Origin of the sequence: Aquimarina latercula DSM 2041 (assembly GCF_000430645.1) — a bacterium.
In the GTDB taxonomy this organism is placed as follows: Bacteria; Bacteroidota; Bacteroidia; order Flavobacteriales; family Flavobacteriaceae; genus Aquimarina; species Aquimarina latercula.
In genome coordinates this window covers 918,167-1,148,852 of record NZ_KE387185.1, presented here as the reverse complement: position 1 = coordinate 1,148,852, position 230,686 = coordinate 918,167, and the positions used below count along the sequence as shown (strand labels likewise).

Below are 230,686 nucleotides of genomic sequence, written 5' to 3'. Positions count from 1 at the left end.
GCACGAATGTGATGAGATGTGCTCTTATTTCACGGTTGTTAGGAGTTATCGCGAAACAATGGAATTAAGAACGGACAACATACCAAAAATCGTGATTGCAGGAAGCGGAATGCTCACAGGAGGACGTATGCTAAACTATCTTGAAACTCAAGCGCAAAACCCAAATAACACTTTGCTTTTTATAGGCTATCAAGCTGAAGGCACTCGTGGAAGAAAATTGTTGAAAGGCGAAAAAGAATTAAAGGTGTATGGAAAATGGGTGCCATTCAAAATGGAAGTTGCAGAAATTGAAGGTCTCTCGGCACACGCTGACCACACAGAACTAATGGATTGGATGAGTAAGATAAAAAATAAACCTGAAAGAATCTTTATCGTTCACGGCGAGAAAGAAGGCGCAGAAGCATTACAAAAGGATATAAAAGATACTTATGGATGGGATTCAGAAATTCCACAATTGTATAGTATCGAAGAAATAGAATAAATCATCATAATTAATAAAAATATGGACCAACACTCAAATATATTAAAATACAAACATCTCGGAATCTACACCCAAAATGAAAACGTGGTGTATATGAGAGAAGATTGCCACGTCTGTATTTCAGAAGGGTTTGAGGCACTGACCCGAATTAGAATATCCAATGCAACAACCTCAATCGTAGCAAGTCTAAATGTTTTAAATTCAGATATTCTGTTGTCAAATGAAATTGGATTATCAGATGCTGCCGCGAAAAAACTTAATGTTACGCAAAATGACACGCTGTACGTTTCCCACTTGGAACCTATTGAATCGTTAAGCTATGTTAGGGCTAAAATCTATAATCAAAAACTAGATTATAAAGCTTACAGCGAAATTATAACCGATATCGTGGAAGGCGATTATTCAAATATTCATCTTTCAGCATTCATAACTGCATGCGCTGGTGACCGAATGGATATTGATGAAATATCCGACCTCACTAAAGCGATGATAGCTTCCGGAAAGCAACTGAATTGGAAAAAAGATATTGTAGTCGATAAGCATTGCATCGGCGGATTGCCTGGCAATAGAACAACGCCATTGGTAGTTGCCATCGTTGCTGCTTATGGGCTTACAATGCCCAAAACATCTTCGCGTGCTATCACTTCCCCAGCAGGTACAGCAGATACAATGGAAGTACTGACCAATGTGACGCTCTCTTCCGAAGAAATAAAGACCGTAGTAGAAAAGGAAGGTGGATGTTTTGTTTGGGGTGGTACCGCGCAATTAAGTCCTGCGGATGATGTGCTCATCAAAATTGAAAAAGCCTTGGATATCGATAGTGAAGGCCAGCTCATCGCTTCAGTACTTTCAAAGAAAGCTGCGGCAGGTTCCACTCACGTGGTAATTGATATTCCCGTGGGCGAAACCGCGAAGGTTCGTAGTACCGAAATGGCAGAAAAACTAAAAAATCATATGGAAACCGTTGGAACTGCCGTTGGGTTGAATGTAAAAGTTGTAGTTACGGATGGCACGCAGCCTGTTGGAAGGGGTATTGGTCCAACTTTAGAAGCCATTGATATATTAAAAGTTTTGAAAAATGAGGAAGATGCACCCAAAGACTTAACAGAAAGAGCATTGTTTTTAGCTGCTGAACTAATAGAACTTTCTGGAAAAGTAGAAAAAGGAAAAGGATTGGAAACCGCACATAGAATTCTCAAATCTGGAAAAGCATATGAAAAATTCATAGCCATTTGTAAAGCACAAGGTCAGTTTTCAAAACCAGTTTTAGCACCTTATAAAATTGAAATTACGGCCGAAAAGTCAGGGGTTTTAAACAGAATTGATAACCGAAAAATTGCAAAACTTGCCAAGCTTTCGGGAGCACCTCAATCTAAATCAGCAGGGATTCTTTTAAATACCCATTTAGGAGAACAAATCAAAGAAAACCAACTGCTATATACTATATATGCTGAATCCAAAGGTGAACTTAACTATGCCTTGGAATATAAAAACAATCATAACGACATCATAACTATAATTTAAAAAACTATGAAAACAATATTATTCAGTCTTCCCGGAAATGAAGAACTCACAGAACTAATGGCTACAAAAATGGATGCTGAAGTGGGCAAAGCCACTTTGCGTAATTTTCCCGATGGGGAATCGTACACGCGCATATTATCTGATGTTAAAGATAAATGTGTGGTGCTGGTATGCACCTTGCACGAACCAGACGAGAAACTGTTGCCACTATATTTTTTAAGCCACACAGCCAAATCATTAGGAGCTATGTGTACCTGTTTGGTAGCACCCTATTTGGCATATATGCGACAGGACAAAGTTTTTAACGAAGGCGAAGGAGTAACTTCTGGTTTTTTCGGAAAATTGATTTCAGGTTTTGCCGATAGCATTACCACGGTTGACCCACACCTACATAGAATTAGTGCTTTAGGAGAAGTATATCAAATTCCAAATAAAGTGATTCACGCTGCCGATGCCATTTCAGAATGGATAAAAGAAAACATTGAAAACCCGGTACTTATTGGACCCGATTCGGAAAGTGAACAATGGGTTTCCGAAGTCGCCAAAAATGCCGGAGCACCTTTTACGGTATTACAAAAGGTACGTCACGGTGACCGTGATGTAGAAGTCTCTGTTCCCGATGTGGATAAATATAAAGATGCTACACCCATTTTGGTAGATGATATTATTTCCACAGCGCGGACAATGATTGAAACCGTACAACATTTGAATAAAGCAGGAATGAAACCACCTATCTGCGTAGGTATTCACGCCGTTTTTTCAGGAAACGCTTATCAAGATTTGTTGGATTCTGGGGCAGAAAAAATAGTGACTTGTAATACCATCCCGCACTCTTCAAACGGAATAGATTTAAGTGATATTATGGCAAAAGAGGTGAAAAAATTGATGCATCACATATGAGAAAACAAAGTTTCATAGTACTATTTATCTTATTCAGCATTATAATGAATGGACAAACTGAAATGCTCATTGGGCAGATTTCAGGTAGAGTTGTCATTCGAGAAAATTTTGACGAAAAAGGCTCTTTTCTAAACAAACAAACTTTTGAAGCCGGTGAAACAATAAAGAAGAATGAATATTATGAAATTAAGGTGGTTACAGAATTGTTTGATGAGGACAAAAAGTCTACGGATAAATATACAACAACATATCGCTGTAGGCCTAATGAAGCAAGTGTAATGGTAATGGCTTTTCCGTTTTCTAATCCAAAATCAAAAGAGACCGAAATTAATACCACCTCTGAAAAATTTAAAGAGCTCTATGATTTGAATAACCTTGAAGATATAGAATTGGAAATGACTTTTGACTCGGGCTTATTGAATTTTTTTGGTTCAAAAAGCGTCATAAAGATTTACGACCGAACATTAGATGGCAACAAAAATAATATTAATTCAAAAATCAATATTAAGGCCTATGCCTGGGGAATTCGCATTAAGCAACTCAACTATACTGTCAATGAAAAAATAAATGGTAAAGGCTTATTGACCTTTCAGAAATTTACAGAGGAAGATAATAGTTATTTTACAATGACTTATAAATAGAAAGAAAATGAACAACTACGACACACTTTCAGAAGCAATTAACGATTTGCAGGCAAATGGTTATACATACGATTTTAACCTAAAACCTGAATGTTTGGAGTGTGCCTCACTAAAAATTGAATTACACCCAGAAGACTTTGAAGTGGATAAAACCTATCGCTTTGAAGGCATGAGCAGTACCGACGATAACAGTGTGCTTTATGCTATTTCATCAAAAAATGGGATTAAAGGACTTTTGGTGGATGCCTATGGCGTCTATGCCGAAAACATTTCGGAAGCTATGAGAAAAAAATTACGATAACACTTAAACAAGACAATAATGGAAAATCACGAACATCACAATCACGAAGAAATGGACCATTCAAAAATGGACCATTCTAAGAAAAAACAAAAAAAAGAAGACCATTCTAAAATGAATCACGGAGGTGGAGACCATTCAGGTCATAATCCGGGACACGGTCAAATGGGTCACGACCATCATAAAATGATGATAGCAGACTTTAGAAAACGGTTTTGGGTAACACTTGTGCTTACCATTCCCATATTGTTTTTCTCGCCAATGATTCAGGAATTTTTTGGTTATGAATTTTTACTTCCAGGAAATCCATATATCCTTTTTGCACTTTCCACTGTTGTATATTTTTATGGTGGTTGGCCATTTTTAAAAGGGTTTTGGTCTGAAGTCAAAAAAGGTGCACCAGGAATGATGACCTTGATTTCTATGGCAATTTCTGTAGCTTATTTTTATAGTACTGCTACCGTTTTTGGCTTAAGAGGTGAAGACTTTTTCTGGGAACTATCAACACTTATAGCCATAATGTTGCTTGGCCATTGGATAGAAATGAAAAGTGTGCTAGGTGCTTCAAAAGCCTTACAGTTACTGGTAAGTATGATGCCTGCGGAAGCGCACAGGGTAAAAGGTGACACCATAGAGGACATCCCTCTCGAAGATTTACTGAAGGATGATGTGATATTGGTAAAACCTGGGGAGAAAGTTCCAGCAGATGGAATAATAGTAGACGGTTCCAGTTACCTGAATGAATCTATGCTTACAGGCGAATCCAAACCTGTAAAAAAGGATGAAAACGATAAGGTTATTGGTGGTTCGGTAAATGGCAATAGTACCTTAAAAGTAAAGGTTGAACATACTGGAAAAGATAGCTACCTCAACAAAGTCATCAAGATGGTAGAGGAAGCGCAAAAAACCAAATCCAAGATGCAAAATCTTTCAGATAGGGCTGCAAAATGGCTAACCTACATCGCTTTGGCAATTGGTTTTGGTACGTTGGCAGTTTGGTTGATTTTAGGCTTTCCATTTGTTTACGCTTTAGAAAGAATGGTTACCGTTATGGTAATTGCTTGTCCACACGCATTGGGTCTTGCCATTCCACTTGTGGTTGCTATTTCTACCGCTGTATCTGCCCAAAATGGATTGCTTATCCGAAATAGGACTGCGTTTGAAGAGTCGAGGAAAATTTCAGCTTTGCTTTTTGATAAAACAGGAACATTAACCAAAGGTGATTTTGGTGTTACTCGAATCGAGTCTGTTAACAAGGCTTATTCATCAAAAGAAATTTTAAGACTTTCAAGTGCATTGGAACAAAGTTCTGAACACCCAATAGCTGTTGGGATTATCAAAAAAGTAAAAGAAGATAATATTACTATCCCTAGCCCAGAAAACTTCAATGCAATTACTGGTAAAGGTGTAGAGGCCATTGTAGAAGGTAAGCAAGTTAAGGTAGTAAGTCCTGGTTTTTTAAGAGATGAGAAAATTACCATTCCTGAAGATGCATACAGCGATGCAGCGGAAACTGTAGTATTTGTTTTAATTGATGGTGAATTGGCAGGTTATATTGCGCTTGCTGACGAAATAAGACCAGAATCTGCTGAAGCCATCAAAATATTCAAAAAAAATAATATTAAAGTCTTAATGGCAACAGGTGACAATGAAAAAACAGCTAAAGCCGTAAGTGAGAAACTTGGTTTAGATGGTTACTACGCTGAAGTATTACCACACCAAAAAGTAGAAATAGTTGAAGAACTACAAATAAAAGGAGAGTTTGTAGCTATGACGGGTGATGGTGTAAATGATGCACCAGCCCTTGCAAAAGCTAATGTAGGAATTGCCGTAGGCTCTGGTACTGATGTAGCTGCTGAAACTGCCGATATTATTCTGGTAAACAGCAATCCACAGGACATTGCCAACTTAATTTTATTTGGAAAGGCTACCTACAATAAAATGATTCAGAATTTAATATGGGCTACAGGTTATAATGTCGTAGCCATTCCTTTAGCAGCTGGTGTACTATATTCCTCGGGCTTTGTTTTAGGACCTGCGGTAGGTGCGGTATTTATGAGTTTAAGTACGATTATAGTAGCCATTAATGCACAATTATTAAAACGAAAACTCGGTAAAAAATAATGAATAGGAAAGAAAAACTCAACAGGATATCTTTAATCCTGTTGAGTTTATTTGTAGTAATGTTGGGCTATGGTATTTTATTACCAACCCTTCCCTACTACACCGAAAGATTAGCACTAAAAGACAATCTCGACACCGACCTTATTAACTTTCACATTGGTCTGCTCACGAGCATTTATCCCTTTTTCCAACTGCTATTCGTAGTGATATGGGGAAAGTTATCTGACAAATATGGTCGTAAACCCATAATCATTATTGGTTTGATTGGATTTGTAATCATGCAATTACTAACAGGTCTTGCTACATCCTTGACCATGCTATATACTGCACGTATTTTTGGAGGAATATTTACTTCTTCTGTTATCCCAGTTAGCAATGCATATTTAAGTGATATTACATCCGAGAAACGAAGAACTAAAGTTATGGCATGGTCCGGAGTTGCGATAAGCACTGGTGTTATCTTTGGTCCCGTCATAGGAGGTTTACTATCTCAAACAGATATACATTTAGAATATTCCCTTGGACTACTGCATCTAGACCGATTTTCAGTACCATTCCTTTTTGCTTCGCTGTTAGGATTCATAGTTTTACTAATTACATCAAAATGGTTAAAAAATACAGCAAAAGTAATTAAGTTTAATACAGAGAAACGAAGCTTACGGTTTTCATTTAGTAAATACTTCATCATTATTTTAATGATTTCTTTTGTCATGCAGTTTGTCGTCACACTATTTGAAACTGTGTTTTCCATTTATGGTAAAGACGAATTGGCATTTAATAGTAACCAAGTTGGTATCGGCTTCATGATTTGTGGTTCAGTAATGGCAATTTTACAGCCTGTCTTTGCCAGTTATGGGGAAAAGGTCTTAGCTGCTAAAAAGCAAATCGTTTTAGGATTACTCATTTCAGGAATTTCATTAATTGCCTTTCCTTTTTTCAAAAACGAGTTTTTAGTGTACGGATTAATTGTTGTCTTCGCAGCAGGTGGTGCGATGGTAACACCAAACCTACTTTCAGCGGTCTCATTAATATCCCAAGAGAATACTGGTAGAAATATTTCCATACAAAGTTCTACCAATAGTATTGGCCAGATTTTGGGTCCAATTATAGGAACCTGGTTAGTTGCTGCTGGTTTTTATTATCCTTTTATTATTGCTGGGTCGGTTATTTTAATCTCAATAGGATTTGTTTTACCCTCAATGAAATTGAAAGATGAAATGTGATACATACCTTAACGTGAAATATAAATTTCAAAAAAATAAATCATAATAAACATTTGATGATTCATAAATCAACAACTGAAGAACAAAAAAAACAATTACACGATAGTAAAAGTGATAATGCGTATATTCAATTGCTGCATTCTGGCGAAGCGTATTTTATCCGACTAAAAAATATAATCCGAGATGCACAAAAAGAAATACATCTGCAAACCTATATTTATGAGAACGACGAAACGGGAAATGATATAGCCACCTGCCTCAAAGAAGCTGCTCAACGAGATGTAAAAGTTTATGTTTTACTGGATGCATATGGAAGTGTGGCTCTTCCTGATAGTTTTATACAGAATTTGATTCAGCACGGTGTTTTAATTCGTTTCTTTTCCCCTTTGTTTTCCGTGAATAATTTTTATCTAGGTAGGCGTATGCACCATAAAGTACTAGTTGCTGATGGAAAAATGGCACTGATAGGTGGTATCAATATTGCTAATAAGTACCATGGAACTTTGAAATCTGAACCTTGGCTTGATTATGCCGTACAACTAGATTGCCCTGCAGCCGAGGATTTGCAGAAACTGTGCAGAGATTATTTTTTTAGAAAAGGAAGCTCAAAAAAAATAAAGCCAGTCTTACATTCGGCCGGTAAAGCACTTGTTGGAATTACACAAAACGACTGGTTAAAAAGTAAAACAGAAGTATGTGACGCATATACAAATGCAATATTTAGGGCAAAAAAAGAAATAGTCATATTGGGTTCATATTTTTTACCTGGAAGAAAGATGTCTAAGGCATTGAAAAAAGCTAGTGAAAGAGGTGTGAAAATAACGGTAATTTTGGCGGGTATAAGTGATGTTCCATTGGTGCGTAGGGCGACCGAACATTTATATGCAAACTTTCTACATAATCAAATTCAAATATATGAATGGGAAAAGTCTGTACTACACGGCAAAGCTGCTCTTGTAGATAATCAGTGGTCAACAATAGGTTCTTTTAATCTAAACAGCCTTAGCTGCTATGGTAGTATAGAAATGAACGTGGAAATATATTCGTCTGCTTTTGCCGAAACATTACGTTCGGATTTTAACCGGGTTATAAGTGAGTGTAGGGAAGTCACCAAGACTAACTTTAAACAAAAAACGACTATCCTTAATAAGCTTGCAGATTGGTTATCTTATCACATGATAACATTTACGATGCATCTTTTGACCTTTTTGCCACACTTAAGGGCTTTGAAAAAATTTAGATTATGATAGATTATCAATAAGATTTAAATAGCATAATAAATATAAAATTGTCTATTTTATATTTAAAAATTCAATTACGGAGTGTCATTCGATGTGTAACCATGAAGTTAAATTTATAAACTAATAATCAAAAACTTCTGCTAACTTTATGGAGGGAAAATTCTAACTTTTGGAAATGCTTAAAAACCTTTTTAATGATTAAAATATTAACTACAGGTGGAACTATTGAAGGGTTAGATTATGTAGGTGATAAGGGAATCAAAAAAACGAATATATCTATAGGGGATTTTCTCGATAGGGCAAATGTAGATTTTGAATACGATATTGAGAGTATATTTAAAAAATATAGTCGGGCTATAGATGAAAATGACCTTAAACTACTAGTAAGTAAAGTTAGGGAAGCCAATGCGAAGAAAATATTAATAACACACGGGACTTTCACAATGTAAAACACCGCAAAATATATAGGAAAACTCAACCTTGGTAAAACCATTATTTTAGTTGGGTCATTTATTTTAGGGTCTTCTGAAAATACAGACGCCCCATTTAATTTAGGGTATGCAATCAGCTCATTGCAATTTCTAAAACCGGATGTTTATATTGCTATGAACGGACAAGTATTTCACTGGAACAATGTTTCCAAAAATTTTGAAACTAACAAATTTGAGCGTAATGAATAGTTATATATTAAATGTTTGGAACATCAATACATTGGACAACGTTTTTCTATCTATTAATAGATACATTCATTGTATTGTTTACGCTTTACTTTTCAAGAAAGAGAACACGCAGTAGTCTTAAACATTTTCTATTTCTTGGATTGTTATTTGTTACTTACAATGCCTCTGGTGGATTCCTTCCAACTGATAATTTCCCTGGGCCTTTAATACTTCAATACATTATAACTTACGGCGTAGCTATAACATTATGCGTTTTTACTGTCTATTACCTTTATAAAGAATATGATATCGTTGTTTTGAAATTTAATTCGTCCATACGTAATCTAGCTATATTTACAATAGCCAGCTACATCATTTTATTTTTAGTTCCTTAATTTATTAAAAAATCTTTGGAATCAGCTAGATTATTATTCACTGTACCAATATCGATGGCTGCCATTGTTTTTCTCTTCATATTTTATCGACGAATTTCCAATCCAACCAATCCAAACGCTTTTATATTAAGACTAAGTAAATTGTCAACCATAAGTGTAACAAGCATAGCATTACTACCTATTTGTACCGTAATTGGTGATTATCAATGGATTACTTTTACTGTAATGAATATGGCATTTTTTGCCATAACTGTAATAGAAACAGATAGATATTTATTTTTTCAGAAAACAATACTAGAATTTTTGAGGTATTCGCTCTGAAGAAAAAGCAAAGAGGCGAATCTATAGAACATAAAATTATTTATGAGGATTTATCCCGACGAGAGATTGAGATTTCCTTGTCAATTCTCAGTAATTTGAGTTATAAGAATATTGCCAAAGACTTGTTTATTGCTGAAAACACCGTGTCTAAACACGCTTCTAATATCTTTAAAAAAACAGGGGTAAAAAATAGGCTAGAATTTTTACAGCGATTTAGAAAAAAAGCCGATAGAAAAGGACATAGTCTCTAAAGCGTCATCTATACTAGATTACAGTATTTTCCGCATAAATATACGGGGTATTACGTAATTAAATACGGTGTGTTTTCTTTGTATTATTACTTTGTAAAATTATCTTCCCAAAAGTTCCCTAAAATGCAGTAATGAGCCACAAATTTTATGAAGTGAGGCAATGATTATCAACATTTTGCAGAACTATAAAAACATTAATTCAACCTTATCAGCTAAATCCCATTCTTATGATTTCCAACATTAAAGTACCTGCTTATGAATTAACAATTATTATCAAAGGATCTGCTGAAGGAATTGGATAAAATAAAAAATCATACTATTCAAGATGAAATAAAATTCTTTAAAGAGACCAGTTATAACAAATAATCCATACAGTTTATAAAGTAATGGCAATTACAGAAAATCATGGATTTTAGCACTTTCCATTATTTTTTTGCTTGTCATGATCAAAATTTCAAAAGATTAGTCAGCGATCAAAGCATTTAATATGGTGTTTCAAAATCATCATCGCAGTTAATTTTTATATCATATTCTTCTTTGCTAATGTGTCCTTTCACTTCCCATAATTGTTCAATAGTAAGATTTCCGTTCAAATCAAATTGTCGTTTATCAAGCTGCACAAGTCCTATAGAACCTCTGTACCATCGAATTTGTCCAATAAGAATATCCTTTCCATTGATAGGGTCATTAATAATGACTACATATAAGTTTTCTTTTCTAACTAAATCATAATGTTCTATCAAAGTATCAGTATATACAAAATCACCTTGATTCATACCTAAATGATCTAAATCTTCTCCAGATACTTCGAAACAAAAACCACTTTGAATCTCATCAATAGTAATTCTATGTAAAAATTGATCTAAATACAATTCATCAAAGTAATTGTCTATGTAACTTTCAAAATCTATCTTTGAAACCACAGTTGTGTTGCCACTTTTATCCTTTTGATGTTCATTACGTTGTTCTACCAGATAATCTCTAATGACTGCTCTAGCCTTTGTTTTTTCAAGCTCTTCCTTTAATTTTAAATTTTCCACTTTTATATTGGCATAGTCTCCCAACAACAGCCGGAACCTTTCCTCTGCAGAGATAGGTCTTGGGAAAAAGTCCTTTGGCAATTCTAAATAAGCTATTATTTTTTTTTGATGAGACAGTTTTATCACTTCTTGGCTATATAAAATGTAAACTCCTTGTCTTGTCAAATTTAATTCCTCAGCTAATTTATTTATACCTCCTTTTTTATTGATGCTATTCTTTTTTACGTATGCTTTTAGCAGCTTTCCGTGATGATTTGAGTATATCTGATATAATAATTCTTCCATAATATAAATCTACTATTGGACAAATTTGTCTCAACAAAGTTACAAAATGTAAATAAAAATACTTTACATTTGTTGAAGAAATTTTCTTGCAAGAAGAAAAATATGTTCTTAAAAAGACAAATTTTTGTTTGGAATACAGGTTTTATAATCAAATTGGGGATGGTTTTATAACAGAATTTCTGAATCCCTGTATTTTCTATAAATTATTTGTCAATATAATTGGTTTACATAAATATAAAAATTAAAACTTATGAAAGACTATAAGTATTGTATTAAGGAAAAATTGGCAGAGCTACCTGTAGCAAAATACAGGGCTACTAAAGAAAAGATCATCATGGGGTTAAAAAAAACAGCAAGGACTTTTAATCGCTATTGTAATTTACTGGCAGATGACCACGCAGATATCCCTGCTCAGGATCTAGATATGATTGCATCTCATTTGGAATGTACTGCGGATGAACTGAAAAACTATAAAGTAAACAAATCTACAGTTATGTATAAAATTAAGCGGAGATCGAGAAAAGTGGTATAATCTTTATACACTTCTATTTTTTGACATACAGCGTATGTATGCCTACCTATTGCGCTGTTATTGATCTACTATGCATACTACCATTTCTATTAAAGAAATTCTAGTAGTATTTCACATCACCATCACTATTAACTTACTAAAGCACTCTAATAGAGCGTATTCCTATTTCTTGTTAAACAAGTGCCGGGTATGTATTGTCTTTTTTGAATGTATTTTAAAAAGAGCTAAGATCACTTAAAAGGTTACTTATGATTACCAAACAACATATTTTAAAGAAAACCCATTACGGGCTAAAGATATTTGCCTATATCTTACAACAATATTATCCAAAAGAAACAGTACTTCGAGTAAGTGGAAACAAATGCAAACCAACCTACAATCCTTTTGCTGTTCATCATAGAAAAAGCTTACAAATAACAGTAATAAATAATACTGCTGTTTATCAGGGTTTGGAAAACAAAGATTTCAACGGCGATGTATTTGATTTTGCACAGCTATATTTTAAAGAAGACACTGAAACAGAACTGTTAATTAAGATCAATGACATTATGCACTTGAATTTAGAAACAAAACGATCCACCTATGAACTTAGACAAGAAGATATTCAGAATTTTCTGGATGGTATACCAGATACCGAATGGGAACCACGGTTTAGTTATTTTTCTAAAAACCTGTATAATCTTGCTCCCACAAAAACTATTGGTTTATTAGAGGTCTACCAGATGCTTACGAACACCTCCCGTAAGCATCATACTGCACATTTACGCAAACTCTCTTCAGAAAAAGAACAAAAAGACTACAAGAAAAAACATTTTGACTATGTAACTTTTTCTGGAGTGTTTACAAAACGAAACAACAATTGCCTTCGTACACATTCTAAACTGTTAACGATCGATATTGATGGAATCCCAAACAAACAGGAATTAACAGATATTAGAAAGACGCTACTAAAAGACCCTTGTCTTCCTTCTCAACTGTTATTTATATCCCCCAGGGGAAATGGTCTGAAATGGATTATTAAAATCTCATTGGATGAATTTTCACATACTGAATACTTTCGGTCAGTAATAAACTATCTAAAGGAAACCTATAACATCCAGGTGGATGCATCCGGAAGTGACATAAGCAGGGGATGTCTTTTACCATATGACCCTGATCCTTATATCCATCCAAAATACAAAGCTGATGCCAAAATTTGATCCACAAAAATATTTAAAAAAAACACCTGATCGTCAGGATGAAAAAACGAATACATCAAAAACACAAACAAACCCACTATCGCATGATGACTATAACAAAGTAAAAGAAGTAGTCTCTCAATTAGAAACTTTGGGAATTGATATTACTGCAAGTTATGACAACTGGATTAAAATTGGATTTGCCTTTGCAGATGCTTTTGGAAGTATGGGAGAAGCACTTTTTCATAGTGTGAGTAGTAATTATCCAGAGTATGATGCAGAAAGTTGCAGAAAACAATACCAAAAATGTTTAGATAGTACAAATTCAGGAGCTACCTTAGGTACATTTTTTCATTTGGCAAAAGAAGCTGGGGTAACTCCTTCATCACACAAACAAAAGGTGTATACATTAGCCACATCTCAAAGGGCTTCGGTAGCGCAGGAAGAACCGGAAGAAGAGCAAATAACACAAGAACAAGAACCTTCTTTACCCGTCATACCTTCGTCCGTTTACAAGCTATTGCCCAAATTTTTAGAAGAAGTAACCAAATGTGCAGCAAGGGATCAGGAACGGGATTTATTGTTGTTGGGAAGCCTAACAGTAATGAGCAGCTGCTTACCAAACGTATACGGGATGTATGATCAAAATATTGTATATCCTAATCTATTCCTATTTGTTACTGCCCCAGCTTCTTCTGGAAAAGGAAGAATCAATCTTTGCAGAAAATTAGTGTATCCCATTCATAAACAAAAAAGGGACGCTACAAATTCTCAAAAAGTGCAATACGAAGTAGAACTGTCCGAATACTACGATCTCAAGAAAACCCAAAAAGGAAGTACACCTCAAAAACCGGAAGAGCCCAGAGATCAAATGTTGTTTCTTCCGGCTAATAACAGTGCAACAGGAGCTTTTGAACTATTGGCAAATAACGATGGTAAAGGACTGATCTTTGAAACTGAAGGAGACACCCTTGCGCAAGCCTTTAAAAGCGAACACGGCAATTATAGTGATGGATTTAGAAAAGCCTTCCACCACGAAGAAATTAGTTACTATAGGCGTACAGCAAGTGAATATGTAGATATTAAAAGTCCTCAGTTATCCGCTGTACTTTCTGGCACACCAGATCAAGTATTGTCTTTAATGCCGGATTCAGAAAATGGACTATTCAGTAGGTTTATATTTTACAAAATGCAACGGCAAAAACAATGGAAAAATGTATTTGCCAATACCAGCAAGGAATCACTGGATAGCATCTTTGATGAGCTGGGCGATCAATATTTGAAATATTACCAAATACTGGAAGGTTTTGGCAGTGGAATAAAGATTAATTTACGAGAGCACCAAATTGAACAGTTCAATGCTTTCTTTAGCAAAGAATATGACAAATTCCTGTTTTTACAAAAAACAGGTTTAGAAGCTTCCTTGTTTCGATTAGGGCTTATCTGCTATCGTATGGCAATGATCTTTACTATTATTCGATCATTGGAAAACAACTCACTTACTAATATTTTACATTGCCAGGATATCGATATGGAAAACGCTATTACCATTGTGGAAAGTTTGCTTAACCACACTCAAATAGTATATCGATACTTACCAGAAAAGAAACAAACATTACCAAAAATCAAAAACCTGAAAGAAAGTTTTTTAGATGAATTAACTACCTCTTTTTCTACTCAGAAGTACAAGAGTATAGCTAATAAGCTTAAAATACCGGAAAAGACTTCAGAACGCTACATAAAGCAGTTTGTTGAAAAAGGATATCTACAGCGTATTGGTCACGGGCAGTATCTTCACGGACTGAAAAAAGAAGGTTAAACTTGTATAAAGAAATTTTAGAAAACCTTAAAAACCTCAAAATAGACTAGTGAGGTTTTTAAGGTTTTTGAGGTTTTGAGTGTAACGAAGCTTATTTCTTTCAAGTATTTAGCTGTAAGATCCTACAAAAGGAGTAAAACCTCAATAACCTCAAATCCCACAGTTCCTTTTTTTGAGGTTTTGATCTTTACGGACACACCAATCAAATTATCAAAACTTAAGTCAATTCAAATTAATATACGTGTAGCTACATTATCATACTTGTAATATGCGTTGTATGGGTATGTATTAATTTATGTTAGGTATAAAATCAAGTCGGATAAGGATCATTAAACAAACAGAAGTTTAAGGGTAAGAAGCTTTTATTTATCTCCTTACGCGTACCTATATTGAATTAAAAATAAACACCCCAATCGGGATGTGTATTTCTACAAAATATGCATCCCGATTACAATTTATTTTTCAGCGATGTTTTTTAACTCAGGATACACATCCCGATTGAGAATTTAGTCTAAAATTGGAAAAGTTAATAAAAATTGGATGTTTAACGGTTTTTGGGATCAGTATTTCTATAAAATACACATCCCGATCAAGCACAGAATACACATCCCGATCGAGGTTTGTATTTTGGATAAATACAGACCCCGATTTACGCTTAATTATTTTAAAGTTTTATGAGAATTATTTCGCTACACTTCGTACCCCTTTTTAATATTTCCAAATTGATTATAATTTATCTTTTTTCAAATGGTAATGACCAAGTATTTCCTATAAGGATGACACGCAACTTTTTACTATAGCAATGACCAAGTATTTCCTATAGGGATGACACGTAACTTTTTACTATAACAATGACCAAGTATTTCCTATAGGGATGACACGCAACTTTTTACTATAACAATGACTAAGTATTTCCTATAGGAATGACACGCAACTTTTTACTATAACAATGACTAAGTATTTCCTATAGGGATGGCACATAACTTTTTACTATAGCAATGACTAAGTATTTCCTACAGCAGTGAGTTACAACTTTTCCCTATAGGAGTGAGCTACAACTTTTCCCTATAGGGAAAAGTTTCATTACGGTAATATCATAAACTAGAAAATTACTTGCAATATCCCACAAACTAAAAGCGAGCAAAAGCGACTTTTTATGTATAAAAACAACACCTAAGAAATCTAACTTTTTGCAAAATTCAATAGATCTGATTTACAATAAATCTCAAACAAGAATTTAAAGCAATTAGACGCTTTAAATAAGCTCGATTACACAAACCTTCGCTTTAGCGACTAAACCCCTTAAAAACTCTTAAAAACAGGTTTAGGCGTAAACTAGGTTACATTTACCAACCATTGTTTTATGTTAACTTACTTTCTATAAATCAAGTGAATAATTACCTAGAATTTATCTGAAAATTATTTTACGTCCCTTTTTTACTACAGTTTTAGTGCAGTTAATTTATAGGGGGTATAAATTGGTAAGTTCTTCTAATAAAGGGAAGCGAAGGAATTTGTGTTTTTTAAAGAATACGTTTACACAACGATACGTTCCGTTTACAAACGTTTAGATATTCTTTTGATTTAGAGGAAAAATGTTTTAAAGGATTTTTGCAGCAGGTTATGTTGCTCCATTAAATGAAAGCATAATTGGATTACAATCTAAATAGATGAAAGTTCAATTTACTATCTTCATTTTTTTACTATTTTGTAATATAGAAACCGAAAAAGAATCCAGAATTTCGGTAATATACTCCTTATGATTGACAGTATCTGCATATTTTGATCTTAACATATATAATTTGCTTGGAGATTCATCATCTCTATCTTTGATATCCAAAAAACCTCCTGAAATATTATTTTCAAAAACACAATTATCAAAAATTAAGGTATCATTAGCTACCTTAAGAGTTGTTCCTTTTTTAAGTTATTATCCCTAAAGAAACAATTTTCAAAAACAATGTTACCACTTCGTTCAGAGCTAATGATATTTCCATTATACTCGGTGTTATTTTCAACCACTTTACAATCATAGAAATAACAATTGTTTGAATTTTTAAGAAAAATACCTTCTCTAGAGCAATTAGTCATTATAGTGTTTTCCACTATTATATTTTTTGAATTTTACAGTTCAATACCTGTCTGTCCACTTCCATTTAGAAGGCAAGAATTTACTTTAGAACCCTTACTTTCAGCAAAAGAAATTACAGGTGCACTGCAAGTATATTCTTCTGCATTATGATAAGATTCTATATTTTCTAATAGAATATTATAACAATTTTTAAATTCAATAACGCTAGAATGATCTTGATCTGTAGTAACTTTCACTTTGCCCAAGCCCATGATTGATAAGCTATTGACATCATATATAAAAAGTTGACTATTACTGTTCCTATTTTCATCGTTGGGCTCTTCAATAGATCTGATTTGATTATCCACAATTCCTTCTTCAGCTGTGCGTCTTCTGTAATCATTTACTGTAGATAAATTTTATTCTCCGGGTCTTAAATAAATTGTGGTATGATCATCAATACTATCTAGTAACTCCTGAACAGAAGAAATCACTATTACATTACGATCTTCGTTTTCAAGATCAAATCGTATTCCTAATTCTTCTGGGAGATTTTCCTTTGGATTAAAGTTTTCTAATTCTATTTCTTCTTTTGGAAGAAAGGTGAAATCTTTGTTTTCGTTATTGGTAAATATATCTTTATCCAGATACCATTTCTTATCTCTACGTTTGAATAATGCAGAACGTTTCCATTGATGCACAAGATTATGAGTGGTTTTAATTGAAAACCCTTCTTTAATAAATTCAACATCAATGGAATCACTTTGGATAGCAATATACGTGTTTCCCGTCTCTTTGATAAAGCCTGCGTCTTTGTATTTTATAAAAACATAACACTTTACATTAGAATCATCATTACCAACCAATATAACGGCATCTTCAGCTATTCCATTATTATCTAAATCTCCGTATTTAAGGAGTAAGATATTATTATAATTAAAATATGATTGTTGTTTGTACCAATCATTAAGTTCTGATTTACCAGAAGCAAGGGTTAAAATAGTTTGTAAATTTCCTGTGAGAGAATCATATAACTTGGCTTCAATTACTTGACTTTTATTTAAGACCTCGAGAGTTCTTAATTTACCGTTTTTGTAAAAGGATTTTTTTTCTAACCTTTTTGTGTCTTTTTCAACTGGTTCTGGATTAGTTGATGTTTTATCAGTTTTACAGCTTATAAAAAACAATAGACAACTTAGAAAAATAGTAAAAAGAATCCTTTCATTTAGAGATTTTTAAAAATCTTCATTGATTACTGTAATATTCGATAAATCATTAATTTCTTCAAACTTGCCTGTCTTACGATTGACTCGCCATACCTTATAAACTTTGGTCATTATTCCTGCCTCTTCATACTCAGCTAAAGCTAGTAACTCTGGTGCTCTCTCATTATTCACTAAAACATCTGAAAAAATATCAATATCTTTATTAGGAAACTTCTTAAATATATCAGTTTCTTTATCTACTTCTAATACATCAACAATTTTACAAGGAGAACTTTTATCTTCATATGACTGTTTTAATATTAGGTATGTACTGTAGTTTTTTTCTTCTCCTTTTTTCCCACTAATTCTAGTAATACCAAACGTTTTTCCATCTACAATATGTTCATTATTAAAAGTACTTCCAATTAAAAAACCACCAGGTATATAATAACCCTCAGACCTAGCTAAATTATGTGCATCATCACACCTTTGACCAACAAGCTTTTCTCTTAGAGTTTTAGCTTTTTGTTGCCCTAGTGTCTGCGGGATAATCGAATCTATTGCTTCAGAATCAGCTAAATTATTTATTGTTTGCTTATTGTCCGTTTTACAACTACTTGTAAGAAAAATAAATACTATATATGTTAAATAATATTTCATAATATCAAGAATTATTACCATTTACTACTAGGTGTTACACCATCTTGTTTTTTACTAGTTTCAGTACCACTTATATCGAGATTAATATAATCTTTAAATTTTTCATAGGGTTGCACTCCTTTCCATTTGATATACGTATTATAATGCAAATGATTCCTCTTTTTACCTTGATAGGAGTTTCCTGTAGAACCTGTATACCCAATGATTTGACCTTTCTTTACCTTTACGTAATTATCAGCTTCAAATTGATTAGTTATAGAAGATATTAAACCCACATCAATTTCGTTATTATCAATCTTTAAGATACCATTGCTATAATGTATCTTAAACACCTCTTGTTTACCTGTTATTGGGTCTATTATAATTGTATCTGGGTCTTTCCATTCTTTTGAGGATAGAAAATCTTTATAATTTAACCAACCGTGATTAGGTAGAATAGTCTTTTTCTTTTTGTTATAAAAACGAAAACGAGTTTTTTCAAACTGCATTAGGTGTATATAATTAAAGCGGATGTGTTCTTCCTTATACTGTCCTTCTAATTTTATTTTAAACCCAGAAGAAGATTTTGTGATTTGATGCATAGTAATTTTACCTTCTACAGATGCATATACTGGTGTGCCCACAGGTGCATAAATGTCTAATCCATTATGTTCACCGCTACCACGCTGTGGTTTTCCGTATTTTTTAGCTTCATCACTTAATAAGTGGTCTACATCTTTATGTAATTTCATAGATGCATAAGGATTCCACCCCAATATTTTAGAGTCTTTATTGGTTTCAGATTGGCTATTATACCATCCACGTACTTGTGGATTAAGAATAGGTTCGTGCCAATCTCCATGATCTCCTGTATTTACAGATACTTCTAAAGCACCAGTCTTTTTTAAGAAAGGTTGATCAAAATCTAATTGATCACCTTCGCAGGTTACTTGTAGCCATAGATACGTACTTTTAGCTGGGATTTTTTCTATAACTTGTTCGTATCGCTCTGGATTAGTAATTAATCTATAATCAAAAGATGTCATATGTACACTTTGATCTAGTTCGCAATCATGATAAGCGTTTTCAACTTCTTTTTCCTGTGGACTTAGTTTTTCTTTCCAATCATCTTTGGCTTTATCTTCTTTTCTATGTAAAACTACTTCTACTTGAGCTTTTCCATCATTTACCGTAGCTTCTATCTCTGTTTTTTCTGATTCTTTAACTAGTAGCGAAATAGGGGTATCTTTTTCAGAGATCAATAAAGGTTTTTTCTCAAAAACTTTAAAAGTCACAGTTTTACCTTCTAAATTTTGAGCTTCTGCTGTTAGATAAACTTTACTGCCTAAATACGCAGCATCAATTTTTTGGTAATAGATGATGGTTTTTGTGTCTTTTTCTTTTCCCTTTGGTTTCTCCTCTTCTTTTTTTACTGGTATAGTAAGTATTGTTTTTTTAGGAATAAGCTTTGTCCATACAGTATCCGGATTGGCTTTCATAATTTGAGTATAGGGTACTCTCGTTTTTTTAGCAATTTTAGCTAAATCATCTCCTTTTACTACGGTATATTCCGTTGGTTCTTTAGGTGTTTCTTTTTTAGGTTTTGGTTTAGGCTTTTCCTCTCCCTTTTGCACTTCCTTCTTCCGTTCTTCAGCAAAGTATGCAGTAATGATCTTTTCATCTGGATTAAGATCAAGATAGGTAGCGTATTTGTCTTTACAGTTTTCTATGGGTTCACCACTATTAACCACCACATATAAATCCAATCCGGGTTTATTTTCATCTTTTTGTTGTAGTCCATACTCCGTTTTCTTTTTTACAGGAAACTGTTTTAACGTCTTACGACCAGTAATTTTGATACTATTAGCTCCCCAATCCAGTTTATCATCTTCGCCTCCTTTATCATAGTCTAAAACATCAAGATTAAGGTCTTTACCATCTAACCCTAACGTCTCAACTTGTAAAAAGACATCTTGATCGTAGCCCGTGTACTTTATCTTTTGTTCTTTGGCATTTACCCAATTGATGGATAATACTTCTGGTTTGGCAATGACAGCAGTATCTACCTGACAAGGTTTATGAAATGAATTCATTCCAATATGTGCTTCAACTTTGACTTTTTTACCGTCTAACCATTTAGAAAATTTAATTTCAAGCTTATCCTCTGTGGGAGTAATCTTAGAGTATAAAATAAATTCTTTATTTTTCTTGTTGCCGTTATAGATATCAATAGTTCTTTCTTCTTTATCAGTTTTATCTATACCAAGTATCCGGATGCGGTTTTCTTTTTTACCATCAATATAAACACTCCATCGAATTTTCTTTTTATAGGCTTCATCGGGAGTCCCTCCATCATATGTTGCTATGGAATAGGTGGCAATTTCTCCTGCTTTAATTTCTTTTGGTCCTGTAACGCTAGCAACTACTATTTTTTCTTTTGATTTTAATCCAGGCTTATCAACAGCATTGGTAACAAACGTATTAAAGTTAGGAGCTACGCCACGATCATTTTTTCTGTCTTGCATACGTTGATATCGCTCCGCAAATTTAGATTTCATCACAGCCTTATTTTTCTGGACGGCTTCACTTTCGTAATTGCTTATTTTTTCCGCTTCTTGACTCATTCCTTTGTTACATTTTTTAACATTCTATTTGCTATCTATCTAACGTCAACCATCCTAAAACACGATCATTATCAATATAGTATTTTTTTTCTTCATATTTTAATCCTAATCGCTCTCTGCTTTCTCCAAAAGGTCCCGGATTTTGTTGGATTATGGTAACGCTATCTTTAGTTACTTCTGCAATGATCGTTACATGTCCATATGAATTCCAGAAACTTCTACTAAAAACAACAATGTCATTAACCTTTGGTTCTACAGAAGCTCCATTATGATATTGCAATAAATCCCTTTGCTTGTTTAAAGCACCGTTTTTTAATGCAGTATTAAAAAAGTCTTTTGCATTACCATAGGTATCTGGCATTTTATGATCTAAGTGTTCATAATAATATCTTTTCACAAACTCAACACATTGGTAGTTAATCCCTAAGTTATATCCATCTGGAGCAAGGTTTCTTCCTTCAGTATGTGATACTCCTCCATTATAATACACCTTTACATGATTGAGACTATCGATCACTTGTCCCACTTGATACTTGGTGTTAAAGTTCACTTTTTTGACCATCTTAATACCTAGAAATATCAAAACTAAAACCCCAAATACTATTAGTATTTTATACTTCATTCTAAGGGTATTATTTGATATGGCTTACTTTCGGCTATAGAAAACCAATCGATTTTTATAGTTACCTTATCTTGCTTTAGAAAGGGGTATCCTTTTTTACCTGTATCAGCATAAAACCAATATGCTGCATCTTCATCACTAAACCTAAACTCTAGATTCTTATACAAACTAGCTTGATCCTTATCGGTATAACATAGGTTTTTAAGAATAATCTTGTTTTTATACTTGCCAGAAAACAAAAGCTTTCCCTCTGGGTTGCTTATCGTATCTTTTTTGTCAATGATTTCTAATTTACCACTAAAGTTAACAAGAGGGTATGTATAGGAGAACTTAATAGTAAGATCCTTACTTTGCTGCTGTGTAGCATTGCAATCAGAAGCTTGTACATTTTGATATGCTAAGTGTTCATCTTTATGAATCTCAAATTCCGGATTAAAAGTCATCTCTGTAAAAAGTGAAGACAAAAGCCAAAGTACAACAGCGAAAATTCCGGTTATTAGCCCTATTATTTTTATCTTTTTTTTCATTGTGCTACAGGTTCTGCATCTTTAGTAAACAAATATAAATTTCTTGGTAAACCATCAGGAGTGTATCCTGCCTTTACCGGGCCATAAGCTCCTTGGGGATTCCATATCACTTCATCCCAGCCTCCTGATGATCTATAAGCCCTAACCCAATCTTTTGGATTTAGTGGATTATGAGCATCTTCGTCTTCATAATATTCATATTGAGCTTTATAAATTTCATCGCCATTATCTTTCCAGGTATCTGCATAATTTGATCGTACAAGGTAGGTATATACTTTAATATCCAAATGATTCGCAATGTCTTGTGCAAGACTTTCTTGAGGTTTTGCTTGTTCAAAAGGTGTAGGTACTTCTTCAATTCTTATGGCTTTGGCAATGAGACCAGAGTTCTTATCATCGTAGAAACGTTGCGCTTCAGCTCTTGTTTCAAAAAACTTGGTTGTAGTAATTAAGGATCTTGGATTTATAGGATAGTACTCCACATTATAGCCAGGACCAACAAACGATCTTGCTGTACTATTATTTCCAGATCGACAAGCAAAAGAATATAACTCCGCATCAGCAGCAAAAGCTTCTTTTTGTAATAGAGGAACATGGGTTTTGTTAAACTCTTGGTCTACATTATTTATTTCCACGGGTACTATTGGCCAACCTAATCCAAAAGTAAAGCGACTTGGCATACCATGAGAGAAAATTTTAAGTGTCCCTATCTGTACAATATCATTATCGTCATTAGGAAGTTCCCTATCATTTATACTCGCATCAATAGTTTTGGTATTGATATAATCAATCATTTTCTGACGGGTGTCAATTTCTATAATATCAGTCTTATCATTAAAATTTAAAATTGCTTCTTTAAATGCACCAATTTGTTCACTAGAGTAATCGTCAGGATAATACAAAACGGTAAGGTATTTTTGATCTGGATAATTTACCTTTACTTCTCTAACGGTTTGCGCCATAAACATTAGTTTGTTACCAAATGTTTCGGATTCTTTTTCTGTTCCTGTAATGAGAAGAATTTCTTTTGCTAAAACCGGTGTAAGTACTTGAATTATGACACTAACTGATGGATCAGGCTCTTCTAAAAAAGGCATGACATACACCTTTTCTCCAGCTAGGTTCTTGTCAAATGATATTTTTTTTGAAACATTACCCTGATCATCTATATATCCTTGCTTTTCGAAGTACTGTATTTCTCCTCCTTCTTTTTTCCAAGCCCATTCTACTTTTTCTTTATCTGCATTACTTAAGTCTTTATTAAACTCAGCAACACTAAAAACGTACTCTTTACCAATTATCACTTCTTTACTCATTCTCCTTCTTTATTTTCTTCAACAATAAAAGGACCATGTACTCCAACGACTAATTTTGCTTCTTCTAGAGGAGCGAGTGGTGGAATATTTGTTGGTGTATCTTTTTGCGCAGGATCTTCTATGGTAATAGGTATCCCACCTGTAGCGCACATTATTGTAGAACTTTCCAGTAATGCTTTTTTTCCATCAATGGTAATTCCTATAGCAGTATTTTGCCATTGAACCGGTGCGATTACTCCTGCACAAGGAGGAGGATTGTTACTGAATTTTGTGCAGTTACCTTGGAACATTAGGTTTGGTTTTCCCTTATCCGCTTCAGTAGCCCATAGCTTATCCTGTAACTTAATTTGATTAGAGGTAACCACTAGTTTTCCCTCTGGTTTGGTACACAATGAGCATTTAATCTTAGCTCCGTCAATTACATATTTTTCTGCCATAATTATACCTTTTGCTGTAAATGAAATTCATTCCGAATTTCTACTCCATCATAACTGTCTTTAGTTTCTACTGATGCTTTTTCTATCCATTGATTAGTACTATTTATCTGATAGCTTCCTGAGTATGCTATATGTTCAGAAGATTGCGTATCAATTTCTATGGAAAGAACAACATTGGTATCGTTTAATGCTGACACCTTGATACTTTCCCGAATCGGATACACCTTTTTCATTCCCATATGCCGAAATTCTTTAACGACAGGAGACAAACTATCATATTTTCCATAAATAGAATGAAATAATAATCCAAAGTTTTCAAAACTAGAAATGTCAGAAATTATTTTTTGTTCAGTTTCTAATCTACTATCGATAGATCGCGTAAACATTCTAATATGACTACCTTTATAATCTTGTTCAATATGCTGCTTTATTTTTTTCCAGTCGCTTTGGATTTGCAAATAATTAGTTACCCCTATAACAGTACCATCATATTTTACCTGTAAAGTACAAGTATTGTATAGAGAGGATAATTGATTTAATAATTCATTGACAGCCGAAGATCCTGAATTCAATTTAATCTCAGAAGAAATTGTTTTTATCTTAACTGTGCGGGAGAATCCATTATCATCATTAGGCTCGCAAAAAACGGTGAATTCTCGTTTCATATTTTTACCTGAACCTGAACTACCTTCTCTATCAATAGCAGCTGAAAAGATAAAACGAGAATTACCTTCTTCTGGAAATGAACCTTCCCATTCTTTTATGTTGAAATCAAACAACCTGCGAGACATATGGGTTTATCCTTTGCTTATTTTAACATCGCTTCCTCCATTAAACGAAGCCGTTCCTCCACCAGATATTTTAAGATCGCCATCGCTTTGTATTTCAGTTTCCGCTGATAATTGAGTTAAGGATCCACCAATCTGAATATGTTTTTCACTTTCTATAATTTCATTGGCGTTTTTAGATGAAACATCAAGATTCTCACCCGTGTGTATCTCCGTGTTTTTGCCAATATTAAAGATTGCATTCTCCTTAACATTCAATTCAAAATTAGTAGCATTGAAAGTCATTTTTTCTAAGGCGGTTACTGTTATATTATTGTTTACTGTATCTATATGAACGATGTTATCGTTTTTATCCGTAATCTTAATGCTTTCTGATCCTTCAGTATCATTTAATTCGATTAAATGACCTGTTCTGGTTTTAATGGCTTTAATATCATTGTTGTCTGATTGCCAACTATCGGGTTTGGCTGTACCGTGATATAAAGCACCCAATACAAAAGGTCGTTCTGCATTTCCTCCTTCAAAATTCACAATTACTTCTTCATCAATTTCTGGTATAAAATGAAATCCTTTATCTGATCCTGCGTGGGGTGTCATCATACGCAACCAAGGCGTTGTTGCTCCCAATGGTTTTTGCCAAGGGAACTGTACTTTAATTCTACTTAATCCCTCTGGATCATTGTTTTCCATAACCGTGGCAATCTGTACGTCACTTTTTGGATATCTGTTGATATCCATTTTAGGATACGCAATAAAATTGGCATCTACAGCTTCAAAAGTGTTTTTATAAGAGCCTCCTTCAATATTGGTGTGGGTAATTTTTATAATTCTAAAGGTACCGTGTCCTTTGATTTTGATTACTTCCCCAAGATTAACCCCTGGATTATCAGAAGAACCTTTGGCAATGACCTGCTGCATAGCGCGTGCCTTTGTGTATTGCTCCACTTGGGTATCTAATCTTGGTTTTATAGATGCATCATTATAGAGATTATGATATACTTGTGTTTGTTTGCTAAATAATTCTTTTGATATTTTATCTGTAAAACCGTGATATCCTTCTGATGGAATCGCTACTTGTGTACTACTTTTTTGATGAACTTCATCCATAAGGTAATCGTTTGTGAAATAATCAAAGGAATTGGCAATAGAACTCAACTCCAAAGAGAATTTTTGTAAATCTACACCATACGAAAGCTCTGTTTCCTCATCGCTTGGACTACCAAAAATAAGTTTTTTCCCATCATAATAAAACCACTCATTATGATAGGCTGCCAATCTACTTGCATAACTAAAGGCACTTTGATTATGTTGTACTGAATAGTGGATAGTATCAGAAGATACTGGAGAAAAATTTGTTTCTAATTTTCCTTTATCATATTCCTGAAAGGTTTGCTCTAAAATTTCCGAAAGACTTATATCATTAAATGATGCATAATGTCCTCCATCATCAGACAAGATAGAAGTACTTTTAGCCTCTAAGGTTACCAGATCACCACTAGATTGATGAAAGCCTTTTGTTCCAACAACTTTGGTTACCACCCCTTTAAATTCTAGTTCTTTGTAGATCCCGAAATCAGAAGTAGAGCTTATCTTCATGGTAATAACTCCTCCCAGATACTCTTTACTGTCCCCAATTAATTCTTCGGATAGTTTTTCAACCACATCGGTTCTACATACTAATTCTAAATCATGATGTGCATCAATTTCTTGTACTAGTTTTAGGCTTACATAGGACTGAATAGGTGTTCCGGATATGAATATTTGAGTAGTAGTTTGTAGGGCCATATGCTGTATTTATTTTGGGTTCTATTTATTAGTGTATTGATTTGGTTATTTGTTACCTATAACTGGGGATATTTATAATGCAAACTTACTGTTATTATTGTGTTTAACTATAGCAAAAAGGGGTATTCCCCCTGCTAAAACTTAACCTTTTCGATGAGTAACTTGTATATTCGTTCAATAACATATTCATTTCAGATCAATTTATTTTAAAAGTTATCTTTTTGGATCTACTTGGTCTAATAACTCCAGTAATAAGAGTCGGTTTGTCTTTGAGTTTTTCTTTTGCACCTGATTATCTTTTAGAAAGTGATGGATTACATATCTAAGATGAGTGTTTTCAAAGGTTTCTATGATGTTTTTATTTGTTAACCGCTTCATTTTATAATCGTGATACAGTGTATAATACAAGTTATTTCTTGTTGTAAAGGGAAAAAATGCAGATCTAAATTCATAAACCTTGATGAAGTGGCAGTAATCCATTAAGTAACAATAGCCACTTTTTCCAATAGTAATCATCTCATTTTTAAAGAATTGTTTATCCAATTCTTTTATAACACAACGGTATTCAATAGGGGATTTTTGCCCTTGCAACAGTATTTCGACTTTTTGTAAGAGATCATAAGCATCAATTTTTGCCAATCCATCAAATTGTTTAAGCACTTTTTGTAATATTTCATCCTGGTAGGTTAGCATATATTCGCTAGGTTTTATTGTGATTGTATTTTTAAAAGATATTCGGGCACTTTTAGTGAATGGGGGTTTGTTTTTAACTATAAAAAATAATCATACAAAAGCACCCGATATCTCCGGTTGGGGTTATCAACACAAACTATCATCCTTGTTTTACTATTATTTCTTTGATCTATTTTGCCAATACTCTGTAAGGTTCCATTTTCTGATAGCATTCATTATTCTATTAGCTGTCACCTTGATAAACAATACTTGGTTCTTCGCTTTATCAACAGATACGTTAGGATTTATCTTCTCAAGTACTTGCTCTATTGCTTCGATTCTAGCATTATGATTAAACATTTCCATTATTTTCTTTTGAACAATATGTTTTGTCTCAGAATCCAATTTATTATAATTAGGGTGTTCATTTAACATGGTAAGAATTTTATCTAAAGCTACATCAGTAGTTGGCTCATAATGGTTATCTGTTTTGTTGATTAACACAAACCTTCTAGCTCTATGGATTACACTAATAGCATAATCAGTCGTTGTTCCTTTTTCGAATAAGCGAGTAGCCCATTTATAGATTAATGACTCATAACAATCTTTATTAGCAACACCTGCCATAAAATCATCCATTTCTATTTGAATAGATTTGATAATAGCAAGAAGAAATTTATTACGTCTATTGTCTAGTTCTAAGTTGCTCATCATAGGCTTTTGGGTTTTTCTTTCATTTCACTAAATGATCGTAAGCAGATACGCTCGATAAAACTGAAAAGTTTTATGATACGTTTGTTATTAAGCTTGCGGTCATACTTCAGAAATTTCTGCAATGTACCGCTTGGAAAACCTAGACGTTTATCAAGTCCAGCTGCGTTAATTACAGCTTGATTATCTATTAGCCACTTTTCTACCATGTCTCGTTTTGTTGTATTCATATTCATATCATTTCCCAGACTATAAATTGATATAGGCTGATTGTGATAGAGAAACATAAGTGGGGTATATTCTCTCTAACGTTAAACCAATTATGACGATGTGTTTACGTTAAATATGTTTATTAATTTGAATTGGGTTTAAGTATGTTCAGTATGGTTTTCAGATCATTCAGAATGTTCTTGGCAACATCAGTATTAGCTTCTCTCTTACCTTGGGCTATTAAGGATACATACTTACCGGACTTACTATATTTTCTACCAAGAACAGTATGTATTCCTCTTAATATTTTCAATTCCTCATTAGTAAAATTTTGCATACATTTGTCTTTGTTCTGAAATCGGAACAAAAAATCATACTTTTAATACTTTTTTCAAACTAATTTCGAACAAAGTACGAAAAAAGTTTTTTAATATGCAAATAATTTAATGGAGATTAAGACTCTTTTCGAACATATTTCAAAAAACAAAGGTATTTCCATTGATGAAGTAGCTAAAGAATTAGAAGTTGCTAAGTCCACCATTTACTATAGCATTAATAAGGATAGTCTATCTCTGAAACTTAAAAAAGCACTTAAAAAGATTTATCCTGAGTATTTAGATATGATCGAAAATGATGCGCTTGGGATAGAAGAATACGACCCTGTAAAAGTAGCAGATTATATAGTAGCGAATGAAGATGAAATGTTAGAAGTTGATAAATTTCGGTTATGGCTTCAGACAAAAGTTCAGGATGGGGTTATTGAAGTCTTATCTATTAAAAAACCTAATAATGATTAAGTATATATCATAGAAACCTTCTCTTTAATATAAGTTTCAGAGAAATTTATAGTGAGCCCTAAATCCAGACGTTTTTTGATCATCTCTTGAATACGTTTTTCGTTCGTTTTCGATTTTTTCTCAAGATATTGTTCAATATCATTGTTAATCTCATCAAGAAGATCTTCAGGAATCAATCCTTTACGAAATTTACTTTTTACGATCTTTTTCCTATCCTTTGCCATTATCGTAGTTTTTCAATTTGATCAGTATAATCCCGTACAAACTGCTCTTTATCTTCTGCAGAAATATATTTCTGCTTGATATCTCTAACCACAAAATACAACCAAGAATGAAGGTTTTTTTGGCGCTTGATATTGTACCTGTTAATCAGAACGGAAATAATGGTTCCTATTAAGGCAACCAATCCAATAGCCCAATAGTAAAGGTGCTTAGGAAAATCCTGTCTATGCCAAAGGGTCCACGTAATAAAATAAATGGATATAAATAAAAACAATGATGCTGAGATGCCGACAATCCATCGGATATACTTATCTACAATAATGAAAGGATAGATGTATACTAGTAAAATAGCAAAATATAGCATAGCTATGGGTTTGCCAGCCGCATACCAAAACTTCCTGATATTGCTGAAACCAATGAATTTCTCGCTGGTTTTGAGCGTTTCTACTTTGAGGATATATGATTCTTCACTGAGCTTATTTTGTTCAAGCTGCTTCTCGTATACCACAAAATCAGGGTGTTTCTTTGGATAAAATATATGTATAAAAGGTGCAGTACAGGCAAATACTGCACCTATAATCAATATAGAAATTCTAACTGTCCCTATCATCTGGTTCTTCTACTTCTTCTTTGTCGATCATCTTAAGATCAACATCATCATCTGATTTTACATTTTCAACACTATTATCTTCAATATTGTCTGCTTCACATCCGACAAATGTAAATGCCAAAATAAAAAAAAGAATGTTCAATAAAAATGATTTTGCTTTCATAATAAAAATTTTAAAGGATTAATGATTTCAAATGTGTATTACTTTTTTTTCAAGTAATTGGTTTACAATTATTAACGAGTATTAAGGTGTTGCTAATAATTGGATATTGATTAACAATTTCACTACATAATCCCCGCTTTTTTTACCAAAAATGGGGTTTTTCTCCCACTTTTTGCTTTAAAAATAGAGTTAAAAAAGCAGATTGTAGGAAAAAGGGACAAGGAAGTAATATAAGGTATTGACAAGCAATAAATTAATAGCGTAAAATAAACGTGGTTTAACCGTAAATTCTACTTTGTATTTAATCGGTTTAATTAAATAATGTGGTAGTTTCTTTGTTTTCCTACAAATTTTATCCAAATTAGACAAGGTCAAAAATTTTCTTGGTTTTGACTTTAATTTCATAATTAAGACACATTTGGCTTAAAAACTGAGATTTTAACAATGATGTTTTTGTCTTTACGGAGACTGTATCTTCTTGATTGAAGACAATATTTTCAAGCATTGTATTCTCAGGAATTTACGATTCTATATTCGTTTTGGAAACGAATATAGAAGTGGATGGAAAAGCAAGAACAATACAATGAATTAGAAGTTTTGACGGTTGATGAACTACGTTCTTATGAAGGGTTAGAAGATTTAACTGAAGAAGCAGCAGTAGAAATTAGTAAATCACTATACAAATTAGCTGTAATAGGTATAGACATAATGAAAAGTAAAAAATGAGTTTAGATTATTTTGAAAAATTTATTGTAAAAGCGGAAAAAGAAACATCTGTAAATAACAATGTTTGGGTATATACCAGAGTTTCCAGTAAAGATCAAGAAGTAAATAAAAGCCTGAAATATCAAAAGAAGTTTGCAGAAGAATATGCCCATGAAAATGGTTTAATGATAACAAAATATTTTGGGGCTACTTACGAAAGTGCAAAAGGAGATTTTACAAGAAAAGAGTTTAAAAAGCTAATTACAGAAGTTTCCAAAACAAAAGACAAGCCATTTGCCATACTCATATACAAAATGAATAGGTTTTCACGAAGTGGGGCAAATGCGATAGCACTTACTAATGAGTTGGTACACCAAAACAATGTACATCTCATAGAGGTTAATTCTGGAATTTCTACCGAAACACAAGACGGCGAATACCAGATACTAAAAAAACTGTTAAGGGCAAGAAAAGAGAACTTGGAGCGCATGGAACATACTTTGCCCGGTATGAAAACATTTTTGGAAGATGGAAATTATTTAGGCAGAGCCCCTCTAGGATATACACTAAAAGGTACAAGGGTTACAGAGTTTAGTAGAAGAAGTGAACGCCAGCAAATCGAAATCAGCGAAGATGGTAAACTATTAAAAAAAGCATGGCTTATGAAAGCTGATGGCGAACAGGATCACATCATTCAGCAGGAAATGGCGAAATATGGTCTTAATATATCCAAACAGAAATTAAGTGCGATGTGGCGTAAAGCTACCTATTGCGGTATCTCTACAAATAAGTTGCTGGATAAGCCCGTAAAAGGAAACTGGAAGCCCATTGTATCAATAGTAAACTTTAAAAGAGTACAAGCAATTCTAGACACTCCTAGAAATAAAGGTTATCAAATAAGCAAACAAAATTTTGACAGACCCCTAACAGGGTTTTTAAAATGTATGTCTTGTAATAACAAATTAACTAGCTACGAGGTAAAGAAAAAAAAGTTACACTATTACACTTGTCAAAAATGCAAGGGGGTCACTTTAAACGCAAATTCTAGCAAAAGATCATTAAAAAAAGGTGTACACGATACGTTTATAGAGTTGTTGGAATCGTTTAAACTAGATAAGCATCTTATAGAGCCATTTAAGGCGCAAATAAAGCTGTTATTGAAAAATCATAATAATGATAAATACGAACTAAAAGAAACGATAGAAAAGCGTATAAAGGCTTTAAATACTAAGTCCCAAAAATTGGTTGACAAGCTTATGAATGACATAATTGATGATTATACATACAAGTCATATAAAGAGCAAATAGATAAAGAGTTATTGCAATTAAATGTAAATCTCAAAAGTCAAAGCAAAAAAATATCTAACCTTGACGATTTTGTAAACTCAATTATTGTTTTTTCGCAAAATATCAGTAAATACTGGGCTTTAGGAAGTTTTGAAATAAAAACCAAACTGCAAGAATTGATTTTTCCTAATGGTCTAATGATTAATCCAAAAAACAGGCAATATCTAACCAATGAAATCAATTTCTTATTTGCTCTAAACGCAACAATAACAAGGGATTTGAGGGTTTCTAAAAATGAAAAAGCCAGTATAAATACTGGCTTGTCCTGTTTAGTAGCGGGAACAGGACTCGAACCTGTGACCTTCGGGTTATGAGGGCGAATTACACACCTATAAAGTAACTGATTATCAATATTTTACGAATTTAAAAAAACAAAAATATCCAAAAATAGCTTCAAAACCGCGCTCGAAAACCGCGCACCTCATTTATAAAAAACTTTAAAATACCAATGTACATAAATTATGAGCTAAAATTTAACCGGAAAAACAACGTAAAAATTAATAATGAATAAAAAATAATAAATAATAGCTACCTCAAAAACGACCCCAAGCACAATAAGTTCCTTCAAAACTTAGCAAAATAAATTACTCTACAATGTTTCAGGAATTCATATTTAGAAGATTTACATAGAGGAGTATCTCCATACTCTAAAAGTAGGGATTATTCAGATGTAAAAATAATCACTCCTAAAGGAGAAATATCTTGGAATGAATTAAGCAGGATCAATAATGAAGAAATGCAGAGATTAATAGTAGAAGTAGTTGATCGGGTATATACAGCTATGGAAAACTTAACATATCCATCCTTTGCTAAAGAATTAAGAGGTTTAATAAATAAGAGTAAAATAGCTCCAAAATTAATTACTAATGATATTTTCATAGATGAAGATCAATATTTGATCAATAGAATTTCGTTAGCTAAAGAACATCAAGAAAAATTTCATAAGAAAACACAAGACTCCTTAAAATGAATAACTAAAAATTTATATGACATTTAGTCATAATTTCAATTTCATTTATAAATCGTAGCAAATAAGGCTGTTTAAAAATAACAAAATATTTATAAATCTTTAACAAATTAAAACAAGCTCTCGCTAGGGGAAAACTCCGTTTTTCTGACGTTTTTCATTCTATCAAATTGACAAAGAAAACACTCGAATTTCATCAATTTGTGCTAAACAGCACAAATTTACATTTCTTTGTAATCGCACAACCATAGTGCATTTAAGAGCTAACAAAGATTTTACGGAAACCCGTAAGCTATTGTTTTATCAATAAGCAATTGCTTAAAAAAATGCGGTAAAACCGTAATTTTTTTTCGATTATATGTGTTAATTTTACCCTTCAAATAAAGTTTAATAAGCTATAATTGAATTTGAATTAAATTGTTTTCAAAACACAATAGTAAACTAAGACTAAATTTTATCTTTAAGCGGAATAACCTTAAAAATTTTAGTCATGAAAAATGTTTATTATGTATTAGTAGTTTTAATTTCATTATTTGCTTTCTCAAGTTGTGAATCAGATTCCATAGAGAATGAAATTGGACCTAAACAAGAAAATATTGATGATTCATCTTTAAATATATCTGCAATTGATAAAGAAGATGCTGAAACTGTCGGAACAAGAGACTGAAAGTAAAAATTTCAAATTGATTGAAATAGCTAAAATTATTGCGATTTCTGTAATAATTATTGGAGTGTTTGTCGTAGCTTTTCTAGGAGTTTTTTTCCCAAAGAAAAGTGAATCCGCAAAAAAAGCCGAAAGGGCTTATATCAAGGTCGATGATGCAAGGATAGAATCCGACAAAAATTTAAAACAACTATTCGCTCGATACAACGAAAACAAGATCACCGAAGAAGAATTACTTTCTGAAGTAAAAACTCAAATACCTCTGATTCTTAGTTTAACTAAAGAATCAGAGGCTATGAAGAAAGAATACAAATCTGTTTCAAATGCTGACAAGGTTTTTGGTTTCAGAAGTATTAAGATTTTTTTCGGTCATTTAGGAATGCCAATAGTAGCTACAGCTTTAGGAGTGTATCTTTTACTTTTGTTTTTTAAAGAGGAAGATCTGTTTTTTAGAAAAGTGACTTTCTCCTTTAGTATTGTTGGTTTGATAACTGGATTGTTTTATGTGATTTGGGTTTTTTACCCTTCTCCAGATATTCCAGATTGGGCATATATTTTACTACTGTTATTATTCTCTATGCTTGGGACTGTTGTTGCCTTTTTTATTGGAAGATACATGTACGGTTTATCCCAAATAGACCTAGTAATAAAAACTCAAAATCTACTAAGCTTTATTACCTTTGACATAAAAAGGAAATACATTAGCAAGCAAGATCGTCAAGAATATATTAGTGATTATTTAGGAGAAATAGAAAAGTTATCCAAAAAATGATGAAGTTCGAGGAAGGAAAAAAAATTCTAAAAAAGGATGCTAATGGTTTATCCTTTGTTAACAGAAAAGTCCGGAAAGAGATAGATAAGGATATTGAAGAATGTCTGAAAAGACAACAAAAAGAGATTGATCAAATAGTTGATGAACTGAGCCAAGTTGTGAAGATTAAGTTTAGCTCTATTTCAGAATTCAAAATCTTTATTGTGAACAATGTTTATCTGAACGTAGCTTCCTAATCACGACCTCCCATGCCTTTTACCATTTTCAAAACTTGATATGCAGCGTGTTTATCAATGATGTTTGAAAATGTTTTATACCTCATAAGCTCGTCCTCATTATTAGAACAAAAAAGAGCTAATTCCTCTAAGCTTTCAAAATGAAGTTCTTTGTCAATTTTCTTTCTATTTAGCTCTGCCATCTTCTCTCCGTCTAAAAGCATTTCACCAACATCTCTAAGAAGCCAAAGTGGATTAATTTCATCAAAAGCTTCAAGTATTCCTTGCGTAACTTTATCGCCCGCATTCCTTTTGTCTTTTAAGATATCACTTATCGTTTGAGGGACAACTTTGATCTTTTCAGCAAATTCTTTCTGATTCAAACCATAGTAATCCATTATTTCTTTAATTTTTTTCTTCATTTATAGGGTTTTAGCTTAAAAAAATAAAGTTTTTGCTTATTAATAAGCTATAATTTTATTATATTTGAGTGTGTTAAACAAAGATATAAAGTATATCCGTACTTATAGAAAAACTAATAAAATAATCTGTGGAAATATCCACACAAAATTAAAAATGAATAAAAATTTTGAGACCAAAAGGAAGGAAAAAAATAGAGAATTGGCTTATCACATATGCTGACATATTAAACGTCACAGCATTGGAACGGAAAGTTGATATTCAAAGAGGGACAATACAAAAATTTGTAAAGTATAATCGAAAATTAGACAATTCTATTATTAAAGCGCTTGAAGAATTTTTAAAAGATCTCTGCTAAAGATTAGCTAAAGGCTCATCAACTTAGGCTTAAAAAAAATCAGTAATAATCCCCAAAAAAAGAAAAGATTATGAAAAATTCTGAACTTGATAAAAACAAATTCATTTCATTAATCATTGATTCAATCAAAATGAATGTCGATGATTTTATGCAAAATTTGATTAATGGTGAAAAGTATGAAAGTATAATTTACGAATGGTCTACAAATCTATTCTACGAAGGGAAATCAATAGAAGAAGCTATAAAAACAATTCACAAAAGACGAATACTATTTGTGGTCAATTCAACTTATAATTCTTCACCCCATGAAGAGTATGCATCTATAAGGAATCATCAAAGGATAATGAAGGAGTTAAAATCCCTATCTATCTATTCTAATCTCAATCAGAAGCAGAAGGCATCAATTCAAAATAGTATTGATGCTTTAGTGGAATCCAAATTACGCACTCATTCAGGAATAATAGAGTTAGTGACCGAAATAATAAAACACAATTTCGAAACAAATTTATGGAAAGACAAAACAACAAATAAATCAAGAAAAAAGTTCGATTCTGATGATAATGAATCATCGTTTTTATTAAAATTTAAAAATTACTTACACCCTAAAATGCGACTAAATGAAACATTATTACCGTCATAGTTAAGTTGAGTTTGTGGGTTAGTTACCCCAACCAAGAAGATATTTAGGGTGCTTTTTGCTAAATGCGTACTATTGAAACTTTATTGTGACACTCCCAATTTCTGTCATTTAATGAAGTCCCTACCCATCTGTATTAACAGTTTTCAAAGTACACCCCCTAACGAGTGAATTAGCACCCTTATATCTTCTAACTTAAACGAATAGTTGAATTTAATTATCAACTCTAAAAAACCTTAAAATGAAATACACACTATCATCTTTCGTTTCCTTGAATTCAAATACTAAAAAAGTTTGACTAAAGTATCATCAAACAATTTTAGTAGACGAACAACCAATATCAATTGTGAACATTTGAATACAGCCTAATTATTTATGAACCAATTATAAAGATTGTCTAAACCAATTATCTAAATAATTATGAGCGCATTCATTAAAAAAGTTGAAATGATAAATCGAATAGATCAACTTATTCGTTTACAAGCTACTGGAACACCAAATGAACTGGCTTCGAAGTTAGGAATCTCAAAAACTAAACTATATCGCATTCTAAGCATTATGAGAGATTTCAACGCTCCTGTTGAATATGACATCAGCAGTCAGAACTTCGTATACGAAGAAAGTGTAATCTACTTTAGGTTTGGGTTCTATTCAGAAAAACTATATAAAAATAATCAAGCTATCAATATGTAAAAGCTCTGTGGTTGGCCTTCCGCTTGTTATGAAATCTAATATCGCAATTTAACTTAAGTCTATATGTCAAATGCAAATGAAGTTTATGAAAAGTTGAGTAAAATAGAAAAATCACCTATTCTAAAAACAATTGACACTATAGTTGATATGAAAACCCCATTAGAAATCTCTAAAAGGTTAGCGGATCAACTACATAAAGAGTTACTATCATTAGGAATTTTCAAAGCATCAAATGTACTTTTTATCGAAGCTGAAAAAAGTGCTTTCCAGAAAATAATCTCATTGAGCTTTTATAGAAATATAAGATCAATGAGAAGCTTCAATAAATTAAAAGTTAAGAGTGGGTTTTGAGTTTGTGTAGAACAAAGATATCGAGTGTTTGCTATAAAATTAAAGACAGTAAAAATTCCAAACATTTTGAATTTTATGCCAAGTGTTTTCTATGCAGCCCCATAGTTTTAGGCAAACATCTTGATGTCTTTGTAAACTCAACACAGAACAATTAAAAACTAATTAAATCATAAATCGAAATGAATACTAAAACGACACTAACAATTTTATCATTTTTACTTTTCACAACCATCTCTATTCAATCACAGACAGCTCAAAAACAATCTTCAAATGAGTTTACTGAATTTTTTCGATTTAATGCAACTACCTATTCTGGTGATCGAATTTTTGGTATTCACCCAAATAAAGAAAAAGCCGTACAGATCGCTACAAGTTTAATGTTTCAAGAAAACAATTCTGAAGATATTATAAAAGAATTAAAAATTAGCACAGAGATTATTGAGAAGAAAAAAGGGACACTAGTTTATAAACGATTTAAGAAACTATGTCCAAATGGATATAGAATAATCTCAAAAGATGAGTTTTCCAAGCTCACCGCAATAGAAAAAGAAGGATTACTAGGGAATAGTTCTTTACTAAGAGAAAAGAATTAAAACGGATTTTTCAAGGTCATCAAAGAATCCAGAAGAATATCTATAAACAAAAACACAACCTAGCTAAATATTATGAAAAGTCAAAGAGACAATCAAATAATAGAAGGAATCATTGCAGGAGATCCATTCATCATCAATTCTTTTTATCAAGAGAACCTTTCTTTTGCAAGTAGATATATTAGAGCTCACTATGGTAATGAAGAAGATGTAAGGGATATCTTCCAAGATGCAATGATTATTATATATCAAAAATCAATTCTGAATCTGTTACATTTTAATGATTCTTTGGAAGCCTATTTCTTTGGAATTTGTAAAAATCTATGGAAAAATCACTTAAGAAAAAGAAACAAAATAATATATGATAACATTCTTTTGGAATACAAAATTGATGAAGCTTATTTTTCTGATCAACCGAACATAGAAAAAGATTTGTTATCAGATATATACAAAAAGTACGTATTAAAATTGGGCGATGCAAAAAAAGAATTAATACTTCTCTCTATGGAAGGTAAGAGTACAAAGGAAATTTCAAAAATAACTGGATATACAGAAGGTTACGCCAGAAAAAAGAAATGTAACTCAAAAAATGACCTTAAGAGAATGATTCGTAAAGATCCAATTTATAAGGAATTAGTTTCGGTATAAAATACATTCTTCTCCTTAATAGTGAATAGGAAAAGAATCATAAAATCAGATAATAACATTTACAAACTGATGAATAACGTAAAAGAAAGAAAGGTAATACAGAAAGTGGCAAAACAACTCATAGGCTTGCCTAAAATTGAGATTTTTGACATACTCTACAAAACCGAAAGATTATTTAATATAGTTGAAGATCCAGAACCCAAAATAATTGATGCTATATTATATTCGTGGGATAATCCTCACGACATCCCTTTTGATGGTTCTTTTTACCTTTTAACTGATTACACTTTTAACCTTAGAATATTTATTACATCCCATCCAGTAAACTTCTTATCTGCTTTCCAAAATAATTATTATTACAAAACTGCTTATTGCAGTAACCCAAAAAAGTTTACAAAGAAAAATGTAATTAAATCTTTCAAGAATACAAGTATGGAAATTCCTGTATTCGAATTTCTAAAAAGAAATAAATTAAGGAAACGAAATCCCAAAACAAAACGCTTTCAAATTCTTGAATACTTACATAAAATAGAATGTTAAATGATTTATAAAAGATATATCCAATTCGTAATTAACAAATGGCCAAAATGAAACGTATGAGTTCTTTATCGACAATATCAATCTACTTATCGAAAAGTCAGCAATATAAGGGAAAACACCCCTCTAAACTTTTAGGTTACTAATGATTATAAAGCTATGTTTGTGAAACTTAAAACCAATATTAAATTGAATAAAATAGTCTCCATGTTATTACTTGGAGTATTCCCCTTATTGAATGCTCAAGTACTTCCTGATTTGATGCCAAAAACACCAAATGCAAGCCAGTTTACTAATTATTCTAAGAATAACTTTGGTAGCCCTTCTATCTCTCCATTGAATACTACAAATCAAAATGTGAGAAATCAACTTTTAATTGCAGAAGTTGAAAGAAATCAACAAGAGCAACAAATGAGAGAAAAGCAAGCGCAGGGATTAATTGACGATGCTTTACATTCTTTTCCTGAAAGTTATAGTCTACCTTCTTATGGAGATAAAGCGGGAGCTAATTATTATCGTAAAGCGTTTGGGAAGCTTCGCAATATGTCTAGCGATGTCTTCTCTGTAAAGAAAGCAATATTTGCAATTGAAAACGCATTCTATGAGGAAACAGAGAACTATGATGAGTTTGAAAATACTATCAAACAAACAGGAGATTTTTTGAGAGAAAAAATGGACGAATTAGGGTATGATTCAAAAAGCAACTTAGCAAAGAATTTCTTGCTTTTTCAATTTTTCTCGGATACTCTCCAGATAAAATCTAAAAATCTTAAACACCTCCCCTTAACTTATGACTTTGAAGACTATATGGGTAAGGATGATTGGAGCAAGATGTTTGTAAAAAAGTTACTAAAAACAGGTAAAGGGCAATGTAATTCATTACCGCAGTTATATTTAATATTGGCAGAAGAAATTGGAGCAGAAGCTAACTTAGCCCTTTCACCTAATCACTCTTATATAAAATTTCAAGACGATGAAAAGTGGAAATGGTACAATGTTGAACTTACCAATGGAATGTTAACTACAGATGCCTTTATACTTCAATCAGGATATGTAAAAGCCGAAGCTCTCCAAAATAAAGTATATATGCATCCCCTCTATGATCAACAACTACAATCCCATCTTTATATGAATTTGGCTTTGGGGTATATTCGTAAATATGGGTATGATGAGTTTGTTAATGAAATGATCACACAGGCTTTGGAACTCAACCCTTACAATGTTCAAGCATATCTGATAAAATCTAATTATGCCACTATCAAAGTCAAATATGCTTTAGACAGGTTAGGTATTGGTAAAGAAAACTTTGATGAAATAAAACAACACCCAAGGGCAATTCAATTGTATAAAAATATGATAGCCCAATATCAAATGGTTGATAATTTAGGGCATCAAGAAATGCCACCAGATGAGTATCAAAAGTGGTTAGCTTCTGTAAAAGAAGAAAGCAACAAACTACAAAATATTGAACTTAAAACGAAACTAAACACCATAATACCTGTTAAGCAATAATGATGCAAAAGAGAATATTTCTACTTACACTACTTCTAAGTATTTCCCTTTGGTCACAAGATCAGGAGAAGTTATATAACGACACTTTAAAGCAATTAAATTGTATGCTTAAAGATTCTTGTCAATTAAGTTTTAAAAAGGCTGTAATGAGCGTTGAAAATGCCTATTATAATAACACTCTTGATACATTGGGCTTCAACTTTGAAATAAAAAGGCTCGCATCCTTTACAAAAACAATGGCAAATCATGTCAAGTTGAAATACCAGGGGAGAGATAGTTTGAAAGTTAAAAAATATGCTGCTTTATTTTCTGTTGTAACTGATACCATACCTATTGTTGATAAGGATGGAGAAATGTACGAATACATTCCCTTTGTATATGATTTCGAAGATATTTGGGGATTAAAAAGTTGGGAAAGCATGTTCGTAACAAAGCTATTAGAATCTGGTAAAGGAAACTGCCATTCCTTGCCATACCTTTATAAAATTCTTGCTGAAGAAATAGGGGCGGATGCACATTTGTCCATAGCTCCAAATCACATCTATATTAAACATAGAAATGAAATAGATGGTTGGTATAATACTGAACTAACATCTGGTATATTTCCAAACGATGCTTGGTTGATGGCTTCTGGTTATATCCATTTGGATGCCATTACTAACAAGATGTACATGGAAGCCTTAAATGACAAACAAAGTATAGCAATGTGCATAATAGATTTGGCACAAGGTTATAATAAAATTTTTCCTGACAATGACGGTGAATTTGTGGCGAATGCTTGCAAAATTGCTCTGGAACATTACCCCCACTATATAAATGGAAGAATTCTGCAAGCCGAAACCAAAAAGAAAATCTTTGAAAGAGAAGTCAAGAAGGACTATGAAGTATTTGATAAAGAGGTATATGAGGATGATTATTTGAGATTACAATTCATAGATATTCAAGACGAATATGTGTCGATTCACGAATCAGGTTATCGAAGAATGCCAGAAGAAATGTATCTAAACTGGCTTACATCTTTAAAAGAAGAACGAAAAAAGTATGAGAATAAAAAAATAACTAATCCTGAAAAATCTAATTAGTAAAATGAAAAAAAGTCATATCATATTGCTGCTAATTATGTGTACAACTATTGTTACAGCACAAAACCCTTTTGAAAAATTCGGATACACACCAAAGATAGGGACATTATCAAAAGGGAAATATATCGAGCATTTCGATAATGATAGTATAGTTCAAATAGGAACAGTATTACTTAATACAAGGTCTAAGTCTATTGTTGGATTCGCAATACAATCAATATCTATATCTGAAGCTACATTAGAACCTTCAATATCTAGCCGTTGGATGAACCCCGATCCCTTAGCAGATGAAATGACCTCTTGGAGCCCTTATAATTTTGCCTTTAACAATCCTATTTACTACATTGATCCAGACGGGTTAGCGCCTTTTGATTGGTATATAGATAGGTATACTGGTAAAATCTTAGGTCAGGACGGAGCTGCAACTAACGAATTAAGGGTAATAGACAAAAGGGAATTTGATTACGCCCAAGAAGAGTATGGTGGCACTATATCACCAGAAGCAACACAAGAACTTCAAAGTAATAGTACTTTAGTTACCTTTAATGAACAATCGATGCAAGATGAAGCTCAATCCGTTGGTGATGATTCAGCAAGTGAAGGTGTGGAAAATCAAGCATATATAACCTTAAATGTAAATACAGGAGAAGTAGCTGCTCAAAGAGGGAAGGATGGAACGAATACAAAATCATATATCGATTCATCGACAGACAAAGCAGGAAATATGGCTCCAAGAACAGGTGACGGATTAATGCTTATTGCACAAATGCACGGACACCCAAAAAACAAAAAGAAGAACATGCAAAATATCTCAACAACTTCTACAGATGACAAGAACACTGCTAATAGTCTTGGGATTACCGTTTTTGCTATTGATGCTTTTGATTCTAAACAAGGTGCTGGATCATCACGAGCTATTCATAGAGTAACAAAAGGTGGAAAAAAACTTAATTATGCAGGGAAAACAAAAGGGACAAAGCAAACTGGAACAATGAATTTCACCAAACATATAAGAAGCATATTAAAAAAAGGTAGATAATGAGAAGTATAATTTTATCAGCAATATTGATGCTATTTCTAAATGTATTTGGAACAATAAATGCTCAAAAACAAATCACACCAAAAGAAATGTTATCTGTTTTCAAAGAAACACTTGCTAAATCCCGAAATTTTGTACCAGAAGCAACTAATATATGGTCATTTAATAATTCAAATAATGATTACTTCAAAAAGGATACAATTGTTTTAAATAGTGCTAGATGTAGTAGCAGAGGTTATTGCAAAAGTATACAGTGGAGTTTTTACGAAAATGAAAAAATCATCTTGGAAAAGATTGTTAATTGTGATGACCCGCCAGCTAAAGTAGCTTCAAAAGAGGAAGATTATATGGATTTGAAAATCAAAGAGCAAGATGGTATGACTTACTTATGCCTTTATAACAGTAGTGGGCTTTTTGAAACTTTTGAAGTTATAAGCTTAAAAGCAAATAACACAACTGATGAAGAATGCACCTTTGACTATACTTTAAAGCTTCTTAGAATTAGAGAGGATGAGTAAAACAGCTAAATTAACCAACAAGTAAAAACGCTAAATCAATTAGAATGAAAAAAGTATATCTATACTTATTACTCCTTATGAGCTTTGCCATTATGAAAGCTCAAAATCCTTTTGAGAAGTTTGGTTATGAACCAAAAATAGGGACACTTAGTAAAGGAAAATATATTGAGCATTTTGACAATGACAGTATCGTTCAAATCGGAACTATTTTGTTAAATACAAGATCTAAACAGATTGTTGGTTTCGTTGAAGAAACTATAACTTATTCTGAAGCAACTTTAGAACCTTCCATATCCAGCCGTTGGATGAATCCTGACCCTCTTTCAGATGAGTTCCCTGATAAATCTCCTTATAACTTTGTAAATAATAATCCTATTCGTTATGTCGACCCTCTTGGACTTGCACCTGAAGATGTTGTAATATGGTATATGGACAATAATGATGAACAACAATCTTTTACATATACAGGAGACAATGGAGATCAGGCACCAGATAATGATTTTGTAAATGCAGTTTTAGAAGCTTCCTGTAATAACTGCTCCAATGGAGGAGGAGAAAATTTACAAGCCATAGCAGAAAATAGTGAAATAGTCGTTAATGTTGTAGAAACGGATGGCTCATCTGTTTCTACCTACAATAATATCTATTGGAATCCAGAAGGAGGTGCTCAATATGATACGGGGGTAGTTGTATCTCCTGCAACAGTATTAGAACATGAAGCAGATCACACTTTACATCGAATAACAAAACCCGATGAACATCGACAACTGCGGGACACGCCTGATGCCACCTATAAAAACAAGGAAGAAAAAAGAGTAATTACAGGATCAGAACAGAGAACTGCAAGAGCGAATGGCGAAATTAGTGGCAATCAAGTAACAAGAAGAAATCACGATGGTCATACAGTCATAACAACAGGTACTACTTCCAATAAAGTAAATAGGCTAAAGACCTATCAACATTATGTTAGAAGGAACAGGACTGAAGCAGGAGATTTTAGCAAACAATTGAAACGTTACAAAACAAAACAATAATGAAAATTTTTAAACCTTTTTTATTGATATTTTATCTGTTTAGCTTTCTATCATGTAATACAAATGAATTTAATATTCAGTTAGACGATAAAGAGACCATACTTTTAAATTCAGATTATAACCAGTGGCTTAAAACTGAATATGGTTATGATACCTGGAAACCAAAGAAAAAAGATTTTCGTATTGTAAATATTGTCATGAATAAAGCTATAAAAAACAATAAATTCTATTTTATAAAACAACCAATAAATAAAAACATCGAAACATATTATCGGCAGTATATCCCTTATATCAATAAAAACAATGAACGTCTGATAAAAATTAACGCTTTTTGTGAATTACTTAAAATTCCTCCTACTCCATCACAGAAGGATATTGGCTTCACAAACATTGATTGGAAAAATGAATATGTCGAAGTTGATGGTGGTGAAAGTTGTTATTGGGAATTGATTATCAATATTGACACAAAAGCATATGAATAAATTTATCATTGATTAATATTTAAAGAAAAAAACACTAAAACAAATTATGTCTCGTATAGTTTTACCAATAATAACATTCTTTTTACTGATGCTAGTTTGGCGATGTAAGCCAACTTCCAAAAAGGAATCGTTTACTATTGATTTTAGTGTAAATGATATTGTCAGAAAAGACAAAAACTGTCAAGAAATCTTTAAAAAAACATACTGGATTGATTCAGTTCAATTAAATACGGAGCCTTATGTTGAAAGCTTGCTTAACCGCTTTATTGGATACAATAGACGTGATTCATATGAACGCTTATTCATGATCATTTTGGATCAAGAAGGAGAAATTTGGACGAGACATAAATTTGATGTTCAAATCAAAAATAGCAGTGCATCAATTGTGAAATATGAATATAAAGATGATAAGTTTACCCCAATTACGAAGAAAATGGAGTCATTTAACGAACAAAAGTTTGAAGATTTTTTAAACACTAATTCTTTAATAGAACGTCAAAGAAATTATAACATACTAACTTTTGACTTTAAAAGTAATAATTCTTGTGAGTGTCGATTTTTAGGTAGGACAGAGTTTGATATAAATGACTTGAAAAATTTAAACTTGTTCGATCAATTCGCAGACTGAACTACTAAACTGGATTAACCCTAAAACTAAATTTAATGAGCTTTAAAGTAAAATTATATGTTGATAGTATGGAATTCAACATTCTACAACATCACTTTGGTTTCTTACAGAATAGCGATTATACAGGCAGACCAATTTCCAAACCTCAATCAAGAACCTTTGACTTTATAATAGAAGCAAGTAAAGATAATACATTCTTTGAATGGGCTACGCACCCATCATTGATGAAAAAAGAATGCGAGATTGTTTTCTCCCCAATTCAAGGAAATGGTAAAAGCACTAAAATCAAGTTATTAGATATTTATTGTGTGTATTGTAATTATCACTTTACCAGCACAGGTGTTGATCCTTTCACAGTTACATTCAGTTTATCCCCTGCAACTATTTTATTTGATGGTCAAGTAATAATGTCAAAACATTGGAAAGTAACTGACCCTGAAAGATTAAATGTTGCACCAACCACTATTGAAAGTAACAAGGAAATAACTAGATACTATCTTACTAATACGGATGGTAATGAAATTGAAGAATATCAAACAGGAGATATCATCTATTTGAATATTGAAACTCAAAACAGAATAGGAGATAAAACTACAGTAAATTTTAATGATAAGGAACACGATTTTAAATACAATGGAACTATTCTGAATAACGACACCATCAAAGATTACGTTATTAATAGTAACCAAGAATCTATCAAATTAGAAGTAATAGATCAACAAGAAGCTTAAAACCAAAACTATGACAAGATTTACAGTTAAGTTTGAAGATGGAGAAACTAGAACCATTACAGCAAAGTATATAAAACCCGAGATTGTGAAGGGATGGTGGACTTATGATAAAGAAGGAGAGCAACCCTATGTTTATAAAGAGCTGGATGAAAATAAAAATGAAGAAGAAGAAGTTTCTGTTCCTTTAGGCGACACAATGTATTTTCACGCAGAAGTAAAAGGTATCCGAGCTGGTGAAGAACTGGAATTCCAGCTTTTCGATCATGATCATCTATTATGGATTGACGAGATTGATCCAGATGATTCCGAATTCCCAAATGATCCAGTATTCAAAAAAGAAAAAATAAAACAAGTAGGTGATAAAAGAATTGCTACTATAGAAGTAAAACTGGAAGATAGTTGGGAACCCGTTATACAAGATGATCACGATGGGAATTTGGTTTCCTTAGATCATACTATAGAATTATATTGGAGAATATCTTATAAAAACCTATCTGAAGAATATCCTAAAGATGAAAATGATGATCGTTTAAGAGTTGGTTATAATAATCGTGATCTTTGGATAATACCAGTAAACGAAGGAAGTAGTATTCCAGAATTCTTTGATAGAGAAGGAAATCTTATTGTAACTTCATTTAATCCTATTGATGCCACTTCCAAAAAACCTGACAATGAGGAACGATCAGAACAATACGATAACCACGGAAAGTTAATACGCCACGCTGCTAAAAAGGCAAATGATATGGCAAAGGCAACTGGATTAGAAGGGAAAATTGCCAATGTAATTGTGATGAAAGTAAAAATCATCACAAAAAGCACTACTCTATCAGAGATCAATATGATTAAAAAACAAGTGTATAGAGAAACTATCAACTTAACTACAAACGAAGTTGTACATAGCATTGGATATGAGGTGAAAAGTGCATCAGCCTTTGTGGTCAAGGACACTTTTTCGTACATCAATATCACTGAAGAAGAAAAAAGAATCCGAAAATCATTTTCTGAATATTTTAATAGCGTTGATATTAAAGAAGGAATTGTCGGTTCAATACGAAACGCTAGAGAATTATTGAGGTTTTATGACTATGTACAAGTTGGTCCAACAATTCATAGTCTATTTGCACAGGGTGACAGTAGTACCGGCATACCAAAACCGTCATCAGTCGTAAGTATATTTTCTACATTTTCTGGTACGAAACCATTGAAATGGGCAACCAGAGATCTTGCCGAAGAAGCTGCAAAAAAAACCATTGCTGAAACCGCAAAAAGAACAACTACCACGGCAGCATTAGAATCTGCTACTGCGCATCAGGCAGCAAAAGTAAATCCAATGGTATTAGCATCCGAAGCTCTTACGGGATTAGGCTCTTTATTTATGGTAGCGGATGTTATTGCCACCGAAGTTACTAATGGTATGCTTAATGATATGAGTGCATACGGAAAAGAACTTGTACACATTAATAAACATAATGGACTTGATGCATTAGAATCTTTAATTGAAAGAACTTATGCCGATGAATTATCTGATTTCTTTCTCCAAAGAAATATTTCTCACGAAGCTCATTGTAAAGTAATGAATGGAGAAATTAAAACATTCAAAGAGTTAGATCAATTTGATTCAATAAATAACTCTGAACTAAAATATACTTATTTGATCCTTATTAAGGATAAAGATACAGAAACGGAAAAGTACTATATTGATGCAGTATATAGCCAAACATATTAAGATGATGACAAAGATTATATTAAAGATATTATTCACTTTCATATTAACTCTATCTTCTTGTAATAATAATGCCCAAGAAGAAAAGTTTATTCACAAGGTTTTCCCTACTACTGATCTACCATTAAAAATAAAAACTGGAGATCAAAAAAGAGACAGTATACCAATCTCTTTTTATATCCCAAAAGAATTTAATTATATCAATAATAGTGGTTCTCGATTAAAAATAAAGCACACTTTTTGGAGCAAGAAAAGCCCAAATATTAGATCAGGTAATATATACTTTTTACATAATGGGAAGTTTGTCAAAGGTATAAGAACTGAATATTTAGAAAAAGGACAAGAACAACGTTATAAATCATTTGTTAGCTTTGAATTTCTATTAAGTCAACAAGAGTATAATGAATTGTTTTCCAAAGAATATGAAAAAAACAAATATTATGATTTAGAGTTTTCTCCGACTATAAGATCCTTTTTGAATAAAAGAATTTCAGAAAAAGGGTTTATCATTTCTTTACTTTTTGATATTAATAGGAAAAAAAATATTATTGATAAAATTCCTTTTGATTTTTAATTTTTTACAAATTGACTCTAATTCTATAGTCTTATTAACTTTTAATATAAAAATCATTACCAATGGAAAATGAATTCTTTTTTTATGGACTGTTCAGTACTATTCTAGGGTTCTTATATCTTATTTATCGTATAAGAAAAACTAAAACACCAAGCTTTGGTTTTTCAGGAAACAGGAACCGATCCTTGATTAGAAAATTTATGGAAAATGCTGATAAAGTTACTATTGATCTTAATAAAATAGAATTTAGACATCAAACCAATCAGAAAGAAAATTTTGACTTCAAACCATATGAAAGAGACATTTTATTAGAATCTGATAAATCAAAGAAATATACTGAGTATAAAAATAGAGGTATAATAAAGTTTAGATATAAAAATCAAGAATATAAACATCTTATCTATGCAGATGGTATTCCTGAAAAATCATTACTCACATATTTTTATTTACAGAAAGAAACATATCTATATATTGACAAAGAAAATATCTCAAAAAGATTTTTAGATCTATCTTTTTTGGCAGAAGCGACAAACGGCAAGTTTCAAAACAGAGGTATCGAATTTTTAGACCTAGACACATATGATTTGAAAATAAAACATAGTATTTATGGATGATAAAAGCGTACAAAATCCATTAGCTGCGGTTTTGGTTTTGCAGCTGGATTAAATCTAAATTAACACTTATTATCAAATACCATCGTAAAATTCATTTTATCCTATTAATGTTAATTCTTAATAGCTATAAGTTAACCAATTTTAAAAGCTGTAAGAAATAAATTCTGATTACTCCCTACCGTCCAATAAGGAAGTAGTGCTGCACTATCACTAGGTGAATCCGAAAACCATTGATGTTGCACTTCTACAATCTTATCAAAATTTTCTGGATCGACTTTGGCAATTGTCATTAAAATTCCAGAGGTCAAAAACTTATAATTCAATCGATAAAATTTAGACACTTCAAAAGAAACTGTTTTTCCAATTTGTTGTGTCCATCTCCTATATCTTGATCCCCCACCATACATTTGATTTGTCGTACCATTAATTACAAAGAGATGAGATTCAGCTTCGAATAATGGTTCTGAACCCAAATTGCCAACTTCAATCCCTAAACTACCAATTCCGAAAAGACTAACCCCTTCTATGTCACTCAATGTAAATACAATACTAAAATCAAGATTATCACATCTTTTCCAAGTAAACTTTGTGAATTTTATAGCACTTTCGAAAGTTGCACTTCTATTAATACCCCATAGCCCTTTTTCTAAATTCCTATTTACTATAACACCTGGACTAATTTGTAAACCCAAATCCGTGACTGATATTCTTCTTAAATCTATCCAAACAGGATTAATTACTACAATAGTCTCATTTCCAGTACCGCCAGAATTTAGATTTCCATTTCGTACTATCAAATTAAATTTACCTTCAGTATCTCCTCCAAATACTACGGCTTCTAATAGTGTTGGGTTAATAAATTTTACTTGACTAATAACTACAACAAGACTCCCTGTTCTTCTAAACTCTGAACTATCTATTTCCGCACCAGTATCTATAGTTACATTTGGAGTAAAATGATATCCTTTGATTTGTACCTTTCGTATTCCTTTTATTCGCATTCTAGCACCACATACTTCGGATATGAATGGTGCTAAACCACTTGTACTCCCTTCGGCACTATCATTTGTTTGTGTTCCTCTTACAAAGCGTTGTGTTCTAATTGCTCTCATGGTATTTACTCAAATTGTGCCGTTTTATAAAATTGAATTCTTAAAACAGGTGTTCCATTTTTTTGTACTCCGATTACTCTAAACTTTTTAAGGTTTTCAGATCCTACCAGTTCAAATATATCTTGGTTTCCCAATCCAAACCCTGAAATGACACTAGGATTTGATCCATTTTCCTTAAACCTTAATACGGCTGTCGAATTTGTAATAGGTAGTTCCAACACAGGAATAGGCGGTGTACGTTTCTTTTTATTTGATCTAGCAACAATTGATACAGTTTCATCTGGGTCTGGATCTGTAATAACATTAACAATTCCCTGTTCTACCATCATAGTTGCCGATACAGCTTCTTCAGGTACTTCTAATGGAATGATCCTACCGAAAGGAAGTGGAATATCCTGATAGCCTTTATTATCCTGATCTATAGGCACAAGTCCAACTTCTTTGGCATTGATTAGTACTAATTCTTCCAGATAATTCAGGATTGTTGCAGTATTTCTTCTTTTTGGATATGTCTGTTTCTGTATTCGATCTCTTAACATAACTATTCTTTTTATACAAAAGGATTAATCGGTGGTTTCGTTCCTGAAGGATAACCCCAAGCCACATATTGCTTTTTTGAACTATCATTATCTAAATGCACAAAGGTTTTACCCACTCCAATACGTTTGAACCCAACTAATTTTGCAGCCACTACTATCTTATTTCTAATGGATTTGGTAGGAGCTTTAATATCGGCAGCTTGACATTTTGGTATTTTGTGTGATGAATTAGAAACCCCACCTACCTTAGTATTCCAATATGATGATCTTGCACCGGAGTTAATCATATCGAAAATTGGTAGTTTGGTAACTTTAGCCAATTTTTGAAGCATTTTAATAAATTCCTTATCCATACATTTGCCAGATCCTTGAATATCGGGACTATCAAATTTGGTAAGATCAACTTTTGGTTTTGGTTTTGATTTTAATCTAGCCATAGCAATAGCTCCTATAATGACTATAGAAGCTGCTCCTAAACCAAACCATATATGCCCTCTATCTTTGACCACCACAATTACATTGTTTCTTCTCTTTTACTTTTTGATTTCTATCATAAATAGTCATCCCAATCCGAACCATATTTACGATCAAAAAAGCTCCAAAAATTACATTCATAGTCATATTCCCTTTATCTGCTTTCATTTTTTTTCTTGGTGTTTTTTTAATTTAAGTTCCAGTTTTTCTGTATAAACTTCAAGGTCATTAATACGCTCACGTTGTCTAACGATGATAGCCTTCATCTCTTGATTATTTTTCTCCAGTTCCTGAATTCGTTCTTCCATTTTGTCAGACCATTGAATCCAGTTGCTAATTACTTTCTCGTCAGCTTCAGCATTTAGGTTTCGAATTTCAGCTTTCCTTAATTTCTTTTGACTTCTGTATTGAAGAAAGTACTTCACAGTCTCAGTCAAAACCGAACTACCTAATACAACTCCTGCTAGATTTAGAAATTCCATACTTCTATTATTTCGTTTTACTTTTTAATACGGCTACTATTATTGCAATGACACTTATACCCATAATTGCCATTGGAATGATAATGCTACCTTCTTTTTTATCTAATTTCTTCAGGACAATTACCTGTTCTATCTCTTTCATGATCCTTTTGATCTTACTGGCGTAATTAGGATCTGTAGCGTATCCTGCTTTGGCTACTTCTTCAGCGAATCGATATGGGTTTTTTTTAAACCGCATGGCATAGCTATATCTCCTATTTTTAAATAACAAGCCAGCCCAATCTATAAATGAGAAAAAAGGATTAGGGTATGCCCTGAACACATCTTTTATTCTATACTTCCATTTCCCATTGGATTGCTGAATTGGATAGCCTGGATAAATAAAAGGGAAGCTGCGATTCGGGCTAGAGCTATATTCAGTAGTAGTAATTAACTGGCTATCGCCCTGCGACCAACCTCCGTAATTTCTTCCAGATCCCTTTTTGATTCCAAACATCATATTCCCCTTTGCAGATTTCCCCCAACCAGATTCTAAAGCGCTTTGTGCTAATGCGAACAAAATAGGTACTCCAGATTTCTCAGAAGCCTTCTTTGCATAAGGGTAATAACGAATTACAAATTGTTCTTTTCTTGTTGACATCCTTCATTTCTTTATGGTACAGGTGGAACATTAAATACAGGGTTCACAGGAATTTCTAAAGGTAATTTTGCGATGTATGGTGGGAAAATTATTAGTACTTCATCTAGCTCTGAGGTAAACTCACCTTCTATTGCTAAAACCCCAAAGCTACTCAACTGACAAAAGAAAAGATTTCCAGCTGTAGAATGCGTACTCCAAGCTATCACACTTCCAAATTCTGCAAGTGCTGGCATTTTTAATACCGTACCGCCACTTGATGTACCTCCTGTTTGTCCTACACCTCCAACTCTACGAAGTCTAATATTTAAAGGTGTTACTAGATTCCCGTTAATCACAGAATATCTGTTCCTATTACTGATATAAAAAACACTATCAGAATTGATGTTTTCATCCAGTACCGAAAATATTTCTTCACGATTTTGACTAATGCCGGCACTTACAGGAATTCCCGTAAGAACCTGAAAACAATTACCATCAAATACCAATTTATAGATAAGATTCGTTTTTAAATCGTCAGCTATTAAAGGTATCAATGATACCCCGTTGAACTTCTTTAATGGAATGGCTCCTTGCTGATCTATATTCAAAGTAGCAGCTTCGGTATTTACGTTATGAAATACAACCTCTACGGGCAAGCCTGCTTCATATGGTCTAGTTAATTTAGGATCTAATGATAATTCGTATGCATTATCATCTGTTCCAGTAGTAACCCCATATCCTCCTAAACTATTTTCAAGAGGTAAATTATCTTCTCCTCTTACATCTTCTATTCTAAAATCTGATTGATATCCTCCCATTTCTTACTTATTTACTAATTACTAATGTTCCAAGTGCCACTATACTTATTCCCAATAGGATCTTGTGTAGCTTACCTCTTTTGATCTTTTTTTCTTTTCGTTTGATACTTTCCTCTAATAGCAGAATGGTTCGATCATTGTTATTTACCACCATCGTATAATTCTCCAATTGGTCAGACTGAAAAGAGATGATACTATCTTTCTTTTGGGTCACTAGTTCAAACCTTTTAATATTCAAGGATAAATTATTCACAAGAGAGTCATTATATTTCCCAAGCTCCAGTAGTTTGGCAATTTCACGAGATTGAGCAATGGTAAAACAATAGTGTGGAAGCTTATCAATTTCCATTACTTTTGGTGTCAAATCTTGAGAAATACTGATAAAGCTCATCATCAGTAAAGTCATCAATAGCACTAACTTTTTCATCTTTCCTTTCCTTTAATTTTTCTATTACTTGGCTATCTTCATTAATCAATACTGTTAGGCTATCTGCCATCGATTCCAATAGCTCCAACTTACTATCTAATAGTTCATTAGTCTGTATGAGGGTCATATTTTCTCGCTTCAATTCTTCAATCTCAATCTTTTGTATCTGATCGATTACATCATCCTCTGCAGGAATGATAAAGAAGAGTGCAACAACTACCCCTACAATTGCTATAAGGGGTAGTATCCATTTATACTGTTTCATAATAGATCATCTTTAGGAATTTCTATTTTCTTCTTGGGAAGAAACCTTTCAACAACAACCTGAATCAAAAATTTGTAAAATGCTGTTGCAAAAAGAAAAGAGATAAAAAGGCATAGTACTTTTGACAGATCATATCCTCGCAAAAAGAAGACAATCACGGCATATATAAATCCTATGATTAGCACCTGGTATCTGTTTCTAAGTTTAATCCCTAATCCTCTACCTATAAACTCAGGTATTTTATAATAGTTTATTACATAAGTAATAAGCATAAAAGAGAAGATATACGCCCAATCAAGGGAATTCAAAAAATTTGTAAACTGTTCCAAAACGATTTCCATAACTGTTTTTATTTAAGGGTTTGTTTAATTTTTATTACTTCTTGTTTTATAGCTGCTAATTGCGTGTTCGGGAATAGGTTTTTAACCGTATTAGCCACAACAACGATGGCTACACCTGCTAACAGCATTCCTAAAATGATTTTCAATAAGGTCTGATTGGTAAGTGTAATTGTTACCTCAGTTTTCAATCCATCTTTGTCTACTAATGCATCAAGTAAGTTGTTTAAGTTTCTTTTTTTGCGTACCATATATCTTAAGCTTTTATTAGTTCGTGGATTGGAATACCCATTTGATGCTTATCATAAGTGGCTCTATCAACACCTTCGGTTTTGAAAATTTTTTGTACCAATTCTTCCGTTTGCTGATCAAATACTTTGGTAATAGTACCTTTCCAACCGTGATGTCGTAACAACCAAATCTGTAACCGTTCCACCTCCTTGCCTTTACTTCCTTTAGCCAATTGCCAAGGTTTACTTTCTTCCCGTTTTGGAGTAACATAATTGGTTTCAGATGTTACTTTTGTAATAGATTCGGGTTCTTTGATTTCTTCCACATTTTGCCTTTTTTGTAATACAGGCTCTACATTTTCAGGTTTCTTTTTTTGACCTTTAATGAGGTATACTGCTAAAATGCTTACACCAATACCAACCCCTGCTATAATCAAATCATTTGTACGTATCATCTCTTTATCGTTTTAATTGCCGTTCTCATTCCATCAATGTCCTGTTTGCTAAAAGATGTCTTTTGTAAATGCATCTTAGCTGCTTTATTTGTTTTATTTCCAAACATTCCATCAACACCATCTTTATTTTTGCCAGAACGTCCCAAATCTGATTTATGGATTTTACTTAAATAGGATTGCAATATTTTTACATCTCTATGGCACGTACCATATTTCAAAGGGTATTCGTTACTGCTACACCTAAACCTTGTTGGTCTTCTCGTTATAGTGGATCTTCTTGTTGTATTATTGGCAATAGTACTTGCTATTTCCCGATCAAGATCTTCTGCTCCGCTAGGGAACATCTCTGATTTATTTTTGCGTTTTCTGTAATACCAATAACCTATTCCTCCTAATGCTAGAGTTGAAACTCCGATAATCATCCAGAGCATTTTATCATTGTTTTCAGTCTTCTTTACTATTGGTTTTTTATTCTTAATTTTCATAGTATTGTCCTTTATTGAAAAATTCTGTGATGTGTAATTTTTTAAGCTAATCTGTAGTTAGGTAATCTTCTCACCGGATCTTTGACCAGTTTTTTCATTTCGCTATCACTCAAAAAACTTCTAAGATGCTGCCACATATCTTTTTTGCCCTGACTAAAATAGAATGCTCTAGATAGACTAGCTACCTGTGTTTTATCTTGTAAACTTCTAAATACACGTTCTACTGCCTTTTCATCATCATCAAATAATCCTTTGGCATTCTTCAATTCAAGAGCATACTTTTTAGCAGCAGATTCAGACAATTCCTTAATACGTTTTCCCCCTAACCATTTTTTAACATCTCCCGTATAATTCATATTAAAAGGTGCATTCCAATTCGGTTCTGTAACGGGTGTGGCGCTACCACCTTTTATTACTTTCACAGGTTTTCCTTTGCTTCCCATTCCAGTAAATGAAGTCGTCTCTTTATTAGTTTTGTGTTTCTTTACAAAAAAGTAAATCCCAACACCTAATCCAGCTACTCCTGCACCTCCAATTACCCACCACATTGTTTTCGTCATTTCCATTGTTTTGCTTTTATACTGTTCTGTATTTTGGCAATCTTGAGATAATACCTAATACCGTTTTGATTTCACTTTTATCAAAGCGATCCTTTAACTGATCTCTAAGATTTAATTTGTGTTCTCTTTGATATGCTTTAGCTACTTGAGATACCTGAACTTTATCTTTAAGGTTTCTGAACACGGCATATACATTTTCTTCTAAATCTCCTCCTCTATACCAAGGCTTAAATGCTTGATGGATTTCATTGGCATATCGTGTTGCAGTAGATCCTTTGAGAACAACTACTTTTCCCGAAAGGGAGTTAAAAACTTTCTCGACATATTTAACATCTAAAGCAGCTTCACTCTCTAATCCTTTACCTTCTGGATTCAAACTTTTACTTAATTCACCTAATAAACTACTAGCAAGTTTATTTCGCCTTTTGTTGCGTAAAGTGATATAAGTAGTACCAATCAATATCAGCACTACTGTGCCTGCGGTGATCTGTAATCCAACTACCTTTTTCATTTGTTCAAAAATTTGATTCCAGCTCCAACGGATCTACCCATTGGTGTAAGCGCTGCAAGATCAGTTACATCTGCTTTCTTTGCAGTATTCCAAAGTATCAGACCAATAACAGCTAATAGCAAAGTCAAAGTAACGGGTACAGCGATGGAAACTACTTTTGACAAATTTTTTCCTAACCCCATAAAATTGCTACCTATTTCAGATGCATCTGCTATGGCTCTTGTTGCTGCACTTGATACGTCAATTTTGTTCTTCTTTAACCATTTATTGAAATCTCCATTTGTCGTGCAACTGGATGATCCGTTTGTCTTCCAAGTCACCAACCAAATAGTTCGGGCATTTGCCGTCCCAACGGTTGCTTTTAAAGTACCGAAATAGCGCACCCATAATTCGCAAGGATCGTTAGATTCTGGTACTAGAAATAATTTGTTCTGTATGTTGATTTCAATAGGCATACTATTTTCTTTATCTTCTTAAAATATGATTGGATTGTGATTTGACTTCTCGTTTAGACAACCCTAAATCTTCCAATGTTTCTATAAGCCTTCTCTTGACTTGGGCTTCTTTGAGATCAGCTTCTTTCTTGTCATACTTTTTGTAAATATGTCTACCAATAAGAAAACCCACGCCAAGTGCTAAAATGGTATTCTTCATTGCTATTCCTTTTTGATTTTTTTAAAGATGTTGATTTCTGGTACACCTATTTCCTCTAACCAAATGGATACACTAAAAGCAGGGTTTTCTTTGCCTTTCATAGCAGGAGCTTCGTCAAGTCCTAATACTTGAATTTTTGGAAACTTGAGAATGTAGAACTTAACAATAGCTTCCAAACTATTTATCTGTGCCGTAGTACGACTATCCTTTGGCTTTACTTCCTTTTCTGTCCGTCCACCCACATAGGCGATGTGCTTACAGATTCCTAGTACCCCTTTCTTCCCTTCAGAAATCCCCCATAAGTCAACATTAGTTGGATTATCTTCTGAAACTAGAGTTTCCATTGATCCATCAGGTTGAATTAGGTAATCAATACCAGGGCGATTAAATCCATAGCCACCTAGTTTTTTATCACTAGTATGTAGGTCTATTATATCTTCTTTAGTAACAGGAATTCCTTCCCCTGATTCTGTACTTTGAATAATTAAATAATCTACTTTTTTCATCTATTGTTATTTTAAATGTCCATTTCTATTTTGTGCTACTATGCACCATCGAATAAGGGTCTGAATGTTTTTTTGATGGATCGAAATCCTAATAACCGATACGTGGGATAAGGCTTAATACAAACCTTATTATTCTGGTTTCCACCTAATACGTAGATGTACTTTTTATCCTCACTATAGCCGATAAAGAAACCTACGTGTCCCTTCCAACTACTTCTTTTTTCCCTCCAAAAAATAACTACATCTCCTTGTTGTGGAGTCTTTACTTTTGTACCAACTTTTAACCAAGATCGAGCGTTGAGCTTACCACTAAGGGCATAACCAGCTTTTAAAGCCACCCAATTCGCAAATGCAGAACACCAAGCTGTTTCGTCTGTTGTTACCCATCTGTGACCAATCTCTTTAAAATATGTCAGTATGCGGGGGTTATGGTTCTTACCAACAACCTCTGTGACTCCGTACTCTCCTAATGCTATATCTAATACATTGTTCATAGCTTTCTTTTTTTCTAATTAAGTATTGCATCTTCTAAAATGTTTTCTGTTTCAAATTGTTTATAATACGTTAGTATCGTGATGGTTTGCTTTCCTGCAATTTTAAATACCCATCCATTTTTGCCATCAATGATAGCTCCGTTCATCTCAAAAACTTCTGCTACATTTCCGAAGTTTTGAGGGCTGTTATAACTCGAAAAGGAGATAGGTTTTATATTTGTTTTTCCTGTTACAGTTTCTTCTTCAAGCTTCAATACCTTAAAGCGTTCAGTACCCGATAAAACAAATTTTACATGCTTGACAATGGCAGGGTTAAATGTGAAGTCTTCACGCCTTGCTTTATACCCATCATTGATGAGTACTTTATTACTTTCTCGACTATAACTAATGATATTGATAACCCCATTCGTGCTATCACTACTGTAAATCATATCACTATTAGGATCTATAGCCACACCTGTACCTACTGCACCTAAAAAAAGTGTATCAATTACTACATCGGTGGTATCTATTATGGAATATGAATTATCCCCTCTGTTACCTACATACAGTAATTCATTACTAGAGTTATAGAGAATACGATACGGATCTGCTCCAACTGGTATTGCTGCCCTTGTAGTATCTGTATCCAGATCAATCGGGATTACTGTATTATCTCCAGATGAAACTAAATACAGGCTATTGTTTACTGGATGATATGCTATTGTAGTAAGTTCACTACCCGCAGTATCAATAGTATTTGATACTTGATTGTTAGTATCGATGACTGATATACTGTTGTCATTTGAATTGACGACATAGACAGACCCTGTCATTGGCACAATGGTAATATTTCTTGGTGCTTTTCCTACACCAATAGTTTCTATTACCGATTCTGTAGTAGTGTCAATTACACTAATGGTATCATCAGCAATGTTAGCTACATATACATTTGAATTAAAAGAATTGAACGTTATACTAATAGGTCTTTTTCCCACTTGTATCGTATTTACCACTTCCAATTGTTTATTAATCACCGTTACGGTATCACCTATAATATTCGCCACGTAGACCGTTCCAAAGTTTGGGGAACTAGGTTGGCTATTCACGGTCAGGTCTACGGGCGAAACCCCAAAGGGGCTGCTAGCATTAGCAGTTATGGGAATAAGGGATACTAAAATTCCTTCAGTATTCAGAACACTAATATTATTTGATAATTGATTAGCTATATAGGTAAACCTATTAAAAGGATTAACAATGATTCCTTGAGGGTATATTCCTGTTCCTAAATTAGAACTGACGGTTACCGTCCTGAAAATATGATCTGATACATCTCCTGGTAATGTTGGACTTAAGGGTGGCTTTTTGTTGCCCGCCCACAAACGAACTTCTCTTTCTACATCAGAAGTATTGGTAATAGTCAGTTGTGTTGTTTCATATCTATCTTGAAGCCTTTTATAGAAAGCTTCATTATCCAATTTCGTAGCACTTCTATGTAAGCCTTTAAAGGTTCTTTTTGGTAACCTTCTTGTATAGGAACGACTTACTTTCACAAAAGAATCATATGGATCTGAATCTATAGGATCAGTTATGATTACATCAGTATTTTCTGTAGGTGGTATTTTGTTTTTGGGTGCAATACCATTGCTTTTTGAGACTCTAGTTTGATCCTTATCATCATCCAATAACACCCACCAAAGCGCTGCAAGAGTAATCCCTGTAGTTATCAATGCTATTTCGGTGTTTTTTTTCATTGTGCTAGTCTGTATTGATTGATAAATTGAACAATCTCTTTTGTCCTTCTTACTTGTATTTCACCTACTAATTCGGGATGTTGACTAAAAATTTTTGTAGCTGCATACACCGCTTCTATTTTTGGAAATCCATAATCCAAATAATGCCGGATTCCGCATAAATCGGCTGTCGTTTCGCTTCTTGTATTTAAAAACCAATGGCAACCCTCGTGAGCTAGTATTGCTACTCGAACAGGAATCGTATATGTTTTAAACAATCGTTGTGATATCTGAACTCTTGGCATCTTGCGATGTATTCTCGCAGGAGTAATCAATTCCTTCCCAAAAGCATCAACGATGCTAGGTAAATACTGGAATAGAAACTCATTATTCGGGCTATCATAAAATCCAGAAGGGACATACCCCGCCTTTTGAGCAAACTGGATGGCAAACTCCATAAACCGTTGTTGTTCTGGAGTAGTCCAAATCTTAGGTTCGTCCATCATGATCACTTTAAAATCAAGAATATCGATACCCTCATCATCACCTGTCTTTTTATCATAGACCTCCATCTCCAGTTCTTCAGGTGAAACAGGTAAAGGAATTTTGATACTCCTTTTTTGTCCTCTTTCCAAGTAAGCTTTCCTACGGAAATAGTGCGTGTTTGGAGATAAAGGATCGTATACTTTAAACCCTACGTGCATCGCCCTTTTTACTTTTACCGTAATGGCAATAGTAAACCGCTTTCTAAGAGAAGGAATTGGAATGATCATCGTTTTTAACCTTGATTAATTCTTACATATTTATTCTTTTGAGCTTGATAGGCTAATACCCCAATTCCGCCAACGACAACAACTCCTAAAGCAACATATAGTATTGTCGTTGTGGTCTTATCCTTTTTAGGAGTTTCTTGAGTACTTTCATTTCCAAATCCTACTCTGAAATCTGTAGGAATCTCCCTGTTCTGTTCTCCGTATAACTCTGGTACTTGGATGGGTCTAGGTTTGTTAACAATTGTGTCAACTGCTCCACCAATAGCTGCTCCACCTCCTAAATCTCGATATGCTTGTCCTAGTTGTGAAAAGAAGTTTCTTCTCTTTTGTCTTCTGGCAATTCGTTTAGGGTTAGATCGCCTTTTGGCTCTCCTAGCCTTTCTAGCAGCTCGTCTTTTTGCTCTTTTCTTTTTGTTGCCAAACAAGAATTCATCATAGGCTTCATCGTCAAAGCGATCTGATATTAACATTTCTGTTTCTCCTGCTATCATAGTTAAGTTTCTTAAAGTTTAATATTTATATGATGTACATAATGTGTAGGGTCGAGTCCATTGGATCGAACGATTTTGCATTATGTGGCTTTCCCACAAAGGGATACGATTTTGCATCTCCCGCAGCAAGCGGTATTCCACCCACCATTACTGGAGAGTTTCCTATGTTTTTTACAGATGCAAATAGAAATCCTAATGGGATTTCACCTGCATCACTAAAAACTTGCTCTATAGTATCAGCTAGTACGTCCATTTGCTTCTATTTTAGTTTTCATTTTATACATTACAAATCCAGTTACCACAAGCCCTAAAACAGCAACTCCAATGATATTTTGCATCTTTCTTTTGTTACTAGGCTTCTCTGGTTTTTTCTCTTTTTCATTTCTATCCATTACTTCCATATTTGATGCTATCATATTTTGTTCTACAACTGGCAATTCATCCTCCATTGGCAGTATCCTCTGTTTTGGAACTCTTTTAGGCATTGGCATAGCCCTACCTTTACGACTGCCATATCTTCTTTTGTATGGAATGACCGTATCCCTTGATACTTTCGGTTTTCTCCTTTTGTTAGGAATAGATACAGGTGGTTTAGTTCGTTTTCTAGGATCGCCTGGCATTATAGGTGTTCCCTTAAATCGTGGCTTTCTTATCCCAATCTTCGAGATCCTATTATTCCCTTCTAAATCTCTATGAATAGGATTACCAAACTTTATAGGTGGTCTTCTAAAAGGCTTTCTAATTGTGTCTGACCTTGAAACCAATCTATTTCTAACGGGGCGACCAATAGGTCTGCGGTATCGCTTATCAAGTGTTCTTACTGGACGTCTTACAGGACGAGTTCTACGCCTTCTTCTACCAATTCCTATGGAACGTAATATTCTTGTTTTAGGGTGTTTTCGAAAGAGTCTTTTTAACCTTCTTCGGTTCTTCTTTTTTCGTAGTTTATGACGTATTACATGGTGTAAGAATGGGTCATATTCCGAAGTCTCGGATTCATCTATATCTATAGGGTAATCTATCATGTCTTTTTCTTTTAAATGTTAAGATTATCTACCAGATATCGGTTGAACTGGAGCTGGCATAGGCGGATATAAAGGCTTTGAGTTAGATTTAGCCATTACGACACCAATGATCGCCAAGAGTGCAATTCCACCACCTGCCATTAACATCGTATTGGTTTGCTTTTTCTTAGCATCAGCTTCCTTTTTAGCTGCTTCTTCCCTTCGTCTACGTGCTTCTTCCTCTCTACGCCTGCGTTCTTCTGCTTCTCTACGTCTGCGCTCGGCTGCTTCTCGCATTTCCCGCATTCTACGTTCCATATCTCGTTTAGCCTGCGCAGCTTGTGCAGAAGCTCTACGTCTTGCAGCAGCAGCTTGTGATGCTGCAAGTGCAGCAGCATTTCCACCACCACCTCTACTTCGTCTACGTCTTTTCTTTTTGAAAAGTCCACCAACAATACCAATTGCTCCTTTTGCAAGCGCTCCCCAAAATTCATCTTCGTCTTCCTCTCCATCATCATAGGAACTAAAATTGCTTCGCTCCAAGGCAAGCATTTCTTTACCTTGATATTGAATATGGATCGTTAGTAGTTTGCCTAAATCATCTTCAAATTTTTGATTATTTGATTTTAGCAATTCCACCACTTCATCTATAATTTGATTTCTGTTAGGTGTACCTTTGAAAGTGATTTCATATTTTGCCAATAAACCAATGACAGGTTTAGGTTTGGTCAGGATCAAATGACTGATTAGATTAATAGAATCATTATATTTTTCTTGAAAACTCTGTTTCATCTCTTACTCTTTAAATTAATTATGAATTACCAATGCGAGTAGCACCTACCAGATACCCTGCGATAAATACCACGCTTAAAAGCACTAGTTCATCTTTTCCAAATACCGATGCTTTTTGAGGTTCTGAAACAACAGGTGTTGTATCTTTATCAGTAAGCTTTCTTTGACGCATTTCATTCCAAACCATTTGAACTTCCGATGCCAACTTCTGATCTTCTGGATTGGCATTAGATTTTTTTACAATTCGGTCATAATAGCTTTTAACTTCCTTGTCGCTTGCATCTGAAAATTGATCCAAGAAACTATCTTCGTCACCAGATCCATTGTAGTTCGAATGTCCACATTCTCCACAAAAATTGTCTTCACTATTATAGTTGTCATTACTACAAGAATTGCAGGGCTTTTTCTTCTTCTTTGTATTTAGGGCTAGTATTGCCTTCTTATCTGGATGGTGCTGTAGTACTTCTGAAATTACCGATTTACCATTTTTCTGTATCAGTTCTTTGGTTGCCTTTACAAGTGTGTGTAAGTCCTCTGGAACTTCATATCCACAATCAAAAATGATTTTACGGATCGGATCAGGGTTACTAAGCACGATGTAGTCAATACTATTTTGTGCCAAGCCTTTCGTTCTATGTTTTTTTGATGTTTTCATAAGCATTTATTTTGTGATTAAAAAAAGATCAGCCAAAGCCTTGGAATATTCCTATCGCTTTGACTGTATCACTTTTGTAAGCTTGCTTATAGCAACTATCTCAATCTACGTCTACGTAGACTTGATATTGGATATCGACGTCTTGGTCTATATCTGCGTACTGGTCTTCTACGAACTCGTCTACGTCTTCGTGGACGGATTCCAAAGGCAGTCTGTCTTTTTCTTCTACGGATCAAATCGATTTGTGGTAGACCAGTAGTTCTTGGAACTCTTGATAATTCCGCCACATTATTACCTTTTAACAGGTTACCCATATTCGCTCTCGCCTTTATAGTAAAAGTGAATACTGCCGTAGTATCTGGATTAACAGTTACACGTAAAGAATCCTGTCCTGTAACATTCAATTCGAAGTTATCATCATCAATCAATTGTTGCGTAAAGTTCTGAGGGCTTGTAGCATTACGTGGTTGATACACACGGATAGTATTCGATCCTGCTGCCGTTCTTTTTGTCAACTTTAATACGTTGTCAAATTGTAACGGATTTGATACAGAATACTTCATCCCTGAAATCTTAAAAGGATTTGCCTTAGATTCCTCACGAACTTCCTTATGACTCGATTCCTCAACCGTAACGGTTACACCAGCAGGCTGCGCTGCTTCCTCATTTCCTCCAAACACAACCGCTTCAGCTTGATCACCAGAAGTGTTTTTTACCACTACGGTAAGGGTTCTATCATTGGGATCTATTTTACCAATGGAAGTACGGGTGTAATCATCGTAACCATCTTCATCAAAATCATCTACATACTCATCTTCATATTCCTCATCGTAATCGTCATACCCATCCTCATTTCCTTCAAAACCTGAGTCAAAGTCATCTTCCTCATCCTCATAGTCATCATACCCATCGTGCATATCCATATCTCCATCATAATCATCAAAATGATCTTCTGCATCGTCTTGATATCTCATTAGTTCATCGTACTCGTTCATAATAATTTGTTTGTGCTATCATAGACAGCGTTTGACATTTCTTTCCCTCAAATCGTTTCCAACTTTTTATAACAAATGGCATCGATTACGCCCCTCTCTAAAGGGTTATCCTTTTTTGTTTCCGACTTGTGGTTTTTTAGCTGCTGCTAGTTTTTTAGCTTTTCTCTTATCCAACATTGGGCGTACATAGAATGCTCCAACTGCTGTAAAAGCTATTGCTGATACGACTATTACTGCTCCTATAGCTTTGTAGTCTAAATCTTTTTCATTTGCCATTTCTCTAGTGTATTATTTGTGAATATTTGGCTTGGTTTCTAAACCTTTGACCGCTAAATTCAGGCAGTATTTTTGGAAAAACACGCAACTTTTTTGCTACGGGGCATTGAAAAAAGAAAAGATTCAAGAATAACAGTATGTAAGAAAGTACTAGGTGTAGTAAAACTTTTTTCTAAGTCACGTAAAATCTTCTAATTATCTTACATATTGTCTTTTGGGAATAACAAACTACTATCATTAAAAGCTAAATGATAAAACAAAATGAGTAACAACTTGATTGTAGGATTTTTTTTAACCTTAAATTTGTCTTACAAGTTTTTGAAGAATGATTATGAATTAACCATTTTTGTTATCTTCAAGTCGTTTATACAACTAACAAAAAAATAACACAAACAAAGTCACTCCCAGTTTATAATGATTGAACTAGCCGAACAGATATATGAAATAATAAAAGATTATCAATGTGATTATAAAAACAGAAAATTTGAGATAACTATTGAGCATATCATAAAATGGGCTAATCAATTTGGGAATGATGCGGAATTTGTACTTTCCGAATTACTTCATTTTCTACCAGATGTTTATATTTCTAAAGAGAAAGCAAAAACTTTTTTGCACAAGAGGTTATTAGAAATTCAAGAGTTTTATAACTATAAAACTATGAATGAACTTGTGTTAAATACTCATTTTTTTGATGTTCAAAAAAAATATAAAAGCCAAACGGAAATATTGAATATTACTGATGAAATTCTACAAACAGAATATATGATAAGCTATAAGGATTATATAGATAATCCTAAAACTAACTTTATTTATTTTGATGATCTTTTAGCAACTGGAGGTACGGTTTACCGTGATCTAAGTAATTGGTTAGCTTCTAAAGATCAAAATGGTATAGAAAATTACAAATCCATTCTAAATAAATCAAAAACCCTTGCAGTTAGTTTATTTTGTTATCATCAATTAGGTTTTGGTAATATGGAATTCCGATTAATGAAACAGTTTGATGATAAAATTCGGAACAGATTAATTGTAGGTCACAATTATAAAATTGAAAATCAGATTAAGTGGTCAAAACAAAGACTAAATTGTATGTATCCTATACAAGAGCAATCAGCAAATTCTTTAGAATATTTAGCAAAACTAGAAGTGCCTAATGAAAATAAAAGGGTTTCAGCATTTAGACCATCTAATATGCCAAAAGAAGAAACTTTCTTCAGTAATGCAGATAATCGAATCAAACTTGAAGCTCTTTTCCTAGAAAAAGGAATTGAGTTACTAAATAAAGTTCAAAAAGATAACCCTGATATAAGAAAAAGACCTTTGGGAGATACAGTTCGTTCTCATAAAACATTTGGTACGGGAACATTGTTTTTTACTTGGAGAAATATTTCTAACACCTGCCCGTTAGTATTTTGGTGGGATGTTCCTGGACATAACTGGATACCACTTTTTTGTTTAAAGAATAGAGGTGTATAATAATTTTTATATATATTGTAAAAAATGAAAATTTCGGAAAGAGAATATATAAAAAATCAAGTAATCGTATTTAAAAGCACTAAAACTAAATTTGGTGGGCTTTCTAATATGGCTGGTGGGTACTCTATAAGAGTAAATGATGTTATTATTCCTTCTGCGGAAGCTCTTTATCAAGCCTGCCGTTATCCTTTATTTCCTGCTGCGCAACAAGAGATCATAGAACAAAATAGTCCCATGACTGCTAAAATGATTAGTAGAAAGTATTTAAAATACACCAGACAAGATTGGGAAGAAGTGAAATATTCGATAATGTATTGGGTGTTGAAAGTTAAACTTTCTCAAAATTTCGATAAGTTTTCTCAAATATTAAGAAATACTGAAAACAAAGCTATTGTTGAACTTTCTAGTAAAGATAAAGATTGGGCAGCAGTAGAAGTTGAAAAAAACCAACTTATTGGTAAAAATGCGTTGGGCCGTTTATTAATGCAACTTAGAGAAGAGTATATCTTTAATAGTAATTGTATTGAATGCGTTCAACCTATTGATATCGTAGGTTTTTTACTTTACGGTTCTCAAATTGAAACCGCATGCAATCCTATCACAGAGTTTGAAAAAGATATGCTTTTTGATTTAGACTACGCTTAAATCAAGTTAAACTTAATTGATAAATTCTAAGGTCCAAAATATGATACTACTCATATTTTCTATATCAGTTTTATCGTAAAATTGAATAGACTTACCATTAATATTTACTGTTCTTATTTGATATACATCATCTGGAAGCTTATCAACATATTCTATTTTATATAAGGAGTTCTTACCAGTAACCTTATAATATTCTAATAATGTATCCTCAATTCCTATTTTTGTCATTAATTCTTATCAAGTATTACTCAGAATCACAAAAATAACAACTATTTTGTAAAATATAGTGTAAGGAATATTACAACCTAATACCGATTTCTGAAAATTTAAAATCTGGAATATTTGATCTAATATAACTTCCAGTTTTGGCGGTAAACATCAATCTATTCAACCCCCTTTAATTCGGTCATCTAAAATGTGACTTTTTATTTTTTAATGTGTCCAAAAGAAATAAGGGTTACCTTGTCATGATCAGTTCTAACAATATTAGCTAATTCACAAACAATGCAAGAAATAAAAGATATTCTCAACTACACTTTTCATTTAGGAAAAGAAATACAAATCACGGTACAAGCCATTCTTATACTTACCATCATCTTTGTTCTGACTTCAATCATTCTTCGATTGTTCAAAAAATTGGTTACAAGAAAGTTAACAAGAGACGATAGCAGGAAATTTTCCACTGTATTTTCATTTGTTAAATACTTTATTTTCCTCATTGTAACCTTTATAACGTTAGACAACATAGGGGTAAATATTACCGCTATTTTTGCAGCTTCAGCGGCACTTCTAATAGGTGTTGGTTTGGCATTACAGACATTGTTTCAGGATATTATTTGTGGAATCTTTGTCTTATTAGATAAAACAGTTCACGTTGGAGATATTATTGAAATAGATGATAAAGTAGTTAGGGTAACAGACATTAATTTAAGAACTACAAGAGGTATTAACTTAGAGAATAAAGTGCTAGTAATTCCAAACCATACCTATCTCACAAATACATTATACAACTGGACTCAAAATAATAATATTACTCGTGAAAATGTTACTGTAGGGGTTGCATATGGCTCAGATACTAAACTAGTCAAAAAATTATTACTCGAAGCAGCAAAGAATACAGAAGGAGTATTAGAGGAACCAGAACCTACTGTCTTTTTCACAGAATTTGCTGATAGTTCACTAAATTTTAAATTAGTATTTACTGTTAACGATAGCTTTCAAGCAGTTACGCCCAAGAGTGATCTGCATTTTGAAATTGATAGACTTTTTAGAGAAAATAAGGTGGCTATTCCTTTCCCTCAAAGAGATATACATATCATCAACCATAATAAAGGAGAATAAATGTTGGGAGAGGCTTTTTCATATGGAGAATTTTTAATCAGATTAGTAACTTCTATACTACTTTTTACAGTAGCAATATCCGTTTTAAATTTACTGATCACTTTATTGGATTTCATTCAACCTTTTGGAGATTCCAAAAAGTCAAATGATTTAAAAAAGAATATACTATATGTCCTATCCACTCTTTATTCTTTTTACTTAATTCAGACACACTTAGGACTAAATTCATTTCAATTTTTTGTGATCTTTGTATGTTTGGGATACCTTACAGATTTAGTGGTCCGAAAAGCGCTTAAAAATATTTATTATGGACTAAGTATCAAAATTTTGAGACTCTATAAAAAAGATGATTTATTAATGATAGATGGGTATAGTGGAAGAGTAAAATCATTCAATTTAATGATGACTAAAATAATCGATTACAAAGGTGATATTATTATGATTCCAAATCAAAATACCCTATACCCTAAAGTTGTTAATTACAGTAAACTACATATTGATAAACTAGTGATACTGGTAAAGTTTAATGCTACCGTAAATATTCAAGAAGTCAAAAAACATCTACTGAAAAAAATCCAGAAGAATGGAAATATTTTGAATAAACCTATGCCAGAAGTACAAATCATGTCTTATGAAAATTATCATATACTATCCTTAGAAACTTGGGTTCTTGAGGAATTTAGCAATCAGGTATATAACGAAAACGTAGATGACATTAAGGTGATTTTTCAGGAATTTCAATCAGATAATAAATTTCCAGGAAGGACGTTCGAGATTATTAAAAATTAAGTAAAACTTAAAGTAAAAATTCAAAAATGTTAGAATACTTATCAAAGGAGTATTATATGAATACTATCTCCCAATGGTTAATTGCTTTTGCTTTTATAGCTGGAGGAATTATTATTGCAAAAATTGCCTATTTAATTTTTTGCAACATTGTAAAAGGACTTACAAAAAAAACAAAATCTCGGTTAGATGATATTCTGTTAGTAACCCTAAAAAAACCATCCATTTATGGGATTACTGTTTTGGGATTCTATCTAGGGATGGAGTATCTTCATAAAACAGATGAGATGGTTGTTTTTATTACTAAAATATACCACGTTCTTATTGTGATTGGGGTCACTTGGTTCTTAGTAAGACTTGTCAATGCGGTTATAGAAGAGTATATGGAACCTGTAATAGAGAGATCTGATAGTGATTTTGATGATCAATTACTCCCAATTATTAAAAAATTAGTTGCTATAGCTATATGGGGAATTGGTATTATCATTGCCCTAAACAATGCTGGATATAATGTAGGAGCATTAATAGCAGGGCTAGGAATTGGAGGTTTGGCATTTGCATTGGCAGCCAAAGATTACATCGAAAATATCTTTGGTGGGATTTCTGTTTTTACCGATAAACCTTTTACTGTAAATGATAGAGTACGAGTTGATGGGTTTGATGGAAAAGTAGAAGAAATTGGGATTAGACGTTCCAGAATACGTACTCTAAATGGCACTCTGGTAACCATCCCAAATGCAAAGTTTATTCATAATAGTGTTGAAAACGTAGCATTGGAGTTAAATCGAAAAGTCACCTTGAAACTTGGACTTACTTATGACACCAATGCTGAAGGAATTGAAACAGCAATGAATATTCTTAAAGATATCATTAAAGAAAACCTAGATAACGTTACAGAAGAGCCAGTTGTGTTTTTTGAAAATTTTGGTGACTTTTCATTGATTATTAATTTCATTTACTACATCAAGAAAGAAGCAGATATTCCATCAACTCAAAATAAAATAAATTTAGAAATCTTAAAGAGGTATGAAAAGGCAGCACTCGATTTTGCTTTTCCAACGCAAACTATATATAATATAAAACAATAATCTAAAAACGTATCTAGTATTCTTTTCAATTTAAGACAAACTTTCGAGTTTGTCTTTTTTTATGTGACCTAACAAAAAAAGTAGTGTCATACTACTAAGAATTAAAACTTTTTTAAAATGAAAAAAATAACTGTCAATTTCGAAAATATAAATAATGAGCTTTTAAAAGAGATTGCAAAAGCATATCCAAATGGGTTTATAGAGAGTGATGTTATCAGTTTCTCCGATGTAGATCCTAAAATGGAAGATCGTGTTAAAGTGGTTCTGGAAAATTCAATGTACCTAATCAAAAAATCAACATTAGAAGATTCAGAATCATCAAACTTCGATAACGAATACTTCGAATCTTTTACAAAAGAAAAGGACAAAGGCTGTGATGCTGAATATTGCGAGGAAGATTAAAATAATTGTGACCAGAACAAACTATCTGTGTCTAACTAATAAATGAAATAATTAATAACAAAACAAATAACTATACCAATGAAAAACTTCGCATTAGTCTTAATGACAATTTTAACAACAAGTTTTACCACTATTAATACTGAAACATATGATATCGATTATAATGCTACTGAAGTGAAAGCAGAATTTGTAGGCAAGTCAGAAAAGTCTCTATATTTTAGAAAAGCAGATGACAGTAAAATGATGGAATTTACTATTGTAAGTATGAATATTCTATCGAAATACGATTTTAATGACAAAGCTAATATTGGGAAAATATTCAATATTACCTATGAAGTTCAAAAACTTGAAACCTTAATTAAAGATCCTAAAAATGATGGAGCAAGAGTTTCACAATTTGTCGAACGTAAAATACTTATGAAGGTAGAAAAAATCAAATAGTAAATGTGACTTCTGAAACTTATAGGTGTCATAATAGTATCACATCAAAAAAATTATCAAGATGAAAAATTTAATCACATTAATTGGCTTATTCTTTTTTACAACTATTGCGATCTCGCAAGATCAGATAGAAATTGGAAATAAGGCAATGGTTGGCAACTATATAGGGTCTAATAATGGTATATATTATTTCCAAGACGATAAGGATTGGAAAATAATATCTTTTTCTAAAATAGAAAAAGACCTTTTATCAGATCACAATTTAGATAGTAAATCTTTAATAGGAAATACATTCAAAGTAGTTTATAATGAGTCTCTGATAGCAGTGTACAAAGATAACGTAGTTGGAGGTAAAAATGAAAAGATTAAAACCTATATCAAACAGAGGCATATCATTGATTTAGATAATCTTTTATACTATGAAGATGAAGAACTTTTTGGATTGAACTAATGTAAATTGTTAAAATGCTATGAAGTAAGATTCTTTTTTGATTGATGATGGTACAATTCTCGTGGTTGTGAATTGTCTGAGGCTAGATTCCCCTTCTAGCCTCTTTATTTTAAATCGTTAAAGTATGTATCTAAATAAGCTAATCTTTTTATTAGCCATTCACGGATATACTCCAAATGATCTTTGTAAGATATCTTTGATGGCCAGACCAAGTTTTCTCTTTCATAAATTTTATTTTTCTTTAGCCTTTTATAAGTTTGATTAATTGTAGCCAATAAAGAATCAGTACTAAACTGGTTTTTTCGTAATTCAGTCCATCGATATTTAAGTTTACTCTTGTACTCGGCAGGGTTTTCTGCCAATAATCGATCAAACAATCCATTGCTTAAAATATCATCAGTCGTTGGGATTCTCTTACCATCTTGAATAGTTCCCAGTACACCGTCTAAATCCCAAGGAACATTAAAGTATGGGGTATTTTGATCATATCTTGCTACAAACATATTTTTCCCCAGGTTATCAGTAGCCCTAAGTAAGTTTACCAATAAAAAATAATCTATGGCATTGGGTATATCAAAACGTTTTTCAATACCATTATTAAAATCAGCACTACTAGAGTTAATTACAAAATCGGTAAATGAGTGCAAATCATCCCAATGTCCTTTATAGTCGATGACAGGATATTTCATTTGATATCCCCCCCAATGTGGGAAGAGATTTTTAAACGGTGGCACTTTTTTATAGGCAGGAGCACCCTCATAACTAGTAGCTTTAAATAACTCTCCTTTAATCACATTATTTTCAAATCTCTTTAATTTTAGTAAATCTCTATCTACCTGTTGTGATAAAACGTAAAGTCCTTGGTATTCAGAATTTAAAAATACTTCCACAAACCTCAAATCTGCTCCGCTTTTAGCTTTGGGTTCTTTGTCCGTATAGTGAGACTTATGAATTGATAACCATAATTTCAAACCTACATACGATCTCAATCGTAATGGTTCATTATATAACCCATCAAGAATCCAATCGTCATTAGTCCCTAACTTTGGAAGTTTTATTCTGAAAGGAACTTTTGTCGAAGCATCCTTCCAGAATTCAAGATCATATGATTTTTTCGGGAAAGTCAAAGATAAATTTCCTCTTAGTTCTATTCCCGCTAAAGTATCTATGTTTTTTTTATTACTAGCATATTGAAACTTTGAAGGTTTTTTAGGAATATCTGTAATACTATCTTTAATACGAATGGAAACTATAGGTAATTTTGAAATATAAAGAGTATAGGTTTCATTGTTATGATCTATAGAAAAGCGGTTTTTATAAGATAAACTATCTGTTAGTACAGTTCGTTTACAATCCTTGTCAAAAATAATTTGAGTATATGCTTTATGAACTTGTTTGGTAGAATCATTTACTTTAAAATTCCAAACGATAATCTTATTTTTTTTATCAATTCCGAAGCTTCCCTTCTTAGCAATAATTGTAGTAGTTTCTTGCGCGCATACTAAAGAAAGACAAGAAAACAGAAGAACGCATGTTGTATAGAGTTTAAACATTATCAAAGCTTTTAAAATAAAGGAAATAAATAATTAAATGTTAAAACTAGCGATATCCTTTACTTAAAGCAAAAAAATCGACCTAAAATCGAAAGGAAAAATAAATTGGTTCGTTTTGTAAATGAGAGCTTATTTAATAATATCTTTTGGGTACGAATAAATATATATGATTAAAAATATAATATACATCATTTTCAGTATTCTTCTATCGCTTTTACAGCTCGATATGAATGCACAAAATAGTAATACTGCAACGAATACTCAAACTACAATTGGCGCAAGACCAAAACTTGTGGTAGGTATTGTAATCGATCAAATGCGGTATGATTATATAACCCGCTTTTATGGTCAATTTGATGGAGGAGGGTTTAAAAAAATGATTGCTGATGGTTTCCTTTGCAAAAACCACCACTATAATTATATACCTACAAAAACAGCATCTGGTCACGCATCCATTGCTACTGGAACAACACCATCCAATCACGGTATTTTAGGAAATAATTGGTATGATAAAGAAAAAAAGGAAAAAATCTATTGTGTAGAAGATCTAGGAGTTTCTCCAGTAGGCACAAGTAGTTATGAAGGAAAAAAATCTCCCTCTCAACTACAATTAACAACATTAGCAGATCAAAACAGACTCCATACTCAAAGAAGAGGTAAAACGATTAGTATCTCGCTTAAAGATCGGGCAGCTATACTTTCGGGAGGTCATATGGCTAATGCCGCCTATTGGTTTCGCGGTAAAGATCAGGGTAGCTGGATATCTTCTAGTTATTATATGGATAGATTACCACAATGGGTATTAGATTTTAATGAATCCAATGCTATAGATAACTATTTCAAAAAATGGGAACCACTCCACGATATACAGTCATATGGTGAAAGTGGTAAGGATAATACAAATTTCGAAAGAGGATTTAAAGGTAAGGAAGACCCCAAGTTTCCGTATGATTTAGAAATCTTAAAATCGTCCAATAAAAATTATGACATTATTAAAAGTACTCCTTTCGGAAACGATCTTACTATAGATTTTGCGATAAAAGCAATCGATGGCGAACAATTGGGAAAGGATACAGAAACAGATTTCTTATTAATTAGTTTTTCAAGTACGGACTATATTGGTCATAATTTTGGGGTAAACTCCAAAGAAATAGAAGACACCTATCTTAGATTAGATAAAGGGTTAGAACGTTTGTTATTAAGCCTAGATGCAAGAATAGGAAAAGGTGCATACACCGTTTACCTTACATCAGATCACGGAGCTACGAATGTTCCACAGTTTTTAAAATCTGTCAAAATACCAGCAGGTTATTTTAAGGAAGCTTCTTTTAAAATCGATCTTAAAAACTATGTTTATTTGTTATATAACTTACAAGATTTGATATTAGACATATCAAATAACCAGGTGTTTCTAAATGAGGAATTAATGAAGCAAAAAGGGCTAAACCCTAATAAGATTCAGTATCAAATAGCGCAATACATTCTAAAACATAAAGATATCAAAAATGTCTACACCCGAACTCAATTAGAAAACACTTCATATAGTTCTGGAATCGCATCATTTGTACAACAAGGATTTCATCAAAAGAGAAGCGGAGATATCCTATATACGCTCAACCCATTTACAGTAGCATATGCAAAAACAGGTTCTGCGCATGGAAGCGGTTATACCTATGATACTCACGTTCCATTATTATTTTATGGATTTGGGATCAATAAGGGACATACCTCCGAAAAAACCTTAGCGATTGATATCGCCCCAACCATAGCTTCACTTTTAGGAATAGCTTTTCCTAATGGGGCTACAGGTACGGTAATTAGTTCAGCTATTGATTAAAAAATATCCTTTTTTTAAGGAGTGACCTTTTTCATTTAAAGGTGTCTAAATAAGTACCCCTTAATAAATTGATAATGATGAAAAATCTACAGAAATACAGTCTTACACTGATTGGTTTAGTTGTAGCGATATTTGGATATTTATTTTGTTCATTCAATAATTTAGATATTGTAAAGAGCATCAATACATACATTGTATTAACTGATAAATATGAATTAGACAAATCCGTATTTGTTTGGATATCAATACTCCTGTTTTTTATGATAATTAATAGTATTGTACTATTTAGAAAAAGAATAATTTCAGAAAAATATAAAGTATATAAATCTATGCTGTATGCTAGTAATCATATCTTAAATAATTTTCTAAATCAAACTCAAATCATTCGTATGGAAGCTGAAAACATACCAGATATTGATAAACGAACCATTGATATGTTTGATGAGAGTGTGGAGGAAGCAGAACTTTTAATTAAGAAATTATCGGATATCGAAATAATTGACGAAGCTTACATTTATAAAGCTATAGCACCTATAACTCAAAACGAAAAAAAATTAAATAAACATCAAAATGACAAAATACAAAAGTTTGATAAAGTTGGATAATAAAGATGAAATTGTATCTATTCTGAATCAACAACTTGCAGATACCTTTGACTTGTACAGTCAATTAAAACAAGCACACTGGAATGTAAAGGGGATGCAATTTTACGCATTACATCAATTGTTTGATACATTAGCTGCTGAAGTTTCTGAATATGTAGATATGATTGCAGAAAGGGCGACAACTTTAGGTGGAGTTGCTAAGGGAACTGTTAGAATGGCAGCCAAAACTTCAAGATTACCTGTTAGTCCAGATACTTTTGACAATAGCGAATTTACCGTAAAGAAGTTAGTAGAGCGTTATGCCTTGGTAACCGAATCAACTAGAATCGCTATAGACAGTACTAATTCTTTAGGAGATAAAGCAACCTCTGCTTTGTTTACAGAAGTATCAAGAGGATTAGATAAGGGACTATGGTTTCTTGAATCACATTTGTTTTAATCCATTTAGGCAATCTTAGGATTGCCTAAATACTATTTTGGAAAAGCTGTTATTTCAAAAGCAGCAGAAGCTACTTCTATTTTCCCTTCTGAATTATTTATAGCGGTCAAAATTTTATCAAAAAGAACTGACTTTGTGCCTCTTCTTGATTTAAAGTCTACTACATAACGTAACGTAAAAGTAATCCAATTCTCATCAAAAGACATAGTCACCATAGGTTGTACTCGGGCGTTTTCAATATTGTAATTACCAATCATTTTATCCCAAGATTTTTGAGATGATGCGGCGAAATCTCCAACTTCATCCATCAGAATTTGGTTGAATATTTCTTTTGCATATGTATAATCTCCATCAGTTTTAATAGGTATGGTCATTTCATCCCATAAAAAAGGAAAATCTCCAGAGTAATTATATACAGGTTCTTTAAACACAAAACTATTGGCTACACGCACCATTTTACCATTATATAGATCACCATTGACCCAATCACCAATTTCCATTAATGTAGTTCTTAAAAGACCAATATCAATAACATCTCCTTTGATCCCTCCTAATTTTACTCGATCTCCGACCTTATAAAAGTTACTAGAGAATACCGCGATATAACCAGCTACACTAACTATAACTTCTTGTAACGCAAAAGCAATTCCAGCTCCAGCTACTCCTAATGCTGTACCAATTCCAGAAAGTTTTGCATTGAAGATAAACATCACTCCAAAAATAAAAATTACATACCCTAAGAAATTAATAAGTTTCTTGAATTTATATTTTGAGGTATTATCTTTTACTACCTTAAAAGCTCCTCGTTGTAGAATTTTAACAATAGTATACACGATTACAAACAGCACGAAAACGGATGCTATATTCACAAAAATGGGGTTATCAAAAAGAGTAGTAATTTTATCCATCAAATGGTTATTTTATTTGTAATTCTGTTGTAAAGATACTCTAAATATGTTAAATTGTATTTTTAGAAAAAACACTAATTATGGGGGAAACCGTGCTATCACCTGCTGAAAAACAGACAGGTTTAGCTCCTGGAACTATAGTATATACAGGAGATAAAACTTCGGGCGATTTATTTATTGAAGTTTTTGATTATGATAAAGATTCTTTTGAAGAAAAGGAATTAGATAGGATAGAGGATGCATTTACATATTCTCATTCAGAACCTGTTACCTGGGTAAATGTTAGTGGTTTAAATCATATTGAAGCAATCGCAAAAATTGGACAGCATTATAAGTTACACCCTTTAATATTAGAAGATATCGCTAATACTCAGCAACGACCTAAAATTGATGAATACGATAGTTATCTTTTCGTGGTAGTAAAGATGTTATATTTTGATAAAAATGAAAAATTATCCATTGAACACATCAGTTTTGTATTAGGTAAGAATTATGTTATTTCTTTTCAGGAAGCAGATGGAGACGTATTTGATGGTATAAGAAATAGAATTCGTACCGGTAAAGGTAAGGTAAGAACTACAGGTGCTGATTACTTGCTTTACGCTTTAATGGATGCTATTGTTGATAACTACTTTAATCTTATTGAAGTAATGGGAGATAAGATTGAGAAATTAGAGGATGATCTGTTTGAGGCAAAATCAAATGATAATATTACGTATGAAATTCAGAGTCTGAAAAAAGAGATTTTAAGAATACGAAGAGCGGTATTCCCACTTAGAGAAGTAGTGAATCGTATTGAAAAAAGTGATCATATTCTTATTGAAGAAAAAACACAGTTTTATCTTAGAGATTTATATGATCATATCATTCAGGTATCTGAAAATATTGAAATCTATAGAGATATGATTTGGGGATTGATGGATATGTACATGACAACTATTAGTAATAAAATGAATGAGGTTATGAAAGTACTTACCATAATCGCTTCCATTTTTATTCCTTTAACTTTTCTTGCTGGAATTTACGGGATGAACTTCGAAAATATTCCAGAATTGAAATTCAAATATGGATATTATGTTTTATGGGGAATAATGATTTTTGTATTCTTTGGTTTGCTTTATTATTTTAGAAAAAAGAAATGGTTGTAGTCCTCTGTTCTTAAGAAACCATTAACTATTTACTAAGGCATTAAGCTTTGTTAGTAGGATCAATTCAGATTTATTTCTCCCTTTCCCAAATGACAGAGCTATCCCATCCGTAGTTTCTATAATTTTTTGTGTTATTTCATCGGTAAAATGTTCCTTATTTTCATTAAAAAAAGTTTTAAAAATAATAAAAGCCCCTTCAGCCTTTTCGTTGTTTTTAATCAACTCTCTTAACGTTTTATAGATAATCTCTTTACTTTCTGAGTTCTCCATATTTGAAGACCAATATTTTTCGACAAATTCGATGATTTTCTTTTTCTCTTCTCTAACTATTTTTCTATCTGCCATAGCAATAGCGTAAAACAAGTATGCCAGTTTTTCGTAAAATATTATGTCGTGTATTAAATTCATAAGTCAGCGATTCTTTTTAATAAAAGCCTACGTTAATTCATTTGAAATGACCAGAAGTCTGTCATACTAAACTTCTGGTCAAAATATTTTATAATATGTTATGAAGTTAAGAAATAATTTTAAACTACTCCTTGTGCCAACATCGCATCCGCAACTTTCACGAAACCAGCTATATTAGCTCCCTTAACATAGTCTACGTATCCACTTTTATCAATACCATATTCTATACAAGAAGCATGAATGCTTGCCATAATCTGTTGTAGTTTTTGATCTACTTCTTCACGTGTCCAATTATAACGTAAAGAGTTTTGGGTCATTTCTAAACCAGAAGTAGCTACTCCACCTGCATTCGAGGCTTTTCCAGGAGCAAAGAGAATTTTTTCTTTATGAAATGCTGAAATAGCCTCTGGTGTGCTAGGCATATTGGCTCCTTCACACACACAGATACATCCATTTTTAAGTAAAGTCTTTGCATCATCACCATTTAGTTCATTTTGTGTGGCACAAGGCAATGCAATATCACAAGGAACATCCCAAGGAGTTTTACCTTCTACGAATTTTGCAGTTGGATATTTATCAGTATACTGACTAATGCGTCCTCTATCTATATTTTTTAGCTGCATTATATAACTAAGTTTCTCTTTGGTGATTCCATCTTTGTCGTGAATGTATCCTGAAGAATCAGATAAGGTTACTACTTTCCCTCCCAATTGTATTGCTTTTTCTGCTGCATATTGTGCTACATTTCCAGAGCCTGAAATAGTGACTATTTTTCCTTTAAAAGAATCATTTTTGGTCGCCAACATACTAGCGGCAAAATACACGGTTCCATAACCTGTTGCTTCTGGTCTAATCAATGAGCCACCCCAACTAAGTCCTTTACCAGTAAGTACTCCTGTGAATTCATTTCGTATTTTGCGATACATTCCAAACAGGAAACCAATTTCACGACTACCCACACCGATATCTCCCGCAGGAATATCTGTATTTGGTCCAATATGCCTACAAAGCTCCCCCATAAAACTATGACAAAATCTCATAATCTCTGCATCTGATTTATCTTTAGGATCAAAGTCAGAACCACCTTTTCCTCCTCCCATTGGTAATGTAGTCAAGCTATTTTTAAAGACTTGTTCAAAGGCTAAAAATTTTAGAATACTCATATTTACGGTAGGATGAAAGCGTAATCCCCCTTTGTATGGACCGATTGCAGAATTCATTTGAATACGATACCCTCTGTTTACGTGAATTTCACCATCATCATCAACCCAGGGAACACGAAATGTGATTGCTCTTTCTGGCTCCACCATTCTAATTAGAATGTTTTTACCATCATAAATTTCGGTAGAGGCAATGTATGGTATGACAGTTTCTGCAACTTCCTGTACAGCTTGTAAAAACTCTGGTTCGTGAGCATTTCTGGCGGTAACTTCCTCCATAAATGTTTCTATCTTTTCTTTCATTTTGTGTATTGTTTTTAATCGTTTTTTTGAATTAACTAGATCATTGATTCATTTTTATATTTAGCATTGGAAAACAAATGCCCACACTTCTGTGGGCACTTTCTAATCTAGTTGAGTTTGCATTACGCTTCATTAGAGAATAGTATCTAAATCTTCTTCAGATTCTTCAATTTCATTTTCCGCATCTTTAATATCCTCGTCATTCATAATTTCAGAATCGATATCCTCTTCAATGTCTTCTTCATCATTTTTAGACACCTTTTCTTCGGTTTTAGTATCCTCTTTTGAATCATTCTTGTTTATTTCTCTACAAGAAATAAGTACTATACTTAAAAGTATTGCCAATAAAGTTGATAATTTCATTAGTTTCATTTTTCCGCTAAATTATTTATTAAAACTAGCTTAAAAGCTTTAATACTGTAATGGTTCTAACTCTATTGTACTGCTTATCTCCATCATCATCTATTTCTTCTTCTTCAACTGTCTCATAGATGATTTCAAAAGTCTTCCCTGAGAATTTCTTGCTTTTCAGATCATACAATTTAAGTACTTCAGGTTTGATGTGGTTAAAGAAAATTACATCATCATCGCCATCTTCCGTTTTGTAATTAAAGCTGAACATACCACCTTCATAGGCATCAAATACTGCCTTTACCATTGTTGGTTCTTCAGAAATCTCTTCTACTTCTTCAATGATTTCCTCTTCTTCTTCCTCTTCTTGAGCAATAACCGTGTAGCTACAAAATAATAGCGACATCATCATCAATACTACAATTTTTAAGTCTTTCATTTGTTTTAAGATTAAGGTTGATAAATAATTGTACAGTAATACCTTATTACTGTTATTATATGACACCTCGATACCTTACAAGTCACATAAATATTATATTTTTTTCAAAACTTTTTTTAACTACTTAAAAACGTTGGATTAAGATTAGTACTTAAGGTTTATATAGCTTTAACAATCTTATTATCAGGAATCAATCTTTCTTCGGTATTTCCTTTTTTATCGTATTCTAAATGATGAAGGATGTATCTCATTGCTTCTTTACGAGCAAGATCTCTGTCATTACCATTGATGACAACCCAAGGAGATTTCTTTGATGAAGTATTATTGAACATCTTTTCTTTATATTTAGTAAATGATGACCATTTAGACTGCGCTTGTACGTCGACTCCGCTTAGTTTCCATTGTTTTAGTGGATTATGAACTCGTTCCTCCAAACGTTTTTTTTGCTCTTCTGATTTTATAGAAAACCAAAATTTAAAAAGATGTAATCCATCATCAATCAGCATATTTTCTAATTGTACTACTTGTTTATTGAATAGCTCGTGTTGTTCCTCTGTACAAAATCCCATCACGGGTTCTACAACAGCTCTATTATACCAACTGCGATCAAAGAATACTATTTCGCCTGGTCCAGGGAGATGCTCTATATAACGTTGAAAATACCACTGTCCACTTTCTTTTTCTGTAGGTTTAGATAATGCTACTACCTTAAATAGTCGAGGGTTAAGAAATCGTATAAACCGCATGATTGCCCCCCCCTTACCAGCAGTATCTCTTCCTTCAAAAAGAATAACAATTCTTTGATTTGTTTCTTTTATATATTGCTGAAGCCATACTAGTTCTGTCTGTAAATTAATGTATTCAGGATCTTGTTCTGAGTTTAATAGTTTCATTTCTGTATGTATTATCTGTTCAACGAAGGTTTTATTTTTTAGCTTCTTTCCAATCTATGCTCTCATATTTTGTAACACCTAATTCTTATTTATCTTTAATAGCGTCGACATATTTCTTTTGGATCTCTTTCTTTGAAATTTTTTGTTGTAAATAACTCTCAGATGGATTTACCATATAGCGATCTATCAATGCTTCACGGCCTAATAACATTTTAAACTCCATTGCATCTCGATTAGCAAGAGTGATTTCGATCTCAAAAGTGTCATCTCCTATAGTTACCGGAGTCTTTATGACAAAACGCTGTTCCGAAATACCAGATGAATTCTTAACGTCTCTTTTATCGTGAAGTCTTGTTTCACAAGTGATGACAATACTTTTATTGTTTTGAATAGGATGAACTTCAAAATGTACCCATTCTTCGGTACCTTTAGAAATGATTTTGATCTTATTTGCTTGTATAGAAGAGGTCTTGGCTCCAGAATCCACCCTCGCTTTTATGGCTGGAATACCCAATTCTTTGAATATACACCACTCCTTACTTCCTATTACTTTAATGTCTTTTGTTTCCAATATATCATTTTGTTATTATACTAATTATGTGATAAGCATATCTGCTATTTTACACAGTAAATATTTCACCATGATCTTTAAAACTTTTAAATTCTACCATATACCCGTTAGGATCTTTTACAAAGAAAGAGAGATGTTCTCCTACTTTGTTTTCAAAGAAAGTGACTTCTGTAGTGACTTCAAGATCCATTGAAAAAAGTCGAGAATATAACTTCCCCCAAGTTTCTGAATCTATGATTACTCCAAAGTGAAATGATGGTACTATTTGTATTCCTAGTCTATAATTTTTGAAATCAAAATTAAAATCTCCTGCTTTGGTAAAGGTGATTTGGTTTCCATATAAATTAATATCGACCCAAGAGTCCGTTTTCCTACCTTGTTTTGCACCAAGCTTGTAAGTGTAAAAATCAATAGTGTTTTGTATATCTTCACAAGGAAGAGCAAGATGAAACTCTGCTTTCATTATAATTTGTTTAAGATTCTATGTTATTAAAAATATAGTTTATTTTAAGATCTACTCAGTATCACTTAGTAACAAAAGTTGACCAGTCATTGAAATCGAACTCGCGATTGAACATAGCAACGGATCTATCTACTACTTTTTTAGCATAATGGGCAGGAAAGCCCAATTCAATTGCGTAACTATATACAAGCATAAGTTCTTCATCTTCTATCTCATCATCGGTAAAGATAATTCTGAACATATCATAAAGGCGTTGTAACCTTTTTACCGTAGAAGTAGTTGAGGATATAGGATAACGGGTAGGGTTTTCTATCGTCATTTGATATTCTTTTTCCTCTATTTTTAATTTTTGAGCGAGTCCTTTCAATAACTCAATTTCTTTACTAGTAATATTACCATCTGCATGGGCTAGATATACAACAGCAGCAAAATGAGCGAAATTAGTACTGTGTTCTTTTGATTCGTAAAGGTCTAATATGGGCATCATCTTTCGTTTTAATTAAAAAATATTATACATACTTAAGACACTAAAAAAACAATTGGGTCACTTCGAAAAATAAGATTAGTTATTTCTCCAATCTATTCTCCAAGAAACACCTGTTTCAATAAACCAATTGGTGATTTGATTATTTATTTCAATGCCCGAGGAAATGTCTAATTGTAGGTTTTTTGTTAACACATAAGATGTACCGATACTTGTATAAATTTCAAAAGGATCAAAAGCTCCATAATTTTCATAGAAAAATCCTATTTTATCGGTAATATAAAAGTAACTCTGTACTGTAAAAGGTATACTTGGAGAAGTACTATTACCATCCCATAAAAGTCCAATATTAGCAGAGAATGTAGCCTGTTCCAAAAATTCAATATCAGAAATCAATAGCAATTGAGATCCTAAATTTTCCCGATCTACGATTGAATTCTTTATAGGTAATAAAAATTCAGTTTGTACAGCAATAAAAGGTAGTTGTCCTTGAGCTTTTGTCACAAGGTATTTAAAACCTAATTGAGTATTGGTAATACCTGAACTATTTGATGAACTAGTAGTAGTATTGTTCTCCGTTTTTAAATCTATAGTACCTATAAGTTCAAAATTTTCAAGAATACCGATTCTAATACTTTTGTTTAAAGTATAGCTATTCCTATCAATCTCATCGTCTTTTATTGAGGTTATATTTATACCAGATTGCACTTGAAATACTCTTGAACCTACAACTTCTGGGTTAACAGTTTTTCCTGGACGGCTAGAAACTATTTTTTCTGAATATTGGGAATATCCTAAAGTAGAGATTAAGCAGCATATAAAAAGTAGTATTATTTTCACTTGTTGAAGTTTTGGTTAGTACAAGTTTTAACCTATAAAAGTTATGTATTGAATGTATTTTATTAGACACGTTTTTATAGAATGAGTCACTTTAAAAAGCAAAAGCCACCCCCGTGGGGTGGCTTTTGCTTTTTAAAGGTGCAAAGATTACTTTGATAAATGTATAAGGGCATCTCCCTGATTAACAATCGGAGATTCATTAGAGCAAATTATATATCCAGAATTAGGAGCTTTTATTTGCCTTTCGAAATCTCCAAAAGGATCAGAGATACTACCAATATAACTTCCTTTTTCTATAAAACTACCAACTTTTACATTTGATCGATACATTCCTGAGTATTTTGCTCGTAGCCAAGAAGAGTTTTCAATAATTTTAGGAGATTCTTTTTGTTTATTTTTTTCACAAATCTGATCGCTAAAATCTCTTATACCTAAATGATGCATTACTTTTAAAGCTCCTGAAAGTCCACTTTCTGTTACCGTGTCATCTAAGAATAGTGACTTTCCACCTTCAAATAATAATACTTTTTTCCCAAGTTTAATAGATGATTCTCTAAAGGATTTTTCTCTATTTTTTGATTTGAAAATAAAAGGAGCTCCAAAAATAGTAGCCAATTCTATTATTTCTTTATCATCATTTACTCGAACTTGTGGAACATTAAAACGTTCTCCACCACCTGTGTGATAGTCGATGCAGTAATCGATATGTGGTACAATTTCTGTCATTAAATGATAGGCAAATCTACTCGCCAGAGAACCTCTTTTACTACCTGGAAAAACTCGATTCAAATCTCTTCCGTCGGGAAACTGACGGGTCTGGTTTAAAAAGCCAAAAATATTAACAACAGGGATGCAGATTACTGTACCTCTTTCCGGTTTGTTATACCCTTTAGATATCAGTTGTCGTACAATTTCTATCCCATTAATTTCATTACCATGAATTCCTCCTGTAAATAGGATACATGGACCATCTTTTTTTCCTCTTTCAATAATGATAGGAACCTCGATTTTGGTTCTTGTATGCAATTTTGCAATATCAAGATTTAACTGGATACCTTTTCCTTTGGAAACAGCTTGTCCCAAAACTTCAATTTCCTTACTCTGCATTTCTCTCTATATATCGAATGATTTGATTAGCAATATCTTTTCCAGTAGCAGTTTCGATACCTTCTAACCCAGGAGATGAATTTACTTCAAGAATTAATGGCCCTCGTTCAGATTGCAACATATCGACCCCAGCGATACCAAGTCCCAATGATCTGGCAGCTTTGAGTGCTGCATTTTCTTCTTCTTCGGAAAGTTCGATGATATTTGCACTACCACCTCGGTGAAGGTTAGATCTAAATTCTCCTTCTTTACCTTGTCTTTTCATAGCCCCAACAACAACTCCATCCACTATAAAGGCACGTAGATCGGCTCCCTTAGCTTCTTTAATAAATTCTTGAACAATTACTCGAGCTTGCAACCCATTAAAAGCTTCGAGTATAGACTCCGCAGAGTTCTGATTATCTGCTAAAACTACTCCCAATCCTTGAGTTCCTTCTAATAGTTTAATTACCAGTGGCGCTCCACCAACACGATCCACAATCTGACTTACATCTTTTGAATAATTACTAAACACGGTTTTTGGTAATCCAAGTCCAGCTCTGGATAATATCTGTAAACTTCTAAGTTTATCTCTGGATCTTAACAAGGCTTGAGATTCTGTGGCAGTAAATACTTTCATCATTTCAAATTGTCTTACTACGGCAGTTCCAAAAAAAGTTACGGAAGCTCCAATTCTTGGAATTACCCCGTCTACATTGGTTATTTCCTCTCCTTTGTATATAATTGATGGTTTCTTTTTTTCTATGACCAAATTACATTTAGTATGGTCTATGATTTGCATTTCATGCCCCTTTTTTTTACCTGCTTCTACGAGCCTTTTAGTTGAATATAAATTAGGGTTTTGAGATAGGATTACTATTTTCATGATTTAGATTGTTTTATTGTAAAAAGGACTGCCTTGATTTATGAAACAGCCCTTATTACTTTGAATTAGCCAAAAAAATTAATGTTAATTAAGAGTTTATTTATGTAAAGTACTTCGACCAGTAATAGTATGATCGTTGCATTGATTTATCTAGCTATCCATTAGCGAGTAAATCACCATCATTATCGGTTACTTTTCTAAGTATAGTTCTTCTTTCTGTGTCTTTTTTCAATAGTTGAATTTCAATATTTTTCTCTAGCTCCATAATTTTATTTTGAAGCTTTGATAGTTTTACATTTTGTTTTAAATCCTTAAAGCCATCCCAAAGCATAAATGATCCTAGTAATAATCCTCCAAATACTTGAAGTATAAAAAAGGGCATAACCGAATATGTCCCAAATATCAAGTTCATATCATATACTTTTGTAAAAACATCCCAATTAAAAAAGAAGAGAACTGTGCTTATACCTACGTAAGTAAACATTATAAAATATTTCATTTTAGTGTTTTTTATTTTTGTTGAATATTTAATGATCTGTAAATTATATTATTTCTATAATTTTAGACACCATATTCTTTTGAAGGTCACTTAAAATAAAAAATGATATTCCTAGGTGATATAAAAGGATCTAACTTTAAAAAATCCAGAAGCCTTTTTAATCCAAAAATCTTTACATATAAAATCAATTTTTATTAGAACTATATCCAATAATCTTTTCGGTAATAGCAATCCAGAAAGGGCTAATAACTAAGGTTAAAGAAATAAGGCTAATGGTAAAATTGTATCCGAAATCCTCTATAATACCTAAACTGAAAGCAGTAGAGCTTAATAGAAAGCTTAATTCTCCTATTTGAGCTAATAACGCGCCTCCTAACAACGCTTCTTTCCAAGTACAGGAAAATACCTTTAGAATTAAAGAGTTGAGTAAATGATTCGTAATATAAACAACTAGAATAGTTATCAAGATAGACCACAGATTATTATAGATAAAGGTAAGGTCAATTTGTAGCCCAACGCTTATAAAAAAGAAAGAGACAAATAGTACTCGAAATGAGTGTAAAGTGTCGTGTATCCAATCTGCTTCTTTGGCTGCATTTATGATAATTCCTCCGACAAAAGCTCCCAATGCTGCCGATAGTCCAAAAACTAAAGTAACTAATGCGCCCCCAAAACAAAGAAATATAGCCATAAAGACCTGCAATTCATGATCCCTTTCAATTCTTTTGGAAAATGGTAATGTTATAGTCCCTTTTATATAAATATAAATAAGTGTAACTACTATTAATATAGCACCTACACTCATTAGTATTATATTTTCAAGCGATTCTGATTTTCCACCTAATTGAGATATGATGATGAGTAAAGGTACTAATGCAATGTCTTGTGCCAAAAGAATACTTAATACGTTTTTACCAACTTTGGTTTCGATTAAGTTTTTGTCTTGTAAAAGTTTTATAACTACAGCAGAGCTGCTTAAAGCAATAACAAATCCTATCACTACGGATCTAGCGAGGCTCCAGTTAAAATAATAGCCTATCAATAACACAAGAGCCACGCTTAATCCAATCTGTGATAATGTACCAATAACTGCCAGTTTCCAGCGTTTGAGGAAATCAACAATATTTATTTCCATACCAATAAAAAAAAGTAATAAGATAACCCCTAACTCTCCAAGCAAGTGAATAGACTCTGTATCCTGAACGGCATTTAAACCATGTTCTCCCAGAATAACTCCTGCCAAAATATATCCAATAATATAGGTTTGATTTAATTTTTTGAGTACAATACTAATACCGATCACTAGTATGGCAATAACTGCCACTAGAATTATAATTGGGTCTAAAGAGGAAACTAAAAACATGTTGAGTGGTTATTTATCAGATGTAGTTTTTTAAAATTACTTTTTCTAATTTAAAAAGTAAAACCGAGTGCTAGACCCGGTTTTCCAATTCCGATTATTTTGTGTAGAAATTATACGAAGGCACTATATCCTGTTATAGCTCTTCCTACGATCAAAGAGTTTATTTCCTTTGTACCTTCATATGAATAAATGGCTTCTGCATCTGCAACAAATCTAGCTACATCATATTCTAATAGAATACCATTACCTCCCATAACTTCTCGCGCTCTGCTTACTACATCCCTCGTGCGCATAGAACAAAATACTTTTGCAAGTGAAGCATGTTCATCTGTCAATAATCCTTGGTCTTGTAATTCGGACAATCTGTATACCATTGCTTTCATTGCTGTAAGATTGGAAAGCATTTCTACTAAATGATTTTGTATGAGTTGAAATTTAGCAATTGGCTTCCCAAATTGCTCTCTTTTCTTGGTGTATTTTAATGCGCTTTCATAAGCACCTCTAGCACATCCCACGGCTTGCCACGCAACTCCTGCTCTTGTCATACGTAAAACCTTTGCTGTATCTCTAAAAGAGTTTGCATTTTGTAATCGATCACTTTCAGGGATTCTACAATCTGTAAGTGTTATGATAGCATTTTGGACGGTTCGTAATGCCATTTTATCCTCTATCTTTTCTGCTTTAAAACCAGGATTACCTTTACGAACTAAAAATCCTTTTACCTGATTTGATACTTCATCTCTAGCCCAGATAACAGTTACATCTGAAAAAGTAGCATTACCAATCCATTTTTTTTGACCATTTATAACCCACTCATCCCCATCTCTTCTACAGGTTGTTTCCATACCGCCTGCAACTCCACTGCCTACATTTGGTTCTGTAAGTCCAAAAGCACCAATTGCTTCAAGTTTCTGCATTTTTGGTAACCATTCCAGTTTCTGCTCTTCGTTACCACATAAATAGATTGACCCCATTGCCAAACCACTATGCACTCCAAAGAATGTTGATATCGATACATCTACTCTTGCAATTTCTTCTGCTATAATACCTTCCATCACAAAAGGTAGATTTGGACATCCATACCCTTTATAAGCTACCCCGCAAATATTAAGTTTGGCAAGTTTTGGTATAATTTCAAAAGGAAATTCAGCTTTCTTCCAATATTCATTTGCTATAGGTTCAACTTCATCTTCCATAAAGTTTCTGACCTTCATTTGAATTTGTCGATGTTCCTGAGTTAATTTTAAATCATAATCGTAAAAATCACCATCAATTGGAGGTAGTTTACGTTGGCCTTTCTTTTGTTTTTCAGTTAGCATTTTCATAAGACCAGTAAGTTGAGTATCATTTAACTCTCCTACGGTTTTCATAATTTCAGGAAGATCTATCTTTTGAGATATTTTACCCAATTCCTCAAAATCAACCTCTTTCATTAAATGGATAACTTGTTTTATTTTTTTAAATAATTGCATAGCGAGTTTCGTTTTTTATTAAAAATAAGAATACAGTGTTTTAAAAGGCACTATTAGATCTAGTTTTAGATATTTTTAACTAACCAAGTTATAAGACAAACAACTATAGCCAATAGTAACGCCATCCCAATCTTTTCAGAATACCTTTTTAACTTACCCATTGTATTTAGATAAAAAACTTGTGATCTGTACGATATAGTATCATAGAATATATCTTCCTGCCTTATGATTGTACTAGGTCTAAGCCTTCTTTTTACATCACTAATAGAGACAACATCTGAATAAGGTTTAAAAGTGTTTTTCTTCTTTCGTTCCTTTTGCTTTTTTTTCGCCATTTTCATTGTAATATATTTATCCTCCTCTGTTAGCGATTAAAAAGTATAATACTTGTTGGGCAGTAAAATTTACTTTTTCTTTCTTTTGAGGAGTTTTTTTTATTTCTTTTTTAGGTGCAGCTTCGTTTTCTAATGCAACCGTATTTTTATTAGTTGCACAAGAAACTAGTAAGAAACAGCCTATGATCACTATAATTATATTTGTTTTCATTGTTCCTATATTTATATTAAACAGACTCCATATCCACTTGGATTTCTGTATTGAAATTTTCAGCATATTTAAAATCTTTGAACCAGTAGGTAGAGGAGATAATTTCAAAAACAATCGAAGTAGTATCTATACCGTTTTTCTGGTATTGCCAGATGATGTCTTTTGCTTCCTTGAACTCATTCCCATTAACTTGATCTTTAAAAAGTCTATTTAGTAACGTGTTTTCTGGCATTCCTTGAACTAGTAATCTAGTTAACAAAGCTTCGGTATTATTTGTAAGGATTACTAAGTCATCTATGTTTTCTGGAGTAACCTTTACCTGAAATTTAACTGCTTCAGGATGAGGAAATGTACCATCAAATGCTTCATACAACAATTGTGTTACATTAAAGAATTCTTCATGCATTGATAAATCCGCATATTCTTCCCATAACTTTTCATTCAAGATTTCGTTTGAAAGATTATCGAGTTGACCAGCGTTCAATCTATCTTTAAACACATAACTTAAAACTATTTTAGCTGCTTCTTCAGGTTCATAGTCCAGTAAACACAACAAACACATTTCTTTTACATCATCTGATGCAATTCCTGAAGTATCACCATACTCCATAACTTCTAATAGATCTTTATAGTTTTTTTCTGTCCAGGCATTAACTAATGTCGGAATAGTATCAAATTTTAATGGTTCAACTAAAAAAGAAGTTTTCATATGTAAAAAAGGTTAAATGGTTATATTTAGTAAGACACCAAATATTTTGTAAGGTCACTTTCATAAATGAATAAAAATGACCGAACAATTTTGGTAATAGAATTGGGATACTCTCCTAGAAATTAAGAATGTAATAATGTAAACAATACCTATAAGAAGGATAAATTGAATCTACTTTTAAGTATAAGTAATCAAAAGTACTAGTACTGGAATAGTTGATTAATGTATAATCTGTGTTTTAAAAGGAGCTGACCATTTTGATGCTCTTCCAATAGCAGGTGCAACTGTAGCAAATACCTCAAGTTTTCTCGTGTGGTAGGAACTTCCATTATCTAGTTTCCCCAACGTAAGTGCCATAGGTGTTGTTATAGTAGTTTCTTTCTGTTCTGCGGTAAGTATACAGGTTTCTTCTCCTAGAAATATATCTTTTCGATCTAGCGAAATGGATACAACTTTGCTTTCATCCCAATTAGGTAAGATCATTGGAGCGTCAACTTCTCCAAGAATATCATACACAAAAATATGCAAGCAGTACTCCATCTCTAATTTTATATCTAAAGGGTGGAATTCTATTGTTGTCAAAACAGTAATATCATTTACATTATCACCAACGTTTATAGTTTCCGGTATAGACTTTAATTCTACTGATTTTATTTTAGCCATTTTATATGTGTTTTTGGTTAGTGTTATTATTTTTCTGCTTACTCTTTAGAGAATATTCTTCGTTTCATGGATGCTAAAACCCCTACTAAAACTCCAACACCAAAACTACCTAAGATAATCAGTACTCTGGACATTGATAATTTCCAGAAGAAAAAATTCACATCGGTTACTTCAGCATTCTGTAAAGAGAATACAACGATAATTCCTGCAAATAGGATAGCTAAAATAGTTTTGAGTTTCATTTTGATATAGTTTAAAAGGTTTAATAATTTTATTTATAAATAAATTTCAACTTTGGCTTCATACCATTCATACTTTCTATAAATGAATTTATAAGCTCACGTCGTTTATTTTCCTGAATAGTAGTAAGAATAGAAAACTGGTTTGTATTTACAGATTTCTTTTTCTGACCTCTTAATGGTTTATGCTTTTTCATGACGATAAGTTTTGTTATATCATATAAGACACACTTTTTTTTAATAGGTCACTTTTGTGTTTTTGAAAGGGTATCTTTTATGGACGAAATTTGCTGTAGCGTAGTTTCATATCCTGCCTGAAATAACTCTGGTGACTGCTTTAAATCAAAAAGACCATAAGAAAACGATTTTTCTATTTCCAAAACAACATCACATTGATCAAGACGATGTTCCATAGTATTCCAAACAGCTAGATGAAAGGTTCGAACACCAATATCTTTAATACCTTCTACACGACTGTTAAATTTATGGGGGCAGACACTTACACCAATGATTTTATGACAATGATCTTGTAAGGGTTCGATAGGAAGGTTATTCATTACACCTCCATCCACGTAGATATCATTACCTATTTTAACTGGTTTAAAAATCAAAGGAATAGCAGAAGAAGCTACAACGGATTTTATTAAATCTCCGGATTCCTTAATTTCGAAAGCACCTTTATTAATATTGGTAACACCTACTTTTAATGGTATATGTAGGTCTTCAAAAGTTTTTGCTTTAAGAGTTTTCTCCAAAAACTCCTTAAGATAAGTAAGCTCTGTCAGTCCTTTATTAATAAAACCGATTCTGAATATTTTAAGAAAAGTATGATCTCTACATAACTCTAAAATTTCTAAAGGGGAATAGCCAGAGCAATATAAGGCTCCAATGATTGCTCCAGCACTGGAACCTGAAACCATTGCTGGAACGATCCCATTTTCATTAAGTGCTTGTAAAACCCCAATATGTGCAGCTCCTCTTGCACCACCTCCAGATAAAGAAATTCCTATTTTTTGTTGCTTCATAAAAACTAATTATATGTTAAATATACTTAGTTTTCTAATATATCCTTTTTGGATTGTTCTACAGCGAGGTGTTGCATATCATCAATAACATCTGCTTCATCAACAATTTCAACTTTGATAATTTCTTCTATTACATCTTCGAGTGTAGCGATGCCTGTAAATGTTCCAAAATCATTAAAAATAAAAGCAATATGTACTTTTTGATTGATAAAATGATTCATCAAATTATCAAGTAGCATCGTTTCTTTTATAAATAGCGGTTTACTTTTACTAATAAAATCTGCAACAATCTTACTCGTATCAAATAATCCAATTAAATCTTTAGCATATAAAATGCCTATTAGATTATCTTCACTCTGCTCGTATATTGGGATTCGGGTAAATCCATTTTTACGAATTTCAATTAATTTTTCTTGAGTCAACGCCATACTTTTTTCTAACGTATACAAGACAGGTTTTGGGGTCATTATTTTTTTCACTGTTGCTTCAGAAAACGATAATGCACCAATTAGAATGCGTTCTTCATCTTCATCAATATCAGACCCTTTAGCGTCTTGGTGATGCTTGATGATTTCTTTAATCTCTCGTTTACTCCAGATTGTTTGTAATTCTTCACCCAATAACTTGTCAAGAAGTAATGAAAGAGGGTATGCAATTGGATACATCAAGAATATAAAAATTTTTACTAGCCATATTGTTTTTGCTCCTAATGATAAGGCATGTCTTGAGAAAAAAGCTTGTGGAAGGATCTCTCCAAAAATTACAATTAAGACTGTGGATACAACACCAGCAACTAAACCACTAGCGATTTCACCTAAAAAAATCGCAGCAGCAGAGTTTACAGCAACATTACCTATAAGTAAGGTGCATAACAATAGGTTTCCTTTTTTTCGAATAGGATATACCTTAATAGCTCTTTTATCCCCAAGTTTTATTTTTCTTTTTAGACCTGTAACATTGAGACTAAAGAAGCCTAGTGTTAAACCACTAAATGATCCTGATAAAATAACTAAGATTGCAACTATTAAATATTCCATTTTTAAAATTAAAGATTATAGTCTATTTGACACAGCGTTTATAATGAAGTCACAATCAATTTAAGATTTATAAACTTTTATTCTGATAGGATAACATATTATCTCAACGCTAATGCATCACCATATACCGCTCGAAAAAGAAATGCCATAATAAATGCAACTAGAATTCCAATTAGAAGTACATACAGGGCTTTTCTAAGATATCTTCTTTTCTTTTCTAACAACATTCCTAGTTGATAAATATCTTGTAAAAGTGACCGATGTACAAAATCATTGTGATCAGTCATTTCCATCATAGTATTTTCGTATGTCTCAGCAGACATATTTATAAAATTGCCATAATAAAGTGGGTTACCTACAACATTCTTTATTTTTTCAACAGTTAAATTTGCATTTGTTTTTTCGGGCATCATCGCTAACATGGCATAGATTATGGAAATAAGAACTGCTATTCCCGAAACTGAAAGCAGTATAAATTTTAAATCCAATATATCCTTATTCACAATTATTTTACCAATAATAAGGGATAGGATCAAAGCATTCATAGAAAGTAAGATACGTGCTTTTCTATCTACCATTTGATTCAACGTATAATGATTCCTACTGGTGGTAGTAAGCATTTTAGTGAATTCTTTTGTGTTAACTTCTTGCTTCCTATTTGCCTCTTTATTTGATTTCTTGTCATATATCATTTGACCGTCTATTTCATCAGGTCTAGTAGGGCTATTAGAATTTGCATCTTTATTTTCCATCAATCAATATCGTTAGTGGGGTCAAGATATTTGTTTTTTAGTAACACATGAAGGAAATTCTCGTTTTTTTATGTTTCTAATGCTATCGTACATCCGTGACAATATTTTGCATCCACAGGATGATTAGTAGCTCCGCAATTATGACAGACATATGGTTTTACAGCATGTTCTCTTTCTTTAGATTTTGTCATTTCAGAAGTGACAATTCCCGTGGGAATGGCAATGATACCATATCCTAAAATCATAATAAAACTAGCAAGCGCTTGACCTAGATTCGTAGCAGGAGCAATATCTCCATAACCAACGGTAGTAATCGTTACAATGGTCCAATAAATACTTTTAGGAATGCTGGTAAATCCAGAATCTGCGTCTTCTTCTACGATATACATGACAGATCCCATAATCACACACATAATAAGAACGATGTAAATGAAAATACCTATTTTTAATCGAGAAGCTTTAATAGCTTTAGACAGCGTATTGGCTTCTCCCATATACTTTACCAATTTTAAAATTCTAAAAACTCTTAGTAAACGTAATGCTCGAAGGGCAAGAAACGTTGAGCCTCCAGTAAAGAAATAAGATAAATATAAGGGCAATGTAGAAAGTAAATCTATAATCCCATAAAAACTAAATATATATCTTTTTGGTCGATCAAGACTAATTACTTTAAGGATATACTCTATTGTGAAAAGTATCGTAATAATCCATTCTGTTACCACCATAACAGCGTGGTATTTTTTATCAATATCATCTACACTTTCTAATAACACATAGATAACACTTACCACAATGAGTATGAAAAGGGAAATATTAAACACTTTCCCTTTTCTTGTACTTGTATCATGAACTACAGCATAGATTCTTTTTCTCCAAGATAACTTTTGGATAGTTGACTGCATCATCTTAGCTTTCTATTTGATCTATGTTGGGAGCTTTCCATTTCACAGTTCCTACTTTTCTTTCTTCAGCAGTTTTTACTGCCTTAGAACTTCTCTTTTTATCATAAATCATAGCGCCTGTCATAATAAGACTTGTACCTATGATTACAAAGAGTAGTATTCCTGGTTCAAAAGTAGCTATTTGAGCTTCTTCGGGAATTGCATAAAACAGTAATACCGTAATTAATCCACGAGGTGCTACAAATAACTGCGGGAGGATATCTTTTCCAACAAATATGCGCAGAATAACAAAACGAATCGCATAAATAGAAGCAATAATCAAGGTACTAATAATAGCAACATTAAGATTGAATAATGAAGACACAACGATGGTGATCCCAAATACTACAAAGAAAAATGTACGTACTACAAAAGCCGTTTCTGCTGTAATGGTATGTAGTTCGTGGTAAATATGATGCGCTTTTTCATAGTGTAAAAACTTACTCAACTTTCCTTTAAAAAACAATTTCATATTTGCGATCACTAATCCAAATATTAAGATGATAATCAAAGAAGATAAGTGCATTTTTTTACCAACCGCATATAATAGTAACAATACCGCAATAAGCAAAAACAGTTTCACTTGACTTTTAATTCTCTGAAATATGAGTATAATAGCATAACTAGCTATTAATGAAATTACAATCGTCAGAATGATATTTCCTGTAAAACCAACAACACCATTATCCTCTGCGGGGTCTAATTTGCCTGTTAGAAAGTAAAACATCATAATACCCACAATATCCGAGAACGTACTCTCATAAATATGAAACTCTTTTTTAGAAGCCTTTAATCCGCTTACACTAGGTATAATGATAGCACTTGATAATATGGATAATGGAGTGGCGTACAACCAGGCAGATTGCATAGTCATTTCTGGAATAAAGTTATATAAAATTAAAGCTGCTGCCCACGCAGAACCTATAAGTCCTATGATAGCAACAGTGAAAGATTTTAAGATAGGTAATAATTTTTCTCGTTTTAACTCTAGTTCTAATGCTGCTTCAAGAACAATCATAATCAAACCGACGATACCAAGTACTTCGAGTATCGGAAGAAAGTTTATGGACCCTGCATTAAAATAGCCTATCAGATACTGTAATCCAACCCCAAAAACAATCAACATTAATACTGCGGGGATATTTGTTTTTTTCGATAAACTATTAAATAAAAATGATACAATGATAATCACAGATACTTCAATGATTATGTTATAAGATGATAAAATTTCCATGATTAATTAGTGCTATTAGTTAAACTTGTTTCTATATCTTGCTCTTCAAGGAAAGCAACTAAATCTTCTGTAGCTGCTCCATTTTCCATACTATATTGTAATTTTAATTGCCCTTCTTTTTCAGTATTCTTTAGTATGGGCTTTTCGTTAAAATCCAAAATTGGATTATCAAAAAGAGTATCTATAATTTGCTCTTTAGTAAGAGAAGTGCGCAAGAACAGCGTTTGCCTTAATACATTATCTTCTTCATTTGACTTTACTGCAAACCCTTTTTTCTCAATATTGAAGTAGTTAATATACTGCTCTCCTGATTCCGTATTCATAATCATACCAAAGGGTAATAAGCTTTTAATTTCTCCTTCAGAGTTTTCAAAATTGAATACAGTTCCTTTATGGATTAAGGGGTTGATCTTAAAAAAAACACCGCTGATATAATTTCTGATATGCCCATATCCAAATACGCCAATGGCTACTAATAGAATTGTATGTGTGATGTAATTAATGGATATAAACCCTAATAAAAATATGCTTACAGCTATCGGTTTGTATAATAGTATTGCCTTATCAAGTATCCTAATGATTCTCTTGACCATTAGGTTTCTTTTAGTTATTCGTTTCAATACAAACGTTACTAAATTGATCCCCCAATATAATAGAAAGAGAAAAACAAATAACGAAAGAAGCGCTCTCCAGGTATACGATGTGATTGTTGTTTCCATTTACTTAAGTGTTCCTTTATATTTTAAAATTTCATAGATATCGTGACCTAAGACGGTGTTGATTTTTAGTACTCCCATAGAATTTCTCACCAATACTTTCGTGTTAATCAATCTTTTCAATCCAGACTTATATCCACTCTCGAATCGTTTCCCAAGAAAGTTTTTTAATTGTAACTCATTTATGTTTTTGTACAATAAGACATACTTCAAAATGATTGTTTCTTCAGGGGTGAAAAAATCTTCAAAAGGATATTCTTTTTCTATATATACTACATTATTGTTATCTAGTACCGTGGTTCCATATGTCCACCCTTGTAATACTTCTCCAATATTATAGTCAAATTTTTTACATAAGGATAAAACTCTTTTTTCTATTTCTTTTTTAGTCATAGCTGCCCCTTCTTCCGTAACTAAAGACTTATGCGAAGCGCCATGCCTAGACAGTAATGCTTTATATATCTCTTCAATTTTTGTTTTATTGATGTCAATAACAGTACTAAAAGTATTAGAAAATGCTAGTCTTTTATCTAAGTGTTTCTGCATTTCTCTTGAAGTAGAAACCATTACAAACGCTTCATCAGATTCTGACTCAATAAATTGTAAAACTGCTCTTACATTATCCAATAAGCTATGTTTTTTATCCCGCCACAATTCTATATCGTCTATCACAATAATGGGATCAATACTATAAATGTTTTTCTTAATTTCCTGCAGGGCTTCTTTTAAATTCTTAGTAGTGCTAAACTTTCGTCCTTCTATAACAATTTCGCTTTCAGGTTCTAAAAAAATAACCAATTTCCCATAATGTTTTTTTGTAGCGTATTGTAAAAATGTAGATTTACCACTTAGATTATTCCCCGTGACTAATACGGCCTTATTAAAACCATCTTTCCATTGTGCTAGCGTAGATTGCAATTTTTTTTCTTCAAATTCTCTAGGAGCGATAAAGAGGTTTCCTATAAAGTTTCTGTTCAAAAAAAGTGTATCATAATGTGCATTTGATTCTTTATACATTCTATAGCTGATACATTCAGAAGATAATTCTAGTTTTCTATGCGTACTTTGAACCACACGCTTTTCATATTTCGTATTGAAGTCTGAAAGTAATTTTTTTAGTTTATTCCTTAAACCAACAAAAATCGTATTATTACTAGTAGTTAATTGGGTTAGTGATGATTGTAGCGATACTTCTAAAAAGTTCTTGTTGCCGTATATAGGTGTTGCCAGAAATTCTAATGTTATTTTTTTTGTAAACTCAGCAGCTAATTCTTTTTGCTTTGAAGTATTGGAAGACAGTGTATAATGTACATTCTTAAACATCTGTAATTGTGCGGGAATAATTTCCAAATTACTATTGTTCTTCACTAATACTAGGCTGCTTTTTAAATTCAATAAACTATGTTTGAAATAGGATGCCATATTCGCTCTATTGTCCCAGAGGTCAATTAGTTTTGGCAACAATTCATAGTCCAGCCATTTCTGCGTAGTTTTATTAAAATCAATTTTCTTGGTCAATACGTATCCTTCATCTGTAGCTACCGGGATTATAAGTTCTTGTAATGGCTTTAATTTTATATCAATTTCATCAGGATATTTCTCTTGATCCTGATTCGTGTCACTGGTCTTAGAAATAAAAGAATCTATAAGATGGATACTATCAGAAATGTGTGCTATGGTATCGACTTTTTTCAAACTTTCAATGACTTGTCCTGCGCTTTTCTTTATATATTCTGCATCATTGATGATCGCTTCACAAATAGTACTATTATAAGATCTAATATTTTTAAAAGAGTTGATTGTTTTAGAAAACGGTTTTTCTGATTTTCTGATTTCCTGTAGTTGAGTTATAATTAAAAGAAATTGCTCTTTATAGAGTTCCCAAGGATTCGTTTTATGTTTAAATTTTGAATACGTTTTTGTGACCTTTTTCCCAGTTTCATATACCGTATCCCTTTCTATTGATGCTTTTTCACAAAAGTATTGGGTCGCCTGTAAGAGTAATTCTTTGGATTTTTTAAAATGTTCAAATAGAGCGTTTTCAGAAACCACTTCCTCGGCATACTTATGCTTTGCTATTTGAAGTTGTAAAAACACATCTCTATGCAATAGCATAATGTCCTTAAAAGATTCAGAAAAGGTATAGTGTAACAAAAATACTTCGTTAACATCTAAATCAATATTTTCGGTTACTTTGTCGTATTCCTTACTACCAATAGCAACATAATACGTACACAACTCTGAAAAATCATTTTCAATAAGATCGGAAAGGGCTTCTGTAGTAGAAATATTAATAAGCTCATTTTTGTACTCTTTAAGCTGTTTCTCTAACATTTTTGAAGAAAACAAAGAAGAGGACTCTAGTTGTTTTTCGATAAGAGGTTCCATGAATATGTTTTGTTTAATAGAATTTAAGTGAAAGTTAAGCTCCTATACAAACATAAGACACAACATATTAAAAAAGGTCACCTAAAAATTAAAAAAACTAAAAAGGATATCCAATGGCAAAATTTAGAATCCCATTACCTACGTCAAAAGTATAGTTTTGATTATTGTCTATACGAGGTGTATGTATAGGTGCTGCCCAATCCAAACGTATCACAAAACTTTGTATATCTACACGCAATCCAAATCCGGCTCCCATGGCTAATTCTTCGATGAAGTTTGAAGAGAATTTACCTCCAGGTAATGCTTCATTCTCGTTAAGAAGCCAGACATTACCAGCATCAAAGAAAAACGCTCCTTTCAAGTAAGAATATAACGGAAAGCGATATTCTACGTTTGCTTCTAATCGAATATCTCCAGAACGATCGAAAAATGACCCCGTATCAGTTGATTCTGGATTATATGTGCCTGGTCCAATAGATCGTGTTCTAAAAGCTCGAATACTATATGGACCACCAGCAAAAAATTGTTTTGAAAAAGGAAGTATATCTGAATTTCCATACGCTACCCCAATACCACCATATATTCGGGTAACTAACGATTGCTGTTTCCCTATTTTAAAATTCATTCTAGCATCAGCATCCACTTTTATGTATTGCGCAAACTCTACCCCAAGAATAGTTTTCTTTTCATTTTCGCTGACATTACTGCTTAATAGACTCAAAGTATTTCCTGCCAAATCAATATTGGATGAAAAGAACAATGGATTAATTTTAGAGGAATGCCCTAACTCACTATAGGTGAAATTATACGTAAGCCCTGATATTAACTGCTGTTCAAAACTGTTTTTAAGAAAAGGATTCTCTTCCAAAATGGTCTCAAATTCAGGAGTACTATTGGATAAACGTATAAAACTTGTACTAATCGGATTGATGGTGTGATATACATAATCATTAGCATTCCACCCATAACCAAAACTTGCATTAAATGAGCTTAGACTATAAAGTTTACTACGATTTAAATATTCTATCCCTGCACTTATCTTCGTTTTTGGAATAGCATACTCAAACTGCTTAGCTATTTTGATTGGAAATATGAGTCTGGGAAAAACAAGTTCCGCTGTTAATCCCAGTTGAGTGCTACTTAGTCCAGTATCAAAATCACCTCCAATTTGTGTTTCATACCCCAGTTTTCCTGAAATTCTCAAGATTTCTCCGCCCTTGAATAGGTTTCTATTTGTGTAGTTTAAGGTCAATGATGGCCCTGTAAAACCATTAGATTTTGTATTCCCTTGTAGTTCTGCACTCAGCGCTCTCTTATTTAATGGCGATAGATAGACATTGGTATTCAGAAGTCCTAGACTATCACTTTCAGTATTCTTGGTTGCTTCATCAAACTGAACATTTACATATTTGTAGGTTCCAATGGAAGAAAGCCGTCTACTGGTTCCTCTAAATTTTTTGGGATCATATACTTGTCCTTTTTTGAAAAGTATATATGGGCGTAACCTTTTGGGTTTGAAAAACAGCGTATCCTGAATAAAATTGACTGCCTGAATGATAGTATCTATTTTTTGTTTTTCCTTTTCAATTGTATAATTAGGAAATACATTCACCGTATCCAGCTTATATGGGATCAAAGCTTTTTGAGGAACATTATTTTTTAAGCGCACATATAAATCGAAGCGTTTTGTTTTGTACTGATTCGTATCTAATTCGAATATCAAAAAATCAGCATTAAAATTATAATACCCTCTTGCTTTAAGACGGGCATCTATACGTTCTCGTTCTATTTTCAAGTTGGCAAGATCAAATCGTTGTCCTTTGCGAATAACGGTCTCGCTAAAGGTTTTTTGAATCTCTTTATGAATTGGCAACGTATCGGTTTCTAATTGATAGGTCTCCAGACTATAGGGTTCTTTTAATGTAATACCATAATGGATACTACTTTTTTTATTTCTTTTTTTTACTTCTGAGGAAACACGACTATAGAAAAAACCTGAATTTTCAAGTCTATTTAGCAGTAAGTTTTCTGTACGATTGATATCTACATTAGACCTATACACTGGAGCTTCTCCAATTTTTTTATTAATGAATTTATATACAAATCCAGCAGTTCCTTTTTCTACTTTATAATGCGCTAATAACCCAAGTTTAGAAGTGTTGGGTTGTGGTCTAAGTACCCCTTGCAATTCTTCTTCCAGTTTCTTTAGGTTTTTAATCTTCTTTTCAGATGTAATTGTAAAAGAAGCCCCGTCATATAAGGTTTCATTCTCAGGTATAAAACGTTGTATACTGCAAGAGCATAGTATTAAAAAGAGAAAAAGTATCAGTAAAGCCTTCCTTGTCATTGTTCTGATTTTTCTTTAGTTTTTGACTCTTTTTGTAAATTATTTTTTATTTCTTCTTGTACTGCTTTTGCAAATAGTTCTTTGAATTGATTAAATTCCTGATTAAAAATCAAGGAAATTCCAGTAATGATTACCTGCCCGTCTATGATACTTTCAAAAGTGTTTTTACGATATCCTTTAACCCGCCACTTCCCATTTTCATCGAAGAGGTACTGTATATTTATAGTACCCACCAGAGGGGTGGCTTGCCCAGCATTTTGAGAATTCTCCTGAATATCCACACCACTTCCTACTTCAACAATAAGTTTGTTATTGAATAATCGCTTTCGAGCATTTACATCTAGCTGTGTTTTATTCTGTGGTGCATTACCTTTATAATCTGTATAACTATCAATTCCAAAATCCAACTCAACTCCTGAATTACCTAACAATTTATTGGAAAAATTATTTAATTGATCAGATAGTACATTATTAACATTGTCTCTGGCAATAGATAAGGAACCACCGCTACTACCATCATTAGAACTAGACGGGAAAAATTGATTCAGTACTAACAATGAAAATACTTGTTTGTTCAGTTCCTCTTCTTGTGTATTGAGTTGTTGCACCTGACTATATACTGCTCCTCCTAATTCCCCCTGTTTGTCTTTCGGAATATCCAAATTAAATGAAATTTCTGGTTTTAATAGTTCTCCGTTTAAATTAAGGTATACTAAAAAGGGTAGTTTTTGACGATATTTCCCAGCTACAGTACTGGTTTGATTAGAAATTTGATTTGCCATAAGCCCCGTTGCAGCCGTCTCAATTTTATAGATTGCCCGTATATCCATATCTGCTTCAAGGGGATTACCACGCCAGACAATACTACTTCCTTGGGCTATTTCAAAACGTCGCTTTACCAGATTATAAAGACTCACTTCATAATGTCCGCTATTTACCTCATACTTCCCAGAGAGCGACATATTCCCATTTGGAGCAATCCCGAAGTTAAGATCTCCTCCTCCTGAAATTCGAAGGTTATCCCCTGTACGCTCGTCAACCACAATGTTAAAAACTGCTTTTTTATCTACGCTTAATTGTGCATTGATATCGTATCCTTTTAACACCGCAGACGAAGAAAAATCCTCTTCCTGTTTGGTTAAGATATCATCTGGATTTTTCTTATTTACAAATAAAACAATTCCTTCTTTTTCTACAATGTCAACTTCATCCTCTGGAATACTATAGGTGAAATCTGAATCTTTATTCACCAATAATGTACCCGATATTTTGGGAAGTTTTAAATCTCCACCTATGGCAACATCTGCATCAAGGTTCACTTTTCCATAGAATAATGAATTATCTTTTTTTGTTGAATTTAGTATTTGAATCTTTTTTGCCTTTAAGGAGAGCTTAAATGAAGGATTTGCGATATCTCTGGTTAAAATACTTCCGTCTAAAATAAAAGGATTTTTATTACCGTCTAACAATGTGAATGTATCAAAATAGACTCCTTTATTATCTAATCGAATCGATTCTTCTGGCATTACAAATGCTGCATTAAGCGCATTTATAGTGAGTCGTGAGTCATTAAAATGTACCGCCCCATCAAACTTGGGTTCTTGTATGGTTCCTGTTACTTTTACATTCCCAGCAAGGCTACCTGAAGTTTTAGAAATATAGGTTGATGACCATTCTTCTAGTGGTTTAAGTTGTAAGCTTTGTAGGTCAATGTCAAAGTCTAACGCAGATTCGGTAGTAGAAGCCTTATAATCACCATCAATGGTAAGATTTATGTTTTTACCAGTTACTCCTAAATTCAAGCCATAGGTAGTGGCATTTATAGACTTAGCTTTTAAGGATAGTTTTCCTAAAGGAACTTCCATCGCTTGTAAATCAGAAACGGTAGCATCTGCCGTAATTCCTTTATCCTGAAATGGATTTTCTATGATAATGCCTCCATTAAGAGTACCAGAAGCTAGCAGTTTTTCACTATTAAATAGGCTGGCAATAGTAGCTATTTTAAAATTGGTAAACCCAAAACCTATATGCTCCATTGTTTTTTCTGGAAACGTAGTACTCACTAAAATTTCTTGCCCATTTTGAGAAAGTACGAAATCATTAAAACTCAAGAAATCCTTAGCAAAACGTATGCTATTTTTAACAGGAATAGTCCAGTTTTGTTTATTGATAATTAAATCAGAAGGATGTATATGGAAAACAATAGTATCTTTTTCTTTCTGAATCTCTGAGGCAATATGAAATAGCGTTTCGTCTTTATCAAATGCACTAAAATCCGTTTGTAATATATTATCTTTTAGATTTCCTTTCCATTGTATTTGAGCTACATCAATGACACCTGTAGATAAGCTATTCAACCCAAAATCAAATATTAATTTTTCTTTTTCTGTATCTAAGATAGCGCTAAGATTTTCCATTTTACTACCATTATATTCAATGTATGGCGCAGTTACATTAACATTCAATGTGCTATCACCTCCATTGAAACCAACAGTCATTATTACAGGATCTAACCGATCTAATTGTGGAAGAAATAAATCTTTCAAAATAGGAGCTTGTCTTAAAGTCGCCTTTAGTTTTAGTTTGGTAGCAAAGATAGCTGTACTATCGGCTATAGTTGAAATTTGAGGTTTTTCTAAGTATTGATTGAATTGCTGCTGTAATTCTGAAATTAATTTGGATGGATCTGTATTAGAAAGTAACGTAGCCTCTAAGGGATTACTTTGTATCGATACAGCAGTAGTATCTTTAGAGATATCAGCATTCAAGAAAATATCTCCAAGTATATAAGGTTTCTTATTTTTTACAGCAATAGCCTCTGTCAATGCGCCATCAAATTTAAATTCTGATAGGTTTCCTTGAAAATTAGAAATGAAGTTAAATTTCGTTCTGATGTCTTCTTCAGTTAGCCCAAGTGCTTTAAAATTCACTCCTTTTACATTTAATGTGGAATGAGTTTTTGAAGATACACTATCTAGTTCAACATTAGTAACCATTTCAAAATCCAAATGTTCGTCCTTAAAATTCAAATCAACAGTTCCTTTTCCGTTTTGAATATTACCTGACAATTTTAAACTAGCAAAATCATACGAATTAAACTCTAATTTTCTGAAATTAGTTGTTAGTTTTCCATCCAATGTGTTCAGGTTTTTTCCTTTTGCATTAAGTTCGGTTGTGAAACTATAAGTACCCAACTTATCATTAGTAAGAATCTTACCTAGTTGTAAATTTTGCACATCTATATTGCCATCAAAACCTATATGACTTATATTTTTAAATTTTCCATCAATAGTAATAGATCCTTCGGGAATTTTTAGTGTGGCATTTGCTGCAAAATCATTAGCATTGCCGGTTAATTTTCCTTGGAGTTGAATGGTTTCAGGAATAGAAATATCTAAATCCTCTTCTTTTACAAAAGCTAAAACATCCTCCCTTGCGGATCTGAAGTCAAATTGATCTACTTCCAATTCCAGTGTATCTGTTTTAGGGAGGTTCTTTATTTTTCCATCAATGAAAACAGTAGTCGAAGCCCCCCATTTTAAATTAGTTTTTGGTATTTCTAAATCACCTAAGATCCCTTTAAGTTGTAATGTACCCGTAAGGTCTTTTTGTGTAAGAGCATCTATGTAAACATTTTTTTTCAGGGCTGGTTGAAAATAATAAGCATCTTTAGGGTTGATTACAAAATCAGGAATAGAAACAACTATTTGTGATTGCTCTGGCTTTTTTAGCAGACTATCTATAGTATTATATTTTAGCTGTATAGCACCAATGAGCCTATTACTATTGGTTAATAGTTTTAGCTTTGTAAGCGAAAATGAAGTCTTGTTTATGTCTATATGAGCACTTAAAGTTTCTAAATAAAAACCACTTCGTTCATAAAAAGTAATATTTTCAATAGCTGCATTAACTTGTCCAGAAGTATAAGATACATCCTTTATTGTTAAACCCAGTTTTTGTAGCGCTACTTGGTCAGGATTAAACACCCCTTTTTTGGAGGGTATATTTCCTGTTTTAGCAGTTATATTTGTATTAGAGAGTGCTATGTTTTTGGCTTTAATGTTCCATTGTGGCCATTCAAATATTTTGGAAGTGGTAGAAGAGTTAGTATCCATTTTTGAAGTGATACTCTTTAGATGTATATCGGAATCAGCAAGTATCAAATTCTGTAATTCAATGTTCTGTTCTGCAAGGTTTAGAATTGGTGCTTCTAAACTAAAATCTCCAATGGTCACTTTAAATTCTAAATCCTCAGGTAATGAATTATAAGAAGCTGTTGTATTTTTGATTTTAAAAGTTTCAATTTTTAAAATGGGAAGTGACGTAGCTTCTTTATCAGCCGATTCAGGAGGAGATTTGGTTTGTTTAAAATCAACTTTAGAATTTGACAATTCTATTTCTTCAATATCAAATAACATCCTTTCCAAGTCAATCTCATTAGTTTTTAGACTAAAATCATTCAGTTTTAGAGAACTTTCTATACCTAGCACTGAGTCCTTAAAGCGGATATCAAAATTCGTGAAATTAATCCTTCCAAGGGAAATGTTTGGGGTATCCGATGAAACCGTACTTACCTTAGTATCCTCTTCTGAAAAGGTTTCTATCAAAAAGTTAAAGTTATAATCAGTAATAGTATCATTTCTATATACACGTGCCGTTAACCCATCCCAATCCAAAGATTTTATGTTGATTTCTTCCCCTCTTATAAGTGAGAGCAATCCAACAGAGGCTTCAAGATGGTTTGTATATAAAAGGGTGTCTCCTTTCTGATCTTCAAGGTAAAGTCCCTTTAATAAGATATTTCCAGAAAAGGATGTATACAATTTTTCAATCTCAACTTTTGTTTTGGTTTTACCAGAAATATATGCTGTAGCTTTACTAATAATAAGATCTTGTCCCCAAGGACTTCTTATGAATAGCACAAGAGTAATAAAAAAAAGAAACAACCCGACAGTTATTTTCTTTAAGACACTCAGTATTCGATATTTTTTCTTCTTCTTAGAAATAGTCATATACTTTTTAAATCACTATGGAATTGTAAAAAGGTTTTAGGGGGCAAATATACTATTTCATATACCTTCAATGTCCAATCTTATTTTTCTTTTTGATCCGGTTAAATCTTTAATCGAATTCCAGTTCGTAGATACAACAAGTTATTAGTATCAAGTTCTTGAATTCTTTCTCTGTCCCGATCTCGTAAGCTGGTATTATTTCTCAAAATATAAGCTGTACGAGCATATAACTGAAGGCGTTTAGTGATGTAATATTCATAGTGTAATCCTCCCACGATTAGAGATATATTAACGCTATGAGCAACGTTATTATTTTCTAACAGCAACCCTTCGCTTAGATTTCCTGTAAATCCATCCAATTCTGCATATAATTTAAGCTTATGTCTATCATTAAAATGGTATTGTAAATTAGATTTAGGCACTCCAATATTATATGCCCAATTTGGGTGAAACTTTTTATTGTAACTAATGAAAGGCAAGGGAAATGGAAATCCTCTATTTGCAGAATATGATACCCCAAGAATTAACTTCCAAGGCTTTACTACTTCTTTTTTTTCTTTTAAAAAAACAAGCATCCCAGAAAGGTTTATGGTACTTGATCTCCAATCATTAATCGAAGCATTTGTGCTTATACCTGGAGTCATACGTACACCTATTCGCCAATTATTTTTCAATTTAGTGGTGTACCCTATATTTAAATCTAATAATTGAAAATCCTCTAAGCTACTGTAATCAAAAGTAGTTTCTTCTGTAAATACCGTACCAATTTTACTATAATCTAAACCTACAATAAGATAGGAGCTGTTTTTTGTATTTAATTTTATTGGATAATTAAATAATGCTCTTACACGGCTATATTCTGTTTTATTTCCCCCAGAGGGTAGTAGTGTGTAATCTAATTTGGCTAAGTCACTAAGTTGTCCTGACACTAAAAATGAACACAAGAATAGTGGTATAAAACATTTTAGCTTTAGATATATCATGATATTTATAAAAAGATTTTTTTTCCTTTACAATAGTTAAGACACTACTTCTAAAAAAAAGTCACTTTCTACTTTTTGAAGTTATATTTTACTATTTTTATCTAGTAATAGAAAAATTTCTTCCTATAACTAGTCTTAACTATGAAACGAGTCCTAATACCCATCGATTTTTCAGATAATTCGTATAACGCTTTGCAGTATGCCAAATCTTTATTTGACAATGAACATTGCACGTTTTTTTTATTAAATGTATACATCAGTAATCCTTCTAATCTTGTTAGTGAAGAGAAGAATGATGCCATGCTGAATGAAATGTCTGATGAGTCTGAAGAAAGTTTGAAGGATTTTATAAATATAGCGAATAAAGAAAATGAGAACGTTAACCACCATTTTGAGATGGTATTGAAAAAGAACGCCCTTGTCAAAGCCATCAATGCTACGGTAGTTTCTAAAAATATAGAATTCATTGTTATGGGAACTAAAGGAGCTAAAGGGGCTAAAGAGGTTTTTCTGGGAAGTAATGCGGTAAAAGTAATTAATGGAGTTGATAATTGTCCAATTATAGTAGTACCGCAAAGTTTTGTAGCAAAAAAGCCATCATTGATTGCATTCTCCACTAATTTTAAAAGAACCTTTTTTAAAGATGAATTAAAACCACTAATAGATATAGCAACATCCAATACGGCAAAAATAAATATCGCCAGAGTTATGCAAGAAGAATATCTTACAGAAAAGCAAAAAGAGAATCGAGAATTGCTTAAAAATGTGTTTAAAGATTTAGATTATATCTTCTGTAAAATTGATGTAGAAACTACAGAGACTGAGGCTTTAAAGGATTTTGCAAAACAAACCGAAAGCGACTTAATAGCATTAGTACATCATAAGTATAATTTCTTTCAAAGATTAGTAGAAGAAGACGTTGTGGATAAAATGAGTTTTAATAGCCCCGTTCCTTTATTAATATTACAGGAATTAAACTAAAAAAGTGCCTCCAAAACTGGAAGCACTGTAATCGTAATACGAAGCGTTATAGATGATATCTACTTCTTAATGATCTTAGATTTATCCGTTAGTCCTTTAACATCAATCTTTGGATTACCGTATACATACACATTGCTTTTTCCTTGTGCATAAATCTCCAGATTTTTACTTGCATGAACATATAGGTCGGATGAGTTAGAGGTATATAAATCAACAGATGACACTTTCATTTTCTTAGCTTCTAACTTAGCGGAATCCTTGAGGTTAAATGCTGCATAATCTGAATCACCATCTAAACTTAATTCTGATGATTTTGTTTGAGTTACACGAGTTTTATCTGCTATTACATAAGCTTTAAGATCTGTTCTATCGTTCATAATGATAGTGGTGTTTTTAGATTTTACTTTAATTTTCCCACCAGCATCACGTTGTAGCGTAATAATAACATCATCTGCCTTTACATCCAAATCAAAACGACTAGAATTATAACCACTTAAATACAGTTTATCAGAATTAAATCGACCTGTACCTTCCACCTTTGCATCATTTTTAAGAATAAGATGTTTTATCTCTTTAACATTCAAACTAATCTCTAGTTTTTTACTACTTACAATTCTGTTGGTCGTATATATTTTCAAAATACTATCTCGAACCGAGAATTGAACAATATCTAATAAGTTTTCATCTGTCTTTATAAAATAGCTGTTTTCTCCCGTTTGAGTTAAATTTACTTCTAAAGCATCATCAATTTCTATAGCATTGAAGTTTTCGAAAATCTCTTTACTTAATTCAGTAACCACTTTATTTCCTTTTATTTTTGGTTTCTTTTGTGCAAAAGAAATTGTAGTAATAGATAGTAATACGATGAATAGTGTTATTTTTTTCATTTTATTTTTATGTTTAAATTATGTCAGTTTTTATGACGTTACAATAATTAAGACACCACTTTTTTTAACAGGTCACTTTTTTTATAATTTTATTTAAATATGATCTACTTTTGTGAAAAATAAAAATTCAATGAATCTATTAGCTTATAAAGAAGAATTACTTTATACTTTGATACTTATGGCTTTTATGGTAATCGTTATATTGATTACAAAAAGTGCCATCAGAAAATTTAGTTTTGTGAGATCTATTGAGGTCAATAGAAGAAAAATAATTTTTAATTTAAGTTATCTCTTTATTTATCTGTTTACAGCACTAATACTTTCATTAATCTGGGGAGTTGATTTAAAACAATTCTCAGTATTTGTATCCTCTATACTTGCAGTACTAGGAGTTGGTTTTTTTGCACAATGGTCTATTCTATCAAATCTTACTGCTAGTGTAATTCTATTTTTTAGCCATCCAGTACGAATTGGTGATCGAATTCGAATATTAGATAAAGATTTTGACTGGACAGGAGAGGTTAAAGACATTACAGGTTTTTACTTTTTTATAAAAACAGACAATGGACAAAAAATATCACTTCCAAATTCTCTTGTCATACAGAAAGGGATACAGATTTTAGATGAAGATGAGATCGTTACCAATGATCAGATTACTGACCCTATAAAAAATGAAAATGAAGATTAAATTTTTCTTTTACAAAAGCTTTACAAAAACGCAAAACTAGTTTGTACTAGTTTTTTAAAGAATATAAAACGTATCAGATGTTAAAGGCTCAGGTATATTTTTTTCTTCCAAGATTTCCTTTATGTTTATCTCTATTGTTCTTGCTATACTAGTCACAGAAGTATCTGTAGGTTTATTTTCAAAAGGATCTTGCATATTCAATGCGATTTTTTCTAATAAAAAAAAGGGCAGTGCAATTAAAACCAAAATTGGAATTTCGATAAGACTGTCTAATTCTGTTAGGGAAAATGCTAATATCACTACAAAAAGATAAATAAAAAACTGTAAAGTAAGTCGATAAGGTTTTGGGAAAATAGTGTTTTTGATGCGTTCCGCCATCCCCATAGAAGCTGTTAACCTTACAATAGTACTATCTATTTGAGTTTGTTGGTAGTCATTAATGTACTTGTCTTGGTGTAATTTCCGAATATCAGACGAATGATTATTAAGTAAAACCAGAGGGATATTTTTATGCGTGTGTATCTTTTCCAACTCATCTTTAGAAATATAATGTATCGCATCTTTTAAAGCATCTTTTTTTCTTAAATTTTGACCAAGAGAATAACACCAAAAGATTTGCCGATACGCTATTTTTTCTACAGTTTCACTTTCTATCCTCTTGATATTAAGGTTGAGTATCTGGATGATCAGTGATCGTGAATCGTTAACAATCGCTCCCCAAATTTTTCTGGCTTCCCACCATCTATCATAGGATTGACTGAGCTTAAAAGATAAAATAAGTGCTATGGCAGTACCTAAAAAAGCACCTACACCTATCGGAAGGCTAAAATTGATAATCTCTCGGGATAAAAAATGAATGATAGTTGAGAAAATAATAGTGAATAATAAATCCCATTTTATAAGACCTAATGGGTAGCTCAGTGGAATTCGCTTATTAGTAATCATTTATATATGTTTAGGTTTTAATAGGTTTCAAAAAATAATCTTTGTTTTTTTATTCATAGACAAAGTATCAATTTTTTTTGGATTACCAGACACATACACCTTAGCATTGCCTTTACCTTGTATTGTTAATTTGTTTTTAGCATATAGTTGAATCGCTGAAGAGTTAAATGAATTGATAATTACTTCTTCTGCTTTTAGGTTTCTTGCTCGAAGGATTGAAGTATTATTAATTTCTGCTTCTAATAGTTTTGTTTCTCCTATAAGTTCTACAATTGCATTATCAGATTGTTCTATAGTAACTTGATCAGCTTTTAGAGTCGCATGTAACATTGTCGAGCCATTTAACTCAAAATCTGCTGTATTGCTCTCGATATTTAAATCACCCTCACTTGTTCCGTTAGATCTAAAAGAAAACACCTTAGTCTTACTGATCAAATCATAGAAGTTTTTTTCTAAGACGTTTATTTTTAGTGTATCGCTTATGATTGCTTTTTTGGATTTTATGATGGCTTGATCATAAAGTTTTAACTCCTTAACACTTTTCAAATAAATGATGATTTCGGCAGTATTTGCATAGCTGTTTTTTTGTAAAGTGTATAGCTTTAATCTATTATTTTGAAAGTCTGATTTTACAATATCTTTTAATCGCTTATCACATCTGATTGAAATCCCGTTAAAACTTGAAGGATATAGAAAAACCGATAGATTATCACTTACCTCAATACTCCTAATTGTACCTAGCTCACTATAACTGCTGTAAAACTTACTTTCTTGGGCAGATATATTTAAAACAATCATAAAAATTAAAATGAATAGTATTCCTTTCATACAGCTTAGTTTTTAATAAAAATGAATGATTTTATCTGTTCAATAGGCCACTTGATTTATATTTTTGGGTACTAACTAAAAAGATAGAAAAGCAATTGGGTAGGTAACAAATTACATTTGCTCTATGATTTGTTTTTTTGTTGTTTAAAAAACCCAATCGACAATTCTATCATTTCGTTATTTCAAAGCTTCTGTTATTTTTTTATAACTGTAACTTTATTCTCGACCACATCTTTTATTGGAAGTATAATTTTCTCTTTAGAAGTGTCTAAAGTCACACATATATTATCAATAGATTCAATAGTTCCTTCTATTTCTCCGAGTTTTATGGTATCACCAACTTCATAATTTTTTCGAGTGTAAAAAGAACGTAATAGATCTCCAATAATCTCTCTTGAACCTAATCCAAATGCGATAGATATAGCCAACAAGAAAGCACCTAATATAATCGTTACGTTATTAGTTACAACAGTAGTGTCGATACCAGCCTGATTAAGAGCAGTGATAGTTATAATAATGGCAATAATATAGAATACCAGGCTACTTATAATTTTTGCTCCACCCAAATCAAATGACTTGTAAAAACCATGAATGGCTTTTTTTACAAACTTTGCAATATAAATCCCAACCATAAACAAAGCTATAGCACTAAAAAGTCTTGGTAAATACCTTAATAAGTTCCCTATTTCTTTAGATACAATATCCCACTTCATAATATCCGCTGCAATAATTAAAAACACTAGGAACATAATCCATTTTACAAATACTACAATTGCATTGGTTACTTTAAATTTAATATCTGTTTTACCAAATAAGTTCATATCGTTCACCTTTTCAGTCAATTTATCCAAACGGGCAAACTTGAGTACTTTCTTTAATAAGAAAACGACTAGTTTAGTGATCAACCATCCTATAATTAAAATAATGATAGCCCCTAGTATGTTAGGCAATGTTGACATAATTTTTTCTCCCATTGCAGTTAATGATTGAAATGTGAGATCTTTCCATTCGTTGATTGTTTCCATAGTTTAAGATTTAATTTGTTTATTTAGTTGATTTGTTATTTTTTTTAAATGAGCTTTGTATTGTGTTTCTATAATTACTAGTAAACAGGGCAGACATATCTATTAATAATTTAGCTGATGACACATCTGACATTACTTTTTCTTTAAGATCTTCTGGCACATCTCTTGGCGGATATCCTAACTTTTTAAATGGATTTTCTCTTTCCATATGTAAATATAATTATATGCTATTATATATCTCTATGACACGAGCTTTTGCTCTTTTTAAGCGCATTTTTACAGCACTTTCTTTAATATCCAAAAGTGTCTCTAATTCTTTAATAGAAACATCATCCTGGTATTTTAACAATAAAATTACTTTATCACTTGGGTCAATTAATTCTAATGCTTTCTGTAACTTTTCTGTTCTCATCTGAAATAGACTGTCATCGCTAACGTCTATTAATAAGTGATTCTCGTCATCAAGAGATTCTGAATCTCTACTGATTTTACTTTCTTTATCTCTTTTTACATAGTTTGCACATAAGTTATAAGTAAATGAATATAACCAAGTAGAAAATTTAGAATGTCCTTTATAACTGTATAGTTTAGTGAACAGTTTCAAAAACACATCTTGCGTTAGATCAGAAGCTTCACTATTCGATTTTACAAACCCATAACATTTGTTATAAACTTTACGTTCATATCTGTCATAAAGCCTTTCAAAAAGTAAAGTATTCTTTTCTTTTATTATTCTGTCTACAAGCTCTTCATCTGTAAGATTTAGAAATTGGTTACTAGCTTTCAATTTTTATAAGATTAGTATCAATAGTTAGGACACCACCTTTTAAGAAAGGTCACTTAAATATGTATAGAAAAGAAAAATTGGAAGTATTTGCTTACGAAAACTAGTAATATAGTTACATCTGAAGGTAAGTACTATTTTTTGGTTTTGAAGAAACTTTCTATAAGGGAGGGATATTTCACAAAGAACAAATCACCTAATTCCATTAATAATTTTACGGAAGAAATATCCTCCATAACAGCTTTTTTAATTTCTTCGGGAACCTCTTTGTTGGTTTCTAAATCTTTAAATGGGTTTTTTTTCATTCTTCAAGTTTGTTATGAGCCTCTACCACTTTTACTCTAGCTCGTTTTAATCTCATTTTTACTGCACTCTCTCCAATTTTTAAAATAGTTTGAAGCTCTTTTACAGGGACTTCATCTTGATACTTTAGTAACAAAATAGCTTTGTCTTCTGCGTCAATATTTTCAAGAGCTTGCTCTAATTTTGTAACCTTCATATCGAAGAGTTCTTCTTCATCGATATCTTCAACAGAAGACATATAGTAGTCGTGATCTTCCATGGAATCGGATTGATCACTCATTTTTCTAGCTTTATCCCTGTTTACATAATTAACGCAAAAATTATAAGTAAAGGAATACAGCCAAGTTGAAAATTTAGAATTCCCTTTAAAACTACTAAGTTTTGTAAAAAGCTTAAGAAAAACATCCTGTGCTAAGTCTTTTGCTTCATCTTCATTCTTCGCAAATCCATAGCATTTATTATATACTTTTTTACTGTATCGATCATACAAAGTGCTAAATAATAGTGTATTATTGGAAGTAACTATTTGTTCAATAAGTTCTTTATCAGTAAGCCTCTTAGAATCTTTTAAGGTATCCCCTGACTTTTTGTTTACTATTACTAAAAACAGTCTTTTTAAAAAACTCATTTTGTATCTTATTCGTATTACTTTAACATCAAATTTAGATAAAAATGTGACTTTTATAGAATAATAGTGTCAAAAAAATATAACCATTAAAACTAAAGTGATGTCAATTTCAGAATTATATGAGTCTGGGACTCAAAAAAACAATGTAGCACATTTTGCTGCAATAGCAAATATTGCGGTCATAGATGGGCAAATAAATGAAGATGAAAAAAAACTACTTTTCAAGTTTGCAGATAAATTGAATATTAATGAGAACCAATTTGCAGAAGTCGTACAAAACCCATCTAAATTTCCAATAAATCCACCAAGTGATAAACAGGAACGATTACAATATCTTTATGATCTTTTTAGAATGATCTTTGCAGATCATACCATCGATGAGGAAGAAACTAGATTAATTCACAAGTATGCAATAGGTTTAGGCTGTTCTTCGGAAAGTGCCAATAAACTTATAAAAAAATCTATTAAAATCTTCGGTGGAAATATAGATTTCGAAGATTATGAATATTTAGTGAACAAAAAATAAAACACAAATCTTAGTAAAATTGGAAAAAAAAGAACATCAAGAAAATTTAATTCATTTCGCTAGTCTTGTAAATTTAGCATTTGTAGACAATGAGTTTGATTCAGAAGAATATTTAGTTTTAGAAAGTTTAGCACAAAAACTTAATATTAGTAAAGAAGAAAGAACTAATATACTTGAGAGTCCAGAATCCTTTGCCATAAAACCTATTGATTCTTTTAGCAAAAGACTTGAATTTATTTTTAACTTTTTTAATATAATCTATGCAGATCACAAGATCGCAGAACAGGAATATGAATTAGTTAAAAATTATATTTCTGGCTTAGGGTTTAATGAAGAAAACACTCAAAAAATACTCAAAAAATCCATCAGGATTTTTGAAAGAAAATTTTCCTTGGCAGAATATGAGAAATTAATTTTTGAAGATTAATATTTATATGGGGATTTTTTATCCCGTGTATAATTCCTATATTGAAAATTGTAAACACAACCCCTATATCCGTTCATGAGAATGGGTATAGGGGTTGTTTGTTTGTTTCATTAACTAAACTAATTGTGGATTTCCGTAGTTTCTTATTTAAAACCTAATATAAATTTGCTTTATAAACCTAAAAAATAACAATATGAATTTAAAGAACATTGTCTTGCATCAAGTATTAAAAGAAGAAGGTGGTAAACCCGAATTAAACTGTTCAGATCATTTATTACCCGTAGATGCAGAAGACATTGTTGATTTTGTAGAAAGATTTTTAAAAATATACAACAAAAAAAGACCTACTCAAGGTACGTTCAAAGAGGATGCAGATAATTTTCCTTTTCAAAAGTATGCCTTAGCGTATGTTGAAGGAGATAGTTTTTTAGAATTCACCAAAAAAGCAATGGAAACGCTAAAAAGAGCAATAGATAAACCTACCACAAAAGGGGGATATGTAATCTTTATGCACTATGAACATAATACCATAGAATATATTGTGACAACTATGCTAGACAGTTCACCACAATTTGCAGTAGATGAAAATCAATTAAATATTGAAAAACTTAAGACCTTAAACCTAGACGAGTTAGTAAGAGCAAATAGAGTGAATGTAAACAAATGGCAAAATGAAGAGGAAGGGTATTTGACCTTTATAAAAGGGAAACGAGCAATCTCCAAGTTTTTTCAAGCTTTTATAGGAAATACTGATCTAACTTCTTCAAGAATTAATGCAAACAATTTGAAGGATGGACTCAATGAATTTATGAGAGCTAATAAATATAGTCAAGATAAGAAAATGAAGATATTTAATAATATAAAGACTTATGTTGACAGAATGATAGATCTGGCAAAAGATGTTGAGTTAGTTGCAGTATCTGCAATTGTCAACCCCGAAGCTCCTGAGGCATTCACCAATTATACAATTGAAAATGGGAAACAGGTTAGCGGGAGTTTCAGATCCACACTAAAAGGCGATTTCAGTTTTTTGAAACAATCTACTGTTAAAGGAAACGGTTATAAATTAACTTTTGATAAAGAATTGATTAAAAAAGATAAAATTACGAGATCTGGCAAAAACATTATTATAAAAGATGTTTCTCAAGATATTTTAGACAGAGAATTTGGAACTGAATAAAAATACAACTATTATGCTCGATAAAATAATAACCTTAAGAAAACGTCTTATTAATGTTGAAGTTGACTCTTTTGGATTCTCTGGTGATCTGATAAAAGTTACTTCCAATGAGATTGATATAATTACATCAATTTGGGAAGCAATTCCAGAAGTGTACGAATTAGAGAGCGAAAAAAGTGTCAATTCCACTAATATACAGGCTTTTGAAAACAAGAATTTTAAAATACAGATAAGGACAGGAAACGTTGATTATTATGAAAAATTTAATGATTTTATTGTAGGCAATAGATATAAAAATAAAGCTTCCAATTATTACATACACGATATAGATTACACTAGTTTTTTAGATGGGGATTCAAAAGTTGGAATTCAAAAGTATAAAACAAACCTAAATATTATCAGCTTACTTAGGCTGGTTGCTGATTATGAAACCAAAGATGGAGGAGATTTAGAATTATTTTTTTATGGTACTGAAAATGGAGCTGCCCTAAAAATTCAATATTCCTCTGATGACCTAAAATCGATCTCTCAAGAAAATATTAAAGAACTGGAATTTCAATTTATAGAAAAGACAGATGCACAAGAGAGAATTCAAATTTTTAAAACAGAACTTATATCATCTCTACAAAAAAAAAGTAATTACAGCTATCTTATTAAAAATTGGGAGACCTTGGTAAATAATTATTCTAAAAGTTTTAATTTATATTTAGCTGGATTTTCTTTTGAGAAACTAAAAACAGCATCCTCTAAATACTTTCACGAATTATCAGATAGAATACAACAAACAATCGGAAAAGTATCAAATTATATTTTTGCAGTTCCTGTAGCATTTATATTTCTTTTAAGATACTTTGATTTTGAAGGAAAAAACTATCTAGGGGATCTATTTATTTTAATTATTGGGTTGCTATTTTTGATACTAGTCTGGCTCGTTCCTTTTAAGAACATTGAAGAATCAATTTCCGTTATATCAGAAGACATCCAGGATTTTAAATCTAAAATCAAAGGAAATTCATCCTTAATAGAAATAGGTGAAAAACTTACGAGAATAGAAACAAAACAATTAAAGAGTCAAACCAAAAAATTAAATATTGTAAAAGTAATTAGTGTCCTGATTTTTGCGATTTTATTAATTGCCTTTGTTTATATCCATCATACTGGAGAAGTTAAGAAAACACAACAATGTTTCTTTTCCTTATTTACTAACATTAACACTACAAGTTAATTTTTAAATCTATATGTAATTAAAATAAGGTTTTATTTACAATTAAAAACCTCTATTTTTAAGGGAAATTACACATTGAACCTAATTATTAATAACCTACCAACTTAAATAATTCTTTTTGTGGATATACTTAACCCAAACCTAAGTCATCTAAATGAACGTCAACGGCAAGCTGTTGTTAGTGAATCAAATCGCCTTTTAGTCCTTGCAGGTGCAGGTTCAGGAAAAACCAAAACATTGCTTCAAAAATTACTATATTTAATTGAAGAAAAAAAAGTAAGCCCTTCAAATATTCTAACGATTTCCTTTGGTAAAGATACAGTTAATGAGATGGTAGATCGATTACTTATAGCTGCTGACCAGACCAATTCCTATTCCAGCATATTAACTGATCCGGATTTAAAAGATAAAGACAGAGACTTAGAACGACATCTGTTAGTTAAAAAATTCAAATGGATTGATAATTTAACACTAAAAACATTTCACGGCTTTTGTTATCATATTTTAAAAGAATATGGAGTAAAAGAGTTTGATAACAAATTCAAAATTATTAACGATAATGGAAAAAAAGATGAGTTCCTGACGACCAGTGCTAATGAAACTGCTTTTGAAGTGCTGCATAAAACTATTATAGAAGAATGTTCAAGCAGTGAGTTTCTTTTAGACTTAAAACGTTATGTATTAGATTATCTTTCTTATGATCTAAGAAAAAAGAAAAATACAATTTTAAATACTCACGAAGAAAGTAAAAAGTTCATATCACTTAACGGGACTAGAGTACGATCCAAATCTGAACAATATATCGCAGATTGGCTTTATCGTCATAATATTACTTTTAAATATGAAATACCTACGAATTTAACAGGGGATTTTGATTTCAAACCTGATTTTTTTATTCCTGAAGCTGATATATATTTAGAACATATTAGTAATAAAAGTTATCCTAGTAAACATAAAGAAGAACAGTACAGAAAAACAAACAGAATCTTAGAGAAAACCTTCGAAAAAAATACTAAAGATACTGCCTTATTCAATCTTGAGTTAGATCGCATTGTAAAGAACCGTCTTCCTTCCAATTATCATTATCAGGTTTCTTTACAATTTGAGGAGGAATTCAAGAATTTTAATCAGGAAATAAAGGATTTCATTAATCTGGTAATGACTGTAATGCATAAGGTAAAAGTTGAAAACCAAAATCTTGATGATGTCTATGAAAAATCACAAACAGATCAACACGAACGAGTTAGGAATTTCTATAAACTTGCAATTCCTTTAATCAAGAAATATCAGGCATACTGTACTAACAAATCGTATTTAGATTTTGATGATCTTATTGTGAAAACAATTTCATTATTTAAAAATCAAAAAGATATTAAGGATACGTTTCAACAAAGATTTAAGTATGTTCTGGTAGATGAATTTCAAGATGTTAACACCTTACAAGTCGAACTTATAAAACAATTGCTGAATGATGAAAATCAGCTTTTTTGTGTAGGGGATGATTGGCAAAGTATTTATGGCTTTCGAGGTTCTAATGTAGATTATATTGTCAATTTCTCTGACCATTTTCAAAATGCCAACACGATTAAACTTAATTTAAATTACAGAAGTACAGAGCATATCGTTAATGCAGGGAACAAAGTAATCGCTAACAATAAATTTAAAATAGAAAAAATTGTTACTTCTTCTAAAAAATCTGATAGTAAGGTTCATATTTATGCGGGGAAAACAGAAGAAGATTCAATAGATTTTGTTATAGCACAAATTCAGTATTTACAACAAGAAAAAGGATATACCAATAATGATATTCTTATTCTCTATAGAAGATCAAAAATGTTTTATCCATATCGAAATCGACTAAAAGAAGAAGGGGTTTATGTATCCCGAAAAACTATACACAAATCTAAAGGCCTTGAAGCCAAAGCAGTTTTCATAATCGGTATGACACAAGGTCGTGGAGGGTTTCCAGATATTTGGATGGAAGATCGAATTTTTCAGGTTGTTAAAGAATCTAATCACAACCTTATCCTAGAAGAAGAAAGACGACTTTTATATGTTGCAATAACTAGGGCAAAGGATGAATTATTTCTGATTACTGAAAAAGGTAACGAATCTCGCTTTCTAAAAGAAATACCCGATCAAGTACAACAAAGAATATATAAACCTTTACAACTTTTCAATCCAGAAAAGAAAGTATGTTCTGCCTGCAAGCATCAAATCAATGAACAATTTTTGTTTTGCCCGCATTGTGGAGACAAACAAAATTAATAAAGGTTAAATGTAGCAATAACTTAACCAATCTTGGTTCTTCAATCACCTCCCTTTTGCAACCTGCTTTCCTTCAGAAATTCATAACTTCTAATTTAAAACTGGACTTAAAATTTTATCATCATGATAACGTAGATAATCAGAAATCAACTTGATAATTGCTGCATTACGATCCTTATAAATAGGTTTGTTATAAAAATCCAGCTCATTAAGCATCATACGTATTGTAGATTTTTCTTCCTGATCAATAAAACGTTTACAAGCTCTAATGTAGGCTGCTCTTGTACATCCACTAACTTTTCGTCTCCGCATATCGATATACACAAAAAAGCTTCTTTGTTTTTTGTATTCCGATTCGGTCTTAAACTTACCTTCATCCATTGCTCTGGAGCATAAATCATATTGCTCATTAACTATGAGTTGTGCTATTCTAACAATTGAATAATTAGGGATTCTCTCTTTATATTTCGTAACGGGATCTACCTGATGATGTAATCGTATCCAAGTACACGCCTGAAATTGAGTGGTGGTAACTTTACCTAAAGATTGATGTGAAAATAGAATGTCAATTCCCTTATGTCTAACTGTAGTCAAAGCTCCAATAAGAGACTGTCCTTTTGCACCCGTCATATAACTATCCGTATCATCCAGCACGATAAGCCCATTCTTAAAGTGATTTACAATTTTTTCCGCTACCTCTCTCTTTTCAATATTACTCATAGCCTTACCACCTTGCTTAAATGGAAGGATTCTTCTAGCAGCAACTTTTGTCAATGCTTTTATATAATTTGGACTTACAGTACGAAATGTAGGATAATCATGTCCATTTGTGTCAAACGCTAAGACCTTTCTACCTTTTTTACCCTTTTCTGGATTATCCTTCATATAATATTTGATCTCCAAATTGGTACGAAAGGTCTTCCCAACTCCCATTTCCCCTATGATAAGCATCACAAATGGATCACGTTCTAAATCTTCATTACTATAGACAATGGATTTTCTTCCTTTAGTAGACTTTTTTTTAGCCTTTGATTGTGTCGCCATACCCCCATCATTTTGTGCTATCTTCTGCCACTTCGACAATTGCGTTTTCCATTCTTGGTTCTTCATCGTATTCTTCTTGAACTATTACAGGGTCTACTACTCCTTTTTCCTTTAAAGTCACTTCTTCTCTCTTAGGTTCTGGTTTTCCATTAATTTCCTCATAAGCGGTATCAAGGACATCTCTATCATCATCCTCTGGTTCTAAATCTTGATCTGAATACCCTTTTTCTTCTCTTACGATATCCAGAATACGCTCAACCAAAAGATCATTTTCTGCCTTGATCTCCATTACCACCCGACCTTTTTTAAATAATATTGATAATACAACAGCCATCAATTGTCTTTCCGGAGTAAGCTTTTTTGCTTTTCTTTTTAGTATCTGAACTAATAATGGTTTTAATAGTGCTTTATCTTCCTTATCTAATTTTATCCGCTTTACATTCTTGTCATTCTGAAGATCAATAAGTTCTATTATTTCATCAAAATCATAGAATTCCTTGTGTTTTCTGATCTTTACAAAATAACCCCCTCCTAAATCGATCAAATTATTAACCGTTCCAAAAATGCTATCAGCAGCCTGTTTAGCAGCATCCGTTGGCAACTCAAATTCTTCTTTCTCAGTATCACTATTTGCTTGTGAATTATCATCACTTATAGTTGAGTCATCCTCAAACCTCTCGTCAATTTCCTGTTCTGGTGCGTCTAAAGGGGTTTCATCCCTTGCATCAAAAGTTTCCTGTTCCATTGCTTTTCCTGAATTCTTTTCTGCTTCACTAATATCATTCCTTTGTCCTGATCTATCTCCTTTCCAAATATTCCAATCGTTAGGTTTTGTTACACCTGCTATTTCCTTTTCAATGACTGCCTGATTCAATGGACTCAAAACTTCATCTTGAATATCCTCAAAGCCAATATCATTGGGATTTTTCAATACGTCTACCACTTCTTTCTCCAACTCTTTCTTCATATCTTCTTAGTTTATCTGCGCTATAAATTGAATAAGGTTTTCCTCCAAGGTTTCATATCGACCTACAAATGGTTTATTAAATTGAGGAACTGATAGGATTTCTTTACAATTTTTAATGTGATAATAAGCTCCGAATTTCCCCTGATCGAAATGCTTTCCCATCTCACTATATGTTAATCTTGTATACTGACTTATCAGATGATAACTTGCCATACGAGCATCTTTATATTCTTTTGTAACCTTACCATCTACTTCTTTATGTTCAACTTCAAAAATTTTATAGGCTTCGGAAATCACAAAAACGGTAATCAACTTAAGCCGTTGTGTTTTATTTTTTCGAACTATTATTGTTCCTGACAATTGCTTTATAATATTTAGAGCTTTTTTCATTCCGAACTTCCCGATCAGTTTATCAATGCCTTGTTGTAAATCTGAATATTCTTTTCCCTCTATTTTTTCCATACTAGACCCCTTTTTTAACAACTTACTTCATTAAAATTATATCGTATACGTGATAAAAAAAAGAAGTTCTTTCAAGCATATATTTGCCGATTATGGTATCTCCGCCAATCTTGGTTTTTAATCCCATATCACGCAATTTTGACCTCTTAATACCTTTTGTTCTTTTCATCTTTACCAACTCATCCAAAATCATTTCATCCGTTTTCTCCTTTGGTGGAACTCTTTTTTGTGGTGTTTTGGGTGATGATTTTTTGACAATAACTTCTGGTTTCTTTATAAGTTCTGTACGCTTGTTATTGGTCAACCGATCTTCATATTCTTCTTCAATATCCTTCAAAATTTCTATATCTAATTTCTTTTCATCTAAAATCATTTCGTCAGTTTTCTTCTTTTTGGGAATTGTCTTGGGAGGTGATTTTTTGACAATCACTTCTGATTTTTTTGGAAGTTTGACACGTTTATTATTCGTCAACTGATCTTCATATTCTTCTTCAATATCCTCCAAGATTTCTATATCCAATTTCTCTAATTGCTCCATTAACTCCTGAAGATTTGGTTCTTCAATAGTATCTACCAACTCATATAATTGATCATAGATCTCTATCATTTCCTGAATAGGCTTTGGAAGTTCTTTTTTCTTTATGTTGTTGCTTTTCAAAAACTGTTTGAATTCAATTACCTTATTTTTCATTTTGTTTCTGTTTAAATGTTAAAAAACTATTGTACAGGGATTAACTTTCCTGCGGATTTTGCTTCTATTGATTTCTCAATTTGATAAGAAATAAGAGCTGTTAAGGCAGAAGTTGCTAATACAACTCCTAAATTTTTTGCCAATTCCTTCCCTTTAGGAACACCAAATTTGAACCCTTTTCTATTCGCATTAGTCCCTAGATTATAATACACTAGGGCTTCTGCAAAACCAATCGCTAATCCTACTCCTGTAATAATGACTACTGTTTTATCTATTTTCATATTACTTACTTTCTAGGAATACTATGATTCCAATTTCTCTTCTATTTTATCTAATTTCTCTTGCAATTCATCATTATCATTTTGTCCTCTTAAGGCATTCATCCCATATATTTTTAATAGACTACGATGCGTTTTTTTAAGTAACTTTTTGGATTCCTTTTGTACTTCAAGATTATTCTCTAGCTTCTCTGGAATTAAATTTGCAAGCCCAATAAAATGTCCTCTTATTTTTATGTATGGCGAGGGTTTTGGTTTTGGTCCTTCTTCTTTTCTTTTTTGCTCGTTATACTTTTTAATCTTAACACGACATTGTTTGATTTCATTAAGAACTTCATCTAAATCCTTTTTGGTAGTTGTCCTTTTAGGACTCTCTTTTTTAGTTTCTTTTTCTTTCTTTTTTGATGTCTTTTCATTCTTCTTTGAGGTAGTAACTCCTTTTTTGCTTGATGCAGATTTTGTTTTAATTTCTTCCTCTATTGGATCTCCACATGGAGTCTCTACAATAGCATCCGGAGATACTTTTGTCACCATTTTGTAGATTTTATCAATGTTATCTCCTGCTGCTTTTTCAAAAGCATCTTTAGCACCGATCTCATTGTAATCATCAATAATTCCTTTTACTGATTTTTGTAAGGCTTCTGGTTTCACCTTAGAAAGGTCTAGTTTTAATAAATCTTGTATTGTTGCCATTTTTGTTGTTTTTAAGGGTTACGCACTTTTTGCATTCAATTCTAACTCTATCTCTACTTCCAATAGCTCTATGGCTCTTGCTCGTTCTCTTTCCTGAATTCGTATTTCTTCTACGGATAATTCTTTTTTCGTAGTCGATTTCTTATTTGAAGTATCTCCTGAAGTACTTTTGGCATCACGATTCAACAATCGATGTAGTAGCTCATCTGCTTCTTGTGCTTTTACATCTGCTTTACTAAAGCCGTTGGATTGATTTTTAATCACTTCAAAGGCTTGAAGCGGATCAAGCTTTTTTTTAGTTCTTACCAAAATTTCTTCCTGATTCTGGATCTCAACTGTTTTCAGTTCTTTTACTTTTGTATCTTTTGTTTTGTACATAATTTAAAGTGTATGATCGATTGAAAATTCTTGTTTATATAATGTTGTCAAACTCAGAAAGAATTCGTTCGCTTCTTGCCTGTCTGAATAATGAATAGAACAGTTTTGAGGAGTGCCATCCATATCAAAACATTCGTATCTATAACATTGTATAGGGCGATCAACATTGCTAATATCAATTGTTGTCCACCGTAAGATTCTGGTTTTTTTATGCATTGGTGACTCCATAATCCTGAAATCCCTGCAATGCTCCCTACACTCCTTATTGATCTGAACAGCTCTAGTCATAATTACATTGATGATATGCTGTGCAATATTTTCCCTATTCCTAGTGGTCTTCTTTTTCATTTTTCATTGATTTGTTTGGTGTAACTCTCGATAATCTGTGTGACTTCATTAACTGCTGCATTTATGGAATAACTCTGTTCAAAAACAGCATAACGGTCTTGCTTATCTCGTATCTCCTTTACAAAATCTTTACCCATATTCTCCTTCAATGATCCCAATCCATTAGGTATGTTTAGACCAAAATGATCACTTAATGCTATAAGTGCTTTAAATCCCCTATAGCGAAAATATCTTGGGTCACTTGTCATCAATAACAGTTGATTTTTATCCAATCTATCCTGATATCGTTTGATCCGAATGACACCCATAGCTACGTTGCCTTTAAATGAAGTCCCTAATAGCGCATTCACTTCTACTGCCACTCCTCGTATCTCCATAAATTCCACCAATTCAGCACACGCCAAACCGACATACAAGAGTTCATCACCTTTTATTCTTGCATTGCCTCCTGCCATTAGATACAAGCTCAATGCTGGATAAGAAGATTTTCTATCTTTGAAATAGGCAAATACACTTTTAACCGCAGTCGTTTTATTTGAGGTATCTAATTCTATTTGAAGTTGGCTAATGGCATTGTCAATTGGATTTTTTGATCCTGTAGGTTGTAATCGATATAATCCCATCGCCGCACGATCAAATGAGAAAACTCCTAAACCTCTATCATTATATACCACTTTTGGTTTTGAAAGGATGTGACTATCCATAAATTTTACATAGGCTTCTAACTTGTCTTTGATCTTTGGTTGAATTCTCCGCAATAGATCCATTCCAAGAAAGTACTTATGCTCGTTCAATTCACTTACATCTTTTGGGATTGGAGATCCATACCAAGTACTTCCTCTCTTAATCGATGAAGCTGTTGTTTCATTCATTCTTTTCAACACCCCACGATTATCTTCATTTAAGGAAGTAGCTTGTACATCTACAAAGTCATTAAATCTCTGCACACTATCGAAAAAAGAATAATAAGTGGTTCTTCTTCCTCTCTTTTTTATATGTATTTTAGCTACACCCATACTTCGTTGTTATCCTAACCTTTTTTTGTATTCAGTCTTGAACTCATTCATCATAACTACGCCTTTGTATGAGTTTAGAAAACCCTCCAGATTCACTTCGAGTTTGATTTTTTTTGCCTTATCATCATTCATCACCATAAAGTAGCTCTCCAAAGCATCTTTGAGGGTTTTACCATTTGGTACTTTGCGATATGGTTTCCCATGTTCGTCTTTCAATCCAGTAGCTCTTTTCATCTCCAGTTCATAAGCGCGTTCCATATTGAGCATTGTTCTTAACGTCATAATATCCTCAGTATCATCATCACCTATTTCTTTTCCTTCATAGGCTAAAATGGCTTTACGTATTTTAATGCATATATCTGCTACTGGAGCATAGACTAATTGACGTTCTAACACTTCATTAAACCCAATCCTATAGATGCATCCGCTAAAGCGATCTAAAAGGGATGCATCCTGTTTATTGTTGCCTACATAATTCCCACTTGATCCTTTCCCAATGACATTTCCCGTTGCAATGCAGCCAAAATCATGGTGTTTTACAATTGGCTCATTTAGACCATTAAAAATGATTGCATCTGGTTTTGAACTCTTAGCCAATGCATCATTTAATAAGCCTGCGGTATTGGCATCTAATTTTGGCATCTCATCAAGGATTATTATTTTCCCATCCCTCCAAGCTTCTATAAGCGCTCCCTCTTTATATCCCGAAATTGTCTGACCTCCCTTAATATCAATTGGTGATGTCCATTGATTACAATTCACTACTACAAAAGGCAATACCTTCTTATCATTTTCAGTTCTTCCAAACAACGCATAGGCTACCTTTTCTCCCAATGTGGTTTTACCTGTTCCAGCACTTCCAACCAGAAATACATTGTTTCCGCTACTCAAATCATCCAATACCTTCATAAAATTTGGAATCTGCCCCATCTCTGGAATATCTAAGGTGTATGTTCTTCTTTTCATATCATTTTATTAACTGTTGTTTGCTATAGCTCTTTAAGCGGTTTGAAGATTATGATATAGCCTTAACTGATCTAATACTATATCTATAGGCTCTATGAGTCCTATCATATCTTCATAGGCTGTTCTACCTAAATTCTCCTCGTTATACCTTCCAAAAACAAATTCAGGATTGCCATCTTCGTGAGGATTATTTGTAATAAAGAATCCCAAAGTATCTTTGGCTTCGTACAGCGCTTGATTTGATGCTTCTTCTACGATAATCTCAAATTCTTTCTCTACTGGAGTGCCACTAATGGCGGACTTCCATCTTCTATACGGAATCACAACATTTTTGAAAATGGGGATAAGAGAATAATTGTATTTTTCTTTATCACTTAAAGGACGAGCATAGGATACGGTACCAAAAGGATACTTTGTATCCCCTGGTTCTTTGTACTCTTTGAATCCTGTAATTGGATTGCTTCCTTGCCCGTATGGTCTGCCCAATTCATAGGAATAGTTACCTTCAGATTGTTTTGTATTTTGATCCCAATCTTTTTGATTTTCAACTTCCCAATCTTCTAACTCTTTCGCTTTGCCTAAAAATTGCAAACCATAAGTATCCAATTGTTTTAGAAATGCACTTAAGTTCTTCAGATGAAGTACTCCCGTCATTTCACCTCCATTTTGAACAAAGTCTGGTAATTCATCCTCAGTCTGACCTTCCGCCCTTCGAATTAATTCACGTAGTTTGGGATCTATTGCCATTTTATAATTCTCCCCTTTATGGATATATACCTGTAAATAGTTCTCGCCAATACGTTTGAAGCGAAGCTGATCCTTTTGATCTGAAAAGAACTCATCTGTAGAAAGACCTACAATAATGTTTAAAGCCTCTGAAATAGGAAGTAAAGCTTTGTTTACACCGTCTTTACCAAATTCCTTATCCATCAGAATACCATTTTTAATGACACCTGTTTTCGTATTATATTTAACTAGTTTGTTTTCTCCTCCAATTGCTTGAGATGCAGCAACAATGTTTTCAGTTAGAATGTGCCTTTGTTCTCGTTTGGATGATGCCTTTTTTATCAGTTCATTCCATTCAATTGGAATTTTTTTACGTTCTTCTTCTGAAATATCACTACTCTGCGAGTAGATCAAACTTATGTATGCGTGTTCTTCAGGCTGCAATGAATACGAGATAAGTCTACGGGAATCTGCAACTGCAAATCGTAATTGTATGTTGCCGTAGGTGTATGGATTTTTGGCAGATGTACCTAATGAAATTCCCAAAAACATGCCCCAAGAGGGTTCTTTCATAGGGTTTAGATATGGAATTTTCAGTACTTGTCCGACATCAAAATAGCCCACGTATTTTACAATTTGTTGTTTTACATACTCTAATCCTTGTATATACTTATTTACCGCATTGAATTTTTCTTCTATGAGCGCTTGCTGCTTTTCTCGATCATTCGCTATTTTTTCATTTTCATCATCATCTTTTCCACTTCCCAACTCAGGTAAATCCTTCAATTCTTCCCGAAGCTTATGAACAACTTCCATTCGCCTCTCTTTGCGTTCTTCTATGAGTAATGGAAATTTTTCATTGATGTCATTCACAAGTTCCGCACGTACTTGCTGCGGTTTTCTTCCATCCAATGCTTTAGTGATGCGATTTTCTACATCTTGCTTGGTTAGGGGGCGTTTTAAATTATTGACAACACTTACCTCCCGAACGGTATCTTTTCCAAATGGAGTATTCCCACCATTCCCTTGTTTGAATAAGTATCTTTTTTTAATCTCGGCATCTAAAGGAAGAAATTCCGTTTCTAAATCATAGGTTCCTTGCTGTTTCTCTAGCTTGATCTGGTGGTCGTAGCGTTCCAGTAAAACATTGTATAGGTTATCCTGATCTTCCACTAAAAGTAATCCTGCACGTCCTGTAAGCTGTCTTATAGCTCCTTCTTTGCCATCATTACGTTCATAGTATTTTGTGCCTGTTTTTCTATCCGTTACTTTATGATAGGTGGGATGCCCTAATTTTGACATCATTTCAGAGTTTTCATTGATCCATTGCCAAGCAACTTTATCCCCGTATTTATTTAAGAAATCTGCACTTTTAAGGGTGTCGTCATTGGTATTTTGAGATCCTGTAGTATTCGCATCCAAAGACTTTAATTTTGCTTTCAGCATCGTCATCAATCTACGCTCTGTTGGGATATCACTTGTGATATAGTAATACTCAGGTAAGTTTACCTGACCTGTTCTATTAATACGTCCTCGTTTTTGTACTTCAATGTTAATATCCAACTCAAATTGATGGATAATCATGGCGCGTTGTCTTTGATCTGCAAAGTCTTTTGATGCGTGTGCCGATGAACCAGTACTACCACTTTGATTAATGAGTAGTACGTCATAATCTCCCGCGTTAAATAAACGAAATGATTTCTCAGTATCACTTCTGAAAGAAGATACCACAACGTCATCACCATTATAGCGTACTTTTTGATTCCTTCCAGTAACTTCGGTTACTTTAAAATATTCATCATCATGTCCTCCTATATAAGAAGGTTTTTTTTCATTCTCTATTAATTGTACAAGTTGGTCAATAGGAGAAATACTAAGCCCTGAGCTTTCTAACATCATTGCTTTTTTAATCCTGGTATATTCCTCTTGCCCTTTTCTTGATAATTCGGCTACATCAATACGCTCCCTACTTTTTTTACCATCGATACTCGTATAACTATAGAAGAAAACACTATCTAATCCTTTGATCAATGTTCTCACAAAATCTAATTCTTCTTTGGGTAAAACATCTCCACTTGATAGATTCAAATCTTTTAGAAACGCTCCCATTGTGGATTTGAAGGCGATAACCACCTTCTTATCCTCTCTTAAAAGTGATACCGTTTTTTTTGCCACCTCTTCGACTTTCAAAGCGAAAAGCATTTGGTCTACTATATTGAATACTCTTGAAAAATAAGGGGCTTGTTTTACGCCTAAACCTTTAGGTTTATTATCCATTTTCTCCCCTTGAGATTTTGCATCTGCGTGAATTAATGCGAGTACAGGTGCTACATATTCTTCTTCAAATCGAACTACTTCATTCATCAATTTGATGATCCGATTTACACTTGCCCGATTTTTACTTCGACTTGGTTCTTCATCTAAGGTGATATACTCAACTTTAATACCTTCACTCGAACGCTGCCGTCTGATAAGCTGACCACTTTCAGCAAGATTTGATGCTACGATTTCCTGAAGGGCTAATCCTCCACTACGCATAGAGGTAACAAATGCCCCATCCTTTAATCCTGTTTCAGAAATAGCAGTTTTCTTTCCGTAGAAAGGCATAACTTCTGGATATTTCGCAAATGTTGCACTTAAAAAACAGCAAGCATGTGTTTTAGGAAGTACCCTACGCATCCAATTCCCGATAATAGAATCAAACCCACCAGCACTATGCGATTCATCTAAAATGAACACTACTTTTTTATATCTTTTACTCCCTTCAATACCACTCTCACATATACTTTCTATCCAAGCACGCTTGTAATAACTGGCTGATTGAACCTGACTGTAGGTCGTAAATACCATATCATAACCACTTGGTAAATAGTCTACATTCTCATAAATGGTTACTGTTGGTGTAGTTTCGGGGTTCGGTAATTTTCTACCTATTCTTTTATGCCATTCTATCGACTCTAAACTTTCAGTAGCTAAAGTCTTAGAAGTGGTAAGTAATTCCTCTTGAGCTTTGCCCGACAATGGTGTAAATACTACATTACCATCTGCATCTTTTACTTTTGCTCCTGAATCAGAACTTGAGTTGACAATAAAAGGTTGAATATCGTCAAAACCTATATTCTTTAAATCCCGATACATATCAGTAAACAAACTAGGACTTTTCGTAAAAAAAATGGGTAAATATCCTTGCATTACCGCGTGCCTTATAACAGCTGCTGCTTGTCTTCCTTTTCCAATTCCCGTCTGGTCTCCAATGATAATTCCTTGTCCACGTTCAAACTGTTTAAGGTATAATGCTACTGCATCGACCTGCTCGGCAGCAAAAGCCTTCCACAAGGTCGCTGTGGATATATACTTTAATTCATTCCGAACATAATTATCAATGTTCCCTTTTTCCTTTACAATACGGTTTAAAGCCTTTTGAACTTCAAAAGCCATATTCCTAGGAATGAGCGTATCCATTTTAAAACTTGCATTTGATTTTGGTACGTATGGAACAAGGGCGGTCTGATCCGCTGCCAGTTTTGCTACTTGGGCTGCATCCTGAGTGAACCCGTCCTTTTCTTCCTGTATTTCGATGTTCTCCATAATTCTTTTTTTAAAGGGCTTTCTTCTACTTTTCGCAGCACCCAGCAAGTGACTCCATTTTCATCATCATCACTTGCTATGGGACTACTTATCTATCATTACACGCTTTCAAATCTTGATAATACTTCTAAGTATCTGCGTAAAGTGGTATCTGCATACATTTGGACAGCATCTTCTTTCTCCATTCCACCATACATTAATGAGTCATCTGGCACGGTATCGTCCAGATTGCTCCAGTTTTCTTTAAGTGTCCACATAGCACTTTGCATTTTATCGTGATACATTAGGAAATTTGCAATTTCATCTACTGTATTACTATCTGAATAGACAGTTTCTAGGTATTCCTCGATCAGAGGAATTGGATCATCTCCTTCAGCCATTGACCACGCTATCAAGTTGTGTAATCGGATAAAAATTCCCGTTTGGTGATCTTCAAAATTTTCAAAAGGTATTGGATTGCTTACCATAAAAAGAGTAGCGCTTTCATTCGACGGCATTAATTGATTATTTAAAAATATCATAGTCCTAATTCTATTTTAAGTTGGGTGATAATCACCTCTAGTGTATATTCTTCTGTTTTTATATGAGAATTGATACGTTCCCATAATTCAGGAAAGCTATTCACCATTTGCTCAATAGCAGGGTTTTCCTTCTTAGTGGGGGCAACACCTTCTGGAGTTGACTTTCTTCCATTAATAAGTATCAACATTGTTTTGGCAACCGCACCTTGCTTATTGTACAGTTTATAGCTGTTCATATTGATAATATCATCCACCTTGTAGTGACGGTATAACCAATTGAAAAAAGGTTTGTATTTCTCTATGTACCCATCCTGACCGAAATACACATGTCCCATAATGATAATAGCTGCCTTTCCTGTACCTTTTAAGGTATGTAAGGCGAGTCCTGCCATAAAATGCTCTAAGCGCATATGCTGTGCTACCCCAATTTGATTATTAAAGTATTTTTGTGTCCATCGTTCTTTATCAAACTTGGAATCGTCCCAACTGGCAAATGGGGGATTGGTAACCATTACATCAAAGAAGCGAGTTAGTTCTTCTGGAAAAGGTTCAGCAGCATTTAGGTGAGTAATAGTTTCGAACCTTTGTAACTCCAGAGAATATCTCCTGCTCTTATCAATTTCATTGACATGAGCTTTTTCTGGATCTGCTCCCAATACCAACAAGCCATTTCCTGCACTAGGTTCAAAAATGCGTGTCGCATTAGACATTTGGGTATATTCCGCTACCATTGCACCTATTGGACAAGGTGTAGAATACTGTTTAAATAATTCTTTACTACTATCTGAATAGGCATAGGTAGGCTGTACTGTATTCCAAAACTCAACCATCTTGGTTAGGCGTTGGTCAAATGGAATAGGAAGGTTATAGATTTGCTTATACCATAGAAGCCAACTAAGCTCAACTGCTTCCCATAAAGCACCTAAATTAGGTGCGCCAGCTTCTTCTTTGACAGCTTCAATTTTCTTTTTGCTTAATCGTTCATTCTTGATATAGTGATCGTGCATAATGGCCACCACTTTATCCAAATAATCAGGATTCCATGATTTCTTTTCTTCTTCATTTTCAGCAGTCGCAAAGAAATCATCAATTAAAATTCTAGCTATTTTTCCTATAGGTTCATCAGGATAATTCTCCGCTATCCGACCTCCAAATAAATTGTTCAGAATAAAGTCACGAAAGTTGGCTATGTCATCCCTATCCATAACATAGCCATAATCTTTCGCCCTCACTACAAACTCAAAAAACAATTCATCACGGAATATTTTATCTTCTTTTTCAACTAATTCGGCAAGTTCCCTAGCTTCTTGTTTTAGATCTAAAATTCGTTCTTCCCTATGCGCTTTACTACTCTTACTTTTTTTGTCTTCCTTATCGTTTAGCTTTTCTATTTCCTTTTCCAGAAATGCTATCCATTTGTTAAATTCTTTCTCTGTCTTTTCATCCAGTTTGAATTTATTAAGCTCATATCGATAGCCCAATTCAAATACAGTTACATTTTCTATAAATGCCTGTTTACCTGTAAAATCCATCGTAAATCCTCGTAACCCAAACTTTTTCCGAATTTGTTCTACTTCACTTGGTTTTATAAAAAAGAATTCTTCTACGAGTGATTTTTCAATTTGCTTTGGTATTTCTGACTCTTTAGCAGTTTCCTTTTTCTTCTGATCTTCTATATATCCTTCGATTAGCTCTTTGGAGTTATCAAGATCTTCAATTTTATATTCGATGTCCCGATATAGTCCCTTGTCTTCTTTTTTGGATTTTGGCTTACCTGTTTTCGGGTTTGTATGTACTAGTTGTTGTTTCTTAAAATCGGCTTTTTCTTCTTGAATAATTTCCAGCGCTCTTTCTAAATCTGCAATGGGTCGATACATAGCAGCAGCATGCCACCAAGATTGTGTTTCCCTATCTTCATCTATAATGTTCTGTAGTGGATAAACACTTCTATATCCTCTATTTAGATTCACATATAGATAATTTGGATCTGTTGGAAAACCTATTTCTTCAAATAGTTCTTTACCACGTCTTTCCCATTCACGTAGCATGGCAGATCTTGTTACCGAAAATCCATAGTCATTTGGGTGCGCCATTTGAACCAATTCAAATAATTCTTTTGCACTCAATTCCGAAAGATTGTCATCCGAAGCTTCTAACAAGTACGGAGCGAATTCCTGAATCTTTTTAGCATCTTTTATATACAATCCAGAGTTAAATAACGCTATGACTCTGTGCGGAGTTAAGACATTGGAAATCGTTGTTCCATATCGCGTAATATCTGTGATAACAGGATTCTCTTTTTCTGCTTCGGTATCTTTTGCATTTTCATTGGAAACAACTTTAATTGGGTTTGAGATAATATATCTAATTGCTTTTTTAAGCTTTGTGCTTGACATAGTGCTGCCCCCATATATCACACCTTCTTTGAAAGGTTTATGACTGCTGATAGCAATTCGATTCTTCTCAAGAACTTGAAAACTAATTTCATCTCGATCAGATTTGATCCCATATCCATTTGGCTCTGACTCCTCTGGATAATATTTATGTTCGATAAGATCAGGGTTGGAGTTGATAAACTCCTCAAAGTTTTTAACGGTTTTAGTATCTAGTTTTGTCCAGGCTTGTTCTAATAAAAAACCAGAGCTGTGGGGAACTGTGAAAGGTGTGTATCCTAATGCTGCTGCATTTGAAAGGATCAAGTCTAAAAAAGTATTCCTGACAGCTTCTGGTTCTATATCATTAATCCAATCTTTTTGATCTATAATAGCATGTTCAACTTTATCTAAAAATGTTACCTCATTTTCAATTTGCAAAGCTTCTTCTAGCTCCAATCGTAAGGTCGCTATGATAGTTTCAGTTTCTCCTTCGGTATCAATCTCTAAATCAGTAAGTTTTTCAATCATCGATTGAACGGTAGCACGCTTTATATCTGAATGTGGCGCTTTCGTTTCTTCTTTTTCTTCTACAGATTTGTCATTCCCTAACTTTATATCCTCTATCGATAGCTCTATTCCTTGTCCAGCAGCAAACTCTTTTAGAGATAACAAAGCAGACTGAACGGCTTTTAGTTTTTCTGTAGCCTTGATAGTAGTGGCTATAATTAATTCTGTATTTAGATTTTTAGCAATCAATTCCAATAGACGCCTAATTGCTTCTTTTTTTGAATTGTATCTAGTACTTCCTCTTTTTGGTCTGAATTGATTATTACTTCCCGATCCAATTCGATTAAAAAATTCCAAACCATTCAAATAGTAACCTTCTTCATCCTGAACTACCGTAATAGATGCTTCCACTCTGACAGACTCAGGGAATGAAATTTCCAAAACTTCTAATCGTTCTCCTGCGGTTTCACGCGTATATACTCCTCCCTCATTAGTTAAGGATATAGGTTGGATAGGTTTAGAGAAATCGTAATCGCTAAATGAAATGTAATCCAAACCAAGTTCTCCTCTGGAATTGGTTTGTCCCTCAATCAAATTAACCAGATCCAATACTTGTTCCCGAAAACCTTCAATTCCAATAAATGATGTCTTTCCTTTACTAACTAATGGATTATTGGCTGTCACTATTTTTAGGTTATTTCCCTCCCATAAATAACCTGACCTACCTCCATTGACCATAGCGCCTTCTACAAAATTGCCCGTATTACCAATTCCTTTAAGTAATTCTAAAAATGCTTTACTTGTTTTAAAATCAGTACTATCAAATCCAAATTGAAAATTTTCAGATCTTGAAAGCGAAGGATAATCTTGCAGAACAGATTCAGGAATGTCCTTGCCATTTCTTAAAGCTGTTAGAATCGCTATTTTATGTTCATGCTTTTCGTCTGCCAAAACATCTGGATCAATAAGCTGATCGCTGGATATTTTATTTCCCGAAATCTCGGATAGATAGACCGCTTTTGTTTTATTCCATACGGGTTCATCCTGTACTACATTCTCTTTTTTAAGCACAGTTTTTTTGCCTTCTGGAACATTAGAGATAATGCGCTCTTCATCAAAGGCATTTCTTGCTCTTTCTTTTAAATTCTTAGCAGTAACCTTAAGCCCTTTAAATTTATCTCCGAACTGAGATTTTAAAAACCGTATTGCAATGTCTTCGGCTGAAACCCTGAAATCTTCAAAAACAACATAATCTTTATCTTTTATATCCTGATCTTCATTTTCAATGGAAGCTGTCACCAAACTAAAAAGTTTGTGATCAATGTTACCTCTTACAACTTCATACGATGGTTCAATTTTTACCACTAAAAGATCTTTACCTTCTTTGTTAGCGTTTTCTAAAGCACTTGTATACTTATCAAAAGAAGGACGAACCCCACGTATATACCAAACACCTTTGTTTCGATTTGCATTTTTAAATCCAATTGAAATAAGATATTTTTTTAAATCAGTATTAGATAATTCAGGATCAAATTCGAGCTGAATTCCTTTAGGAGTTTCGTTATATGATTTTGTTATTCTCATTTACTTCTTTTCTTTTCGTTAAATGAGATCATTGAACTTCGTACTTTACTAAAAACTCACGAGTCATCCCTATAGGAAATACTTGGTCATTACTATAGTAAAAACTCACATGCAATCTCTATAGGAAATACTTGGTCATCGCTATAGTAAAAACTCACGTACAATCCCTATAGGAAATACTTGGCCATCGCTATAGTAAAAACTCACGTACAATCCCTATAGGAAATACTTGGCCATCGCTATAGTAAAAACTCACGTGTCATCCCTATAGGAAATACTTGGTCATCGCTATAGTAAAAACTCACGTGTCATCCCTATAGGAAATACTTGAAGTCTTTGCTATAGTAAAAACTTGCGTGTCATCCTTATAGGAAATACTTGAAGTCTCTGCTATAGTAAAAACTCACGTGTCATCCCTATAGGAAATACTTGGTCATCGCTATAGTAAAAACTCACGTGCCATCCCTATAGGAAATACTTGGTCATTGCTATAGTAAAAACTCACGTGCCATCCCTATAGGAAATACTTAGTCTATAATCTCAAAATGTGTACAGAAATCTCCTTGTAGTGGGAGTAAAAATGTAGATAACGTAGTTGATCTATTCGATCATTAATTAGTTTGGAATTCTCCTTGTAGCGGGAGTCGTTCCTATTTAGTTTTATCATAAAAACAAGCATTAAAATGCTCCAAATTGTCTAAATTCAATAACTTATATACCCAAATATAACGAGTCTTTTTTAATTTATTACTTGCACAACAATGCTATCGTTGTGTAAATAAAAGTTGGAAAAACAGCATAATATAGGTTAGCCCAGTAATAATGGTGTTTCCCAATTTATACCCGCCATAAATTAACTTACGTAAACCGTAGTAAAAAAATATTGGGAATACAAAAAACTAAGCACTAACTGACCTAATCTTATTGATCTCATAACTAAAATCTCCAGCTCTAACGCTTATCGTTATCACTCCTTCTTCATCTTCATATAATTCTAGTATGGATAATATTTCAATAGGAATTACAGTTTCCAAATCAAATAATTCTCCAATACCAGATTCAACAATCGTGTTCTTCGATTCATCCTTTACGGTATAATTATTTAGTGTCATAAGTATAAAATAACTAGTTCTAAATGTTAAAAAAAGATATGTATATTGAATTTTAACACTCTCATTTGAGAAGGTTTTTTAAACACTTTATGTTAAATAATTAAACCTTTATCTCCAACCCAAATATGCAGAAAATTAGTTCCATTGTGGTGATCCCATTTCACCATTTCGACTTCCCATCCTGTTGTATTTTCAATCCAATCAAATACATTTAGTTCCTCATTCTTGTGCATAAATGTTTCATCGGATTCATAGTTCTCTTCTATGAATTTTGGAATGTTGATTGCTTCGCCTTCTCTTGGGATTCCTTCCCCATTAATCCAATTGATAGTAAGATCACGCTTCCCTGCGTTGTAAAGTATTGTCTTACTCCAATTAATACTAAAATGTACCTTCATTGTGATTGCTGTTTATATGTGATTGACTTAGTTCCCCCGTGAAACTAAGAAGTAATAGTTCTTTCAAATTGTTACAATAATTGTATCCTCTGATCATTTTCCAACTCCCAAGCACCATATTTCTCGGGCTCCCATTCCTTACGAGATTTATGAGCTGAAATATGCCCGTTTAATTGTTTTGAATTTTCAAAACATTCTCCACACTCAGGACACACATATGGCTGCGGTTTAAAGCGGACACCCGCTTCAATTGCTCTGTGTATTTTTAAAGCTTTTTCAGAAAGTAAATCATCTGCTTTACTTGTTTTCTTCTCAACTTCTTTCTTTTTGAAAAAAAGATGGCAAAAGCTAAATATCGTAGCAGATTGAACGATACTTAGCAATACACTACTCCATACACCTTCTGGCATAAATTGATACACTAAATTATGCGCTAGTGTTACAAATAGATAAAAAAAAGCTGTGCGTAACCACCCTTTGACTGTAAAGATTAAGATAGCCAAATCGACCCCAATTGCGTAGCACCACGAAAACCAAGGATGGTCGTAGTGGCTATTCGCTTCAAAAACGTACAAGGTATGTGCGATTTGTGGAATCAAAAGAATAGCCATTGCAATAATTCCAAATAAATCTTTTTCTATTATTTTTTTCATGCTGCGCCCCTTTAGCATTAGTCAATACTGATTAAATAATTAGTGACATACGCAAGAAAAATACTCCTGTGTATGCTGTTGAGTTTTGGAATTAGTTAGTTGTGAATTATTGTAAGGTAAGCAGTTGTAAATTTAAGCGCATTATTTACTTAAAACCAAAAAGAATTTCCCGCTTTTCTTGAAAAGCGATGTTGTTTTTCAAGAAAATCGATATATTTTATGGTAAACCCATAGATTTAATATGGTTTTGTATTAATTTTAACATTGATATGAAACAACAACTGTTAAAATCTGTTTTCTATGGTAACATAACACCAATATATAGACACTATATAGTGTATACGTATTTATACATAAACTCAAAATTAATTAAAATCATTACTGCTAAATGGGGCTAGCTACTAATGCTGATAAAAAACGGGTTGTTGAAATCATCTTAGAATCTTTTAAAGATAATCAATCTGTAAACTATATTGTAAAACAAGACCATAAAAGAGTCGAACGAATTTCAAAACTAGTTGAATATTCATTTTTTCAAGGAAATAAATTTGGTGAGATTTTTATTTCTGACGATCACAATGCTGCTTGCATTGTAATCTTTCCAGATCAGAAAAAAAATACTCTCCATTCTATATTATGGGATATCAAATTAATGGCAGCAGTCATTGGTATCAGAAAAGTGAGAGCAGCACTTAAGCGAGAAGCTTTGCTTAAAGAAAACTATCCTAAAACACCGTATGTACATTTATGGTATATCGGAGTTGATCCACCCCATCAAAGGAAAGGCATCGGAAGTGCCTTACTAGAAGAAGTAATCACTTCTTGTGGAGACAAACCTATCTATTTAGAAACCTCCGTTGTTTCCAATTTAGCCTGGTATGAAAAATTTGGTTTTGAATGTCTCAAAAAATTAGACTTAGGATATATACTTTACCTGCTTAAAAAAAACTAACCATATGTTTGGAACAGAAATGCACGCTATTACTTTCGTAATATTGGTTTTGCAAGCATTTGTACTATTTACTCAAGTTATGTTTGTAGTAGCTAGACCTCATGACAAAACCAGATTACGTTTTTTAGTACTGACTATTACTTACATCTTTTATAACCTATCTTCAGGTTTATTTCCTGATGAAAATATTCCTATAAGTATTATGCTGCAAAATATCGTTGCTTATGCAAGTGGTATTGTGGTTGCTGTATACTTTATCTATTATACCTATTGGGAATTTAATATTTATCCCTTCAAATTGTTTGGTGTAAAATCAATGCTATATACTTTGGTTATCTCGTTCATTCTGTTGTTTATACTCCCATATTACTTTTATGGCAGTTTGGATCTCTCAAGAAAGTTATTTTTAGCTGTTCCTTTGGTTATATCTGTTGCTTTTTTCGTACAAGTGACTAAGGTTTTAAATAAAATATATAAAGATGACAAGCACAAATCTGTAATCTTTAAGTATAGAGTTCTTACCGGAAATGTAGGGTTATTCAGCTTGTCTTTAATGCCTGTTGTTGTTGCTTTTGGTGATCACCAAACCACCGAACAATCCATTGTAAACTTTGGTTTTATTCTAATGATGATCATGTATATTGTGGAATTAAATTCTGAAGCAAAAAAAGAAGCTGTTGTTCTTACACAAATTCATAGAAAAGCAAACACTCCAACTACATATGAAATGCAAATAGCGGATAAGCTTATTCAAGATGTACTTGAGAAGCTTCAACAATTTGAGGATGATCGAGACTATTTAAAAGGTAAAATAACACTAAATATCCTCGCTAAAAGGTTTGATACCAATTCAAGATACCTTTCACAAATAGTAAACTCTAACAAAGGAAAATCTTTCACTCAGTATATTAACGATCTACGCATAAATTATGTAAAGATTAGACTAGAAGTCGATGAAAAGTTTAGAAATTACACGTTAAAAGCCATTGCAAATGATATTGGTTATACCTCTACTGAAGCCTTTCAAAAAGCATTTTACAAAAAAGAAAATATCAAGCTATCGGCATATTTAAAAAAACTAAGGGGCAATTAGTAAAATTGCCTCTTATTCTTATGATCAAGTATCTACTTCAACCCCTATAATGATTTTCATACGCTTTTGTTTTGCAGCATTAAAATTAACCTAAAAAAACTAATTTATTGTTGGAAATACGATAGAAGCACACTAAAAATAAAAACGCTACACCCTTTTACAACAAAGAAATATTTCCATATTTATCACCAGTATTCATTCTCCATAGGAACCAAACCTAACGTATAAATACAAAAGCGAAGCTTATTATGACTTCGCTTTTTGATTAAAGCCGTTATATAAAAATTTGGCACGGAATATGGTTACAACTTATTAAATCAAAATGGCTGTTTTTATTTTCTGGTTTCAAACTATAGCAATTAAAAGAATTGTATTTCCTTGAATTAGAATAGACCGTTTTGCTAATTAGAATTACCCCAAAATTTCATTTATCAGTTTGTAAAATTTTTAGATATGAAACGTAATTCTGAAATAATAATTCAAAAAATAAAACCAGACAACAAAAAAAATAATAGTACAGCACTAAGATTTTTACTGTCTCTTTTGTTCATTATTTTAATACCTGTAATTGGTATTGCTCAAGATGAAATTAGTTTGGAAGTACCTGGTGAAATTTATGAATTTCATTTGAATAGAGTTAATAACCCCGAAGTAAATAAGGTTTATGAGGATAGTATTCTAATCCACATTGATAAAAAATTAAAACCATCTCGTTTAGAACTAATCTTTCCTATCAATGACTATACTAAAGTATTGATACCAAAAAATAATGATATGATCCCTGATTGTTATGATGTGGGTCTAATTACTCAACGGTGGAATATTTCTTATGATTGGCAGATAGGGCTAATGAAGGTAGACTTATCCCAAGCTGATCTTTCCAAACCTATAAACATAGAGTTTCATCTTAAGTCGATTATAGGGAAAGCTCAAATAAATGAAGTTATACGAGCAATAGTATATGAAAAAGAAACAATTGATGGAACTAGTGTAATTGTATTTAAAAGAACAAAAAAAATCCAAGCTTTTCTTTATAATCTGATGCTAGGCATGATTATAATTGCTTGCCTATATTTTCTAATTCATTTTTTTATCATGAAGCGAAAATACTTTTTTGCTTACTCGATTTACTTATTCTTTTTAGTTTTTAATTATGGATACAGAACACCAGAATTTTATTATTTCTATTCTCAATTAGATCCTTATGCCTATATCTATATTGATGTCAATAGTCAAACACTTGCCTTCTTATCATATACTTTATTTCTAAGTCATTTTTTAAATATTGATCAACAATTTATAAAAACAAAAATTTGGTTTAATATTCTAAGTATTGCTCTCGGGTGTACTTTAATCTTTGAAAACATTTTGCTTTTCAGTAGCCTTCAAGGTAAATTCTTCGCAATTGATTATGATAAAGTATTTATATTTATTAAGTCAGGATTAGTTATAGTCTCTTTTGGATTGATAGCCCATCTTATTAAGAATAAGAAAACCCCATTTAATTTGATAGCATTGATAGGAAGTATTCTTCTTTTATTAGGATATGTATTATGTATGTTGTTTAAAAATTATATAATCATTATGACTGTGGTTGTTGCAGAAACAATGATTTTTATGGGTATAATTTCTTATTTACACATCAATAGTGTAAAAGCTTCTTTAGAAGAAAACAGAAAAAATCAAAAGTTGAAAGAAAGCGAAGAGATGCTGAAAGGAGCTAACCAATCAAAGGAAGAGATTATTACAGAATTATCACATCGATTTCGTACTCCTTTATCCATAATATTATTTCAAGTACAAGAAAAGTTGAAAAACAAGAATTTATCGATATCTGAACGAAAAACTTATGATATCATTTATAAATACCTTGTTGAATTATCCAAGGGTGTTGACGATGTTATAAATCAATATGATTCAGATGATACATTGACTAGAATCGAATCCGAATATTTTTTACAGAACAAGGAATCTGAAGCATGTCCAATAAAACAAAAAATCAATGATCTATGTTTAGGAAAAAAATCAATTCTTCTCGTAGAGGATAATAATTGTTTACGGCATTACCTTTCGTTTTTTTTGAAAAACGAAGGTTATAAAGTAATTGAAGCAGAGAATGGTATTGATGGTATCAAAAAGGCACTTGATTATCAACCTGATCTTATCATTTCAGATATTATGATGCCAGAGTCAGAAAAAGATGGTATAGCTTTGGTAAAAGAATTAAAAAACCACCAACTCACTAAATTTACACCAATTATTTTATTAACTGCAAAAGCATCCGATAAAGATAAAATTTTAGGTATTAAATCTTTTGCAGATGGTTATTTGACAAAACCTATTGTAAATATGGATTTGTTAACTACAGAAATTAAAAAGCACCTGTATACAAGAGAAGTACTCTGGAGAAGTATTTTTAATATCGAACTTTCAAACTATACTTCATATGTAGCTGATTTTCTTGAACAGCTACAAGAAATTTTTGCCAAAAATTTAAAAGAGCCTTCATTTAATGCATCAAAATTATTTGAACTGACAAGCTTTCCAAACCAAAAAAAATTGCAAAGGATGATAAAAGAGATATTTGGAGTGCCACCGAATGCGCTTATTAATATTGCTCGTTTGGAAATCTCAAAGATCTATCTAAAAAGAGATCAGTTTATGTCTATTCAAGAAATAGCATTTGAATTAGGATATAACGATGCTAATTATTTTTCAAACTGCTTTAAGAAAAGGTTTAATTGTCGTCCATCACAATATAGAGATCAGTTTATTTCATAAATTTTTCACCCTAACCTTTATTGAATTGCTGATTTTATTGAATTTTAGCCATTTTTTATAGGAATATGTCCAAAAATTACAGAACACTTTTTTTTTCACAAACTAGATTTGATCAATGAAAAAATGTTGTTGTTGAATTTCATAAATAACAACAACAGTTAAAGTAAAGATTCTAAGTATATAAATCAATTTTTTTATGAATTCATAAAAGTCGTTTAAAACTGCAAATGATTTTATGAAATTCTAATTTAAGAAAAGTGGTCTAGCAGTTAGGGAGAATCTATTTGTTAAATTAATTAGAAGTTTATGTATTTTAAAAACAAAAAAGAAGAATGTTCTATCCTATTGCCTAATGTAATAGGGTTAATTCAGAAAAGGGTATTTTGCATTTTAATGCTGTGTTTAACTAGTTGTTTTTCTTCGTTTTCTCAAAAAGAAGGATATTATTTCTTTGAATCAGAGGTGGGACATAACAAAGTTTTAGGAATTGCAGGAGGATCGAGGAACGGTACAGGAATTAACATTAGTGATTATGATGGGGGACTTAATCAGGTATTTTATTTACGTAAAGTAGGGGATACGGAGTATTTTACAATTGAATCAGTTTTTGGAAGAGGTATCCATGTGTATCGAGCTAATAAAGAACCAAAAGCTAAGGTCACACTATGGGATGTTATAGATCAGAACAACTTGAAATGGAAATTTATAAAAAGTAAGAGTGGTAATTCCTTTCATATTCAGTCTAAGTTAGGAACATATTTAGATGTTCAATGGGGAAATTCCAAATCTGGTACTCCTGTATGGATGTGGTCATTCAATGGAGGGAAGGCTCAAAAATGGTATTTAAGACCATTTATAAATTTAAAATTTCCTTTTGTTAAAATGACTGATTTTTCACCGAAGAAACATGGGTTTAATTTTTCAAACTCTTTTAAGAGTACTATTGGAGATTCCGGAAGTATAAGTTTCACTTTCAATGGATTATGTGGGGGCATGAGTTATGCTGCAAATGATTACTATAGCAGTAAAAAGAAGGTTCCAAGACAAAATTATCAACCTGCCATTGGAACACCATTACATAATTATATTTATGAAAGACAACAAAATTCATTTGCAAATTTGATAAAATTTGTGGAGATGACCCCTAACCCTTTTGGATGGCGAGATCATGAGTTTTTTTATTGGGGATTAGAAGGACGATTTTTTGAATTAAAAAGACGGGTTGATCAAAACAAAACAATTCCTTTAGGGTTATTCAATGTACATAACGATCCAGTTAAACATCACCAAGTATTGGCAATTGGTTATAATTTGGGAAGATATAAAGGATTTGCAGAAAATGATCCACATAAGAAAGAAGTAAGAATCTTTATTTACGACCCTAACTATCCAAATAAACTCTCAGTATTGGTACCAGTTCCATCTCAAAAGTGTTATTATCAATTCGCAGGAGAGATCAAAAATGGGAAATTAGTTAACGTTTTCAGAGTCAACAAGAGATGGAGAAGTTATTTTATAGATGACACTTATAAATTCAGAAATCCACCTAGTATTACTGAAATTGACAATAATCTTAAGCCACATAAAATTTATAGTTTTTTATTGGAATTGAGGACAGGAGGAGATGATCTCAGGGGAGGACACGATAATGTCCATGTTCATGTAAACCTAAAAAATGGTAAAAAAATAACGCAATATAATGTCAATAAAAAACGTAGATGGCCAGATAACCATACTCAATTTGTCGAAATTAAGTTAAGAGAACCAATTAGGAAAGATCAAATAAAGGACATTAAGTTACAAACTACATTTGGCGGTGGTCCATTTGGCGACAATTGGAATCTGAATTATTTAAAAGTTACCAGTATAAACGGTAGTGGTAAAAAAGATGATTTATATGAAAAAGGGGCTAATAACCTATTGCTTAAAAGGTTTACAGGGGATTCACAATGGTTTAGCGCCATTATTAAACAGTAGTAACGAATAGAATTTAAAATCTAATATTTTCAATGAAGGGTGTTGTATTTATGTACAATACCCTTTTTTTATTTATAAAATAAAGCTTAACCATAGAAAATTATTGAATATTCATGTAAAAAAGTTTTACTACACCCTGTCATTTCTTAACTCTTACCACTAAAGAGTATTCTATTCTTCTTTAGGAGTGTTCCAACAATGTAGTTTTAATTCGTCTCCAACTTTTTATGCTTGTTCTCTAGTTTGGTGTATTCTAATAAAAGTAGCCTATAACTTTCCTTATAACTCAATGCTGGAGGAAAAAAATCAGGTCGAAGGTTAAAGATATCGATAATCAATTTTCGGTACTTTTTCCTTATGATTGGCTGATTATATAAGGTATAAACACCTTGTCTAGTAATCCCCAAAAGTTTAGCTAGCTTTTTAACCCCTCCTTTTTCGTACTCCGTATTAACATTTATATAGTTTTTAAGAATGATCCCATGATTATACACAATACCAGAGATAGATGATAAGCCATTGTTGTCTGATTTTAAATTTGTTTCTTTCATCTTACTTTTTTTAAAATTTATATTAATATCAAATTGTTTTAAATTATAGTTTAAATACTGCATACTTATTCACTGGAGCGAATAGTAACCTAATTTAGCTCTATATATAAAAGCATTTTTAAAATGTATAAGGTTTTTCTGAGTATACGAACGATTTTTCCAAACCCATTTTTTAGCATTTTCACCTAATTTATTGCGAAATTCAGGCTCCTCAATCAATTGTATTAATGCTGACTCCCATTCTGTTAATTTCCAAGCTAGTAACCCGTTTTTTTTATGATCCACTACTTTAGCATAAGAAGAATGCTCCAAAGCAATGACAGGAACTCCGATCGCTGCTGCTTCCAGAAACTTTATTGTACTGGCATAGGCGAAATAATCTAAAGATCGCATTGGAATCAGAATCACATCGAAATGTAAATTCTTCAAAGTCTGATAATAATCGAGAAAACTTACCGATTTATGGTAGGTAATATCCACCTCTTTTAACACCTCAGATCCATTAGCGTTTCTTCCATTCCAACCAAAGATGACCAGCTCTACTTTATCCTTATATTTCTCTTTTATCTTTTTAAACATTGGGAGGAAATACTTATAATCTGCTGCCGATTTAAGTGATCCTATCATACCTATTCTTACCTTATCATCATTAGGTTTTACAACAGAAGAAATACCTTCAAATCCGATACTGGAGATAAGTGAAGGAAGCCAAAAGAATTCGACGTCTATTCGCTCCTTCAAATTAGTATCTAACCACTCCTGGTATAATTTACACAGTCGTTTTATTGGAGTGGTAATCATATCCATATGAATAAGGTTTTGTACTAACTGATCTTGATCTTCTTGCTTAAAAACCTCGTGATCCGGATGCGATTTTGGAATGTTGTGAATTTGCCTTGTAATATCCATTACCAAATACACATTTGGATTCAACACCCTGATTGCCTGAAAGAGATATGTATAGTTCCCCGTAAGCATTGGAAAAATGATATAATCTGCCCATCGTATTTCTTCTTCTTGTAAGGTATCAGTTCCGATAGTAAAGGTTTTAGCAAAATCCCATTTGGTAACAGAGGTTACTCGTGTTTCAAACCCTTTTGACGTTCCCAATTCTAAATATGGAAGAATCATTCGATAATAACCATCTGAATTGAGCAATGGAGATACATATAATAATCGTACTGTTTCTATAGAGGGCTTTTCAATGCTTAAGCCTTCCTTTGCTTCTGATTTTTTTAATAACTCTCGAACTTTTTTCATTCCTTTTCTTTGTTTTTGTTTCCAACCATTTTTTCAACTTAGATTTCAACGGGTTCTCCTTCAAAATACTTCTCAATCAATCTATCCGTAGTACGGTCATAGATGAGTATAAAATTTGCCTTTTCACCGTATTCTATTACTTTCTTATGTAAACCTGCTAGTCCTTTTTGTGGGTCGAGAAATCTGGAGTACCCACTTTTCCAATCGAATGAATAAAACGTACTAGCCTCATCGTCCTCAGAAGGATCTGTAGCTTCTTTATCCTTAAAATAAACGACCATTTTGTATTTAGAGTGTTCTTTGGGATTCCAACGTTTTCTTTTCTTCCTTGTTTTCATTGTGTAAAATGTTTGATTAAAACACCCAATGGAATGTCTTTAATAAGCGCTATACCCTTATATCCTTTAACCCATACTTTGTCATGACTAGTGACAATGCAAATTTGCAATTGATCTACATTGAGGTTATGTGCTTCAGAAAACTCAGCCATAAATATTTCTATTCCTCGTATCACTTTGGCTTCCAGATTAAACAATCCAGAGGGTTCGGAATTTGTAAATAGGGTAATAAGTTCTTTAACAGGAATCTTTTTAACAGGTCTTCCCTGATTATGCACTGCAACATTTATAGCTGTTCTATCTTTGAAAATTCGTACTACTAATCTATCCTGTGGTAAGTCTGTTTCTTTAGAAAGTTTTGAAAAATAGCTAATGATGTTTTTGGTTACTTTTGTTTCATATCCGAACACATCAACATTCAAATTTTGAACAGCTTTTCTTAATTTTTCTGCCAACCTTGGACTTTTCCTTTTTGTCTTTTGTTCCATTTTTTCTCTTTTTTTATTGAATTATTCCTTTAATTTTGGGTTTAAAACAGCAGCATAAAACTTGCTTAACAACTCTGGTATCCCCAACTTACCTATACGCTGTTCGCACTCCCTGAATACCGTCAGGCGAGGTCGTGATTCTGCCGTATCCTTCTTTTCATTATTCCTGAATTTTCTAATTTCTTGCCGTAAAACTTTTTTCAATTTTAAGCCCTCCTTATGCTTTTTATCAGCCTGATACCAAGGCATTGTCCCTGCAAACCCCCCTTCGGATTTAGGATTAAAATATTCATATGGTAGTTTGATAAAACGATGATCAGGATCACGATCAACATAGTCACGAGCGATGTGAATTCGGGATTTGTAGACATTATGAACATATTCCATTTTTTCATCTGAAACAGGTTCATACCACTGATACAAAAGGGACAATGCAATGTTACATTGTCGCTTATTTAACCACGCATCCTTGTATAAAACATCCTTTGCCAATGCCCAAAGCTCATTGACATATTTCAATAGGAAAGCGTGGCGGGCAGTATCACAGGGATGGTCATTGCCTTCCTTGTTATGTTCGTTCTTGATTTTTTCAGCGCCAGTTTGCCTACCCTGCGCAGTTTTTTCATCAAGCTCGGTTTCTTCCCGCCAAGCATCTTTCCTTCGTGCATCTCCTTTCAAAAGGTCTTTCCTTCGTGTTTTTTCAGTTTCTTTTTTAGGTTTTTTTTCAGTTAGATCATTAACCGTGAGCAAAGGCGAACACCTTTCTTCTGTTTTTTCAGCACTTTTATTTGTATTTTTTTGAGTCAAGTCTGAAGCTGAATCGAAATTCACTTGCCAACTGTTTTGAAGCTTTTCAACAGCTATTATTCTATTATTTCTTTTATTAGTTTTTTTACTAGTGTATGAATGAGGACATTTTGGAGTAATACTATTTTTAATATGCTGATTTTCAATGTTTAAATTTTCATCATCCTTTCTGTTTTGTTTTGCCTTATCAACACTTCCAACGCCTTTTATCCACAAGATTTTTGGATTTATGAACAATTCATAACTGGAATGAGAACCATGCCATATCTTTCCGGTTAAAATGCCGCATTCTAACAAACGATCTATGTGCCTTTGGATAGTTCTACCACTAGCTTGGGTAATCGTAGCTAGTTGCATATTATTCGTCCTTAAAGAAGGAAGGTTACACGGATCTATAGGTGTAACTTTGTTTGACTTCACCAGAGAAACCCCATAAATTTTGATGACTTCTTTTGCGGTAGCCAGCATTGACTGCCTAATCTTTGTACCAATGGTTTCTTGATCATTATTGAATTGAAATACAAATTGATCTAAGGCTTGAAATGAGATGGAATAATTAATAATCATAGTAATTGTTTTCTTTTCAAACTGAAAATCAGGACATATAAAATGCTACAATTACCCGAAAGCAACTGATACTGTGGTTCCCGATTTTAATAGAATATATAATGCTCAACTTCCCCTTTTAATGAATGCCTTCCTGCGATGGATAATGGTAGTTTCTGGTCTGCTTATTAGCTCAAATACCTGGTTCTTTTTACTGGAGAGTTTTTTTGTCTGCGATTCTCGAATTGTGACTATTTTCATTGTTTCCCTTTACTTTAAATTATGCAGATTCACTTTTCCCTATATGCTCCCCGTCACCTAGTTCTAATTCTAATTGTTGAATACGTTTCCCTCGTTCCTGAAGCGATCTCCTTTTTTCTTGTGCTTCTTCATTCATTTTAATGACAGCTTCTATAAGCTTGTCTTGATTATAAGAGCGAAGGATTTTCCCTTTTAAGAACCTCATAACGGTTGGTCTGGTAAGTCCTGTGCGTTTAATAAGCTTATGGATCGGCTCGTTGTAGTAGTCATAGAGTGTTTTTAATTGCTGTTCAAATTCTTTTTTTGTGTACATCCCCAATTGTTTTAAAAAATTATTTAAATTTTATATAAATGTTATATAAATTTTATATAAATTTGCCACGAAGAACAAAAAAAACCAGTTGTTAAGATGAGCAAAATATAATTTTTATATAATTATTCTCAAATTTATAGAATAATTATATATTTTCTATACAACCTTGTGTTTTAAATAATTCAAAAAATTACTAACTAACTGATTATCAAAATATAAATTATATATAAAATTTATATATTTAACACTTATTTAACATGAATGACCTCAAAGTAATAGACAAACAGACACTAAAACTCATAGATTACCTTATAAAATACCATAAGGAATCACAAACTAATCTTGACCTTACTACTGACTATGCTTTTGGAGTGAAATACTACCCACACAACAAATATATTGTTACTCATATGCGTGGAAAAGATGTAGAAGGAGGTAAAGGAAAACACGCACCACATCTTCTAATGTTCAATCTTGGAAAAGACATTAATATTGATTTTAATTTCTTTTATGATGATAGCTTTGAAGTTGAAGATGCACTCTTATCAAAAAAGCAAACAATAAGTAATCAGGACAATGGCGATATAAGTGAAGTGTTTGAAGAAATTGAAAAACGATTAGAACTATTCATTTCAGAAAACAAAAAACTGAAAGGAAAGGAAGCTAAGAAGTTTTGTGATGAGACTGAAAATGAATTACTGAATATTAAAACCCATTTCATTAAGTCATTCTCTGCCGAAACACTTACTGAGAAAAGAAAAGAGATTATAGAGGTATTTGATATGATGATTTTTCTCTCCAGAGGAAAAATAGACACTATAATTTTTAATGACAATCTTGAGCAAGACGTTAATAAGCTCACAGCAGAAAAAGAGCGATATGAAAGAGATAAAGTTAGACTTGAAGAAAGCATCCAAAAATTAAATACCGATTTAGCAGATTGCAATAAGATGGCCTTTGAAGCTCAGAAAGGACAGACAGAAGCACTCAAAGAATTATTAGCCCTAAAAAACAATAACTAAAATCATGATATGACACCTAAATAGGTAGTAGCAAATCCCTTTTGTGTGTTTTTTTATATTACATTGATGTAATGTAACATAAAATTTAATATCTTAGCATAGAAACATTTATAATCAAAAACGTATGAAAACAAAGCCAATAGATTTTAAACCTCATAGCAATGCTCTAAATCAAATGATATTTGAAGCAAAGGACTTACACGGGGTTAGCGCAAGAACACTTCATAGCTGGAGACAATCAGGTGTACTCGATGACAAGAGAGATCCTGATGCCTTACGAAGATGGAATTACTTTAGCCCCATTGATATTGTTTGGATAGGGATTTTAAAAGAAATGAAGCAACTAAGACTTACTCATACTGAAATGATAGCATGTAAAGAAATATTATTTGAAAAGATTAAAGCAGAAGATAATCAAGAGTACCCTGCGCTCGAATATTATTCAATCTTAATTCTTCTATACGACCAGCCTGTATTTATCGTAATCTCTTACAATGAGGGAATCGATGAAGTTTGGATGCTTGATGAAAAAGATTATTTCTTAAAACTCAGATCTGGAGAAATTGAAAACCATACTGCATTATCATTACATAAAGCCGTTAAAATTAATCTCCATCCAGTGTATAACTTACCTGAGTTTAGTCAAACAGCAGGGCTTACACAGGAAGAAACAAAAGCGCTAGAAATCATTCGAAGCAGAGCTTTCAGAAATATAAAAATAACAAAAAGAGATGGGGAGATTAGTATTATAGAAAGCACTGAAAGAATAGAGGATGCAGATGACATTGCAAGATTATTAACCGAAGGGAAATACCAGAACATCGAAATAAAACAAATCAATGGTAAAATAGCATCCGCTCATCGAACCACTAGAACACACTTTAAAAAATAAAAAAATTAATTAACGCAAATGACCGCTACAAGTCAAGCACACTTATCACTACTGTATTGACCGACACTACAATTGGATTTACAGCAATTAAGTATCAAAATGAATACTAATGAAAAATTTATAGAGCTATCTGAAATATCTAAAATTTTAAAAGCTAAAAATATTGGAACAGCTCAAAAATGGTGTGAAAAATTAAAACTACCCATTCTTGCAATAGGTAGAAAAAAAATGTCATACAGATTTTTAGTAGAAGCAGAAATGGACAAAAGAATTATTCAAATCTTTAAGAAAAAAGATCCAGATAATTGGGAAGAACTGTATCGTCTATATCGAGAAAATGATCACTACGGATATTCAATTGTAACCCAAGGAAAAACCAGAAAAAAGGTCAAAGCTTCCTTGAACACTAAACCATTATGCAAGGAAGCAATTGAGTTCCTAAATGACGAATGAAAACTAAAAAATAAACTATGAAAAAAAAGAAGTTACCAACCAAAAAGGGAAAAGGAATGTCAGTTTTCTGCCAAATGACAAATTGTAAAAAGAATTTTGGATGGACTCAAAAAACCGAAAACGGGAAAGTCATAGAACCTACTTGTGGTTTATCTAATAAAAAAATATCCCAATGCAAAAACCTTGAAAACCATAGATACAGAATTGCTATTCATGTTCCTGGAACCGCTAAAAAAAGAGTATACAAAACTTTAGTATCTGCAAGATACGAAGAAGCCCTTATTGAAGGAATAGAATACAGGACAGAGTTTATTGAAGAATTAACCGGTCAACAGAGTATTAATCATGAAAAAATATATTTAAACTACCTTTTCTCAGCACAAATTGAATACCTGAATTTCCTAAGAAACGTTAACGTCCCCGAACACGAAAAAAAAGAAAGAACAGATAAATACATAAAAGAACAGAAAAAATGTCTTTTACTATTCAACAAATCATTGACTAAAAATAAGATAAATAAAAAGCTAATTACAATTGAAAAGATCACTCCGACTCACGTAGGGTTTTATCATTCTTACCTTCTAAGCGATATGAGTTATTCCAACAGCACATATAACAAAAAAATGAGTTCCTTATCCACCTTCTTTGACTGGGCTATTGACAAATACTCTATAGACAAAAAGAATCCTTTCCAAAATGTACAGAAAAGAAGTGAGTTTGTCAACAAAGATTCAATAACCAAAAAAGAATTTGACTCTTTATTAAAGACCATAACACCAGAAAAAGGAGTGGTTGTTTCAAAAAGCAAAAAAAGAAACTTCAATAGAAATCTATATAGACCATTTCTAAAAGATGCAATCAAACTTGCACTGCACACCGGAGGGCGTAGAGAAGAAATTGTAGCTCTACGTTGGAATATGATTAAGGAGATTAACAATAAGCCTGCATTTATACACGTAAACAATTTTAAAGTAGAGCGAATGGCTGGCGAAGCAACAAAAGACAAAGTGAAACCAAAAATATTCCCTATAACTGAAGGTTTAATGCAAATATTAATTGATCTCGGTTACAAAAACAACATAAACAGCAATGATTATATCCTTTCCCCTGACAGGACTAATCTCTCAACAGTTTCTATGATGGATTTAATATCCAAGGGTTTTAACCACTATTACAGGCAACTTAATACAGAAAGAAGTCTACTCTTTAAATGCCTTAGAAAAACCTATCTCACTTATTTAGAAATGGCAATGAAAGGGGATGCGAAAAACCTATCTTCACATTCTACAGATGAGATCTTACAGAAGCATTATATAGATGAGAAAATTGTAAGTACAGCCGTTAAAAAATTAAATATTTTCGAATAATAAACAAAAAAACCGCGCACCGATACCGCGCACCAGCGCTTAAAAAACATAAAATAAAGTTGAAATTTCCCTCTAAAAATAAAAATAACCCCTTGAAAATCAAGAGGTTATTTGTTGTAGCGGGAACAGGACTCGAACCTGTGACCTTCGGGTTATGAGCCCGACGAGCTGCCTACTGCTCTATCCCGCGATATAAGATAACAAATTACTTGTCTTTAAAACTTTGAGTTATGAGCTCAACAAGTTTTTATCTTTCCTTGCGGACGGCAAATATACAACCTTTTTTAGCTTTACAAAGGATAATTAACAAAAACTAACATTTTTTTTACACCAAATTTTCTTAAGGCTTGATTTTAAATCATATACTCTAATTAAAAATAATAGTATTCATTAAAATCAATATCTTTTTTGTCAAATTATCTAAAATTCTAGCTAAAATTGAGATATACTTAAAACTACTCCTCTCTTTATAGTTTTATTAGCTGAAATCTATCGTAACTCGTAAATTTACCTCCTTTTTAACATTTTAATAAGAAGATGCTAAATACATCATCTATATAGTAGTAAAGATCATAAAAATGAGTAAGACGTTATTTGACAAAGTGTGGGATTCACACGTAGTAAGAAACATTGAGAATGGACCTGATGTGTTTTTTATTGATCGCCATTTCATTCATGAAGTAACTAGTCCAGTAGCTTTCTTGGGATTAAAAAGTAGAGGGAACACTGTTTTATACCCAGAACGTACTTTTGCAACAGCAGATCATAATACACCAACTATAAATCAACACTTGCCTGTAGAAGATCCTTTATCTGCAAATCAACTAAAAGCCTTAGAAGAAAATGCAGCAGCTTGGGGGATTTCTCACTGGGGATTAGGGCATCAAAAAAATGGTATCGTTCACGTAGTAGGACCAGAAAATGGAATAACATTACCAGGAGCAACTATTGTTTGTGGCGATTCTCATACATCTACGCATGGTGCTTTTGGTGCTATTGCTTTTGGTATTGGAACATCAGAAGTAGAGATGGTATTGTCTACACAGTGTATTATGCAACCTAAGCCAAAGAAAATGAGAATCAATGTTAATGGAGAACTTGGTTTTGGGGTAACGCCAAAAGATGTTGCATTATATATTATTTCTCAATTAACAACCTCTGGTGCCACCGGTTACTTTGTAGAGTATGCTGGCGATGTTTTTAGTAATATGACAATGGAAGGTCGTATGACTGTATGTAATCTGAGTATAGAAATGGGAGCACGAGGAGGAATGATTGCTCCAGATCAAAAAACATTCGACTACATTAAAGGAAGACCATTAACTCCAAAAGGAGAAGCTTGGGATACTGCTATGGAATATTGGCAAACCCTAAAAACAGATGAAGATGCTGTTTTTGACAAAGAACTTACTTTTAATGGAGCCGATATTGAGCCTATGATTACCTATGGTACTAATCCAGGAATGGGTATTGGTATTACCAATACTATACCAGATGCAAAAACTATAGAAGGTGGTGTTGCTACCTATAAAAAATCTTTAGGATATATGGATTTTAACGAAGGTGATGCCATGATCGGTAAACCCGTCGATTATGTATTTTTAGGGAGTTGTACCAATGGTAGAATTGAAGATTTTAGAGCTTTTGCTTCCATTATTAAAGGAAAAAAGAAAGCAGAAAACATTACTGCTTGGTTAGTACCAGGATCACACGAAGTAGAAGGACTTATTAAAAAAGAAGGATTGTTAGACATCATCACCGAAGCAGGATTTACATTGAGAGAGCCTGGATGCTCTGCATGTTTAGCAATGAATGCAGATAAAATTCCAGCAGGAAAGTTAGCAGTTAGTACATCTAATAGAAATTTTGAAGGAAGACAAGGACCTGGTTCGAGGACTTTACTCGCAAGCCCTCTGGTTGCAGCTGCAACAGCAGTTACTGGAGTAGTAACAGATCCAAGAACACTTTTAGCATAATTAAAAAGAATAAACAAAATGGCGTACGATAAATTTAATGTAGTAACCTCTACTGCTGTACCATTACCAATAGAAAATGTAGATACGGATCAGATTATTCCGGCACGTTTTCTAAAAGCTACAGAGCGTAAAGGTTTTGGAGATAACCTATTTAGAGATTGGAGATACAACAATGATAATACTCCAAAAGAAGAGTTCATACTAAATAACCCTACATATAGTGGTAAAATACTTGTTGGAGGTAAAAATTTTGGATCAGGATCTTCCCGTGAACACGCCGCCTGGGCTGTATATGATTATGGATTCAGGTGTGTAGTATCAAGTTTTTTTGCAGATATTTTTAGAGGTAATTGCCTTAACATTGGTGTTTTACCTGTACAGGTAAGTCCAGAATTTTTAGAAAAAATATTTAAAGCTATTGAAACAAATCCTAATACTGAGATTGAAGTAAATCTACCTCAACAAACCATTACAATCAAAGCTACTGGGGAATCAGAATCTTTTGATATTAATAGCTATAAAAAAGAGAATATGCTCAATGGGTACGATGATATTGATTATCTAACCAAAATGAAGTCAGAAATTCAAGAGTTCGCAACAGCCCGACCTTTCTAACTATATAATTTTTTGGGCGTTCAAGCGGGCTATCATTTCAATTCCTCGCACTTCGTTCCTCAAGCTGTGGGATTTTCATTACTATCCCTAACGCAAAAACAAATCGTATGAGTAAACGATCAATAGAAATCATGGACACTACGCTCCGAGATGGTGAACAAACCTCTGGGATCTCATTTTCTGCTTCAGAAAAACTAACAATAGCTCGGCTATTAATCGAAGAATTAGGTGTAGATCGTATTGAAGTAGCATCCGCTAGAGTATCCGAAGGTGAATTCGAAGCAGTTAAGAATATTATTGATTGGGCAAATGAGAATGGGTATATTAACCAGATAGAAATATTAACCTTTGTAGATGGTGGTAAATCTATACAATGGATGAAAGATACTGGGGCTAAAGTTCAGAATCTTCTTACCAAAGGATCACTAAACCACTTAACATACCAATTAAAAAAAACTCCTGAACAACATTTTGGAGATATTACAAAGGCTTTTGAACAAGCAACACAAGAAGAAATTACTACAAATGTATATTTAGAAGATTGGAGTAACGGTATGCGTAACTCTTCTGAATATGTATACCAGTTTCTGGATTTCCTATCTACACAGCCTGTAAAAAGAATTTTACTCCCTGATACATTAGGAGTCCTTATACCCTCCGAGGCGTATGCATATTTATCTTCTTTAAGAAATAGATATCCTCATATACATTTTGACTTTCACGCTCATAATGATTATGATCTTGGAGTTGCGAACGCTATTGAAGGAGTTAAGGCTGGTGTAAATGGTTTACATCTTACTATGAATGGTATGGGAGAGCGAGCAGGAAATGCTCCTTTAGCAAGTGTAGTTGCTGTAATTAATGACTACCTTCCAGAAATTCGTATTAACGTAAAAGAATCCGCTATCTACAAAGTAAGTAAACTGGTAGAAACCTTTTCTGGATTTAAAATCCCTGCTAATAAACCTGTAGTTGGAGATAATGTATTTACACAAACAGCAGGAATCCATGCTGATGGAGATAACAAGCACAATCTATACTTTAATGACCTAATGCCTGAGCGTTTTGGACGAAAACGTAAATATGCATTGGGAAAAACTTCAGGAAAAGCTAACATTGAAAAAAACCTTCAAGAATTAGGGTTAAAGCTTAGTGCCGAAGATATCAAAAAAGTTACTCAGAAGATCATTAAGTTAGGTGATAAAAAGGAAGTGGTAACTCAAGAAGATCTACCATATATCATTTCGGATGTATTAGATAGTAAACTCTATCAAGACAAAGTAAAAATCAAATCTTATGTCTTAAACCATGCAAAAGGGTTAAAACCTTCTGCAACACTTGCTATTAAAATGGATGATGAGGTTCTTGAAGAACATGCTCAAGGTGATGGTCAGTATGATGCATTTATAAATGCCTTAGAAAAAGTATATACTCAAAAAAAGAAGAGTTTACCAAAATTAATTGACTATGCCGTTCGGATCCCACCAGGAAGTAATTCTGATGCACTTTGTGAAACTGTGATCACCTGGAAAACTGAAACAAAAGAATTTGTGACCAGGGGACTAGATTCTGATCAAACTGTTTCTGCCATTAAAGCAACAGAAAAAATGCTAAATATTATTGAATTATAATAAAATAGAACTGAGAATATAAACATATGGAATTAAACATAGCACTACTAGCTGGTGATGGGATTGGTCCCGAAGTTATCGATCAAGCAGTAAAGGTTTGCGATGCAGTTGCGAAAAAATATAACCATCAAATAAATTGGACATCGGCATTAACTGGTGCCGCTGCTATTGACGCGGTTGGAGAACCGTATCCCGATGAAACTCATGAAATTTGCATGAATGCAGATGCTGTGTTGTTTGGAGCTATTGGTCATCCTAGATTTGACAACGATCCTTCTGCAAAAGTACGTCCGGAGCAAGGATTACTGAAAATGCGCCAGAAATTAGGTTTATTTGCTAATGTAAGACCAACTTTTACATTCCCTTCTCTAATTGATAAATCTCCTTTAAAACAAGAAAGAATTGAGGGAACCGATCTAGTTTTTCTCCGCGAATTAACTAGCGGTATTTATTTTGGAAAAAGAGGTAGAGAGGATAATGGAGATACTGCTTATGATACGTGTACATATACAAGAGAAGAAGTTAAGCGTTTAGCTAAAAAAGGATTTGAGATGGCTATGACACGTGAAAAGAAATTATGTTGTGTAGACAAAGCAAATGTATTAGAATCTTCTCGATTATGGAGAGAAACAGTACAAGCTATGGAAAAAGAATATCCAGAAGTAGAGGTTAGTTATGAATTTGTGGATGCTGTAGCCATGCGATTGGTACAGTGGCCGAATTCTTATGATGTATTAATCACGGAAAATTTATTTGGAGATATTCTTACAGATGAGGCTTCTGTTATATCTGGATCTATGGGATTAATGCCTTCTGCATCTCTTGGAGAAAAAACGGCTTTGTTTGAGCCTATTCACGGATCATATCCGCAAGCTGCAGGCAAAGACATTGCCAATCCGCTGGCAACAGTATTATCTGCAGCTATGATGTTTGAAACAGCTTTTGGACTTCAAGAAGAAGCTCAGGTAATTCGTAATGTAGTTGACAAATCGTTAAATGAAGGTGTAGTAACCGAAGATTTAGCTGGAGATCAAAAAGCTTATAAAACTAGCGAAGTTGGAGATTGGCTTACTCAAAACATTTAATTTTAAAATAAAAAAAGGAAAATTTTGCAGTTTTCTCAAACTGTTGGATTTTCCTTTTCTACAATTAATCGTGAAACAAACTTATTTACTATCCTTTTCTTACCTAAATCTGATACTAAATAAAAACTTCTAATAGTTCACAATAATTGATCGATTCTCTTAAAGTAGTACCTATAGCAACACCATTAGAAATAACCGATATATCTTTATTTACATCCGAAATTTCCCAACTCTCTCCAATATTACTTTTAGTAGTTTTCTTACATAAAACGTTTTTTAATTTATTACCACCCTATATTTTTTCTTTAAGTATGGGCTCGAACTTAATGGGATAGTTAATCATAATTTCCAGGTTTAGGTTATAAGATTTGAGTAGATTTAAAGTTATGCCACCATAGCTGGAGCTGAATTATTATAAATCTCAACTACGGGTTCACTAATCATAACATCCTCGTTAGTTGACATTGTAGGTAAAACATTATAATTAAGCCATATCGAGAACAATTTATAAGGGATTTCTAGAGAGTCCTTTAATCCTATTTTAGAATCATCCATATGTACCCATTTTTTTAATGGCTGTTCGAAAATACTTCTTGCTGTCTGTTCTTTTCCAAAATACTTCTTCATTCTTATAAACATCTCTACATCAAAAAGCCATTTACTCATAAAACTCTCTGCAAAAACAATAGGAACTAATTCCGCTTTATATACTTTAGCTCCACATTGTGTATCATCTATTGATAGTCCTACGATCAAAACTATGAGTATATTAATTACCTTAGACAATAAAGATCTTATTTTATCTTTTTCTATTGCTTCTGAGGCATTTTTCGCTCTAGAACCAAAAACAAAGTTTAATTCATTGTTTGTTTTTAAAGTCTTTAATAGGTCACCAAAATCCTCGAAATCCGTAGAAAGATCTGCATCGATAAACCCTATATAGTCTATTTCCACAAAACTATATAAGTATCGAGATCCAGCTCTTACAGCTGCAGCTTTACCTCCATTCTTTTTCATGTCCACTATACTTACTTTAGCAGGATTTACTTCTTTGATTTCTTGTAGAACTTTTAGTGTATTATCTTTACTTCCGTCATTTACAAAACATAAATGATAGTCATTTTCTTTACTAATAAATTTTTTAAAAGCTGTTACGTTTAATCTTTTTTCCTCGTTATAGCACGGTATGATAATTCCGGTTTTCATAAACATTATTTTGGGTTACAGGTCAAAAGTATGATAGGTAGGTAGCCGAAAGTCGGGTAATTCGACCATTATAAAAAAGCTATCGATGAATGGTATTGATCGAAAGACGTACCACTCGTCGAAACCCAAAGCTTTATTGTATATTTAATCCAAAGAAAGTTTCGTGTATATTTAAAGGGAAGTTTCCGCTTAGGGTTATTGAATGGAGAAAAGAATTACAAACAAATATTTAATCAGTGCTTTACTTATTGGAGTTTTATTCCATGGTTCTAGTATCTTCTTTACACTAGAAACTACTTATGACGCATTGATTCATCTATTTTTTGCGGACCATTACGCATCCAGCTGGTTTGAGCCTTGGAACTATAGTTGGTACACTGGTTTTACGGTTATGGGATACCCTCCATTAGTACACCAAAGCATAGGATTATTATCTCTTATAGGAGGTCTTAAGTTTGGGCTTTTTACAGTAGGTATCATTGCTATCATTCTATTTATAACAGGAGTATATCGATTTTCGTTACTGATGACTGGCAAGAGAAATATTGCTGGATATGCCGCATTGGTTGCTGTATTCTCGTCTTCTTTTGTAGAAACCTTACATATCTTTGGTCAATTACCAAGTATTATTGGAATCTCAGTTCTGATGCACGCATTACCGGAAATTTATTTGTGGATCAAAACCGGAAAATACAAATATTTAATTCGAGCTTTTAGTCTGTTAGCTGTTACAGTAACCTCTCATCATGTTACTCCAATTTTCGGAATGATCTTTTTTATATTTCCGCTTATCGGAATGGTAATTATGGATAGTGCTAAAGATCAAGTCGGTTCGTATTCTGCTATTCGATTTAAAACATTTTTAAATACATTCTTTAAGCTTTTTTGGAGAATTGTAGGTTTTGGCATGGGGTCTTTAACGCTTATCATTTTTTGCATTTTACCTTATTGGATTAACACCAAAAATAACCCTATTACTCAGGTTCCTATCCCGCATGGTTCTAGAGATAATTTTTTAGAAATTACTTCATCTGGACTCGTTTTCTTCTTAATACCATGGGGAGTACTTTTGTTTATTTTTCCTTATTTATTTTATCGGTATTATAGTAAAAGATACTTATTTTTTGGTTTATCCTTGACCTTACTAAGTATATTAGGTACAGGAGGAACAACTCCTATTCCTAAAGTCTTACTAGGTGATAATGCTTTTAATATCCTAACACTAGATAGATTTACATTGTGGGCTTCTATTATGTCGTTGCCCATGTTTGGAGAATTCTGTTATCGTTTTATAGAAGGAGATATTAAGAGTGCCCTCCAAAGAAAATTTGGTAGCGTCTATCATCGAATATTGGGAGGTTCTCTAGCCGGGGCCTATATTTTCGTATGCATATTTACCATGAGTCTAGGATATTTTAGACCTTCTCAGCCTCAAAAAATAAAAATGCTTCCGATTTTGAATTTTCTGAAACAAGATCAGCATGATCATTGGCGGTATCTGCCACTAGGTTTTGGAGATCAAATGGCTTGGTTATCTGCTCAAACCAATGCAATGACAGTAGATGGTAATTATCATTCTGCAAGAAGACTTCCAGAATTGACTTCTAGAGCTGTCGAAAGATTAGAAAACTCCAAATTTAGAGGAGTAGAAGGTATTGGGTCATTACAACAATTTCTAACAGTCCCTGAAAAATACAATTTAAAATATGTATTTTCTAATGATAAGTTTTATGATCCAATTCTTTATTTCTGTGGTTGGCAGCGACTAAGACAATTAGAAAACGGGATAATGGTTTGGGAAAAATTAAACATCCCGCCCATACCTAACATTATTCCAAAAGATGATGTTGCTTTACCTCTAAAACTAATGTGGGGTCTAATCCCGGTAATAACAGTTTTACTTGCTTTTATTATCAATATTCAAGTAATCTGGATCCAAGCTCTTAAAACCAGAGATCAAAAACATCCAGATTTTTTTAAGTACGGAATAAAATACAAAGACTTTAAAAATTATATGATTCGTTTACAGCATATCTGGGCCATATTACTTTTATTAGTCATAAGTTATGGTAGTTATATTTTTTACATCAAAAATGCTACCCAAATAAGTCCACAAAACGTGGTAAAAGCATATTATGATGCGTTAGACTTCAAAGAGTTTAAAAGAGCATATAGTTATATTGACCCTGAAAGTAATAAAGAAGAAGATCAATATATGTTAGAAATCGCTGTAACAGATGGTTTATTGAGTTCTTATGCTAAGATGGATGAAATCAATGTTGAAATTCTAGATCAAACCGATAACACTGCAAAAGCCAGAGCTACTACGTATTGGATTACTCCATTGGAAAGAATAGATAAAGTATTTTACTTAGAATTAGTCAAACATCAAGGAAAATGGTTCGTAAAACCACCTAATTATGATCTTGACATTCCTCCCGATCAATTATTTTCGCAAAATAAAACTCAGTTTTATAATCACGGAAGAAGAAGAATATCCTCCGAACAAACCTTTCATGAAGATGTTTTAAAACAGCCCGTTTTAGAAGTTCTCTATGCAAATCTTGTTAAAAATGATACGATATATACGGTAGTTGGAGAAATACAAAATATTGATAATGTACCAGCAGATGTTGTGATAAAAGCTACACTTTATGATTCTGAAAATCAAGAATTGGCCGTCTATAATGCTAAAGATCAAATGAAACATAAGCTCGTACCTAAAGAAATTACTAGTTTTAGAATTAATTTTGAAGGAATTGCCTGGATGAATAAAGGTGAACAAAAACCTAAAACCTTTAATCCAGATGAATTTACTGCGATAAGCCTAACAGATTCTCCAATAACTTTTAATTTACAATGTGCAGGTAATGTAGCTACAACAGATTTATATAAAGGACTTGCTCTTTCTGAGGTTATAGTCAATAAAAATAAAGTACACGGGCTTTTATTTAATTCTGGCTTACAAGAAATCACTATACCTCAACTGATTATATCGTATTACAACAACCAAAAAGAGCTTGTATGGGTAGATCATTCTTATGTTAGAGAAGGGATCAGACCTCAGCGTAAAAGACCATTTACTTATGAATTAAAAGAAATAAGCAATTTAAAATCTATAAGTCAGGACATGGAGAATATTTTTATTAATGGATTGCCTAATAAAGATATTAGTAATAAAGTAACTCCTAATAGAAGAAGAGATCAAAAGGATTATTCCTTTATACCGGTAGACGCAACTGGTTATAATTTTATAAAAATAGAAGTTAACAATTATATTGGAGCACCTAATTAATGAAGCTAAGAACACGTACATACTTATTATTTTTAGTGATTCTCATTTTAGGGTTTACTACAAGCAATCCAATTATTAAGAATATTCAAAAAATAAATATTACAACGCTGCAAGCTAAAAACACTTATACTGCTGGTGAAGAAATTATTTTGAGATTTAAAGCAGAAGAATCTAGTGAAATTTCTCTTATTGTAAAAAGCTCTTATGGGATATCAGTTCTTAATTCTCAAGAAAGAGAGGGCAATTTAGTTTTTAAAATCCCTCCTTTTTTATCTCAAAAAAGAGGGATAATTAATTATAAATTAGTTCATAATCTGCAAGAGATTTACTCAGGAAGTTTATACATCAGAGCCTCTAAAATGATTACAGAACCTCTAGAATCTTATTTAGGTCCGACCAGCATTACTGCAGGAGGAAAAGATTATGGAATGTTCACAGTAATACCCTCAGACACATATGACAATCCGATAAGAGATAGCACTTTGGTAACAATCAAACATCAATTTTTAGATTTAGAAAAAGATGCTGAGCTATTTATAGACGATTTTATTGTTTGGAAAAACATATATTCTTATCAAAAATCAGGAAGAATTCTTGTCAGTGCAAATACAGGTAATTTAGCTTCAAAAGAATTTACACTTAATGTTTTTCCATCACAAGCTCAAGATTTTGAATTAAAGGTTTCAAAAAAACACGAGTATGCCGATGGAAATCAAATTGTAAAATTTTTTACTTCTGAAATTAAAGATGAATATGGTAATACTATAAGTGATGGACGTATCGTAGAGTTTAGCATTCTAACAAACCATAATGAACAATTACGAGCTTCTGGAACTACTATTAAGGGTGTGGCAACAGGATATATGATACATCCAGCTAAAGCATCATCATGGACTGCGCAGGCCTTTATACCCGAAATGGCAGATAGTGACCAACTTACTTTAGAATTTAAACCCGCAGTAACAGACTATACAATTACTTTTGATAAAGGAAAAAGAAATATTAAAGTAGGAGCTATCTTAAGCTTTATGAATCAAATTATACCGGATGGTGCCATGATTTCTTTACACGTATATAATAATGATACATTGACAGATACATTTACTGAATTTTCTTCTAAAGGGTTTGTAGACTTTTATTTATCAAATGATTTCTTTCCAGCGGGAGAATATACTTTAGAAGTTACAGGAATGGGCATTACTAAAAAATACGATCACATAGTATTGGAATGAAGAAACAAAATAAAATGATATACAGATCTTTCATTATTATTTCATTTATAATCATAAATGGACTTATCCTCTTTGGTATAAGTCAAACATTATCTTTTCTCAATACTGGTGCAGATCGATCTATGATGCTGCATATTGGTGTAAAAAACAAACAGGCATATATACCCAAAGTCGCTTGGAAAGACTCCATTAATCCCGCAAGATCTATTGAAAAACAAACCATGATGGATATTCAAAAAGACTATATTAATTCTTGGTATGTTAGAAACGTAGGATATAAGACTTATGACTCACTAGGGATTTTTGATTTTTATACAGAAAGTGCTCGTGAAAATTTGATAAAAAGTATCGAATTCAATTTAGAAAAAAATATAAAAGTGGTTAGTACTACCATAAATCACAATCTAGCTTTAGATTTTTATAGTGCTGATGGTCAATTAGTAGTTTTCGAAGATCAAAATGTAACATCCTATACTCAGTATTTTAAAGAGAATGAGTTACAGTTTGAAGCAACAGATACTTCTGATTATAAAATAGCCATGCTCCTAGAAGATGGATTCTGGAGAGTGCGTCATATCGTTAAACAACCTTTATCAAAACCAGATACCATACAACAAAAGAAATCCACATATGTAAAAGGAAAGAAAATTATAGTTGACAGTAGTACCTATCAAATAAAAGGCATTAATTATTATCCTCAAAAAACTCCGTGGAATATGTTCGGCGATAATTTTAAAATTTCCACCATAAAAAAAGATTTTGAAATTATTAAAAATGCCGGACTTAATACTATTAGAATTTTTGTTCCCTATAAAGAATTTGGCAAAGAGTATGTAAAAGCCGAAAAACTGCAAAAACTAAAACAAGTGTTGGACTTAGCAGAAGACACTAACTTAAAAGTAGTGCTAACACTTTTTGATTTTTATGGAAATTATGCCATTGACGATTGGACTTTTACGCATAGACATGCAGAGCAAATCATAAATGCCGTTAAAGATCATAATGCACTCTTAGTCTGGGATATTAAAAATGAGCCTAACTTAGATTTTGAGAGTCGAAGAAAAGAAACCGTGCTTGCTTGGTTAAAGGAAATGATTCGTCAGGTACGATCATTAGATAGTACACATCCTATAACAATTGGTTGGTCATCTATAGAATCAGCAAATTTATTAAGTGATGAATTAGATATTATTTCTTTTCATTACTATCTGGAATTAGAAAACTTCTCTCAATCTTTTAGTACTATATCCTCAATAGATAAACCTCTTGTGCTACAAGAGTTTGGACTATCATCTAATAGAGGATTATGGGCTCCGTTTGGAAATTCGAAAAAAGATCAAGCTTCTTATCACGAGAAAATGCAAGAAATTATACAACAGAATGAACTCCACTATATGTCTTGGACATTATATGATTTTGATAATATTCCTACGGAAGTAGTTGGTAGATTACCTTGGCGCAAAAATGCTCAGAAACATTTTGGTTTTATTGATGCTGAAGGAAATAAAAAAGATGCTTTTCAATTTATAAGTTATTGAAAAACATCTTTGGATAAAACATATAAACACTTAATTATTAAATATACATAAAGAACATCCGTTTATTTAAACAGATACTCCTTGTAATTCTTTCTCGTTCTTTTTGCTTTTACCTTTCTTAATATTCTTAAAAGTATCTAAGTACATTTTGGTTATTCTACTCATCGGGAATGCTGTTGCTGCTTTATAATTTGCCTTTGCTAATTGATTTCTATATGCAGTATCAACTACTAGTTTTTCGATTGCCGTAGCTAGGCTATCTGTACTTTTAGGATCAAAAAACTCTCCCCTATACCCTTCTTCTTTTACTAATATACTAAGATCACCTAGATCAGGCATTACCACAGCCTTACCATAGCTTCCCGCCTGGTGCAATACACCAGAACTTCCAGTAGTAGAGGTATAAGGAAATACCACCATGGCACTTTCTCCAAAAATTACAGGAACATCCTCCTCTTCTACATATCCTGTAAATGTTAATTGTGGTACATCTTGATATTGTTTTTTTACATTTTCTAAATATCCAGGTGTATTTGGGTTATCTGTACCCGCAATAACTACTTCTAGATTAGCACCAGTAGCAGCTCTTACTTTTTTTACTGCATCAATTAAAATTTCAACTTTTTTATAGGTTCCAAACTTCCCAAAAGTCATAACCTTGAGTGGCCCATCCGATAGATCATAAGAAGGCTCTTCTGGAATCTCAAAAGTCCCATGAGGAATAAGTACTACATTTTTGGCATTATATTTCTTTTCAAGAATATCAACATATTTACTTATCGTTACCGCTACTCGATCGGATGCTAATACAAATCTTGTTAATGCTGTTCCAATCCAATTAAACACCGTTTTTAATACAACATTATTTGTAAAACCAGCTTTACCTAAATCTACTTGCTCCATAATATTGTGTAACAAAACAACCGTTGGAATCTTTTTCATTTTACATAAAAAAGGTAATAATAAACCTAAGGCAGCAGCAATCTTCTTATCTCCAAACTTCATAAATTGAAGATTAAAAAGAATCGCTTCTGGTTTTGTTTGCTTAACGGCTTTCATAACCGTTCTTATATTTTTATAACTATTAAATTTCCAACAGGACTTTACAATCACCTTACAACCTGCTTCTTCGAACTCTACATTAGCCTCCGATTCCGAAATATCCGTCAACAAGATTAATTCGGTAACCCCTTGTCGTTGTCTAAAATGCTTCACCAAATGAAATGCATATTCATTTAATGTTACTTTACTTGGTGGATACGCAGTTACAATTGCTAATTTCATAATTGTAAATTTATATTAAACTTGGATTCTAAAGTGATACCACAAATATGTACTATATCTCTTTAGGACTACATTTATTTTCGTTGAGATGCAATTTTATATCGACGAATGTAAAATATACTAATTTAGTTTGAATTTTCCCCATATTTATAAAAGAAATACGCTAGCTGAACAACTAATAAAACAGCCATTGCAATTATTTGTACCAATACTACTTCTAGCAAAGAACTATGAAAAAATATGATCAATAAAATTTGAGAAACTCCCAATAACCCCGAAACTACGACTGGTATATACTGATCTAGAGACAAAAAGTAATAAGCAAATATGTTAGACACTGCAAACAATGCAGTTGCAACAGCATATTTCCAAAGTAACGGAGCCATTGATAAATATGCGTCTCCAAATAAAACGTGGATTGCTAATTCTGGAAAAAGATAACAACCCAAAACAACTACAGAGGCTAGCCCTACAACATAGCCGACATATTTAACCAAGATTGGTGCTGTAGCTTCTCCTAACTTTTTCTTTTCTATTACCGCTGGTAATAAAAGCATCACGAACATCCAAGTAACAAAATACACCACTCTTCCTATAAGGGCTAAAGAGGCATATAATCCGGCATCATATTCTGCAAAATAATGTTTAACTAATAGGATATCACTATTATTAATTATAATTTGGGTTAACTCATAAAAAGCGGTAAGTATAAAAAATTTACTAATCTGACTCGTTTGTTCTTTACTTAACACATTTCGCACCCGCAAAGAAAAGTTCTCTTTCTTAAAAGGTAAGAGACCAAAAAAGAATGAAATTACAATACCTGTTACTACTAAAATCGAAGAGCTTATTTGCGAGATAGTAAAAATCAACACCAATGTAATAATCAATCGACTAAACATTTCACCTTGATAAGTCCAAGCCAATTTTTCAAACCTTTTAGTGCCTTGAAAAAATCCACGATTTACGCTCATTATAAAATAGATCGGTACTCCTAATCCAAAAATGGTGAACATTAATGAAGAACTGGTATTAAAAAGTTCTTGTAATTGTTTTGAAAAAATAATCATCCCTGCCCCTATAATGATACCAGTAACACCAGCATACTTATACACTAGAGAAATAAAACTTCTAAAAGAATCATTCTCAAATAAAACAGAAAACTTGGCCGTTGCTAATTGAAATGTCATCGCTACAAACGATAATACCAGTAAAAAGGTAATTAACAACGCCGCATCAGCAAATAACTCAGGGCCTAAAATCCTTCCCAATAATAAATTATATAAATAATTTCCAGCGTTTACTACAATAACGCTAAGCATAAATTTCTGCTCTGCCGTAAGTTTTGGAATAAGCGTACTAATAGTCATTTCTAAAATCTTAAATACCTGTTCATTTTTTCTTTTCTATCAATTTTGTTACCACTTTGAGATACATTACAACTTTCTTATAATGATCATTAACTTTTAAATTTTTTACTAAAGAAAATTCTTCTTTAATATAATATTCATTTTACCAAAGGCCTTGTTAATCATATCATTTTCGGATCCAATCATATAAAATATTTTGTTGTTTTTAATAGCTCTATTATATAGATTAGTTAGCACTTGAATTCCGTAGGCATCTATTCTTCTTACCTTTTCTAGGGATAATACTATCTTTTCAGAAGAGCTCATTAATTGTTCAAAATGATGTTTCAGTGACATTGTATTTGTTCCTTCAACATTTCCTTCTAATTCATAAACTCCATAATTATTAGTTATTTTAAGTGCCATATCATTTTATTTTAGGTTATACTGCAAAGATGTCTTTCCTTTTTAATTCTAAACTCTAATTTTAGATAAGCTACAAGTTAGTATAGATGAATGGTGAAAAATAACAGATTGATTATAAACAACTATTAATCAGTCTTATGTAAAATTAGATATATTAGTCGGCTAAACACTACTGTAAAACCACAACAAAATTAAGGTCTGAATCAAAATCCGTGTATTACAACCATTTTACTTGTTTTTTATCGATTATTTTAACTTTTAATTAACTTTTTTAGGAAGAAAAAACCTCCTCTAAGTATTCTTTTTAACATCTAATAAGCCTTATTTTCATTTCAAATTATAGAAATCCGAATAAAAAGTTGAAAATTCCCTTAAAAAAAGTACGTTAATGTTTTTCGTTATTAAGACAAAGACATACCTTAACTACCTAAACTTTATGTAAAGATTATACTAATAAAAAAATATTCTGAAAAGATATTCTTACCTTGTTAACAATGAAAAATTGTCTATGAACAAAGTATTATTTTTAATGCTCTTTCTTTGTATTAGCCATATCTCTATGGGACAGGATATGAAAGAAGGATTTAATCATCTCGAGAATGGTGCATACGATAAAGCCAAAGTTTTTTTTCAAAATATCCTTCAAGAATATCCCGATAACCGAACAGCAAAATTATGCTATGGTAGGGCAATTGGTCTTCTTGGTGAATCCAAAAAAGCCGTTGCTATTTTTACAGAATTAAAAACAATGTATCCGGATGATTACGAGATAAAACTTAATTATGCTGAATCATTATTATGGGATAAAAACTTTAATGCAGCTGAAACATATTATGAGCGTATCGTAAAGGAAAAACCAAATAGCTTTGCCGCTGTTCTTGGTTATGCTAATACGCTCTCTAATTTAAAAAAGTATCCTTCTGCTCTAGAAACTGTAAATAAAGCCTTAGAAATACAAGTTGGTAATAACAATGCACTAGTATCTAGAAAATATATTAGACTCGGGTATGCCTTTACTTTGTCTCAAAATAAAGAGTATGATAAAGCTTTAACTCTTTTAGACCAAAATTTAGAAGATTTCCCTGATGACAAAGATACATTACTAAACAAAGCAAATATTTATTTAGTGATTAATCAGTATGCTGATGCTGAAGAGATGTATTATAAAACTGCAAAAAACCGTAAGGATAGTATCATATCATTACAAGGATTATCACTCGTTGCTCATAAAATGCATAAAGAAAAAAAAGCGCTTGATTTAGCTAAGGAATCTTTGAAAAAAGCCAAAACCCTAGAATCGGACAATGAAATTCTTCTTAGTTCTTACGAAAGATACGTACAAGCCTTGTTTTGGAATAGAAAATTTAAGGATGCTAAAACTTCTATTGATGAACTTAAAAAAAAATACCCTGGTAATTCTAAATTATCAAGCCTACAAGCAACTTATGGAATGTACACCAGTGATTTTGGAATGAGTCTTGATCAATACAGTACTATTCTTGATTCTGATAAAAGTTCTTTTGATGGCAATCTTGGGATTGCTAATGCCTATAGAGCTTCTGGCCTGGATATGAAAGCGTATGAATTTGCATTTAAAACGCTCTCCTATTATCCGAAACAGTCAGATGCGGAAAAATTAATTTCTGACTTAAAAATTTCTCACACTCCTTTTGTTGAAAACAAAACAGCATTCACTTTTGATAATGGAGATAATGAAGCTATTAGTACAAGTTTTAATACTGAAATACCTTTGTCTACTAAGCTAAAGATAAAAGGCAGCTATTCTTTTCGATCAACCGAAAATACCAGAACCAATATTAAAGCTGAGTCACAGGAAGCTTCAATTGGTTTGGATTATAAATTTAGCGGTAAAATTAGTCTAAAAACTTCTTTAGGATTAAATAACTCTAATGCCGAAACAGATAGTTATTCAGGGATTATTGCAGAAGTTACCTTAAGTACTAAACCTTTTAAGCTTCAGAGTTTAGATATAGGATATAAAAGAGAATTCCAAAACTTTAATGCGGACCTTATTGATAGGGAAATAGTCATGAATAATTATTCTATCAATTATAATTTAGGCACTAATTTTAATTTAGGATGGTACACGCAAGCTATCTACACCTCTCAATCCGATGATAATAGTAGAAATTTACTCTTCACATCATTATATTATAATGTATTAAACAGACCCGTATTAAAGGTTGGATTGAATTATCAATATATATCTTTTAAAAACCAAGTGCCAACTATATATTTTAGCCCTTCATCATTTAACTTAGTAGAGGTTTTTGCTGAAATACTAAACAATCAAAATAATGATTGGTTCTACAGTCTTAGTGCTGCTTTGGGTCGCCAGTTTGTCGAAGAAGATCCTGCATCAACTACGTTTAGAGCTGAAGGTAAGATAGGGCACCATTTTTCTAAGAGATTTACAGCAAATATTTATGGCAAATACAGTAATATCGCTTCAGCCACTGCAGCTGGATTTGAATTCACGGAAATTGGCTTTAAACTAAAATGGTATTTCTTAGAGAAACCTCTTTTTAATAATAAGATCGAAAAACTAAATCTTCAGGCTTATAAATCACAAGTAAAATAGCGAGAATAAATTATTTTATTCTCGCTATTAGACCCCAAAACTCAACCTAAATCTTTCATTATTCTTTCATGAAACTACCTTGATATTTTCTCTTATTCGTATCTGAAACTACATATTTATATATTCCAGTATGTAAATCTTGAGCATCAAACTTAGCTTCATTGCTAGATATCATTTGTAATTCTTCATTTCTTACGATTCTTCCTAACATATCAACAACAGTAATCGTTATCGTTCCTTTTAAGGTCTCAGGCACTCTTATAAAAGTGGTTGCCTGAAATGGATTCGGATAATTTAGTACGTTCTCTACTTTTTCCTGAATCTCATACTCTTCTGTGCTCAATACTGTATTATTCGAGAAAACTAATTCAGAAATCTCAACATCAAAGGATGAAAAGTTTTGATAGTCTCCTTGGATAGAGAACACAACGCTTCTTACGTCTGTTACATTGACTGATACGCCAGCTGCATTTTTAAAATCTGCAAAAGCTATATTATATAGTGTGTTATCAGAATTCGCTTCTATTGTAAATCTTAATCTATCATTCCAATCAGTAAGGTCTTTTGTTACCAAAATAACTTCAATATTGCTGGTAGTATTCATCTCGAACTGTAATGCGTCATAGTTTTCTACATTTAGTGTTAGATCACCTGCTAAAACATTTCTGAAAATGTTCATCGTTTCTTTTACCTCTCCTCTTACAGCAACACCTCTTTCTATTGTGTAGTTCTCATCAGAAGTCGCTTCGGTTTGTTCTAAGATTTCAAAACTTTCTAGAACTACTGCTTCTTCTCTATAATCAACTCCCCAAGGTCCATCTGCTAAGTATAAAGCATCTATTTGAGTAGACTCTTGTCCGTTGATAGAAAATCCAATGTCAAATAAGAATCCAGTATCTACTTTTATTTGCTCTCTATATGCTCCTGATAAAGAAACTGTTTGTCTTAATGCTACTTCAGAAGACAACTCAGTTCGTCTAATGTTTCCATCAAAATTCATTGAAGATGCTCCAGATTTGTTTACAATATCTAATACTAATTCTCCATTATCATATCTTCCTTTTTCTACGAAAATGGTTGGTATTCTATTAGATACTTCATGACTTCTCATTGGTTTATCGGCAATAAAAGTGTCTAAAATATGATTTGCAATATTAGCAACTTGCGCTACAGAACCACCCCAAACTTGGAAGTTTGTATAATCTCCTTCTGGATAGCTATCAATGTTCCACAGACTATAGATTTCATTTTCAGATTCTCCTTCTTTTATAGAAAAAGTCAAAGCATATTCTATTTCTCCTGTAGCTCTTTCTATACGAGTACTAATAATCGTATGATTTCTAATCACTACTGTTCTTAAATCTAATAATTTAGATCCGTTAAGACGATCACATATAGTCTTAGAATGGTCATAAATATTTCCTGTTGTTGTAGTTGCTAATCCTGCAGCTACTCTTTCTTCATTTTGATAATAGTCTACAGAGAATACTGAATTAGCATTCGTTATTCCAAGTAAATCTTCTGGACTAGATACATAAGTAGATTCTGATCCTACTACTCCTGTAGTAGGGAAATAAAGGCTTAAATCTTCATTATTTCTGGACTTATATGATACAACACCTGGTTGAAATCTTTTCTGTGATTTCTTAGTATTAAAAATCAAGTTTGACTTCGTTCTGTTAAAATTACGTTGCGCTATTAAACTTGCAAGATCTCCATTACTTTCTAATCCTCCATCATTAGCGGATGTAACATCTGTAGCACTATTTATGTCTGCATAATTATCTGTTTTAATCGCCGTTATTGGACTTGCTGTAATATAGAATAATGCATCATTAAAATCCTGATCACAAGAAGCGTAATCTCTTCTGATATCCTCAAATCCTAAAATTATTCTATCAGAATCTGGATCGTTAAGTAATACGTTATGATATCTTAATGTTTCATCACTTTCTGGATTATAATCTGGATTAGAATATAATTGCCAGTTACCTGTATCAACACATCCATCTTTCCAAGCATCCGCTAACAACACCCATCCTATACCAGTATTAGGAGGAAAACTACCGATACTAACTTTATCACCTACTTCTAAATCTCCACCACTTCCTACTGCAGATACATTAGGAAAAATAATAGTGATGTCTTCTGGTTGCGGAATTGTTTCGTAAGGGTTGTCTGCATCATATGTGTAAAAACCTAACGTATTTTTATAACCAGCACCTTCTCCTACAAAGGTGATCCAGATTTCAGCATCTTCTTGTAGAACTACATCAGTATCGTATCCAGATGAGATATAGTGTGGATTAAAATCGGGCACAGGATATCCTTCTGGCAATGCATTATTAATCATATCAACAGTTTCCTGACTTACTACATCCTGACCATCAAGATATAATGGCTTTCCATTAGAATCGAAATCTCCTAAATAATTATATCTATCACAGATTGCAGGTATTGGAAAACTTGCAGGAGTCTGACCTCCATTTTCTGAATCAAAACCAGTTTTTCTTTGATCGTAGTGATCATCTAAACCATCATTATCAGCATCAATTCCTGAAGGATACGTTTCTACGTTCCCATCTCCATCACTATCATACGCTTCAGTGTTATCAGAAATACCATCGTTATCAGAATCTACATCTAAGTGATTATAATCGTTATCTCCATCTGTATCAACATCTCCATTCGTTGATCCTCCGAAATCTGGATCAAAATTATCATCTAATCCATCTCTATCTTCATCTGTATTAGAAAGTCCTAAAAATGTAGTTGAATCTTGCCCTTCGATAATATCTATAATTCCATCATTATCAGAATCAATATCATAACAATCATATACTTGATCGTTATCAGTATCTAAAGGAATAAATTCAGTTCCTAATTGATCTGTATCAAATGCATCAGCAATCCCATCATTGTCTGTATCCTGATACCCAGCATCCTGACCATTACAAATACCATCATTGTTAGTATCATTACTTCCAGCTCCAGCTTCTACGATATCATAAATTCCATCATTATCTGAATCAATATCTAAGAAATCAGGATTTCCATCACCATCTCTATCAAAAGCATCTTGTACTACATTATCTCCATTACCACTAATATCATTATCCAAATAGTTAAACATCCCATCATCGTCACTATCCCCATAAGGATCTACTCCATTACATTCTAAAATATTAGATAATCCATCTCCATCACAATCAGCATCCATAGAATCTAAAATCCCATCACTATCTTTATCTAATGGTGATATACCACTTGCGCATTTAAATCCATCATTAGAATTCGTAGTTTCTGTTAAGTTCAATAATGTAGCGGAAGGATTTGTACCTTCATAGTCATTAATTAAATATAACCCACCATTATTATCAGAAAAATATAATCTGTTATCTGTATCTGCATATGCCGCTCCAAATGTGCTAAATGGTAAATTTTCAACAGATTTACTAGAAAACACCGGAGTTCCAGAAGACAAATCCCATTTAAACAATTTACCTCTACTACCTCCGTAAAAAGCACCATTAACATATACAATATCAGCACAAGTACTTGGCGCTGTAACATCTGCTTCTACAATTTCGAATTGCGGAGAATAAATCCCATCATAATCTTTTAAATTAATAATCTTGTGAAAAGTTCTTTTATTATTATTTTGAAACACCCACAAATTCCCATCAGGATCTACATCGGCAGCATAACCTCCTCCGAATACTGTAGTACCATTAGGAGCTACTGCACCTAAATCTATAATCATATCTTTTGCAATTCGTAATAAATGTTTATCACTCTTTTTAATTGCGTACAAAAAATTATCTACAGCATTATATCCTCCTGCATTATATGAACTATAAGAATGTAATGCTTCTGAATATGAACCTGTAATAGGATCATACGCTTTCATAGATCCTGAAATTACTTGATAAAACGTTCCATCATTACAATCAAACTCCTGCTGAGCAGAAATTGATAAGCTTATTATTGCGGTTAAAAAAGTAAAGATTCGTCTCATAACAATATAGATTTTCGGTTTGGATTACTCCAAAATTAATTAAGACTTGTAGATAATTAGTAAAATACTCGTTCCGTGCACTTTCTAGCCCGTTGGATGGTTTAGTTTGTTAGATAAGTGGGAATTAAGCAATAATATTAAATAAGAGAGCGGAATAAATAATTATTTATTCCGCTCTCTGGGGCAAAAACAAAACCAAACTCAAATCTTCAAATCATAATCTCTAAACTATTTTGTATTCTGTGCGAATTAAATTTATCAGAATGTTTTCTTGAAAAGGTTTATTAGCTTATTATATTATGAGATCATTGGTTTATTAGTTTTATTCATCAGAATTAATACTTAAAATACTTTCTATCATTGTGTTAATTTGATTTCCATCAAAATCTTTTCTTAAATAAGGTCTAACTCGTGTCATAATATTTCCCTCTACATCGCAATGAAAAAGTCCAAGAGCGTGTCCTATTTCATGAGGACTTGTAGATTGAAATAAAAACTCATCCGTGATTAAAGCTCTTTGTCTAAGTCCAATACCAGCGATAGCAATTGTATTAGTTCTAGGTATTACATATATATTCAAACGATCTTGTTTATAAGAATCTTGGGTTTCTCTACTAAATACCGCTGATTCATTACCTCTATTATCCTTAAGGTCATACAATTCGCTATTAATAACGACTCTTGATTCTCCCATTTCTATTCCGATATCGTTTCTATTAAAAAAACAACCATTTAGAAATTCAAGATATTTAGCTTCATCCAGTTGATACATTGACTTATCATGATTTTCAGAAGGAACTACATATATTATATCAACAAGCAACTTTGCTGTTGGATTATCCACAAATATTGGTTCTATGAATAATGGTGCGGAATCATCTTCTACTGAACATGAATAGGTAGTTAAGAGGATCAGTATAATAGGTAACAATTTTTTCATAATTTCTGAAGATTAGGGGTTTATAAATAATCAGAAACTTAATTTTAGGCGCGCATACTTTTCCGTTTCATTACTTTAAAGTTACCTAGATATAGGTGTTTAAACGAGATTTTTCGGTGAGTGGTAGATATCCATCGATGAATCGGTATTTTATTGAAGATCAAGCGTTTCATCGATTTTCGATAGATAGGCTATATGAGGCTGTGACGGCACTAAATTAAGGGGTGTATCGACGAATGGTTTCTCATAAAAGATTTAAAAAAGAAAAATGCACTAATCTTATTATAAAGATTAATGCATTTTTTATACAGTATGCGTATTAATTTACTCCATGGATACTACAATTATATCCATTAAGTGAATATTTTTGATAGTGTTGGATTATTTTATCATAATAAGTTTAAGCGTTTCATCAATTCGGGGCGATTAGATCGACTTACAGGAATAACATCTTTAGCTATTAAAACACTATTATCTTCGATATCGATAATTCTTTTGATATTTATTACATAAGACCTGTGCACTTTTAAGAAAAGATCATCTGGTAATTTTTCTTCGATCTTTTTTAAAGTAGAATGTACCGTATAATTCTGCCTTTCTGTTTTGATCAGAATATAATCTCCTTTAGCTTCGACTATTAAAATTGTTGGGATGTCAATCTTTATAAGCCTTCTATCAATATTCACGTAGAGATCATTCTCTCCAGATGAAATACCCGAAGGTTCTTTATTATCTTTTACAGCAGCGGGACCAGATTTCACATCTGGAGTACTTTCTGCTTTTTGGATTGCCTTAACAAAACGCGGTAATGTTATTGGCTTGACCAAATAATCTACAATACATTCATATTCAAATGCTTCTAGAGCAAATTTCTCATCCGAAGTGGTCAATATTATTTTTGGAGGATTCTTTAATGTCTGTATAAAATCAAAACCTGTAAAGTCAGGCATATGAATATCTAAAAATATTAAATCAACCGAATTACTATTTAGGAACTTGATGGCCTGAATTGCATTCGGAAATTCATCAACTACCTTTAATTGATCCACCTGAGAACAAAGCTGTTGAATAATTAACCTTGCAGTTTCTTCATCATCAATAATAATACAATTCATAAGCGTAATGTTTTTATATAACCTTCAAAAAATCTTCAATACTCTCTAAAATTAGCATAAATTTTGGATATAGCGAAGTGTCATCTTTTTTTAAATCTTCTTCAAAAGCAACAGTAACTTTGTACTGAGCCTCGAATCCAAACATTCCAATTTTATGTTTTAGCTTGTGAACATCTTTTGCAGCTTCAATATAGGCTTTTGCATTATAATTCTTTAAAAATTCTTTTTTTTCTTCTGGAAATTCTTTCTTTATTATTCCAATTACCTTTTGTTCAAATTCTTCAGAACCTGCCGCCAGGTCTTTAATGTAGTCTAAGTTTGGGGCTTCTATCATGTTTTACTCTTTTTGTAAGGTGAAGAAAAGTGTAGTACCTATACCAACCTCTGATTCTAATCGTATATCACCTTTATAATAATCTACAATTTTCTTCACAATGGGTAATCCAATACCAATACACTCTTTTTTAGAATCTATACTTTCGAATAGTTGAAAAATTCTTTCTCGATATTTTTCAGGGATTCCCTTTCCATTATCTCTTACACTACAACTTAAGTATGACTCTTCTTCCTTAATATTAATATAAATTTCTCCTTTTTCTTTATCCATGCTATTGACAGCATTACTAATCAAGTGATAAAAAAGATTTTGGAATAATGTAGGATACATAAATAATTTAGACACATTACTTTCTATATGAAATTCCACTGCCTCAGGTATTATCAATGATTCCATAATTTCTCCTAAGAAAGGTTCTAAATCAATTTCTTTATCATTTTCTTCGAACTTATCAATGGTCGAGTACGTATGTAAACCTTTAATTAGATTATCCATTTTTTCTATATTATACTCGATGTTTTCTAAATTTTGGACCACATCCTCTTGTAAATTCTCACCATCTTCTTTGGTCCAAGCAATTAAAGTTATAATGTTTCTTAATGGTGATTTTAAATCGTGTGATATTGCTTGCGTAAATTCTCTGAGCTCCTTATTTTGAGCCGTGAGCCTTTTCAATAAATTATCTTGTTTGGTAAAAGATTCACAAGCTTTTAAAGAAATCGAAAATTTATCCATTATTGGAGACAATTGATTAATTTCTACCTCATTAAACGGAGCCCCTTTATGATTAATTAACATTAAACCTTTATTATTCTTAAGGTTAAAAAACAACCAAGATCCTTCGGTTCTACAAGATGAAGTCATTTCTTCTTCATCTTCTACAAACATACCGGTCTTTATAGTTTCATCTTTAAAACAATCATTCAAAAAATCATTATGCTCCATCATTTCATCATCCACCAATCCGGCAGGATAAGAATAAGACCTTATATATTCATCTTCTTTTTTAGAAATTACACAGCATCCACTCAAGTTTTTGCGAGCAAGCAATAATTTTAAAAAATTATCACAATTTTTATCAAAGTCCAAAGTCCTACCTATGGACATAGAAAACTCATAGAGCTGTAAAATATCTGCGATATGTTTGTTAATATTTACACTCATTTTCTACCAAATAATCCTATTACAATAGTCTTGTTAAAAAGTTCTAAATACCCATTAAAAGAAGATATTTCTCCTAATGTTAATGCTCCTCCAATAAACATTTGATCATTTTCTTTTTTTAAAAGGCCTACTACATTATCTAACTCTTTCTGAAAATGATCTTCTAAAAACAGTGTTCTTGATATACAATCAATTATAACTGCTGATGTTGGATTAGGAAAACTTTCTATGGCTAATTGAGTTGCCTTGTTAGCAGATTCAAGTAAATTCTCTTCCTTGCCTTTTAATACATCCAACATCGTGTTATTAAATACCTCTCCCACGCATATCAATTCTCCCTTATCATTGGTAGCAATTGGATCTCTTACTACACATTCTGAATTATCTTTTACAATTCCGAATGGATATGATTTTGCGATATCGAAAAAATTATCTTTATTTAATTCTTTTCCACAATCAGATTGAACTATCTCTTTATAAACCTCGAGAGCATTTCTCCAATTGAGTTCTTGTATTATATTTTTATCGGTTTTAGTAGCTATAATTGGCCCTTCTATTTTTTCCCATCCGTGTTGTACACCAATACTCCCTGATGTTTCATAAATAATAGTAATAGCTGCATTCATAAAAAAACCTTCATTACTAAATACACAAGGTTTTTGTTCTAGAGTGAGACTTCCTGCGCCACCACCTAAATACAGACAGCTAGTACCAAACACCCTATACAACTCTGATAAATAATTAGAAATATTACCTGTTAAACCATCGATCATGGTAAAAGCACAATAGTCTTTTTCTCTATCTAAAGAAGTGGATGGAATTGTAAAATCTTTTTCTCTTAAATTTTGAGTAACAAAAAGGGTTGCAACGCGATCAACAAAATTAACAACCACACCTTCATCATAAAGACCATTTTGATAAATAATTTTCGGAAATATTCCTCCCATAAACTGCACATCCAGTTTATTTAATTCTTTAACTAATTGAGGTATATCCAGTAATGCTTTTTCTGGTACCGTTAAAATTACTTTTCTTCCAGCTGCTTTTTCTTTTATTTTAGCTGCTACATTATGGGGGTCTGTAGAACTTATAAACATATTTTTCTATTTTTTTATCGTAAAGAAAAAGGTAGTCCCTTTTCCGACGACTGATTCCAACCAAATTTTTCCTTCATAGTAGTCTATGATTTTTTTAACTATAGATAGTCCAATACCGGTTGATCCTTCTGTAGAATCAATACTTTGAAATATTTTAAAAATCTTTTCGTGATATTTATCCGGTATTCCTTTTCCGTTATCTTTTATGTAAAATTTCCAATACTCTTCTTCTTCTTCTGATCCTATATAAATATACCCTTCTTCTTTATCCATTCCTTTGATTGCATTGCTAATCAAATTCTGAAATAATTGCTTAATTCTATGTGGATCCTTCCTAATAGTTGGAAGCTTATTATCTATGCTAAACTCTATAAAATCTGGTGCATGTAGCGATTCTATTGTTTGATATAATAACATATTGAGATCTACTTTATTTACAATTTTGTCTTTTTTATCAATTAGAGAATATTCCAAAATCCCTCCGATCATACTATCCATTTTTTCAATATTCTCTTCGATATGGCCAAAATGACTCAAAACAGTACCGCTCAAGTCTTCTGCATCCTCTTTTATCCAAGTTATCAAAGCACTTACATTTCTTAAAGGAGATTTTAAATCATGCGAAACTACTTGTGCATAACTTGTCAGTTCTTCATTACTCTTTTCTAGATCCATCAACATCTTTGCTCTCTGTTTTTCAAAATCAGAAATCTTAGCTGCTTGTTCCTCGATCAATGTAGCTAATTCAATACCTGTAAGATCTTCAATACTTGTTGCTACTTCTTTATCCTTTTTATCATTAATAGATCGCAGCGTTTTTATCGCATCATTCAATCGTTCAATAACCAATCTTTGTCGCTTTGCTTCTTCAGTTAATTGTTTATTAGCATCAAATAATTCTTGCGAACTTATTGACATAGCTCTTTGCAACATTGAAAATTGCTCTTCATAGGTATTATACGAACCATCAATTGCAGCCAAAAACTCCTGAATTTCAGGATGATTTTTTAAATCATCTGATAATTTTTTTCTTATCTGCCTCTTCAGTAATGAATTCATTCTTTATTCACTCAATAAGGTTAAAGTCATAGTTTGATTATGAAGTTCACACCTAGTACTATTACTAAAAGGGGCTAACTCTCCATAAGAATAAAAACCAGTTATAACTGCGTTTTCACCTACTTCTTCTATAACTTCTTCAATTTCTTCTTCTACTCTCTGATCCATTACTAATTTTCTACCAATACAACTTACTAATAGTGCTAATTGAGGATCTTTATCCCTAGACTTCATAGCTATTTCTGCTGCTTTGGAAGCTCCCTCTGCTATCTTATCAATGTTAGCCATCATTAATTGTACAACGGATCCTTCTGGCACATCTCCTGCTAAAATCATAGCATTTTTTTCTTCATCAATAGAAAGAATAGTTCTTACTATAGCTTCTTTACGCCCTTCTGTTTTTACACTTAATGGATACAATAATGCTGACTGTGGTAATTCTGAAGCTTTATCTCCCAAATATTTTTTGTATAAATCAAGTGCTGGTTGATTATCTAATTCAAATAATACATTATTATCTGATTTTGTAATTATTCTTTCTGGTCCAAAAGGAGTCCATCCACCATACTGTGCACTAGTAATCTGCAAACTATCTCCGTAAAATCCAACTGCTACGATTTCTCCTTCTTTTGGATTTTCATTATAGCCTACTAATGTTTTTTCGAACCTAGCATCATCTCCACATAAACCTCCTGTACACGGTATTTCTCTATGTATTTCCTCTACACCATCTATCAAAGCAGAACCATTAACATAACTACCTTCACTTACAATAAAAATATGTTTTAAGTTCTCTGAAGGTAATTGAGCTGCTAATCTTTTTCCAGTTTCAAAAGCATCTTTTTGAGTATCTAAAATGTTCTGATGACTTAATTTATATGTGCTATTTTCAAACTCTACAGCTGTCAATGAAATAGTGTTTTCAGTAACATTTGCTCCCAAAATTTCTCCCGCAGAAGAACCTATAATAATTTCACTATTGTCAAATAATTTTTTCACCTCTTCCAGAATGGGTTCTTTTTCTAGAATAAACCGATTCCCAAAGACTAATACTAATGGGTTTTTTAGCTTCTCATCACACGATGTGGTTGATTCCCAATTGCCATTTCTCTTTCTTTCGTACTGTTGAATTTTCATATAGAAGGTTTTTTAAGAGTGAATAAAAAAGTGGTGCCTTTGTTTTCTTCTGAGGATACATCGACTTCTCCTCCATACATATTAACTATCTTTTTTACAATCGACAATCCAATTCCTGTAGATTTAGATTTATCTTGAGCTGTTTGAAAAATTTCAAAAATCTTACGATGATATGCTTCTGGAATTCCTGGGCCATTATCCGCAAGCGTAATTTCCCAAAAATCACCGATATCATTACATTTAATATCTAAAACTCCTTTTTCCTTGTCATTATATTTTATCGCATTACTGATTATATTTTGAAATAATTGTTGAAATCTAAATCGATCACCCATCATCGTAGGAAGTGTATTGTGAATATTGATTCTAAATGTTTCTGGAACATAAATCATTTCTAATATATCCGATACTACTTTATCCAGACTTACTGCTTTACCAACCTTTTCATTTCTATCTATACTCGAATAACTTAGAATCCCATCAATCATATGATCCATTTTTTCAATTTTATTAAGTAAAGCATTAAAAGAGGTTACTGCATTTTCATCCAACTTATCTTCATAATCTTCTTTTAACCAATTAATAAGCGCATTCATACTACGCAAAGGTGATTTCAAATCGTGCGATACCACGTGCGCAAAATCATTTAACTCTTTATTACTTTGCTCTAAATTTTTGAGTAATTCTTCTTTTAGTTTTTCTGCCTCTATCTGATCCGTAATATCTCGCACAATTCCTTGTGCAGCTATTGCATTATTATCTTTATCTCGAATTACACTTCCATTAATATGGACTGTTCTAACTCCATTACTTTTGGTTACTGCTCTAGCCACATAATCAGTAAAAGATCCTTTTGTAATTAATTTCTGAAAGGATTCCATAGCATAGTGAACATCATCTTTATAAATAAGAGAGGTTACATTAATTTTTTCTTTATTAACATCATAACCAAATAGCTCCTTTGCTGAGTCATTCATCTCTATTACATCACCGTTCACTTTCATCAGAACATAGGCATCTACGAGATTGTCAAACATTCCCTGTAGTTCAGAACTTTTTTTGGCTAGAACTCCTTTTAATTGTTCATTTACCTGTTTTAATTCTTGAGCAACCTCGTATAATTCTCGTGATTTATCTTCTAGAATGCCCTCTGCTTGTTTACGAGCTGCTTTTTCCCTAGCAAGTGCTCTTTGCAATATATCAGCATTAAGTTTACCCATTTTTCATTTGAATCATAAATTTAACTTCGGTCCCATCATCTTTTAATTTCTCATATGATATAACAGCCCTTTTGTTAAAATGTTCAAATGTTTTGTGCATCAAACCTAGTCCAAAACTATACATTGACCTACTTGATTTATATATCATAGCTAATGAATTTGGTGTTCTTTCTAATACCTGAAAGGTAGGAAGTTCTGCATTGGGATAAATTTTTCTTACTTCTACGTGGATATGATTTTCTATAGACTCTAACATATCCAGCGGATCCGTATAACGTTCTATCAACTGTGGATAGTTTGAAGCCAGTACACTAAAAAAGTGCTCCGCATATGTTAGCAGCAAATCATCCGTTTTAATGTTAGTATTTTTACTTAGGTTAGTAATAAGGCTTAACATTTCAGAAAACTCATACGTCCCTATTGACGTATAAACTCCATTAGATGGTAAATTAGATTCTTCGATAATTTGATCTACCATTTCTAGACCAAACTTATCCTCGACAAGTTGTAAAAACTCAGTAAAAACAATTCCTTTCATAATATAGTATTAAATTGGTAAGTTAAGTTACGAGTTTTCTGGTAGTTCAGACAGAAATTAACTCATTTTTTCCCCAATATTCTATTAAAGATTTTATTTTTTCTACGTAATCTTCATACTTCAATGGTTTTACTAAATATCCCGCAATTCCTTCTTCATAGCACCTTTTTAGATCTTGGTGATTATTAGAAGTACTTAAAATTATAACAGGAATATATTTTAATTTCTGATTAGACTTTAAACTTTTAAGAAACTCAATACCATTCATTTTTGGCATATTAAGATCTAGCAATACAAGATCGGGAGTTCTAGTATCATCATTCAAAATTTCCACGGCTTCCTCACCGTTTGTCGCTTCTTGAAGTTTACAATCATAATTGTTTTTTTGCAAAACTCTGGTAAACTTCATTCTTTCTATCTCGTCGTCTTCAATTAATAAAATTTTTAAATTTTTCATTTAGATATTGATTTAAAACATAAGGATTTACTGCTTATATCGTAAAAATCAATAATTTTAGGGAGGTAATCGTTTGATCCTCGTTGGAATCATTTAAACTATCGACGAGTGGTTGTTTACTGTAGATGAATGGAAAATAGAATTATTACTGCTCTATGTCAAGAGCTTCAAAAGAAATCAAATTCTGACCCTCAAATCTTGGGTGTAGTTCTATTGGGTTGCAGCACACCTCACAATCTTCCACATACGCCTGATAAGAAACAGAGGGGTCTAGCAACATTGATACCTGTTCCCAACAATATGGGCATTGAAAAAAGTGTTCGAACATAAGATTATTTATTTCAATTTTGAAACCTCATATTTTTTGTTCATTCAAAAACCAAACTAGATTAAAGTTATTCTAAAAATCAATATTTAACAGCTGTCCTGTAAGCTGTAATAACTGTAATTCTGCTAATTTAGCATCATACTTAGCCAATGTCTTATTGGTCTGAGCTTGTATTAGGTTAATTTGAGCTTGTCTAAATTCTATAGAAGTAATTTGTCCCAAATTGAACCTTTCTTTAGAACGTTCAAAATTGTTTTGATTGGTAACTACATTTTGCTGTTGTATTTCATATACTTTAAGACGATTATCATAATTCCCTAAGGCATTTGCAATATCTCTTTTGACTTGTTGCTCCACTTGAATTTTTGCCAATTCCTGTGAGTCTAATGCAATTTTAGCGTTTTTAACTCTGGTTATAGTACCACCACCATCAAAAAGATTCCAGCTCAAACTAAGTCCTCCTGCTAAAGTATACGTATCGGCGACATTACCTGGAAAAAAAGCAGATGGAGGGTTCCTGTTTTCATTCCATCCATAAGAACCAGTGAGACCAATCGTTGGTAAATACCCAGATTTACTAACCTTTATATCATAATCACTAATTCTAATATTACTTTCATTCTGTAACAAGGTTACATTATTATCAACTGATTTTTCTAAATAACTATCAATTTCTAATCTTGAAATAAATTTTACTATAGTGTCTACCGTAAATTGTTTCTCCAATTCATTATCTACAATCACGTTCAGGTCTCGTTTGGTATTCGCTAGTTGTTGCTTTGTATTTAGTAAATTGATACTATCATTTGCCACATCAACTTCTGCATTTAGTACATTTAACTTATTATTTTGACCATACTCAAACTGATAAGTAGATCTAGTTACTCGTTCTTTAGAAATTCTGAGGGTTTCTTCTAGAACTTGTTCATTTTCTGTAAGTCGTGCTATTTCATAATATACAGAAAACAATTGCAACATAGTATTCTCTATAGTTTCTCTGGCCTGTAATTCTGTTAGATTATACTGCTCCTTTAACCTTTTATAATTATAATACCTGCCTAAACCATCGAACAATGTATAATTAAAATTAAGTGAAGCGTTGTATCGTTGAGTTTCGGCTCCATCGATTTCAATATCTTCTCTGGGTAATCCTGTATCTGGATTAATAGCTCCAGGAAATGATGTTTTAGAAGTTGTTTCTTGGTAATTTGCTCCTGCATTGGCTGCTAACGTGGGTAAATAACCAGAATTTAGTAGCCCTTTATTATTTTTTGCTACATCTATATTATTAGTTGCTATTAGAATACCATAATTATTCTCTAATGTTAATCTAATAGCTTCTTGTTTTGTTAATTTTTGGGCAAAAACACTACCACTAACCAAAAACAAAAACAAGATTAATTTTACTATATATTTATACTTGTAATTCATGTTGCTCCTCATGTTCCTCTTTTTGCTCTTTTATAGCACGTTCTACTTCTTCTTTTGTTATTTTATTCCCTGTAACTAACCACTTGGTTCCTACTTTTAACGTATTACTAAATGACAAAAACAATGGTAATACTAACAACGTAAGTACTGTGGCAAAACCGATTCCATAAGCGATTGAAATTGCCATAGGAATAAGAAATTTTGCCTGACGACTTTCTTCAAAAATTAATGGTGCTAATCCTGCAATTGTAGTTAAGGAAGTTAAAAAAATCGCTCGAAAACGAGATTTTCCGGCTTCATAAATTGCACTATCAAAAGTCATTCCTGCTCTAAGATTACTATTAAATTTCCCTATAAGAACTAATCCATCATTAACCATAATACCTATCAAAGCTATAATCCCTAAGAGCGATAATATATTAATAGGAAATCCATGTATCCAATGACCGAAAGCTACAGCCGGAAGACTCAATGGAATAAGTAATAATAATAACAATGGTTGACTATAACTTCTAAACGTGAACGCAATAGTAATATATATTAATGCTAATGCAGTAAGACCAACTGGTCCTAAAGAACCAAGAAATTTTCCAGCTTCTCTATTTTGTCCTTCATACGAAGGTGTTACTGTTGGGTATTTTGCTATAATCTCTGGCATAATCGAGTTACGAATCTCTTCTAAAATATCTGTAGAACTCGTAGTTTCTGGATTTTTTAAATCCGCAGAAATCTGAACCTCTCTCCTTCCATCTAGATGATTAACCGCTACGTCTCCTCGCTCTATAGAGTAATCAACTATTTCATTTAAGGGTATTCTCTCCCCTGCAGCCGTAGAAATCCTCATATTATCAAGATCTAAAATCGAAGATCTATTTTCTCTATCATAACGAACCCAAACTCTTATTTCATCTTGACCTCTTTGAAAACGTTGTGCTTGTATTCCAAAAAAACCTCCTCTTACCTGCGCCATAACATCTCTAAGATTAAGGCCTAAAGCATATGCACTTTCTTTAAGCTCTAATTTAATCTCTTTGATTCCGGCAGGGTCGTTATCAGCAACATCTTTAAGTCTGGAATCATTTTCTAATATAGTTTTAAATTCTTCTTTTGCTGCTTTTAATTCTCCTATGTTGCTTCCTAATAACGAAACGGAAACTGGACTTCCTCCAAAATTTCCACCTGATCCAAAAATCAAGCGCTCTGTACCGAAAACAGGTCCTACTTTCTCTCGAATTTTGTTTGCCACTAAACCAGAATTAACTGCGTTAGGTCGTTCTTCTCCAGGTAACATATTGATACGTAGAGATGCATTGGAAGACGAATTTACACTTCTAATTATATTTTCGAATAACTGTTTCCCTCCATAATCTTCTCCTACCAAAAACTCTTCACTCAGTTCTTTATTTACGAGCCATGCTTTTTCTTCTATCATAGAAATAATAGAATCTGTTATCTTTTCATTAGTACCATTTGGCATACCTAAATCAACAGATATTACATCACTAGCAATACGAGGAAAAAACGCTGTTCTTACAATTCCTCCTCCAACACTTCCAATTGTAAATATGAGTATTACCACAAAAATGGAAAACGTAAAAAACTTATTTTTTAATGTAAAACTTAGAGCCGGGCTATAAATGTTATCACGCAGCCATCTCATAATTTTATCTCCAAAAGTATTTATATATCTCAATTTTGAAAATAAATTAGCAATACCACTTTTAGGTCTTTTGTCTTCTGCTTTTAAAGCTTTCGAATGAGCCAAATGGGCCGGAAGAATAATTAAGGCCTCTATTAACGAAACACCTAGAGTTAGAATAACTATAACTGATACTTCTCCAAAGAAATCACCAATACGACCATCTAAAAATAAAAAGATCCCAAAAGCTATTATCGTAGTCAAAATTGCAGATACTATCGGAGGAATTACCTCCATTGTTCCATCAATCGCAGCCTGAACAGGGCTTTTTCCTTTTTCGTAATGTTGATAAATATTTTCGGCAATTACAATACCATCATCTACTAGAATACCAATAACAATGATCATCCCAAAAAGAGATAAAACATTAATGGTAACATCAAAATATCCTGCTAACACGAACATTCCTAAAAAAGCAATTGGTAGTCCAAATGCCACCCAAAATGCTAAACGAGTATTAAGAAATAATGATAAAAATATAAGTACCAGGATCATTCCTATAATCGCATTTTCTGTAAGCAATTTGGTACGCTGTACCAACGTAATAGAACGATCACTAATTACATTAAGCGTTACGTTGTTATATTTCTGATTAAATTCTTCTATATACGCTTTTGTCTTCTCTGCCGATGAGATCAAATCTTCTGTATTGGTACTTGTTATCTGTACATTAACAGAGAGATTTCCATTAAAATATGATGCATTTGGTGATTCTGAAAAACGATCCCTAATCTCTGCAACATCCTTAAGCCTTATTGTTCGTCCCGATGCATCTGCACGTATAATTAAGTTAGAGAGTTCATTGGCATAATAGGATCGATTATTTGCACGGATAAGATATTCTTCTGCATTCGTCTTAATAGTACCTCCGGTAGTTAATATATTAGCCTGACTTACTGCCTGTGCTACTTCATTAAAACTAAGTCTAAAAGCTAGTAGGTTATTTTCATTTACCGCAATTTCAATTTCTTCATCAGGATAACCGCTTATACTTATTTGCGAAATACCATCTATTGCTCTAAGATCATTTTCGATTTGTCTTGCAATCTGTTTTAAAGTAACCAAAGGTATATCTGTACCACTTATTGCAAAATCTATAGTAGGCCTAATTGCTTCTTGTTTAGAGGTTACAATAGGCTCCATTCCTGTCGGAAATGAAGGCACTCTATCTACCGCATTTTTAACTTCGAGCAACATAAAATCGATATCTTTTCCTTTTTCGATTTCAACATTAATGTTTCCGCTATTTTCTCTAGAAGTCGAAGTTACTCGTTCTACCCCTTCCAAACCCTTAAGATTATCTTCTACTTTAAGTATAATACCTTCTTCTATCTCTAGTGGAGAAGCACCAGGATAGACAACACTTATATTAATGTTTTTAGAATCTGTAAGTGGAAAAAATGATGACTTAAGCGATATTGCTCCAAAAATTCCGAATGCAATAAAAGCAATTACAATTACATCTACGGCAACGTGGTACCTAATAAAATAAGAGATTATTTTACGCATAACTACTATTTTGAATTGGTACTAATCACGTTATTATCCGCAGCTGAAGAATTTCTAGATTTGCCTTGATATATTTTCACTAGCATTCCTGCATACGCTCCAGGAACAGGTTTATTAAGGATTACATCTCCATTAGGAACTCCAGTTAAGATCACTTTTTTGTCAGAAAAATAAACTGGTCTTACATCGATAATATCTAAAATACTATCTCTAACCACAAAAATCTTATCTCCTTGTTGAAGTAAATTTCGATCAATTTCTATTGCATTCTCTGCTTTTCTGGCATTAAGATTTGCTTCTAAATACATTCCTTCTTTTAAAGACGGATCTTTAACCTCTATAAAAGTGGTTATCGTTTGAGTAGCCTGATCTACACTTCCGTTTATCCTACTGACTATACCTGTATAGAATTTAGATTTATTAAGATCGGAAAGTTCTACTGATTCTCCTATTTTTAATAAATCTGAATATTCTTTCCCTATGGCTACTTCAATTTCATAAGCGCTAGTATCTATGAACTCTCCCAGTTTTTGGCCTTGACGAATTAAAGTTCCTTCTGTAACCAAAGCTTCTGTAAGTACTCCAGAAAACGGAGCCGAAATTCTATATTTAGACAATCGCTGTTCCAGATTTTTTACATTATAATATGTGGTATAAATATTTCTACCAGTAATAAAATATTTTTCTTTTTCGGAAGTAGTTTCTGGTAGCTCTGGAGTTACTTTATTTATATCAAAGTTAGTAAGGTAATTTTGCCATTTATCAAATATATCAGGGTAATCCAGACGTAAATCAGGCATTATTGAAGTAATTAAGTTATATAAATTACTCTTAGCCGATTGTACAGATGCGTAATACTCTGAGGCATCTATACTTATTAATGTTTGTCCTTTTTGATATTGTTGACCTGTTTTAAAGAGTTTGGTGCCTCCTTTAAAAACTCCTTGCACTTCAGAAAACAATTCTAATCGTCTCTTAGCAATAAGATTACCATTGGCAGTAATCTTAATCGGAACAGTACCATTCTTAATAGTATCTACAAAAACAGTTTTAATAACCTTAGCGGATTTGGGCTTTACTCTCTTCTTACTATCAATAAGTTTTTTAGCTCCAAATAAAGCTCCGGCAATTAGTAATAATCCAAGGATAGAAAGTATTACGTTTCTCATACACAATAATTTGTTTATACTTCTAACATGAAAAGCTGCACAAAACTATCAACAACAAACGTGTGTTGCAGTTAAAGAACTCATAAAAAACAACCACCTTGTAAAAACCAAAAAAGACATCTAAAAATTTTAAATGTCTTTTTAATCTTATTTAAGATTTATTTATGTTAATCTGCTATTTCAGCGATTTTAGCTTTTATTTTCTTAAGTGTGCCAATCAAATTTTCGATTTCTTCATTACTCAAACTTTCTTGAACAGCTGGTATCAAATCGTACATAATTGGAGTTACCTTTTCGATAACTTCTTTTCCATAATCTGTGAGGAAAATTCTATTTACTCTTCTATCATTCTCATCGCTCTTTCTTACCACAAGATTCTTACTCTCCATTGTATTTACCAATCTTGTCATAGAGGTCTTATCACGATGCGTAATAAATGCTAAATCATTTTGAGATTGCCCATCATTAACTCTTAGACGCTTCAAAACACTCCATTGTTCTTTTGATAAATCCAATCCATTTTCACCAAACGCTTTCTGAACCAGAAACCCAAAATCATAATGGATTTTCCCTACCCAAGATAACGCATGTGCATTTAAATCAATGGCTTTTGTATCATTCATACATTGTATACTTTAGTTTACGAGTACAAAAATATCTATAAATATTCAGTTGTACCTGATACAAACGACAAAAATTATCATCAATTATAAGGTTCATTCTATCTTAACATTTAGGTAACATACGTTAATTTAAGTATGTTTAAAAAAAGTGACCTTGTACTATCAGAATTATAATTTTAGGGTTTTATTTTTACACATTCTGTAAATTAAACACCCCAAACAGGAGCTAAGATAATTTATCAATTTCTTCCTGTAATGTTTCCCAATTTTCCATCAATGAAGCTAAATTTTCTTTTTTTGCTTGATATTTGTCAAAGAAATCTGGTTGTGCAATAGTTTGATCATAATTAATCGCTAACTCTACGTCTATTTCTTTTATTTCTTTTTCTAGTTTGTTGATCTTAGATTCTATATTACTAAGCTTATTATTTAATGATTTTAACTTTTTCTGACTCTCATAAGATTGCTTAGCAGTTTCTTTTGTATCTGAAATAGATTTAGCTTGTTTATCTTTCTTTTCTATATCGCGTAGATCATCTACCCTTCTTTGTTCTAAATAATAATCAATATCTCCTAGATATTCTTTTATCTGCTTATTCCTAAATTCATACACGGTATTGGTTAATCCCTGAAGAAAATCTCTATCGTGAGACACTAAAATCAAAGTCCCTTCGAAACTTTTTAAAGCTTCTTTTAATATGTTTTTGGATTTAATATCTAAATGGTTAGTAGGCTCATCCATAACCAATACATTAAAAGGTTCTAAAAGCATCTTACACAAAGCCAATCGATTACGCTCACCACCAGAAAGCACCTTTACCTTTTTCTCCACTTCATCTCCTCTAAATAAAAATGCTCCTAGCATATCCCTCACTTTACTTCGGGTTTTCTCATTTGCAGCATTAATCATAGTATCATGAATTGTTAATTCACCATCGAGATATTCTGATTGATTCTGTGCAAAATATCCTATCTGTACATTATGACCTAGTTTCAGATTACCTATATGTGATATCTCATCTATTATAATTTTAGCTAATGTAGATTTTCCTTGCCCATTCTGGCCCACAAAAGCTGTTTTAGAACCGCGTTCTACTAACAAATCAATATCTTTTAGAATCTCCTTTTCTCCATAGTTTTTACCAACTTTCTCAGCCTCTATAACTACTTTACCTGGCTGCACACTTATAGGAAAACTGATGTTCATTACTGCATTATCGTCTTCGTCTACTTCAATACGTTCTACTTTATCCAATTTCTTAATAAGCGATTGCGCCATAGAGGCTTTTGAGGCTTTCGCTCTAAATTTTTCGATAAGCTTTTCGGTCTGTTCAATCTGTTTAGATTGATTTTTTTGTGTTGCTAATTGCTGATCTCTTATTTCCTTACGAAGCACTAAATACTTAGAATACGGTTTATTATAGTCGTAAATTCGACCTAATGATATTTCTATAGTTCTATTAGTAACATTATCCAAAAACATTTTATCATGAGAAACTATAACTACTACGCCTACATAGTTTTTCAGAAAACCTTCTAACCATATAATAGACTCAATATCTAAATGGTTAGTAGGCTCATCCAACAGGAGTACATCATTATTTTGCAATAACAACTTTGCCAGTTCAATTCTCATACGCCAACCTCCAGAAAAAGTATCTGTTAGTTTACCAAAATCCTCCCTTACAAACCCTAAACCTTGCAATACGCGTTCGGTTTCTCCTTGATAATTATATCCACCTAGAATTTCATATTGATGCGTATAATCACTTAGATCTGTTATCAATTGATTATAACTCTCACTTTCATAATCCGTACGTTCTGCTAGTTGAGTATTAATCTTATCTATTTCTCTTTCAATCTTCTTGATTTCTGTGAAGGCTTCATACGACTCTTCCAGTACTGTTCTCCCTAAAACAAAATCAATATCCTGCTTTAGAAAACCAATTTTTATTTCTTTATCCATCGCTATCTGACCAGAATCTGGTTCTTGTTCTTTGGATAAAATTTTAAGCATTGTGGATTTCCCTGCACCATTTTTTCCTACTAATCCAACTCTATCTCCGGCATTTAATCTAAAGGCGATTTCTTCGAAAAGATATTCTCCTCCAAACGAAATTGAAAGGTTATGTATGTTTAACATCAGCTTTTGAATCTTTTGTGCAAAGATGATTAATTTTGTAATAGAATAAAAGTACTATGAGCTTCTTAAAAGGAACTAAAATCTACAGCATTTTTACAGGGACATGTCCAGTATGTCAAAAAGAAAGTATGTATAAGGATAATAATCCATACAAACTTGGAAAAATCTTTCAAATGCACGAACGTTGTAGTCACTGTAACACAAAATACAAGATAGAACCATCTTTCTTTTATGGCGCTATGTATGTAAGCTATGGTGTTGGCATCGCATTTGCAGTTGCGGCGTTTGTGATTGGCAACTTATTTCTAGAACTTAATTTGTTAAATAGCTTCTTTGTAATCGTAGGAACACTAATATTCTTCTTTCCTATAATTCTTAGGTTATCAAGAAACATTTGGATTAATCTTTTTATGCATTATGGCAAAAAGAAAAACTTATCTTAATTCAAAATAGCGATTAATATCAATTTCTTTCTCTAAAGTAACTCCTTTTTCTATACTGGCATATAACTTTTCTGTCACATAAGGTCCAATCAATATACCACGACTCCCTAAACCATTTATTATGTGAAGGTTTTTATGTACTGGATGCGTACCTATAAAAGGCCTTCTATCTCTAGTTGTTGGTCTTATACCGGCTACTTGATCAACAACTTTATACGCTACTTTTAAGAAACGACTTAACTTTTTTTCTAAACTTTTCTTAGCAGAAACTGTAATATCAGGAGTCTTATCTTGATTGTTATAGGTAGCTCCAACCTTATACAAATTATCTCCTAACGGAATAATAAATATAGATGATTTTACTGCTTCATTAAGTTTTAGCTCTTCTGATTTAATTATAATATACTCCCCTTTATTTCCTTGTAACGGTAAATAATTAAAGAACGGATTATTTCTAAGACCATACCCTTCAGAAAATAGAATGTTTTTAGCCTTTACTCCTTTATACTCTATGAAATCCTCTTTGACTACTAGTTTATCATACTCAAAAGACTCCGTAACCAAAGAATTCTTGCTTTCTATATAAGATAAATACAACCGTAACATTGTACTAACATCAATTTTTCCAGCATGTTTTACTTCCCCAAAATGAAATGGTATATCTAAAGCCTTATTTTGGTTTTTAATTAAATCAGAAGAAAGAAATCTTGTTAATGATGGTTTATCGCAAGCTTCAAACCATAAATTTTGTTCTTCAATATCATTAAATCGTCTCAAAATTGGAAACATAGAAATTAGAGGTACATCTAATTTACTCTCTATATTTTTATAAACATTCATTGCCAACTGTAGTTGTTCCGAAGCCAACCAAGCTGGAGTAAATCGCTTAAGAATTACTGGGTTAAACAATCCCCCAGCAACCCTAGAAGATTGTTCTGAGCTATTCTCATAAACCAAATATGACTTATTATTATCTTCTAACTTATTAACAAATGATAACCCAGCTAGTCCGAATCCAACAACTATATAATCTACCATAGAATAAAAATAACAAAACGCCCAACAAAAGTTGGGCGTTTATATATTATATTAGAAACTATAGAGTTTAGTAACTCCACATATCCATTTCAAAATTTCTGATACTTTCTTTAATTCTTTCACTTTCCAATAACTGCATCAAAGCATTGTCAATGATATAATCATTTACCTCTCGGTCACCTTGAATGTTATCTTCCTTGTAAATTACCGAATTAAATCGTCTTGCATTAAGTACGTGATCATAAGTAAAAGGCATTGAGGTATTCTTCCTATTAAAAGCCTTCGCATTATGAAGTATCTCTCTTACATCAGGATACCAAACCCAAAATAACGGAACCATATCAGGCTCATCATCATTAATAAAGTTTACATCCGGTGCAACTGGAGCAATACCAAGTAGCCTATATCTTAATTCTCCCTGACGCTTATCAAAATACCAGTATCCTCTGATCTTATATTCCGAAATGTCAGCAGCACTAATTGTAGTTACCTCAATATATTGAGGATCTACAGGCTCACCAGCATTAAACTGCTCATACCCTAAATCTAACGTATCTATTTTAGACAAAGTACCATCAAGATCACTTAATGTACGTGTCTCTGTAAAATATGAATCTGCGTAAATTTTTTGGATTTTACCATTCTTAACATTTGACAACAGTACATCATATAATGCACGTCTATCAGCACCAATATTAACCGTATCTATAGGATAATATAATGGGAAATTTATACGCTCATCAAGATCGATTGTCTCCCAAGTAGTTTTTGCCCAAAGTACATCACGTTTGTCAACATAACCATATTCCAACGGAAGGTCATTATCCGCTTGAATCTGTTCGATTGTTTTTTTCCCAATATCTTCTGGACTATCAGCATTCAAAATATTGGCTTGACCAAACGAAAACAACGTCACGAATAGGCCAAAAACGGTTAATAACAAATTTTTCAAATTCATAATCATTAGTTTATTTTAGTTCGTTAACTCAATGACAACTGGAGATATTTTTTTCAATTTATATCCCTTATTCGTTTTTAACTGAGCTTTGATATCCATTACCTGAACTGTAGATCCTCTCTTTGCTTTCTTAAGTGCAGATTTTGCTCTTGAATCCAATCTACGTCCTCTTACATTAATAGTAGGCTGACCACTTACTTTAAACTTAAAGCTAGTTACGTCTAACTTAATATCAAAATCGAAATCCGGTAGTATTGCTCCAATAGAAGCTTTCTCTAAACCACTTTTGGACATTTTAATACTTCCATCTTCACCTCTTGCAGTACCTACAGGTCTTGGAATATCTTTAATTCTAAATTTCTTACTATCACTAACAGTAGTTCCATTTGGAAGTTTACCACTTACTTTGATAGCAACTTCTCTTGCTTTAACTGTAGTAACATTCATTACATATTTACCAGCTCCACCGCTTTTCTTTAGACCAGGTGCACTTGCACTAACTGCAGGAACTCCAGGAATAGAAATCGTCATAGGATTCTGAACTCCTCTATATACCACATTCATTTTATCAGCTGAAATTACAGCAGAATTTGGTTTTGGGATAACAGCGTAAGTACTTTGAATCTTAATTGGTATGATAGAATCACCTTCTTTAAACTCAAGTACACCGTCTATTTTTCTTTCTCCAACATTTCCAGCTGGGAAATCTAACATAATCTGACCGTTCTGAACTTCAGTTTGCTCCTTACCATTAACCATTACTTTCGTTGGCTTTAATGTAGCGTCAAAACGACCAAGAACAATACGTCCTTTAAATTTCTCTCCACTAAAGAAAGCAGTTTTATCCGGAACAACTATCGCTTCATAATTACTAAACGATAATTCAGAAGCTTGCTGTCCAGCTAATAAAGCAGATAACACTTTACTTTCTGTAGTTTTAACATCAGCTTGCATTTGAGTTAATTTAGTAAGAGAAGCTACTAAAGGAAAACCTTCGAAGTTATATTTCAACCAGTCTACTTTTACCTTATCTCTGTTTTCTACATCTTCTGTAGAGAAAGCTTTCTCAACATCAGTTGCTACTTGACCATCAACTTCTTTTACAGAACGGATAGCTGTAACAACTCCTTCTCTATATGTCTTGATTTTTTCAAGGAACTCCGACGCAGCTGCTGAAGTTTTACCTCCTTCAAAGAATTTAGTATCTAAAGCATCAGGCTTATCCATTGTCTCGTAATCTGTTGGATCATCAGCTGTTTCTAATAACTCAGACTTTAATTGTTCCACATATGCATTAAATTCGTTAGAATAAGTACTGATTTCATCAGCCTTCTGCTTAAGTGGTGTATATTTTTCCGGTTGTTCCGAAACTTTGTCCGCTAATCCAGTCATAAATGCTGAATTACGTTCAGTAGCAATAGTATTAGCTGCTGTAAGTTTTTCATTCATTAAACCGAATGCAGATAATACTTCTTTTGACATATTTAATGCCATCATCGCTATAAATACCAAGTACATAAGATTGATCATCTTCTGCCTTGGTGATAATTTTCCTCCTGCCATATTTCTATATTTTGGTAGTTATTTTTTAAATTAAGTTAAATACTAGTTTCTGTTCATAGCACTTAACATACCACCATATACTCCATTAAGAGAAGACAGGTTACTAGACAAGCTCTTCATTTGCTCTTCAAGCGCTTTAGCGTTATCAGCAATTGCAGCATTAGCTTCAGCTTGTTTTGCAGAAGATTCTAATTGTACTTTGTACAAACTGTTCAAAGATTCTAAGTGAGTGGCAGCAGCGGCCATTTCTTCACTATATTTTTTAGTTCCTTGGATAGCATCCACACTAGGTGCAATACCTTTAGCAGCACCTTCGAAGTTACGGATACTTTCTCCAAGACTATTCATTAAATTTGTATCTAATCTAGCCTCTTTAAGCATATCATCTAATTTTTTAGATAATAAACCTTCAGGAGTTTGAGCTTCTTTCTTATCTCTTTTACTTCCACCAGCTAACTCTGGATATACTAGAGACCAATCTAACTCATCATCTACTGGTTCGAATGCAGAAACTGTAAATACAAGTGCTTCTGTAATTAGACCAATGATAAGCATCTCGTTTCCAAAAGGCCAGTGCATAATTTTAAATAAAGCTCCAAGGATTACTACAGCCGCTCCGAGACCGCATACCATGTTCATTAACTTCTTGCTTGATTTTGAATTTGCCATAATAAATGTGTTTAGTTTTTTAAATTTTTTAAATATTAAATTAAAAAAGGGTTAGTAATTAAGGTTGATAGATAAATTTTGGGACTTATTCTAATTCTGATTTTGGGTATTATCTTCTCCAGTAACGTCAGTACCCATATAATCCTGTACCGTTCTGAATCCAATATAACTTCTAGCTGAATCCGCGTATTCGTAATCTCTCGTACTTACCTGTAGGAAATAAGCAACATCTTTCCAAGATCCACCACGTACAACTTTTCGTTTGTTCTGATCATCATTAACATTCGGGTTCATTGATGATACATATTCATAGGCTGCAGGATCATAAGAAGACTGCACCCATTCTGAAACATTTCCAGCCATATTATATAGGTTATAATCATTAGGCTCAAATGTTTTAGCTTCTACCGTATAAAGGAAGTTATCCGCAGCATAATTACCACGTAAAGGTTTAAAGTTCGCTAAGAAACAACCTCTATCATTTAGCGCATATGGACCTCCCCAAGGATATGTTCCTGATTCTAGACCACCTCTAGCTGCGTATTCCCACTCAGCCTCTGTAGGTAATCTAAAATAATTTACGAATTCCTTGTTACGTTTTTTCTGATAAGAATTTTTTTCGATAGTTCTCCAAGTACAAAAAGCTTTTGCTTGTTCCCAAGAAACTCCAACTACTGGATAATCATCATACGAACTATGCCAGAAATAATCATTATGCATTGGTTCATTATAAGAATAATTAAAATCTTTAATCCATACTGTCGTATCAGGGTATACTTCGATTACTGTTTCCTTAACAAAATCTTTTCTTCTTCCCTTCTTAGCACGAGCAGCAGCTTGAATATCCATCCAAGTAAACCTGAATTTAAAATTCTGCACATCAAATGTTCGTCTACCGTTATAAGATTCTTCTAAAGGAATGTATAAAGAATCCATAACTTCTGTATAAAACTCATCAGGATAATCTTCCGTATCCCATTCGATGTCTATATCTTTATTAAGTTTACGACCTTCGTAACCAGTTTCACCTGTTCCACTATAATTGTCGTATACATATTTTTCATAAACAGACATATCTTCTGTGTTCGCATCAAGGAAAGCATATTCTCCGATACCATCATCACCTGGGGTTTTACCCAAATCATCAGCCATGATAGCTAACTTCATTCTGATTGTAGAATCACGAACCCAGCGAACAAATTGTCTATATTCACTGTTAGTAACTTCAGTTTCGTCCATGTAGAAAGAACGAACAGTAACTGTTTTCGTAGGTGCATTAGCCAATGCAGCTTTGTCATCATCAGATTTACCCATGATAAACGATCCTCCGGGGATGAGGGCCATTCCATAAGGTTTCTCTGGATGCCATTTTTTACCCTTTACTCCGACTAGTTCTCCGCGGTTTCCTCCACCACAACTATAGAGCATTGCTACAATAGCAAAGAGTGATACAAATTTCTTCATAACGTGTTTTAGGTTAAGATCTTTGAGATTTAAGGTCGTAAACCTATTTATTTATTTCCAGAAAAACAATTTTTTTCTAAAAAAAACCTTAAATCTCCCTAATAAAAATGTTAAACTTCGTTTTTTCGTTTTGCCTTATACCATCTTTCAGGTATTTCTTGATTACAAGCACGCTCATAATCGTTGTATGTGCAAGGTAATAACGTGTGTCTTTTCAATTTATTATTTCCAGATGAAATAAATGGTATTTCTATCCACCATCTTTCTGTTTTAGGACTCTTATAAAATGAAAGAACCTCGTCTTCTATTGGAACATTATAATGAAGCGTTCCTGCTTGATTCTTAATATCCAGTTCGTTAGACCTATAATTAACTCCTTCAATAAAATACCATAATATTTGAGCAATTAATAAAGCTGTGGTTTCTTCATGTTTAAAATTTTTAAATTCATACACTCCAAAACTTTTTACTTTATCGCTAATACCTGCATATCTTGCTATAGCACAAATCTCTCTTCCATTAAATCCATTTGGAGAAGCGTATTTATAGTCAAGACAGGTAGAACTCATCGCGCCAAGATCAATAGCTACAATATCAGCATCTCTCATAATTGGCTCAACAATAGTAACATCATGAGTAACCTCTCCTAGCCTATAGGCATCGAAATATAGCTTTTCAATAAGATCTATCTCTTCTTGAGAATTAAAATAAGTTTGATACCCAATGTTACTATAATTAAAAAGATTATATGGTTGCTCTACAATAATTTTACCAACGAAAGAATTATTTTTTATCGGTTGAGAAGTATTTCCTAAATCAAATCTACTATCTACATTTACTAAGTTAACCATCCTTTCTAAAATATCGAAAGCACGATATTGACCATACACCAAATCTTGACTTCCTCCAATAATTAGAGGTGTAACATTTTTTTGAAGTAGCATTGAAAGAACATCTTTCATTAAAAAATAGGTATCACTAACCTCTTCTCCAGGAATAATATCTCCAAGATCTACAATCGAAGTATCCCAGTTGCCTGGGAAAAGATCATATAAAGATTTACGAATGGTATCAAAATAAAGATCCTCTCCTAAAAAATTAATATCATTCCTATTTTCTCTAACACCAATTATTGCAATGTTCACCTTATCTAACTCTGGCACTCCATACTCGGAGGTATGGATCTTAATTTCTTTTCCAAGTGCTTGATCTGGAAGCAAAGCAACATGCGCAGCTACTATTTCGCTAACCGGCGAAAGGAATTCTAACGACATATTTTAAGCTTATTTCTTTTTAGTAGTCTTTTTTGTAGTTTTTTTCTTTGCTGTCTTTTTCTTTGGAGCATTCTTTTCAATAAGATCTTTCACTTTCTCTAAAGTAAGCTTAGTAGCATCCACGGTTTTAGGTAATTCAATTTTAGTTTTACCTTTTATTATATTACTTCGGCCCCATCTTGCTTTCTCAACCCTGATACCTTCTTCTTCCCAATTGTGAATTACTTTATCTATCTCTTTTTGTTTCTTTTCTTCAATAAGCTGAATTATATCTTCATCAGAAAGATTATCAAAGTCATATTTTTTATTCACATTAATAAACATACCTTTCCATTTAATAAATGGACCAAATCTACCTGTACCTTTCTGTACCGGTAAATCTTCATAGGTATATATAGGAGCATCTGCTTTCTCCTTTGCATCAATAAGCTCTATTGCTCTCTCAAGAGAAGTACTTAATGGATCTTCTCCTTTATCTAAAGAAACAAATTTAGCTCCAAATTTCACATAAGGTCCAAAACGTCCATTATTAACAGTAACTGTTTCTCCCTTATAATCTCCAAGTTCCTTTGGTAATTGAAACAAATCCATTGCCTCTTCAAAAGTAACACTACTTAATGTTTGTCCCGGAGCCAAACTAGCAAACCTAGGCTTATCCTCATCTTCTGCCGTACCAATCTGCACCATAGGGCCAAATTTACCTAAACGAACACTTACTGGTTTTCCTGATTCTGGATCTTCTCCCAAAATTCTTTCTCCTACTTCACGTTCCGCATTCTGAGCAACATCCTCCACTCTAGGATGAAACTCATCATAAAACTCCTTCATCACATGTGTCCAGTCCTCTTGACCTTCAGCAATTTCATCAAAGTCCTGTTCTACTTTTGCAGTAAAATTATAATCTAAAATAGAGGAAAAATGATTTACTAAAAAGTCATTAACTACCATACCTACATCAGTTGGAATTAATTTTCCTTTATCACTACCAACTTTTTCCTTTAGATTTTTTTCTTTAATGGCATCTCCAGAAAGCGTAATCTGTACATATCCTCGTTCTTCTCCTTCTTTAGAACCTTTCTCTATATAGTTTCTATTTTGAATAGTAGAAATTGTTGGCGCATATGTAGATGGACGACCAATACCTAATTCTTCTAACTTCTTAACCAAAGCTGCTTCTGAATACCTGCTTGGCGGTCTTGTAAACCTTTCGGTAGCGGTTACATAATTATTAAACAAACTCTCTCCCACCTTCATTGCAGGAAGAATTCCACTTTGTTCTTCATCTTCATCATCATTGCCCTCTAAATAAACTTTTAGAAAACCTTCAAATTTTATCACCTCTCCATTTGCAACGAATTGCTCATTATGTGAAGTCGATCCAATTTTAACATTGGTTCTTTCTAATTTAGCATCACTCATCTGTGAAGCGATCGCTCTTTTCCAAATTAATTCATACAAGCGTTGTTGATCATGATCAACAGGAACTGTATGCCTGGCAAAATCTGTAGGTCTTATCGCTTCGTGAGCTTCTTGAGCACCTTTTGATTTACCTTTATATTGCTTAGGATTACTATACTCATCTCCATATGCAGAAATTATTTCTGCTTTTGCACTATTCTGGGCTTCGGTAGACAGGTTAACACTATCCGTTCTCATATATGTAATCAATCCTGCTTCGTATAGACGTTGCGCCATGGTCATTGTCTTACTAACAGAAAAATATAGTTTTCTCGAAGCCTCCTGTTGTAGTGTAGATGTTGTAAATGGGGGAGCTGGAGATTTTTTTGCCGGTTTTGTAGTAAGATCTGCGACTTGAAATCCTGCTCCAAGATTTTTTTGTAAAAATGCTTCAGCTTCAGCTTTTGTTTTAAAGTTCTTAGGTAATTTTGCTTTAAAAGACTTTCCTTTTTCATTAGAAAACTCAGCATCAATACGATATGAAGCTATAGGTGTAAAACCAAGTATATCACGTTCTCTCTCTACGATTAAACGAACTGATACCGATTGTACTCTACCAGCAGATAACCCTCCCTTTACTTTTCTCCATAATACGGGAGATAACTCATATCCTACTAACCTATCCAGTACTCTTCTGGCTTGCTGCGCATTTACCAGATTATAATCTATACTCCTTGGATTCTCTATTGCTTTAAGTATAGCTTTCTTAGTAATCTCATGAAAAACAATACGACGGGTTCTCTCTTTATCCAACTTCAACTCCTCTGCTAAGTGCCAAGCAATAGCTTCTCCTTCTCGATCTTCATCACTCGCCAACCAAACCATCTCGGCCTTCTTAGAAAGATCTTTTAATTTCTTAACCACATCTTTCTTATCCTTGGAGACAATATACTTAGGTTTAAAACCTTCTTCTACATCTACTCCAAGTTCTTTTGCCGGCAAATCAGCAATATGTCCGAAACTAGAAGCTACTTTATAGTCTTTTCCTAGAAACTTTTCTATTGTCTTTGCCTTAGCTGGTGACTCCACAATCACTAAATTCTTAGCCATAATCCTTTTTTTTCATCTGTTGATAATTAATGTCTATTAGTTTACAGATGGAATCTCTAATAAACATTTTTAGTTGGTAGTTACCCAGCCACGAGGGCTTTTTTCTGAGAACAAAAGTATACCAATTTTTCGAGATCAAAATTTTTTCTCAGAAATTATCATAAAAAAACCTGCAGATTAGCAGGTTTTGTTTTATTTATTATTCTACAATTACGTTCCAGCTTTCAGATTCATTTTCATTTTCAAAACCTATACCGTCTTTATATAAATAATATATAGGCAAGTAGACAAAAGAAGCCGTAAAGAAAACTCCTATAAAACACAATATCATTCCTACTATTTGTGCTAACATTGATGAAATAAAAATCAATCCGAAAGCGATTAACCAAATTTTATTTCCGAATTTAAAACTTGCCTTGATTAAATCAGAAGCACTGACATCTGGATTAAAAGCAAAAATAACCCCTAACAATTGCAAAGGAACTATAACATAAAAAAGAGGGAGATAGCATAGAGATGCTGCTAATAACGCAATCCCAAAAGTTGCTATCGCTAACGTAAATATTTTACCTAAATATTTACCTTTAAAAAACATAAAATAACTGGTGGTCTGGGGAAGCCCCATATCCACCTGTTTACAAACCCTATAAAAATGAGCCGTTATAGCTAATTGAAACGCAGAGGCTACCATAGATACTATAATAACTAATATTACAAATAAAATTCCCATACCTATAGACAAGTCTTCTTGAACATACCCATAATCTCCATAACTATTTTCTAATCCAGCCACTCCAATTATTGCAAAAAGAGGTATATAAATCACAATAAGTAAAGGGATCATTATAACCAAAGAAATTAACAAATGAACAAAGCCCTGCAACCAGACTTTCTTAAAAAGCTCTATACTATTATTAAAAATATTTCCAAAATCGACAGAATTACTGTTTTCTATTTTTTCAAAGAGCTGGTTGGAATTCATAATGCGTATGGATTTAGTTAATTAGTTATCTCAAATATAAATATTTAAACAAATATAACACTGCCACTTTGTCATATATCGTTTTAAAGAGTATCTTTGCACACTATTTGAGTTAAATCAGCAAGGACATTATTATACATGGAGAAGATTATTGACGAGAACATTCAAGGACAGGCATTGTCTTTAGATAATAAAGAAGGAAACACTAGGAAGCTTTTTATTGAAAGCTATGGGTGTCAAATGAATTTTAGTGATAGTGAAATTGTTGCTTCAATTTTAGCAAAAGAAGGATTTAATACTACCCAAAAGCTTGAAGATGCTGATTTGGTCCTTGTAAACACTTGCTCTATTCGCGAAAAAGCAGAACTTACGGTAAGAAAACGTCTGGAAAAATATAATGCTGTAAAAAGAATTAACCCAAAAATGAAAGTAGGTGTTCTCGGATGCATGGCAGAACGTCTTAAAAGTAAATTCCTAGAGGAAGAAAAAATTGTAGACCTTGTAGTTGGTCCGGATGCATATAAAGACCTTCCTAATCTCATTGAAGAAGTAGACGCAGGGCGTAACGCAGTGAATGTAATACTCTCTAAAGAAGAAACATACGGAGATATTTCTCCTGTTCGCTTACAAAGCAACGGTGTTTCTGCATTTGTATCTATCACCAGAGGCTGTGATAATATGTGTACATTTTGTGTAGTTCCTTTCACAAGGGGTAGAGAACGTAGCCGTGATCCACAAAGTATCATGGAAGAAATCGATGACTTAGCTGCAAAAAAATTCAAAGAAATTACCCTATTAGGTCAAAATGTAGATAGCTATCTATGGTACGGTGGAGGATTGAAAAAAGACTTTGAAAAAGCAAGTGATTTTCAAAAAGCTACTGCGGTAAATTTTGCTAAGTTATTGGATATGGTTGCAGAAAAACATCCTAAAATAAGATTACGTTTTACTACATCTAATCCTCAGGATATGACATTAGATGTTATAAAAGTAATGGCAAACCATAAAAACATTTGTAAATATATCCACTTACCTATACAGAGTGGTAGTGATCGCATTCTTAAAGAAATGAATCGTTTACATACTCGTCAAGAATATTTTGAATTAATCGACAATATTAAAAGGTTGATTCCTGATTGTGCTATTTCTCAGGATATTATCACAGGGTTTCCTACGGAAACCGAGGAAGATCACCAAGATACATTATCCTTAATGGAATATGTAAAATACGAATACGGGTTTATGTTTGCTTATTCTGAACGCCCAGGAACTTTAGCTGGTCGTAAATTAGAAGATGATGTTCCTGAAGCTACTAAAAAGAGAAGACTTAACGAAATTATTACAGCTCAACGCCGTCATAGTACTGAAAGACATGAAGCATTCTTAGGTAAAACTATGGAAATATTAATCGAAAAAGAATCAAAAAAATCCAATGCACACTGGAGTGGAAGAAATACTCAGAATATAGTCGCCGTTTTCCCTAAAGGAGATTACAAAATTGGAGATTTTGTAATGGTTCGTATTGATGAGTGCACCAGTGCAACACTACTTGGAGAGGCTGTTGGATACTCTGATAATAATTAAAAAAACAATTTAAACAACCAATATAGTTTATCACATGGAATCAGTTCAAGCCACAAAACAGCGATTCGGTATTATAGGAAACGATCCTAAACTAAACCGATCCATAGAAAAAGCTATTCAGGTAGCTCCTACGGATATATCGGTTCTGGTTACTGGAGAAAGCGGTGTTGGTAAGGAAAGTATCCCAAAAATTGTTCATTCGTTATCACATCGAAAACACGGTAAATATATCGCTGTCAATTGCGGTGCTATTCCAGAAGGAACAATCGATAGTGAACTATTTGGTCATGAAAAAGGAGCCTTTACCGGAGCTACCTCAACCAGAAGTGGATATTTTGAAGTAGCAGATGGTGGAACTATATTTCTTGATGAAGTTGGAGAGTTACCACTAACAACACAAGTAAGACTATTAAGAGTACTAGAAAATGGTGAGTTTATTAAAGTAGGATCGTCTAAAGTCCAAAAAACTGATGTACGAATTGTGGCAGCAACAAATGTAAATATGTTCGAAGCTATCAAAAAAGAAAAGTTTAGGGAAGATCTATATTATCGCCTAAGTACAGTAGAGATCCTATTACCTCCTTTGCGAGATCGTGAGCAAGACATACACCTCTTATTCAGAAAATTTGCTTCTGATTTTGCTACAAAATATAAGATGCCAACTATTCGACTAGAAGATGCTGCTGCTCAATTACTAGAGAAATATCATTGGAGCGGTAATATCAGGCAATTACGCAACATTGCAGAACAAATATCAGTCCTTGAACAAAACAGAACGATATCCGCTAGCACATTACGAGGATATTTACCTGATATTGGAAGTAATTTACCCGCTATAATATCTTCGGACAAAAAAGATAGTGATTTTAGCAATGAACGAGAGATACTATACAAAGTGCTTTTTGACATGAAAAACGATCTTAATGATCTCAAAAAGCTGACGATGGAATTAATGCAAAGTGGAAATTCTCAACAGGTACAGAAAGAAAATGAAGGGTTAATTAGAAAGATTTATCGGGAAGAAAAAGAAGAAGAAACACCTTTTGAAGAACCTGTAACGCAAACAACAGAAGTTTTACAAATAACCCCTTCTGACACAATTAAAAAAGACGAAGACAAATATCATTTTGCAGAGGAAATTGAAGAAGAAGAAACTCTTTCCTTACATGATAAAGAATTAGAGTTAATTAAAAAATCTCTGGAACGTCATCGCGGAAAAAGGAAAGCGGCGGCAGAAGAATTAGGAATAAGTGAGCGCACCTTATATAGAAAGATTAAACAATACGATCTTTAACACAAAAAATAAACACTCATTAAAAACATATAAAATTGGTACACAAAATTAAATATACCATTGTAGCAATCATCGGAATTATTATAATCCAAGGATGTGGGGCATACTCTTTTAGTGGAATAAACACTACAGCAACTACATTTCAAGTAGGTTTTTTCCAAAATCAAGCATCAATCATTATCCCTGGAATTGATCAAACGTTTACCAATCAGTTACAAGATTTGATATTAAATCAAACTAATCTAGACCTGGTAACTTCTAACGGAGATATTGCCTATGAAGGCGAAATTGTTCAATATTATGTAGCCCCAACCAATGCAACATCAGCAAACACAGCTGCACAAAACAGACTTACCATTGCTGTAAATGTTCGTTTTTATGACATAAAGAACCCTAAGGAAGATTTAGAACAACGTTTTTCATTCTTTTTCGACTACCCAGCTACACAAGCTGAGACAGCTGTTAGAGATGAAGCTGTCCAAATAATCTATGACAGAATTACTCAGGATATACTAAATGCTACATTAGCAAAGTGGTAAAACCTTAAATTATTATTTTTTGAATACCAAAGAACTTACATATCTATTTCAAAACCCTTTATCTATAAAAAAGGAACAAACAGAAAATCTAGTGAAAATCATTCAAGAGTTTCCTTATTTTCAGTCTGTAAGATCTTTACTCTTAAAAGGGCTTAAAGAAGATGAAAACTTCAGATACAATCAAGAATTAAAAACTACAGCAGCTTATACTACTGACAGAGGAGTTTTGTTTGATTTTATAACATCTGAGCTCTTTAATAGCAGTATCAAAACACTTGATACAGAAAAGAAGATCAATAGTGATATCGATGTTGTAGACGCGCAAGAAGTTAAAGTACTCGAAAGAATCTCCATAGACGATGCTGTATCCATGAATATGGAAGAAGCTGAAGATGTACTTGACCCATCTTTGTTCTCTCATAAAGATGAAGATACCCCTAATAATATTACAATTGCAGAAACAATCATAGAACAATCAGAAAAAAATAATAAACCTGAAAACACTATAATTGCAAAAGATGCCGAAAAAGAATTGGATATAGATAAACCATTTGATTTTGATAAAAAAGAAGCGCATTCTTTTGCAGAATGGTTAAAACTTTCGTCCATACAACCAATTGACAGAGAAACTGAAGTAAAAAATCAAACCGAAGATAAAAAAGGTGAAATTGAAAAACCTTCTGACCAAGAACACAAGTTTAACCTTATCGATGAATTTATTGCCAACAACCCAAAGATCAAACCAGCAGAAAAAAATGCCCCATCTCGAAATTTAGCTAATGAACATATGGTAGCTCCAGACGAGCTAATGACAGAGACTTTGGCTAGAGTTTATTTAGCTCAAAAAAAATACAAAAAGGCAATTCAGGCATATAAAATATTAATTTTGAAAAATCCCGAAAAAAGTGGTTTCTTTGCAGACCAAATTCGAGCGGTAAAAAAATTACAAGAAAATAAATAACAATATATAATGACAACGTTTTCAATCTTTTTAATATTAATCGTAGTTGTGTCATTTTTACTGGTAGTAGTAATTATGGTTCAAAACCCTAAGGGAGGAGGTTTATCGTCTTCTTTCGGTGGAGGAGGAACACAACAATTAGGCGGTGTAAAAAAAACCACAGATTTCTTAGATAAAAGTACTTGGGCATTAGCAACACTGCTATTAGTTCTTATTCTTTTATCTAATGTAGACTTAATGGATGGAGCTACAAATCAAGATCCAACAGTAGACACGAATGATGTAGAATTGATTCAGGATGCACCTGTTGCTCCTGCAACGGATGACACACCTGAAGAATAATTCAGTTTATGAAACCAAGATACAATGCCGACTTGTCATACAGTCGGCATTTTTTGTTTCAATTTGTCAGTATCAAGCCACTGGCATAATTTCTGAAATGCATAGCATCAAATAATTCATTTTAATTTAAAAATATAAAACCAATAATAATGGGAGTAAATATTAAACCTCTTTCGGATCGTGTGGTTATTGAGCCACTTCCAGCGGAAACGCAAACGGCATCAGGATTATACATCCCTGATTCAGCACAGGAAAAGCAACAAAAAGGTAAAGTAGCTGCTGTAGGTAGCGGTAAAAAAGATCACGAAATGACCGTAAAAGTTGGTGATACTGTACTTTATGGAAAATATTCTGGTACTGAATTAAAATTAGACGGTAACGATTATTTAATAATGCGCGAGGATGATATCCTAGCAATCGTTTAACATTCAATCAAAACACAAATCTAAATTTTTGATACCCTGAAGTAAATCAGGAATTCAAGATTAAAAAATTAAAAATATTATGGCTAAAGACATAAAATTTGATATAGAAGCACGTGACGGAATCAAACGTGGTGTAGATGCATTAGCAAATGCAGTAAAAGTAACCTTAGGGCCTAAAGGTCGTAATGTAATCATTAGTAAATCATTTGGTGCTCCTCAGGTAACTAAAGATGGTGTTTCTGTAGCTAAAGAAGTAGAATTAGAAGATGCTCTAGAGAATATGGGAGCGCAAATGGTAAAAGAAGTAGCTTCTAAAACAAATGATCTTGCTGGAGACGGTACAACTACTGCTACCGTTTTAGCACAAGCTATCGTAAAAGAAGGTCTTAAAAACGTAGCTGCTGGAGCTAATCCAATGGATCTAAAACGTGGAATAGACAAAGCCGTTTTAGCAATTACAGCAGATTTAGAAAAGCAGACTAAAGAAGTGGGAAGCTCTTCGGACAAAATCAAGCAAGTAGCAGCTATTTCTGCTAACAATGATGAAACTATTGGAGATCTTATTGCCAAAGCTTTCGGAAAAGTAGGGAAAGAAGGAGTTATTACAGTAGAAGAAGCTAAAGGAACAGATACTCACGTAGATGTTGTAGAAGGAATGCAGTTCGACAGAGGATACCTTTCTCCATATTTCGTTACTAACAGCGAGAAAATGACTGCAGATTTAGAAAATCCTTATATTCTTTTATTTGACAAAAAAATATCAGCAATGAAAGATTTATTACCTGTTCTTGAGCCAGTTGCTCAAACAGGGAAGCCTCTTTTAATTATTGCAGAAGATGTAGACGGAGAAGCATTAGCAACACTAGTTGTAAATAAACTTCGTGGCGCATTAAAAATCGCAGCTGTAAAAGCTCCCGGTTTTGGTGACAGACGTAAAGCTATGTTAGAAGATATTGCTATTCTAACAGGAGGTACTGTAATTTCTGAAGAAAGAGGATTTACTTTAGAAAACACAACTATTGAACATTTAGGTACTGCAGAAAAAGTAGCTATTGATAAAGACAATACAACTGTTGTAAACGGAGCTGGTGCTGAAGATTTAATCAAAAACAGAGTAAATCAAATCAAATCTCAGATCGAAACAACTACTTCTGATTACGATAGAGAAAAGCTACAAGAGCGTTTAGCTAAATTAGCTGGTGGTGTTGCTGTTTTATATGTTGGTGCTGCTTCTGAAGTAGAAATGAAAGAGAAGAAGGATCGTGTGGATGATGCACTTCATGCTACTCGTGCTGCAGTAGAAGAAGGTATTGTTGCTGGTGGAGGTGTTGCTTTAGTTAGAGCTAAATCTGTTCTAGAAAAAGTAAAAACTGAAAACGCTGATGAAGCTACAGGAATACAAATTGTAAACCGTGCTATAGAAGCTCCATTAAGAACGATTGTAGAAAATGCAGGTGGAGAAGGATCTGTTGTAATCTCTAAAGTATTAGAAGGCAAAGACGATTTTGGATATGATGCAAAATCCGAAGCATATGTAGATATGCTAAAAGCTGGTATCATTGACCCTAAAAAAGTGACTCGTATTGCTTTAGAAAATGCAGCTTCTGTCTCAGGAATGATCCTTACTACGGAATGTGCATTAATTGATATCAAAGAAGATGCTCCTGCTGGAGGTGGAATGCCACCAATGGGTGGAGGAATGCCAGGAATGATGTAATAGCAAATTGCTATAGATATAAAATTAGCTAGTTTATGCTAAAATACTTAACCCCGTTTCAAAAATTTGAAACGGGGTTTGTTTTTAATATCAATATTGAATTCCCAATGATTAAAACCTTTTTCTAAAAATAGTATCTTTGGATTCATAAAAAAATAAACCAACTTTAACCTTCACTAGTAGTATGCCTAGTCTATATGATGACTTATTTGAAGAAGATGGAAAGAAGAGCAAAGCCAATGATTCTAAATCCCAGCCTATAGACCTGGACAATGATCGTTTTCAAGAAACAGGAAAAGAGTCATTAGATGAGATATTAATACTATCAAAACAATTTAATACAAAGGCAGAGCCATTTTCTAAGCTACTTACCAATACCAGAGCAATCGATCATGAAATCGAAAAAGGAATCATTGATTTTTTCTTAGTTGCAAAAGATAAATACGATCAAGGTACTTTAGCAAAAGAACGTGATTACTATAATTTACTTCAAAACAAATTTGAAGCTGTCATTACCTCAATGCGAGATCTAGGAAGCATACACCTAGAAACAATTAAACAATTTAATCGTGATATTGATAAGGATTATTATTCCATCCAAAAGACCGATAAGCAAGTACAATCAGATAAAGAAATAGCAATTGATCATATCAATATGCAAAGAAAAATTCTTGCAGATGCAGCAGCAAGTTTATCAATTCTAGAAGAAGCTTTAGCAAATACCGAAGATCGATTACGCAATTATATCAACGCTGGAGGAGTAAATAACATCTCTCGTTCTGAATGCGAAATTTTAACACAAAAGCGTATAGATTTAACCAGCGGAAAATCATATCATTTTGATTATTCATTTTTCAAAATGAATTTATTAGATAAAACAGCTATCGCAATGGGAATGTATTTAAAAGAGACTACATCACAATATTTAAATAAATTAAATAACGTTTTTCGTTAATAATTGAACTAATTGTAATTACGAATACTCCTTAACAATATCGGCTACCAATCTAGAAGTTCTTTTATATTTTTCTTTTGCTAATAATCGCTTTGGTGGTGCTTTTCTAACCTCGCAATCCATAATAGAACAAGATTCGCAAGTAACTCCAACCTTCACCTTTGGAATTTTAGAATCATTAACAAATGCAATTTTTTTCTCCAAAGAAGATGATATTAAAAATCCAATACCAATACTACGATAATAATCTTTTCTAAATGGATCTTTGGTAGCAGACGTAAACACAAGATATTGTTGATCCGTATCTGCATAATCAGAAATCTGAATATCGAAAGAATAAGATAGATCATCACTTGCAGTACGTTGTAATGTTTTAATAGCCATCCATCTCCTACAGTAATGCTCATTAATCTCATTTGCATGAGGTTGTTGTTGATGCGTGATATGCAATTCCTTCACTAAATTAAATCGCTCCATTCCTTTTCTATGAGTAAACCTTAAAAAGAAAACATTCTGCATTCCAAAATCCTTAGGCAAAATATTAGTTAGACGTTGGTAAAAGGATTCTGGAGAAGCATTATACAGCTTCATTATTTTATGAAAAGATTTTTCGGAAAAACGTTTTCCAGTAAAAAGATCTTTTAGATGGCCTTTTAAATGATTCCTAGGTATAATTAATGCCCCTGCAAAATAAGAAGCATAAAAATTATGCAATACCTCTTCGAAATTATCATAACGTATCCAAGAAAAAGTATAAGGTCGCTGTTTAATCTCCATATATTGATACCCCAACTCCTTTGCATAGATAAATGTTTTCTGCGGCTCATCTACTCTATCTGATAAAAGGAGTGTTTTTGTTGATGGTACAAATACAGATCTCAGATTATCCAACTCTTCGTGATGCGGTATTCCTGCAGTATTAATAGTATAACCATACTCCTCGATCAAAATCTCTTCTAATTCTGACGCAGCAATATTACCCGACAAGTCTAATTGATAAGAATTGGCAAATCGTACGGCAGTATCTTCTAAATCCTTGAAAAAATTGTTATGCGCTTCTTGATAAGATCGTAAAGAAGCTAAATAAAAACCTTCTCTACTCATATTATAATGCTGAGCAATTTCTATGATAGTACTTATAAATGCATTTACCTTAGAAGGGGCATTCGCGATAATATCAATAAGGTCACTTTGCTGGATTCCAAATAACTCTAGTGGAATTTCATCAAGAATTCCTGACTGTAAAATTTCTCCAATTGGAGCAAGGTTTTTATCTAATTTTAAGGAAACTAAACTATCATAAGGCACCTCTAAGGTTTCTGCAAGCTTAATTATCTTATCTGTTTTTGGATATTTTTTTCCTTTTTCTATCTCATTAAGGTACGACTTAGACAACCCACTTAACTTGGATAAACCAAAAAGCGACAAGTCTTTATCTGCCCGTATTTGCTTGATTTTCAGACCAAAAATCAATCTAATATATTCTTCTGCTATTGCCATAAAGCCAAAAGTAGGGATTTTCGCGAATATTTTCAAAAACAAAAAATTCACATTTAGCGAACGTTCGCTTGTTTTATAAAAAACTTTTTTTTAATATTGTTCACTCAAACGATATAGTTATGGAAACTCAAACAAACCTAAGTCAGAAAATTAGCTTTACAAAAGAGGTGAAAAATTATCATCCAGAGATTCTTACGGATGGTGCTTTAGCTTTTCTTGAAGCTTTGCATAATCGTTTTGACGGAAGACGATTAGCACTTTTAAACAACAGAGAACAACAGCAACAACTGTTTGATCTAGAAACTTTTCCAGCATTTCCGGAAAACACTAAAGAAATTCGCAATAGTGAATGGTCCGCAGCTCCAATACCTGCAGATCTTCAGGATAGAAGAGTAGAGATCACAGGTCCTGTTGACAGAAAAATGGTCATCAATGCCTTAAACTCGGGTGCAAAAACATTCATGGCAGACTTTGAAGACAGTAATGCTCCTTTATGGGAAAACTGTTTACAAGGACAAAAAAATCTCATGGATGCCGTCAACAAAACTATTTCGTTCTACAATCCTAAGAAAGATAAAACGTATCAGCTAAATGAAGAAGTAGCTACATTAATTGTACGTCCCAGAGGATTACACCTTAATGAGAAACATCTTTTAATAGAAAACAAGGAAATTAGTGCTTCTCTTTTTGATTTTGCATTGTATGTATTTCATAACAACGAACAACTAAAAGAAAATGGCACTGCTCCTTATTATTACATCCCTAAACTAGAACATTTTACAGAGGCAATCTGGTGGAATGACGTGATCGATTTTTCTGAAGAATATCTTGGTTTAGAACATGCAACTATAAAAGTTACTGCGCTAGTAGAAACTATTACAGCTAGTTTTCAATTAGATGAAATCATTTATGCATTAAAAGAACATATTGTTGGATTAAACTGTGGAAGGTGGGATTATATATTTAGTTACATCAAAAAACTAAGAAATCATAAAGGTTTTGTAGTTCCCGATCGTGCTCAAGTAACTATGACAAGTCCATTTATGGATGCTTATAGCAAAAGAGTAATACAACGATGTCATAAAAGGAATATATTAGCCATAGGAGGTATGGCAGCTCAAATTCCGATCAAAAATGATGAAGAAAGAAACAAGCAAGCATTTGCCAAAGTAAAAGCTGATAAAGAACGTGAAGTAAAGAATGGTCATGATGGAACTTGGGTAGCACATCCAGGTCTGGTACCATTAGCTATGGGTGTTTTCGATATGCATATGCAAGAAGCAAATCAATTAGATGTAAAAAGAGAAGATGTAGTTGTAACAGAAGAAGATCTTTTAGAAATCCCTCAAGGAACTATAACAGAAAAGGGAATCCGAGAAAACATTAATGTTGGCATACACTATATCGCAACTTGGTTAGGAGGAAATGGTGCTGTAGCTCTATACGATCTTATGGAAGATGCCGCTACCGCAGAAATTAGCAGAACCCAAATCTGGCAATGGCTCAAAAACGAAGTAAAACTTGATAATGGGTTGAGACTGAATTCTAATATGTTTCATATTCTTTTTGAAGATGAATTGAAAACCATAGAAGATCAAGCAGGAAAAGATCTTTTTGATAGTGAAAATTATCAAAATGCAATCCAGATATTTCACAACTTAGTTACCACTGATAGATTTGAAGAATTTTTAACAACACAAGCTTATAAATACTTATAATAGATTAAAATCATATAGTTAAAAAGCTATTAAAGCTACCACACTAAAATTAAACAATTCTAATTTTTTCCGATTTTATAATTGTGCTCTTACAGCATTCGTTTTAAACGAATGCTGTTTTTTTGTAACATCTAACTACACTTGTAGTCTTATAAAAGTAATATAACAAACCATCAATCAAATGCCAGTCACACAAGATATCAATACTCAAGATAACTGGAAGTTATCAACAAAAATTATTTTTAGATTCTTTTTTGTTTATCTCTTTCTAAACATCTTTCCGTTTCCATTCTATTATATAGGTTTAATTCCAGGACTAGGGAATATTTTCTCTTTCTATTACGACGGATTTGAGCAGTTATGTCTTTGGAGTGGAAAAAACATCCTAAATATCACGTATGAAATATCTATGCAACCTTCGGGAAGTGGAGATACTACGGCTGATTATGTATTTCAATTCGTATACTTATACATTGCAGTTATCGCTACTATCATCTGGAGCATTATTGATTTAAAAAGATCTAACTACAACAAGTTATTACTTTACACAAGAACCCTTGTTAGGTATTACCTAATTGCTACTATGTTTTCTTATGGGTTTTCTAAAGCTTTCACCCTTCAATTTTCGGAGTTACGAAATATAGACCTCATCAAACCTTTTGGTAATCAATCTCCTATGGGGTTAATGTGGAATTTTATGGAGTATAGTGATACTTATACGAAATTTTCAGGTTATGCAGAAATCATTGCTGGGATATTATTGATTTTTAGAAAAACTACACTTTTAGGTTCATTTATGATCATAGGTGTAATGTTCAATGTTTTCATGATGAACATGAGTTATGATATTCCTGTAAAGTTGTATAGTGCTTTACTAACAATAATGGGATTATTTTTATTAGCACCAGATATTAAAGACATTCTAAATTTCTTTGTTCTAAACAAAACGGTGAATCAAAAAGATATTCCACAATATTTTAGTAAAAAGAAACTACAAATTGCTGCTATTTCAATAAAAATTATAGTTATAGGATATCTATTTTACACCAATATCGAAGGTTCTATTGAAGGAGAAAAACAGTGGGGTAAAAAAGCGCCAAAACCAGCTTTATTTGGTATTTACGAAGTAAAAGAATTCATTAAAAACGATGACACTTTACCTCCATTAACAACAGACACTATCCGCTGGAAACGCTTAATAGTAGATAAACGATATAGTAATATTCAGACTATGGATGAAATGTTTATTCGACTTAAAGAAAAAACAGATTCGACATCACAAACATTAAATCTAATTTCATATAGTGATAGCACAGATATAAGAAGTTTTTCTTATACGAAAAAGGATAGCATCTATACTTTTGAAGGAACTTACAAATGTGATAATCTTAAAATTATTGCTAAAAAGAAAGAACGAGAAGAATTCTTATTGATTAATAGAGGGTTTCATTGGATCAATGAAAATCCATTTAATCGATAATTTTAAACTTGGTTTTAATTGTTTTTAGAAATAAGAAAGTACTCCTATTTTTAACCACATTTCCATCTAAAATCAGAAATCTTAAACTTTTTATTTTTAAAGTTATAGTGCCACCATTCTGTTCTAATAATAGAGAAACCATGTTTTTCCATAATTTCTTTAAGTATTTTACGATTAGCAAGTACCTCATCAGATAGCGACTTATAAGAATGATGTGCTTCTTTACCAAAATGATCGAATTTAGTACCCATATCAAGTTGATTCCCTTTCAAATCAGTAAGGGTTATATCTACTGCAGCTCCCTTATTATGAATTGATCCTCCTTTAGGATCAGCAACATACCCAGGATTAGGAAATATTTTCCACATCTTTTTCTGTACACTATGCGGTCTATAGCAATCAAACAACTTAATTCGATATCCTTTTGCCATAAAATCTTTATTAGCTGCAATTAGTGCTTTGGCAACAACTCCTCTTACATAACACTTAGCACAAGAATAAACTGCTTTTTTCAAAAAATTATCGCTGGTGGCGTATTTCATGTCTAACACAAAATAATTAGATAATTCCTCAATATTTACAAACTCTCCATCCTCAATTGGACTTTGCTCTACTGTCTTGTTATCGAATCTATCTAAAGAATCTTGCCATTTCTGCATATTCTTTTCTACCCTTTCCGCTCTTAACTGAATGGCTTTTGATTTTTCTAACAATGCTAATGTACTAGCACTGGTCATCGTAGTGACAGAGGTTTCCTTACAAGAAAAAAGTAAGGCTAAAAATGTAATAAATAGTAGTTTTTTTACCATATCCCTTTCGTTTTTGACCACAATATTTATTAGTATCTAATTTTACAACAATAGCAAAACATATCGTAGGTGAGTTTTTAAAAAACACCCCACAATACTAACGATTGTAATCTAATAAAAAACGTAATCCAATATTTCCCTAAATTAAAGATACGTTGTTTTCACCTACAATGAAAGAAAAACGTTAATATTTTAACATTTAGGAGTTTAAAAATATTTATTCTAAGTAAGTTATTTTCTTCCTAGGGTATCAATTATACTACCACAAGTAAGCATTGCTTCTCCAAAATAAGGGTTCCTAATTTCTTTTTCCTTACTTAACCAAATAGCCCCTTTATTGTTGCCCGCCATTGGACACTTTTGAATATATATGTGTTCAGAAAAACTATCTATTCTTTTAATCATACTCTCTAAATTTTCATTTAGACTAATAAAGTAATCTCTTTGTTCTTCTAGACTTTCTTTTTCTTTGATTAATTCTAAAACAAGTAAAACTTCCTTCAAATATTTGCCAACATCGTTTTGTAACTCCTTAGTATCTATATCTTCTAGCCCTTCTATCATTTTTTTAGAAAACACGGAAGCTTCTTTAGCATCACTCTTTACCAAAGCATCTTTTAACTTAAAATACACTGACAATGTCCGAAGAAACCTTTTTTGAAAATCACCTGTTAGATTTATTTTCTCACTTTCTTCTTTATCCGATGAACCAGTTGTTTCTGTCTGATTCATCATAGATCGTTTGCCTTGCAATTGAGCCGCAGCGTCTACCGTAAAAGTTCCGTTAGTCACAATTGTCTCTCCTTCTTTTATGCCTTCTAAAATTTGATATTCGTGCTCATAAGAAGTGCCAAGTGTTACTTCTCTCATCTCAAAAACAGGTTGATCAGATTTAACCTTTACATATACAATTGAACGTTTTCCGGTCCATAAGACCGCACTTCTAGGTATTGCAATTGTTTTATTAGATTCCTGGTTTGCTACCGCAATAACTCCTTCTATAAACATTCCAGGTTTAAAAACATTATCTTTATTTACAAGTACAGCTCTCACAGTTATCGTTCTTGTATTTGTATCTAAAACTGGATCTATAAATGAAATTTTAGCATCAAAATCCATCTCGGGATATGCATTCGTTTTAATTTTAATATGTTGTCCAATTTTTAATAAAGAAATTTGATTCTCATAAGCATCAAAAGATGCCCACAACGAATTTAAATTTGATATTTTATATAATATTTGCCCTCTATCCACATGATTTCCTTCTTCTATTATTTTTTCAGAAACTACACCAGACATATGCGCATGGATAGGAAATGTTTCTTTGATTTTTCCAGAAGATTCGATTAAATCAATTTGATCTTCTGAAATTTTTCTTAGCTTCAACTTATTCCTTACCGCCTTATATAGAGCTGGTTGTTCTTTTTTTAATTTAACAGCGGTTAACAACTCTTGCTGAGCAGCCACTAATTCCGGAGAATATAAAATTGCAATTGTTTGTCCTTTATAAACTTTATCTCCTACCGAATTAATCAACAATTTTTCTACTCTACCCGAAAAATGGGTTACCTGAACTGTATTGGTTTCTTCATTTTCTTTAATCTTACCTGATAATTTCACCTCTTGCGATTCTGAAGTCGTCATACCTACCACAGAGGTCTGAATATTAGCTAAAGCCATTGCATTTTCAGTCATACTAAACTGATCCATCGAAAGTCCATTTTCTTTGATTTCAGAACGCACCAAATCCATCCCACATATTGGACAATCTCCAGGTTCGGATTTCATAATTTTCGGATGCATCGAACATGTCCAGATTTGATCTAAAACTTCTGCCGAATGATCGTGTTCTTCAATAGATTCGCTGGTCGAATTATCACCAAAAATAAGATACCCTAAAAGCAACCCTATCAATATTGAAATGATTATATAAACAACATTTTTCTTCATCATAATTATCTTTTAAAAAATTTCCTAAGTGTTGGAGAGGAAATGTACCAAAGTAAAAAACCACTAAGTACTGTTATCAATCCTAATAGAGAAAAAACTCTTAACACTGTAGTATTAAAATCATCTCTTCCTTCATAATCCATCGTATGTGTCATCCACAAAAAATCGAACCATCTCCAAGATTGATGTCTTACTCTCTGAAAAGAACCATCTAAAGCAGATATATATACTTTTACATTATCTGGATGATTATAATTAATTACAAATGCAGGTAATGATCTTCCTCTATATTCATGATGTTTTCCAACTTTGTCAATAAAATCAACAGAAGTAACTTCTAAATCAGATCGCATATGTACCGAAGCTATCTTTAATGCTTCTTCTTTTGATATTTTTGATTTTAATTTCCCAGATCTAGCATTAATTAAAACACTATCATTTACCCAATAAAATGGATGACCAGCTATTGTTCTTAATTCTAAAGAAGAAACTGCAGGTAATGAAAAAGTCGAATCTAACTTTAACAAATTAGAATGTACTACTGGAGTTATTTCATTTTTAAATTGATCACCATGAATCTCATCAATATCCGTCCAACTGAAATATAATCCACTAATTGTCCACATTAAAAATTGTATTCCTAAAAACACGCCAAGATAACGATGTGCTTTTCTTATAAATATTGCTGTTTTTCTTTTAACCATTCTATCAATATTTCTTCTATGAATATATTTTTATGAGCATCCAAAAAGCCATTCCTAGCATAATCGAATTCTCAATAAAAGTAGCTTTAGTCATTGGTAATTTTAGAGCTGTTCCTAAACAAGCACACTGGATACTTCTTTTGTCTATTAACACTTTAGTAACACCAATGGTTGTGATACCCAAAATTAATATGGTAATTATTAATGCTATATTAATTTTAAATCGCATTAAAAACATCAACCCTAATCCAACTTCTATAAAAGGATATACCCAACTATAAAAGGGTATTTTTTTAGCCAAAGGGTCATACATTGCAAACGACCCGAAAAAACCTTTTAAATCTAGTATTTTAAAAAAACTAAAAACGATATAAAACAACCCCATAAAATCCATCATAAAATCATCCGTATTCCAGGATTGATAATTGATCATTACAGATGCACTAGTAATGTATCCAAAAATCAAAAAAAGTGGAAATAATTGTTTCAGTTCGCTCTTCTTTACTAAAAGATTATCATCCATCCCACTGAAATTTTGATCCGCTTTTTCCGCAATTGTATACTTAGATGGAATTGTTTTTATTAAGTGATCAACGGGCAACCTCTCGCTAAAAACAATAACAGCTTCTTTTTTCTCCAGATTTACGGTGGCACTAGAAACTTCTGGAATAGTAGTCAAAACATGTTCTAATCCAGATCTACAACCTTCGCAGGTCATTCCTTCTATATGATACTTTATTTTCATTTTATTGTTTCATTAACGCTCCCACATTTTAGCATTTTATTACCATAATAAGGATTACGCACTTCTTTAGAGTCGGATAACCAATACCCTCCATTTCCATCAAAAGCCATTGGACAAAATTGTTTATATACCTCTCCAGAAGTAATAGCAGAAGTATTAATTAATTTTTCGGTTTCTACTGTAAGTGTTACAAAAAAATCTCTCTGCTTTTTAATATCTTTAGTAAGAGCGATTAATTTTGCTGTAGATTTTAATTGTTTTGTTTGATCTGTATCCTTTATAAGATTACCCATCTTTTTCGCTTCTTGCTGTACAACCTTAAAATTAGAATTTACCAATCCTCTTTTTATCAATAAATATTGATCATAAACATTCGTAACATTGTCATCATCAAAAACAATTTCACTTCTCGAATCTGTAAGATTAAGATCTACATTGCTTTCTGCAGCCACTTCTTCTTTTACTGGAATCTCTTTTTTTGATTCTTTCTGATCTTTCCCACAGGAATAGATTGATACAACTATAATACCTGCAAAAATGGTTTTTAAAAATATTTTATTCATTATTCTATTTTTTAGTTATTGCTACTTTTTCTATTATATTACCTTAAATAATTAAGCACTGCCGTCTGCATAAAATACATCGCTACAGCTTCAATTTTCTTGTTTTCGAAATCTAATAACATCTGTTGTACATCTAGCACATCTTCAAAATTAAGCTGAGTCGTTTGGTATGCTGATAATATTATCTCTTCTGCTTGTTTTGCCTGCATTATATTTTTTTGTTGTGTGTCGTAATTAATTCGAGCTGTAATCCTATTATTTATTGCTTCTTCCATCATATTTTCTAAGTTATTCTGAGAAGCTTCTCTTTTTTGATATACTTCCTCCTTTTGTAACTCATACTGTTTAGAACGTGACTTGTATTTTTTAGAAAAAAGAGGGACCGAAAGTGAAATCTTTGGCATAACAATGTCTTTTCCATTATCAGAAAAACTAATATTTGGACGTTCTTCAACAATTACGTAATCTAAACCTAGACCTATGGATGGCAAAGATTCTTTGGCATTAACGCTCTCCTTTTTATCTAATAAATCATTTAAATGATCATAGGTTATTAATTCAGGATGGTAGGTGATATCATCTAATATCATTGTAGGTTCTTCTTCTGGAATGAATAAATTATCTGGAACTACTAATGGATCAAAACCATCTCTATGTAACAACTGATTCATTGCTGTTTCGGCCGTAAGAATTTCTCCTTTTAAAATCTCTTCTTCATTCTGAAGATTATTTTTTGCGATATTAAATTTTAAGACATCCACGGTAGATGCTCTATTATTCTCAACTTCTTTAAGTGCAATCTCAATATAGGTGTCTAATAGCTTATTTTGTTCTACTAATATCTTTTGCCTAGCTTTTAATTCAAATAGCTTATAATATGTTTGTTCTACTAGTAAGGTGATTTTTCTTCTTGCAATTTCTAATTCATTTTTATTCACCTCACTTTCGGTAGAAGCGGTTTCTTTTCTTGCTTTTATTGTTCCAAACCAAGGAATATCTTGCTGCACATTAAATCTTGCTTTTTGAGCTCCAGTTCGTGTTTCTGGTTCACTTACGAAATATCCTGTTCCAATTCTAGTATTCGGCAACCCTCCAACTTCGCGTATCTTTTCTAAACTTGCATCTAATACATTCTGAGCTGCCTTAAGTTCAGGATTATTTTCTTTTGCTTCTCTTATATACTGTTGTAATGTCTGAGCGCTGGTGATATTAAAAAAGAAAATAAAAAAACTCAATATAATTCCCTTTTTTACATCAATGAGTGAGGCAAATAAATAAAAAGCCTTATTTCTTTTATTTAAAATATTTATTGTATTCATTTTTCTTTATGCTATTTTTCTTTTTTTAATAAAAACTCTGCTCTCCAACTAAATAAAACTGGTACCACAAATAATGTAACTAACGCTATTAACATACCTCCAAAACTAGGTATAGCCATCGGAATCATAATATCGCTTCCTCTTCCGGTTGATGTTAATATTGGCAATAATGCTAAAATGGTAGTGGCTGTTGTCATCAAACAAGGCCGTATTCTTTTCTCACCTGCTTCTATTACAGAAGATCTAATATCATTTAATGTTTTTGGTTTATTTCTTTTAAAAGTTTGTGTCAAATAAGTTGCCATAACAACTCCATCATCTGTAGCAATACCAAATAAAGCAATAAACCCAATCCAAACTGCCACACTTAAATGAATTGTTTGCATCTGAAACAAATCTCTTAAATTATCTCCAAAGAAATTAATATTAAAAAACCAATCTTGACCATATAACCAAATCATTAAAAAACCACCAGCAAAAGCAACCGCAATTCCCGTAAAAACCATAAGAGATGTAGTCACGGATCTAAACTGAAAGTACAAAATCAAGAAAATAATTACCAACGCCAATGGAATAACAAAAGATAATGTTTTCTCAGCTCGTATTTGATTTTCGTAGGTCCCTGTAAATTGATAATTGATTCCTTTTGGAATCACAAGTTCTCTCTTATTAATTTTTTCCTGAATTAATTCTTGCGCATTTTGTATTACATCTACTTCTGCATACGCTTTCTGCCTATCAAATAATACGTATCCAATAAGAAACGTATCCTCACTCTTTATTACTTGTGGTCCTTGTTCATATCTAATAGTTACCAACTCACTTAATGGAATTGGATTACCTTTTGAAACTGGTATATATATCTTTTTAAGATCTTCTGGATTGGATCGCAAATCTCTTGGATAGCGAACTCTAATTCCATAACGTTCTCTTCCATCCACCGTTTGGGTAAGCATCATTCCACCTAATGCAACTTGCAATACTCTTTGAACCCCTTCAATAGAAACTCCGTATCGAGCAATCCGATCACGATCTATATCAATTAATAAATAAGGCTTTCCTATAATTCTATCGGCAAAAACTGCTTCATTTTTAACTCCTTCTACTTGTTTTAAAATTTCTTCTAGCTGAATACCAAAATTTTCAATCTCTTTGAGATTTTGCCCTTTTACTTTAATTCCCATTGGGGCTCTCATCCCAGTTTGTAGCATTATCAATCTGGTTTCTATAGGCTGTAATTTTGGAGCTGAAGTTACTCCTGGAAGATTTGTGACACTAACAATCTCTTTCCATATATCATCCTGAGATTTAATTTGTGACCTCCAGTTTCTATAATATTCTCCATTCTCATCAGGGATTAATTGATCTTTTTTAGCTTTGGCGTTTCCTACAAATCGACCATCTCTAAGCTCGAATAAACCATCTTCATTGACTTTAAATCGCTGTCGTTCTCCATTATCATTTAATACATATTCTGATTTATACAGAATTATATTTTCATACATGGATAAAGGAGCAGGATCTAATGCTGATTCTGTTCTTCCTGCCTTACCAACAACAGTTTTTATCTCAGGAATTGTGGCTACCGCCATATCTAGTTGTTGCAATACTCTTTTATTTTCTTCTACTCCAGCGTGCGGCAATGATGTAGGCATTAAAAGAAATGAACCTTCATTTAAAGAAGGCATAAACTCTTTACCGGTATTTTTCATTATAACAACACCTACTATTACTAAAGTCATTGGCAACAACATAAATACTAGCTTATTACACAATGCCCAATTTAAAATTTTTACATAGTACTTTCTGAACATACCAAATAAACCTAGTAATCCAAAACAGATAAAACCAACAAAGATTACATTCCAAAAAACACTCTTTTCTACTCCCAATGGTCTCCAATACACTGCTAAAAGAAAAACAATAGTGATTCCAGAAATAATAATCTGGATTTTATTTATTCTATCTGTAGCAAGTTGTAATACAAACTGTAACAATTTAGTTACACCAAATGCTATAAGAACAAGACCTAATAAAATTCCATAATAAAGTGCTACAATACCTGAGATAATTAATATCGTATTAAAAACATACCCTATAACTTTTTTAGTAGATCGTTGTTTAAATAAAAATGCAGCAAAAGGTGGTATCAAAAAAAGTGCTATAATGATTGATGATACAAGTGCCATCGTCTTTGTAAAAGCTAATGGACGAAAAAGTTTTCCTTCTGCTCCTACCATAGTAAAAACAGGAATAAAACTTATAATAGTAGTTAAAACAGCTGTTAATATAGCTCCAGAAACTTCACTAGTTGCATTATATACTACAGTATTAATTGATAAGTTATTTTTATTATCATCAAGATGTCTTATGATATTTTCTGAAAGAATTACTCCAACATCAACCATAGTACCAATAGCAATCGCTATACCGGATAATGCAACAATATTAGCCTCTACATCAAAGATTTTCATCGTAATAAAAACCATCAAAACTGCTACGGGTAATAATCCTGAAATTAAAACAGAAGCTCTAATATTAAAGACCATAAGAATGATTACCAAGACTGTAATTAATATTTCTAATGTTAGCGCTTCATTTAGCGTGCCTAGAGTTTCCTTAATCAACTCAGTCCTATCATAAAAAGGAACAATAGTTAATTTAGAAGTACGACCATCACTAAGTACTTTAGACGGTAATCCTGAACTTAATTCTTTTATTTTATCTTTTACATTAGTAATAACTTCCATAGGGTTTGAGCCATACCTTGCAACTACAACTCCTCCCACTACTTCTGCTCCTTCTTTATCCAAAATTCCTCGTCTGGTAGATGGTCCGAGAGAAACTTTAGCTATATCTTTTATCCGGATCGCTGTATAACTTTCTGAAGCGACAACTGCATTTTCTATATCAGCAATAGACTTAACATACCCCAACCCTCTTACCAGATATTCGGCTTGATTAATCTCTAATGTTTGTGCTCCAATATCTCGATTACTTTCTTTTACAGCTTTCACTATCTGATGTAATCCGATATTATATTGCTTCATCAATTCTGGATCTACATCCACCTGATATTCCTGAACGTATCCTCCTACCGATGCTACTTCAGAAACTCCGCCAGCCGATGATAACGCATATTTTACATAATAATCTTGTATACTTCGTAATTCTTGAAGATCCCAACCTCCTGTTACCTTTCCTTTTTCATCTCGCCCTTCTAGGGTATACCAAAAAATTTGTCCAAGGCCGGTAGCATCAGGTCCTAATAACGGATTCACTTCGTTAGGCAATAAATCATTCGGCAAAGAATTTAGCTTTTCTAGAATTCGACTGCGACTCCAATAAAATTCTACATCTTCTTCAAAAATGATATAGATACTAGAAAAACCGAACATAGAAGAGCTACGAATTGTTTTAACCCCAGGCAGACCGAGTAAAGAAGTCGTTAATGGATAAGTAATTTGATCTTCTATATCCTGAGGGGATTTTCCATCCCATTTGGTAAAAACAATCTGTTGATTTTCTCCAATATCAGGTATTGCATCCACAGCTACAGGATCATTAGGTAAAAAACCTAAATTCGATTGGAATGGTGAATGAATAAGACCCCAACCTATTAAAATCAATAGTAATAAAACTGCTATTAATTTGTTTTCTATTAAAAACTTGATGCTTTTATTCAGCATACTTAATGAGATTTAGTAATTATTAATAACGTCAATTGATTTCACTACAGTGAACTCAACAACTTTTTTGCTAACAATAATTCTATATGATTACGACTAGCAAACAATAACAATACTCTAAATCAAATGAGATATGTCTCGTAAAGAATAAAAAAATCTGTAATCCTTTCGGGTGGAGAATATTCTTTAAAAATCAGGTTGTTCTCTTTTTTTGGAACAAAGAGGTGTTGATAAGAATTGAAAAATGAGATGAAAATCATTTTTTGAGGAAAATCAATCTGATCAAAGGAAATCTTAAGCTCGTCTTGACCTTCTACAACGATTACTTCATTTTTACAACAAGACTTTTTCTTTATTTCTATATTGTGATCTAAGGAATGATTCATCATTTCCATCCCGCAATCTTTAGCTTTCGAAAACACGGCAACATCCACTAAAAATCGACCACAATAGTGCTTCTCTACAGTAAATGACAACGTAGACAATAACACTAAACATGCTAAAGACATTGATACTATTTTCTGAAAACTCTTTTTCATTCTAACATCAAAAATACATAATATTTAAAGAATAGTCTTTTTTTTGCATTTTCCTTAGAAACTTTTAACAAAACAATACCACACTAAAAATCAGACAATTTTAAATATTTTAAATACTTTTGCCGAAAAATTGTAAGGAATGCTATTTAAAGAATTAAAACCAAAGGTTGTTGACATACTCAAGAATAATGATAACTCGGTTACAGATAGATTACACGAAATATGTCAATTATTAAGTGATACTATTGAATACTATGATTGGGTAGGTTTTTATTTTAAAAATGGTGATAAAGAAGAATTAAAACTTCGAACTTATGTTGGTGAAGAGACCGATCACGAAATCATACCTTTTGGAAAAGGGATTTGTGGTCAGGTAGCTGTATCTAATGAAAACTTTGTAGTTCCAGATGTTCAGGCTCAAGATAATTATATCGCTTGTAGTTTTACTGTGAAATCTGAAATTGTTATCCCTTTATTTAAAGATGGAGAAAATATTGGACAAATAGATATTGATTCAGAAACTCCCAATCCTTTTACAGAAGAGGATGAAAGATTTCTAGAATTCGTAAACCAAGAAGTCGCAAAAATACTGTAGTAAGAGTATTGTAAGAAAACAATTTTACGTAACAGAATCAAGTTTCTTTGATTGCATGCTCTTGTCAAAATTTGACGAAATATCTGATAAGAGATGGTAACGATCAAGATATAATTTTGAAATCTAGTATTTAAGTTTAAATTTAGGGATGCTATAATTTTCAATTGATATGTCATCGTTACTTCAAAAAATACACGACCTTCAGGATATAAATACCTTATCCAAGCACGAACAAATCGTTAATGGAATAACCGATGCCATTGATTCTGGAATACTAAAAGTAGGAGATAAACTACCTTCTATTAATGAAATGGTAGCCGAAATTGGATATGCAAGAAAAACCTTTGTAAAAGCATATACCGAACTAAAAGAACGAGGATTAGTAGAATCTAAAAACCTTAAAGGATACTATATTATTAGTGAAGAAACGAATGTAAAATTAAAAGTAGCTCTAATTTTATTTGCGTTTCATAGTTTCCAAGAAGATTTTTATAACACCTTTAGAAAAGAGCTTGGTAAAAAATATCACATTGATATTTTCTTTCACCACAATAATCTAACGCTACTTAAGACGATATTAGATAATATTTCTCGTAAATATGGTATGTATGTTATTGCTCCAATACAAGAAAAAGAAGTTCCATCGATGATGAAACAAATACCTTCTGATCGCCTATTAATTGTGGATCGTTATTTAAAAATGCCTAAAGACTATTCTTATGTTTCTCAAGAGTTTGAAGAAGTAACCTATCAAAAACTAGTAGAGCTTACTCCTCAAATTAAAAAGTACAATAAATTCGTATTGTTCTTTAAGAAAAATTCAGATTTCCCTCCAGAAATCCTATTTGCGTTTAACCGTTATGTAAAAGATTTTAAGATAAATGGGGAAGTTTTAACTGGTTATGAACCTAATACTCTTAAAAAAAGTACTGCGTATTTTTCTATAAGTGACACTCAATTATGGAAGGTATTAAAAGATGCGCGAAAAATGGAATATCGAATTGGAGCTGATATAGGTATTCTTGCTCACGATGATAATATTGTAAAAGAAATTGCATTTGGAGGAATTACAACAATTTCTACTGATTTTGCAGAAATTGCCAAAAAAGCAGCACTCTTCGTAAAAGAAGGAAAAACCATTCAAGAAATTGTTCCTACATATCTGAGACAACGCAACTCTCTATAGAACTCCTACTCTTCTGGAACTTACAATGAACCCGATTCGTTGTAATTGATACATTCTGGTTCCTACCTCATAATGGATTCTTTAATACCACCCAAAGAACCAATGTGACATATTCGTATTTTTTAAGCTATTTAAGTACAAATAATTCAAAAAATTATGATTTTATATTTTGATATAAAAATAAATATTTTACATTTGCATAGTAGCATAGTGTATCATAGCATAATAAGATATACTCATCTATCACTCAATTCAGAAAAATTCTATTAACAAACACAAATCATATGGAGCGAAAAGTATTTAATCGTATTATGATACTACTCATCGGCCTAACAACTACCTTTGTTAGCGCCCAGCAAACTGTTTCCGGAACAGTCAATGAACCTAACGGTCCTTTACCAGGAGTAAACATCTTAGTAAAAGGGACTGATAATGGTACCACTACAGATTTTGATGGTAAGTATACCCTAAGCAACGTTGCCAACGATGCTACTCTAATATTTAGTTATGTTGGTTTTTTAACTACCGAAATACCAGTAAATGGACAAACTATTATTAACATTACGCTCGAAGAGGATTCTGCTGCTCTTGATGAGATAGTTATTGTAGGATATGGATCCCAATCCAAGAGAGATGTTACAGGAGCAATATCTCAAATTAAATCCGAAGATATTGTCCAAGTTGTTACAGCAAACCCAACCTCAGCTTTACAAGGTAAGCTTGCTGGAGTTCAGGTAGAAACAGCTGGTGGTGCACCTGGTAGCCCTGCAAATGTTTTTGTACGTGGTGTAAGTTCTTTAACTAACTCTTTTCCATTATATGTTGTTGATGGTGCTATTTCTGACAATATAAATTTTTTAAACGCAAAAGACATTGTAAATCTTCAAGTATTAAAAGACGCGACATCCGCTGCAATATATGGTTCCCGTGCCGCAAATGGTGTAATTATAGTTACCACCAATAGGGGTAAACAAAACTCTTCTCCCGTAGTAAATATTGATGTCCGAAGTGGAGTTAATACTCAATCTAGAAAACTTGATTTACTTAATGGTCCTGAGTATATAGCATTTCTTAACCAACGTAGAATTAATGATG

The 230,686-nt window shown here is 32.6% G+C and carries 234 protein-coding genes, 1 tRNA gene and 1 pseudogene (2 of these 236 cut by a window edge); 87 read left to right on the top strand and 149 right to left on the bottom strand.

Annotated features, from left to right (window positions below; all coding sequences use genetic code 11):
* The 11 genes and pseudogenes from H526_RS0122995 to H526_RS32405 all read left to right on the top strand — a co-directional run.
* Window positions 1-481, top strand: the final stretch of a protein-coding gene (locus H526_RS0122995) for an MBL fold metallo-hydrolase RNA specificity domain-containing protein (RefSeq protein WP_025740779.1). 896 nt of this gene lie to the left of the window's left edge; 481 of the gene's 1,377 nt are visible here — the last part of the coding sequence; its start codon lies off the left edge, out of view; the stop codon is at window positions 479-481.
* Window positions 482-502: 21 nt separating this feature from the next.
* Window positions 503-2,005, top strand: coding sequence for a thymidine phosphorylase family protein (locus H526_RS0122990; RefSeq protein ID WP_025740782.1), 1,503 nt, complete (start codon window positions 503-505; stop codon window positions 2,003-2,005).
* Between the two features lie 6 nt (window positions 2,006-2,011).
* Window positions 2,012-2,905: a ribose-phosphate pyrophosphokinase gene (locus H526_RS0122985; RefSeq protein ID WP_025740783.1), complete on the top strand. Its 894-nt coding sequence runs from the start codon at window positions 2,012-2,014 to the stop codon at window positions 2,903-2,905.
* The gene (locus H526_RS0122980; RefSeq protein WP_025740784.1) at window positions 2,902-3,546 is read left to right on the top strand and encodes a hypothetical protein; all 645 of its coding nucleotides are present in this window, start codon (window positions 2,902-2,904) and stop codon (window positions 3,544-3,546) included. The genes H526_RS0122985 and H526_RS0122980 overlap by 4 nt, the downstream gene beginning before the upstream one ends.
* A gap of 7 nt (window positions 3,547-3,553) precedes the next feature.
* Window positions 3,554-3,847 (top strand): hypothetical protein, encoded by a 294-nt coding sequence (locus H526_RS0122975; RefSeq protein WP_025740786.1) that lies wholly within the window; start codon window positions 3,554-3,556, stop codon window positions 3,845-3,847.
* 18 nt (window positions 3,848-3,865) lie between these two features.
* Window positions 3,866-5,968, top strand: coding sequence for a copper-translocating P-type ATPase (locus tag H526_RS0122970; protein ID WP_025740788.1), 2,103 nt, complete (start codon window positions 3,866-3,868; stop codon window positions 5,966-5,968).
* Window positions 5,968-7,191, top strand: a complete 1,224-nt coding sequence (locus H526_RS0122965) for an MFS transporter (RefSeq protein ID WP_025740790.1) — start codon at window positions 5,968-5,970, stop codon at window positions 7,189-7,191. Before H526_RS0122970 ends, H526_RS0122965 begins: the two co-directional genes overlap by 1 nt.
* Window positions 7,192-7,247: 56 nt before the next feature.
* Entirely contained in the window at window positions 7,248-8,438 is a 1,191-nt protein-coding gene (gene clsB, locus H526_RS29915) for a cardiolipin synthase ClsB (protein ID WP_025740791.1), read from the top strand.
* A 188-nt stretch (window positions 8,439-8,626) separates the two neighbouring features.
* Window positions 8,627-9,112, top strand: a pseudogene (locus H526_RS29910) (asparaginase domain-containing protein).
* A 389-nt stretch (window positions 9,113-9,501) separates the two neighbouring features.
* On the top strand, window positions 9,502-9,807 hold the full coding sequence (locus tag H526_RS32410; RefSeq protein ID WP_245591226.1) for a hypothetical protein: 306 nt from the start codon (window positions 9,502-9,504) through the stop codon (window positions 9,805-9,807).
* Between the two features lie 77 nt (window positions 9,808-9,884).
* The gene (locus tag H526_RS32405) at window positions 9,885-10,058 is read left to right on the top strand and encodes a helix-turn-helix transcriptional regulator (RefSeq protein ID WP_342667696.1); all 174 of its coding nucleotides are present in this window, start codon (window positions 9,885-9,887) and stop codon (window positions 10,056-10,058) included.
* 482 nt (window positions 10,059-10,540) lie between these two features.
* On the opposite strand, the gene H526_RS0122945 is transcribed toward H526_RS32405, so the two are convergent.
* Window positions 10,541-11,383: a hypothetical protein gene (locus H526_RS0122945; RefSeq protein WP_025740795.1), complete on the bottom strand. Its 843-nt coding sequence runs from the start codon at window positions 11,381-11,383 to the stop codon at window positions 10,541-10,543.
* Window positions 11,384-11,633: 250 nt separating this feature from the next.
* Between H526_RS0122945 and H526_RS0122940 the strand changes: the two genes are divergently transcribed.
* The 3 genes from H526_RS0122940 to H526_RS0122930 all read left to right on the top strand — a co-directional run bounded on the left by H526_RS0122940 (window position 11,634) and on the right by H526_RS0122930 (window position 14,912).
* A complete protein-coding gene (locus H526_RS0122940; RefSeq protein WP_025740796.1) occupies window positions 11,634-11,915 on the top strand; it encodes a hypothetical protein in 282 nt (93 codons plus the stop codon).
* A 248-nt stretch (window positions 11,916-12,163) separates the two neighbouring features.
* A complete protein-coding gene (locus H526_RS31210) occupies window positions 12,164-13,114 on the top strand; it encodes a BT4734/BF3469 family protein (protein WP_051336292.1) in 951 nt (316 codons plus the stop codon).
* On the top strand, window positions 13,101-14,912 hold the full coding sequence (locus tag H526_RS0122930; RefSeq protein WP_025740799.1) for a DUF3987 domain-containing protein: 1,812 nt from the start codon (window positions 13,101-13,103) through the stop codon (window positions 14,910-14,912). The genes H526_RS31210 and H526_RS0122930 overlap by 14 nt, the downstream gene beginning before the upstream one ends.
* Before the next feature lie 1,899 nt (window positions 14,913-16,811).
* Here the strand turns inward: H526_RS0122930 and H526_RS32685 are convergent.
* From H526_RS32685 to H526_RS0122850, 14 genes are all read right to left on the bottom strand, one after another.
* The gene (locus H526_RS32685) at window positions 16,812-17,024 is read right to left on the bottom strand and encodes a hypothetical protein (protein ID WP_394332003.1); all 213 of its coding nucleotides are present in this window, start codon (window positions 17,022-17,024) and stop codon (window positions 16,812-16,814) included.
* 12 nt (window positions 17,025-17,036) lie between these two features.
* Entirely contained in the window at window positions 17,037-17,351 is a 315-nt protein-coding gene (locus tag H526_RS0122920) for a hypothetical protein (protein WP_025740801.1), read from the bottom strand.
* A 51-nt stretch (window positions 17,352-17,402) separates the two neighbouring features.
* Complete coding sequence (locus tag H526_RS0122910; protein WP_025740802.1) at window positions 17,403-18,170, bottom strand: hypothetical protein; 768 nt, start codon at window positions 18,168-18,170, stop codon at window positions 17,403-17,405.
* 48 nt (window positions 18,171-18,218) lie between these two features.
* On the bottom strand, window positions 18,219-18,848 hold the full coding sequence (locus H526_RS0122905; RefSeq protein WP_152537362.1) for a hypothetical protein: 630 nt from the start codon (window positions 18,846-18,848) through the stop codon (window positions 18,219-18,221).
* A 14-nt stretch (window positions 18,849-18,862) separates the two neighbouring features.
* The gene (locus H526_RS0122900; RefSeq protein ID WP_025740805.1) at window positions 18,863-21,451 is read right to left on the bottom strand and encodes a LysM peptidoglycan-binding domain-containing protein; all 2,589 of its coding nucleotides are present in this window, start codon (window positions 21,449-21,451) and stop codon (window positions 18,863-18,865) included.
* A 31-nt stretch (window positions 21,452-21,482) separates the two neighbouring features.
* The gene (locus H526_RS0122895) at window positions 21,483-22,073 is read right to left on the bottom strand and encodes a CHAP domain-containing protein (protein ID WP_025740806.1); all 591 of its coding nucleotides are present in this window, start codon (window positions 22,071-22,073) and stop codon (window positions 21,483-21,485) included.
* Entirely contained in the window at window positions 22,070-22,600 is a 531-nt protein-coding gene (locus H526_RS0122890; protein WP_025740808.1) for a hypothetical protein, read from the bottom strand. The genes H526_RS0122895 and H526_RS0122890 overlap by 4 nt, the downstream gene beginning before the upstream one ends.
* On the bottom strand, window positions 22,597-23,916 hold the full coding sequence (locus tag H526_RS0122885; protein WP_025740810.1) for a hypothetical protein: 1,320 nt from the start codon (window positions 23,914-23,916) through the stop codon (window positions 22,597-22,599). Before H526_RS0122885 ends, H526_RS0122890 begins: the two co-directional genes overlap by 4 nt.
* Window positions 23,913-24,353: a DUF4280 domain-containing protein gene (locus tag H526_RS29895; RefSeq protein ID WP_025740811.1), complete on the bottom strand. Its 441-nt coding sequence runs from the start codon at window positions 24,351-24,353 to the stop codon at window positions 23,913-23,915. The genes H526_RS0122885 and H526_RS29895 overlap by 4 nt, the downstream gene beginning before the upstream one ends.
* 2 nt (window positions 24,354-24,355) lie before the next feature.
* Window positions 24,356-25,144: a hypothetical protein gene (locus H526_RS0122875; protein WP_025740813.1), complete on the bottom strand. Its 789-nt coding sequence runs from the start codon at window positions 25,142-25,144 to the stop codon at window positions 24,356-24,358.
* 6 nt (window positions 25,145-25,150) lie between these two features.
* A complete protein-coding gene (locus H526_RS0122870) occupies window positions 25,151-26,926 on the bottom strand; it encodes a type VI secretion system Vgr family protein (RefSeq protein WP_025740814.1) in 1,776 nt (591 codons plus the stop codon).
* A 213-nt stretch (window positions 26,927-27,139) separates the two neighbouring features.
* On the bottom strand, window positions 27,140-27,619 hold the full coding sequence (locus tag H526_RS0122865) for a hypothetical protein (RefSeq protein WP_025740815.1): 480 nt from the start codon (window positions 27,617-27,619) through the stop codon (window positions 27,140-27,142).
* A gap of 156 nt (window positions 27,620-27,775) precedes the next feature.
* Entirely contained in the window at window positions 27,776-28,312 is a 537-nt protein-coding gene (locus tag H526_RS0122860; RefSeq protein WP_025740817.1) for a hypothetical protein, read from the bottom strand.
* A 349-nt stretch (window positions 28,313-28,661) separates the two neighbouring features.
* Complete coding sequence (locus H526_RS0122850; RefSeq protein WP_025740821.1) at window positions 28,662-28,856, bottom strand: hypothetical protein; 195 nt, start codon at window positions 28,854-28,856, stop codon at window positions 28,662-28,664.
* 109 nt (window positions 28,857-28,965) lie between these two features.
* Here H526_RS0122850 and H526_RS0122845 point away from each other — a divergent pair, with 109 nt between their 5' ends.
* Window positions 28,966-29,316, top strand: coding sequence for a hypothetical protein (locus H526_RS0122845; RefSeq protein ID WP_025740822.1), 351 nt, complete (start codon window positions 28,966-28,968; stop codon window positions 29,314-29,316).
* Here H526_RS0122845 and H526_RS0122840 read toward each other — a convergent pair.
* Genes H526_RS0122840 through H526_RS0122830 form a run of 3 tightly spaced genes read right to left on the bottom strand, consistent with a single transcriptional unit; the run spans window position 29,313 to window position 30,311 of the window.
* The gene (locus H526_RS0122840) at window positions 29,313-29,540 is read right to left on the bottom strand and encodes a hypothetical protein (RefSeq protein ID WP_025740823.1); all 228 of its coding nucleotides are present in this window, start codon (window positions 29,538-29,540) and stop codon (window positions 29,313-29,315) included. The two genes, H526_RS0122845 and H526_RS0122840, sit on opposite strands and share 4 nt — an antisense overlap.
* Window positions 29,540-30,148: a hypothetical protein gene (locus H526_RS0122835; protein WP_025740825.1), complete on the bottom strand. Its 609-nt coding sequence runs from the start codon at window positions 30,146-30,148 to the stop codon at window positions 29,540-29,542. Before H526_RS0122835 ends, H526_RS0122840 begins: the two co-directional genes overlap by 1 nt.
* Window positions 30,132-30,311: a hypothetical protein gene (locus H526_RS0122830; protein WP_025740827.1), complete on the bottom strand. Its 180-nt coding sequence runs from the start codon at window positions 30,309-30,311 to the stop codon at window positions 30,132-30,134. Before H526_RS0122830 ends, H526_RS0122835 begins: the two co-directional genes overlap by 17 nt.
* A gap of 561 nt (window positions 30,312-30,872) precedes the next feature.
* Here H526_RS0122830 and H526_RS31935 point away from each other — a divergent pair.
* The 6 genes from H526_RS31935 to H526_RS0122800 all read left to right on the top strand — a co-directional run bounded on the left by H526_RS31935 (window position 30,873) and on the right by H526_RS0122800 (window position 35,002).
* Entirely contained in the window at window positions 30,873-31,037 is a 165-nt protein-coding gene (locus H526_RS31935) for a hypothetical protein (RefSeq protein ID WP_155839760.1), read from the top strand.
* The gene (locus H526_RS0122820; protein WP_025740828.1) at window positions 31,034-32,677 is read left to right on the top strand and encodes a recombinase family protein; all 1,644 of its coding nucleotides are present in this window, start codon (window positions 31,034-31,036) and stop codon (window positions 32,675-32,677) included. The genes H526_RS31935 and H526_RS0122820 overlap by 4 nt, the downstream gene beginning before the upstream one ends.
* A gap of 422 nt (window positions 32,678-33,099) precedes the next feature.
* Window positions 33,100-33,333 (top strand): hypothetical protein, encoded by a 234-nt coding sequence (locus H526_RS0122815; RefSeq protein ID WP_027395165.1) that lies wholly within the window; start codon window positions 33,100-33,102, stop codon window positions 33,331-33,333.
* 487 nt (window positions 33,334-33,820) lie between these two features.
* Window positions 33,821-33,997 carry a hypothetical protein gene (locus H526_RS31930; RefSeq protein WP_155839759.1) on the top strand — a complete coding sequence of 59 codons (177 nt, stop codon included), beginning with the start codon at window positions 33,821-33,823 and terminating at the stop codon, window positions 33,995-33,997.
* 16 nt (window positions 33,998-34,013) lie between these two features.
* A complete protein-coding gene (locus H526_RS0122805) occupies window positions 34,014-34,766 on the top strand; it encodes a hypothetical protein (protein ID WP_035086287.1) in 753 nt (250 codons plus the stop codon).
* Window positions 34,763-35,002, top strand: coding sequence for a hypothetical protein (locus H526_RS0122800; RefSeq protein ID WP_027395163.1), 240 nt, complete (start codon window positions 34,763-34,765; stop codon window positions 35,000-35,002). The genes H526_RS0122805 and H526_RS0122800 overlap by 4 nt, the downstream gene beginning before the upstream one ends.
* Here the strand turns inward: H526_RS0122800 and H526_RS31205 are convergent.
* Window positions 34,999-35,403 carry a helix-turn-helix transcriptional regulator gene (locus tag H526_RS31205; RefSeq protein WP_051336291.1) on the bottom strand — a complete coding sequence of 135 codons (405 nt, stop codon included), beginning with the start codon at window positions 35,401-35,403 and terminating at the stop codon, window positions 34,999-35,001. The two genes, H526_RS0122800 and H526_RS31205, sit on opposite strands and share 4 nt — an antisense overlap.
* Before the next feature lie 426 nt (window positions 35,404-35,829).
* On the opposite strand from H526_RS31205, the gene H526_RS0122790 reads away from it, so the two are divergent.
* The 17 genes from H526_RS0122790 to H526_RS0122710 all read left to right on the top strand — a co-directional run bounded on the left by H526_RS0122790 (window position 35,830) and on the right by H526_RS0122710 (window position 49,152).
* Window positions 35,830-36,399 (top strand): hypothetical protein, encoded by a 570-nt coding sequence (locus H526_RS0122790; protein WP_027395162.1) that lies wholly within the window; start codon window positions 35,830-35,832, stop codon window positions 36,397-36,399.
* 444 nt (window positions 36,400-36,843) lie between these two features.
* The gene (locus H526_RS29880; protein WP_155839758.1) at window positions 36,844-37,089 is read left to right on the top strand and encodes a hypothetical protein; all 246 of its coding nucleotides are present in this window, start codon (window positions 36,844-36,846) and stop codon (window positions 37,087-37,089) included.
* 63 nt (window positions 37,090-37,152) lie between these two features.
* A complete protein-coding gene (locus tag H526_RS0122780) occupies window positions 37,153-37,440 on the top strand; it encodes a hypothetical protein (RefSeq protein WP_027395161.1) in 288 nt (95 codons plus the stop codon).
* A 179-nt stretch (window positions 37,441-37,619) separates the two neighbouring features.
* Window positions 37,620-38,033: a hypothetical protein gene (locus H526_RS0122775; protein ID WP_027395160.1), complete on the top strand. Its 414-nt coding sequence runs from the start codon at window positions 37,620-37,622 to the stop codon at window positions 38,031-38,033.
* A 72-nt stretch (window positions 38,034-38,105) separates the two neighbouring features.
* Entirely contained in the window at window positions 38,106-38,678 is a 573-nt protein-coding gene (locus H526_RS31200) for an RNA polymerase sigma factor (protein ID WP_027395159.1), read from the top strand.
* Window positions 38,679-38,747: 69 nt separating this feature from the next.
* Window positions 38,748-39,218: a hypothetical protein gene (locus H526_RS0122765; protein WP_027395158.1), complete on the top strand. Its 471-nt coding sequence runs from the start codon at window positions 38,748-38,750 to the stop codon at window positions 39,216-39,218.
* 186 nt (window positions 39,219-39,404) lie between these two features.
* Window positions 39,405-40,727, top strand: a complete 1,323-nt coding sequence (locus H526_RS0122760; protein ID WP_155839757.1) for a hypothetical protein — start codon at window positions 39,405-39,407, stop codon at window positions 40,725-40,727.
* Between the two features lie 2 nt (window positions 40,728-40,729).
* Window positions 40,730-41,809: a hypothetical protein gene (locus H526_RS0122755; RefSeq protein ID WP_027395156.1), complete on the top strand. Its 1,080-nt coding sequence runs from the start codon at window positions 40,730-40,732 to the stop codon at window positions 41,807-41,809.
* Window positions 41,810-41,813: 4 nt separating this feature from the next.
* Window positions 41,814-42,848 (top strand): hypothetical protein, encoded by a 1,035-nt coding sequence (locus tag H526_RS0122750; protein WP_155839756.1) that lies wholly within the window; start codon window positions 41,814-41,816, stop codon window positions 42,846-42,848.
* Window positions 42,848-43,366: a hypothetical protein gene (locus tag H526_RS0122745; protein ID WP_035086276.1), complete on the top strand. Its 519-nt coding sequence runs from the start codon at window positions 42,848-42,850 to the stop codon at window positions 43,364-43,366. The genes H526_RS0122750 and H526_RS0122745 overlap by 1 nt, the downstream gene beginning before the upstream one ends.
* A 44-nt stretch (window positions 43,367-43,410) precedes the next feature.
* Window positions 43,411-44,400, top strand: a complete 990-nt coding sequence (locus H526_RS31195; protein WP_155839755.1) for an RHS repeat-associated core domain-containing protein — start codon at window positions 43,411-43,413, stop codon at window positions 44,398-44,400.
* A complete protein-coding gene (locus H526_RS0122735) occupies window positions 44,400-44,882 on the top strand; it encodes a hypothetical protein (RefSeq protein WP_027395153.1) in 483 nt (160 codons plus the stop codon). The genes H526_RS31195 and H526_RS0122735 overlap by 1 nt, the downstream gene beginning before the upstream one ends.
* 46 nt (window positions 44,883-44,928) lie before the next feature.
* Window positions 44,929-45,510, top strand: a complete 582-nt coding sequence (locus H526_RS0122730) for a hypothetical protein (RefSeq protein ID WP_035086273.1) — start codon at window positions 44,929-44,931, stop codon at window positions 45,508-45,510.
* 35 nt (window positions 45,511-45,545) lie between these two features.
* Entirely contained in the window at window positions 45,546-46,241 is a 696-nt protein-coding gene (tssD, locus tag H526_RS31190) for a type VI secretion system tube protein TssD (RefSeq protein WP_051336288.1), read from the top strand.
* Between the two features lie 10 nt (window positions 46,242-46,251).
* Window positions 46,252-47,967, top strand: a complete 1,716-nt coding sequence (locus H526_RS0122720; RefSeq protein WP_027395150.1) for a hypothetical protein — start codon at window positions 46,252-46,254, stop codon at window positions 47,965-47,967.
* Between the two features lies 1 nt (window position 47,968).
* A complete protein-coding gene (locus H526_RS0122715; RefSeq protein WP_155839754.1) occupies window positions 47,969-48,538 on the top strand; it encodes a hypothetical protein in 570 nt (189 codons plus the stop codon).
* Between the two features lie 62 nt (window positions 48,539-48,600).
* Window positions 48,601-49,152 carry a hypothetical protein gene (locus tag H526_RS0122710; RefSeq protein WP_027395148.1) on the top strand — a complete coding sequence of 184 codons (552 nt, stop codon included), beginning with the start codon at window positions 48,601-48,603 and terminating at the stop codon, window positions 49,150-49,152.
* A 131-nt stretch (window positions 49,153-49,283) separates the two neighbouring features.
* Here the strand turns inward: H526_RS0122710 and H526_RS0122705 are convergent, their stop codons facing one another.
* From H526_RS0122705 to H526_RS31920, 28 genes are all read right to left on the bottom strand, one after another.
* Window positions 49,284-50,264, bottom strand: a complete 981-nt coding sequence (locus H526_RS0122705) for a hypothetical protein (protein ID WP_027395147.1) — start codon at window positions 50,262-50,264, stop codon at window positions 49,284-49,286.
* Between the two features lie 5 nt (window positions 50,265-50,269).
* A complete protein-coding gene (locus H526_RS0122700) occupies window positions 50,270-50,803 on the bottom strand; it encodes a hypothetical protein (RefSeq protein ID WP_035086271.1) in 534 nt (177 codons plus the stop codon).
* An 11-nt stretch (window positions 50,804-50,814) separates the two neighbouring features.
* Window positions 50,815-51,315, bottom strand: coding sequence for a D-Ala-D-Ala carboxypeptidase family metallohydrolase (locus H526_RS0122695; protein WP_027395145.1), 501 nt, complete (start codon window positions 51,313-51,315; stop codon window positions 50,815-50,817).
* Window positions 51,299-51,445, bottom strand: a complete 147-nt coding sequence (locus tag H526_RS31925) for a hypothetical protein (protein WP_155839753.1) — start codon at window positions 51,443-51,445, stop codon at window positions 51,299-51,301. The genes H526_RS0122695 and H526_RS31925 overlap by 17 nt, the downstream gene beginning before the upstream one ends.
* A complete protein-coding gene (locus H526_RS0122685) occupies window positions 51,442-51,759 on the bottom strand; it encodes a hypothetical protein (protein WP_027395144.1) in 318 nt (105 codons plus the stop codon). The genes H526_RS31925 and H526_RS0122685 overlap by 4 nt, the downstream gene beginning before the upstream one ends.
* A gap of 7 nt (window positions 51,760-51,766) precedes the next feature.
* Window positions 51,767-52,399, bottom strand: coding sequence for a glycoside hydrolase family 73 protein (locus tag H526_RS29860; protein ID WP_051336287.1), 633 nt, complete (start codon window positions 52,397-52,399; stop codon window positions 51,767-51,769).
* 11 nt (window positions 52,400-52,410) lie between these two features.
* Window positions 52,411-53,196 carry a hypothetical protein gene (locus H526_RS0122675; protein WP_027395143.1) on the bottom strand — a complete coding sequence of 262 codons (786 nt, stop codon included), beginning with the start codon at window positions 53,194-53,196 and terminating at the stop codon, window positions 52,411-52,413.
* A 7-nt stretch (window positions 53,197-53,203) separates the two neighbouring features.
* Window positions 53,204-53,587, bottom strand: a complete 384-nt coding sequence (locus tag H526_RS0122670; RefSeq protein ID WP_155839752.1) for a hypothetical protein — start codon at window positions 53,585-53,587, stop codon at window positions 53,204-53,206.
* Window positions 53,535-53,888, bottom strand: a complete 354-nt coding sequence (locus H526_RS0122665; RefSeq protein ID WP_027395141.1) for a hypothetical protein — start codon at window positions 53,886-53,888, stop codon at window positions 53,535-53,537. Before H526_RS0122665 ends, H526_RS0122670 begins: the two co-directional genes overlap by 53 nt.
* Entirely contained in the window at window positions 53,885-54,229 is a 345-nt protein-coding gene (locus tag H526_RS0122660) for a hypothetical protein (RefSeq protein ID WP_027395140.1), read from the bottom strand. Before H526_RS0122660 ends, H526_RS0122665 begins: the two co-directional genes overlap by 4 nt.
* An 8-nt stretch (window positions 54,230-54,237) precedes the next feature.
* Window positions 54,238-54,477 carry a hypothetical protein gene (locus tag H526_RS0122655; RefSeq protein WP_027395139.1) on the bottom strand — a complete coding sequence of 80 codons (240 nt, stop codon included), beginning with the start codon at window positions 54,475-54,477 and terminating at the stop codon, window positions 54,238-54,240.
* A gap of 5 nt (window positions 54,478-54,482) precedes the next feature.
* Window positions 54,483-54,911, bottom strand: coding sequence for a hypothetical protein (locus tag H526_RS0122650; RefSeq protein WP_027395138.1), 429 nt, complete (start codon window positions 54,909-54,911; stop codon window positions 54,483-54,485).
* Window positions 54,908-55,396 carry a peptidoglycan-binding domain-containing protein gene (locus H526_RS0122645; RefSeq protein WP_027395137.1) on the bottom strand — a complete coding sequence of 163 codons (489 nt, stop codon included), beginning with the start codon at window positions 55,394-55,396 and terminating at the stop codon, window positions 54,908-54,910. The genes H526_RS0122650 and H526_RS0122645 overlap by 4 nt, the downstream gene beginning before the upstream one ends.
* A gap of 41 nt (window positions 55,397-55,437) precedes the next feature.
* Window positions 55,438-55,956: a hypothetical protein gene (locus H526_RS0122640; protein ID WP_162144512.1), complete on the bottom strand. Its 519-nt coding sequence runs from the start codon at window positions 55,954-55,956 to the stop codon at window positions 55,438-55,440.
* Window positions 55,957-55,972: 16 nt separating this feature from the next.
* Window positions 55,973-56,467 carry a hypothetical protein gene (locus H526_RS0122635; RefSeq protein WP_027395135.1) on the bottom strand — a complete coding sequence of 165 codons (495 nt, stop codon included), beginning with the start codon at window positions 56,465-56,467 and terminating at the stop codon, window positions 55,973-55,975.
* Window positions 56,464-56,922, bottom strand: a complete 459-nt coding sequence (locus H526_RS0122630; RefSeq protein ID WP_027395134.1) for a hypothetical protein — start codon at window positions 56,920-56,922, stop codon at window positions 56,464-56,466. The genes H526_RS0122635 and H526_RS0122630 overlap by 4 nt, the downstream gene beginning before the upstream one ends.
* Window positions 56,923-56,932: 10 nt before the next feature.
* Window positions 56,933-57,121, bottom strand: coding sequence for a hypothetical protein (locus tag H526_RS0122625; protein ID WP_035086268.1), 189 nt, complete (start codon window positions 57,119-57,121; stop codon window positions 56,933-56,935).
* Window positions 57,122-57,123: 2 nt separating this feature from the next.
* Window positions 57,124-57,627, bottom strand: a complete 504-nt coding sequence (locus H526_RS0122620) for an N-acetylmuramoyl-L-alanine amidase (protein ID WP_027395132.1) — start codon at window positions 57,625-57,627, stop codon at window positions 57,124-57,126.
* A gap of 38 nt (window positions 57,628-57,665) precedes the next feature.
* Complete coding sequence (locus H526_RS0122615) at window positions 57,666-58,121, bottom strand: TIGR02594 family protein (RefSeq protein ID WP_027395131.1); 456 nt, start codon at window positions 58,119-58,121, stop codon at window positions 57,666-57,668.
* Window positions 58,122-58,135: 14 nt separating this feature from the next.
* Window positions 58,136-59,854 carry a YncE family protein gene (locus tag H526_RS0122610; protein WP_027395130.1) on the bottom strand — a complete coding sequence of 573 codons (1,719 nt, stop codon included), beginning with the start codon at window positions 59,852-59,854 and terminating at the stop codon, window positions 58,136-58,138.
* Window positions 59,851-60,606 (bottom strand): hypothetical protein, encoded by a 756-nt coding sequence (locus H526_RS0122605; RefSeq protein WP_027395129.1) that lies wholly within the window; start codon window positions 60,604-60,606, stop codon window positions 59,851-59,853. The genes H526_RS0122610 and H526_RS0122605 overlap by 4 nt, the downstream gene beginning before the upstream one ends.
* A gap of 5 nt (window positions 60,607-60,611) precedes the next feature.
* Window positions 60,612-61,097 carry a hypothetical protein gene (locus tag H526_RS0122600; protein ID WP_027395128.1) on the bottom strand — a complete coding sequence of 162 codons (486 nt, stop codon included), beginning with the start codon at window positions 61,095-61,097 and terminating at the stop codon, window positions 60,612-60,614.
* Window positions 61,098-61,122: 25 nt separating this feature from the next.
* Window positions 61,123-61,350, bottom strand: a complete 228-nt coding sequence (locus H526_RS0122595; RefSeq protein ID WP_027395127.1) for a hypothetical protein — start codon at window positions 61,348-61,350, stop codon at window positions 61,123-61,125.
* Window positions 61,334-62,122 carry a hypothetical protein gene (locus tag H526_RS0122590; protein ID WP_027395126.1) on the bottom strand — a complete coding sequence of 263 codons (789 nt, stop codon included), beginning with the start codon at window positions 62,120-62,122 and terminating at the stop codon, window positions 61,334-61,336. The genes H526_RS0122595 and H526_RS0122590 overlap by 17 nt, the downstream gene beginning before the upstream one ends.
* A gap of 24 nt (window positions 62,123-62,146) precedes the next feature.
* Window positions 62,147-62,893, bottom strand: a complete 747-nt coding sequence (locus H526_RS0122585) for a hypothetical protein (RefSeq protein ID WP_027395125.1) — start codon at window positions 62,891-62,893, stop codon at window positions 62,147-62,149.
* A 19-nt stretch (window positions 62,894-62,912) separates the two neighbouring features.
* Window positions 62,913-63,548: a hypothetical protein gene (locus H526_RS0122580; RefSeq protein ID WP_027395124.1), complete on the bottom strand. Its 636-nt coding sequence runs from the start codon at window positions 63,546-63,548 to the stop codon at window positions 62,913-62,915.
* 95 nt (window positions 63,549-63,643) lie between these two features.
* Window positions 63,644-64,543, bottom strand: coding sequence for a hypothetical protein (locus tag H526_RS0122575; protein WP_027395123.1), 900 nt, complete (start codon window positions 64,541-64,543; stop codon window positions 63,644-63,646).
* Window positions 64,544-64,648: 105 nt separating this feature from the next.
* Window positions 64,649-64,819, bottom strand: coding sequence for a hypothetical protein (locus H526_RS31920; RefSeq protein WP_155839751.1), 171 nt, complete (start codon window positions 64,817-64,819; stop codon window positions 64,649-64,651).
* Between the two features lie 414 nt (window positions 64,820-65,233).
* Here H526_RS31920 and H526_RS0122565 point away from each other — a divergent pair, with 414 nt between their 5' ends.
* Together H526_RS0122565 and H526_RS29855 are read left to right on the top strand one after the other, a co-directional pair.
* Window positions 65,234-66,298 carry a phosphoribosyltransferase-like anti-phage protein gene (locus H526_RS0122565; RefSeq protein WP_027395122.1) on the top strand — a complete coding sequence of 355 codons (1,065 nt, stop codon included), beginning with the start codon at window positions 65,234-65,236 and terminating at the stop codon, window positions 66,296-66,298.
* A gap of 24 nt (window positions 66,299-66,322) precedes the next feature.
* The gene (locus H526_RS29855) at window positions 66,323-66,943 is read left to right on the top strand and encodes an NADAR family anti-phage protein (protein ID WP_051336286.1); all 621 of its coding nucleotides are present in this window, start codon (window positions 66,323-66,325) and stop codon (window positions 66,941-66,943) included.
* A gap of 12 nt (window positions 66,944-66,955) precedes the next feature.
* On the opposite strand, the gene H526_RS0122555 is transcribed toward H526_RS29855, so the two are convergent.
* Window positions 66,956-67,171, bottom strand: a complete 216-nt coding sequence (locus H526_RS0122555) for a hypothetical protein (RefSeq protein WP_027395121.1) — start codon at window positions 67,169-67,171, stop codon at window positions 66,956-66,958.
* Between the two features lie 276 nt (window positions 67,172-67,447).
* Between H526_RS0122555 and H526_RS0122550 the strand changes: the two genes are divergently transcribed.
* The 6 genes from H526_RS0122550 to H526_RS0122525 all read left to right on the top strand — a co-directional run bounded on the left by H526_RS0122550 (window position 67,448) and on the right by H526_RS0122525 (window position 71,452).
* Window positions 67,448-68,284: a mechanosensitive ion channel family protein gene (locus H526_RS0122550; protein ID WP_051336285.1), complete on the top strand. Its 837-nt coding sequence runs from the start codon at window positions 67,448-67,450 to the stop codon at window positions 68,282-68,284.
* Window positions 68,285-69,073, top strand: a complete 789-nt coding sequence (locus tag H526_RS0122545) for a mechanosensitive ion channel family protein (RefSeq protein WP_027395119.1) — start codon at window positions 68,285-68,287, stop codon at window positions 69,071-69,073. It abuts the gene before it with no gap.
* A 26-nt stretch (window positions 69,074-69,099) separates the two neighbouring features.
* Window positions 69,100-70,158, top strand: a complete 1,059-nt coding sequence (locus H526_RS0122540; protein WP_027395118.1) for a mechanosensitive ion channel family protein — start codon at window positions 69,100-69,102, stop codon at window positions 70,156-70,158.
* A 117-nt stretch (window positions 70,159-70,275) separates the two neighbouring features.
* Entirely contained in the window at window positions 70,276-70,560 is a 285-nt protein-coding gene (locus tag H526_RS0122535; protein ID WP_027395117.1) for a hypothetical protein, read from the top strand.
* 78 nt (window positions 70,561-70,638) lie between these two features.
* The gene (locus H526_RS0122530) at window positions 70,639-71,001 is read left to right on the top strand and encodes a hypothetical protein (RefSeq protein WP_155839750.1); all 363 of its coding nucleotides are present in this window, start codon (window positions 70,639-70,641) and stop codon (window positions 70,999-71,001) included.
* Window positions 71,002-71,062: 61 nt separating this feature from the next.
* Entirely contained in the window at window positions 71,063-71,452 is a 390-nt protein-coding gene (locus H526_RS0122525) for a hypothetical protein (RefSeq protein ID WP_027395115.1), read from the top strand.
* 104 nt (window positions 71,453-71,556) lie between these two features.
* On the opposite strand, the gene H526_RS0122520 is transcribed toward H526_RS0122525, so the two are convergent.
* Window positions 71,557-73,005, bottom strand: coding sequence for a CotH kinase family protein (locus H526_RS0122520; RefSeq protein WP_027395114.1), 1,449 nt, complete (start codon window positions 73,003-73,005; stop codon window positions 71,557-71,559).
* 166 nt (window positions 73,006-73,171) lie between these two features.
* Between H526_RS0122520 and pafA the strand changes: the two genes are divergently transcribed.
* From pafA to dps, 3 genes are all read left to right on the top strand, one after another.
* Window positions 73,172-74,842, top strand: a complete 1,671-nt coding sequence (gene pafA / locus H526_RS0122515) for an alkaline phosphatase PafA (protein WP_081415674.1) — start codon at window positions 73,172-73,174, stop codon at window positions 74,840-74,842.
* Between the two features lie 74 nt (window positions 74,843-74,916).
* Complete coding sequence (locus H526_RS0122510; protein ID WP_027395112.1) at window positions 74,917-75,447, top strand: hypothetical protein; 531 nt, start codon at window positions 74,917-74,919, stop codon at window positions 75,445-75,447.
* Window positions 75,413-75,886, top strand: a complete 474-nt coding sequence (dps, locus tag H526_RS0122505) for a DNA starvation/stationary phase protection protein Dps (protein ID WP_027395111.1) — start codon at window positions 75,413-75,415, stop codon at window positions 75,884-75,886. The genes H526_RS0122510 and dps overlap by 35 nt, the downstream gene beginning before the upstream one ends.
* 32 nt (window positions 75,887-75,918) lie before the next feature.
* Here the strand turns inward: dps and H526_RS0122500 are convergent, their stop codons facing one another.
* Entirely contained in the window at window positions 75,919-76,794 is an 876-nt protein-coding gene (locus tag H526_RS0122500; protein WP_027395110.1) for a mechanosensitive ion channel family protein, read from the bottom strand.
* Window positions 76,795-76,874: 80 nt separating this feature from the next.
* On the opposite strand from H526_RS0122500, the gene corA reads away from it, so the two are divergent.
* Window positions 76,875-77,942, top strand: coding sequence for a magnesium/cobalt transporter CorA (corA, locus tag H526_RS0122495; protein WP_027395109.1), 1,068 nt, complete (start codon window positions 76,875-76,877; stop codon window positions 77,940-77,942).
* Window positions 77,943-77,963: 21 nt separating this feature from the next.
* Here the strand turns inward: corA and H526_RS0122490 are convergent, their stop codons facing one another.
* From H526_RS0122490 to H526_RS0122345, 30 genes are all read right to left on the bottom strand, one after another.
* Window positions 77,964-78,350, bottom strand: coding sequence for a hypothetical protein (locus tag H526_RS0122490; protein ID WP_155839749.1), 387 nt, complete (start codon window positions 78,348-78,350; stop codon window positions 77,964-77,966).
* 119 nt (window positions 78,351-78,469) lie between these two features.
* The gene (gdhA, locus tag H526_RS0122485) at window positions 78,470-79,813 is read right to left on the bottom strand and encodes an NADP-specific glutamate dehydrogenase (protein ID WP_027395107.1); all 1,344 of its coding nucleotides are present in this window, start codon (window positions 79,811-79,813) and stop codon (window positions 78,470-78,472) included.
* A 132-nt stretch (window positions 79,814-79,945) separates the two neighbouring features.
* Entirely contained in the window at window positions 79,946-80,176 is a 231-nt protein-coding gene (locus H526_RS0122480) for a hypothetical protein (RefSeq protein ID WP_035086257.1), read from the bottom strand.
* 34 nt (window positions 80,177-80,210) lie between these two features.
* Window positions 80,211-80,576, bottom strand: a complete 366-nt coding sequence (locus H526_RS0122475; protein WP_155839748.1) for a hypothetical protein — start codon at window positions 80,574-80,576, stop codon at window positions 80,211-80,213.
* A 185-nt stretch (window positions 80,577-80,761) separates the two neighbouring features.
* Entirely contained in the window at window positions 80,762-81,496 is a 735-nt protein-coding gene (gene ppk2 / locus H526_RS29850) for a polyphosphate kinase 2 (RefSeq protein WP_035086253.1), read from the bottom strand.
* Between the two features lie 85 nt (window positions 81,497-81,581).
* Window positions 81,582-82,067: an ATP-dependent zinc protease family protein gene (locus tag H526_RS0122465; protein WP_027395104.1), complete on the bottom strand. Its 486-nt coding sequence runs from the start codon at window positions 82,065-82,067 to the stop codon at window positions 81,582-81,584.
* A gap of 49 nt (window positions 82,068-82,116) precedes the next feature.
* Window positions 82,117-82,530 (bottom strand): VOC family protein, encoded by a 414-nt coding sequence (locus tag H526_RS0122460; protein WP_027395103.1) that lies wholly within the window; start codon window positions 82,528-82,530, stop codon window positions 82,117-82,119.
* A 61-nt stretch (window positions 82,531-82,591) separates the two neighbouring features.
* On the bottom strand, window positions 82,592-83,014 hold the full coding sequence (locus H526_RS0122455; protein WP_027395102.1) for a tellurite resistance TerB family protein: 423 nt from the start codon (window positions 83,012-83,014) through the stop codon (window positions 82,592-82,594).
* 78 nt (window positions 83,015-83,092) lie between these two features.
* Window positions 83,093-83,854 (bottom strand): transporter, encoded by a 762-nt coding sequence (locus H526_RS0122450; RefSeq protein WP_027395101.1) that lies wholly within the window; start codon window positions 83,852-83,854, stop codon window positions 83,093-83,095.
* 147 nt (window positions 83,855-84,001) lie between these two features.
* Entirely contained in the window at window positions 84,002-84,961 is a 960-nt protein-coding gene (locus tag H526_RS0122445; RefSeq protein WP_027395100.1) for a succinylglutamate desuccinylase/aspartoacylase family protein, read from the bottom strand.
* On the bottom strand, window positions 84,951-85,826 hold the full coding sequence (gene rimK / locus H526_RS0122440; protein WP_027395099.1) for a 30S ribosomal protein S6--L-glutamate ligase: 876 nt from the start codon (window positions 85,824-85,826) through the stop codon (window positions 84,951-84,953). Before rimK ends, H526_RS0122445 begins: the two co-directional genes overlap by 11 nt.
* 154 nt (window positions 85,827-85,980) lie before the next feature.
* Complete coding sequence (locus H526_RS0122435) at window positions 85,981-86,325, bottom strand: hypothetical protein (RefSeq protein ID WP_035086251.1); 345 nt, start codon at window positions 86,323-86,325, stop codon at window positions 85,981-85,983.
* A 184-nt stretch (window positions 86,326-86,509) separates the two neighbouring features.
* Window positions 86,510-87,688 carry a cation:proton antiporter gene (locus tag H526_RS0122430; protein WP_027395097.1) on the bottom strand — a complete coding sequence of 393 codons (1,179 nt, stop codon included), beginning with the start codon at window positions 87,686-87,688 and terminating at the stop codon, window positions 86,510-86,512.
* Window positions 87,689-87,798: 110 nt separating this feature from the next.
* Window positions 87,799-89,160: an acyl-CoA dehydrogenase family protein gene (locus H526_RS0122425; protein WP_027395096.1), complete on the bottom strand. Its 1,362-nt coding sequence runs from the start codon at window positions 89,158-89,160 to the stop codon at window positions 87,799-87,801.
* Between the two features lie 65 nt (window positions 89,161-89,225).
* Window positions 89,226-89,501 (bottom strand): hypothetical protein, encoded by a 276-nt coding sequence (locus H526_RS0122420; protein ID WP_027395095.1) that lies wholly within the window; start codon window positions 89,499-89,501, stop codon window positions 89,226-89,228.
* Window positions 89,502-89,511: 10 nt separating this feature from the next.
* Window positions 89,512-89,706, bottom strand: coding sequence for a hypothetical protein (locus H526_RS0122415; protein ID WP_027395094.1), 195 nt, complete (start codon window positions 89,704-89,706; stop codon window positions 89,512-89,514).
* 16 nt (window positions 89,707-89,722) lie between these two features.
* The gene (locus H526_RS0122410) at window positions 89,723-90,415 is read right to left on the bottom strand and encodes a hypothetical protein (RefSeq protein WP_027395093.1); all 693 of its coding nucleotides are present in this window, start codon (window positions 90,413-90,415) and stop codon (window positions 89,723-89,725) included.
* A gap of 219 nt (window positions 90,416-90,634) precedes the next feature.
* On the bottom strand, window positions 90,635-91,078 hold the full coding sequence (locus H526_RS0122405; protein ID WP_027395092.1) for a hypothetical protein: 444 nt from the start codon (window positions 91,076-91,078) through the stop codon (window positions 90,635-90,637).
* Window positions 91,079-91,116: 38 nt separating this feature from the next.
* Window positions 91,117-91,320 carry a LapA family protein gene (locus tag H526_RS29845; protein WP_035086249.1) on the bottom strand — a complete coding sequence of 68 codons (204 nt, stop codon included), beginning with the start codon at window positions 91,318-91,320 and terminating at the stop codon, window positions 91,117-91,119.
* A gap of 29 nt (window positions 91,321-91,349) precedes the next feature.
* Complete coding sequence (locus tag H526_RS31915; RefSeq protein WP_155839747.1) at window positions 91,350-91,514, bottom strand: hypothetical protein; 165 nt, start codon at window positions 91,512-91,514, stop codon at window positions 91,350-91,352.
* Window positions 91,515-91,562: 48 nt separating this feature from the next.
* A complete protein-coding gene (locus H526_RS29840) occupies window positions 91,563-92,342 on the bottom strand; it encodes a patatin-like phospholipase family protein (protein WP_035086247.1) in 780 nt (259 codons plus the stop codon).
* Window positions 92,343-92,368: 26 nt separating this feature from the next.
* Window positions 92,369-93,379 carry a CNNM domain-containing protein gene (locus tag H526_RS0122385; protein WP_027395091.1) on the bottom strand — a complete coding sequence of 337 codons (1,011 nt, stop codon included), beginning with the start codon at window positions 93,377-93,379 and terminating at the stop codon, window positions 92,369-92,371.
* Window positions 93,380-93,477: 98 nt separating this feature from the next.
* Window positions 93,478-94,131, bottom strand: coding sequence for a Pycsar system effector family protein (locus H526_RS0122380; RefSeq protein ID WP_027395090.1), 654 nt, complete (start codon window positions 94,129-94,131; stop codon window positions 93,478-93,480).
* 68 nt (window positions 94,132-94,199) lie between these two features.
* Complete coding sequence (locus tag H526_RS0122375) at window positions 94,200-95,036, bottom strand: ion transporter (RefSeq protein ID WP_342667695.1); 837 nt, start codon at window positions 95,034-95,036, stop codon at window positions 94,200-94,202.
* A gap of 1 nt (window position 95,037) precedes the next feature.
* Complete coding sequence (locus H526_RS0122370; RefSeq protein WP_027395088.1) at window positions 95,038-96,306, bottom strand: cation:proton antiporter domain-containing protein; 1,269 nt, start codon at window positions 96,304-96,306, stop codon at window positions 95,038-95,040.
* A 2-nt stretch (window positions 96,307-96,308) separates the two neighbouring features.
* Window positions 96,309-97,025: a hypothetical protein gene (locus H526_RS0122365; protein ID WP_027395087.1), complete on the bottom strand. Its 717-nt coding sequence runs from the start codon at window positions 97,023-97,025 to the stop codon at window positions 96,309-96,311.
* Window positions 97,026-99,410, bottom strand: coding sequence for a hypothetical protein (locus H526_RS0122360; protein ID WP_027395086.1), 2,385 nt, complete (start codon window positions 99,408-99,410; stop codon window positions 97,026-97,028).
* Between the two features lie 97 nt (window positions 99,411-99,507).
* The gene (gene tamL, locus H526_RS0122355; protein ID WP_027395085.1) at window positions 99,508-101,757 is read right to left on the bottom strand and encodes a translocation and assembly module lipoprotein TamL; all 2,250 of its coding nucleotides are present in this window, start codon (window positions 101,755-101,757) and stop codon (window positions 99,508-99,510) included.
* Window positions 101,754-106,769 (bottom strand): translocation/assembly module TamB domain-containing protein, encoded by a 5,016-nt coding sequence (locus H526_RS0122350; RefSeq protein ID WP_027395084.1) that lies wholly within the window; start codon window positions 106,767-106,769, stop codon window positions 101,754-101,756. Before H526_RS0122350 ends, tamL begins: the two co-directional genes overlap by 4 nt.
* 101 nt (window positions 106,770-106,870) lie before the next feature.
* On the bottom strand, window positions 106,871-107,713 hold the full coding sequence (locus H526_RS0122345) for a DUF6268 family outer membrane beta-barrel protein (protein WP_155839745.1): 843 nt from the start codon (window positions 107,711-107,713) through the stop codon (window positions 106,871-106,873).
* Between the two features lie 180 nt (window positions 107,714-107,893).
* Between H526_RS0122345 and H526_RS0122340 the strand changes: the two genes are divergently transcribed.
* On the top strand, window positions 107,894-108,733 hold the full coding sequence (locus H526_RS0122340; RefSeq protein ID WP_027395082.1) for a universal stress protein: 840 nt from the start codon (window positions 107,894-107,896) through the stop codon (window positions 108,731-108,733).
* A 59-nt stretch (window positions 108,734-108,792) separates the two neighbouring features.
* Here the strand turns inward: H526_RS0122340 and H526_RS0122335 are convergent, their stop codons facing one another.
* Window positions 108,793-109,620, bottom strand: coding sequence for a GIN domain-containing protein (locus tag H526_RS0122335; protein WP_027395081.1), 828 nt, complete (start codon window positions 109,618-109,620; stop codon window positions 108,793-108,795).
* Between the two features lie 130 nt (window positions 109,621-109,750).
* Here H526_RS0122335 and H526_RS0122330 point away from each other — a divergent pair, with 130 nt between their 5' ends.
* Window positions 109,751-110,308, top strand: coding sequence for a mechanosensitive ion channel domain-containing protein (locus H526_RS0122330; RefSeq protein WP_027395080.1), 558 nt, complete (start codon window positions 109,751-109,753; stop codon window positions 110,306-110,308).
* Between the two features lie 54 nt (window positions 110,309-110,362).
* Here H526_RS0122330 and H526_RS0122325 read toward each other — a convergent pair whose 3' ends face one another.
* The 7 genes from H526_RS0122325 to H526_RS0122295 form a co-directional block, all read right to left on the bottom strand.
* Window positions 110,363-111,253, bottom strand: a complete 891-nt coding sequence (locus H526_RS0122325; RefSeq protein ID WP_027395079.1) for a bestrophin family protein — start codon at window positions 111,251-111,253, stop codon at window positions 110,363-110,365.
* A gap of 27 nt (window positions 111,254-111,280) precedes the next feature.
* The gene (locus tag H526_RS0122320; protein ID WP_027395078.1) at window positions 111,281-112,081 is read right to left on the bottom strand and encodes a GIN domain-containing protein; all 801 of its coding nucleotides are present in this window, start codon (window positions 112,079-112,081) and stop codon (window positions 111,281-111,283) included.
* Window positions 112,082-112,275: 194 nt separating this feature from the next.
* Window positions 112,276-113,106 (bottom strand): mechanosensitive ion channel family protein, encoded by an 831-nt coding sequence (locus H526_RS0122315; RefSeq protein WP_027395077.1) that lies wholly within the window; start codon window positions 113,104-113,106, stop codon window positions 112,276-112,278.
* 19 nt (window positions 113,107-113,125) lie between these two features.
* Window positions 113,126-113,314, bottom strand: coding sequence for a hypothetical protein (locus H526_RS0122310; RefSeq protein ID WP_027395076.1), 189 nt, complete (start codon window positions 113,312-113,314; stop codon window positions 113,126-113,128).
* Window positions 113,315-113,326: 12 nt separating this feature from the next.
* A complete protein-coding gene (locus H526_RS0122305) occupies window positions 113,327-113,893 on the bottom strand; it encodes an RNA polymerase sigma factor (protein ID WP_027395075.1) in 567 nt (188 codons plus the stop codon).
* Between the two features lie 131 nt (window positions 113,894-114,024).
* Window positions 114,025-114,195, bottom strand: coding sequence for a hypothetical protein (locus H526_RS31910; RefSeq protein ID WP_155839744.1), 171 nt, complete (start codon window positions 114,193-114,195; stop codon window positions 114,025-114,027).
* Window positions 114,192-114,821, bottom strand: a complete 630-nt coding sequence (locus H526_RS0122295; RefSeq protein WP_027395074.1) for an RNA polymerase sigma factor — start codon at window positions 114,819-114,821, stop codon at window positions 114,192-114,194. The genes H526_RS31910 and H526_RS0122295 overlap by 4 nt, the downstream gene beginning before the upstream one ends.
* A gap of 100 nt (window positions 114,822-114,921) precedes the next feature.
* On the opposite strand from H526_RS0122295, the gene H526_RS0122290 reads away from it, so the two are divergent.
* The 5 genes from H526_RS0122290 to H526_RS29835 all read left to right on the top strand — a co-directional run bounded on the left by H526_RS0122290 (window position 114,922) and on the right by H526_RS29835 (window position 120,447).
* A complete protein-coding gene (locus tag H526_RS0122290) occupies window positions 114,922-115,347 on the top strand; it encodes a tellurite resistance TerB family protein (RefSeq protein WP_027395073.1) in 426 nt (141 codons plus the stop codon).
* A 19-nt stretch (window positions 115,348-115,366) separates the two neighbouring features.
* Window positions 115,367-115,774: a hypothetical protein gene (locus H526_RS0122285; protein ID WP_027395072.1), complete on the top strand. Its 408-nt coding sequence runs from the start codon at window positions 115,367-115,369 to the stop codon at window positions 115,772-115,774.
* A gap of 193 nt (window positions 115,775-115,967) precedes the next feature.
* Window positions 115,968-116,954 carry a nucleoid-associated protein gene (locus H526_RS0122280; RefSeq protein ID WP_027395071.1) on the top strand — a complete coding sequence of 329 codons (987 nt, stop codon included), beginning with the start codon at window positions 115,968-115,970 and terminating at the stop codon, window positions 116,952-116,954.
* A gap of 13 nt (window positions 116,955-116,967) precedes the next feature.
* Window positions 116,968-118,179 carry a hypothetical protein gene (locus H526_RS0122275; protein ID WP_027395070.1) on the top strand — a complete coding sequence of 404 codons (1,212 nt, stop codon included), beginning with the start codon at window positions 116,968-116,970 and terminating at the stop codon, window positions 118,177-118,179.
* 120 nt (window positions 118,180-118,299) lie between these two features.
* Window positions 118,300-120,447: a UvrD-helicase domain-containing protein gene (locus H526_RS29835; RefSeq protein WP_245591225.1), complete on the top strand. Its 2,148-nt coding sequence runs from the start codon at window positions 118,300-118,302 to the stop codon at window positions 120,445-120,447.
* 90 nt (window positions 120,448-120,537) lie between these two features.
* Here H526_RS29835 and H526_RS0122265 read toward each other — a convergent pair whose 3' ends face one another.
* From H526_RS0122265 to H526_RS0122190, 16 genes are all read right to left on the bottom strand, one after another.
* Complete coding sequence (locus H526_RS0122265) at window positions 120,538-121,557, bottom strand: zonular occludens toxin domain-containing protein (RefSeq protein WP_245591224.1); 1,020 nt, start codon at window positions 121,555-121,557, stop codon at window positions 120,538-120,540.
* On the bottom strand, window positions 121,499-122,458 hold the full coding sequence (locus H526_RS0122260; RefSeq protein WP_027395068.1) for a hypothetical protein: 960 nt from the start codon (window positions 122,456-122,458) through the stop codon (window positions 121,499-121,501). Before H526_RS0122260 ends, H526_RS0122265 begins: the two co-directional genes overlap by 59 nt.
* Window positions 122,459-122,464: 6 nt before the next feature.
* Window positions 122,465-122,920: a hypothetical protein gene (locus tag H526_RS0122255; RefSeq protein WP_027395067.1), complete on the bottom strand. Its 456-nt coding sequence runs from the start codon at window positions 122,918-122,920 to the stop codon at window positions 122,465-122,467.
* A gap of 22 nt (window positions 122,921-122,942) precedes the next feature.
* Complete coding sequence (locus H526_RS31185; RefSeq protein ID WP_027395066.1) at window positions 122,943-123,611, bottom strand: hypothetical protein; 669 nt, start codon at window positions 123,609-123,611, stop codon at window positions 122,943-122,945.
* 26 nt (window positions 123,612-123,637) lie between these two features.
* A complete protein-coding gene (locus tag H526_RS0122245; protein ID WP_342667694.1) occupies window positions 123,638-123,892 on the bottom strand; it encodes a hypothetical protein in 255 nt (84 codons plus the stop codon).
* A 21-nt stretch (window positions 123,893-123,913) separates the two neighbouring features.
* The gene (locus tag H526_RS0122240; protein ID WP_027395064.1) at window positions 123,914-124,582 is read right to left on the bottom strand and encodes a hypothetical protein; all 669 of its coding nucleotides are present in this window, start codon (window positions 124,580-124,582) and stop codon (window positions 123,914-123,916) included.
* A gap of 18 nt (window positions 124,583-124,600) precedes the next feature.
* Window positions 124,601-124,960, bottom strand: a complete 360-nt coding sequence (locus tag H526_RS0122235) for a hypothetical protein (protein ID WP_027395063.1) — start codon at window positions 124,958-124,960, stop codon at window positions 124,601-124,603.
* Between the two features lie 3 nt (window positions 124,961-124,963).
* On the bottom strand, window positions 124,964-125,308 hold the full coding sequence (locus tag H526_RS0122230; RefSeq protein ID WP_027395062.1) for a hypothetical protein: 345 nt from the start codon (window positions 125,306-125,308) through the stop codon (window positions 124,964-124,966).
* Window positions 125,305-126,324 (bottom strand): DUF7192 family protein, encoded by a 1,020-nt coding sequence (locus tag H526_RS0122225; RefSeq protein WP_027395061.1) that lies wholly within the window; start codon window positions 126,322-126,324, stop codon window positions 125,305-125,307. The genes H526_RS0122230 and H526_RS0122225 overlap by 4 nt, the downstream gene beginning before the upstream one ends.
* Before the next feature lie 9 nt (window positions 126,325-126,333).
* Complete coding sequence (locus H526_RS0122220) at window positions 126,334-127,290, bottom strand: AAA family ATPase (protein WP_027395060.1); 957 nt, start codon at window positions 127,288-127,290, stop codon at window positions 126,334-126,336.
* 33 nt (window positions 127,291-127,323) lie between these two features.
* The gene (locus H526_RS0122215) at window positions 127,324-131,604 is read right to left on the bottom strand and encodes a strawberry notch C-terminal domain-containing protein (protein ID WP_027395059.1); all 4,281 of its coding nucleotides are present in this window, start codon (window positions 131,602-131,604) and stop codon (window positions 127,324-127,326) included.
* Between the two features lie 98 nt (window positions 131,605-131,702).
* Window positions 131,703-132,125 (bottom strand): hypothetical protein, encoded by a 423-nt coding sequence (locus tag H526_RS0122210; RefSeq protein ID WP_027395058.1) that lies wholly within the window; start codon window positions 132,123-132,125, stop codon window positions 131,703-131,705.
* Complete coding sequence (locus H526_RS0122205; protein ID WP_027395057.1) at window positions 132,122-136,591, bottom strand: Eco57I restriction-modification methylase domain-containing protein; 4,470 nt, start codon at window positions 136,589-136,591, stop codon at window positions 132,122-132,124. Before H526_RS0122205 ends, H526_RS0122210 begins: the two co-directional genes overlap by 4 nt.
* 899 nt (window positions 136,592-137,490) lie before the next feature.
* Complete coding sequence (locus H526_RS0122200; RefSeq protein WP_027395056.1) at window positions 137,491-137,703, bottom strand: hypothetical protein; 213 nt, start codon at window positions 137,701-137,703, stop codon at window positions 137,491-137,493.
* Window positions 137,704-137,795: 92 nt separating this feature from the next.
* Window positions 137,796-138,101, bottom strand: a complete 306-nt coding sequence (locus tag H526_RS0122195) for a hypothetical protein (protein WP_027395055.1) — start codon at window positions 138,099-138,101, stop codon at window positions 137,796-137,798.
* Between the two features lie 71 nt (window positions 138,102-138,172).
* The gene (locus H526_RS0122190; protein ID WP_035086242.1) at window positions 138,173-138,754 is read right to left on the bottom strand and encodes a C2H2-type zinc finger protein; all 582 of its coding nucleotides are present in this window, start codon (window positions 138,752-138,754) and stop codon (window positions 138,173-138,175) included.
* Window positions 138,755-139,142: 388 nt separating this feature from the next.
* Between H526_RS0122190 and H526_RS0122185 the strand changes: the two genes are divergently transcribed.
* The 4 genes from H526_RS0122185 to H526_RS0122170 all read left to right on the top strand — a co-directional run bounded on the left by H526_RS0122185 (window position 139,143) and on the right by H526_RS0122170 (window position 145,557).
* Window positions 139,143-139,706 (top strand): GNAT family N-acetyltransferase, encoded by a 564-nt coding sequence (locus H526_RS0122185; protein WP_027395053.1) that lies wholly within the window; start codon window positions 139,143-139,145, stop codon window positions 139,704-139,706.
* Window positions 139,707-139,710: 4 nt separating this feature from the next.
* Window positions 139,711-140,799 (top strand): helix-turn-helix domain-containing protein, encoded by a 1,089-nt coding sequence (locus H526_RS0122180; RefSeq protein ID WP_027395052.1) that lies wholly within the window; start codon window positions 139,711-139,713, stop codon window positions 140,797-140,799.
* Between the two features lie 453 nt (window positions 140,800-141,252).
* The gene (locus H526_RS0122175) at window positions 141,253-143,580 is read left to right on the top strand and encodes a response regulator (RefSeq protein WP_027395051.1); all 2,328 of its coding nucleotides are present in this window, start codon (window positions 141,253-141,255) and stop codon (window positions 143,578-143,580) included.
* Between the two features lie 306 nt (window positions 143,581-143,886).
* Window positions 143,887-145,557, top strand: coding sequence for an RICIN domain-containing protein (locus tag H526_RS0122170; RefSeq protein WP_027395050.1), 1,671 nt, complete (start codon window positions 143,887-143,889; stop codon window positions 145,555-145,557).
* Between the two features lie 206 nt (window positions 145,558-145,763).
* On the opposite strand, the gene H526_RS0122165 is transcribed toward H526_RS0122170, so the two are convergent.
* The 6 genes from H526_RS0122165 to H526_RS0122140 form a co-directional block, all read right to left on the bottom strand.
* Window positions 145,764-146,108, bottom strand: coding sequence for a hypothetical protein (locus H526_RS0122165; protein ID WP_035086240.1), 345 nt, complete (start codon window positions 146,106-146,108; stop codon window positions 145,764-145,766).
* A 69-nt stretch (window positions 146,109-146,177) separates the two neighbouring features.
* Window positions 146,178-147,368 (bottom strand): glycosyltransferase, encoded by a 1,191-nt coding sequence (locus H526_RS0122160; RefSeq protein ID WP_027395048.1) that lies wholly within the window; start codon window positions 147,366-147,368, stop codon window positions 146,178-146,180.
* A gap of 38 nt (window positions 147,369-147,406) precedes the next feature.
* Window positions 147,407-147,706 carry a hypothetical protein gene (locus H526_RS31180; RefSeq protein ID WP_051336283.1) on the bottom strand — a complete coding sequence of 100 codons (300 nt, stop codon included), beginning with the start codon at window positions 147,704-147,706 and terminating at the stop codon, window positions 147,407-147,409.
* Complete coding sequence (locus H526_RS0122150; RefSeq protein WP_027395047.1) at window positions 147,703-148,194, bottom strand: hypothetical protein; 492 nt, start codon at window positions 148,192-148,194, stop codon at window positions 147,703-147,705. Before H526_RS0122150 ends, H526_RS31180 begins: the two co-directional genes overlap by 4 nt.
* Window positions 148,195-148,215: 21 nt before the next feature.
* Window positions 148,216-149,568: a hypothetical protein gene (locus tag H526_RS0122145; RefSeq protein WP_051336282.1), complete on the bottom strand. Its 1,353-nt coding sequence runs from the start codon at window positions 149,566-149,568 to the stop codon at window positions 148,216-148,218.
* Window positions 149,569-149,827: 259 nt separating this feature from the next.
* Window positions 149,828-150,127 carry a hypothetical protein gene (locus tag H526_RS0122140; RefSeq protein ID WP_155839743.1) on the bottom strand — a complete coding sequence of 100 codons (300 nt, stop codon included), beginning with the start codon at window positions 150,125-150,127 and terminating at the stop codon, window positions 149,828-149,830.
* A 251-nt stretch (window positions 150,128-150,378) separates the two neighbouring features.
* Here H526_RS0122140 and H526_RS0122135 point away from each other — a divergent pair, with 251 nt between their 5' ends.
* The 4 genes from H526_RS0122135 to H526_RS0122120 all read left to right on the top strand — a co-directional run bounded on the left by H526_RS0122135 (window position 150,379) and on the right by H526_RS0122120 (window position 153,855).
* Window positions 150,379-151,143: a hypothetical protein gene (locus tag H526_RS0122135; RefSeq protein ID WP_027395044.1), complete on the top strand. Its 765-nt coding sequence runs from the start codon at window positions 150,379-150,381 to the stop codon at window positions 151,141-151,143.
* 124 nt (window positions 151,144-151,267) lie between these two features.
* Window positions 151,268-152,035 (top strand): MerR family transcriptional regulator, encoded by a 768-nt coding sequence (locus tag H526_RS0122130; RefSeq protein WP_027395043.1) that lies wholly within the window; start codon window positions 151,268-151,270, stop codon window positions 152,033-152,035.
* 99 nt (window positions 152,036-152,134) lie between these two features.
* Window positions 152,135-152,488 (top strand): hypothetical protein, encoded by a 354-nt coding sequence (locus H526_RS0122125; protein WP_027395042.1) that lies wholly within the window; start codon window positions 152,135-152,137, stop codon window positions 152,486-152,488.
* Window positions 152,489-152,505: 17 nt separating this feature from the next.
* The gene (locus H526_RS0122120; protein ID WP_027395041.1) at window positions 152,506-153,855 is read left to right on the top strand and encodes a tyrosine-type recombinase/integrase; all 1,350 of its coding nucleotides are present in this window, start codon (window positions 152,506-152,508) and stop codon (window positions 153,853-153,855) included.
* Window positions 153,856-153,972: 117 nt separating this feature from the next.
* Here the strand turns inward: H526_RS0122120 and H526_RS0122115 are convergent.
* Window positions 153,973-154,045, bottom strand: a tRNA-Met gene (locus H526_RS0122115).
* Between the two features lie 388 nt (window positions 154,046-154,433).
* Here H526_RS0122115 and leuC point away from each other — a divergent pair.
* The 4 genes from leuC to leuB all read left to right on the top strand — a co-directional run bounded on the left by leuC (window position 154,434) and on the right by leuB (window position 159,162).
* Window positions 154,434-155,831 (top strand): 3-isopropylmalate dehydratase large subunit, encoded by a 1,398-nt coding sequence (leuC, locus tag H526_RS0122110; RefSeq protein WP_027395040.1) that lies wholly within the window; start codon window positions 154,434-154,436, stop codon window positions 155,829-155,831.
* 18 nt (window positions 155,832-155,849) lie between these two features.
* Window positions 155,850-156,446 carry a 3-isopropylmalate dehydratase small subunit gene (leuD, locus tag H526_RS0122105; protein ID WP_027395039.1) on the top strand — a complete coding sequence of 199 codons (597 nt, stop codon included), beginning with the start codon at window positions 155,850-155,852 and terminating at the stop codon, window positions 156,444-156,446.
* 107 nt (window positions 156,447-156,553) lie between these two features.
* On the top strand, window positions 156,554-158,077 hold the full coding sequence (locus tag H526_RS0122100; protein WP_027395038.1) for an alpha-isopropylmalate synthase regulatory domain-containing protein: 1,524 nt from the start codon (window positions 156,554-156,556) through the stop codon (window positions 158,075-158,077).
* 26 nt (window positions 158,078-158,103) lie between these two features.
* A complete protein-coding gene (leuB, locus tag H526_RS0122095; RefSeq protein WP_027395037.1) occupies window positions 158,104-159,162 on the top strand; it encodes a 3-isopropylmalate dehydrogenase in 1,059 nt (352 codons plus the stop codon).
* A gap of 384 nt (window positions 159,163-159,546) precedes the next feature.
* On the opposite strand, the gene H526_RS0122090 is transcribed toward leuB, so the two are convergent.
* Window positions 159,547-160,368 (bottom strand): dolichyl-phosphate beta-glucosyltransferase, encoded by an 822-nt coding sequence (locus H526_RS0122090; RefSeq protein WP_027395036.1) that lies wholly within the window; start codon window positions 160,366-160,368, stop codon window positions 159,547-159,549.
* Window positions 160,369-160,570: 202 nt separating this feature from the next.
* Here H526_RS0122090 and H526_RS0122085 point away from each other — a divergent pair, with 202 nt between their 5' ends.
* From H526_RS0122085 to H526_RS0122075, 3 genes are read left to right on the top strand one after another with little or no spacing between them, the layout of a single operon-like run.
* The gene (locus H526_RS0122085) at window positions 160,571-163,663 is read left to right on the top strand and encodes a membrane protein (RefSeq protein ID WP_027395035.1); all 3,093 of its coding nucleotides are present in this window, start codon (window positions 160,571-160,573) and stop codon (window positions 163,661-163,663) included.
* Entirely contained in the window at window positions 163,663-164,895 is a 1,233-nt protein-coding gene (locus H526_RS0122080; RefSeq protein WP_051336281.1) for a hypothetical protein, read from the top strand. Before H526_RS0122085 ends, H526_RS0122080 begins: the two co-directional genes overlap by 1 nt.
* 14 nt (window positions 164,896-164,909) lie before the next feature.
* Window positions 164,910-166,433, top strand: a complete 1,524-nt coding sequence (locus H526_RS0122075) for a glycoside hydrolase family 2 TIM barrel-domain containing protein (protein ID WP_245591223.1) — start codon at window positions 164,910-164,912, stop codon at window positions 166,431-166,433.
* 66 nt (window positions 166,434-166,499) lie between these two features.
* Here H526_RS0122075 and H526_RS0122070 read toward each other — a convergent pair whose 3' ends face one another.
* The 3 genes from H526_RS0122070 to H526_RS0122060 form a co-directional block, all read right to left on the bottom strand.
* The gene (locus H526_RS0122070) at window positions 166,500-167,717 is read right to left on the bottom strand and encodes a glycosyltransferase (RefSeq protein WP_027395032.1); all 1,218 of its coding nucleotides are present in this window, start codon (window positions 167,715-167,717) and stop codon (window positions 166,500-166,502) included.
* A 125-nt stretch (window positions 167,718-167,842) separates the two neighbouring features.
* Window positions 167,843-169,087 (bottom strand): MATE family efflux transporter, encoded by a 1,245-nt coding sequence (locus H526_RS0122065; RefSeq protein WP_027395031.1) that lies wholly within the window; start codon window positions 169,085-169,087, stop codon window positions 167,843-167,845.
* A 108-nt stretch (window positions 169,088-169,195) separates the two neighbouring features.
* Window positions 169,196-169,492 carry an STAS domain-containing protein gene (locus H526_RS0122060; RefSeq protein ID WP_027395030.1) on the bottom strand — a complete coding sequence of 99 codons (297 nt, stop codon included), beginning with the start codon at window positions 169,490-169,492 and terminating at the stop codon, window positions 169,196-169,198.
* A 508-nt stretch (window positions 169,493-170,000) separates the two neighbouring features.
* On the opposite strand from H526_RS0122060, the gene H526_RS29820 reads away from it, so the two are divergent.
* Window positions 170,001-172,094: a tetratricopeptide repeat protein gene (locus tag H526_RS29820; protein ID WP_035086238.1), complete on the top strand. Its 2,094-nt coding sequence runs from the start codon at window positions 170,001-170,003 to the stop codon at window positions 172,092-172,094.
* A gap of 58 nt (window positions 172,095-172,152) precedes the next feature.
* Here H526_RS29820 and H526_RS0122050 read toward each other — a convergent pair whose 3' ends face one another.
* The 17 genes from H526_RS0122050 to H526_RS0121970 all read right to left on the bottom strand — a co-directional run bounded on the left by H526_RS0122050 (window position 172,153) and on the right by H526_RS0121970 (window position 194,078).
* Window positions 172,153-176,112, bottom strand: coding sequence for a DUF6923 family protein (locus H526_RS0122050; RefSeq protein ID WP_051336280.1), 3,960 nt, complete (start codon window positions 176,110-176,112; stop codon window positions 172,153-172,155).
* Window positions 176,113-176,434: 322 nt separating this feature from the next.
* Window positions 176,435-177,052, bottom strand: coding sequence for a matrixin family metalloprotease (locus H526_RS0122045; RefSeq protein ID WP_027395028.1), 618 nt, complete (start codon window positions 177,050-177,052; stop codon window positions 176,435-176,437).
* Window positions 177,053-177,441: 389 nt separating this feature from the next.
* Window positions 177,442-178,167 (bottom strand): LytR/AlgR family response regulator transcription factor, encoded by a 726-nt coding sequence (locus H526_RS0122040; protein ID WP_027395027.1) that lies wholly within the window; start codon window positions 178,165-178,167, stop codon window positions 177,442-177,444.
* 13 nt (window positions 178,168-178,180) lie between these two features.
* Complete coding sequence (locus tag H526_RS0122035; protein WP_027395026.1) at window positions 178,181-178,501, bottom strand: hypothetical protein; 321 nt, start codon at window positions 178,499-178,501, stop codon at window positions 178,181-178,183.
* A gap of 3 nt (window positions 178,502-178,504) precedes the next feature.
* Window positions 178,505-179,668, bottom strand: coding sequence for a sensor histidine kinase (locus H526_RS31175; protein WP_051336279.1), 1,164 nt, complete (start codon window positions 179,666-179,668; stop codon window positions 178,505-178,507).
* On the bottom strand, window positions 179,665-180,765 hold the full coding sequence (locus H526_RS0122025; protein ID WP_027395025.1) for an FIST signal transduction protein: 1,101 nt from the start codon (window positions 180,763-180,765) through the stop codon (window positions 179,665-179,667). Before H526_RS0122025 ends, H526_RS31175 begins: the two co-directional genes overlap by 4 nt.
* A gap of 6 nt (window positions 180,766-180,771) precedes the next feature.
* Window positions 180,772-181,824, bottom strand: coding sequence for a sensor histidine kinase (locus H526_RS0122020; protein WP_027395024.1), 1,053 nt, complete (start codon window positions 181,822-181,824; stop codon window positions 180,772-180,774).
* A 3-nt stretch (window positions 181,825-181,827) separates the two neighbouring features.
* A complete protein-coding gene (locus H526_RS0122015; RefSeq protein WP_027395023.1) occupies window positions 181,828-182,961 on the bottom strand; it encodes an FIST signal transduction protein in 1,134 nt (377 codons plus the stop codon).
* Complete coding sequence (locus H526_RS0122010; protein ID WP_027395022.1) at window positions 182,958-184,181, bottom strand: sensor histidine kinase; 1,224 nt, start codon at window positions 184,179-184,181, stop codon at window positions 182,958-182,960. The genes H526_RS0122015 and H526_RS0122010 overlap by 4 nt, the downstream gene beginning before the upstream one ends.
* The gene (locus H526_RS0122005; RefSeq protein ID WP_027395021.1) at window positions 184,174-184,719 is read right to left on the bottom strand and encodes a heme NO-binding domain-containing protein; all 546 of its coding nucleotides are present in this window, start codon (window positions 184,717-184,719) and stop codon (window positions 184,174-184,176) included. Before H526_RS0122005 ends, H526_RS0122010 begins: the two co-directional genes overlap by 8 nt.
* Window positions 184,720-184,765: 46 nt before the next feature.
* Window positions 184,766-185,176, bottom strand: coding sequence for a response regulator (locus H526_RS0122000; protein WP_027395020.1), 411 nt, complete (start codon window positions 185,174-185,176; stop codon window positions 184,766-184,768).
* A 145-nt stretch (window positions 185,177-185,321) separates the two neighbouring features.
* Complete coding sequence (locus H526_RS31540) at window positions 185,322-185,504, bottom strand: CPXCG motif-containing cysteine-rich protein (RefSeq protein ID WP_081415673.1); 183 nt, start codon at window positions 185,502-185,504, stop codon at window positions 185,322-185,324.
* A 72-nt stretch (window positions 185,505-185,576) separates the two neighbouring features.
* Window positions 185,577-186,947, bottom strand: coding sequence for a TolC family protein (locus tag H526_RS0121990; protein WP_240337522.1), 1,371 nt, complete (start codon window positions 186,945-186,947; stop codon window positions 185,577-185,579).
* Entirely contained in the window at window positions 186,919-190,143 is a 3,225-nt protein-coding gene (locus tag H526_RS29810; RefSeq protein WP_035086235.1) for an efflux RND transporter permease subunit, read from the bottom strand. Before H526_RS29810 ends, H526_RS0121990 begins: the two co-directional genes overlap by 29 nt.
* 5 nt (window positions 190,144-190,148) lie before the next feature.
* On the bottom strand, window positions 190,149-191,312 hold the full coding sequence (locus H526_RS29805; protein ID WP_051336278.1) for an efflux RND transporter periplasmic adaptor subunit: 1,164 nt from the start codon (window positions 191,310-191,312) through the stop codon (window positions 190,149-190,151).
* 167 nt (window positions 191,313-191,479) lie between these two features.
* Window positions 191,480-191,935 (bottom strand): MarR family winged helix-turn-helix transcriptional regulator, encoded by a 456-nt coding sequence (locus H526_RS0121975; protein ID WP_035086231.1) that lies wholly within the window; start codon window positions 191,933-191,935, stop codon window positions 191,480-191,482.
* 226 nt (window positions 191,936-192,161) lie between these two features.
* Entirely contained in the window at window positions 192,162-194,078 is a 1,917-nt protein-coding gene (locus H526_RS0121970) for an ABC-F family ATP-binding cassette domain-containing protein (RefSeq protein WP_027395016.1), read from the bottom strand.
* Window positions 194,079-194,134: 56 nt separating this feature from the next.
* On the opposite strand from H526_RS0121970, the gene H526_RS0121965 reads away from it, so the two are divergent.
* On the top strand, window positions 194,135-194,521 hold the full coding sequence (locus H526_RS0121965) for a DUF983 domain-containing protein (protein ID WP_027395015.1): 387 nt from the start codon (window positions 194,135-194,137) through the stop codon (window positions 194,519-194,521).
* Here the strand turns inward: H526_RS0121965 and H526_RS0121960 are convergent.
* The 8 genes from H526_RS0121960 to H526_RS0121925 all read right to left on the bottom strand — a co-directional run bounded on the left by H526_RS0121960 (window position 194,513) and on the right by H526_RS0121925 (window position 204,977).
* Window positions 194,513-195,559 carry an NAD(P)/FAD-dependent oxidoreductase gene (locus H526_RS0121960; protein WP_027395014.1) on the bottom strand — a complete coding sequence of 349 codons (1,047 nt, stop codon included), beginning with the start codon at window positions 195,557-195,559 and terminating at the stop codon, window positions 194,513-194,515. The two genes, H526_RS0121965 and H526_RS0121960, sit on opposite strands and share 9 nt — an antisense overlap.
* 67 nt (window positions 195,560-195,626) lie before the next feature.
* Window positions 195,627-196,517 carry a type IX secretion system ring subunit PorN/GldN gene (gene porN / locus H526_RS0121955; RefSeq protein WP_027395013.1) on the bottom strand — a complete coding sequence of 297 codons (891 nt, stop codon included), beginning with the start codon at window positions 196,515-196,517 and terminating at the stop codon, window positions 195,627-195,629.
* 15 nt (window positions 196,518-196,532) lie between these two features.
* Window positions 196,533-198,080: a type IX secretion system motor protein PorM/GldM gene (gene porM, locus H526_RS0121950; RefSeq protein ID WP_027395012.1), complete on the bottom strand. Its 1,548-nt coding sequence runs from the start codon at window positions 198,078-198,080 to the stop codon at window positions 196,533-196,535.
* A gap of 42 nt (window positions 198,081-198,122) precedes the next feature.
* Window positions 198,123-198,749, bottom strand: coding sequence for a type IX secretion system motor protein PorL/GldL (gene porL, locus H526_RS0121945; protein WP_027395011.1), 627 nt, complete (start codon window positions 198,747-198,749; stop codon window positions 198,123-198,125).
* 90 nt (window positions 198,750-198,839) lie between these two features.
* Complete coding sequence (gene porK, locus H526_RS0121940) at window positions 198,840-200,213, bottom strand: T9SS ring complex lipoprotein PorK/GldK (RefSeq protein ID WP_027395010.1); 1,374 nt, start codon at window positions 200,211-200,213, stop codon at window positions 198,840-198,842.
* Between the two features lie 110 nt (window positions 200,214-200,323).
* Complete coding sequence (locus tag H526_RS0121935) at window positions 200,324-201,487, bottom strand: formimidoylglutamase (protein WP_027395009.1); 1,164 nt, start codon at window positions 201,485-201,487, stop codon at window positions 200,324-200,326.
* Window positions 201,488-201,496: 9 nt separating this feature from the next.
* On the bottom strand, window positions 201,497-203,995 hold the full coding sequence (topA, locus tag H526_RS0121930) for a type I DNA topoisomerase (protein WP_027395008.1): 2,499 nt from the start codon (window positions 203,993-203,995) through the stop codon (window positions 201,497-201,499).
* 199 nt (window positions 203,996-204,194) lie between these two features.
* On the bottom strand, window positions 204,195-204,977 hold the full coding sequence (locus H526_RS0121925; protein WP_027395007.1) for a hypothetical protein: 783 nt from the start codon (window positions 204,975-204,977) through the stop codon (window positions 204,195-204,197).
* A gap of 138 nt (window positions 204,978-205,115) precedes the next feature.
* Between H526_RS0121925 and miaB the strand changes: the two genes are divergently transcribed.
* The 8 genes from miaB (at window position 205,116) to H526_RS0121885 (ending at window position 212,794) form a co-directional block, all read left to right on the top strand.
* Window positions 205,116-206,561: a tRNA (N6-isopentenyl adenosine(37)-C2)-methylthiotransferase MiaB gene (gene miaB, locus H526_RS0121920; RefSeq protein ID WP_027395006.1), complete on the top strand. Its 1,446-nt coding sequence runs from the start codon at window positions 205,116-205,118 to the stop codon at window positions 206,559-206,561.
* Between the two features lie 34 nt (window positions 206,562-206,595).
* Window positions 206,596-207,855 carry a sigma-54 interaction domain-containing protein gene (locus H526_RS0121915; RefSeq protein WP_027395005.1) on the top strand — a complete coding sequence of 420 codons (1,260 nt, stop codon included), beginning with the start codon at window positions 206,596-206,598 and terminating at the stop codon, window positions 207,853-207,855.
* A gap of 35 nt (window positions 207,856-207,890) precedes the next feature.
* Window positions 207,891-208,394 (top strand): LptE family protein, encoded by a 504-nt coding sequence (locus tag H526_RS0121910; RefSeq protein WP_233557497.1) that lies wholly within the window; start codon window positions 207,891-207,893, stop codon window positions 208,392-208,394.
* A 19-nt stretch (window positions 208,395-208,413) separates the two neighbouring features.
* Entirely contained in the window at window positions 208,414-209,355 is a 942-nt protein-coding gene (locus tag H526_RS0121905) for a hypothetical protein (protein WP_027395003.1), read from the top strand.
* Window positions 209,356-209,364: 9 nt separating this feature from the next.
* Window positions 209,365-209,697, top strand: coding sequence for a preprotein translocase subunit SecG (secG, locus tag H526_RS0121900; RefSeq protein WP_027395002.1), 333 nt, complete (start codon window positions 209,365-209,367; stop codon window positions 209,695-209,697).
* Window positions 209,698-209,846: 149 nt separating this feature from the next.
* Window positions 209,847-210,122 carry a co-chaperone GroES gene (locus H526_RS0121895; protein ID WP_027395001.1) on the top strand — a complete coding sequence of 92 codons (276 nt, stop codon included), beginning with the start codon at window positions 209,847-209,849 and terminating at the stop codon, window positions 210,120-210,122.
* Between the two features lie 79 nt (window positions 210,123-210,201).
* Entirely contained in the window at window positions 210,202-211,839 is a 1,638-nt protein-coding gene (gene groL, locus H526_RS0121890) for a chaperonin GroEL (protein ID WP_027395000.1), read from the top strand.
* A gap of 184 nt (window positions 211,840-212,023) precedes the next feature.
* Window positions 212,024-212,794, top strand: coding sequence for a hypothetical protein (locus H526_RS0121885; protein ID WP_027394999.1), 771 nt, complete (start codon window positions 212,024-212,026; stop codon window positions 212,792-212,794).
* Between the two features lie 18 nt (window positions 212,795-212,812).
* Here H526_RS0121885 and H526_RS0121880 read toward each other — a convergent pair whose 3' ends face one another.
* On the bottom strand, window positions 212,813-214,294 hold the full coding sequence (locus tag H526_RS0121880; protein WP_245591237.1) for a helix-turn-helix domain-containing protein: 1,482 nt from the start codon (window positions 214,292-214,294) through the stop codon (window positions 212,813-212,815).
* A gap of 119 nt (window positions 214,295-214,413) precedes the next feature.
* On the opposite strand from H526_RS0121880, the gene aceB reads away from it, so the two are divergent.
* Both aceB and H526_RS0121870 read left to right on the top strand, forming a co-directional pair.
* A complete protein-coding gene (aceB, locus tag H526_RS0121875; protein WP_027394997.1) occupies window positions 214,414-216,012 on the top strand; it encodes a malate synthase A in 1,599 nt (532 codons plus the stop codon).
* A gap of 181 nt (window positions 216,013-216,193) precedes the next feature.
* Window positions 216,194-217,492, top strand: a complete 1,299-nt coding sequence (locus H526_RS0121870; protein WP_027394996.1) for a hypothetical protein — start codon at window positions 216,194-216,196, stop codon at window positions 217,490-217,492.
* 50 nt (window positions 217,493-217,542) lie between these two features.
* Here H526_RS0121870 and H526_RS0121865 read toward each other — a convergent pair whose 3' ends face one another.
* From H526_RS0121865 to H526_RS0121830, 8 genes are all read right to left on the bottom strand, one after another.
* The gene (locus H526_RS0121865; RefSeq protein ID WP_027394995.1) at window positions 217,543-218,301 is read right to left on the bottom strand and encodes a M15 family metallopeptidase; all 759 of its coding nucleotides are present in this window, start codon (window positions 218,299-218,301) and stop codon (window positions 217,543-217,545) included.
* A gap of 231 nt (window positions 218,302-218,532) precedes the next feature.
* Window positions 218,533-220,254, bottom strand: a complete 1,722-nt coding sequence (locus tag H526_RS0121860; protein ID WP_342667693.1) for an efflux RND transporter periplasmic adaptor subunit — start codon at window positions 220,252-220,254, stop codon at window positions 218,533-218,535.
* A gap of 2 nt (window positions 220,255-220,256) precedes the next feature.
* Window positions 220,257-220,955, bottom strand: a complete 699-nt coding sequence (locus H526_RS0121855) for a PepSY domain-containing protein (protein WP_027394993.1) — start codon at window positions 220,953-220,955, stop codon at window positions 220,257-220,259.
* A 16-nt stretch (window positions 220,956-220,971) separates the two neighbouring features.
* Window positions 220,972-221,700, bottom strand: coding sequence for a heavy-metal-associated domain-containing protein (locus tag H526_RS0121850; RefSeq protein WP_027394992.1), 729 nt, complete (start codon window positions 221,698-221,700; stop codon window positions 220,972-220,974).
* Window positions 221,697-222,263, bottom strand: coding sequence for a DUF3347 domain-containing protein (locus tag H526_RS0121845; RefSeq protein ID WP_035086229.1), 567 nt, complete (start codon window positions 222,261-222,263; stop codon window positions 221,697-221,699). The genes H526_RS0121850 and H526_RS0121845 overlap by 4 nt, the downstream gene beginning before the upstream one ends.
* A gap of 38 nt (window positions 222,264-222,301) precedes the next feature.
* Complete coding sequence (locus tag H526_RS0121840; protein ID WP_081415672.1) at window positions 222,302-223,582, bottom strand: TolC family protein; 1,281 nt, start codon at window positions 223,580-223,582, stop codon at window positions 222,302-222,304.
* A gap of 11 nt (window positions 223,583-223,593) precedes the next feature.
* On the bottom strand, window positions 223,594-227,271 hold the full coding sequence (locus tag H526_RS0121835; protein ID WP_027394989.1) for an efflux RND transporter permease subunit: 3,678 nt from the start codon (window positions 227,269-227,271) through the stop codon (window positions 223,594-223,596).
* Window positions 227,272-227,393: 122 nt separating this feature from the next.
* On the bottom strand, window positions 227,394-227,810 hold the full coding sequence (locus tag H526_RS0121830) for an HYC_CC_PP family protein (RefSeq protein ID WP_027394988.1): 417 nt from the start codon (window positions 227,808-227,810) through the stop codon (window positions 227,394-227,396).
* Window positions 227,811-227,949: 139 nt separating this feature from the next.
* Here H526_RS0121830 and H526_RS0121825 point away from each other — a divergent pair, with 139 nt between their 5' ends.
* From H526_RS0121825 to H526_RS0121815, 3 genes are all read left to right on the top strand, one after another.
* Entirely contained in the window at window positions 227,950-228,405 is a 456-nt protein-coding gene (locus tag H526_RS0121825; protein ID WP_027394987.1) for a GAF domain-containing protein, read from the top strand.
* 169 nt (window positions 228,406-228,574) lie between these two features.
* The gene (locus H526_RS0121820) at window positions 228,575-229,591 is read left to right on the top strand and encodes a GntR family transcriptional regulator (RefSeq protein ID WP_027394986.1); all 1,017 of its coding nucleotides are present in this window, start codon (window positions 228,575-228,577) and stop codon (window positions 229,589-229,591) included.
* 284 nt (window positions 229,592-229,875) lie between these two features.
* Window positions 229,876-230,686, top strand: the start of a protein-coding gene (locus tag H526_RS0121815) for a SusC/RagA family TonB-linked outer membrane protein (RefSeq protein WP_027394985.1). It continues 2,261 nt past the right edge of the window; only the first 811 of its 3,072 coding nucleotides appear in the window; its start codon is at window positions 229,876-229,878; its stop codon lies off the right edge, out of view.

Coding starts and splice junctions, on each gene's coding strand:
- H526_RS0122200 (WP_027395056.1), bottom strand. CDS start 137,703: ATGACACTAAATAATTATACCGTAAAGGATGAATCGAAGAACACGATT.
- H526_RS0122375 (WP_342667695.1), bottom strand. CDS start 95,036: ATGATGCAGTCAACTATCCAAAAGTTATCTTGGAGAAAAAGAATCTAT.
- H526_RS0122850 (WP_025740821.1), bottom strand. CDS start 28,856: ATGCAAAATTTTACTAATGAGGAATTGAAAATATTAAGAGGAATACAT.
- H526_RS0122600 (WP_027395128.1), bottom strand. CDS start 61,097: ATGATAGCAGGAGAAACAGAAATGTTAATATCAGATCGCTTTGACGAT.
- H526_RS0122385 (WP_027395091.1), bottom strand. CDS start 93,379: ATGGAATATTTAATAGTTGCAATCTTAGTTATTTTATCAGGATCATTT.
- H526_RS0122800 (WP_027395163.1), top strand. CDS start 34,763: ATGATGAAGTTCGAGGAAGGAAAAAAAATTCTAAAAAAGGATGCTAAT.
- H526_RS0122315 (WP_027395077.1), bottom strand. CDS start 113,106: ATGGAAACAATCAACGAATGGAAAGATCTCACATTTCAATCATTAACT.
- H526_RS0122160 (WP_027395048.1), bottom strand. CDS start 147,368: ATGAAAAAAGTTCGAGAGTTATTAAAAAAATCAGAAGCAAAGGAAGGC.
- H526_RS0122205 (WP_027395057.1), bottom strand. CDS start 136,591: ATGAGAATAACAAAATCATATAACGAAACTCCTAAAGGAATTCAGCTC.
- H526_RS0122705 (WP_027395147.1), bottom strand. CDS start 50,264: ATGAGAGCAATTAGAACACAACGCTTTGTAAGAGGAACACAAACAAAT.
- leuD (WP_027395039.1), top strand. CDS start 155,850: ATGGCGTACGATAAATTTAATGTAGTAACCTCTACTGCTGTACCATTA.
- H526_RS0122325 (WP_027395079.1), bottom strand. CDS start 111,253: ATGATTACTAATAAGCGAATTCCACTGAGCTACCCATTAGGTCTTATA.
- H526_RS0121970 (WP_027395016.1), bottom strand. CDS start 194,078: ATGTTAAACATACATAACCTTTCAATTTCGTTTGGAGGAGAATATCTT.
- H526_RS0122790 (WP_027395162.1), top strand. CDS start 35,830: ATGAAAAATTCTGAACTTGATAAAAACAAATTCATTTCATTAATCATT.
- leuB (WP_027395037.1), top strand. CDS start 158,104: ATGGAATTAAACATAGCACTACTAGCTGGTGATGGGATTGGTCCCGAA.
- H526_RS0122260 (WP_027395068.1), bottom strand. CDS start 122,458: ATGAAGAAAGAGTTGGAGAAAGAAGTGGTAGACGTATTGAAAAATCCC.
- H526_RS0121825 (WP_027394987.1), top strand. CDS start 227,950: ATGCTATTTAAAGAATTAAAACCAAAGGTTGTTGACATACTCAAGAAT.
- H526_RS31925 (WP_155839753.1), bottom strand. CDS start 51,445: ATGAAAGCAGATAAAGGGAATATGACTATGAATGTAATTTTTGGAGCT.
- H526_RS0122280 (WP_027395071.1), top strand. CDS start 115,968: ATGAATTTAAAGAACATTGTCTTGCATCAAGTATTAAAAGAAGAAGGT.
- H526_RS0122815 (WP_027395165.1), top strand. CDS start 33,100: ATGCAGAGATTAATAGTAGAAGTAGTTGATCGGGTATATACAGCTATG.
- H526_RS0122165 (WP_035086240.1), bottom strand. CDS start 146,108: ATGAAAGAAACAAATTTAAAATCAGACAACAATGGCTTATCATCTATC.
- H526_RS0122255 (WP_027395067.1), bottom strand. CDS start 122,920: ATGGAAAAAATAGAGGGAAAAGAATATTCAGATTTACAACAAGGCATT.
- H526_RS0122220 (WP_027395060.1), bottom strand. CDS start 127,290: ATGAAAAGAAGAACATACACCTTAGATATTCCAGAGATGGGGCAGATT.
- H526_RS0122710 (WP_027395148.1), top strand. CDS start 48,601: ATGGAAAATGAATTCTTTTTTTATGGACTGTTCAGTACTATTCTAGGG.
- H526_RS0122040 (WP_027395027.1), bottom strand. CDS start 178,167: ATGAATTGTATTATTATTGATGATGAAGAAACTGCAAGGTTAATTATT.
- H526_RS0122180 (WP_027395052.1), top strand. CDS start 139,711: ATGTTTGGAACAGAAATGCACGCTATTACTTTCGTAATATTGGTTTTG.
- H526_RS31195 (WP_155839755.1), top strand. CDS start 43,411: ATGAAAAAAGTATATCTATACTTATTACTCCTTATGAGCTTTGCCATT.
- H526_RS0122645 (WP_027395137.1), bottom strand. CDS start 55,396: ATGAAAATTAAGAATAAAAAACCAATAGTAAAGAAGACTGAAAACAAT.
- H526_RS31210 (WP_051336292.1), top strand. CDS start 12,164: ATGATTACCAAACAACATATTTTAAAGAAAACCCATTACGGGCTAAAG.
- H526_RS0121895 (WP_027395001.1), top strand. CDS start 209,847: ATGGGAGTAAATATTAAACCTCTTTCGGATCGTGTGGTTATTGAGCCA.
- H526_RS0122885 (WP_025740810.1), bottom strand. CDS start 23,916: ATGAGTAAAGAAGTGATAATTGGTAAAGAGTACGTTTTTAGTGTTGCT.
- H526_RS0122580 (WP_027395124.1), bottom strand. CDS start 63,548: ATGAAAACATCAAAAAAACATAGAACGAAAGGCTTGGCACAAAATAGT.
- H526_RS0122185 (WP_027395053.1), top strand. CDS start 139,143: ATGGGGCTAGCTACTAATGCTGATAAAAAACGGGTTGTTGAAATCATC.
- H526_RS0122500 (WP_027395110.1), bottom strand. CDS start 76,794: ATGGATAAAATTACTACTCTTTTTGATAACCCCATTTTTGTGAATATA.
- H526_RS0122265 (WP_245591224.1), bottom strand. CDS start 121,557: ATGAAGAACCAAGAATGGAAAACGCAATTGTCGAAGTGGCAGAAGATA.
- H526_RS0122365 (WP_027395087.1), bottom strand. CDS start 97,025: ATGGAAACAACAATCACATCGTATACCTGGAGAGCGCTTCTTTCGTTA.
- H526_RS31205 (WP_051336291.1), bottom strand. CDS start 35,403: ATGAAGAAAAAAATTAAAGAAATAATGGATTACTATGGTTTGAATCAG.
- H526_RS0122435 (WP_035086251.1), bottom strand. CDS start 86,325: ATGAAATATTTTATAATGTTTACTTACGTAGGTATAAGCACAGTTCTC.
- H526_RS0122045 (WP_027395028.1), bottom strand. CDS start 177,052: ATGAAAAAATTGTTACCTATTATACTGATCCTCTTAACTACCTATTCA.
- H526_RS0121885 (WP_027394999.1), top strand. CDS start 212,024: ATGCCTAGTCTATATGATGACTTATTTGAAGAAGATGGAAAGAAGAGC.
- H526_RS0121880 (WP_245591237.1), bottom strand. CDS start 214,294: ATGGCAATAGCAGAAGAATATATTAGATTGATTTTTGGTCTGAAAATC.
- H526_RS0122150 (WP_027395047.1), bottom strand. CDS start 148,194: ATGGAACAAAAGACAAAAAGGAAAAGTCCAAGGTTGGCAGAAAAATTA.
- H526_RS0122845 (WP_025740822.1), top strand. CDS start 28,966: ATGGAGATTAAGACTCTTTTCGAACATATTTCAAAAAACAAAGGTATT.
- ppk2 (WP_035086253.1), bottom strand. CDS start 81,496: ATGAAACTATTAAACTCAGAACAAGATCCTGAATACATTAATTTACAG.
- H526_RS0122630 (WP_027395134.1), bottom strand. CDS start 56,922: ATGCCTATTGAAATCAACATACAGAACAAATTATTTCTAGTACCAGAA.
- H526_RS0122410 (WP_027395093.1), bottom strand. CDS start 90,415: ATGAAAACTTCTTTTTTAGTTGAACCATTAAAATTTGATACTATTCCG.
- clsB (WP_025740791.1), top strand. CDS start 7,248: ATGATTCATAAATCAACAACTGAAGAACAAAAAAAACAATTACACGAT.
- H526_RS0121935 (WP_027395009.1), bottom strand. CDS start 201,487: ATGTCGTTAGAATTCCTTTCGCCGGTTAGCGAAATAGTAGCTGCGCAT.
- H526_RS0122290 (WP_027395073.1), top strand. CDS start 114,922: ATGTCAATTTCAGAATTATATGAGTCTGGGACTCAAAAAAACAATGTA.
- H526_RS0122035 (WP_027395026.1), bottom strand. CDS start 178,501: ATGATAGAAGCCCCAAACTTAGACTACATTAAAGACCTGGCGGCAGGT.
- H526_RS0122985 (WP_025740783.1), top strand. CDS start 2,012: ATGAAAACAATATTATTCAGTCTTCCCGGAAATGAAGAACTCACAGAA.
- H526_RS0122875 (WP_025740813.1), bottom strand. CDS start 25,144: ATGTCTCGCAGGTTGTTTGATTTCAACATAAAAGAATGGGAAGGTTCA.
- leuC (WP_027395040.1), top strand. CDS start 154,434: ATGAGTAAGACGTTATTTGACAAAGTGTGGGATTCACACGTAGTAAGA.
- H526_RS0122610 (WP_027395130.1), bottom strand. CDS start 59,854: ATGAAAAAAAACACCGAAATAGCATTGATAACTACAGGGATTACTCTT.
- H526_RS0121915 (WP_027395005.1), top strand. CDS start 206,596: ATGGAATCAGTTCAAGCCACAAAACAGCGATTCGGTATTATAGGAAAC.
- H526_RS0122065 (WP_027395031.1), bottom strand. CDS start 169,087: ATGACTATTAGTACGCTTATTCCAAAACTTACGGCAGAGCAGAAATTT.
- H526_RS0122765 (WP_027395158.1), top strand. CDS start 38,748: ATGAATAACGTAAAAGAAAGAAAGGTAATACAGAAAGTGGCAAAACAA.
- H526_RS0122415 (WP_027395094.1), bottom strand. CDS start 89,706: ATGAAAACAAATATAATTATAGTGATCATAGGCTGTTTCTTACTAGTT.
- gdhA (WP_027395107.1), bottom strand. CDS start 79,813: ATGAAAGAAAAGATAGAAACATTTATGGAGGAAGTTACCGCCAGAAAT.
- H526_RS0121840 (WP_081415672.1), bottom strand. CDS start 223,582: ATGAATACAATAAATATTTTAAATAAAAGAAATAAGGCTTTTTATTTA.
- H526_RS31540 (WP_081415673.1), bottom strand. CDS start 185,504: ATGTTCGAACACTTTTTTCAATGCCCATATTGTTGGGAACAGGTATCA.
- H526_RS0122685 (WP_027395144.1), bottom strand. CDS start 51,759: ATGGAATTTCTAAATCTAGCAGGAGTTGTATTAGGTAGTTCGGTTTTG.
- secG (WP_027395002.1), top strand. CDS start 209,365: ATGACAACGTTTTCAATCTTTTTAATATTAATCGTAGTTGTGTCATTT.
- H526_RS0122015 (WP_027395023.1), bottom strand. CDS start 182,961: ATGAAAATTCAACAGTACGAAAGAAAGAGAAATGGCAATTGGGAATCA.
- H526_RS0122120 (WP_027395041.1), top strand. CDS start 152,506: ATGAAAAAAAAGAAGTTACCAACCAAAAAGGGAAAAGGAATGTCAGTT.
- H526_RS0122350 (WP_027395084.1), bottom strand. CDS start 106,769: ATGACTATTTCTAAGAAGAAGAAAAAATATCGAATACTGAGTGTCTTA.
- H526_RS0122130 (WP_027395043.1), top strand. CDS start 151,268: ATGAAAACAAAGCCAATAGATTTTAAACCTCATAGCAATGCTCTAAAT.
- H526_RS0121960 (WP_027395014.1), bottom strand. CDS start 195,559: ATGGTAGATTATATAGTTGTTGGATTCGGACTAGCTGGGTTATCATTT.
- porN (WP_027395013.1), bottom strand. CDS start 196,517: ATGAATTTGAAAAATTTGTTATTAACCGTTTTTGGCCTATTCGTGACG.
- H526_RS0122840 (WP_025740823.1), bottom strand. CDS start 29,540: ATGGCAAAGGATAGGAAAAAGATCGTAAAAAGTAAATTTCGTAAAGGA.
- aceB (WP_027394997.1), top strand. CDS start 214,414: ATGGAAACTCAAACAAACCTAAGTCAGAAAATTAGCTTTACAAAAGAG.
- H526_RS29840 (WP_035086247.1), bottom strand. CDS start 92,342: ATGAAGCAACAAAAAATAGGAATTTCTTTATCTGGAGGTGGTGCAAGA.
- H526_RS0122080 (WP_051336281.1), top strand. CDS start 163,663: ATGAAGCTAAGAACACGTACATACTTATTATTTTTAGTGATTCTCATT.
- H526_RS0122320 (WP_027395078.1), bottom strand. CDS start 112,081: ATGAAAGGAATACTATTCATTTTAATTTTTATGATTGTTTTAAATATA.
- H526_RS0122530 (WP_155839750.1), top strand. CDS start 70,639: ATGAAAAACTTCGCATTAGTCTTAATGACAATTTTAACAACAAGTTTT.
- H526_RS0122420 (WP_027395095.1), bottom strand. CDS start 89,501: ATGAAAATGGCGAAAAAAAAGCAAAAGGAACGAAAGAAGAAAAACACT.
- H526_RS0122215 (WP_027395059.1), bottom strand. CDS start 131,604: ATGGAGAACATCGAAATACAGGAAGAAAAGGACGGGTTCACTCAGGAT.
- H526_RS0121990 (WP_240337522.1), bottom strand. CDS start 186,947: ATGAGGAGCAACATGAATTACAAGTATAAATATATAGTAAAATTAATC.
- H526_RS31910 (WP_155839744.1), bottom strand. CDS start 114,195: ATGAAAAAAAACCCATTTAAAGATTTAGAAACCAACAAAGAGGTTCCC.
- H526_RS0122635 (WP_027395135.1), bottom strand. CDS start 56,467: ATGAAAAAGGTAGTTGGATTACAGATCACCGCAGGCACAGTAGTGCTG.
- H526_RS0122020 (WP_027395024.1), bottom strand. CDS start 181,824: ATGAATTCATTACTGAAGAGGCAGATAAGAAAAAAATTATCAGATGAT.
- corA (WP_027395109.1), top strand. CDS start 76,875: ATGGGGGAAACCGTGCTATCACCTGCTGAAAAACAGACAGGTTTAGCT.
- H526_RS0122075 (WP_245591223.1), top strand. CDS start 164,910: ATGATATACAGATCTTTCATTATTATTTCATTTATAATCATAAATGGA.
- porL (WP_027395011.1), bottom strand. CDS start 198,749: ATGGCAAATTCAAAATCAAGCAAGAAGTTAATGAACATGGTATGCGGT.
- H526_RS29845 (WP_035086249.1), bottom strand. CDS start 91,320: ATGAAACTCAAAACTATTTTAGCTATCCTATTTGCAGGAATTATCGTT.
- H526_RS0122085 (WP_027395035.1), top strand. CDS start 160,571: ATGGAGAAAAGAATTACAAACAAATATTTAATCAGTGCTTTACTTATT.
- H526_RS0122010 (WP_027395022.1), bottom strand. CDS start 184,181: ATGGGTAAACTTAATGCTGATATATTGCAAAGAGCACTTGCTAGGGAA.
- H526_RS0122890 (WP_025740808.1), bottom strand. CDS start 22,600: ATGAAAAAAAAGATAAAAATAATAGGGCTAATAACCGGAATTTTCGCT.
- H526_RS0122480 (WP_035086257.1), bottom strand. CDS start 80,176: ATGAAATTATCAACTTTATTGGCAATACTTTTAAGTATAGTACTTATT.
- H526_RS0122750 (WP_155839756.1), top strand. CDS start 41,814: ATGAAAAAAAGTCATATCATATTGCTGCTAATTATGTGTACAACTATT.
- H526_RS0122585 (WP_027395125.1), bottom strand. CDS start 62,893: ATGAAACAGAGTTTTCAAGAAAAATATAATGATTCTATTAATCTAATC.
- H526_RS0122650 (WP_027395138.1), bottom strand. CDS start 54,911: ATGATACGTACAAATGATTTGATTATAGCAGGGGTTGGTATTGGTGTA.
- H526_RS0122870 (WP_025740814.1), bottom strand. CDS start 26,926: ATGGCCCTACAAACTACTACTCAAATATTCATATCCGGAACACCTATT.
- porM (WP_027395012.1), bottom strand. CDS start 198,080: ATGGCAGGAGGAAAATTATCACCAAGGCAGAAGATGATCAATCTTATG.
- H526_RS0122335 (WP_027395081.1), bottom strand. CDS start 109,620: ATGAAAAAAATAACACTATTCATCGTATTACTATCTATTACTACAATT.
- H526_RS0121830 (WP_027394988.1), bottom strand. CDS start 227,810: ATGAAAAAGAGTTTTCAGAAAATAGTATCAATGTCTTTAGCATGTTTA.
- H526_RS0122190 (WP_035086242.1), bottom strand. CDS start 138,754: ATGAAAAAAATAATAGAAAAAGATTTATTTGGAATTATTGCAATGGCT.
- groL (WP_027395000.1), top strand. CDS start 210,202: ATGGCTAAAGACATAAAATTTGATATAGAAGCACGTGACGGAATCAAA.
- H526_RS0121835 (WP_027394989.1), bottom strand. CDS start 227,271: ATGCTGAATAAAAGCATCAAGTTTTTAATAGAAAACAAATTAATAGCA.
- H526_RS0122425 (WP_027395096.1), bottom strand. CDS start 89,160: ATGCAATTATTTAAAAAAATAAAACAAGTTATCCATTTAATGAAAGAG.
- H526_RS31915 (WP_155839747.1), bottom strand. CDS start 91,514: ATGAAAAAGCATAAACCATTAAGAGGTCAGAAAAAGAAATCTGTAAAT.
- H526_RS0122605 (WP_027395129.1), bottom strand. CDS start 60,606: ATGATCATTCCAATTCCTTCTCTTAGAAAGCGGTTTACTATTGCCATT.
- H526_RS0122050 (WP_051336280.1), bottom strand. CDS start 176,112: ATGAGACGAATCTTTACTTTTTTAACCGCAATAATAAGCTTATCAATT.
- H526_RS0122665 (WP_027395141.1), bottom strand. CDS start 53,888: ATGAAACAGTATAAATGGATACTACCCCTTATAGCAATTGTAGGGGTA.
- H526_RS0122595 (WP_027395127.1), bottom strand. CDS start 61,350: ATGGACGTACTAGCTGATACTATAGAGCAAGTTTTTAGTGATGCAGGT.
- H526_RS0122940 (WP_025740796.1), top strand. CDS start 11,634: ATGAAAGACTATAAGTATTGTATTAAGGAAAAATTGGCAGAGCTACCT.
- H526_RS0122340 (WP_027395082.1), top strand. CDS start 107,894: ATGAAACGAGTCCTAATACCCATCGATTTTTCAGATAATTCGTATAAC.
- H526_RS0122145 (WP_051336282.1), bottom strand. CDS start 149,568: ATGATTATTAATTATTCCATCTCATTTCAAGCCTTAGATCAATTTGTA.
- H526_RS0122550 (WP_051336285.1), top strand. CDS start 67,448: ATGCAAGAAATAAAAGATATTCTCAACTACACTTTTCATTTAGGAAAA.
- H526_RS31920 (WP_155839751.1), bottom strand. CDS start 64,819: ATGGCAAATGAAAAAGATTTAGACTACAAAGCTATAGGAGCAGTAATA.
- H526_RS0122675 (WP_027395143.1), bottom strand. CDS start 53,196: ATGGGAGGATATCAATCAGATTTTAGAATAGAAGATGTAAGAGGAGAA.
- H526_RS0121865 (WP_027394995.1), bottom strand. CDS start 218,301: ATGGTAAAAAAACTACTATTTATTACATTTTTAGCCTTACTTTTTTCT.
- H526_RS0122990 (WP_025740782.1), top strand. CDS start 503: ATGGACCAACACTCAAATATATTAAAATACAAACATCTCGGAATCTAC.
- H526_RS0122545 (WP_027395119.1), top strand. CDS start 68,285: ATGTTGGGAGAGGCTTTTTCATATGGAGAATTTTTAATCAGATTAGTA.
- H526_RS0122970 (WP_025740788.1), top strand. CDS start 3,866: ATGGAAAATCACGAACATCACAATCACGAAGAAATGGACCATTCAAAA.
- tssD (WP_051336288.1), top strand. CDS start 45,546: ATGAGCTTTAAAGTAAAATTATATGTTGATAGTATGGAATTCAACATT.
- H526_RS0122235 (WP_027395063.1), bottom strand. CDS start 124,960: ATGTACAAAACAAAAGATACAAAAGTAAAAGAACTGAAAACAGTTGAG.
- H526_RS0121860 (WP_342667693.1), bottom strand. CDS start 220,254: ATGATGAAGAAAAATGTTGTTTATATAATCATTTCAATATTGATAGGG.
- H526_RS0122195 (WP_027395055.1), bottom strand. CDS start 138,101: ATGAAGGTACATTTTAGTATTAATTGGAGTAAGACAATACTTTACAAC.
- H526_RS0122965 (WP_025740790.1), top strand. CDS start 5,968: ATGAATAGGAAAGAAAAACTCAACAGGATATCTTTAATCCTGTTGAGT.
- H526_RS0121855 (WP_027394993.1), bottom strand. CDS start 220,955: ATGGTTAAAAGAAAAACAGCAATATTTATAAGAAAAGCACATCGTTAT.
- H526_RS0122755 (WP_027395156.1), top strand. CDS start 40,730: ATGCAAAAGAGAATATTTCTACTTACACTACTTCTAAGTATTTCCCTT.
- rimK (WP_027395099.1), bottom strand. CDS start 85,826: ATGAAAATAGTAATCCTATCTCAAAACCCTAATTTATATTCAACTAAA.
- H526_RS0122225 (WP_027395061.1), bottom strand. CDS start 126,324: ATGGGTGTAGCTAAAATACATATAAAAAAGAGAGGAAGAAGAACCACT.
- H526_RS0122655 (WP_027395139.1), bottom strand. CDS start 54,477: ATGGTACGCAAAAAAAGAAACTTAAACAACTTACTTGATGCATTAGTA.
- H526_RS0122090 (WP_027395036.1), bottom strand. CDS start 160,368: ATGAAAACCGGAATTATCATACCGTGCTATAACGAGGAAAAAAGATTA.
- H526_RS0122860 (WP_025740817.1), bottom strand. CDS start 28,312: ATGATGAGCAACTTAGAACTAGACAATAGACGTAATAAATTTCTTCTT.
- H526_RS0122865 (WP_025740815.1), bottom strand. CDS start 27,619: ATGCTAACCTACCAGGATGAAATATTACAAAAAGTGCTTAAACAATTT.
- miaB (WP_027395006.1), top strand. CDS start 205,116: ATGGAGAAGATTATTGACGAGAACATTCAAGGACAGGCATTGTCTTTA.
- H526_RS0122330 (WP_027395080.1), top strand. CDS start 109,751: ATGAATCTATTAGCTTATAAAGAAGAATTACTTTATACTTTGATACTT.
- H526_RS0122615 (WP_027395131.1), bottom strand. CDS start 58,121: ATGAACAATGTATTAGATATAGCATTAGGAGAGTACGGAGTCACAGAG.
- H526_RS0122170 (WP_027395050.1), top strand. CDS start 143,887: ATGTATTTTAAAAACAAAAAAGAAGAATGTTCTATCCTATTGCCTAAT.
- H526_RS0122730 (WP_035086273.1), top strand. CDS start 44,929: ATGTCTCGTATAGTTTTACCAATAATAACATTCTTTTTACTGATGCTA.
- H526_RS0122275 (WP_027395070.1), top strand. CDS start 116,968: ATGCTCGATAAAATAATAACCTTAAGAAAACGTCTTATTAATGTTGAA.
- H526_RS0122575 (WP_027395123.1), bottom strand. CDS start 64,543: ATGAACGAGTACGATGAACTAATGAGATATCAAGACGATGCAGAAGAT.
- H526_RS0122520 (WP_027395114.1), bottom strand. CDS start 73,005: ATGTTTAAACTCTATACAACATGCGTTCTTCTGTTTTCTTGTCTTTCT.
- H526_RS0122555 (WP_027395121.1), bottom strand. CDS start 67,171: ATGACAAAAATAGGAATTGAGGATACATTATTAGAATATTATAAGGTT.
- H526_RS29855 (WP_051336286.1), top strand. CDS start 66,323: ATGAAAATTTCGGAAAGAGAATATATAAAAAATCAAGTAATCGTATTT.
- H526_RS0122445 (WP_027395100.1), bottom strand. CDS start 84,961: ATGCAGAGTAAGGAAATTGAAGTTTTGGGACAAGCTGTTTCCAAAGGA.
- H526_RS0122660 (WP_027395140.1), bottom strand. CDS start 54,229: ATGGAAATCGTTTTGGAACAGTTTACAAATTTTTTGAATTCCCTTGAT.
- H526_RS0122405 (WP_027395092.1), bottom strand. CDS start 91,078: ATGGCTAAAATAAAATCAGTAGAATTAAAGTCTATACCGGAAACTATA.
- H526_RS0122510 (WP_027395112.1), top strand. CDS start 74,917: ATGATGAAAAATCTACAGAAATACAGTCTTACACTGATTGGTTTAGTT.
- H526_RS29895 (WP_025740811.1), bottom strand. CDS start 24,353: ATGGCAGAAAAATATGTAATTGACGGAGCTAAGATTAAATGCTCATTG.
- H526_RS29805 (WP_051336278.1), bottom strand. CDS start 191,312: ATGAGAAACGTAATACTTTCTATCCTTGGATTATTACTAATTGCCGGA.
- H526_RS0122100 (WP_027395038.1), top strand. CDS start 156,554: ATGAGTAAACGATCAATAGAAATCATGGACACTACGCTCCGAGATGGT.
- H526_RS31185 (WP_027395066.1), bottom strand. CDS start 123,611: ATGAAAAATAAGGTAATTGAATTCAAACAGTTTTTGAAAAGCAACAAC.
- H526_RS29820 (WP_035086238.1), top strand. CDS start 170,001: ATGAACAAAGTATTATTTTTAATGCTCTTTCTTTGTATTAGCCATATC.
- H526_RS0122830 (WP_025740827.1), bottom strand. CDS start 30,311: ATGAAAGCAAAATCATTTTTATTGAACATTCTTTTTTTTATTTTGGCA.
- H526_RS0122540 (WP_027395118.1), top strand. CDS start 69,100: ATGTTAGAATACTTATCAAAGGAGTATTATATGAATACTATCTCCCAA.
- H526_RS0122060 (WP_027395030.1), bottom strand. CDS start 169,492: ATGGCACTTAAAATAACTAATAATTATGGAGTTTATGAATTAGAAGGA.
- H526_RS31200 (WP_027395159.1), top strand. CDS start 38,106: ATGAAAAGTCAAAGAGACAATCAAATAATAGAAGGAATCATTGCAGGA.
- H526_RS0122535 (WP_027395117.1), top strand. CDS start 70,276: ATGAAAAAAATAACTGTCAATTTCGAAAATATAAATAATGAGCTTTTA.
- H526_RS0122640 (WP_162144512.1), bottom strand. CDS start 55,956: ATGACGAAAACAATGTGGTGGGTAATTGGAGGTGCAGGAGTAGCTGGA.
- H526_RS0122780 (WP_027395161.1), top strand. CDS start 37,153: ATGTCAAATGCAAATGAAGTTTATGAAAAGTTGAGTAAAATAGAAAAA.
- H526_RS0122745 (WP_035086276.1), top strand. CDS start 42,848: ATGAGAAGTATAATTTTATCAGCAATATTGATGCTATTTCTAAATGTA.
- H526_RS0122125 (WP_027395042.1), top strand. CDS start 152,135: ATGAATACTAATGAAAAATTTATAGAGCTATCTGAAATATCTAAAATT.
- H526_RS0121975 (WP_035086231.1), bottom strand. CDS start 191,935: ATGAATGATACAAAAGCCATTGATTTAAATGCACATGCGTTATCTTGG.
- H526_RS0121965 (WP_027395015.1), top strand. CDS start 194,135: ATGAGCTTCTTAAAAGGAACTAAAATCTACAGCATTTTTACAGGGACA.
- H526_RS0122475 (WP_155839748.1), bottom strand. CDS start 80,576: ATGATGATGTCGCTATTATTTTGTAGCTACACGGTTATTGCTCAAGAA.
- H526_RS0122625 (WP_035086268.1), bottom strand. CDS start 57,121: ATGAAGAATACCATTTTAGCACTTGGCGTGGGTTTTCTTATTGGTAGA.
- H526_RS0122455 (WP_027395102.1), bottom strand. CDS start 83,014: ATGCCCATATTAGACCTTTACGAATCAAAAGAACACAGTACTAATTTC.
- H526_RS0122670 (WP_155839752.1), bottom strand. CDS start 53,587: ATGAGCTTTATCAGTATTTCTCAAGATTTGACACCAAAAGTAATGGAA.
- H526_RS0122945 (WP_025740795.1), bottom strand. CDS start 11,383: ATGGAAGAATTATTATATCAGATATACTCAAATCATCACGGAAAGCTG.
- H526_RS0121845 (WP_035086229.1), bottom strand. CDS start 222,263: ATGAATAAAATATTTTTAAAAACCATTTTTGCAGGTATTATAGTTGTA.
- H526_RS0122700 (WP_035086271.1), bottom strand. CDS start 50,803: ATGTTAAGAGATCGAATACAGAAACAGACATATCCAAAAAGAAGAAAT.
- H526_RS0122430 (WP_027395097.1), bottom strand. CDS start 87,688: ATGTTTTTAGTTTCCTCTTTAGACCCAATTATAATTCTAGTGGCAGTT.
- H526_RS0122775 (WP_027395160.1), top strand. CDS start 37,620: ATGAATACTAAAACGACACTAACAATTTTATCATTTTTACTTTTCACA.
- porK (WP_027395010.1), bottom strand. CDS start 200,213: ATGAAGAAATTTGTATCACTCTTTGCTATTGTAGCAATGCTCTATAGT.
- topA (WP_027395008.1), bottom strand. CDS start 203,995: ATGGCTAAGAATTTAGTGATTGTGGAGTCACCAGCTAAGGCAAAGACA.
- H526_RS0122895 (WP_025740806.1), bottom strand. CDS start 22,073: ATGAAGTATAAAATACTAATAGTATTTGGGGTTTTAGTTTTGATATTT.
- H526_RS0122460 (WP_027395103.1), bottom strand. CDS start 82,530: ATGAAAGCAGAGTTTCATCTTGCTCTTCCTTGTGAAGATATACAAAAC.
- dps (WP_027395111.1), top strand. CDS start 75,413: ATGACAAAATACAAAAGTTTGATAAAGTTGGATAATAAAGATGAAATT.
- H526_RS0122590 (WP_027395126.1), bottom strand. CDS start 62,122: ATGATAGATTACCCTATAGATATAGATGAATCCGAGACTTCGGAATAT.
- H526_RS29880 (WP_155839758.1), top strand. CDS start 36,844: ATGATAAATCGAATAGATCAACTTATTCGTTTACAAGCTACTGGAACA.
- H526_RS0122490 (WP_155839749.1), bottom strand. CDS start 78,350: ATGAATTTAATACACGACATAATATTTTACGAAAAACTGGCATACTTG.
- H526_RS31930 (WP_155839759.1), top strand. CDS start 33,821: ATGAAAAATGTTTATTATGTATTAGTAGTTTTAATTTCATTATTTGCT.
- pafA (WP_081415674.1), top strand. CDS start 73,172: ATGATTAAAAATATAATATACATCATTTTCAGTATTCTTCTATCGCTT.
- H526_RS0122980 (WP_025740784.1), top strand. CDS start 2,902: ATGAGAAAACAAAGTTTCATAGTACTATTTATCTTATTCAGCATTATA.
- H526_RS0122900 (WP_025740805.1), bottom strand. CDS start 21,451: ATGAGTCAAGAAGCGGAAAAAATAAGCAATTACGAAAGTGAAGCCGTC.
- H526_RS0122025 (WP_027395025.1), bottom strand. CDS start 180,765: ATGTTTATAAGTTCTACAGACCCCCATAATGTAGCAGCTAAAATAAAA.
- H526_RS0122715 (WP_155839754.1), top strand. CDS start 47,969: ATGATGACAAAGATTATATTAAAGATATTATTCACTTTCATATTAACT.
- H526_RS0122245 (WP_342667694.1), bottom strand. CDS start 123,892: ATGAAAATAGATAAAACAGTAGTCATTATTACAGGAGTAGGATTAGCG.
- H526_RS0121820 (WP_027394986.1), top strand. CDS start 228,575: ATGTCATCGTTACTTCAAAAAATACACGACCTTCAGGATATAAATACC.
- H526_RS0122295 (WP_027395074.1), bottom strand. CDS start 114,821: ATGAGTTTTTTAAAAAGACTGTTTTTAGTAATAGTAAACAAAAAGTCA.
- H526_RS0121870 (WP_027394996.1), top strand. CDS start 216,194: ATGCCAGTCACACAAGATATCAATACTCAAGATAACTGGAAGTTATCA.
- H526_RS0122380 (WP_027395090.1), bottom strand. CDS start 94,131: ATGGAAAATAAAGATGCAAATTCTAATAGCCCTACTAGACCTGATGAA.
- H526_RS0122620 (WP_027395132.1), bottom strand. CDS start 57,627: ATGAAAAAAGTAGATTATTTAATTATTCAAAGTACAGAATCAGGGGAA.
- H526_RS0122360 (WP_027395086.1), bottom strand. CDS start 99,410: ATGGAACCTCTTATCGAAAAACAACTAGAGTCCTCTTCTTTGTTTTCT.
- H526_RS0122175 (WP_027395051.1), top strand. CDS start 141,253: ATGAAACGTAATTCTGAAATAATAATTCAAAAAATAAAACCAGACAAC.
- H526_RS0122210 (WP_027395058.1), bottom strand. CDS start 132,125: ATGATATTTTTAAATAATCAATTAATGCCGTCGAATGAAAGCGCTACT.
- H526_RS0122720 (WP_027395150.1), top strand. CDS start 46,252: ATGACAAGATTTACAGTTAAGTTTGAAGATGGAGAAACTAGAACCATT.
- H526_RS0122930 (WP_025740799.1), top strand. CDS start 13,101: ATGCCAAAATTTGATCCACAAAAATATTTAAAAAAAACACCTGATCGT.
- H526_RS0122240 (WP_027395064.1), bottom strand. CDS start 124,582: ATGGCAACAATACAAGATTTATTAAAACTAGACCTTTCTAAGGTGAAA.
- H526_RS0121850 (WP_027394992.1), bottom strand. CDS start 221,700: ATGAAAATAAAGTATCATATAGAAGGAATGACCTGCGAAGGTTGTAGA.
- H526_RS0122905 (WP_152537362.1), bottom strand. CDS start 18,848: ATGAAATATTATTTAACATATATAGTATTTATTTTTCTTACAAGTAGT.
- H526_RS31935 (WP_155839760.1), top strand. CDS start 30,873: ATGGAAAAGCAAGAACAATACAATGAATTAGAAGTTTTGACGGTTGAT.
- H526_RS0122230 (WP_027395062.1), bottom strand. CDS start 125,308: ATGAAAAAGAAGACCACTAGGAATAGGGAAAATATTGCACAGCATATC.
- H526_RS0122370 (WP_027395088.1), bottom strand. CDS start 96,306: ATGGAAATTTTATCATCTTATAACATAATCATTGAAGTATCTGTGATT.
- H526_RS0121925 (WP_027395007.1), bottom strand. CDS start 204,977: ATGAATTCCAACCAGCTCTTTGAAAAAATAGAAAACAGTAATTCTGTC.
- H526_RS0122735 (WP_027395153.1), top strand. CDS start 44,400: ATGAAAATTTTTAAACCTTTTTTATTGATATTTTATCTGTTTAGCTTT.
- tamL (WP_027395085.1), bottom strand. CDS start 101,757: ATGACAAGGAAGGCTTTACTGATACTTTTTCTCTTTTTAATACTATGC.
- H526_RS0122070 (WP_027395032.1), bottom strand. CDS start 167,717: ATGAAATTAGCAATTGTAACTGCGTATCCACCAAGTAAAGTAACATTA.
- H526_RS0122975 (WP_025740786.1), top strand. CDS start 3,554: ATGAACAACTACGACACACTTTCAGAAGCAATTAACGATTTGCAGGCA.
- H526_RS29810 (WP_035086235.1), bottom strand. CDS start 190,143: ATGCGTAAAATAATCTCTTATTTTATTAGGTACCACGTTGCCGTAGAT.
- H526_RS0122835 (WP_025740825.1), bottom strand. CDS start 30,148: ATGATAGGGACAGTTAGAATTTCTATATTGATTATAGGTGCAGTATTT.
- H526_RS0122000 (WP_027395020.1), bottom strand. CDS start 185,176: ATGAAAAATTTAAAAATTTTATTAATTGAAGACGACGAGATAGAAAGA.
- H526_RS0122135 (WP_027395044.1), top strand. CDS start 150,379: ATGAATGACCTCAAAGTAATAGACAAACAGACACTAAAACTCATAGAT.
- H526_RS0122310 (WP_027395076.1), bottom strand. CDS start 113,314: ATGGAAAGAGAAAATCCATTTAAAAAGTTAGGATATCCGCCAAGAGAT.
- H526_RS0122005 (WP_027395021.1), bottom strand. CDS start 184,719: ATGAAAGGAATTGTTTTTACTGAGTTTTTACAACTTGTCGAGGATAAG.
- H526_RS0122820 (WP_025740828.1), top strand. CDS start 31,034: ATGAGTTTAGATTATTTTGAAAAATTTATTGTAAAAGCGGAAAAAGAA.
- H526_RS0122525 (WP_027395115.1), top strand. CDS start 71,063: ATGAAAAATTTAATCACATTAATTGGCTTATTCTTTTTTACAACTATT.
- H526_RS29860 (WP_051336287.1), bottom strand. CDS start 52,399: ATGTCAACAAGAAAAGAACAATTTGTAATTCGTTATTACCCTTATGCA.
- H526_RS0122565 (WP_027395122.1), top strand. CDS start 65,234: ATGATTGAACTAGCCGAACAGATATATGAAATAATAAAAGATTATCAA.
- H526_RS31180 (WP_051336283.1), bottom strand. CDS start 147,706: ATGAAAACAAGGAAGAAAAGAAAACGTTGGAATCCCAAAGAACACTCT.
- H526_RS31175 (WP_051336279.1), bottom strand. CDS start 179,668: ATGAGTGTAAATATTAACAAACATATCGCAGATATTTTACAGCTCTAT.